The organism is Myxococcus guangdongensis (assembly GCF_024198255.1).
GTDB lineage: Bacteria > Myxococcota > Myxococcia > Myxococcales > Myxococcaceae > Myxococcus > Myxococcus guangdongensis.
Map to the genome: position 1 here is coordinate 340,337 of NZ_JAJVKW010000001.1, position 230,686 is coordinate 571,022.

Sequence of the window (230,686 nt, forward strand, 5' to 3'; positions counted from 1 at the left end):
GGCGTCATGTCCCCCAGCTCGTCGAGGAACAGCGTGCCGCCGTCCGCTTCCGCGAAGAGTCCGCGGTGGTCTTTCGTGGCGCCGGTGAAGCTGCCCTTCACGTGGCCGAAGAGCGCGCTCTCCAGCAGCGTCTCCGGCAGCGCGCCGCAGTTGACCGGGATGAAGGGCCCCGCGTGGCGACGGCTCTTGAGGTGCACGGTGCGCGCGAGCAGCTCCTTGCCCGTGCCGTTCTCGCCCGTGACGAGGACGGGCAAATCACTGGCGGCCACGCGCTCGGCCAGCGACACGGCGGCGAGGAACGGGGCGCTCTGCCCCACCATCGCCGCGTCCGCCGAGGCGCGCTCCAGGGACGTGCGCAGCGTCTCCACGCGCCGCTCCAGCGTCACGCGGGCGAGCGCGCGCTGCACGACGACGAGCAGCACGTCCGGGTCCACCGGCTTGGTGAGGAAGTCATGCGCGCCCAGGCGGATGGCCTCCAGTGAGTGGCGGGTGTCGCCCGCGCCGGAGACGACGATGACCTTGGCGCCGGGCCTCGCATCGAGCAGCGCGGCCAGTCCCTCCAGGCCCGCGGAGACGCTGCCATCGGGCGGCAGCATCAGGTCCAGCAGGACCAGGGGGAAGTCGCGCGCGTCGAAGGCGGCGCGAGCGGAGGGACGGTCGCCGGCCTCGACCACTTCGTAGCCCGCGTCACGCAGCAGGCTGCCGTAGACCTTGCGGAAGGCGGCGTCGTCGTCGACGAGCAGCAGCGGCTGGGCGGGGGCCATGGTGGAGGCTCAGTCCGGCAGGGGTGCCTGGCGCGGAGTGCCCAAGAGCTCCAGGGTCCTCAGTGCCACCTGGATGAGCGTCTGGGCGCACGGCTCGCAGCCGCCGCCACAGCAGCGGGGCCAGCGGCCCTCCGGGTTGCGCAGCAGCGGGCGGACACAGGATTGGTAGTAGCTGGGAAAGCCCAGCTCCTCACTGGCGCGGGCCAGCGCGGAGTCGAGCTCGGACGGTGCGGGCGCGGGGACGTCGGACACAGCCACTTCATAACAGCGTGGCGGTGGGAAGCGCAGCGGGGGCTTGCTGGCGACAAGCCCTGCTGCCCTGCGCGAGAAGCCGGGGCGATGGGGGCCCTACCAGAGGACGCCCTGGGTCGGCGCGGTGGCGGCACCCTCCTCGGGCTGACAGCGGGGGCACCAGTGCGTGTTCCTGCCTCCGACGCGCTCGTGGGTGATGGGGGTGTCGCAGGCCGGACAGGGGGCGCCGGTGCGCTCGAAGACGTTGCGGCGGTGCTTCGCCTGGCCCTTCACGCCGAACAAGTCCCGCTGCGTGCCTCGCAACGCGAGCCCCTCCTCGAGCACGGTTCGCATCGCCTGGTGCAACCGCGACACCTCGTCGCGAGACAGCGAGGTCACCAGACGCCGTGGGTCGAGTCCCGCGCGCCACAGGCTCTCGTCCGCGTCCCGGTTGCCCAGCCCTGCGATGATGCGCTGGTTGAGCAGCACCGTCTTGAGCGGGCTCCTGCGCCGACCGAGCCGACGCGCGAGCACCTCGGGCGTGAAGGCCGTGTCGAGCACCTCCGGCCCCAGCTCCTCGAGCTTCAACCGCGCGGACAGCTCCGCCGTGGGTCCCACCGCCACGCGCGCGTAGCCCAGCGTGTCCGTGAGGTAGAGCGCCTCGCCGTCCTCCAACGTCAGGATGACGAGCGTCTCGGAGGGGCGGTCTCCGCCTGCCGGCCGCAATGACAGCTCGCCCCAGAGCATGAAGTGGAGGGCGAGCGTCTGTCCGGCATCGAGCCCCAACAGGATGAACTTGGCCCGTCGCCGCGCCTCCACGATTCTGCGTCCGCGCAGCGCCGTGACGAAATCCTCCGGCGAAGGGAAGCGGACCGCCGCGGGCACGAGCACCTCGACGTCGGCGATACGCCGGCCAACGACGGCCTGACGCAAGTCACGGGTGATGATTTCGACTTCGGGGACCTCGGCCATCCCAGCTCACGACCTCCGTTCTCTTTACTGTCGTCCGAGGGAGCCGCTGTGCCAGTGACCCGACCTGGGTCCGAGAATGCTCGCCCGGAGCCCCGCCAGACGAAGCTGGGGCGGCGCGGGTGCTCGCCGCCTGCTGGCGGACAGCAGCATCGAGGAGACCGCGAGCCATGACGCGGCACCCGACTGGGAAACTCGTCGGCGGTTCCCGCGCAGCGGGACGGACGCATCCCTCGCGCCCGCGTGGTCGTCGCGTGGATACGTCTGACAGACGCAGGCGGGGCGTTGTCTTCGAAACTCGTCGGCGTTCCCGCTCAGCGGGACGGACGCATCCCTCGCGCCCGCGTGGTCGTTGCGTGGATACGTCTGACAGACGCATGCGGGGCGCTGTCTTCCCCCTGTTCTGAAGAGACCTGGGCTCGCGATGCGCCACGGGAAGCAACGCGCCTCACGTCGGACCTCTCTCACGGGGCTGGACGCGCGCCGGGATGTCACTCCACCCCACCCGAGTTCTGAAGCACTGCCTTTGATTCGACACTGCCACACGCGAGTTCGGGAATAGTTTCCGCATGAAAGGCTGGAGAATCCTCCGAGATATCGCGCCGCGCGACGTGGCGTTTCCCGTCCGACCTGATGAGCCATTCCGGCCGGGTCTGGAGGTCATCCAAGACATGTCGTTCATTCAGAATGGCGCCGGGCGCGGCGCCTCGTGGGCTCGTCGTGTCCGCTGTCATCCCCTGCTCACCGCGGGCCTGCTCTTGCTACTGAGCGGAAGCGCGTCCGCGCAATCCCTGTTCCCGCCGCCCGAGCAATGGTGTGACTTCGGCCGTGCGGGCCCCGCGGCGACACAGCCAGCCCCCGTCGCCATGTCCGCCGCGCACGGACAGGTCCGCTTCTTCGGCGTGGGCCCCAGCTACACCGACGCGGACCTGTCCCTGGTCATGGCCCTGAGTGGAAGCACCGTGGACTGGGCCGAGACCACCCGCCATTACGCCAGCACGATGGAGGGCGTCTGTGCCCTCGACGTCTCCAGCAAGCCGCTTCCCAGGGCCCGCGTCCTCACCGTGGGTCCCGTCGCGTTCATCCGTCCCGGCACCGGTGAGCTGCGCATCCCGCGTCACGCGCGCGCGGCCATCATCGACCTGCGCGGACTGCCCGCCGCCCCCGGCCTGGAAGAAGCCCTGGCGCGAGCCATCGGCGCCCTCAGCACCACGCCCGTCGAGCGACTGTCGGGGATCGTCCGCTCCTACGTGGGCATGATGGACGAGACGACGTACCTCAACGTCTATGGCAACTACATCGACCTGGTGACGCACGCGCCCCACGCCGCCACGGGCCAGGCACAGCTCCCCGTCGCGCTGCTCACGGAGCCAGCGCTCGCCCCAGCCACGGCGCGCTTCGCGGCGGACCTGCGGATGACCCGACGGGCCTGGCTCATCGGCGCGCCCATCCACGCGGCCGTCGCCGAGTCGCGGTGGATGCCGGTGAGCACCCGAGGACTGCTCGTCCGCACCACGCGACTCGAGGATGCCCAGGGTCCGATTCCGGAGGTCATCCCCGCGGACCTGTCACTCGCCACCCTCGGACTGAGCGCGCTGGGCACCGAGGCCCTCCCATCAGAGCAGTCCCTCCAGCTCACGTCCTGGCTCGGCGAGCCACCCGCCGTGGACCGGACGGCGCCCGTCGTCCGCAACGCGCCGCCCGAGCGAATCCCCCTCGAGGCCATCCCGCCCATCGACGCCTCGTCGGCCATCGCCCGCGCGAACCTGCTCATCCTCCACGGCGCCACCCGCCTGTTCTATCCCTACTTCGACGTCGTGGGAGACGGCATCGATGGGCGGCTGATGGAGACGCTGGCCCAGGTGGACGCCACGCCCGTCACTGAGCGCGAACCGATTCGTCGACTGCTGCTGCGCTTCAACGAGGTCCTGAAGGACGGTCACGGCTTCGTCACCCTGTACGGCGCTCCACCGCCGGCGGGGTTCTTCCCCGTCGCCCTGGAGGAGGTGCAGGGGCAGCCCATCATCCGCCGCTCCGCGCTCCCGGCGCTGCAACCGGGTGACACGCTGGTGAGCATCAACGGCCAGCCCATGTCCGCGTGGCTCGCCGAGGAGATGGCCCACGCCTCGGCCGCCACGCCGGGCTACCTGCATGACGTGGCCATCCGTCGGCTCCTCATCATGAATGCCGCCCTGGACGTCGGACTGCGCGGCGCGGATGGCACCCCGCGCGTCGTCCAGGTCCAACCCCAGCCGGTGGAGCTGCTCAACCAGGTGAGTGGACCGGACTCGCTGAGGACCGCGGGCAGCCTCGCGGACCTCGGCGCGCCGGAGCTGCACTACCTCAACATGGCGAGCGAGGTGCTCACCTCACCGGACGCCTTCCGCGCGGCGCTCACCGCGGCGCAAGGCGCGAGCGGGCTGGTGGTGGACATGCGCGGCTATCCGGGCATCAGCCACTACGAGGTCGCTCAGCGGCTCATCTCCGCGCCGTTCCGCTCGCCCGTCTTCCGCTATCCCGTCTGGACCGGCCCCGACGACTTCCAGACCGTTGACACCGGCCACACGCGGCAACCGCTGACGAGTCCGTCCTACGCGGGCCCCATCGTCCTGCTGGTCGGTCCTCGCACCGTGTCGGCGGCGGAGAACTTCGGCATCATGCTGACCGGCGCCCAGCGCGTGACGGTGATTGGCCGACGCAGCGCGGGGACGAATGGCAACGTCACCCGGCTGCTGCTCCCCGGGCAGCTGGCCGTCAGCTTCACCGGCATGGGGATTCTCTTCCCCGACCAGTCCCGCTTCCACGGCGTGGGCATCGTCCCGCACATCGAGGTGGCGCCCACCGTCCAGGACATCGCCACCGGAACGGACCCGGAGCTGCTGCGCGCCATCCAGTTCCTGCGCACCGGCCAGTGAGGACGATGGGCTCCAGGTGCCACACGGGCCTGGAGCCCCATCGGCGCGCGAATCAGCCGCGCACCACCACGTCACGGACCTCGCGGTCCACTTCGCCCACGTCCACCTTCACATCCAGGAAGTGGGACATCGTCTCCAACTGCGTCAGCGCGTGGCCATCCAGGGGCAGCGTGCGGAACTCGCCACCCCGCGCGAGCGCACACAGGAGCAGCAACTGGTCACACAGGTGCTCGCCCACGGGCACCTCCGCGTCCAGGTAGCGCTTCACCTCGGCGGCCACCTCCTCCGCCACGGCCTCCGCGCGCTTGCCGCGCTCACCGAAGCCCGTGAAGACCTCCGTCACGTGCTCGCTCTCCACTTCCACCACGAGCGCGTTGCCAGGCCCCTGTCCGCGCTTCAACTCCTCCGGGCGGAGCTGGTCGGGGCGCAGCTCCAACAACGAGCCCACCGTCTCCAGCTCGCGCTTCGCCACGTCGAAGGGAATCATCGACACCACCGCCTTCGCCTCGCGGCGCAGCACCCGCCCCCGCGACATCAGCGAGAGGGGCTTCAAGGCCTGGGGCCGCACGTCCACGCGGAACCTCCCACCGCCCGCCGGGAAGAAGCCGGGCCGGTCCAGCGTCGCCGTCACATCGGCGCCCATGCGCCGCAACAGCGGCAGGTAGGCCCGCGCGAGGAAGTCGAACGGGGGCGCCGCCGGGTTGTGCGTCCCGCCCTCGAGCATCAACGTGGACGGCGCCTTCGCGGCCAGGAGCGCGGGCAACACCGTCTGCAACACCAGCGTCGCGCTGCCCGCCGTGCCCACCGCGAAGTGGTAGTTGCCCGCGGCCAGGGCGCGCGGATGGAACGTGAGCTCTCGCGAGCCCAGTTCCGCACCGGACACCTCCGCCGCGCCCACCGCCTCGGCGGCCTTCACCGCCGTCAGGTGCTGGCGCAACAGGCCCGGCTTCGCGCGGCCCGCGCGGATGTTCGTCATCGTGAACGGCGTCCCCGTCACCAGCGACAACGCCAGCGACGTGCGCAGCACCTGGCCGCCGCCCTCTCCCTTGGAACCATCGATGCGCACCATGTCTCGTATCTCCCGTCTTCCCACGCCTCACGGCCCCACCCGCGCAATCTGACATGCGCGAGCGCGCCCCGCACCCCGGCCCGCTATCGGCCACGCGCGGCATCAGTCAACACCCGAAGCATCCACAACCCAGCGTTCCTCCAGAAAAGCCACCGCGTGCCTCCGAGAGGCATTACACGAACGGCGCTTCCGAGGCTCTCGCCGGAAGCGTGTCTTGCATTGGAGGCAGTCGTGGTCTCTCGCAGTCTCATTGCTCGCAATCTGATGGTCCCCCTGGCGGCGCTGCTCATGGTCATCTCGTCCGCGTGTGGCCCGGACGCCCAGGAGACTCCCGCCACGGAGATGGACTCCGCTCCGCCCGAGGAGGCGTCTCTCGAGGTGACGTCGCAAGAGCAGTCGCAGTGCCAGTTCTACAACTACCACTGGGACGAGGCCCGCAACCCGCGCGGCCCCAACCGGTGCACCAACAGCTGCCAGTGTGACGGCATGCGCACCTGCAGCTCGGCCGGCTGGTGCCAGGGCACCGCGCGCCCCGGCGTGAGCTGCACCAGCCCCAGCTACTATTGGAACGAGGCCTGGAACCCGGGCGGCTCCAACCGCTGCTGGAGCTCGTGCCAGTGCGACGGCAGGCGCACGTGCAGCCCCGCGGGCTGGTGCCAGGGCCGCTCGCGCTGAAGCGCCCTGCCCGGAAATAGCGGCGCCCGCTCCCCCTCTCTGGCGGCCTTTCGGCCTCTTGGGGGGAGCGGGCGCCTCGATGTCGTCATCCCGGCATGGTCACCTCGCGTGCAGGAGTCGGGGTGGTACCGCCTACCCCTTCACGCAAACGACCTGCTTGAGCGTATGGACCACGTCGACCAGGTCCGACTGCGCCGCCATCACCGCGTCGATGGGCTTGTACGCCGCCGGCGTCTCGTCAATCACCTCGACATCCTTGCGGCACTCGACGCCCTCGGTCGCCTTCGCGTGGTCCTCGAGCGTGAAGCGCTTCTTCGCCGCCTCACGCGACATCGCCCGGCCCGCGCCGTGGCTGCAGGAGTGGAAGCTGTCCGCGTTTCCCTTCCCACGGACGATGAACGAGCGCGCCCCCATGCTGCCGGGGATGATGCCGAGGTCACCCTCGCGCGCCCGCACCGCGCCCTTGCGCGTCACGAAGCAGTTCTTCCCGAAGTGGTGCTCACGCGCCACGTAGTTGTGGTGGCAGTTCACCGCCGCGTCGGACAGCTCGAACGGAGGCAGCTCACCGCTCAGCTGCAGGGCGTCGACCGCGCCACGCAGCATCAGCTCGCGGTTGGTCGCCGCGTAGTCCTGCGCCCAGCTCACCGCGAAGACATAGTCGTCGAAGTGCTCGGAGCCCTCGGGCAGGTACGCCAGGTCCGCGTCGGGCAGGTTGATGTACCAGCGGCGCATGTCCTCCTTCGCCAGCTCGATGAAGTGGCTCCCGATGCGGTTACCCACGCCGCGCGAACCGGAGTGCAACATCAGCCACACGCCATCTGACTCGTCCAGGCACAGCTCGATGAAGTGGTTTCCCGTGCCGAGCGTCCCCAAGTGCCCCAGGTCCGGCCCACGGCCGATGCGCGGGTGCTTGGCGACGATGCGGTCATACCCCTCCATCAGTCGCGCCCACTCCTTCTGGTGGGAGGCCGGAGCCACGCGCCACGCGCCGACGTCGTTACGGCCGCCATTGTCCGAGCGGCCGTGCGGCACCGCCCGCTCGATGGCCGAGCGCACCTTGCGCAGCGAGTCCGGGAGCTGGTCCGCGCGCATCGTGGTGCGCACCGCAATCATGCCGCACCCGATGTCCACCCCCACCGCAGCCGGCACCACCGCGCCCACCGTCGGGACCACGCTGCCGACCGTCGCGCCATAACCCCGGTGCACGTCCGGCATCGCGGCGATCCACTTGTGGATGAAGGGCAGGCCACGGAGGTTTCGGAGCTGCTTCTTGGCCTCGTCCTCGAACGGCACGCCCACGGTCCACGACTTGATGGGGCGACCCGCCTCGTCCGACAGCACCTCGTAGTTCACCTTGTTGCGCTCCATGGCCTTCACCTTTCGGTCGTTCGCCCTGGGCTCTGTTTCCCGGGCACGCAGGGACCTAGAGCAGCCGGCGTGCCAACCGCGCCTCAGAGGGGAGCATGGGGAGAACGCTGGTTTGTCGTATCCCTTGAGATAAAGTCCTATCTTGATGGCGAAGACACGCGCGCGACAGACGGTGGTCCTGGGCATGCTCGGGACGACGCTCGACACGGGCCAGGGCCCGAACCGGTGGACGAAGTGGCGGCCCACGGTGGCGCTGTGCCAGCAGGAGGACCTGGTGGTGCACCGGCTGGAGCTGTTGCACCCGCCGGCGGCCACGCAGATTGCCGGGACGGTGGTGGCGGACATCCGGCAGGTGTCGCCGGAGACCACGGTGCGCACCACGCTGCTGGACATCCGCAACCCGTGGGACCTGGAGGAGACGTACGGCGCGCTGCTCGACTACGTGCGCGCTTACGCCTTCAACCCCGAGGAGGAGGACTACCTCGTCCACATCACCACGGGCACGCACATCGCGCAGATATCGATGTTCCTGTTGGTGGAGAGCCGGCTGATTCCGGGGCGATTGGTGCAGCTGTCGCCGGACCCGCGGGACAAGTCGGGCGCGGGGACGAACACGCTCATCGACCTGGACCTGTCGCGCTACGACACGCTGGCGGCGCGCTTCCAGCGTGAACAGCGCGAGGGTCTGTCGTTCCTCAAGGCCGGCATCGACACGCGCAACGCGGCCTTCAACCACATCATCGAGCGCATCGAACAGGTGGCCAGCCACTCGCGCGCGCCGCTGCTCATCACCGGACCCACGGGCGCGGGCAAGTCGCAGCTCGCGCGCCGCGTCTACACGCTGAAGAAGTCACGCGGCACGGTGAGCGGGCCGTTCGTGGACCTCAACTGCGCCACGCTGCGCGGAGATGGGGCCATGTCCGCGCTCTTCGGCCATGTGAAGGGCTCCTTCACCGGCGCGCTCCAGGACCGTCCAGGCCTCTTGCGTCAGGCGAATGGTGGGGTGCTGTTCCTCGACGAGATTGGTGAGCTGGGCGCGGACGAGCAGGCCATGCTGCTGCGCGCGCTGGAGGACAAGCGGTTCCTGCCGGTGGGCTCGGACAAGGAGGTGGAGAGTGATTTCCAGCTCATCGCCGGCACCAACCGGGACTTGCAGGTCGAGGTGGAGCGCGGGCGATTCCGCGAGGACCTGCTCGCGCGCATCAACCTGTGGACCTTCCGGTTGCCCGCGTTGCGCGAGCGCCCCGAGGACATCCCTCCGAACCTGCTCTACGAGCTGGACAAGGCGTCGGAGGCGATGGGCGCGCGAATCACCCTGAACAAGGAGGCCCAGGAGCGCTTCTTGCGCTTCGCCACCTCGCCCGATGCCCGCTGGTCGGGCAACTTCCGGGACCTCAACGCCGCGGTGCTGCGCATGGCCACGCTCGCGCCCGGGGGCCGCATCACGCGCGAGGTGGTGGACGAGGAGCTGGAGCGCCTGCGCGCGCAGTGGCGGACGGGGGGCTCACGCCCGGGCCCCGTGTCATCCACGAGCGGCGTGGACCGGGTCGCAGAGGTGCTCGGTGAAGAGCTCGCCTCGGAGCTGGACCGGTTCGACCGCGTGCAGCTCGCGGATGTGCTGGGGGTGTGTCAGGGAAGCCGCTCGCTCTCGGAGGCAGGGCGTGTGCTGTTCGCCCAGTCCCGCGCGCGAAAGTCGAGCACCAACGACGCGGACCGACTGAAGAAGTACCTGGCGCGCTTCGGCCTGACCTGGGCCGATGTGAGCTGACGAGACAGGGCAGCGGCCATCGGGGGTTTCCACGACCTCCGGAGGTGGCGCGCGAGAAAAAGCACCGGCCACACAAAGGACGGTGACGGAGCGCGTCTTCATCGGTGTTGAAGGCAATGGGGGCCGTGAGCCGGACGGACCTTCGACACGAAAGCACCGCCATGTCCACGCCGCAGCTCCACCTCGACACCTGTCGTCGGACAGGCACGTGGCTCATCGCCATCGTCCTCCTCCTGATGGGGCGGAGCGTGGAAGCGCAGGTGCGAGAGCCGGACAACTTCCTCGCCACGTCCGTCACCCTGTCCTCCGCACCTCGGCTGCGTCAGGTCTCCACCCGGCATGCCTCGCCCATGCTCGCCGCCGGCTTTCGGCTCTCCGAGCACAGCCAACTCCGCCTCGACTGGGGACTGCCCTACACCTCGGTGGACCCCGCCGGCGCACTCGAAGGACGCAGGAGCCACCTGGGCTCGACCAACCTGCTCATCGGCCTGCACAACGTCCGCACCTTCGTGGATGACACCCTCTTCGTCCGCATGGGCGTGGGCGTCGCCGTGCCCCTCGCGCGCCATCAGGACGCCGACGACGTCGACGCGCGCAGACCCGAGACCCAGGACGCCAACTACGCCACCGCCGCCGCGGTGCGTGGGCTAGCGGACCCGTGGCTGTGGGCGCTCGACACCACCTCCGTGGTGCTGCCCATGGCCGTGGGCCTGGACCTGCCAGGCTTCCAGCTCCGCGCGGACGTGGCGCTGGGCATGCTCATCCCCGTCTCCCGCACCGCGAGGGACACGCACTTCGTCGGGCAGGCCAGCCTGGAGGCCGCGCTTGGACTCGGCATGCTGGAGCCTGGCGCGCGGGTGCAAATCGTCACGCCCCACCTCACCGAGGCGACCTGGGACGGCGAGGACTCGCGGGTCTCGCTGGAGCCCTTCGTCCGTGTCCGCATGGGGCCCGCCTTCGCTCGCGCGGGCGTGCGCATCGACCTGGGCGACCCTCGGGCAAACCCCACGCCCAGCGCATCACGGATGTGGGCGCTGGGCCTGGGGCTCGGCGTCGGCTTCTGAAGCGCCCGCTACTTGATGAGGTAGAACGCCTCCTGCCGAGGCACGAAGAACTTCCAGCCCTCCTGCGTGAGATAGGCCGGGTCCTCCTCCATCACCGCGACCTTCTGCCCATCCCACTCCGGCACCGGCGTGGACGTGTTGAGCTCGATGGCGATGTATGAGCCCTCGCGCAACAGCTTCGGCGCCTCCTTGCGCGTCGACGAGCGGAAGTCGATGGACGCGCCCAGCGCGTGGCCCTGGTTTCCCAGCGGGTGGCTGTAGACCTGCGCCGTGATTCCCAGCTCGTCCATCTTCGCCATCGTCGCGTCATACACATCCGCCGACGAGCGCCCCGGCCGAGACGTCTCCACCATCAACACGTCCTGGAGCGTGTTCGTGTTGGCCAGCGCCTGCTTCAAGCCCTCGGGCGCGTCCGTCTCACCCTCGCGCAGCACATAGGCCATCTTCTGCCAGTCGGTGTGCAGCCCCAGGTAGCTGATGCCGAAGTCCACGTGGATGAGGTCGCCCCGCTCGATGACGACGTCCTCCTTCGTCACCGCGAGGAAGCCGCGCGACTTGGAGCTCACCCCGCCCTTGCGCTGCACGCGCATGTCCGGCTGGAACCACGTGCTCACGCCCAGCGCCCACAGCCTGTCGTAGAGCCACCGGCGGACGTCCCCCACCGTCGTCTTCCCCGGCACCACCACCTTCGAGGAGAAGGCCTCCTTCACCACCTCGTCCGTCAGCTCCACCAGCCCCCGGTAGTGCTCCCACTCCTCGGGCAGCCGCGTGTCCAGGTACTCCTCGATGAGCGGCGCGGCGCTCACGAAGCGCGCCTCCGCCTTCGGCCCGAGCGCCTCCAGCACCCACGCATACCCGTCCCGCGTCAGGCTGCGCGTCACGCCCCGCTTGCCGTCGATGCCCAGCGCAATCGCCTTCGGCTGGTGGCGCGCGTCCAGCTCCGCCAGGAACTCCGGCGCGGACTTGCCCTCCTCGGGCGTCTCGAAGAACTGGAGCACCGCCTCCTCCGCGTAGCCCGTCAGCGCCACGCGCCGCAGCCCCTCGGCTCCCGCGTCCACGAAGACGAAGACGTCCCGGTTGCCCGCGTACGGGCGCGGCGGCGCCACGTACTGCGTCAGCGGATCATCATGGAACTCCTCGTTGACGATGATCCACATGCCCACGCCATGGCGGCGCATCATCTCCAGCAGCATTCCGTGGCGCTTCTGCAGCCAGCCCTCCCGCAGCGCAATCTGCTGCGACATGGGCAACAGCCGGGGCTTCTCGTCGCGGGTCTGAGCACACCGGGACGTCGAACACGCGGACAACAACAGGAGCGGCAGGGCCGCCCACTTCAGCAGGGTCATGGGGGACTCCAAGTCGAGCTGGAGCCACACCCTATCGCCCGAACGACGGACACCGAAGTCCCCCACCCCCGGAGCCCTTGGAGACTCCGGAGGCGGAGGACCTGGGGCGCGGACTGCCCCTTCCTCCTCCACGCTCCACGCAGGCCCTCCCGGATGACGCCCCCCCACGACCTGGAGTCATTCGCGTCGTCTCCCCCACCTTCACGACGCCATCCGTCAGAGGCGACGGTCGTCCCCCGACGCCGCCCGCCCGTTTGAAGCGCTCCCAAACCCTCGCGCCAAAATCTCAGTAACTGGCGATCTGGAAATCCAGGTCGTCGTCCAGGAGGAGCTCGGTGTCACGCGCCTCCTGCTGCTGCTCGTCCTCTTCAGAAGCGCCCCCCCAGCACCGCCCCCCACCCAGCTCCCGCCCCCCGCCCTCCGCCAACGCCCCCCAGCTCCCCCCGCCCGCGCCCCGCTCCTCCGGCGCCCACAGCCCGTGAGACTCCCCCTGGCCTCTCGCGTCACATCGGAACATCACTCCCCCCTTGTCGCGATGCAGTCGATGCAGCTCCACTCCCCCGTCGCCGCCGTCTTCCATCTGAAATACGCGGCGAGCCCTTTTTCTTGAGTGTTTCGCGGTGAAATAAAACGGGCGCTCCTCCTCACGAGAAACGCCCGCAAAACATGCAACTCACCTGAAACTCAGGAGAGTCATGTCGTCCCTGAGACGTGTTTCACCGCTCGGTGTTGACAGCGGGCTTGGCGGGAGCCTGCGGGACGGGCGGCTTGGCGGAGAGGGCGTCGGGGGCCTCCTCCGTGGGGGCGCGCAGGCCCCGGTCCCGCTCCGGCGGTGGATCTGGAATCTCGTGGGCGATGATGCCCGGCATCCTCGAGCTCGAATTCCTCATGTGCGGCTCCCCCCTGGGTTCGACGATTCAAGGTCGACGCGCCGCCACCTGCGGCGGAGCGTCAACACCAGAACGTGGCGGGTGGGAATCCTTGAGGAGCGGACACTTCACTCGAACAGCAGGACGAGGGCGGGCCAGGTCGCGGACGGCTCGCGGGACAGCCACGCCAGGCGCTCGTCGCGCAAGGCCTGGGAGGCGGGAGCTCCGGCGCGGATGCGCTCGCGCACGGACTCGAAGAAGCGCCCCGCGGTGTCGGGGATGTCGCCGGTGGAGGCGAGCACCGTGCGCGCGCCCGCCTCGATGAAGGCCACCGGCAGGCTCACCGATTCGTGGAGGAAGGGCGCGGCGCGGGCGGCGCCACACGCGGCGAGCAGCACCAGGGGCGCGCCGTGCAGCGATTGCTCGCGCACCTGCGTCGCCGCGAGCGCATAGCGGCCGTCTTCCTCCGGCGCCAATACCAGCAGCGAAGCGTCCGAGAGCTCCGGGCTGAAGAGGCCGTGCGTGTGCAGCTCGATTTCCCGCGCCTGGGCCATCTCACGCAGCACGCGTGAAGGGGTGGCCGCCGCGCCTCGCAGCTCCACGCGCAGCGGGTCCGGCACGCGCGGCCCCTCCAGGGGCAGCAGCTTCTCGAGCCCCAGCGAGCGCGGCGCCTCCACGCCCGTCACCACCAGGTGATGCCCCGCCTGTCCGCGCGGCTCCGGGAGCAGGCCCGAGCGGCCCACGCGGTAGCTCCACGCCAGGTCCATGGGCAACAGGCCCGGCAGGCCATGAACGGGAGGCAGGGCCAGCACATCCACGTGCTCGCAGCCGCGCAGGGCCGCCACCATCCTCGCCGGGACGAGCCCGTCGGCGGAGCCATGCAGGGGCGAGGCACGCTGGTCATCGTACGCGCCCGCGAGCGCGCCCTGGGAATCCCTCACGGCGGCCACCGTGCGCTCGTGGTCCACCGCCACGGCGAGCACGCAGCGCTCCGGCACGGGAACGCGCAAGGCCTGGCCCATCAGCTCCAACACCTGCTCCTGAGCGCCGGCGCGGCCCGCGTCGCTCACCAACACGCCATAGGCGAAGGTGCGGGCCTTGCGCGCGTCCACGTCGAGCGGGAGCGCCTGGGCCGCGTCGATGGCGCCGAGCAGCAGCTCACGCCCGGACGCGCGCTCACGCTCCAGCATGAACTGGCCCTCCAGGAAGGACAGCAGCGCGAGCTCCCCCGGCGTGCGAGAGCCGCGTCGCAGCTCCCCCAGCGTGCGCCGCAGCAGGTCCTCGTCACGCACCTGCGCGCCCTGGCGGGCCAGATAGGACAACACCCAGGCGCCGGGCATGCCCAGGGGACGCCCGCAGCGCGTGGCCTGCTCCAGCTCGTCGCGCGCCTCCTCCGGACGGAAGTCCGCCCACGCCACGAAGGCCAGGTTGCGGTGCACATACGTGCGCTGCTCGCAGTCGTCGGGGATGCGCGACAGCGACTCGCGCAAGAACGCGCGCGCACTGGCCGCGCTGTGGCGGTAGCGGGCAATCTGCGCCATCTCCTGGAGGAACTGCTGCTCCAGGTTCCACTCGCCCAGCTCGCGCGTCAGGCGAAGACCCTCGCGAGCATCCTCCAGCGCGTCGGCCGGACGGTGCAGTCGCACGAAGAGGTCCACGAGCCTGCGCCGCAGCGTCGCGCACCGGTATGCCATCCCCCGCCCCGTGCAGGACGCCAGCGCCGCGCGCAGCCGCTGCTCCGCCTTCCACCACTGCCCCTCGCGCTCCTCGCGCACGGACAGCTCGCGCTCGGCCAGGAGCACCAGCCACGCGTCCTGACTGGCCCGCGCGATGCGCTCGAAGTCGTCCAGGTGCCGCTCCACCGCATCCAGCGCGACGAGCGCGCCCAGGTACAGGTCGTCCTCCCCAGAGCGCCGCAGCGTCTGCAGGAGCGCGTCCGGGGCGGCGTGCTCCTGACGGAGGAGCCGGGCGTAGTCGCGCGCCAGGGGGCCGCGGCGTTGGAAGTCCGCGAGCGAGACGCGGCTCACCATGTCGGCCAGCGTGGAGCCCCCCTGGACCTCGTCCAGCACCCGCGCGAGCGGCAGCAGCCGCAGCACCGCCTCGCGCGTGGGCGCGGCCCTCACGGCGTCGTAGAAGGCCAGGCGCACCACGCCAGGGAAGCGGCGGGCCTCCTCGAGCGGCAGGCGCGAACCCTCCAGCGCGGCGAGGTTCTGCGCCGCCGCGCGGGCATCATGGAAGTCACGCGAGCGAAGGTTCGTCTCGCTGCGCAGCGCCGTGGCGCGAAGGCGCGCCTCCTCGCTCCACCCCGGCTCTCCCAGCCTCACCACCGCGTCGAAGGCATCGGCCGCCTGGAGCGACAGCCCCAGCTCGCGCAGCACCAGCGCCCGGTTCCACAGCGCCTGGGGATGGTTCGGCGCCGCGCGCAGCACGGCCTCCAGCAACTCCAGCGCCTCCTCCCGCCGCCCCTGCTCCAGCGCGATGAGGGCCAGATCACTGTCGCGGTCGACGGAAGGCAGCGAGCGGCGCAGGAAGTCCGACGCCTGGCGCCAGTCCTGACGCACCAGGTACGCGGCGGCGATGCCGTGCAGGTCTCCCTGCTCCTCCAGCTCGGCGAGCTCGCTCAGCGGCAGGGGCGTCGTCGACTCCGGCGCCTCGGGCCCGGCGCGCATCGGCACGTAGCGCCGGTACCCGTCCGCCCTCGCGTACGCCACGCGCCCCTCCAGCCCTCGCTGCGAGACATGGGCCCCCCACACCTCGGGCGGCGTCTCGCGAGCCATCGGCACGGCCAGCACCAGCGCCAGGAGCGCCGCGGCCAGCGCCACGCCGCCCACCGCCCAGGCGCTCACGGAGCGCGGCCACACGGGACTCAGCGAGCGCAGCCGCTGTCGCCACGACGGCCGGGGCCAGGGCGGCGCGGGCCACGCGGGCAACACCGCCTCGGGCGCGGCGGTCAGCTCGTCGTCCGGCGCGAGCCCTTCCTCATGGAGCGCCTGGAAGCCGAGCAGCTCGAGCTGCATCGCCTCGTGCAGGCCCGCAGCGCACATGGGACAGCGCGCCAGGTGGTGGCGGAAGTTCTCTTCGTCGACCGGGGGCAGCTCACCATCCAGGAACAGGAACAGCTTGTGACACGGGGGGCTCATGCGTCCCCTCCGCCATCCGTCAGCAGCTCGCGCAGCTCCTTGCGCGCCTGGAACAGCCAGCTCCCCACGGTCCCCTCGGGCACGCCCATGCGCTGCGCGATGGCCCGGTAGCGCAGCCCCTTGGCGTGGAGCTCGAAGGCCTCACGCACGCGGGCGTTGGGCAGCCGGGCGATGGCCCTGAGCAGGTCCGCGTCGGAGATGCGCTCCCACATCTCCCCCGTCACCTCGTCGGGCGAGCCCACGTCCTCGCGCACCAGCCGGATGTCCCGGCGCTCCTGCTCCAACAGCTCCGTGCGGCGCTTGCGGCACTGGTCCAGGAAATGGTTGGTCAACGCCCGGCACAGCCACGCGCGGTACACGGGCTCCGGCTGCGCGGACAATGCCGCGTGGTGCACGAGCGCGCGCACCAGCGCCTCCTGCGCCAGGTCCTCCGGGTCGATGCCCCCCTGACCGCACAGACGCTTCGCCAGAGCCACGAGCATGGGCCTGACGCGCTGAGCAAACTCCTCGAAGCCTTCGTGTGCCACGCTGGCACTGTAGGCCACGGCGAATCGCTTCACCGAGGCAATGCGATGGTCCCTCATCGACCCCTCGCCCTCCTTCCACGCCCACTCGAAACGCAGCCACCCGGAATCCTTGGGTCGTCGTCTGGAAACCGACGCCGTCACGCAGGGTTCCGGTGGCTCCAGGACATCGATTCAGGCCCTGGGGCCGGGTGGCCCCAGGACGTGGTGAGACAGACACCGAGCACCTCGGACGCCTGCTCGGATGCCCTGCGACCGACGCGCCCGCCAGGATGAGCGCTCAGCCCGGAGGTCCGCCCGGAGGCGGGTCCCTCACATCCGGCTTGCCCGAAGGCGGCGGCACGGCCACCTCTCCGTCGTCACCCCGCTCCACGTCAGAGGGCTGCTCCGGAGTGGGGTGGTCCTCCGGGACCATCGCCATCGCGGCGACCTGCTCCGAAGACTGCGCCTCGTTCATGCGGCCCTTCATCTCGTGCGGCTCCTGGGACCGCGCCCGTCCCCGCCGGATGCGGGAGCGCACGGTCCTCACCGGATACAACGCTCCAGGTCGTGCTTGTTGCCTTGAATCTCCCACGTCCCATCGGACAGGGAGCCCGCGTGCCGCGAGGAAGGCTCACTCGAACAGCAGCACGCGCGACAGCCAGCGGGCGTCGTCGGGGCGCTCGAGCAACCACGCGGCGCGCAAATCCCTCAACGCCACGGAGGGCCGCGCCCCCGCGCGGATGCGCTCTCGCACCCGCTCGAAGAAGGCGCCCGCGGAGTCGGGAATCTCCACGGACGCCGCCAGCACCGCGCTCGCGCCCGCCTCGATGAAGGCCATGGGCAGGCTGAAGGACTCGTGGGGAAAGGGTGCCGTCTTCGCGGCCCCACAGGTGGCGAGCAGCACCAGCGGCGCATGACTCAGCCGCGCCTGGCGGACCTTGTCGGCCGTCAGCACGTAGCCGCCATCGGCCTCCGGCGCGAGCACCACCATCGACGCATCCGATTGGGACGCGCTGAACAGCCCATGGGTGTGGATTTCCACCTCGGACGCCTGGGCCATCTCCGAGAGCACGCGCGTGGGGGTCGCCTCCGCGCCGCGCAGCTCCACGCGCCACGGGTCCGGCACGCGAGGTGGCGTCAGCGGTGCCAGTCTCGGCAGTCGCAAGGATGGAGGGCTCGCCACCTCGGTGATGACCAGATGCATCGAGGGCGCGGTGCGAGCCGGTACTCCCCGCGCGCCCCTCCCGACGCGGTAGCTCCACGCGAGCGAATCCGGCAACAACCCCGCGAGCCCGTGGACCGGCGGACGGGTGAGCACGTCGACGTGCTCGCAGCCCGACAGCTCCTTCACGAGCTCGGCGGGCACCAGCCCCGTGGCCTCGTCTCGCAGCGGCACCTGACGTCCGGCGGAGTACGCCCCCTTCAGCTCCCCCAGCGGGCCGCGCACGAGGACGAGGGTCCGCTCGTGTTGCACGGACACCGCGAGCAGACAGCTCGGGGCCACGGGCTCCACGTGCAGTTCGTGGCCCATCAGCGCCAGGGCCTCCTCCCACGCGCCAGCGCGCCCCGCCTCGGAGAGCAGCGCGGAGTAGCCGAAGGCTCGGGCCTTGCGCGCATCGACGCTGTCCGGCGCCAGGTCCGCCATCTCCAGTCCCCGATGCACCAGCTCACGGCCGGAGGTCCCCGGCTGCTCGAGCAGGAACTGCCCTTCGATGACGAGCAGCAGCGCTTCCAGGCCCGGAGAGACCGTCCCTCGTCGCAAGTCGGCCAGGGCCCGACGCAGCAGGGCGCCGTCATGGGGTCCGGGCACCGAGCGCGCCATCTCCGACACGACCCAGGCGCCCGTCAGCCCCAACGGCCGCTCACACTCCATCGCGCGCTCCAACGCCGCGCGCGCCGCCTCGGGTCGGAAGCGCTGCCACTCCAGCAACGCCACGTTCCGATGCACGTGCGTTCGCTGGGCGCAGTCCTCCGGCATTCGGCTCAGGGACTCCTCCAGATAGGCGCGCGCGGTGGTGAACGCATGCTGATAGCGGGCCACGTCCGCCAGCTCCTGGAGGAACTGCTGCTCGAAGCCCCACTCCCGAGCCTCCAGCGCTCGCGCCCATCCCTTCCACGCGTGCTGGAAGGCCTCCGCGGGGCGGTGCTGGGACAGGTAGAGGTCGGCGAGCCTCCGCTGCAGGCCCAGGCAGCGGTACACCAGCCCCTGCTTCTGACAGGTGTCCAGCACCTCCAACAAGCGCTGCTCGGCCTTCCACCACTGGCCCTCCTGCTGCGCCAGCTTCGCCTGCTCCTGGTCCGCGAGGACGCGCATCCACGGGTCCCCGGATGCGCGCGCCAGACGAATCACCGCCTGCGAATCGACGGGCTCCCGGGCGGAATCCGCGAGGACCAGCGCCCCCAGGTACAGGTCCTCCTCACCCGAGCGCCGGAGGGTCTCCATCACCTCTCCCACCGGAGCGAGCGAGCCGAGCACGAGCCGCGCGTACAGCCGAGAGAGAGGCCCCCGGTGCACGAAGTTCCGCTCCGCCACGTGCGCGAGCCACGTGCGCAGGACGCTCCCGCCGTAGCGCTCGTCGAGCACGCGCGCCAGCGGCTCCAGCCGCAGCACCTCCTCACGCGAGGGAGCTGCTCTCACCGCGTCGTAGAAGCCAAGCCGGACGATGCCGGGATGCTCGCGCGCCTCGGCGAGCGGAAGGGGCGCGGAGCAATCCGTCACCAACTCCCGCACCGCCGCGTAGGCGTCCTTCCAGGCCCGGGCGCGCGTCGACGTGGACTCGCGAAGCACGCGCTCGCGATGCGCCGCCTCCTCGCTCCACCCGGGCTCTCCCAACCTGGCGACCTCACCAAAGGCGTCGGCCGCCTGGAGCGGGAGCCCCAGCTCGCTCAACACCAGGGCCCGATTCCACAGGGCCTGCGGATGTCGAGGCCACTCGCGCAGGACACCGTCGAGCAGCTCCAGCGCCTCCTCCAGCCGCGCCGGGCGCGTGTCGAGTGAGCCCTCCTGTCTCGACTGCTCCAGCGCCAGCAACGCCAGGTCGCAATCCCGGTCCGCCGAGGCGGGCATGCGCTTCAAGAAGGCCTGCGCCTGCCGGGGCGCGCCATGGAGCAGATAGGCCGTAGCGACCCCATGGAGGTCTCCGCGCGCCTCCATCCTCCACAGGTCCCGCAGCGGCAGCGGGGGTACCGGGGGGTGCGCCGCGTCCTCCCCCCTGTCCGGGACGTACGGTTGATGGCGGTCATCCACCGCCCGATACGTCACCCGTCCCTCCAGTACACGCGGGCCCTCCGCGGACAGCCAGGCCCCCTCCTCCCTTCCCCACGGGAGGGAGAACGGCAAGAGCATCCACACCGCGACGCCCACAGCCAGCACCTCGAGCCCGCGCAGCAACAAGCGCGGCCATCGAGGCTCCTTCGGCGCGGACACCTGGGCAAGCTGCGTGTCCGCCGATGACGACTCGGGCGTCAGTGCCTCCTGGGCGAGCAGTTCGAGTTGGATGGCGTCCTCGAAGCGCGCCTCGCAAGAGCTACAGCCCCCCAGATGCTGCCGGAACCGCCCCTTCTCCCGAGCGTGCATCCCTCCATTGAGGAAGCGCGGCAGGTCCTTGCAGTCGACCTTCATTGCCTCCGCTCCCGCCGACGCTTCTCCGCCGTCTCCTTCAAGCGTTCGTGCAACGCCGCCCTCGCGTCATGCAGCCGCGCCCCCACCGTCCCCTGCTTCACCCCCGCGACTTGGGCGATGCTGGCGTAGGACCAGCCTTGCTGATGCAACTCGAACGCCTGACGCAGCGTGGGCGGCAAGAAACCCAAGGCCCACCGCAAGTCTTCCATCTCGATATAGCCCCAGAGTTCGTTCTGCTCCGCTTCGTCGGGTGCATCGACGTCTGCGGACAGCGCGAGCAACGCACTCAGCCGATCCAACTCGCTACTGCGACGCCGACAGCGGTCCAGGAAGCAGTTCTTTGCCACCCGTCCCAGCCACGCGCGCTGCTTAGGGGCCTCCCAATGTTGGAGCTCGTCCCACTGGAGGAGCGCGCGCAGCAAGACATCGTGCACGATGTCCTCCACTTCGTGCGACGAGCCGCCACAGTACTTGCGCAGTATTCCAAACAAGAGAGGCTGCCACTGGCGACCAAACGTCTCGAAGCCCTTACGGGCTTGTCCTGACAGGGCCCCCTCGCCCTTCGTTCGCAGCCTCCAGAGCATTGCCCTCCTCCTTTCGTTAGAGAACGCCGCAGGTCTGCTTTATTGCCGACACCTTCCTATTCTTACAAACACGTCACCCCCGCGAAGACGGCGGGACGTACAGGGTATGATGTCCTGACGACAACACCACCTTGCCCTGCGGGGTGTCATGAAGCCGCGGCGGAGAGCGGTGCGGGCTGCTTCAACGGCAGCAAGAGGGTGAAACATGCACCACCCAGCGACTCGGAGCGGCTGGCCCGCACGGTGCCTCCGTGGCGCTCGAGGATGCCTCGGGCGATGGCCAATCCCAGCCCCGTCCCCGGACGAGGTCCCTCGCGCCTCCGCCCCGTGACGAAGGGCTGGAACAGCCGGGGCAGCAGCTCCGGAGGGATGCCCGGCCCGCTGTCCTCCACGAGGACCTGGAGCGTCGTGTCGGATTGAGAGAGCCGGACCTGGAGCCGGGGTCGAGCGACATCCCCCAGCGCGAGCAATGCATTCTCCAGCACAATGACAAACACCTGGGAGAGCTGGGATTGGTCCGCTTCCATCGACAGCGGTTCGCCTTCCGCCAGCTCGAAGGACACCTCCGGCGCCAGGGGGCCCAATCCCTGTCGCGCGGTGGAGTACGCCAGCGCCACGGTGGCATGGACATCCACCCGGCGCAGCTCCAGCGGGCGAGGCCTTCCATAACGCAACAGCTCGTCGACGAAGTGGCCCGCACGGGCAATCTGCTCGCGCATGCCCGCCAGCGTGTCCGCGTCCGCGCCCTGGCGCTCCAACAGCTTCAGCTGCGCGGCGAGCACGCCCAGCGGGTTTCGCACCTCGTGGGCCACGGCCGAGGAGAACTGTCCCAGCTCGGCCAGGCGCGCGGCCTGGTCGGCCCGCGTCTCCTGCTCCGCCAGCGCCGCCACCAGCTCCGTGCCCGTGGCGCGTCCTCGCAGCAGCCTTCGTCCCAGCCACTCCTGGAGCCCCTGGCGCAGGGGCTCGAAGGCGAGCGCCGCCAGGGCGAGCAGGAAGAAGGCTCCCGCGCGGTACTCGGCCAGGAAGGGTTGGCCGCTGCCCGCCATCAGCGTCAGCACGCCGAAGAGGAAGCCCGCGGACAGCACCGCCGCCATCGCCGAGTAGACGAGGCTGCGCTCCAGCAGCCTGCGCTCGGAGGGCGGCTGGTGCGCGTTGATGACGTGCACGAGCACCAGCAACGAGGCCAGCACCAGGTACATCCCGAAGGGCAGCGCATAGCCCGCGGACAGCAACAGCGCCGTGGCCAGCCCTCCCGAGTACGCGAGCGCGCCGACGATGCCCAGGCTGCGCAAGAGCGGCCGACGCTCGGGCGTCTGCTGCCGGTACGCGCGCGCCAGGAGCACCAGGGGCACGCCCGCCGCGGAGACCGACAGCGCCATGGTGGGCCAGAACAGCGGCCCCCGCTTCATGGCCAAGGGGCCATACAGCGCGTCCGGGAAGAGCGCCCCCACCAGGGTGACGACGGTGGCCACGACGTACGCGAGCACCACCAGCCTGGGCGAGCGCTGGCGCGCGACATCCTGCGCGGTGTGGAAGAAGGCGGCGGCGGTGAAGGCGCCACTGGCGGCGAAGCGCTCACCGAGCCACGCGGCCTGGGGCACGCACAGCAGCAGGAGTGAGCCGCTCCAGAACGCGGTGGCGAGGCAGTACAGCGTCAGCCCCGCGGCGTCCCGGCCTCGCAGCGCGGCCGTGAAACACAAGAGGAGCGACACCGACAAGACAGGCACGAGGCTGTAGGCGAACAGGGGCCCCATGGACGGAGTGTGGCAGATGTTCCTAGTGTGCGCCCCGTCAGCGCCTCGAGGCGCTCCGACGTCACCGGGAGTCACGAGCAGTGCGGCATTTCGCGATGGTCGCGGCGGGGGCCACCCTCTGGGGGTGCTGGTCCCTCTTCCTCCGGCCCGCGGGCCTGTCCTGGGCGCAGAACGCGTTCCTGGCGCTCGTCGCCATGTCGCTGCCGGTGCCCCTGCTGCTGCGCGGCGCCCCTTTTCATGACCGGCGCGCCACGGTGGCCCTGCTCGTCGTGGCCCTGGCGGACGCGGCCAACATCAGCCTGTTCTTCGCCGCCATGAAGCGCGGCCCCGTGTCGGTGGCCGTGCTCACGCACTACCTCGCCCCGTTGCTGCTCGCGCTCGCGGCGCCGTGGGTGCTGGGGGAGAGGCGCTCCGTGCGGGCCCTGGTCGCGGGGCCGGTGACGCTGGTGGGGCTGGTGATGCTCATCGGCCGGCCCGACGGACAGGGGGGAACGGGGATGACGGCGGCGCTCGGCGCGGGCAGCGCCCTGTTCTTCGCGGCCATCGTCCTGGGGACGAAGGCGGCGACGCGGGCCTACTCGCCGCTGGCGGTGGCCTCGCTGCACGCGCCGGTGTCCGCCGGGGTGCTGCTGCTCATCGCCGGGACGGACGCGCTGCCGACGGCGTTGGACTCCGCCACCCTCCAGGTCCTCGCCGGGGGCGCGGTGTGCGGCCTTGCGGGGACGTGCCTCTTCAATGCGGGGCTGAGCCGGGTGCCCACGGCGGCGGCCGGGGCGCTGACGTACCTGGAGCCGCTCACGGCCTCCCTGGTGGGCTGGGCCGTCTTCTCCGAGGCGCTCACACCGGTGGGCGTGGCGGGGGGACTCCTGGTGCTGGCCGCCGGGGTCTGGGTGGCCTCCGAGCGTCGGGCGCCCGCGTCAAGCATGGCCCTCCCGTCCGCCACGTCTTGAAATCTCCACCCAACTCCCCACTTGCAAGGTCGGGGAATCCTTTGGTCCTCTTGGGCCAACGCAGCTCCTCCCCGCAGCGCCGTACTTGCGACGCCGTATGCCCATGGAAACCGCAGCAGACAGCCGTGAGTACCGCGTCCTCTTCTTCTGCCCCGCGTCGAGCGCGCGGCTGGAGCGGCTGGAGGCGCCCGTGCGACGGCTGCTGTCGCGCATCCAGGCACCGCCCGCGGAGCTGACGCCCATCCAGGAGTCCGGCGCGCTGTCGGAGGCGGGGTGGCAGGTGTACCTGGTGCGCTCGCTCACGGAGCGCTCGGCGGCCCAGGCCATGGCCGCGTACGTCAGCGAGGCCACGTGCGCGCTGGCGGCCGAGGTCGACGCCGAGGTGCTGGGGCTCTATGTGGACGTCTCCGGAGACTCCGCGCGCATCTGTCGCTGCGGGCCGGAGGATGGGCCGGAGACCTTCGCGGGCCGCAGGCAGGCCGCGCTCAACCGCACGGCCGAGTGGCTGGAGGTCGCGCCGATTCTGCTCTCCGCCATCTTCCAGCTGGACGTGCCGGACGCGGACTACGAGCCGGACGCGGATGACCGCTACGTGGAGGAGAAGCTTCGCGAGGCGAAAGCCTTGATGGAGCGCTACCGTCAGGGGAAATGAGGTCTCGAACTCCGGAGGACCTCGCGGGCCGCTGTCCGCGCTGCTTCCTGCCGTCCCCGCTGTGCCTGTGCGCCGAGCTGCCGAGCATCCCCACGCGCACGGAGCTGCTCGTCATCCGTCACCACAAGGAGACGCTCAAGTCGACGAACACCGCGCGCATGGCGGCGCTCGCGCTGCCGCGCTGTCACATCGTCTCGTATGGCTCACCGGGTCAGCGCTTCGACGCGTCGGTGCTGGAGGATGACGGCTCCACGTGGTTGCTCTTCCCGGACGCGCAGCAGACGGCCGCGCCGGAGGCCGAGAAGCCCCGGCGGCTCATCATCCTGGATGGGAGCTGGGGACAGGCGCGCCGCATGGTGCAGCGGCTGCCCGCGCTGCGCAGGCTGCCCGGACTGAAGCTGCCTCCGCCGCCGGTGGATTCACGCCGGCTGCGCAGGCCGCCGCATCCGGACGGCATGTCGACGATTGAAGCCATCGCCGGCGCGCTCACGTACCTGGAGGGCGAGGACGTGTCCCAGCCGCTCTACGACTTGCACGAGACGATGATCGACCGCGTGCTCGCGAGCCGCGGCCGAGGCCCCGCGCCGGCCTGTGACGAGGACGACGAAGACTGAGCGTCGCGCCGCCTCACGAAGAGGACGGCGGGCTCAGCAGGAGGCGCCCTCGGTGCAGCGCGCCTTGCGCATCTGCTCGGCGAACGGCACGGGCTCCAGGAAGCCGGTGACGCGCGGGCGCTTGAGCTCCGTGCCCGTCTGCGACACGAAGGCCACCGTGGGCAGGCCCTCCACGCCGAAGCGCTCCATCAGCGCGTCGAGCGCATCATCGCTGTTCGTCGCGTCGATCTTGATGGTGAGGAACTGCCCCTCGGACGACTGCGAGATGACCTGCGGCGCCGGGTACGTCTCGCGGTCCAGCTCCTTGCAGGCCGCGCACCAGTCCGCGAAGAAGTCGATGAGCACCGGGCGACCGTCGGCCTTCGCCTGGGCCAGCACCTGGTCGAACGCCTCGCGAGAGAACGTGGCCTTCTTCGCGGGCATCACGTGGTCCCACGCCCACGCCGGAGCGCGCGGACGCTCCGCCACGCCCAGGCGCACCCACAGCTCACCCACCGGGCCCGCGTCCAGCGCGCCGCCGCGCACCATCAGCGCTGCCACCACCAGCGCGACACCGAACGCCTTGAACGAGAAGTCGCGCGCGCCCTCCTTGAACGAGCGGTGCACCGCGCCCAGGAGCACGCCCACCACCGCGAGCACCCCCGCCAGCGCCGCGCCCGGCAGACGCCCCAGCTCCGCGCCCGCCGCCTTCACCACGTCGCGCGCCCACGGCGACGCGTCCTTCAGATAGCTGAACGCCAGCGCGACGAGCATGATGCCCAGCACGCTCTTCACCCACTCCATCCACACGCCGCTCTTGGGCAGCCGCACCGTGGACACACCGAGGATGAAGAACGGCACGCCGATGCCCAACGCGTAGATGAACAGCAGCGAGGCGCCCAGCGTCACGTTCGCCGTCTTCGCCACGAAGGCGAGCAACCCCGTGAGCACCGGCCCCGTGCACGGCGCCGCGAGGAAGCCCGACACGCTGCCCATCAGGAACGCGCCCGCCACGCCCGCGCCGCCCACCGAGTTGAGCCGCGTCTGCAGGCCCGACGGCAGCGCCAGCTCGAACGCGCCGAACATCGACGAGGCCAAGAGCAGCAGGAACACCGCCAGCCCCGTCACCACCGCGGGGTGCCCCAACATCGAGCCGAACGCCTGGCCCGTCTTCGCCGCCAGGATGCCCAGCCCGCTGAACACCACGCCCATGCCCACGATGTAGGACGTGGTGAGCAGCATGGCCTTGCCCCGGCTGTCGGCCTTGCGGGCGCCGAAGACGGACACCGTGATCGGGATGAGCGGGTAGACGCAGGGCGTCAGCGCGGTGAGCAAACCCCCGCCGAAGACGATGGCCGCGCCGAGGAAGAGGCTGCCGGACTCCAGGAAACGCGCCGCGTCGAGCTCGGTGCTGGGGCCGGTGGGCAACAGCCACGGCACCACCACCACCGCCACGCCGGCCAGTACGGCCATCAACCCGAGCTTCTTGGCATTCATGCGCGCTCTCTTCCGTCGTCCCAGCAAAAGGGCCCGCTTTGTATACGCAGGCCCCGGCCCGGGGGCTACTGCGCCGTGGGGGCAAGCGAGGAGGCGGGCACCTTCAGCCCCGCGGACCGCGCCAGCCCCATGACGCCCTCCACCGCGGCGGCGATGTAACCAAAGGGATTCGCCCCATCCACCGCCGTGACGTGCACTTCGCCCATCTTCTGCTGGAACGCGGCCGCCACCTGGGGAAGCTGCTGCGCCAGCGTCATCTGGATGACCTCCGGGCTGATGGTGTTCTCGATGTCCCGCATCGCCCGGGCCCGCGACAGCTCCAGCTCCTGCCGCGCGTTCTCCCGCCGCACCTCCAGCTCCGCGATGGCCACCTCCGCCTCGGCGATGCCGCGCCGCGACTGCACCACCTGCAGCTGCGCCTTGAGCTTCTCGACCTCCTGGAGCTGCTCGGCCAGCTGGCCCTCGTGCCGGGCCGCCGCCTGCTCCTGCTCCCGGCGCAGCCGCTCCAGCTCCATCTGCGCCAGCGCGTTCTGCTGCTCCTGCTCGCGGCGCAGCCGCTCCAGCTCGATGGCCGCCTTGGCGCCCTCGTTCTCCTGCTCGCGCTGCAGCCGCACCAGCTCGAAGCGCGCCTGGGCGGCCTCGGCCTCCTGCAACAGCTTCTGCTTCTCCAGCTCCAGCTTCGCGCGGCCCACGTCCGCGTCCTGCTCGCGCTTGAGCTTCTCCAGGCCGATGCGCGCGCGGGCCCCCTCCAGCTCCTGCTCGCGCGACAGCTTCTCCATCTCCACCTGCGCGCGGCTGGTGGCCAGCTGCCGCTCGGAGACGATCTTCGCCTCGGAAAGCCGCGCCTCGGCGGTGAGCGCCTCCAGCTTGGACTGCTCGTCCGCCACCTGCTTCTTCTGACGCACGTCCTGCTCGGCGGCGAGCTTGGTGAGCGCCACCTCGCGCTCCACCGTCGCCTGCTCCTGCTTGAGCGTGCGCTCCTGGGCGAGCTTCGCCTCCGCCACGCGCGCCTCGACGGCCAGCACCTCCAGCTTGGTTTGCTCGTCCGCGGTCTGCCTGCGCTGGCGGACCTCGTCCTCGGCCTCGAGCTTCTGGAGGCTCAGCTGCCGCTCGGCCTCCGTCTCCTCGCGGTGGACGAAGCGCTCCTTGGCCAGCTCCGCCTCGCGCGCCTGACGCTCCTGCTCGCGGCGGAAGCGCGCCTGCATGTTCTCGAAGACGGTGGACGACAGGACGCGCACGTCCTGGATTTCAATCGTGTCCAGCAGCACGCCCCAGCCCGCGTCCGTCGAGTCCTCCAGACGCCCCCGCCCCGACAGCACCGGCGCGATTTCGCGCATCAGCTCCGCGGCGATGCCCTCCTTGCGCCGGGACAGGCACTCCTCCACGGACAGGTTGGCCACCAGCCTGCGCGCGGCGCCCACGAACATCTCGCTGAGCAGCTCCGCCAGCTTCTCCTGCGCCCGCTCCGGGAAGGAGAAGTTCAGCATGCGGAAGGCCACCAGCGGGTCCGCGATGCGGTACACCGCGAGCCCCGTCACCTGCACGCCCACCTTCTCGCTCGTCACCTGGTCCGCGGTGAAGTGCAGCCGCTGGATGCTGGTGGGAACAATCGCCACCGAGTCGCCCGGCAGCTTGAAGCAGCTGGCCCCCTGGCCGCTGATGTCGCGCACGCGGCCTCGGCGCATGTGGACCAGGAACTCGCTCGGCCGGGCGGTGATGAGCCCCCAGCGCTTCATCTTCTCCGGGTCCTCCGCGGGCTTCCCCGCGCGCCAGCCGTCCGAGTAACGGTTCTTATCCATCCCCCCACCGCCAGCCTCCATCCGGACGAGCTGTGCACGGCCCTGCTCCGACGAATCCGACGATTCCCTCACCCGCTTCGCGTTCGCGCTCATGCCTGCCTCCTGGCGGCGCACCCAGGTTGCAGCCCCCCGGCCAGCCCCACGCCCCTCGGGAAATCAGCCGCTTGCGTGCGGGGGAGCTTCCGAGCCGCCCCATTCCGGACCACCCCGCGCCAGGACGGCGCACCCGGGTTGATCCACCCCGGCGCAGCCGTTCCGACGCCGACATCCCCTCCTTCCGGCCAGTCCCAGCGGGTCTCTCGTGCGCCTTATGTTCGCTTGACCCGAGGGCACCCGATTTTATAATTGACCAGTCCGGTCCACATTCATGTGTGACGGTGTATGCCCGCCGCAGCGCGCCCCTGGGTGGCGCCGGGGTGCGGGGGCAGTCGCAAGCCCCTTCAGGAAGGTGTGGGACGCAATGGTGAAGCTGCCGATCTACATGGACAACCACGCCACCACGCCGATGGATCCGCGCGTGCTGGACGTGATGCTTCCCTATCTGCGCGAGGACTTCGGCAACGCGTCCAGCCGCAACCATGTGTTCGGCTGGAAGGCCGAGGCGGCGGTGAAGAAGGCCCGCCAGCAGGTGGCGGAGCTCATCGGCGCGACGGACCAGGAGATCGTCTTCACCTCCGGCGCCACCGAGTCCGACAACCTGGCCATCAAGGGGGTCATCGAGTACTACAAGTCGAAGGGTGACCACATCATCACCCTGAAGACCGAGCACAAGGCCATCCTGGACACCTGCAAGCGCCTGGAGCGCGTGCGTCAGGAGCGCCTGGACGAGCTCAAGCTGCTTCGCCTGTCGCAGCTCGCCGAGCGCGACGTGTCGCCCGAGGAAGTGGCGGAGCTGGCGGCGAAGCACGACGTGGAGAACGACGCGACGTACAAGAAGTGGGCGGACATGCCCACCGGCGGCGCGCGCGTGACGTACCTGGACGTGGAGCAGGACGGCCGCGTCAACCTGGAGAAGCTCGAGGAGGCGATGACGCCTCGCACCGTGCTGGTCTCCATCATGTTCGTGAACAACGAGATCGGCGTGGTGCAGCCGGTCGCGGAGATTGGCGCGCTGTGCCGCAAGAAGGGCATCCTCTTCCACTGCGACGCGGTGCAGGGCATCGGCAAGGTGCCCTTCGATGTCGAGGCCATGAAGGTGGACCTGGCCTCCATCACCTCGCACAAGATGTACGGCCCCAAGGGCATCGGCGCCCTGTACGTGCGTCGCAAGCCGCGCGTGCGCATCGCCCCCATCATCGACGGCGGCGGTCATGAGCGCGGCATGCGCTCGGGCACGCTCAACGTGTCGGCCATCGTCGGCTTCGGCCACGCGGCGCAGCTGGCGCGCGAGGAGCTGGCCGAGGAGTCCGCGCGAATCCTCCGGCTGCGCGAGAAGCTGCGCAAGGGCCTCACGGACGCGCTGGACATGACCATCATCAACGGCTCGCTGGAGCACCGCCTGCCGGGCAACCTCAACATCTCCTTCGCCCACGCCGAGGGCGAGTCCCTGATGATGGGCATCAAGGACGTGGCGGTGTCATCCGGCTCCGCGTGCACGTCCGCCTCGCTGGAGCCCTCGTATGTGCTGCGCGCCTTGGGCGTGGACGAGGAGCTGGCGCACAGCTCCATCCGCTTCGGCCTGGGGCGCTTCACCACGGAGGAAGAGGTCGACTACGTCGTCCAGCTCGTCGTGGACAAGGTGCGCAAGCTGCGAGACATGAGCCCGCTGTACGAGATGGCCAAGGAAGGCATCGACCTCAAGAGCATCGAGTGGACGGCGCATTAGCGCGCCTTCCCGGGCAGACAGGGGAGCGCATGGCTCCCCGGACGGTGGGCATTGCTCGCCGGAACCTTTGGTGAGAAGCATCGGTTGAAGGAGTTGGCATGGCTTACAGCGACAAGGTCATCGACCACTACGAGAACCCCCGCAACGTCGGGACGATGGACAAGGAAGACCCGAACGTCGGGACGGGTCTGGTCGGCGCGCCCGCGTGCGGCGACGTGATGCGCCTGCAGTTGAAGATCTCGGACGACGGCCTCATCGAGGACGCGCGGTTCAAGACCTTCGGCTGTGGCTCCGCCATCGCGTCCTCGTCGCTCGTCACCGAGTGGGTGAAGGGCAAGACGGTGGACCAGGCGATGACCATCTCCAACAAGGACGTGGCCCGCGAGCTGGCGCTGCCGCCGGTCAAGATCCACTGCTCGGTCCTCGCCGAGGACGCCATCAAGGCGGCCATCGAGGACTTCAAGAAGAAGCGCGCCGCGCGCAAGGCCCAGGCATCTTAAGTCCTGGGAGCACGGTGCTCTTCACATGACTCCAGGAGGTGAACCCATGAGCGAACAGGCGACCCAGCAGATGACGCCCGGCCCGGTGGCCACAGCGGCGCCCGTGGCCAAGGCCGCCCCCAAGGGCATCGTCGTGGCGGACAGCGCCGTGGCGCGGCTCAAGGAACTCCTGGAGCAGCGCCAGACGCCCGAGGCCGGCCTGCGGCTGGCCGTGAAGGGCGGCGGGTGCTCGGGCCTCCAGTACTCCATGGAGTGGTCCGAGAAGTCCCGCGAGCGCGACAAGATCTTCGAGCGGGACGGCGTGCGCGTCTTCGTGGACCCGAAGAGCTACCTGTACCTCATCGGCACGGAGCTGGTGTTCGAGCAGACGCTCATGGCCTCCGGCTTCAAGCTCAACAACCCCAACATCAAGGCCGCGTGCGGCTGCGGAGAGAGCTTCTCCGTCTGACGTGGGGACAGCCCTCGTCCCTCGCCTCGCGCGGGGGACCTTCAGTCACGCGGGGTCCGGCCAGCCGCCGGGCCCCTTTCGTTTATCCGCCCCCTGCCCCCATGGAGCACACCGAGTGAGGACCCACTTCGACGTCTTCGGGCTGCCGCGCGCCTATGACGTGGACGTGCCGGCGCTGGAGAAGCAGTACCGCGAGCTGTCGCTCCAGCTGCATCCGGACCGCGTGGCCCAGGCCGACGCGCGCGAGCGCCTCAAGGCCCTGGAGGGCACCACCGCCCTCAACGAGGCCTTCAAGGCGCTCAAGGACCCGGTGCGCCGCGCCTTCTACCTCTTGAAGCTCCACGGGGTGGACCTGGACCGCGAGGACGCGGGCGCGCAGAAGGACATGCCCCTGGAGTTCCTCGAGGAGGTCATGGAGCTGCGCGAGGCGCTCGACGCCGCGATGGAGAAGAAGGACCTGGCGCGGGTGCAGGCCATGGGCACCCAGGTGGAGGGGCGTCGCAAGGCGGCGCTCGACGAGGCGGCCGGTGCCCTGCGCGCCCTGGAGGGTGACGGTGACTCACAGGCTCCGGTGAGAAAGGCGTCGCATGCCCTGGGTCGGGTGCGCTACTTCACGCGCTTTCTCGAGCAGGTGGAAGCGTTCGAGGAGGAGAGTCTGTCGTGAGCAAGAACGGCTACCTGCAGATCCATGATCCGCTCAAGCCCAAGGGGCAGGCGGTGGGCATCGACCTGGGCACCACCCATTCGCTGGTGGCGGCGGTGACGCAGGGCAAGCCCCGCTGCGTCCCCGTGGACGATGGCGACTCGCTGCTCCTGCCCTCCGTGGTGCACTACGGCCAGGACGGCGGCGTGGTGGTGGGCGTCCGGGCGCGCGCGCTCGCGGCCTCGCACCCCACGGACACCATCGCGTCGGTGAAGCGCTTCATGGGCCGAGGCCCCGAGGACGCCGAGACGCGCAAGCTGGGCCACTACAAGTTCGTGCCCGGCGCCAAGGTGGTCCGCTTCGATGTCGCGGGCGGCAACCCGGTGACGCCGATTGAAGTCTCCGGCGAAATCCTGCGCGCCCTCAAGCGCCGCGCCGAGGCGCAGTTCTCCAGCAAGGTGGAGCAGGCCGTCATCACCGTGCCGGCGTACTTCGACGACGCCCAGCGCCAGGCCACCAAGGACGCGGGCAGGCTCGCGGGCCTGGAGGTGCTGCGCCTGCTCAACGAGCCCACCGCCGCCGCGCTCGCGTACGGCCTGGACAAGGGCAGCCAGGGCACCTTCGCCGTCTACGACCTGGGCGGCGGCACCTTCGACATCTCCATCCTCAAGCTGGTGGATGGCGTGTTCGAGGTGAAGTCCACCGGCGGCGATTCGGCTCTCGGCGGCGACGACTTCGACCGGGCGATCGCGACGAAGGTGTTCGAGGCGCTCGGAATCAACGCGCCCTCCCCCTCCCTGGTCGCCGAGGCGCTCGCGTCCTCGCGCAAGGCCAAGGAGGCCCTCACCGACGCGGGCGAGGCCACCGTCACGGTGGACGGACGCACGCACGCGGTGAAGCGCGCGGACTTCGACGCGTGGATCCAGCCGCTGGTGGCGAAGACGGGCATCGTCTGCCGCCGGGCGCTGAAGGACGCGGGTGTGGCGGCGGGTGAGCTGGACGGCGTCATCCTGGTGGGCGGCTCCACGCGCGTGCCGGCGGTGCGCCGCTTCGTGGCGGAGATGTTCGGCCGCGAGCCGTTGGGCGACATCGACCCGGACCAGGTGGTGGCGCTGGGCGCGGCGGTGCAGGCGGACCTGCTCACCAACGCGGACCGCCAGGACGAGGTGCTGCTGTTGGACGTGATTCCGCTGTCGCTCGGGCTCGAGACGATGGGCGGAATCACCGAGAAGCTCATCCAGCGCAACTCCACCATCCCCACCGCGGCGGCGCAGGTGTTCACCACGTTCAAGGACGCGCAGACGGGCCTGGACGTGCACGTGGTGCAGGGCGAGCGCGAGCTGGTGGAGGACAACCGCAGCCTCGCGCGCTTCACGCTCTCCGGAATCCCCCCGCTCGCCGCCGGCATGGCGCGCGTGGAGGTGCGCTTCCAGGTGGACGCCGACGGCATCCTCTCCGTCTCCGCGAAGGAGCAGAGCACGGGCGCCACCCAGTCCATCACCGTCAAGCCGAGCCACGGCCTCACCGAGGATGAAATCGAGCGCATGCTGCTCGACTCCATCGAGTACGCCGAGGACGACATCCAGGCCCGGCAGCTGCGCGAGCAGCGCGTGGACGCCGAGCGCGTGCTGGCCGAGGCGGACCGTCAGCTGGGCGAGCACGCCTCGCTGCTCCAGGACGGGGAGAAGGCCACCATCGACGCGGCCATCGCCCGCGTGCGCGAGCTGGCCCAGGGCAACGACTACCTGAAGCTCAAGGAGGCCGTGCACGCCCTGGACGAGACGTCCCGGCCCTTCATCGAGCGGGTGATGAACAAGGCCATCACCCAGGTGGTCGCCGGTCACTCGGTGGAGGAGTACTGACGTGCCCAAGGTCACCTTCAAGAGCCCGCTGGCCGAGGTCAGCGTGGACGTCCCCCCTGGGACCATCCTCCTGGACGCCGCCGAACAGTCGGGGGCCCAGGTGGGCCACAGCTGTGGCGGGGTCTGCGGCTGCTCCACCTGTCACATCTGGGTGCGCAAGGGCCTGGACTCGCTCAGCGAGCAATCGGACGCGGAGGCGGACCGGTTGGACATGGGGTTCGACGTGCGTCCGTACTCCCGGTTGAGCTGCCAGACGGAGGTCAGCCAGGAGGACGTGGTGGTCGAAATCACCGAGGAGTCCCTCACGGCCTTCATGGACGAGAACCCGGTCATCCGCCGGGCCCTGGAGGCCGAGGGGAAATGGCCGTTGAAGAAGTGAGGTTGTTACGTAGTTCTTGACGAGCCGGGGCAGGACACCTATATGTCCGCCCCATCGCAGCGGCGCCACGGCGCCGAGGCGGCGTAGCCACCTGCCCAGGTGGTGGAATTGGTAGACACACTAGATTCAGGGTCTAGCGCCTGCAAGGGCATGGAGGTTCGAGTCCTCTCCTGGGCACAAAGTTGATAAGGGGTCCCGGTTTCACACCGGGGCCCCTTTTCGCTTTTCAGGGGTCCGCGCTTCGCGCCCGGCTCACTGCGGCGCCGGCTCCACCGCTTCATGCGCCACGTGCTGCGCGGCCTCGCGCGCCAGGCTGCCGCCCTTCCTCAAGTCGCGGATGCGAATCTTCCGGATGTAGACGGAGACGGCGCCCACGCCGGCCTGGCTGAACACCGTGCCCAGGTGGGTGAGCGTGGCGAAGGCCGCCGCGTCCTCGGGGGTGGCGCCCAGACTGCGGGCCGCCCAGCTGGTGACGAAGTAGTAGATGCCCATGCCCGCCGGTACGCCTGGGAGCGCCTGCCCCAGGGAGATGGCGCCCAGCACCACCGCGCCCGCGAAGAGGCCTCCGGAGATGCCGATGCCGTGGAGCGCCATCCCGTAGGCCAGCGCCGACGCGAGCACCGGGCCCACCGAGAAGAAGAGCACCTTGCCCATGCCGATGAAGGAGCGCGCGGAGCCCAGCCCGTCGCTGACGTGGTGGAGGAAGCCCTCCAGCCGGGGGAAGCGGTGGCGCCGGTGCAGCGCGTTCGCCAGCGGGAGCGACCAGTGGGCCAGCAGCACCACGAGCGCGACGAGCCCCACGCACAGGGACACCGCCACCTCGAGTTGCCCCTGGAAGCGCGTGAGCGTGGAGCCGAAGGGCCCCAGCAGCGACAGCGTCACCAGCATCATCAGCGCGGCGAACTCCATCAGCTTGCCGACGGCGACGGTGCCCAGGCAGCGCAGGAAGGGGATGCGCTCGGTGCGCGACAGCAGGAACGAGCGGAGGATGTCGCCCAGCTTCCCCGGCAGCGCGTTGTGGACGAAGGCGCCGATGGCCACCAGGTGGTAGCGCTCGCGGAAGGGCACGCGCTTGCGCAGGGTGCTCTGCCACTGCACCGCGCGCAGCGGGATGATGGAGCCCTGCAGCAACACGAAGGGGAGCAGCCACACCAGGTGGCCGGGCAAATCCCTCAGGAAGTCGTCCAGCGGGAAGCGCGGCTGGAGCAGGGGGCCAGGGCCCTTCGGGTTCCAGTGGAAGAAGGCCGTGGAGAGCAGGACGACGGACAGCACCAGCCCCACCACGCCGAGCAGCACCTTGGGCAGGCTGAGGCCCCGCGCGGACGGACTGGGCCACGCGGACTTCGAGCGACGCGGCGGGGCGCTCATTGCACCCACCTCAAGCGAGGCGCCTGCCGCACGTAGACCTCCGCGAGCCGGTCATGAAGCTCCGCGCAGTGCCCCAGTCCGGACAAGTCCACCGGCGCGTCCGCGGGCCAGCACACCAGGCTGTTCGCCTCCGTGCGTGTCAGGCCTCCGTGCGAGCCGAACTCCCACGCGAAGCCCACCGTACCGCCCCGTCGCACCGCTTCGCCGAAGACGACCAGGTCTCCCGCTGTCTTCATCGCCGGCAGTCCTCGCAGGAAGTCCGCCACCGCGCGTCGGCTGAATTCGGGCGACAAGGGCGCGCGCTCCACCTCGTCCGGGCCGTACACGCCGCCGCGTATCACCGCGACCGCGGAGTGCCCCCGTCGCAGCGCGACGATGCCGATGTCCTCCGAGCGCGTGGCGCGGGCCAGCACCTGCGGATGTCGCGCGAGCAGCTCGCGGGCCTCCAGCGGCTCGCGCGCGCCGGAGAGATAGACATGCGCGAAGTTGCCGCACTCGACGATGACCGGCTCGAAGGACGCTCCCGCCACCGCATCCAGCGGAGGACGACCGTCGCGCAGCCCACGCACCACGCCCTCGGCCAGCGCGCCGGGCGGGCCCTCGAGGAGCAGCGACTCCAGCCGCCGCCCCTGGCGCTGCTCCAGCGGCAGGCTGTCCACATGGCCGTGGTCCGACAGGATGACGACGTCGTAACGGCGCTCCACCGATTGGGACATCGCGTAGAGGTCCTCGAGGTACGCGTCCACGCGGTGCAGCTCCGACAGCGCCAGCTCCGAGCGGGGACCCCGGCGATGCGCCACCTCGTCGTAGTTGCCGAACACCAGGTAGATGGCGGGCACGCCGCGCACCATGTCCACCAGCGCCTTGGTGTACGCGAAGCTCCAGCCCAGTCGCTGGAACAACACGCGGCTCATGAGGAAGGACTGCTCGTGCCGCCAGTCGTGCAGCGCGTGGGCCCAGTGGGCCACCTCGCGCGCCGAGCGCCACGTGTCCATGCCGAACGCGCCGAGGAAGTCCCAGAGGCCCCGCGTGCGCCCCGCCGACAGGCCCATCATCTCGTACGAGAACGCGCGCGACATCTGCTTGAAGCTCGCCAGCGTGCTCATGCTGAGCGCGTTCTCCGCACCCGCGCGGAACAGCGAGAAGTAGCCGTGGCCACCTCCGTCCAACAGGCTCTCGCGCCCTCGGCCCCGCAGGCGCTCGTCGATGAGGTGCGCATCCGTGGGCGTGTTCATCCGCACCTGTCGCCCCAGCTCCCTGTCGAACCAGGAATATGCGGGCAGGTTCGAATTCCTCAGGCCGTATAGGAGCCCCGCCTGGAAGTACGGCGTGGAGGTGGGTGCGCCCCAGAAGGCGTCATCCAAATGAAACATGCCGGAGCGGATGAGTCGTGAGACAAACGGGAGCTTGCCGGCGACAATCGCCTCGTCCAGCAGGGCCTTGGGTACGCCGTCGAGGTGGATGAGCAGCAGGTTTCTGCGCCGATGCGCCGCTGCGGGCGGAACTTTCGCTCCAATCCGCCGCGCGAGCCCATGGGCCCACATCCAGGACGCCGGAGTAATCACACCACTCACGTTGACGCCTCCCCTCCCTCACCCGCCAGAATGAGCACTCGGGGGGACGGCCGCCTTCAGTCGAAGGCAGCCCTCCTGGAAAGCAGGCGGGCAGGTAGCGCCGTCCTTCTGTCGGGATGGTTCCGACTCAGAGAGACGTCACCACGGTCCCCATGCTCCTTCCCGCTGTCCTCCTCGTCATGCTCGGCGCCGCTCCGGTGAAGTCGCCTCCCCGGCCAGCGCCCGGGCTGCCGCAAACGAAGGCGGACTCCGGCTCGGACATCATCGCCCTGCCGATGATGACGTTCAGCTCGGACCACGGCATCAGCTACGGCGCCGTCGGTGGCATCTACCTGTACGGCCCCGGCAAGACGCCGTACGCGCACGGCATCGGCGCGCAGGTGCTCTTCAGCAGCCGCGGCGTGCAGAGCCACTACGTGCGCTACGACGGCCCCCGGCTCATCGGCCCGCTGCGCCTGGAGGCCGGCCTGGAGTACCGGCGCGAGATGAAGAGCCCCTTCTTCGGCGCGGGCAACCTCTCGGCGCCCGACTTCCGGGGCGACCTGGACAGCGAGCGCTACACCTTCGACAAGGGCGCGCCGGGCGGCTGGTTCCGTCTGCGCGGGCGGCCCTTCGGCCCCACCCACCCGCTCCAGTCCTACGTGGGCTATGCGCTGCGCTACACGAGCGTGGACACGTACGACGAATCGATGCTCAACCAGCAGCGCCCGCTGGGCATCGAGGGCGGCATGACGGGGCAGCTGCTCGTGGGCGCGCTGTGGGACACGCGCGACGACGAGACGGACCCGCTGGAGGGCGGCGTGGAGGAGATCGCCCTGCGCGTCTCCGGCATGGCCACCGGCAGTCGCTACCAGTACGCGGGAATCACGTTGAGCGAGCGGCGCTACCTCAAGCTGTCGTCGCGGCTGACGCTGGCGCAGCGGCTGACGTTGGACATGCTCTTCGGCGAGGTGCCGTTCTTCGAGTGGAGCAACACCGGCGGCGTCAACGTGTCGGAGGGCATCGGCGGGATGAGCAGCGTGCGCGGCATCGAGCGCAACCGCTTCTCCGGCAACATCAAGGCCTTCAGCAACACGGAGCTGCGCTTCCACGCCGCCAACCTCCAGGTCTTCGGCAAGAGCATGAAGGTGGGCGCGGTGATGTTCCTGGACCTGGGCCGCGTGTGGCACCCCGGCGTGCCGGACGGCAAGTGGCACGAGTGGCACCCGGGCATCGGCGGGGGCCTGCGCCTCATGCGCCGCGCCGCCGTGGTCCGCATGGACTACGCGCGCTCCACCGAGACGGGACGCCAGCGCGTCTACATCACCTTCGGCCACATGTTCTGAAGCGGCCCGACGGCTGCGCCACGCGAAATCAACACCGCCTGTCTTGCGTGTGCCGTCCCTGTTTCCCGATGATTCGCGGCCGTTGTCGGGGAACCAGGGGGAACTACACATGCATCGCGCCGCAACGCCGCGTCCGGTCGTCTGGCTGAGTTTGTGCGTCGGGGTTTGTCTCGTGGCGGGTTGTGAGCCGCGGGAGACTTCCGCTCCAGAGTCCTCGGCCCACGAAGCCGCCCTCGTGCGCACGAAGCCGAAGGCACGTCTCGCCGCGGGAAGCAGTCACTCGCTGGCCATCCGCCCGGACGGCACCGTCTGGGCCGCCGGGGCCAACAACCAAGGGCAGCTCGGCCACAGCCTGCCGCGCTACACCTCCACGCCGCTGCAGGTGCCAAGACTGACGGGCGTCACCGCCGTCGCCGCGGGCTCGTACTTCTCGCTCGCGCTCAAGTCCGGCGGCAGCGTGTGGGCCTGGGGTGACAACCGCGAAGGACAGCTCGGCGATGGCACCACCACGGACAGCGCGGCGCCGCTCCAGGTGCCCGGCCTGTCGGGCGTGGTGTCGCTGGCGGGGGGCTTCTGCCACACCGTCGTCGCCAAGGGCGACGGCACCGTCTGGACGTGGGGCTGCAACACGTGGGGGCAGCTCGGTGACGGAACCACCACGCCGCGCACGGCGCCCGCGCAAGTCCCGGGCTTGAGCGGCATCGTGGCCGTCGTCACGGGGCAGGAGCTGTCCCTGGCGATGCGCTTCGACGGTACGCTGTGGGCGTGGGGCACCAACGCCTCGGGCATCCTCGGCGACGAGACGGTCGACTCCAGCCCGACGCCCGTCCAGGTACAGGGGCTCACCGGGGTCACCGCCGTGAGCGCCGGCACCTTCCACGTGGCCGCGGTGAAGTCCGACGGCACCGTGTGGGAATGGACCAGCAAGTACTTCCCCATGACGCAGGTCGCGGGCATGAGCGGCGCCACCGACGTGGCCGCGGGCGGCTATGCCACGCTGGCGCTGCGCTCCAACGGCACCGTCTGGGCCTGGGGCGACAACAGCGCGGGCCAGCTGGGCACCGGCGACAAGGTGCTGAGCAACGCGCCCGTGCAGGTGGTGGGGCTCACGGGCGTGACGGCGATTGCGTCGGGCGAGGAGCACTCGCTGGCCATCCGCTCCAACGGCACGCTCTGGGCCTGGGGACACAACCGCCACGGACAGCGCGGAGACGGCGCGGCCACGCGTCAGTGGACACCCGTGCGGACGCAGGGGCTGAGCGGCGTGGTGTCCGTCGCCACGGGGGCGATGCACTCGCTGGCGGTGCGCGACGACGGCACCGTCTGGGCCTGGGGCGACAACCGACAGGGTCAGCTCGGTGACGGCACCCGGACGCAGCGCCGCGTTCCGGTCCAACTGCCGGGCCTCAGCGACTTCCGGTCCGTCGAGGCCATCGGAGACTCCTCGATGGGCGTGCGCTGGGATGGCACCGTCTGGATGTGGGGCAACGGCACCCTCACGCCCGTGCGGCGGCAGGGTCTGGCGAACATCGTGGCCCTCTCCCCGGGCGGCGGCCACACCCTCGCGCTGGACGCAGATGGCTTCGTCTGGAGCTGGGGCAGCAACTGGGCGGGGCAGCTCGGCAACGGCACCACGAATGATTCGTACACGCCCACCCGGCTCACCACGCTCGAGGGCGTCGTCGACCTCTCCGCCGGCGCCAGCCACTCGCTCGCGGTGCTCAACGACGGCACGGTGTGGAGCTGGGGCGAGAACTCCTCCGGACAGCTCTGCATCGGAACGTCGAGCAACCGCACGAGCCCGACGCAGGTGAGCGGGCTCGTTGACATCACCTCCGTGGCGGCGGGCTCGAACTACTCGCTGATGGCGAGCCTGACGGGGACCGGCTGGGCCTGCGGTTATGGCGCCTCCGCCTCGCTGATGAGCAACGACTGGCGCTCCACCCGGACGCCTCGAGTCATGGCCGTCGAGGGCGTGCTCGACGTCGTCGCGGGCACCTCCGAGTCCATGGCGCGGACAGCCTTCGGCACCCTGTGGATGGGCGGCTCGAACGAGTGGGGTGAGCGCGGCGCCGGCCATGAGAACATGCCCCTGCTTCCCAACCAGGTCGTCGGACTCACCGGCGGCGTGCAGGCCATGGACACGGGTGTCCACCATTCGCTGGCCGTGGACAGCGAGGGTGTCCTCTGGGCCTGGGGCAACAACTGCGACGGCCAGCTGGGTGACGGCACCGCGTTCGACGCGCTCGTGCCCGTCCCCTCGCTGTTGTACTGAATCCACGAGAGTCACGACGCGCGCGTGCTCCCCGCAGAACACGCGCGCGCCATGACGCCGCGCGCTGTCTTCAACGCTGCGAGTCAAGCGTCACGTGAGGCATGACAGAACCATGACAAAGGCATGGAGTCGTCATGGACCTTCCGACACCACCCCCGCTGTAGGTTGGCTGCATTCGCTGACCTGCAACGGGGCTTCTTCCATGCGTGTCATCTCCCCTGGCCTCCTCGTGGCGGCCGTGTCGGAACTCTCCTTGTCGCGGAGCGCGAAGCTGGTCCGGCTCAAGGACGTCATCGCCTGGTGTGAGTGGAACGGCGTCGACTACGAGGGGACGGGCGGCAAGCAACAAGCGCTGTGGGACGCGGACCGTGCCGAGGCCCAGGGCCAGCACCGGCTGCTCAAGTTCAAGAGCGGCGAGTGCAAGCAGTCGCGCGCGGGCTGGGCGCTCATCGCCCACGGCGAGAAGGCGCGCGAGGCCGCCTCCCAGCTGGGCTGGCGGGAGCAGCTGTTCGACGGCGAGAAGTGGGACTGGCTCGGCGGCAGCGCCCCCGTGGTGGCCCGTCGCCCCAACGCTCGCCGGGCGAGCGCGAGCAACGAGCCCACCCAGGAGCTCCTCGACGAGGGGCCGCGCCTCTCCGTCGGCTGATCCACGAGGGGCCCACTCGAAAGGCCCTCACGTGACGTCAGACGAGCGCGTCCACCCAGGCCCGCAGGCGCGCGTCCAGGTACGCCTCGCCGCGGACCCCGGGCTCCGGCTCCAGCAGCAGCGTGTGGAAGCCGCGTGACTCCAGGCCCTCGCACAGCTCGGCGCGGACCTCCACGTCCGGCGCGAAGAGGATGCAGCCATCCCCTCCGCCCGCGCCAGACAGCTTCCCGACACAGCCGTAGGCCGCCGCCAGGGACAGCACGCGGCGCATGCCTTCCGTCTCCAGCGGGCCCAGCTCCAACAGCAGCGCGTGCTGGGCCTTCACCGCCTCGGAGAACGCCCGGAAGTCCCAGCCGGCGAGGCCGTCCTCCACCGCCTGCCCCACCGCGTCCGAGCGCGAGACGAAGGCCTGACGGCCCAGCTCCTCCAGCCGCGCCTCCACCTGGCCGATGAGCACCCGCGTGGACGCGCTCTCGCCCGTGAAGGCATACGCCATGGGCACCCGGGGCGGCGGCAGCCGCCAGACGTCGACGGATGAGGACTCCGTCATCGCCGCGCTCAGCCGGCCGCTGTTGCTCGCCTCCACCAGCGCCGACACGTCATAGCGCCGGTAGCGCAGCACACCGCCCGCGAAGCTCGTCGCCACGTCCCCGCCGCTGCCCTTGCCGCCCTGCCCCTGCGTGTGCGCCAGCAGCGCCAGCTTCAGCGCGTCATAGCGCTCGTCCAGCACCCAGCGCGCGCCCTCCGCCGCCAGCACCGTGGCGCAGGCGCTGCCGCCCATGCCCAGCTTCTGGCCGTTGGGGCCCACCGCAGAGGGGGCCACCGCGAAGTCGAAGCCCTGGCTGGCCCGGCCGTGCGCGCGCAGCGCCTCGTCCAGCGTGCGCGCCACGAAGGAGAAGCCCGCGGGCACGTCCCGCTCCCAGCGGACTCCGCGCGGCGTCATGCTCCCGGCGAGCGTCCCCTCCTCCAGGCAGACGTGCACCCGCGCGTCCTCGCGCCGCCGGACGTAGGCGTGCGTGCGGGGCGCCACCGCCACCAGCCGCGCCACCCCGCCCCACAGCACCGCGTACTCGCCAGAGGCGAACAGCTTGCCCGGGGCCGAGAGCGCGCGCTCCATCAGAACAGGTGCTCCGTCTTCACCGTCGCGTCGCCACCGGGCACGCAGCGAATCACGTCCAGCGCGCCGCACGCGCGGGCCAGCGCCTCCGCCGCCACCTCGTTCGCCGCGTCCGTCAGCAGCACCGGGTTGGGGCCCGCGTCCAGCGTGAACCAGACGGGCACGCCCTTCTTGCGGTGCTCGCGCAGGTGGTGGATGAGCCCCACCGTGGCCGCGTTCAGGTAGCAGAGCGGGGGCTCGGCCGCGAGCGACGTGGAATGCATCCGCCACGCGTTGCGCTCGCACATCTCGCCCAGCGCCTGCAGGTCGCGGCGGGCGATGTACTCGCGCGCACGGGGCACCTCCGCCTCCGCGTCCTTCACCCAGGCCGCGTAGTAGGGACTGGTCTCCACCGCCTGCTTCATCCCGTCGCGCGACTTCACGTCCTTCTCGCCGCGGTCCAGGATGGCCACGACCATCCTCAGCTCCGGCCAGTGCGACGCATCGAAGCGCTGCACCGCGAAGCTGTCCTCGCCGTCCGGACGCTCGCCGCGCTGCCACTCGCAGAAGCCGCCCTGCACGCTGCGGCACGCCGAGCCGCTGCCCAGCCGGGCCAGGATGCTCTCCGCCTTCGTGTCCCGGGGCAGGCCCGCCGCCGCGCGTCCCGCCACGGCCAGCGCGGCGAAGCCCGCCGCGCTGCTGGCGAGCCCCGCCGCCATGGGGAAGTCCCCGCGCGAGACGACCTTCGCCGGGCCCAGGGACTTGTCGCCGGCCTGCGCGCGCACCGACTCCAACAGGCGCAGCACCCGCTCGCGCTCGCTGCCCTTGGCGACGTGGCCGTTGAGCTCCACCGCGTCGGTGGGGACGCCGAACTCCACCGTCGTCGTCACCGACAGCGGGGAGAGCGTCAGCGACAGGCTGGACTGGTGCGGCAGGATGAGGGCGTCGTCCCGCTTCCCCCAGTACTTCACCAGGGCGATGTTGGGATGCGCCAGGACAGTGGCTTTCATGGGGACACTCAAGTCGCTCGCGGACCCGCGAGCTGGCTGCTGAAGCAGCGCACGCCGAGCCGGGTGAGCTGGTCCACCGCGGGCTCGGGTTCGAGGAACAGACCGACCACGGCCCCGCCGTCCCCACCGGCTCCGGTGAGCTTGGCGCCCAGCGCTCCCAGGCCCCGCAGTCGGTACACCATCTCTTCCAATGCCGGCGAGGACAGGCCCAGCGCCGCCAGCAGGCCCTGGTTGACGTTCATCGCGTCGCCCAGGCCCGCCAAATCCCCCGCCTCCACCGCCCGCGCGCCCTCCGACGCCAGCTTGCCCATCTGCGCGAAGAGGCGCTGGTAGCGCTCGGGCCAGCGCGCCTGCCGCTCACGCAGCGCCCCGACGGTCTTCTTCGTGGGGCTGCGCTCACCGGCCAGCGCCACCACCACGCGCAACGGGCGCGGACTGGCCACCACCTTGCCGCGCCCCGTCTCGGAGGAGCCCGGCGCGCGTCGGTACAGGAGCAACCGCTCCTCGGCGCTGGTGGTGTGGTCCACGCCCGAGGGCGTGCCGTGGAACTCCTGCTCCATCTCCCACGCCAGGCGCGCGGCCTCCTTCGGCGTGGGCTCCCGGCCCGCGGCGCGCAACAACATGCGCGCGCAGGCGACGGACACCGCGGCGGAGCTGCCCAGCCCCGCGGACAGGGGCAGCTCCGGGTCCAACGACACCTTCACGGGAGGCTCGCCCACCAGCTTCGCCGCGCGCAGGAAGGCGCCGGTGAGCTGCGAGCGCTGCGCCCGGCTCATGGTGGCCGGGAGCGTCAACTGACACTTCCGCGCCGGCACGCCCCGCGCCTTCACCCCCTGCGACAGCGGCCCCGCGAGCGCGGGGTGGCCGTACACCACGCTGTGCTCACCCAGCAGGATGACCTTGCCGGCGCCGAACGTGGACAGTGGGGGTGAAGTGGCCACGGGCGCGCTAGAGGGTGGTACCGGTGGTGGCGGCCTTGGCGTCCTCGGCGGACAGGCTGGCCAGGATCTCCCGGGCCTTCTCCACCTTCACGTGGCCCGCCTTCACCAGCAGGTCCGCCAGCTTCTCCACCCAGTCGCCGCGCGCGCCGGCCGTCACCGCCACGCACCGCGCATGCAGCGCCATGTGGCCCTTCTGGATGCCGATGCTGCCCAGCGCCCGGAGCGCCGCGAAGTTCTGCGCCAGGCCCACCGCCGCGAACACCATGGACAGCTCACGCACGCCCGAGGCGCGCAGGAGCTTCATCGCCATCTGCACGCCGGGGTGCACCTTGATGGGGCCACCCACCATGCCCAGCGCCATGGGCAGCTCGATGCGGCCCACCAGGTGCCCCTCCTCCAGGTACCAGGTGGACAGCGGACGGTACTGGCCGTTGCGGCAGGCGAAGGCGTGCGCGCCGGCTTCGATGGCGCGCCAGTCCTGGCCCGTGGCGATGGCCACCGCGTCGATGCCGTTCATCACGCCCTTGTTGTGCGTGGCCGCGCGGTACGGGTCGGCCTCCGCGAAGCGGCTGGCCTGGGCGATGCCCTCGGCGATGATTTCGCCCGGCATCTCGAAGTCCGCCAGCGCCGCCAGGGGGATTCGGCACGTCGCACGCGCCAGCCGTCGGTCCGCCAGGTTGGAGAGGATGCGCAGGTACACCTTGCCGCCGGTGATCTGCTCGACGAGCGGCGCCACGCCCTCCGCCACGGTGTTGATGAGGTTGGCCCCCATCGCCTCCTGCGTGTCGATGAGGATGTGGACCACGAGCAGCGGCTCGCCTCGGGGGCCCTCCGGGGCCGGCAGGATGCGCACCTCCACGTCCCGGGCACCGCCGCCGCGCGCCACCATGGCCGGGTGGAAGCTGTTGGCCAGCGCCAGCAGCTGCTCCTTGTGCGCGAGGATCTTCTCGGCGGCCTCCGTCGGGTCGCCGAAGCGCGTCACCTGGATCTGGCCGATCATCATCGACTCGTCCGCCTCGGCGCTGAAGCCACCGTTCTCGCGGACGATCTTCGAGGCGAAGGACACGGCCGCCACGACGGACGGCTCCTCCACCGCCATGGGCACCAGGTAGTCGCGCCCGTTCACCTGGAGGTTGAGTCCCAGGCCCAGCGGCAGGGAGAACGTCCCCACCGCGTTCTCGATCATCTGATTGGCCAGCACCGGCTGGAGCGCCTCCGTCCCGCGAAGCTGCTCCAGGTCCCCGGGCGACAGCCGGAACATGCGGCCGAGCTGCGCGAGGCGCTCCTCCATCGGCAGCTTGTGGAACCCGGATAGCCGGGACGTCACCGTCTCAGACATGATGAATCTTCCCTCTTCCTGCGTTGGCGGTCCCCACTACAGCGCCGCCAGCCAATCCTTCAATACACCCGTCACCACCCGCGGCCGCCGCCTCAGCTCAGCGCAGCTTCTGCTTCCGGTGAGCACGAGCGCCTGACGGAGCCCCGTCAGGATGACCTCCAACGCCTGCTCGGCCGCCGCCACCCCGCCCGCCTGATGCGCCCGGAACAACGGCAGGGCCATGCCCGCCACGTCCGCCCCCAGCGCCAGCACCTTCGCCGCCTCCAACCCCGTGCGGATGCCCCCGCTGCCCACCAGCCGGACATCCGGCCCCACGGCCCCGCGGACCGTGGCCACCGCCGCCGCCGTGGGGATGCCCCACGCGCTGAATTCCGCGCCCACCTGGGCTTGTACGCCCGTGGCCCGAAGTTGTTCCACCCGGACCCACGACGTGCCGCCCAGCCCGGACACGTCGATGTTGCGCACACCCAACTCCACCAGCCGCCGCGCCACGTCCGGGCCGATGCCGCACCCGGTCTCCTTGACGAGCAGCCGCTCTCCCAGCGCGCTCACCAGCGACTCCACCACCGCGTAGCCGCCGCGGAAGTCCCGGTCGCCCTCGGGCTGGGTCAGCTCCTGCCCGGCGTTGAGGTGCAGGGCGATGCCGTCCGCGCCGATTCCGTCCATCAGCCGCCGCACGCCGTCCACGCCCAGCCGCACCGCCTGGTACAGGCCGATGTTGCCCAGGAGCGCCACCGTGGGCGCCACCTGCCGCACCTGGAACGAGGCCGCCCGCGTCGCGTCCTCGGACATGGCGCGCTGGCTCCCCACGCCGAAGGCCAGGCCGTGACGCTCGGCCACCAGGGCCAGGTCGCGATTGACCACCCCCGCGCGCTCGGTGCCGCCCGTCATGCCCGTGACGAGCAGCGGGTGGCGCAGCTGCTTGCCCAGGAACGGCGTGGACAGGTCCACGTCCTCCACGGACATCTCCGGCATCGCGCAGTGGACCAGGTGGACCCCGTCCAGCAGGGTGCTGTTCTGGCCGGGCTCCACGTCACCGGTGGCGCAGAGGTCGAGGTGAGCGTCCTTGCGCCGCGCTGTGATGTCCTCGACCATGTGGAGTGGGTCCGTCCCGCGTGCCCGACTGGGCGGAGATGTGGGCAAGGCTCGAGTTACCTAGCAAGCGCCGGGGGAGGGGTGCAAGCCAAAGGGCCGAGCGGTCGCGGAGGGCATGCCAATGGACGAAATCCACTGCGGGACAGTATGAGGCCCGCATGAGCGCCCCCGCGTCGCCCAAGGTGGTCGTCTTCCTTCACAGTGGAGACTACGACCGCGTCCACCAGGGCCTGTCCATCGCGGCGGCGGCGACGGCGTCGGGACGGCGCGCGGAAGTCTATCTCTTCTGGTGGGCGCTCGAGCGGTTCCTGAAGGACGCGCTGGATGAGCCGGACTTCGTGGGCCGCGAGGACATCGCCGACCGCTTCGAGTCCCGGGGCATGCCCACGCTGCGCGCGCTGCTGGAGCACCTGACGGAGTCCGGGCTGTGCACGCTCGCGGGCTGCACGGGCTCACTCGGCGCGCTCGGCGGCGAGGCGCTCACCGGGGACAGCCGCATCCCCCTCTGGCTGGGCTGGAGCGCCATCCTCCAACGCACCGCCGGGGTGACGGACCGCTTCTACCTCTAGGTCCGCCCCGGGAGTCACGGCCCGGGGCGGGACCTGCCCCAGGCTCAGTGCGAGAGCTTGAAGCCCAGGATGACGGTGCGCGGCGCGTTGGGACGCGCGCCGTACGGCCGGCGGGAGGCGATCTCCACCGTGTCGAGGATGTTGCGCGCGCTCAGGTACAGCTGCCCCCAACGCGAGAAGTTCCAGTTCGCGTTGACGTCGAACGTCAGGAGCGAGCCCGTCAGCTCTCCAGCCGGCGCCTCACCCTGCCCCGCCTTCTCGCGCATCGTGTCGATGTAGAGGGCGCTCACGGCCACGCCGCCCAGACGCCCCTCGACGCCCACGGACGCGGACAGCTGGTGCCGGGGCACGTACGGCAGCTCGTCGCCAGCCTTCACGTTGCCGAACTGCGGGTCCGCGGACTGGAAGTCCTCGAGCAGCTCCGTGCGCGTGAAGGTGTACGACGCCGTGAGCGGGAACGTCAGGCCGCCGCCGGGACGGAAGACCTTCTCCGCGAAGACCTCCAGGCCGTAGATGTGGGCGCGGCCCGCGTCCGTCTGGCGGTCCAGGTCCTGGTCCACACAGCCGCTGGAGAAGGTGCAGATGGCGGTGAGGTTCGAGTAGTCGTTGAAGAAGCCCACCACCTCGAAGCGCTCGCCGCGGCGGGTCCACCGCGCGCCCGTCTCGTAGTTGATGCTCCGCTCCGCGCCCACCGAGTCCGGCTGACCGGGCGCCGGCGGCGAGAAGCCCCGGTACGCGCCGGCGAAGAGGCCCAGGTTCGGCGTCAGCGCGCCGAAGGCGCCCATGCCAGGCATCAGCACCTCCAGCGCGCCGTTCGTGTCCTCTCCGCTGATCCGGTCGTACGAGCGGGAGCGGATGACCTCCAGGCGCACGCCGGGCGTGAGCACGAGCGGGCCCCAGGCGATGGCGTCCGTCACGTGGAGCGCGAGCGCGTGCGTGGCGTCCTTGTTGTTCGCCGTGGTGGACGTGGCGGTGTTGGTGGCGACGAGCTCGCCGCCGGCCATGCGGAACGCGTCCTCGGTGTGCAGCCGGTCGATGCTGTCGAAGTGGAAGCGGGCGCCGATCTCCAGGTTGTGGCTCAGCGGCCCCGTGGTGGTGGTCCACCGCGCGACGCTCTGGACGCCCTGGGAGACGAAGGTCCGGTCATTGGGGCCGATGAAGAGCAGCTCCTGCGAGGACGAGCTGTCGAGCTGGCCGGTGAGCACCCCGTAGTAGATGGAGTTGCGCGCGCTGGTCGGGTCCGCGAGCACGGTGGCGATGGAGGCGCCGCCCAGGCGGTTGATCTTCCTCCAGGCGCGGCTGAGGTCGTGGCGGTAGGCCGTCGTGGTGATGGCCAGCGAGCCCGCCTCCAGCACGTGGCTGACGGCCACCTGCGTGCGGTGCCACTCCATCCGGTCCAACGCGCTGGAGGCGTAGCGGCGCAGCGGGTTGGCGCGGAAGTCCTCATCGGACAGGCCGAGGTAGGTCTCGTTGGAGACCTCGTCGGAGTAGCCCAGCTTGATGTTCAGGCTCTGGCGCACCTCGCCGTCGGGCACCAGCCAGTAGCGGCCCTTGGCCATCCACTCGTTGCGCCGGAAGCCCGTGGTGCCGCCGCCGTCCAGCTCCTTGAAGCCGTTGCTGCGCAGGTGCAGGCCCTCGAGGAGGAAGCCCGCGCGCTCGGTGCTCGCGCCGAAGACGCCGTGCGCCTTGCCGTACAGGTAGCCGCCGCCGGCGATGTCCAGCCACGCGGACTCGGAGGCGGGGATGTCGCGGGTGATGAACTCCACGGAGCCCGCCACCGTCTGCGGCCCCTGCTGGATGGCCGAGGGGCCCTTGAGCACGCGCACCGACTGCATGCGCGTGACGAGCGGGAAGAAGTAGGCCGCGGGCGCGCTGTAGGGCGCCGGGCCGAAGAGCACCCCGTCCTCCAGCAGCGTCACCTTCTTGCTGCGGTCCGGGTTGACGCCACGCAGGCCCACGTTCGGCCGCAGCCCGTAGCCGTCCTCGCCGCGCGCGTAGACGCCGGGCACCGTCATCAGGACCATGGACGGGTCATCGCGCTTGAAGCGCTCCAGTTGGGACGGCTTGAGGACATGGACCGAGCCGCTCGTGCGCGTCTCCGACGTCCCCACCACCACGCTCTCGAACTTGCGCTGCCCGGGCTCGGGCGTCAGGTCCGGCGACGCGGGGGGCACCTCGCTGGAGGCTTGCGTCGGCGCGTCACCTGGAAGCCCGGGCACCGGCTCGCCCGCGGCCTGGCCCGCCGCGGCGTCCGAGGACTGGGGGGGCGTCGCTGAGTCCACCGAAGTCGCGGGGGCGGACTCGTGCTCGGAGCCCTGCGTCGCGCCCGCTTCCGGAGCCATGGGGCTCGTCGGCGTGTCCGTCGGAGCGGGGGCACCCTGCAAGCCTGCTTCCTGCTGCGCGCGCCCTGCCGTGGGGGCCGCGACGATTCCCACCAGGAGCACCGGGGCCGCCCAGCCTCGTGCCCGCCTCAACCTGTCCTTGAGCCATGCCATCTGCGAAGTACGCCTCTATCCCGATGCTGCGGTGGCACTGCGTCAGACGCCAGGAGCCGGGGCGAGCGGGCCCGGACATGGACCCACCTCCCCGGCTCCGGGACTGACCCCTTCTACGTGACTACTTCTCGACCGTGGCGGCCACGACGATCTTGCCGTCGGACTGGACCACGATGCCGCGCACCGCCTCCTCCGTCTTGCCGACGGAGAAGTTGTGCTTCACGACGCCGCCCGTGCCGAACGTCGTGTCCAGCACGCCGGCCGTCGTGTAGCGCGCCACCATCAGGCGGTTGTCGCCGCCCTCGGTGACGAAGCCCGCCGCGTAGATGCGGTTGGACGCGTCGAAGGCCACCGACCAGAAGCGGTCGTTCTCCGTCTCGGAGATGGGCGCCGCGACCGCGACGTCCGCGCCCGGGTTCGCGCCCACCGGGACGATGACGAGCACGCCGTCGTCGTCGTTGTCGCCGCCCGCGCGGTAGCCCGCCGCGGCCACCCAGTTGCCGTCCTTCGACTTCGCCACGCCGAAGAACGCCTGCTCCGGGCGCTCGAAGTCGTACAGCTTGTAGCCGTCCGCGCCGAGCTGCGTGGTGGGCACGCCGTTCTTGTCGGTGATGTGGATGAGGCCGGCGATCTTCTGCGCCGCCGGCGTCGCGCTGCCCACCGTCACCACGCGGTCATCGTTGAGGACCACCAGGTTGCGGCCGCGGTCGTTGTCGCCCACCAGGTCCAGCAGCACGACGCCGCCGGTGCCGAACTCCATGTCGCGGTCGCCGTTCGCCTTGTACTTGAAGTTCACCATGTCCACCGCGCCGGAGGACGCGCTGCGGCCGTAGCCCGTGGTGACGTAGCTGCCGTCGGAGAACTGGCCCGCCGTGTACGCCTCGGCCATGCCCCACTCGGGGTTCACATCGCTCACCCGACCGAACGGCGCGTTGTTGACCACGCCCTTCCAGCCGAAGCTGTTGTCCGGCTTGCCCGTGTCGTCCAGGCGCAGCAGGACGATGCGGTTGGCCGCCTGGGTGCCCACGCCCGTCGGCTGGCTGGTGTAGCCCGAGGCCAGGATCTTCCCGTCCGCCTGCACGATGCCGTTGCGCGCGCCGTCGCTCAGGTTGGAGATGTTCAGCGTGTGCACGCCCTCGGTCGCGAACGTGGTGTCGCGCGCGCCGTTGGCCGTGAAGCGAACCACCACGCGGTCCGCGTCCACGCGGTCACCCTCGCCGCGGCGAGCGCCGAAGACCACCAGACGGTCCGTCGCATCCGCCGCCACGCCCCACACGGAGTCACGGGCGCCGCCCGGCACCACCGTGCTCAGGTCCAGCCGCGTCGTGCCGCCCGCGCCGAACGTCGTGTCCACCGCGCCGTCCGCGTTGAAGCGCATCAGGCCGATGTCGCTGTCCAGCACCGTGGTTCCCGGGCCCGCGTCAGGCGTGCCCGAATCCGGCGTTCCCGAGTCCGGCGTGCCGGAGTCCGGGGTCTGCGGCTGGGGCTGCTTTTCGTCGTCGTCGCCGCACGCGCTGCCGAAAACGGCCAACGACGCCGTGAGGAATGCTACGCCGACGAACTTTCTCTGCTCACTGCTGCGCTTCATGATGGCCCCGCTCCCGGGTGGTGGTAATACTTTGAAACCTGCTAATGAGAATCGTTCTCACAATCGACCGCGGCTCCTAGCCCAGGCATTCCCTGGGTGTCAAGACAAGAGCCGCGAACCCGACCGAGACAAGCGAGATCCCATGTCTTTCCCGTTCGTTCCCCCCTCTGGCGCGCGGAGCACTCGCGCGCTGCTTCTCATCACCGCCCTGGCGACCCTCGGGGGCTGCAAGGAGTCAGACCGCGGCAAGGACGACGCGGGGCCCGGCGGGCCTGGTCCTGACACCTCGCGCGGGGCGCTCTTGAAGGCCACGGGCGTGTGCGTGGAGCGCACGGCGCGTGAGTTCCACACGACGAGCACCGCGCTGTCACAGGCGGTGACCGCGTGGGCGGCGCAGCCGGACGCGACGAGCCTGGCGCAGGCGAAAACGGCGTACCATGCGGCCATGGATTCGTGGCAGGTGGCGGAGGTGATGCAGGTGGGCCCGGCGGCGCCTCGTGGCGCGGCGGGCGGAGCGGAGCTTCGCGACAACATCTACTCGTGGCCGCTGGTGAGCCGGTGCGCCATCGAGGAGCAGATCGTCTCCAAGGGCTACGAGGCCCCGGGCTTCCCCACGTCGCTGGTGAGCCGGCGCGGGCTGTACGCGCTGGAGTACCTGATGTTCTACGCGGGCGAGGACACGGCGTGCCAGGGCACCTCGCCCATCGTCGCGCAGGGGACGTGGGCGGCGCTGTCCACGGAGGAGCGGGCCTCGCGCAAGCGGGCGTACGCCGCCGTGGTGGCGCGTGAGGTGGACCTGAAGGCCGCGCAGCTGGTGAAGGCGTGGGCGGCGGACCAGGACAACTTCTCCAACACGCTGGCGACGGCGGGCTCCGGCAACACGGTGTTCCCCACGAGCCAGGCGGCGCTCAACTCCATCAGCGACGCGATGTTCTACTTCGAGCGCGAGGGCAAGGACCTGAAGCTGGCGCGGCCGTTGGGCATGCGCGAGTGCTCGACGGACACCTGCCCGGAGCACCTCGAGTCCCAGTTCGCGCACCGCTCGAAGGCGAACCTGCGCGCCAACCTGAAGGGGTTCCGGCTGCTCGCGGAGGGCTGCGACGAGAACTACACGGGCACGGGCTTCGACGACGTGCTGAAGGCCGCGGGCGCGGAGGCGCTGGCGCAGAAGATGGTCGACCGCATCGTGGCCGCGGAGGCCGCGTTCCCCGCCATCGAGGAGGAGGACCTGCACCAGGCGCTGGCGCAGGACAAGGCGTCGGTGCGCGCGCTGCATGACGCCTTCAAGGGCGTCACGGACGTGCTGAAGACGGAGCTCGTCACGGTGCTGGACCTGGAGCTGCCCCAGTCCGTCGAAGGGGACAATGACTGAGCAGGCTCGAGGGGCCGCGCGGCTCTGGAGCTGGCTGCTGGCGCCGCGGGACATCGCGGCGCTGGTGGCGTTCCGGGTGGCGCTCGGCGTGCTCATCACCGTCTCATCGGTGCGCTTCCTGGCCTACGGCTGGGTGGACGTGCTGTTCACGCGGCCGCGCTACCACTTCACCTACTGGGGGTTCAGCTGGGTGCCGGCGCTGCCCGCGCCATGGATGCACGCGGTGTTCGCGGCGCTGGCGGTGCTCGGGGTGCTGCTGTCCGCGGGGCTCTTCTACCGGGCCACGACGGTGCTGCTCTTCGTCGCGTTCTCGTACGTGCAGCTCGTCGACGTCAGCAACTACCTCAACCACTACTACCTGGTGAGCCTGCTGCTGGGGCTGCTCGTCTTCGTGCCCACGCACCGCGCCTTCTCGCTCGATGCGTGGCGCAAGCCCGCGCTGAGGAGCGACACGCTGCCAGCGTGGTGCACGTACCTGCTGCGCTTCCAGGTCACCGTCGTCTACGTGTTCGCGGGGCTGGCGAAGCTCACCACCGACTGGCTCGTGCACGCGCAGCCGCTCAACATCTGGCTGTCCGCGCGGACGAGCCTCCCGCTCGTGGGGCCGTTCCTCGACGAGCGCTGGGTGGCGTACACGGCGGCGTGGGCCGGCTTCCTGTTCGACACCACCATCGTCGCCTTCCTCCTGTCGCGCAGGCTGCGGCCCTTCGCCTACGTGGTGGTGGTGGGCTTCCACGCGGCCACGTCCGCGCTGTTCCCCATCGGGATGTTCCCCTTCATCATGGTGACGGCGGCGCTCGTCTTCTTCGACTCGGCGTGGCCCCGTCGCATCGCGGCGCGGGTGCGTGCGTTGCGGCGACGGGGCGAGGCGGTTGCTCCGGTGTCCGTGCCTCCCGTCTCGGCCCGGCCCGTGACGGCGCTTGCCTGGGCGGGGCTCGCGGTCGCGGTGGTCTACGGCGTGCTCCAGGTCGCGGTGCCGCTGCGCACGCACCTGTATGGCGGCAACGTCCTGTGGCACGAGCAGGGCATGCGCTTCTCCTGGCGCGTGATGGCGCGGGAGAAGAACGGCAGCGCGACGTTCGTGGTGACCTCGCCCGCCACCGGGCGCGAGTGGCATGTGCCGCCCAGCGACTACCTCACGCGGCTGCAGGAGCGTGAGATGTCCGTGCAGCCGGACCTCATCCTCCAGCTCGCCCGGCACATCGCTCGCGACTTCGAGGCGCGGGGGCTGGGGCCCGTCGAGGTGCGCGCCGACGTGCGCGTGTCGCTGAACGGACGCGCGGCGCAGCTGCTCGTGGACCCGGACGTGGACCTGGCGCACGTGGAGGATGGGCTCGCGAGCAAGCCGTGGATCCTGCCCGCGCCCGAGACTCCGCCCGTGAAGCTGCGCCCCACGTGGCGCGCGCAGGTGCATTGAGAAACACGCGGCGATGACCGAGGCACCGCGGGACGCTTCCCGCGCGTGCCTCGGGTCAGCCGACCAGCGCACGCTTGAGCCCCACCCGATGATGATTGAGGCACCGCGGGACGCTTCCCGCGCGTGCCGCGGGTCAGCCGACCTCCGCTCCGCACACCATGGGGCGCGGCATGCTCGGGCGATGCGCGAACGTCCGGGGCGAGGGTTCAGAACCACGCCCTGCACGAGCCGGCTCTTCGGGCCCTGGAGTGCCCGCCCGCGACGACTCGAAGCGGTCGCCTCCGCATCATTCAAGGCGCCGCCCGGGTGAAACGTCGGCGACTGTCGCGCATCGCGCGGACGGTGCCTGGCCGTGCATGCGGGCGCATCCCTGGCCGCCCGCTCACGGACAGTCCGAGCGTCGACACGGGGCCCCCGCAAGCCCCTGGATTCACAGGCCGCTTCACGGGCTTTCATTGACGAGCCAGCGCCCCTGTTTACGTTTCTGAAGCCCCTGAGCGGGGGAAAGGAACGAGACGACATGGCATTCACGGACACCCACGAAACTTCCCGGAACGGCGGCGGACGTCCGGCGCTGCATGGCGGCGGTGGGTGGCACCGCCTGGGCAATGCGCTCAAGACGACGGTGCTGCTCGCGGGCCTCACCGCGCTGGTGCTCGTCATCGGCCAGCGGCTGGGCGGCGCGCAGGGACTCATGTTCGCCGGCTTCTTCGCCGTGGTGATGAACTTCGGCTCGTACTGGTTCAGCGACAAGATCGCCCTGGCCATCCATGGCGCCCAGCCGCTGCCCTACGAGCAGGCCCCGTGGCTCCATCAGATGGTGGAGCGGCTGTCGGCCCGCGCGGGCATGCCCAAGCCGAAGGTCTACATCCTGCCCACGCGCGCGCCCAACGCGTTCGCCACCGGCCGCAGCCCCAAGCACGCCGCCGTCGCGGTGACGGCCGGCATCATGGACATCCTCGACCAGCGCGAGCTGGAGGGCGTGCTCGCCCACGAAATCGGCCACGTGCGCAACCGCGACACGCTCATCGGCACGGTGGCGGCCACGCTCGCCGGCATCATCAGCTACGCGGCGCAGATGCTCTTCTGGTTCGGCGGCTCCATGCTCGGCCGGAGCGATGACGAGGAGGGTGGCGGCCTCGCCGGCGCCTTCGCCAACCTGGGCCTGCTGCTGGTGGCGCCCATCGCCGCCACGCTGCTGCAGCTCGCCGTCAGTCGCTCGCGCGAGTACGGCGCGGACGCCACCGGCGCCGAGCTGAGCGGGGACCCCGATGCCCTCGCGGACGCCCTGCTGAAGATGGAGCGCGGCGCGGAGATGATGCCGTACGACCGGGCGCCGGCGACGTCGCACCTGTTCATCGTCAACCCGCTGCACAAGGGCGGCGTCATGTCGCTGTTCTCCACCCACCCGCCCATCCCCGAGCGGGTGCGCCGGCTGCGCGCCATGAGCGCTCGCGCGGGTGGCTCGCGCGCCCGGGGCCGCGGCGGCTGGGAGTACGCGTACTGACGTGACAGCCAGGCGCGGGAGCCCATGACACCGGGCTCCCGCCGCGCGTCACCCCGGAGGACCGAACGCCGCCTCCGGGTCCTCCAGGAGCTGCTTCAGCGTGTTCGCCAGCACGCCCGCGTGGAAGCCGTCGATGAAGCGGTGGTCGATGGACGCGTTGAGGCTCATCACCTTGCCCACCACCACCCTCCCCTCCTCCACCACCGCCACCTCGCGCACCGCGCCGGGCACCAGGAACACCGCCGCCCGCGTGAAGGGCACCAGCGGCAGATACGCCGCGTCCAGCCCCAGCGCGCCCACGTCCGTGACGATGGCCGCGCCGAACGCGTCCCGGGGCAACCCGAAGCGGCTCAAGTCCACGTTGAGCGTCACCGCCAGGAACGACACCCACCGGGTGAACCCTCGCATCAGCGGCGCGGGAATCCGCGCCACCCACCGCCAGCCCCGTGAGGCCGCCACGTCGCGCGGCCCCGCCTCCAGCTCCGCGACGATGTCCCGCAGGCCCTTGAGGTCCGCGTCCATCACCCGCACCGGACTCCACCGCGAATCAGCGGCATCGCGCATCAGCGCCGCCACCGTGGCGCGCTCACGCAGGTAGAGCCGATGGAAGCGCAGCACCGCGTTCGCGTCGGGACAGCGTCGCAGCGCCACCGCCAGGGCCTTGAGCACCAGGTGCGTCACCGTCAGCCGCGTCCCCGTGCTCCGCTGGAAGGCGTCCATGTAGACCAGCGCCCGGTCCATCCGGACCGTGAGCGAGCCGTAGACGGTGGGGTCATACGGCGCCGCCCAGCTGCCGAGGGCCAGCTTGCGGAAGCTGGAGATGCGCGGCTTGGGTCTCAGCTCCAGGTGCGCCATGTCACGCCGGTCCTCGACAGGGGAAGGGACGCCAGCCAGCATCGCGGCTCCCGACGGGGCGGGGAAGACCCTGGTCGGCCGGACGTCTGGCCTCCTGGAGATTTCCACCAGTCCCCGCGCACGGACGAGGCGAGGAAGCGGTGAACCCCGCGCACGCCCCCAGCGCACCCTTGACGCGCCTGTACTGGACGGTAGGCTGCCCCGCTTTTTGCAGATCCCTCCCGTGGAGGTCGTCCCGTGTCGTTCCTGGTCATCGCCCTGGCAGTCGGGCTCGCCATCTCGCTGTATTTCAACCTCTTCGGCGGCGCGAAGCAGGCCGCGCTCCCGTCGTCCTCGTCCGCGTCCAACAACGCGCCCCGCGCGGAGCTGGAGGCCGACCACAAGGCCGCGCGCGCCCGGGCCGAGGCCGAGCTGCAGCGCAAGCAGAAGGAGCTCGACGAACAGCGGGTTCAGCTTCAGGAGGTGAAGGAGCAGCTCAAGCAGACCAAGCGCAAGGTCTTCGAGCAGAAGGAGTCCGACAAGGGCTCCCAGGACCTGGCCAAGGCGCGCGCCGAGGTGGAGCGCAACGCCTCCATCCAGCTGGAGCAGACCCGGCTGGAGCTGGCCCAGGTGCTCACCGAGAACCAGCGCCTGAAGGCCGAGTCCGAGGGCAAGGGCCGCCGCCGTGAGCCCCAGGCCGCGCCCGTCGCCGCCCCCGCGCCCGTGCCGCAGATCGCCGCCCCCGCCAAGGAGGGTGAGTCCGTCGTCGCCGCCGCCGTGCCGGTGGTGCCCGCCGCCGAGGCCGCGCGCGAGGACCGCTCTCCCCGCCGCGTCATCCGCGAGCTGAGCGAGGCGGACAAGGAGAAGATGGACCGGCTGGAGCAGGCGGCCAACAAGGACCGCCTCCGCGCAGTGGAGCTGGAGAAGGAAGTGCGCCGGGTCAAGGGCCGCGCGGAGACGCAGCAGCGCGTCTACACCGTGACGAAGCACGACCTGGACCTGATGAAGGACAAGTACAAGGCCCTGGAGAAGCGCCTGAACCGGACGCTCCTCGAGCGCGACCTCATGCGCCGCGCCATCAAGGACCTGGAGAAGAAGACGGGCATCCTCGCCGAGCGCACCGAGCTCACCCCCGAGGAGATGGCCGCCAGCGACCAGCGCACCGAGGAGACCTCGCGCGTGCGCGCCGAGTCCGAGGCCCAGGCCGCCGCCCAGCAGCAGGCCACCGAGGCCCCCGCCGCCACCGACTCGCACGCCACCGCCGACGGCGAGGCCAAGCCCGCGCAGCAGGCCTGAGCCCCACGACACGCCTGTCGAGCCCGAGGGGCTCGGTCTTCCGGGACAGCTGTTCCGGTGGGCCGGGCCCTTCGTCGTTCAAGGGGCCCGCACCCGCCCGGACGTCAGTCACATCCGTCCGTCGCAGGAGCGCCCTCGCCGGAGTGCCGCGTCACCAGGCCCTCCTGGAGCTTCCCCATCAGCCGTTGCAACTCCGTTACTTCCGCGGCGGGCAGGTATTCCCCCAGCTCTCCATCCAGCTCCCGCAGGGCGTCCACCAAGTAGGACAGCTCGCGCTCGCCCGCGGCCGTCAACTCCAGCCGCACGCAGCGCCGGTCCTCTCCCGCGCGCCGCAGCACCAGCCCGTCCTCCTCCAACCGGTCCACCAGCCGGCTCGCGGCGGGCGCGTCCACCAGCAGCCGCTCCGCCAGCGCCGCCTGTCGCAGCGCGCCCTCGGAAATGCCCTTCAACGCCAGCAGTTGATTGAACGGCCGGGTCGTCCGCGCCCCCAGCTTCTCGGTGAGGTGGCGGCGGATGGCACGACGCAAGGAAGCGAGTTGCTCCGCGAAAGTCATCGGACGTCCGAAATAGTTGTCACCTACAACGGTTGTCAATTACATCGGCTTGGCGCATCTGGCCACACGGGGGGAATCCAGTCGCACCTGTCGTCACCCTTGCCTACCCCCTTGGTATGTCCGCCCCCACCGTCATCCTCCTGGCGCTCGTCGCGACCTCGACGCCGCCCGAGTCGAGCCCTTCCGTCCCTCCGCCCCAGCCCTTCCAGACGAAGGTGGAGGACCCGATGCTGGCCCCCGTCCCTCCCGCCCAGCAGCAGGTGCGCACCTGGGATGAGGCCCTGACGCTCGTCCGGGAGCGCTCCACCAACCTGCGCTCCGCCGAAGCGGGCGTGCAGCGCGCCGAGGGCCGCTGGCGTCAGGCCCTGGCGTCGCTCCTGCCCAACGCGAGCGCCCGGGCGACCGCGGCCCACGACCTGCTCAACCCCGACACCGCCGTGGGCGTCTTCCCCTCCCCGGCGCTGGACGGCCGCACGCCCACCGCGCCCATCCTGGGCACGATGACAGCGTCGCTGACGCAGTCGCTGGTGGACGTGGGCGCGTGGCGCAACCTGTCCTCCGCGTCCGCGGCCGAGCGGGGCGCGGTGGCCAGCCTCCAGGACACGCGGCGCCGGCTCACGCTGGGCCTTGCCCGCACGCTGGTGGCCACCGTGGCCGCCGAGCGCGCCGCGGAGCTCAACCGCGTGGGCCTGCTCCAGGCGCTGGAGCGCTCGGCGCTGACGACGCGCTCCTTCGACCTGGGCGCCAGCAACCAGCTGGACGTGGTGCGGGTGAACCAGGACGTGGCGCTGGCGCGCGGGGCGCTCGTGGCTGGTGACGAGCAGCTGCGTCGGGCGCGCGAGGCGCTCGGAATCGCGCTGGGCTTCGGCCACGCGGTGGGCGTGGAGCCCGCCTTCAACCTCAACGGGCTGATGGAGGAGGCGCGCCAGGCGTGCACGCCGCTCCAGGATTTGGAGTCCCGTCCGGACCTGGTCGCCGCGAAGGCACAGGTGGACTCCGCGCGCGACAGCCGGCGTCAGGCGTCCGCGGGCTACCTGCCCACGCTGGGCCTCGCGTCCAACCTGAACGGCGTGACGACGGACCCGGGCTTCGGCCGCTTCTCCACGTGGACCATCTCCGCCGTCATCGCCGTGCCCCTCTGGGAGGGTGGCTTGCGCGGGGGCCTGGTGCGCGAGCGCACGGGCATCGAGCGCCAGGCGGCCGAGACGCTCGAGGGCAATCGCCGCGACGTGTCGGTCGAGGTGACGCAGGCCCGTCGCAGCGTCGAGGTGGCGGACGCGCTGGTGAAGACGGCGAGCGAGGCGCGCGAGCTGGCGGACCGCACGGACCGGCTGACGCGACGTTCCTTTGAAGTGGGCCGCGGCAGCAGCTTGGAGCTGGTGCAGAGCGGAGCGGCCCTGCGCCAGGCGGAGTTGGCCCTGGCGCTGCGTGAATTCGAGGCGGTCCAGGCGCGCCTGGACGCATTCTTGACGGAGGCCCGGTGCGACTGGTGAGACGGGTGCGCCCCCTGATGGCGCTGAAGATGACGGTGTGGAGCACGGCCCTGCTGATGGCGGCGGGCTGCTCGGGCAAATCGGCGGCCCCGGCCGCGCCTCCGCCCCGCGAGGTGCAGGTGCTGACGCTGTCGCCCAGCGAGGTGCGGGACACGGGTGAGTACCTGGGCTCGCTCCTTTCGCGGCAGAACATCACCGTGCTGCCCCAGGTGGCCGGCTACATCCGCCGCATCCACGTGAAGCCCGGCCAGAAGGTGGAGGCGGGCGCGACGCTGCTGGAGGTCGACTCGCGCACGGAGACGGCCGCGCTCGACAGCGCGCAGGCGCAGCAGAGCTCCGCGAACATCAACCGCGAGCTGGCCAAGCGCACCTTCGCGCGCACGGAGGCGCTCTACAAGGAGGGCCTCGCCAGCGCGCAGGAGCTGGAGCAGGGCCGCGCGCAGCTGGAGGCCTCCGAGGCCTCGGCGCGCTCGGCGGCCGCGCAGGTGGCGCAGCGCCAGGTGCAGTTGCAGTTCCACGCCGTGCGCGCGCCCTTCGCGGGCACGGTGGGCGACGTGCTGGTGCGCATGGGTGACTTCGTGAGCGCCACCTCGCCCCTGACGACCATCGCCCAGGCGGACGTGCTGGAGGTCAGCGTGTCGCTGCCTTCGGAGCGGGCGCGCGCGCTCAAGCCGGACACGCAGCTGGAGGTGCTGGACTCGCAGGGCAAGGTGCTGCTCACCAGCCCCCTGTTCTTCGTCGCGCCGCAGGCGGACCCGCGCACGCAGCTGGTGGAGGTGAAGGCCGCGTTCCAGAACACGGTGGGGCTGCGCCCCAGCGAGCTGGTGCGCTCGCGCATCGTCTACGCCAAGCGGGACGCGCTGCAGATTCCGGCGCTCGCGGTGGTGCGACTGAGCGGCCAGCCCTTCGCCATGGTGGTGCAGGAGAAGGAAGGCAAGACGGTGGTGGAGCGTCGCCCGATTACGTTGGGCGCGCTGGGTGAGATGGCCTACGTCATCGAGAACGGGCTGAAGCAGGGGGACCGCGTGGCGGTGTCCTCGCTGCAGGCCCTGCGTGACGGGATGGCCGTGAAGGTGAAGTCCGCGGACAGCGCCCCGAGCACGGGCGCCGGCGCGGCGACGGCGGGCAGCCGCTGAAGCGCTGGATGGACCGGGCCTCGGACGGCACGCCGCGAGGCCCGGCCCCCACCATGATTTCGAGGGCTTGAACGCCGTGTTCGTCGACTTCTTCATCCGCAGACCCGTCTTCGCCATCGTCTGCTCCATCCTGCTGACGCTGGTGGGCTTGATTGCCATTCCCACCCTGCCCATCTCCCAGTACCCGGACCTGGCACCGCCGCAGGTGACGGTGACGTCCACGTACGTGGGCGCCAGCGCCGAGGTGGTGGAGAGCGCCGTCACCATCCCCATCGAGCAGGAGCTCAATGGCGTGGAGGGCATGCGCTACATCACCTCCACCAGCGGCAACGACGGCACCAGTCAAATCACCGTCACCTTCGAGCCCACGCGCGACATCGAGGTCGCCGCCGTCGACGTGCAGAACCGCGTCAGCCGCGCCGCCTCGCGCCTGCCCTCGCAGGTGAACCAGACGGGCATCGTCGTCAACAAGGCCTCCAGCCAGATGCTGATGACGGTGGCCCTGTCCAGCCCGGACAACCGCTACGACGCGCAGTTCCTCTCCAACTACGCGGACGTGAATCTCAAGGACGCCATCAAGCGCGTGCGCGGCGTGGGCGACGTGCGCATCTTCGGCGAGCGCAAGTTCTCCATGCGCGTGTGGTTGGACCCCACCGAGCTCGCCCGCCGCAAGCTCACGCCCATGGACGTGACGCGGGCCCTTCAAGAGCAGAACCTCCAGGTGGCCGCGGGCCAGGTGGGCCAGCCGCCCTCCACCGAGGAGCAGCCGTACCAGATTGCGGTGCGCGCGCGCGGCCGGCTGGTGGAGCCAGCGGAGTTCGGTGAAATCGTCCTGATGCGCGACCCGAGCGGCAAGGCGGTGCGCGTGAAGGACGTGGGCCGGGTGGAGCTGGGCGCGGAGAACTACGGCACCATCCTGCGCTTCAACGGCCGCGTGGGCGTGGGCATGGGCATCTTCCAGCTCCCCACCGCCAACGCGCTGGACGTGCGCGACGGCGTGTACCGGGAGCTGGACCGCCTGTCCGAGCAGTTCCCTCCGGGCATGGAGTACCTGACGGGCACGGACACCACGCTCGCGGTGCGCGCCTCCATCCACGAGGTGCTCCAGACGCTGGTGGAAGCCATCATCCTGGTCATCCTCGTCATCTTCCTGTTCCTGCACGGGTGGCGAAGCGTGCTCATCACCGCCTTCACCCTGCCCGTCTCGCTCGTCGGCACGTTCGCGTTCGTGCAGCTCTTGGGCTTCTCCATCAACACGCTCACCCTGTTCGGCCTCACGCTGGCCACGGGACTTGTCGTCGACGACGCCATCGTCGTCATCGAGAACATCGAGCGACTGATGGCCGAGCGGGGGCTGTCACCCCGACAGGCGGCGCGCGAGGGCATGAAGGAAGTGTCTGGCGCCGTCATCGCCATCTCGGTGGTGCTGGTGGCGGTGTTCGTGCCGGTGGCGCTCTTCCCGGGCACCACGGGCGCCATCTACCGCCAGTTCGCGCTGACCATCGCCGCGTCGGTGGCGCTGTCCACGTTCTGCGCGCTGACGCTGACGCCCGCCCTGAGCGCGCGCATGCTCAAGCACCACCACGGTGAGAAGTGGGTGTTCTTCCGCTGGGTGGACAAGGTGCTGGACGCGACGAAGGCGGCGTACGGCCGGGGTCTGCGCGCCATGCTGCGGCACCCGGTGCTGGTGCTCCTGGCGTTCCTGGCCTGCATCGGCGCCACGGTGGTGCTGTTCAAGGTGGCGCCCACGGGCTTCATCCCGGACGAGGACCAGGGCTACGTCATCATCTCCGTGCAGGGGCCGGAGGGCATGTCGCTGGCCCAGACGGAGAAGGTGCTGGCGCAGGTGGAGGAGATCCTCAAGGCCCAGCCGGAGGTGCGCGCGATGTTCGCCATCGGCGGCTTCTCCATGCAGGGCTCCGGCGCCAACATGGCCACCGTCTTCAGCAGCTTGAAGCCGTGGGAGGAGCGGCCCGGCGAGGGCAGCACCGTGGCGGCGCTGGTGGAGCGGCTGCGTGGCCCGTTGAGCCGCATCGGTGGGGCGCGCGTGCTGCCCTTCCAGCCCCCGGCGATTCGCGGCGTGGGCAGCGTGGGCGGCTTCCAGTTCATCGTGGAGGACGCGGCGGGCTCGCGCACGCTGGACGAGCTGGCCTCGGCCACGGACGACCTGGTGGCCAAGGGCAACGAGGGCGGTCAGCTCAGAGGCGTGTTCACCGCGTTCAACGCCAACACGCCGCTGTTGGACGTGGACGTGGACCGGCAGAAGGCCAAGGCGCTCGGGGTGCCCATCGAGCAGATCTTCGGGACGATGCAGGTCTACATGGGCAGCCAGTACGTCAACGACTTCAACTACGCCAACCGCACCTACCGCGTGTACACGCAGGCCGAGCAGCAGTTCCGCGACAGCCCGCAGGACATCGGCGCGTTCTACGTGCGCAGCGACAGCGGGGACATGATTCCGCTCGAGTCGCTGGTGAAGGTGACGCCCACGGTGTCCGCGCAGGTCATCCGGCACTACAACCTGTTCCGCTCGGCGGAGATCAACGGGCAGCCCGCGCCGGGGGTGTCCTCCGGTCAGGCCATCGAGGCGATGGAGGCGCTGGCGGCGCAGAACCTGCCGCAGGGCATGGCGGCGGAGTGGACGGGCATCAGCCTGGAGCAGAAGGAGAGCGGTGGGCAGACGCTCATCATCTTCGGCCTGGGCATCCTGTTCGTGTTCCTGGTGCTGGCGGCGCAGTACGAGAGCTTCGCCCTGCCGTTCGTCATCATCCTGTCGGTGCCGCTGGCCATCATGGGCGCGGTGGCGCTGCAGTTGCTCCGCGGCTACGCCAACGACGTGTTCTGCCAGGTGGGTCTGGTGATGCTGGTGGGTCTTGCCAGCAAGAACGCCATCCTCATCGTCGAGTTCGCCGAGCAGCTGCGCGAGCAGGGCAAGAGCGCGCTGGACGCGGTGGTGGAGGCGGCCGAGGTGCGGCTGCGTCCCATCCTGATGACGTCGATTGCGTTCCTGTTGGGCGTGGTGCCGCTGATGCTGGCGCAGGGCGCGGGCGCGGCGGCGCGCAACTCGCTGGGCACCGCGGTGTTCGGCGGCATGCTGGTGTCCACCATCGTCAACCTCATCTTCATCCCGGGCCTCTACGTGCTGATGCAGAAGCTGCGCGGCGAGACGTCCCGGCGTGATGCGTCGGAGGACGAGCTGCCGGCGCCGGCTCACGCGCCCTGACGTCCTTCTGAAGTACGGACCGCCGGCCGGAGGGGGAGCGACCAGGCTCCTTCACCGCGCCGGCGGAGTCGTGTCCGGGGTGTGAGGCTTCAGGTGCCTCGGGCGGACTGGATGAGCTCGGCGAGAATCGTGCGGTGACACACCGGCTCCAGGATGCAGTCCTTGGAGCAGAGGAGCGTCACGGTTTCTCCCGCGTCCACGCGCCGGGCCAGTGACACGATGATTTCACGCTGGGACTGCATCTCTTCGAGATAGCGAGCGCGGTAGGCATCCAGGGTGATGGGCGCCTGGCCCTTTCCATAGAAGGCCTCGAAGAGGTCGGGGCTGGGGGCGAGCTCGCGGCGCCACTCGTCCCAGGTCTCCTTGGCTTTGGGGAGGCCGCGGGGCCTGTAGCGACAGACGAGGACCTTCCAACCGTCATCGGGTTCGCCAGGGACACACCAGCGACGGGTCTTGATGGGCATTCAGGGTCAACGCGGTGGCGCGCGTTCGGTATTCCGGAAGGAGAACACCGGACTTCTTACTGGACGGCGCGCGTCACGTGCTGGGGGTTTGGTGCAAGTGCTTGGAAAAACTTGGATCAGCGGAGGTCATTCGGACGGCACGCGCCCTGCTATGGGGTAGTGCACGCAGCGAAGATGACGCAGCGGTGGGCGGGTCGGGCGGGCAGCAAGGGCGGCGGGCAGGACGGGGCAGCACGCAGGACGGGGCGGTACGGGCAGCACGGGCGGCGGGTTGGACGGGGCAGCAAGGGCGGCGGGTTGGACGGGGCAGCACGCAGGACGGGGCGGTACGGGCAGCACGGGCGGCGGGTTGGACGGGGCAGCAACGCAGTACGGGCGGCGGGTTGGACGGGGCAGCACGCAGGACGAGCAGCACGCAGGACGAGCAGCACGCGGTACGGGGCAGTACGGGGCGGTACGGGCGGCGGGTTGGATGGGCGTGTCGCAGCGAGCGAAGCGGGAGACCGCTTCAACAAGGTGAGACGGCTCGGGCGTGAAGGATGGGCGGTGGGAGCCGGTCCTCGACGGAAGCGTAACTTCGCGAGGGCCGGTTCGCCTTCATCCACGTGGCGACGTCAGAACACCGAGAGGCCCGTGAGCGTCGTGAATCGATCCAGGGCTTCCACGCCCGCGACGGAGTTCCCGTGGGCATCCAGCCCCGGGCTCCACACACACAAACCACAGCGATTCGGGATGACGGCGATGATGCCGCCACCGACACCACTCTTGCACGGTAGACCCACGCGATAGGCGAACTCGCCCGCGGCGTCATAGGTGCCGCAGGTGAGCATCACCGCGTTGACCTGCTTGGCCTGACTGCGCGTGAGCAGTCGCCTCCCCGAGGCGCCCTGCCCATGTCGCGCCAGGAATCCACAAGCACGCGCCAGGTCCGCGCAGTTCATGCGCAGCGAGCACTGCCAGAAGTAATGCTCGAGCACGCGGGGCACCGGGTTCTCGATGTTCCCGTAGCTCGCCATGAAGTGCGCCAGCGCGGAGTTGCGATGGCCATGCTCGGCCTCCGACGCGGCGACGACCGGGTCGAAGTCCACCAAGGCATTCCCGCTCTCCTCGCGCAGGAACTCCCGCAGCAGCCCGCGTGAGTCCCCGGTGAGGCTGAGCAGCCGGTCCGTGACGACCAGGGCCCCCGCGTTGATGAACGGATTGCGAGGCACACCCTGCTCGTACTCGAGTTGCACCAGGGAGTTGAACGGATTGCCCGAGGGCTCCTTCCCCACCCTGCGCCACAGCGCATCCCCGTCTCTCGCGAGCGTCAGCGCCAACGCGAAGACCTTCGAGATGCTCTGCACCGAGAAGGGCGTGCGCCAATCCCCCACGCCGAAGACCTGACCATCGAGCGTGGCCAACGCCATGCCGAACCGAGACGGGTCCACGGCGGCCAGCGCGGGGATGTAGTTGGCCACACGGCCCTGCCCCACCACCGGCAGGACAGCCGTCATCACCTCGTCGAGAATCGCCTGGAAGTCGTCCGTCACGCGCCCACCTGCCTGGGCGCCAGGATAGCCGCGCGAGCCAGCCCTCCGTGCGGGTTTCCGTGACGCGACCTCGCCTCGTTTCAGTGCGCGTCGTGGAAGATGATTCCCACCGTGTGCCGGTGACCGGAGCGGATGCGGCTCACACCGTGACGCATGTTGACGCGGTAGACGCCGCGAGTGCCCTGCACGGGGCGATGGTGGACCGGGAAGATGACGCCATCCCCCTGACGCAGCGGCACGACCTCCGCGCGAGACTGCATCCGGGGACGCTGCTCGGTCAGCACCAGCTCTCCGCCGGTGAAGTCACGGCCCGGTTCGGACAGGAGGATGGCCACCTGAAGAGGGAAGACCTCGTCGCCATAGAGGTCCTGATGCAGGCAGTTGTAGTCCCCTTCTCCGTACTGGAGCAGCAACGGTGTCGGCCGGAGTTGTTCCGCCGCGTGACACCGCTGGAGGTATTCCGCGTGGGTCTCGGGGTAGCGCACGTCGATGCGCATCGCCTCGTTCCACCGGTTCGCGATGGATGCGAGTCCGGGATAGAGCGAGCTCCGCAGCCCAGCCACGAGGTCCGGGAGCGGATAGGCGAAGTACTTGTACTCACCCCGACCGAAGCCGTGGCGGGCCATGACGACTCGACTGCGAAACGGTGCATCCGCGGCATAGAGCGCCGACAAGGCGCCGCACGCCTCCTCCGTGAGCAGGCCGCTCAGCGTGGCGCATCCGCGAACATCCAGCTCCGCGCCGAGCACCGTCCAGTCGAGCGCCGCCAGCCTCGTCTCCACTGAACCCGGGCCGCGCATCGGCCGCGCACGAAGGGCTCGTGCACTCACGGTGCTCCTCGCGCCTGGACTCCCGACAACCCCACCCTGCTTCGCCGCATGTGCACACTCCCGAGCGTCGCCGAGGCACGAAGCTCGCGCCCGGACACGGCTCAGCAATGACGCACACGAGGACGAGAGGCGACCCGGTTGTTGCGGTCAATCGCGCGGAGCCTCACCGAGCGAAGCGGAAACTCCAGGCCGCGCCAGCCGAGCCTCCAGCATCGACTTCGTCGCGCATGCGCGGCGAGCGTATCGAGCCCCGCCGCCATGCGCGAGCACCCCGCCCGGGTTCAGCGCGGCGTCACCTTCAGCAACTTGCCGTTCGAGTCGTCGGTGAGCAGGTACAGCGCGCCCTCCGGCCCCTGGACGACTTCACGGATGCGGGCCTTCTGGTCCATCAACAGGCGCTCCTCGCCGACGACGCGGTCGTTCTCGAGCACCAGTCGCACGAGGGCCGTGCTGGACAAGCCACCGATGAAGAAGTTGCCCTTCCACTCGGGGAACAGCTCACCGGAGTAGATGGTCATGCCCGAGGGCGAAATCACCGGGTCCCAGTAGTACACCGGCTGCTCCATGCCAGGGCCCTGGGTCGTCTTGTGGATGGGCTCGCCGGAGTACTCCTCGCCGTAGCCGATGGTGGGCCAGCCGTAGTCCTTGCCGCGCTCGATGAGGTTGAGCTCGTCACCACCGCGTGGCCCCATCTCCACCTCCCAGAGGCGTCCCTTGCTGTCGAGCGCCGCCGACAGGATGTTGCGGTGGCCCAACGTCCAGATCTCCGGCCGCGCGTCCTTCTGTCCCACGAAGGGGTTGTCCTTCGGGATGGAGCCATCCGGGTTGATGCGGACAATCTTGCCGAAGTCGCTCTTGAGGTCACGCGCCTGGACGCGGCCCTCCATGATGGAGCGCTCGCCCAGCGTGACGAACAGCTTGCCGTCCGGCGTGAAGACGAGGCGGCCACCCGCGTGCAGCGTGGACTCGAGCGTCGGCTCCATGCGGAAGATGACCTTCACGCCCTCGACCTTGGGCTTGGGTCCATCCACCAGCTTCGCGCGCGCCACCGCGAGGCCGTTGCCGCCTTTCCGGGGCTCGTAATAGGTCCAGTAGATGAGGCCACTGGTGCCGTAGTCGGGGCCCACCTCGACGTCGAGCAGACCGCCCTGGTTGCGGCCATCCACCTTGGGCAGGCCCGCGATGGCCGGCGACTTCTTGCCCTCGGGCGTGACGATGAAGAGCTTCCCCGTCGGCTTCTCCGTGACGAGCATCCGCTTGTCTGGAAGGAACGCGATGGCCCAGGGCTTGTTGAAGCCGGCGGCCACCTCGGTGACCTGCAGGGCGGTGCGCGTGTTGACGGCGGGCGCGCGCGTCTGGCCGGGGAAGGCCGGCTTGAACTCGGGGACGTTGGGCGGGGCCTGCTCGACGGGTGCGCCCGTCGGGTTGGGGCCCTGCCGAGGATCCGTCTGCTGACTGCCCTTCGCCTGCCCGGGGGCCAGGTTGCCGCCCTGGTCCGCGGGTTTGCCCGCGGGCTGCGCGTGCGAGGTCCCCGCGAGGGTCAGCAGGGAAGTACAAGCCAGGGACGCCAACAGGGAACGCATGGGCACACTCCTCGAGGTGGGACGAACGGCGCGCAGCAAACACGAAGTGCCGCGGGCCCCGTGCGAAAAGGATGTGGGGATGTCGGACGGCGGACGCAAGCCGCCTCACTCCAACGGCATCTCCTCGCGAATCCAGCGGGTCACCGAGTCGTGCCGAGGCGCCCAGCCCAATTCACGCCGAGCGCGCTTGCCGCGCACCCGGCTGTTGGAGCCGAACGAGTAGCGCGCATGGCCCTCGCCCCACTCGCGCGACGCCTCCTCCACCGACCAGGACTGGACCGGGCCCAGCTTCAGCCGCGCCGCGATGGCCTCGCCAATCTCCGCATACGACGCCTCACCGTTCTCCACGAAGTAGAACGCCCCCGCCGGAGCCTTCTCCAAGGCCAGGGCGTAGAGCGCCGAGACGTCGTCGATGTGGACGTTGGACCAGCGGTTGACGCCCTTGCCGACGACGCGCACCACGCCGCTCTTGCGAGCCTGTGCCACCAGTGGAGGAATCTGCACGCTGTCGCGGCTCAGCCCCTTCCCCGTGCCGTAGATCATCGTGTTGCACAGCACGATGCCGCGAGCCCCAGGCGCCGCCAGGACGCTGTTGTCGAGTGCATGCCGGGCCCGCTTCTCGGGCTCGACGATGAACGGCGTGTCCTCGTCGAACACGTTGGGTGACAGTGCGTCGCCCTTCACGTCGTCACCGATGACGCTGGAGCCGCTGGTATGCAGCAGCGGCTTGCCCGAGCCCTTCACGCCTTCGATCAAGGCCCGGATGGCCTTCTCGTGGTCGCTGCTCGCGGCGTTGATGACACCGTCCGCGCGGCGGGCCTCCGCCGTGAGCACCGCGACGTTGTCCAGGTCCCCTAGGACGGGCTCGATGCCGAGCGCCGCCAGCTTCCGGGCCTTGGCCTCATCGCGCACCAGTCCGCGAATCGCATGGCCCCGGGCCTTGAGGTCTACGGCCAAGGTGCCGCCGATGAAGCCGGTGGCGCCCGTGATGAAGAGGTTCATCGTGAGGTCTCCAGGAAAGGAAGGGCCTCACTGTGCCGCGCCTGGAGCGGAGGGCCTCGGATTCGTGCGCGAGCCGAGCACCACCCGGCCAGCAATGAACATCCCGACCGGAGCAGGTGGCCTGCGTCGAACAACGGCGTGACTCAGGGCGTGGCCGGCGGCTTCGGCGCCTTCCAGTCCAGCGCTGTTCCACAGGCCTTGCAGAAGCGCGCGTCCAGGTCGTGTCCCTGGTTGCCGCAGCCGGGGCACGCCTGGGTGTCCACGGGCCCCCGCGCGGCGGCGGCCAGCTCCACGGAGACGATGCCCGTGGGTACAGCGAGGATGCCGTAGCCCATGATCATCAACACCGACGCGATGAACTGTCCCGGAATCGTCTTGGGCGTGATGTCACCGAAGCCCACCGTCGTCATCGTCACCACGGCCCAGTACATGGCGCGCGGGATGCTGTCGAAGCCATGGGCCTCGCCCTCGACCAGGTACATGACGGAGCCCATGATGACGACAACGGTCAGGACGAAGCCGAGGAAGACGGTGATCTTCCCCCGGCTCGCACGGAGCGCCGTCATGAGGATCTCCGCCTGGCCCAGCAGGTGCCCCAGCTTCAGCACGCGGAAGACGCGCAGCAGGCGCAGCACGCGGACCACGAGCAGCGTCTGCGCGCCCGGGAATAGCACGCTCAGGAACGAGGGCAGGATGGCCAGCAGGTCCACGAGGCCGAAGAAGCTGCGCGCGTAGTCCAGCGGTCGGCGGACGGCGATGAGCCGCAGCACGTACTCCGTGGCGAAGATGGCGGTGAACGCCCACTCCGCGATGGAGAGCGCGGAGCCATAGCGCTCGCGCACGGGTGTGACGCTCTCCAGCATCACGGCGACGACGCTGAACAGGATGGCCCACATCAGGGCCACGTCGAACGCCTTCCCTGCCGGCGTGTCGGCCTCGAAGATGATGGTGTGGAGACGGGCGCGGAAGCCGCCCACGGGGCTCTGCTCGGAAGACCTGTACACGGCCGGCAGTCTAGACGCGACGGCGCTCGATTCGAGAAACCTTGCGTCCCGACGTCACAGTCGCCCTGCCCCCTTGGCGGAATGCGCCGGCTTCCGGGCGCGGCGGGTGCGCGTCACCTCATCCGCCCGGCACACTCGCACGCCCAGGAAGCGCTGGAACTGGTCCAACGTCAAATCAGTATATCGCCGTGCAGTACCACACCACGGAACACAACGCCGCAGCACCGAACCCACACAACACACCGCAAACAAACGCGCCGACAAACCCACCAACCACAAACAAGACATGCGACCACCCATACAATCCCACAAAACAATCTCAACCTACCACCCACAAGACTCCCGCCAACCCCAAGACTAGACGCACAAATTCGCCCACCCCAAAAGCAACACTACCCATTCACCAGAAGCCAGAATCATCCGCAGTCGCTCCCGGGTCGGATCGACCCCACACCCTTCCAACAACCTTCCCAGCTCGATGACAACTATTACCGATCACGATAGTATGTCGCCATGTCCCTCACTATTCTAGCAGCCCTCCCTATCCTCAAGAGCATTCTCGACCTAGGCATCGCGGCACGCGACGCTTGGAAGGAGCTTGGGCTCGGCGCCAACGAGATTAAAACACTTAGCGAACTAATTGGGGCCACTAAAACCATCCATACCGAAAGGGCGTCACCCAAAGAGATTGAACTCGGCGCACTACATCTTGCACTCACAACCCAATGCTTCGGGCACGCCCTTGGTCAACTGCAATCCAACCGCATCTTCCACACAGTCCACATCCCGCTTGGTGCCCCCTCGACCACGCCCCTCGTCGCAGAAACACAAACCATACTCAAAAACCTAAACATCACCCACATCACACCAGGAACAATGCCATCCGGCACCGTCGAACTCGAACTAATAGAGGGCCTAACGGGGAACCAGCTCGCAAATCCATACTATCTGGCGCTTTGGAATGCGACCTTTACTACAACCAACAATTGCCCACCCCCAATTGAAGTTAAGGGGTTCGAGACACTAGAATTCGAACGCAACTTCCTTCTGGCCTGGGAGAAAGCTCTAACATCCACTCCAGGGACACAACTCAGCAACTATCTGGAGAGCCTCAAACGAGACTACAAACCAAGACTCCTCCAGGAACTCCTAATCATCGACATGATTGACTGGGAAAACCGACACACATTCGGAGGAGCGAAACGCGGAGATGCCCGAACCAACGACCCTCTCCCATTCATGCCCTTGCGAGACATGTACGTCGAACCCCTTGCCAACAGCAAGTCGACACCAAGCTCCCTCGCCCAACCCGCAATCAGCCTGATTCTACAGACAATAACACACCACAAAATCGCAATCATTCAAGCCGACTTCGGAATGGGAAAATCTCTCACAGCAAAAATGCTCACCCAGCGATTAGCAAAAGAATACCGCACCACCACCTCGCCATCAATCACATCCCCACTGCCCATCCATCTTCGCTGCGTCGACGACCTCAGCCCTCAAGCCACCCTATCTCATGCAATCTCTCGCGCAAGGAAGCGTCATGCAGATTCACTGGGCTACTCCCTAAAGACTAGCGAACCCGCATTGCTCTCGCCTCACAAGAAACAAAGGACACTCTTCTTAATTGACGGCCTTGATGAAATCAGCCTAGGTGAGCGCGGACTGGAGTCCCTTTTCAATCAAATCAAAGATGAAGCGACAGACGACCACAAATTTGTCGTCTTCACTCGCCCCGCAGCCATCACTCCGAATTCAACCACCCTTAAGGGAATACCAATCATCGAACTACTCCCCTGGAACAACACGCAGGTCGAAGACTGGCTCTCTAGATGGCGAAAAATCACGCCCCAAGAAACCACCCCCACACAGAATGACCTCAAGACCCAAGGCCTTCTGGAACTCTCCAGAACCCCTATTTTGCTGCTCCTGATCGCCCACACCTGGGTTTCCGACAGAAAAGACGTTACGTCGAGCAAGGCTGAGCTCTACGAGCGTTTCTTCCAGAGCATTGCGCGCGGCAAGTGTGAATCCGACCAAGACAACCATCCTGCCATTCACCAAGCATCCATAAGTCTAAAACTCCAACTTATCGAGAAGTCTCTCATCCCCAGAGACGCAACTGAACCAGACGCAATGCTGTGGCTCATGAGCCGCTCTGCCTGGGAAGACGCTAGGCTCAAGCAAGCTGACCGGCAATCTTTTCTAGATAAATTTGAAATCTCAAAAATCATCCGCAACGAACTGGACATCAGAAGCAACACGCCAGACATTATTGAGTCCATACAAATGGGCCTCCTTCTTGCACTCCAGGCCAATCTACACTCCGAGCAAGGTGGGGCCATGTTGTTCGGCCACAAATCGTTCAGAGAATTTCTCATCGCTCGCTACTGGGCCACATGCCTGAAAGCCATTGTCCGGGACACGGAGAATCGCAAACCCTTCGAACGCGCACTCCTTGGAGCACGACTGCTTCAATTAGGAGATCGAAGCTTCGATTTTCTAATGGAGATTCTTAACTCAGCCCCGTCCGAGCGCTGGTCCCCTGGACAGCCATTTAATCTCAGCGAACAAGACAGGGCTGCCCTTTTCAGATGGGCGGAAAAGACATTCCACCAAGAGCATCTATCCTCATATGATGGACAGCCTCTCACGGTGCGCGAAGACCAAAGCGCATGGCTCCGCGAGGCAACTTTAGCGATCGCAAGCCACCTTAAGGACACCCAGGGAGTCACTCACAGAGACGAATTAACCTTGCGCAGCATGTATCCCTGGTTCTTTTTTGAAGAAGAGCTCGCAATCATACGCGCGCCCAGAGCAAGGCTTCCCCAGGCACGGCTATCCGGGATAATGACGTTTTATTCGCTCGATCTCAGTTACGCAGAACTCCCAAGCGCACACATCTCCGACTCAAGCCATTTTCGCGCATCATTTATCGGCACCAACCTTCATCAAGCACACCTGGGGAATTCAAACTTCCGCAGCTCCAATTTCAGCAATGCCAACCTAAGCGACTCTTCACTCAGAAACTCACAAGTCCCAGATGCGAAATTCCAGAACGCCAACATGGCAAACGCCGACCTGCATGGCGTTGACGCAGACTCTGCAGATTGCAGCAATGCGCTGCTTGCGGACGCCAATATGCGAAACGGAAGCTTTCGCAATGCCTGTCTACGAGATGCTGACTTAAGGGATGCAAACATGCGCGGAGTTGCTCTTTTCCGTGCCGACCTAGAGGGGGCAACATTATACGGGGCGGATTTGAGAGGAGCGAATCTCGGATGCGCCAACCTTTTCGGAGCAGATTTAAGAGGCGCCAATCTAAACAACGCTAATCTCACTGGCACCAATCTGATTGGCGCAGATGTTTCCGGGGCCTCGTTCTTACATGCGACCTACGACGACACGACTCAATGGGGGAGCTTTTCCCCAATCGCAATTGGCGCGTTCGACGCAACCACCTATCCACGGAAAACCCGACACGCGCAGCTAATGAATGAACTCCAAAAACGAATGCTCACCACCTACAACTCGGCCCTAATCGGAACCACAAACTTCCCATGGCCTTCAGAGTCACTATCATCTCTCGCCAACTCAATGCTCCTGACAAACGATCTGGGCGGGGCGATCCGACTCAGAGAGGACATGCTCAAGGCCGCACAACGAGCGCATGACGACACTCATCATGAAGTCCTCAATGCGTTCGACGAACTCGTAACTAGCCTGTTGCGCAAAAACGACCTTGGCCGAGCACTTGAACTTCAACAGCATGTCCTCACAGTTTGCGCAGAGAAACTTGGTCCAATGGACGAGAAAACACTGGAGGCTGGTCGTCGCTTTTTGCGAATTCACTCTGTACAAGGAACACTGAACACGGAAATATTTGAGAAAACTCCATCACAGCAACCACCAACCACTATCGACGAACTGAAGAGCCACACCGAAACTCGCTCGCTAGTGCGCGCAGCAAAACTCTACAGAACATCTTCCAACCTCGAGATAACAACTCAGCTCATCCAACTCCTAAAGGAAGCGACACTTAAGTCACTTAGCGCAGAGCAGCCACCATACTCCTACACCGGATTCCTGGCGCGAACTCTCGTGGAGGTAGGAGAGACGACGCTCGCACTTGACCTACAGCAGAAGATAATCGAGCAAATAAAGCGTTCTTCCGACTCAGGCCACGAAGGACTAATTCCATCCATCATCCATACAGCAAACACGCTTACCCTCCTAGGCAAGACCAATGAAGCATTGAAAATGCTTGAGCAGGCGCTAGAGTTTGCCGAGGACTCGGGAGAGAAAGCTTCCCCAATAGCAGACATCCTAATCCGCATGCGACCTCTCCACGCCACGCTCGGCGACACACAGAGTGCTTCCGACGTTCAACAGAGAACTCTCAACATCCTCTTAAAAAGCTATGGCCCTAGCCATCTCGACGCGCTCATTGTCTGCGACGACATCAACACACCCCCATCCAGTCCTGAAAAAATCACCTCTGAACTCGACCAAAAGTGAAGCATTTGTCCGGCCACTCTGCGTGTGGAGTTCGCAGACTGGTTACGCGACTGTATTCACTATCTCAACCCAATCGTGCTTCGCGTTAGCCGAACATTTGAGCTGCGAAGGACCTATCGCCTACAACCGCCCTGCCCCCTTGGCGGAATGCGCCGGCTTCCGGGCGCGGCGGGTGCGCTTCACCTCATCCGCCCGGCACACTCGCACGCCCAGGAAGCGCTGGAGCTGGTCCAACGCCAGGTCATGGTCCCCGTCGCTCTCCGCCGCGCAGCAGTCGCTCAGCACGGTGATGTCGTACTCGTGCATGTGCGCGTCATGCGCGCTGAAGAAGACACACAGGTTGGTCGCCATGCCCGCCATCAGCAGCTTCTTCGTCCCCAGGTGCTCCAACAGCGGCACCAGTGACGTCGCGAAGAACGCCGAGTGCTTCGGCTTGAGGACGAAGTAGTCCCTCGGCTCGGGCTTCAACGCCCGCGCCACCGGCCGGCCCCGAATCCCCTTGCGGGTGCAGTGCCGATAGACGTCCCGGAAGTTGCTGCGCCAGTGGTTGAAGTTGTCGTTGACGTAGATGACCGGCACACCCGCCGCGCGCAGCCGTCGGGCCAGGGGCTCCAGCCGCTCCACCATGCGCAGCGCCCAGGGCAGCACCTTCTCCCCGCCCGGGAACTCCAAATCATTGATGACGTCGATGATGAGCAGCGCCGTGTCCGAGCGTCGCTCCTTCGTCGCGCGCGCCTTCCCTCCGGACCGTGCCCCTGACTTCGCCACGTGCACCTCCTGGCGGCCAAGCTAGGCACTCCCCCTGCACGCCGGCACCTTTCGTCCAGAATCGTGCACCTCACCCAAACATGAGAGGCCGCCTTCCCCCTGAGAAGACGGCCCCTCGACCCCCGACGACCTACGCGTGACTCAGTGCCCTTCCGCCCCCGTCGCGCCAGCGGGGATGGCCGGGGCCTCCCGCTCCTCGCCGCGCAGCGCGAGCTTCCGGATGACGATGTAGAAGATGGGCGTCAGCACCAGGCCGAACAGCGTCACGCCGAGCATGCCCGCGAACACCGCCACGCCCATCGCCTGACGCATCTCCGCGCCCGCGCCCGTCGCCACCGCCAGCGGCACCACGCCCATGATGAACGCGATGGACGTCATCAGGATGGGCCGCAGCCGCAGCCGGCACGCCTCCAGCGCCGCCTGCACCACGCCCATCCCCTCATCCTCCTGCGCACGGGCGAACTCGACGATGAGGATGGCGTTCTTCGCCGCGAGCCCCACCAACACCACGAGGCCAATCTGCGTGAAGATGTTGTTGTCCCCACCCACCAGCCACACACCGGCAATCGCGCTGAGCAACGCCAGCGGCACCGTGAGCAACACCGCCAGCGGCAGTGACCAACTGTTGTACTGCGCCGCCAGGATGAGGAACGCCAACAGGATGGCCAGCGGGAAGACGAACAGCCCTTCCTTGCCCGCGAGCTTCTCCTGGTACGTCAGGTCGGTCCACTCGAAGCTCATGCCGGCGGGGAGCGTCTCCGCCGCCAGTCGCTCCATCACCGCCACCGCCTGGCCCGTGCTCACACCCGGCGCCGCCGCCCCGTTGATGTCCGCGGAGGGATACCCATTGTAGCGCAGCACCTGGTCCGGCCCGAACGAGGGACTCACGTCCACCAGCGAGGCCAACGGCACCATGCCTCCCTGTGGATTGCGAACCTGCAGCCGGCCGATGTCCTCCGGCTCCATGCGGTGCTTCGCGTCCGCCTGCACGTTCACCTGGTACGTCCGACCGAAGCGGTTGAAGTCGTTCACGTACAGCGAACCCAGATGAATCTGCAGCGTCTCGAAGACCGAGCCCAGCGGCACGCCCTGCTGCTTCGCCTTCACCCGGTCCACCTCGGCGTGGAGCTGCGGCACGTTGATCTCGAACCCCGACATCAACCCCATCACCTGCGGGTCCGTGGACGCACGCTGCACCAGGGCCTGCGTGGCCTCGTACAGCGCCTGCGAACCCAGCCCCGCCCGGTCCTCCACCTGCAGCTTGAAGCCCGCCGTCGAGCCCATGCCCGGCACCGGCGGCGGCGGGAAGATGGCCGCGAAGCCCTCCTGCACTCCCGCGAGCTTCCCCTGGAGCTTCCCTGCGATGGCCCCGGCCGACAGGTCCGGCGACTGGCGCTTCTCGAAGTCATCCAGGATGGCGAACACGACCGCGGAGTTGGGCGAGTTGACGAAGCCGTTGATGGAGATGCCCGAGAAGGCCACGACGTTGGCCACGCCCTTCTCCGCCAGCATCAGGTCCGACATCTTCTTCACCACCGCATCCGTCCGCTCCAGCGACGACGCGGGCGGCAGCTGTGCCAGGCCCACCAGGTAGTACTTGTCCTGCATCGGCACGAAGCCCGCGGGCACCTTCGCGAAGCCCAGCCACGTGAGCACCAGCAGCCCGCCGTACACCACGAGCGCCAAGCCGCTGACCCGCACCACCCGGCGCACCAGGGACACGTAGCCCGAGGACGCCCGGTCGAAGAAGCGGTTGAACGGCCCGAACAACCACCCGCCGAACGCCTTCTCCATGAAGCGCGTCAGGCCGTCCTTCGGACCGTGGTGACCGCGCAGCAGCACCCCCGCGAGCGCCGGGCTGAGCGTGAGCGAGTTGAACGCCGAGAGGATGGTCGAGATGGCGATGGTCAGCGCGAACTGCCGGTAGAACTGCCCCGTCAAACCACCCAGGAACGCCGTGGGCACGAACACCGCCGACAGCACGGACGTAATCGCGATGATGGGACCGGTCACCTCGGTCATCGCCCTGCGGGCCGCCTCCTTCGGACTCACACCCTGCGCGATGTGCCGCTCCACGTTCTCCACGACGACGATGGCGTCATCCACCACGATGCCGATGGAGAGCACCAGACCGAAGAGCGACAGCGTGTTGAGCGAGAAGCCCAGCATCTGCATGATCGCCGCTGTTCCCACCAGCGACACGGGCACCGCGGCCAGCGGGATGATGGAGGCGCGCCACGTCTGGAGGAACAACAGCACCACCAACACCACCAGCACCACGGCCTCCAGCAACGTCGTCACCACGTTGCGGATGGAGGCGCGCACGAAGAGCGTCGGGTCGTAGGCAATCTTGTACTCCATGCCCTGGGGGAAGGCTTCCTTCAGCTCCGTCATCCGCGCGCGGATGCCCGCGGACACGTCCAACGCGTTGGAGCCGGACGCCTGGCTGATGCCGATGGCCACCGCCGACTTGCCGTCCAGCCGCGCGCGCACGGAGTAGGAGCTCGCGCCCAGCTCCACGCGTGCCACGTCCCGCAGGCGCGTCACCTGCCCCTCCTCGCCCACCTTGACCACGATGTCGCGGAACTGCTCCTCCTCCGTGAGCCGCCCCTGCGTGGTGACGGTGAGCTGGAACGCGGAGCGCTCATCCGGCTGCTGGCCGATGACGCCGGCGGCCACCTGCACGTTCTGCTCGCGGATGGCGGCCACCACGTCGCTCGCGGTGAGGCCCCTCGCGGCGAGCAACCGTGGGTCCAACCAGACGCGCATGCTGTACTCACCCGCTCCCAGCACATTCACGCTGCCCACGCCGGGCACGCGCTGGAGCACGTCCCGCACCTGGAGCACCGCGTAGTTGGAGAGGTAGAGCGGGTCCTGCTTCCCCTCCGGAGACACCAGGTGCACCACCATCAGCAGGTCCGGGCTCGACTTCTCCGTGAGCACGCCCAGCCGCTGCACCTCCGCCGGCAGGCGCGGAATCGCGCGCGCCACCCGGTTCTGCACCTGCACCTGCGCGGTGTCCGGGTTGACGCCCATGCCGAAGGTAATCGTCACCGCCACCCGGCCGTCGCTCGTCGCCTGCGAGGACATGTACAGCATGCCCTCCACGCCGTTGATCTCCTGCTCCAGCGGCGCGGCCACCGTCTCCGCGATGACCGCCGGGTCCGCGCCGGGATAGGCCGCGCGCACCACCACCGTGGGCGGAGACACGGCCGGGTACTCGCTCAACGGCAACTGCAACAACGACAGGCCGCCGCCAATCAGCAGCAGCACCGACAACACGGCCGCGAAGATGGGCCGGTCGACGAAGAAGTGCGCGAACTTCACGGCCGCGCCCCCTCGGCATGCTCGGAGCCGGCCATGGCGACCAGCGTGGGCGCCACCGCCATCCCCGGCCGGGCCAGGCCCTTGAGCACCACCTTCTCACCCGCCGCCAGCCCCGAGCGCACCACCCTCAGGCCACCCTCCGTCGTCCCCAGCTCCACGCGCCGCTGCTCCAGCGTCTGGTCCGGACGCACCACCAACACGTAGCGCCCCTTCTGGTCCGTGCCCACCGCCAGGTCCTGGATGAGGACCGTGGGCCGCGCCGCGCCCGTCTCCAGCCGCACCCGAGCGAAGAGCCCCGCCGTCAGCTTCCCGTCCGGATTGGGCAGCACCGCGCGCGCTCGCGCCGTGCCCGTCCCCGCCACCACCTGGTTGTCCAGGAAGTCGAGCCGCGCCTCGCGCGGGAAGCCCTCGTCCCCCGTCAACGCCACGCGCACCGGCACCGCGTTGACGCGTCCGTCCTTTCCTCGCGCCCCCGACGTCGTCCCCGCGAAGCGCAGGTACGTGGCCTCGTCCACGTCGAAGTACACGTAGAAGGGCTCCACCGAGACGATGGTCGTGAGCAGCGCTCCCGTGCTGACCAGGTTGCCCTGCGTCACCAGCGCCCGCCCCACCCGTCCACTCACGGGCGCGCGCACGCGCGTGTCCTGCAGGTCGACCTCCGCGCCTCGCACCGCCGCCTTGGCGGACTCGACGCGTGCACGCGACTCCGCGCGCTCCGCCGTCAGCACGTCGAAGTCCCCCTGGGAGATGGCCTGCTCGGCGACCAGCTTCTCGCCGCGCTCGAACCGCTTCTCGGCCAGCGTGCGGCGCTCCTCGGCCTGACGCAGGTCCGCGCGAGCCCGGTCCAACACTGCCTCGAAGGTGCGCGAGTCGAGCTGGAACAACACCTGCCCCGCCGTCACCAACCCGCCCTCCGCGAAGCGCACCGAGTCGATGTAACCACCGACGCGAGGCCGCAGCTCCACGCTCTGCACCGCCGCCAGCGTGCCGGTGAACTCGGCGCTGTCGGCGACCTGCCGGGTGACGACCTCCGCGGCAACGACGGGGGCCGCCGCCATCTTCGCGCCACCTGCTCCACCGGACGCATCCGCGCTCTCGCTCCGCGCGAGGACCAGACCACCAATCACGAGAGGGAGGGACAGGGCCCCTCCGACTGCTGCACGCTTCCAATTCATGGGGGACTCCGACTTCTTCCAAGGGTCAGGACACACCGGTGGCGTTCGCGCCCTAAGCGCGCCCACCGCCGACGGCCCTTGGGTGACAGGACGAGGAACGACTTCACGGACGTCTCCCGTCCAGCGCGCTTCGCGCGCCGACGAGGGACAGGGGGTGTCTGGGGATGCGACTTCACGGACGTCTCCCGTCCGGCGCACTTCGTCGCCGGCGGAGGACGTGGAGGTGTCTGGGATTACGACGTCAGGCGGACAGGACGGGAGACGACACGCACGTCACCCGCACGGAGGGTGACGCACAGGGGTGTGGAGGCACACGTCGACCCTGACGGGAGGACGGCGGTACCCGAAGAGGAGCTCGGAGCCGACGGCGCGACTCACCGGGCCTGTGAGACAGCCCGGCCCTCCGCGGCGAGGTCCGATGACGGCACTAGTGACGCATGGAGGGACAACAGCGCGCCGATGAACAAAGCGCCCGAGGCGCGGCGCGCCTCACCACCGAGGTAATTTGCAACATATCCCATTACTAATTGCCGTGAGGCCCGGGGCGCAACGCAATTCGTGGAGTGACACCGGTCTCGTTGAATCCCGGAGACTTGGTGGGTCAAGCCGCAGTTCGGTACCCCTTCTCATGGTTGGCGGAGCTCCTGGAGCTGTCAGACTACCTGGTGGTGCAGGCCGCCATGGCCAGGTGGCCCTGGACGTGCTGGCCACGAGGCCTCGCCCGACACGGCGATGGCCCGGCACGGCTCCGTCACCTAGGAACCGAGGCCACATCCATCGTGGAACTGTCGAGAGGAACCGCAGCATGAATCCACCCCCGCCGATGAAGAAACTGCCCCCGTCAGCGGATGTGACCTCCGACGGTGAGACGGGCGCCATCATCCGCGCGAAGGACTGGTCTCAAACGCCGGTGGGACCGATGGCGTCCTGGCCCCAGAGCCTCAAAACGGCCCTCAGCATCTGCCTCGGCTCCAAGCAGCCAATGTTCGTCTGGTGGAGGACGGGTGAGGCGCTCACCATCTTCTACAACGACGCTTACATCCCCATCACCGGTACCAAGCACCCGGAGCAGATTGGCGCCGACCCCCGCTCGCCCAAGGGGTGGGCCGAGATGTGGCCCTACCTCGAGTCGCTCGTCGAGCAGGTGTTCCGCGATGGGACCGCCAACTGGAGCGAGAACCTCCTGCTTCCCTTCTACAGGGACGAGAACTTCCTGGAGGAGGCCTACTTCAGCTTCTCCTACAGTCCGGTCACCGGCGAGTCTGGCCGGGTGGAAGGGGTGTACTGCGCGACGAGCGAGACCACCAAACAGGTCTTTAGCGAGCGCAGGCTCAAGTTGCTGCGCAACCTGGGAACGGGCACCGCGCTCTCCAACGCGGCTGCCGTGGCCACACATGCCGCCGAGCACCTGCGAGGCAGCCAGAACGACATTCCCTTCGCGCTGCTGTACCTCGCCGATGCGAAAGGCGGACACGCTTCGCTCGCTTCCTCCGCGGTCCTCGCGTCGGGGACGGAAGCGAGCCCCGAGCTCATCTCCCTTGATTCGGACTCCGGCTCGGCTTGGCCGCTTGCCGAGGTCTACCAGACCCAGCGGATGAAGCGGGTGCGCGGGCTTCGCACGGTGACGCCCATCGGCGGCCTGCGGACGGAGGCATGGAGCGAGCCTCCCGATGAAGCGGTGGTGCTGCCCATCGAGGCACCAGGCCAGGAGCAACTGGCGGGGTTTCTCGTCGTGGGCTTGAGCCCGCGGCTTCGTTTCGACAGCGACTACGAGAGCTTCCTCAACCTCGTGGTGGGCCACGTCGCCACCAACATCACGAACGCCCGTGCTGTCGAGGCGGAGCGCAAGCGCGCCCAGGAGCTCGCCGAACTCGACCAGGCCAAGACGGCGTTCTTCAGCAACGTCAGCCACGAGTTCCGAACGCCCCTCACCCTGATGCTCGGCCCCACCGAGGACGCGCTGGCCTCGCCGGAGCGAGCGCTGCGCGGGGCCGACCTGGAGACCGTCCATCGCAACGAGCTCCGCCTGCTCAAGCTGGTCAACTCCCTCCTGGACTTCAGTCGCATTGAAGCAGGCCGAGTGCAGGCGTCCTACGAGCCGACGGACCTGGCGGCGCTCACGCGCGACCTCGCGAGCGCCTTCCGCTCCACCGTGGAGCGCGCGGGACTGCGTCTCGTGGTGGATTGCCCATCTCTCCCCGACGCGGTCTGGGTGGACCACGAGATGTGGGAGAAGGTTGTACTGAACCTGCTCTCCAACGCCTTCAAGTTCACCTTCCAGGGAGAGATTGCCGTCGGCCTGAAATGGATGGGAGGGCAGGTCGAGCTGTCCGTCCGAGACACGGGGACCGGCATCCCCGAAACCGAGCTTCCCCACCTCTTCGAGCGGTTTCACCGGGTGGAGGGGGCGCATGGCCGCAGCTACGAGGGCAGCGGCATCGGTCTGGCGCTGGTGCAGGAGCTGGTGAAGCTGCACAGCGGCGAAATCCGGGTGGCCAGCGTGTTGGGGCAGGGCACGACCTTCACGGTGTCGGTGCCCACGGGGAGTGCGCACCTTCCCCAAGAGCGTCTCCACGCTCAAAAGACGCTCGCTTCCACCTGGACGCGCGCCGAAGCGTTCGTTCGCGAGGCCTTGGGTTGGTTGAACATCTCGGCCGCGCAACTGGGCGACGAAACGGCCCATGACGAGGAGCGGGAGGAAAGGCCGATCGACGCGCGCGACGAAAGGACGCTCGACGCGCAAGGAATTCTTCCGGAAGGCCGCGTCCTGGTGGCCGATGACAACGCGGACATGCGCGACTACGTGCGACGGCTGCTCGCGGGCCGCCTCACCGTGGAAGTCGTGCCGGACGGACAGGCGGCACTGGAGGCCGCACGCGCCCATCCCCCGGACCTCGTCCTGACGGACGTGATGATGCCGCGTTTGGATGGCTTCGGCCTCTTGCGGGAGCTGAAGGCGGACGCCCGGACGGCGGCGGTGCCCGTCATCCTCCTCTCCGCCCGCGCCGGCGAGGAGGCGACGGTTGAAGGGCTGAAGGCGGGCGCCAACGACTACCTCGTCAAGCCGTTCAGTGCGCGGGAGCTGCTGGCGCGCGTGGAGGGCAACCTGCAACTCGCGAGGGCACGTAACCGCCTGTCAGAGGTGCTCGAGTCGATGGGTGACGCGTTCTGCGTCCTCGACCGGGAATGGCGTTTCGCCCTCGTCAACGCGGCATACGAGCGGATGATGCGGACACCCCGAGGCCAATTGCTGGGCCGTAACATCTGGGAGGTGTTCCCGCCAGCAACGGCCCCCGGTTCCAGGTACAGGGCCGAGTACCGCCGGTGCATGGAGCATCGGTCCCCTGTGCAGTTCGTGGAGCATTACGCTCCGCTCGACTTGTGGACGGACGTAAGGGTGTACCCGACAGCGGAGGGCATCGCCGTTTTCATCCGGGACGTGTCGGCCGAGAAGCGCGCCGAGGTCGCCATCCTGCGCCAGGCGGAGTTCGAGCAACAGTTGGTGGGCATCGTCTCCCACGACTTGCGCAACCCCCTGCAGGCCATCCACATGGGGGCCGCCACCCTCCTGCGCCGGGACGACCTGGATGTGAGGGTGACGAAGTCTGCCCTGCGCATCCAGTCCTCGGTCGAGCGCGCCATCCGCCTGGTGCGTGACTTGCTCGACTTCACTCAGGCGCGGCTCGGGGACGGCATCCCTGTCACCCGTGGCCCGCTCGACGTGCACCAACTCGTCGCCCATGTCGCGGAGGAGCTCGGGCACGCCTTCCCCGAGAGGGAGCTGGTGGTAGGGGCGGAGGGGGACGGGCGTGGGGCGTGGGACGGCGACCGGCTCACGCAAGTGATGCACAACCTCGCCACCAACGCCCTCAAGTACAGCCCGGCCAGCACCCCCGTGCGCCTGTCGAGCCGCGGCGCGGACGCGGAGGTGGTGCTCGAAGTTCACAACCAGGGTGCTCCCATCCCGCACGAGCAGATGGTGGAGCTGTTCAAGCCGCTCCGCCGCGGCCACCATGAGGCCGAGCGGAGGACGGGCAGCATCGGCCTGGGCTTGTTCATCGTGGAAAGCATCGTGCGCGCCCACGGAGGGAGCGTGCAGGTGCGCTCCAACGCGGAGGAGGGCACGACCTTCACCGTCCGGCTGCCTCGGAGTCAGCCGGAAGGCCCTGCGGCCCCCCCAGGGCTCATTTGACGCGCGCGCCGAGGCTTCTCCTTCTCTGGGGACGCTCGCCTGCTCCTCTCCCAATCTCCCGTCGTGTCCTCGCGGCGGTGGAGCACCTGTGCCTCCCCAGGATTCGGTCGCCGAGGCATGAGGGGCGTCAAAGCCACGTTCGACAGTGAGTCAAGGCGAGTGAGACGCAATCTCGCGGGCCTCACTTGCCAGGGACGGTGCAGTTCGCGGGCGGCGTCCACTCGCGCAGGGCGGTGACGCGGGCATCCTGGACCTGGGACACGCCCTCGGGGGCGTCGACCCGGTTGACGGTCGTGGGCCGGGTGAAGTCGAGCAGCTCCACGGGCGCGGGGCGCGTCGGGCAGCCCGCCTGGAAGGTCTTCTCGAGCGCCTCCACCAAGGTGTCCGCATGGTCATCCGCGGGGTCCGCGGCCTCGGGCCAGGTCAGGTCTCCCGACAGCGGCTCGCCACGCTCGGGAGGGAACCACGTCCACCGGAGGACGGTCTGCCCGGTGTTGCCCCACACCACGCCCCCGGCGACGCCACCCACGGTGGTGAAGTCGTCGGGGAGCTCCCGCCACTCGATGGCGAAGCCCTCGGGGACCTCCTGGCGGATGGGGGAGAGCCGATGCACGTCGTCGAGTTCGCCCGACAACAGCAGCATCCACGTCAGCTCTCTCAGCGCGTCGCGACTCACCGCCCCCACCGCCACGCGCGCCTGCCGGTTCGCGTCCGTGGTCTTCACGTCCACGTGGCCGATTCGCTCCGCGTCCTCGTACAGGGCCAGCTCACTGCAACTCTGCGACACCCAGGCCGTGCCCGTGCCCAGGTGATAGGCGCGCACCTCGTCGCAGAAAGAGTAGTGCCCTCGACGCCCGCGCAGCACCAGCCACCCCTCCGAGGGGACGCGCAGGCCCGTCAGCGGGAGCATCCGCACGGAGTCTCCATGGCTGGACAGACACAGTCGCCACGCGGGGTAGCGCCAGCGCTTGGACTTCTTGCGCGCCTCCTTCTCGCAGGCCGCGGGCCCGAAGCGCTCACCGGAGGTGTCCGCGTCCACGATGCTCGCGAGGTGCTTCGCCTCCTTCTCGCGGTGGGCAGCGAAGGACGCCTCGGCGCGGACAACCCAGGACTCCGTCTCCTTCACACAGGCGCTGTCCGTCACGGCGCACAGCCACGGCGCGAGCTTGTGGTCCGGCTTCACCGTGTCGAGCATCAACACCTCACGCACCGTCGGCGGCAACACCACCGTGCGGACACCGGGCTTGCCCAGCTCCAGATAGGACTCCACCCACGTCCGCCCTCCCCGACGCCACCAGTCCTTCAGGGCCAGGAGCGAGACGTCCTCTGGGACCGGCTCGTTCACCTCGCGGCTCAGCTCGAAGCAGCGCGAGGACAGCAGCTCGCGCAGCGCCGCCACGCCCGGCTTGCCGTCGACTCCGTCGGGCAGCGACTCCAGCTTCGCGTCCAGCGCGACGACGCGCTCGTGGGCCGCCGTCCATTCAGGCGTGGCCTGGGGACAGGGCACGAAGACCTTCGAGGCCGGCGCCGGCTTCGCGGACAGCAGCACACCCAGGAGGACGAGGAGCATGTGGCGCACAGAATCGCGCAACTCGCGCCCCCGAGGCCAGGACCTGGAGGACTCAACGCCACTGGATTGCACCTCCAGTCGGGAAACAGGAACGAGCGCCTCGGGACGACCACACCGGGGGTCCTCGGAGGCAGTGGGCCCCGGGCGCCGCTCGGGGCGCTGCCCTGGGAGCCCAGCCCGTCGCCAGTGCCTTCACCGCCCCAGCCTGTTACTGAGGAGACGGGAGCCCGCGTCCGCGTTTCCCTCGGACGATTGGCGGCCTACATTACCGGACAGCCATGAGCATCGAGCACGCCTTCCATCCCCCCACCATCACCACGGCCGAGGGCCGACCGCTGGACGTCATCGAGGTGCGGGGCCTCACGGTGGACTGCATCGTGGGCATCTTCAATCGGGAGCGCATCTCCGCCCAGCCCCTGCAAATCGACGTGGCGCTGTTCCTGGACACGCGCTCCGCGGCGGGCGGCAAGCTCTCGCACTCGGTGAACTACGGCCGGCTCGCGGGGGAGCTGCGATTCCTGCTGGAGTCGTGTCGCTTCGAGCTGCTCGAGTCCGCCGCCGAGGCCATCTGCCGCTACGTGCTGGCGCCGCCCACCGAGGACGTACCGCGCGCACAGGTCCACGCGGCCACGGTGCGAGTCACCAAGCCCCACGCGCTGGGCGGGCTGGCCATTCCCTCGCTCCAGGTGCACCGCAGCGCGGAGGAGATGGTGTACGGCAAGGAGGAGAAGTCCTTCGGCCGCGTGGACATCATCCACGAGGGGACGGGCTACGGCGTCTACAGGCTGCGAGTCAGGCCCGGAGGCCACATCCCCACGCACGTGCACCAGAAGATGGAGGAGAGCGAGCTGGTGCTGGGCGGAGGGCTGCATCTGCAACACCAGCCCGTGGCTCGGGGGCAGGCGTTCCACTGGCCGCGCGGCTTCCCGCATCGCTACGACAACCCCTCGTCCACGGAGCAGACCGTGCTCTGTGTCGACAAGCCCGGCTTCATCCCGTCGGACGAGGTGGAGACCGAGGCCCCTCCCGAGGGCCTGACGCCCGTCACCGGCACCTCCTACTATCCGCACGATGAGCTGGTCGCCGCGGAGTCCTCCTCGGGGACGCGTTCATGAGCGCGGTGGTGACGGCCCCGGACGTGGACGGGCCTGAATCGAACGACGCCCTTCCCGGTGGCGCACGCCCCGCCGGAGCGCCCAGCCTGAAGCGAGAGGCGCCCGGCGGAAGGTCTGTCACCGAGGGCGACCACCACACACAGGAGGATGCGCACTGGGAGCCCGGCTCATGACTCCGACAGGCACCAGGAAGGTGCTCATCACCGGAGGCGGAACGGGCATCGGCCGCGCGGTGGCGGAGGCCCTGCTGCGCACAGGTGGCCGTGTCGTCGTGACAGGTCGTCGCGCGGACGTCCTGGAGGAGGTGGCGCGCGCATGGCCCGGACAGGCCTTCGCCCTGCCCTGCGACGTGTCCTCCCCCACGGAGCGCGAGGGACTGCTGCGCCGGGCCGCGGAGCTGCTGGGCGGTCTGGACGGCTTCGTCCACAGCGCGGGCCAGGTGGTGCATCAACCGCCGGGACACATCGGCGAGGACGTGCTGCGCTCACAGCTGGAGATCAACCTCATCGCGCCGTTGCGCCTGGGGGAGCAGGCGCTGGAGGTGTTGGAGCCCGGCGGCGCGCAGGTCTTCGTCGCGTCCACGCTGGCCACGCGGCCCATCGTCACCAGCGCGGTGTACAGCGCGGCGAAGGCGGGCCTGCTCCAGGTGATGAAGGTCCTCGCGCTGGCCGGCGCGGCCCGAGGCCTCCGCGCCAACGCCGTGCTGCCCGGCGTCGTGGAGACGGACATGGTGCGCGAGGTGAGGCTCGCCCCGGGCGAGGCGACGCCAACGCCCGAGGAGTCCACCCGCCGTCAGGAGGCCCAGCTCGCGGGCCTGCGCTCACTCCACCCACTCGGGCGGCTGGGACATCCGGAGGAGGTCGCCGAGGCCGTGCGCCACCTGCTGGGCGCGTCCTGGATGACCGGCACGGAGCTGGTGCTCGACGGCGGGCTGCTGCTTCGCGAGTGAATCAGCCCTCGTCGGGATAGACGACACACTGAGACGTGCACGTCTCCGCGACGCGAACCTTCACCACCTTCGCGGTGGGGAAGCTCAGCTTGCCGAAGACCCAGGCGGCCAGCAGCTCGCTGGTGGGGTTCTCCAGCCCCGGCACGTCATTCAACAGCCGGTGGTCCAGCTGCGCGTGCATCGCCTGCCAGGCCTCGGTGAGCGTGGCGAAGTCGACCACCCAGCCGAAGTGGGGGTCCACCGGTCCGCGCACCGTCACTTCGACGCGGTAGCTGTGCCCGTGGACGCGCGAGCACTTGTGGCCCGGAGGGACGTTGGGGAGGAAGTGCGCGGCCTCGAAGGTGAACTCCCTCGAGATTTCGGTCACCAGCGAGATTTTGGGCTTCGAAACAGGCTCCATTGCACCGGCCTTCTACCCACGTTCCGCCCCGGGCGTCGAGCCAAGACACGGCCCCGACGCCCCCTCCCCCGCCCCTACCGGCGCACGGCCGCGAGGATGTAGCGGGGCAGCAATTCCTCCCGGAAGGCCTTCCAGAGGTTGAACTGCCCGTAGTTGCCCCCGGTGAACATCACCGTGAGCTCGAGCTCGGGGATGACCATGACGTACTGGCCACCGTTGCCGCCCGCCTCGTATTCCGCGTAGACGCGCTCGCCCACGCGCAGCTCATGACGCCACCACGCATACCCGTAGGTGCGCTCGGGGCTCATCACCGAGTGCCGCGCGGTGGAGCGCTCGACCCACTGCTTGGACACCACGCGCCGGCCGTTCCACACGCCGCCCGACAGGTACAGCTGCCCCAGCTTCAGCGCATCCCGAGGCCTCGCGTAGAGGCCGCCGCCCAGGTACGCCTCGCCATCCGGCATCAGGTTCATCGCGTAGTGACGGAACTGGAGCGGCGTGGCCACGGTGCGCTCGAAGTGCTCGGGCAGCCACGTGCCCGTCGCGTTGCGCACCACGCCGCCCACCAGGTTGATGCCCGCCGAGCAGTACACCGCCTGCGTCTCACCCGGCGCCCGTCCCATGGGCAGGTCCAGCGTGTACGCGTACCAGTCCCCCTCCTGGCTCTGGAGGTTGTTCTCGTTGCCGGGCGTCTCCTCGTTGTCGTCGTCGCAGTCGAAGCCCGACGTCATCGTCATCAAATGCTCGAGCGTCAGCCCCGCCTTGCGCGCATCCGCGGGCGCCTTCGGCTGGTAGCCCGGGAACATCGAGTAGACGGGCGTCTGGGCAGACAGCTTCGCGCCCTTCTGGATGGCGGTGCCCACCAGCACCGGCGCCAGCGTCTTGGACGCCGAGCGCAGGTCATGGAGCTTCTCCTTGTCGTAGCCGTAGAAGTACTCCTCCAGCACGAGCTTGCCCTTGCGCGCGATGAGCACCCCCTGGACACGCTGCGCGGGACCGGGGCCCACCTCCGTGTCGAGGAGCCGCTGCATCAGCGCCTGGATGGGCGCCGGGTCCATGCCCACGTCGGACAGGGACGCCGTGGCCCAACCGTCCTGCTCGGCCACCGGCGGACGGTAGACGTACGCCCCCGGCGCGGGCGTGCGCGGATACAGGCCCACCGCCTGGTCCCGCTCGCGCCGGGTGAACTGGAGGTTCCCCAGGAAGAAGATGGGCACCGACAGCCGACCCGAGCGCTCATCCAGCGTGCCCTCGAACGTCGTCGGCCCACGTGGGTCCACCAGCTTCACGGCGCTGCCCTGCACGGAGACGTTCAGCGCGAACTGCCGTCCGAAGCCCTTCTCCGGATCTCTCAGGTACGCGGCGATGGCGCCATCCGGCTTCTTGTACACGACGAGGTACAGGGTGAAGCGGTCCGCCCACGGCGTCACCGTCCCGCGCCACACGCCCTTCTGGAGCGAGCGCAGCTCCACCGGCGTCGCGTACTGCACGCCGCCCACCATGACGCGCGGCTGCACCCAGTGGCCCCGGAGCACCTGGCCGTCCGCCGCCACCGTGGCCCGGAACGTCCCCTGTCCGCCCGGCAAGGTCAGCGACAGCGCGCCCTTCTCCACCTGGCCCGTGGCCTCGTAGCCCGAGATTCGCGCGCGCCACGTGGTGCCCTCGCGGAACACCGTCAGCTCGCCCTGGACCTCGGGCCCATAGACGGGGGCCGCGGACCAGATGCCCACCAGCTTCTCCGCCGCGTCGGTCGCCGGGGCCTGGGCGGGGGGCTTCGGAGGCGCGGCCGGCTCGGCGGCCCGGACCGAGGGGGACAGCGACAAGAGCGCCAGCACGGCGCCCAGGCAGAGGGAGGACGAGGAGTGCATCAAGGTTCCTGGGTGGACGAGCGAGGGGGCAAGGCCCGTAGGGCCTTACGGTGGGCACCTCCGGCTGATTGCAACCCGCTTGCAGGAATGTCCCCGTCCCCACGCGCCCCGGGGCCGGGCTATCCTTTCGCGCCATGACTCCGGAGGTCTGGATGGCGGCCCGCCCCACGGGAGGGCGAGCGGGAGGACGGCGTTGCTTGCGCCCCGGGTCCGGGTTGCGTAGCGATGGCGCCAGGACCCGTGCACGGTCCACGCGCGCATGAAGCTCTCCCTCGCCACCCGCATCTTCCTGGGCTACGCGGTGGTGCTCGTCACCTTCGGCCTGGTGTCGCTGTTCAGCGTGGCGGAGCTGCACCGGAACCGGCTGGAGATCCGGCTGGTGAGCCAGGGCTACCTCCAGCTCTCCCAGGACGCGGCGGAGATGGAGATGAACCACGCCAACCAGCAGCGCCACACCGCGCGCATGCTGGAGGAGGACAGCGCGGAGATTCGCCGCGCCATCATCCGGCTGGCCCGCGTCTACGTCCCCACGGCGTTCATCTCCCAGCGACTGGCGGCCACGCGCGAGCGCGCCACGCAGCTTCGCGACATGGCCCCCGAGAGCGAGATTCCCTTCATCGGCGAGCTGGAGGCGCGGCTCGCGGAGCTGGACTCGCGCTACCAGGAGTACGGCCGCGCCGCGGAGAGCGTGTTCGACGCGTTCAGCACCCAGGCGCCGGACAAGGCCGCGGTGGACCGCGCCACCGCGGACGTGCTCACCATGGAGGACGCCATCGGCCGCGAGCTGCGGCTGCTCCGCCTGTCCCTGGCCAACCGCATCCGCGAGCGCGTGGACGGCGCCGAGGAGCGCGAGCGCCAGACGGGCATCGCCATCATCAGCCTCTCGGTGGCCGCCATCCTCCTGGGCCTGGGCGCGACGGCCTGGTCGGCCCGCACGCTGCGCCCGGTGCGCACGCTCATCGAGGGCGTCTCGCGCATCGGCAAGGGCGACTACAGCGCGCAGCTGGGCGTGCGCGGACACGACGAGGTGGCCGTGCTCGCGCGCGAGTTCGACCAGATGGCCCGCTCCCTCCAGGCCCGCGAGGCGCAAATCAAGGCGCAGGCGGAGGCGCTGATGCGCGCCGAGCAGCTCGCCGCCGTGGGCCGCGTCTCCGCGCAGATCGTCCACGAGGTGCGAAACCCCCTGTCCTCCATCGGCCTCAACGTGGAGCTGCTCGGGGACGCGGTGGAGCGCGCCACCTTCCCCACCCCCGACGAGTCCGGCGAGGTGAAGGACCTGATCTCCGCCGTCACCCGAGAGGTGGACCGGCTGGCGGACGTCACCGAGCACTACCTGCGCATGGCCCGCCCGCAGCGGCCGGATTTGGACCCGCGCGACGTGACGGCGGTGCTGGACGGCGTGCTGGACTTCTCCCGCGAGGAGCTGACGCGCGCGGGGGTGGAGGTGGTGCGCGAGTTCTCCCCCACCACGCCCCCCGTGCTCGCCGACGAGGGGCAGCTGCGCCAGGTGTTCCTCAACCTCCTGCGCAACAGCCGCGAGGCCATGCCCCACGGCGGCCAGCTCACCATCGCCACCCGCCCCGTGGAGCAGGACGTGGAGGTGACGGTCAAGGACACCGGCCAGGGGATGACGGAGGAGGTGCGACAACACCTGTTCGAGCCGTTCTTCACCACCAAGGAGGGCGGCACCGGCCTGGGGCTCGCGGTGAGTCAGCAAATCCTCCAGGCCCACGGGGGCTCGCTCTCCTGCCAGAGTATTCCCGGCCAGGGGACGGCCTTCGTGTTAAGGCTTCCTCGCGCATGAGCTTCACACCGTATCGGGACGTGCTGCCCTCCGGGCTGCGCGTCGTCACCGTCGAGACGCCCCACCTCCACACCGCCCTGCTCGCCATCTACGTCCGCACCGGCAGCCGGCACGAGACGCCCGCCAACAACGGCGTCAGCCACTACCTGGAACACCTGTTCTTCCGGGGCAGCGAGAGCTGGCCGGACACGGTGCGGATGAACGCGGCCGTGGAGGAGGTCGGCGGCAACCTCAACGGCGTCACCACCCGGGATCACGGCTACTACTACACGCCCCTGCACCCGGCGCACCTGCGCGTGGGCATGGACATCCTGGGCGACATGCTCACCCGCCCCCGCCTCACCGACATGGAGGTGGAGCGGCAGATCATCCTCGAGGAGATGCTCGACGAGGTGGACGAGAAGGGCCGGGACATCGACCTGGACAACCTGTCCAAGCACCTGCTCTTCCCCCAGCACCCGCTGGCGCAGAAGATCGCCGGCACGCGCGACTCCGTCTCCGCGCTGAAGCACGCGCAGGTGCTGGAGCACTTCGCCCAGCACTACGTCTCCGGCAACCTGGTCGTCACCGCCGCGGGCCGCGTGCGCCGTGAAGAGGTGCTGGAGCTCGCCGAGCGCGCCTTCGCCCACCTGCCGCGCGGCCCCGCCAGCTCGGAGGCCCCCCCGCCCCAGGGCGCGCCCGGGCCCCTGCTCCACTTCGTCACCCACGACGAGTCGCAGACGGAGTTCCGCCTCAACTTCCGCGCCGTGCCGGAGCAGCACGAGGACTACCCCGCGCTCCAGATTCTGCGCCGCGTGCTGGATGACGGCCTGTCCTCGCGGCTGCCGTTCGAAATCGTGGAGAAGCGGGGCCTGGCGTACTCGGTCCACGCCTCGCTGGACGGCTACCACGACGCGGGCCTGTTCGAGGTGGAGGCCGCGAGCGCCCCGGAGAAGGCCGCGCAGGTGGTGGAGGAGTCCCTGCGGGTGATTGCCCAGCTGTGCGACACGGAGATTGGCGAGGAGGAGCTGACCCGCGCCAAGCGCCGTCACCGGATGCTGCTGGAGTTCTCCCAGGACTCGCCGGGGGAGCTGGCCGGGTGGTTCGGCGGCACGGAGCTGTTCCGCACGCCGGAGACCTTCGCCCACCGCGCGGACCTGGTGGACTCGCAGTCCGCGGCGCGCGTACGCGAGGTGGCGCGGCGCTACTTCCGGCGCGACAACCTGACGGTGGTGGCGGTGGGCCAGCGCAAGGGCCTCAAGGCGCTGGAGCGCGTGGTGGCCGAGGCGCCGGGACTCCCCTGAGCCCCGGCGCCGGGGTCAGCGACCGCCGCGGATGATGACGGGGCCGGAGGGCTTCTTCTTCGGCTTCGGCGTCATCGAGACCAGGGACTTCTTCACCTCCTGGTACTCGGTGTTGTCGGGCTCCTTCTGGAGCGCCTCGTCGATGAGCTTCATGCCCCGGGCCATCTGCGTCTGCAGCTGAGCGGAGAGCCGGGCCAGGGCGACCTTCTCCTCGAGCGAGGCCTCGCCCAGGTTGAGCATCCGCTCCAGCGACGAGAACGCGTCCACCTTGCGGTCCGTCTGGAGATACAGCCGCCACAGCCGGGAGTGCACCGGCGCGAAGCGCGGCTCGGCGCTGAGGGCGAAGCGGTAGCTCTCCTCCGCGCCCTTCATGTCCTTGGCCTCCTCCTGCGCGCGGCCTCGCACGTAGAGGCCCCGGGCCAGCCGGGGGCGGAACGTGAGCGCGCGGTCCACCAGCGCCAGCGCGTCCGCGCGACGGCCCTGCGCGAGCACCGTCTCCGCCATCCACGCCAGGGCCTCGGCGTTCTGCGGCTCGGCGTCGACCAGCGCCTTGAGCGCGGCCTCGGCGTCCTTGGCGCGACCCTGGGCGAGCAGCGCGCGGGCCCTCAGGGTGACGACGTCCGAGCGCTGGGCGTCCTTGCCCTCCACCGCCTGGAGGTCCGCCTCGGCCATCTGCGGCACGCCGCTGACCAGGAAGTAGCGGGCGCGGAGCAGGCGCGCGGCGGTGTGCGCGGGGTTCTGCTGCAGCAGCTTGTCCATGAGGTTGGCGGCGAGCAGCTCGTCGCCCTTCATGAGGAGGACCTCCGCCTCCACCGCCTTGGCCTCGGGGTCGTCCGGGCTGTCGCGCAGCACGCTCTCCAGCGTGGCGAAGGCGGCTTCAATCTGCCCCTCGCGGGCCTGGAAGCGCGCCAGGTCCAGGATGTCCTTCTCCTGGAGGAGGCCCGAGTCGCGCAGCGTCACGAGGATGGCCAGGGCCTCCTGGGTGTTGCCGTTGCTGCGGTACAGCTCGGAGAGCTGCTTCTGGATGGACGGGTCCGTGCCGGGGATGAGGGCCTCGGCCTGCTTGAGGGACATGATGGCCGCGCCCATGTTGTTGTTCATGAGGTGGGCGTCGGCCATCAGCAGGAAGGGCTCGGCGCTGTCGGGCGCGGCGGTGGCGGCGCGCTTGAGGGCGTTGAGCGCGGCGGCGGGCTGTCCACTGGCCAGCTGGACGCGGGCCTCGCCCAGGGCGCTCTGGGCTTGTTGAGCACGGTTCTGGACGGCCGCGGCCTCTGGCTCCTTGCAGGCAAGCGGGAGGAGGAGCGCCAGGGTCCAGGGCAGGTTTCGTTTTCTCCAGGGCATCGCTGAGCCGGAGGGTACCGGATGTTATCCTCCCTCGTCGATGGACCCATTCGTTCGGCGCCTCGTGGAGAGGCTCCATGACCCCAGCAAGCCGCTGTCGCGCAACCGGCACTTCCACACCTTCGACACCCCCGAGGGGCGTCTGGCGCTGAAGGTGTTCCGGCGGCTGCGCAGCCTGCAGAAGGACATCCTCGCCTGCCGGGCGGAGGGGCGGCGTGCGCGCATCTTCCGTCGCGTCAACCCGGAGGGAGAGCACCGCATCGAGCTGACGATGGAGCGCGTCAGCGGCAAGCGCGTCTCCGTCCTCCAGACGGCCGAGCTGGAGCTCCTGTCCGCCCTGCCCGGCGTCCGCGAGGCGCTGGAGATACTGGACGAGGCCGCCTGAGTTGCGCGGCCCCGTCCGGTGAATCGTGGATTCTACGTAGTGCGGGCTAGTCCTTCGTGCAGACGACGTCGTCGACCTGGAGGTGGTCGCGGTCGGCCACGCTGCGGCTCGGGTAGAGGAACAGCCGCCAGTCGCGCACGTTGCCCGCGAACTTGAAGAACACCGGCTGCCACTCATCGCTGTCCACGGTGAGGAAGTCGGTCTGCGGGTTCCAGCCGGCGCTCGAGTAGATGCGGTGACGGATGGTGCCGTGGCCCCTCACCCGGTACGAGCAGGAGTAGTTGCCGCTGGGGACGTTGAACTTCTCCAGGGAGAAGCGCTCGGCCACCTCGATGGGGACGATGAACTGGAGCGCCGTCGTGCCGCCGTGCACCGCGGCCGTGTACTGCTTCAGGCGCGTGGCCCGGATCTCCGTGCCCGGGTCCGCGAGGCCGTTGTCCATGCCGTACCAGTAGTCGGGGATGAGGTGATTGCCCTGGTAGGGGATGGAGTAGACGTTCCAGCTCTCGAAGCCGCCGTTGCGGATGATGTTCGAGGCGTGGTCGGCGGGCACGCAGCGCTTGGTGGCCGAGTCACACGCGGGCAGCGCGCCCACGCAGTCGTAGGTGGTGAAGCAGGCGCCAGGGGCCAGCTCGCACACGCCGGAGGTCGGGTTGCAGGTGGTCGCCGGGTTGCTGCAGGTGACGCCCGCGCACGGGTTGCCGGGGATGCACTGGTGCGTGGAGGTCTGGCAGACGGGGGTCTCGGGCGTGCCAGCGCAGTCGGCGTGGCGGACGCAGCGGTTCTCGGCCGTCACGCAGGTGTTGGTGGCGTCGCAGGTCTGCCACTCGTTGCAGTCGACGGTGTCGTAGCAGCGGCCGGCGAGCGGCTCGCACGTCACGGTGGTGTTGTCGCACTTCGCCCAGGGCTCGCACGTCACGGTGTCACACGGCTGGGGCGCGCGCGTGCAGCGCACGTCGTCGAGCGTCAGGTGCTCACCGCTGGTGTTGCGGATGCTGAAGATGAGCTCGAAGGTGTCGAAGACGTCGCCGGCCAGGTTGAAGGTGTACGTCAGCTGCCGCCACGTGGAGGTGTCGACCGAGGTGTAGCCGGTGTAGCTGGAGTAGTCGTCGTCGAAGAAGGCGTTGCGGATCTCACCGGTGCCACGCACCTGGTAGGTGCAGGTGTAGCGGCCCGCGAGCAGCGTGTTCGCCGCCGTGGTGAAGCGACGGTGCGTGGACGAGGCGTTCGTCAGTCGGGCCGCGTTGGAGCCCTCGAAGGCGCCGCTCGTCACCTTCTGCACGTCGCTGCCGGCGAGGTTCGACTTGCTGCCGAGCCACGCGTCGGGCAGCGAGCCAGACCAGGCCTCGAAGCCCCAGTTCGTGATGACGCTCACCACGGGCGGCTCGCCACCGGCATCCGGCGTGCCACCACCGGCGTCGGGCGTCTCGCTGCCCGCGTCCGGCGTCTCGTTGCCCGCGTCCGGCGTCTCGTTGCCCGCGTCAGGCGTCTCGTTGCCCGCGTCCGGCGTCTCGTTGCCCGCGTCAGGCGTCACGCCCGCGTCCGGCGTCTCGTTGCCCGCGTCCGGCGTCACGCCCGCGTCGGGGATTTCGCCGCCCGCGTCGGGAAGCTCGCCACCGGCATCTGGGATTTCGCCACCCGCGTCGGGGACTTCGCCGCCCGCGTCAGGAAGCTCACCGCCAGCATCGGGTGGCTCACCACCCGCGTCGGGGAGGTCCCCACCTGAATCCGGCGTCCCACCACCCGAGTCGGGGGTCCCGTTACCTGAGTCCGGCACCTGGTGGCCGGCATCAGGAACCACCACCACTGGATCCGAATCACCATCACCGCAGGCGACCATCAGGACCAGCAGCGAAGTCAAACACACCCGAACCAACGTCAAAGCGAGCCTCCCATTTCAAAAATGCAGGCTCCTCGTACCACACTTCGCGCACCTTCCCTGGTGGCGCCCGAGTCACAAGCCGCCCCCTCGCGCCTGTTTCACGGATTGAAAGAATCTGTCGTGACGAGTGGTGTCGATGGAACCCAGGTCGATTCCACCAATACAGAACCGGGACCAGGCGCTGGTCCATGACGCACCCGCACCCGCCAGGAGAACAGGAATTCGCGGAGGCGCGGGGTGACCCGGCGCCCCTCGGCACCCGCTGGCGTCAGCGCTGGAGATAGACCCCCGCGGACAGCCCCTGCTTGACGTTGCGGCTCACCTCGTCGGCGAGCACCTCGTCCTGGCCCGCTTCGATGGCCTCCAGCGTCTGGCGCACCACGTCGGCGGTGCTCGACTTCGGCGCGGTGACCTTCTGGGCCATGTCCGTGTCCATGTAGCCCACATGCAGGGCCACCACCTGCGTCTTCTGCGCGGCCAGCTCCTTGCGCAGCCCGTTGGTCAGCGCCCACGCGGCCGCCTTCGAGGCGCTGTAGCTGGCGGACCCCGGGAAGGCCATCCAGCTGAGCACCGAGAGCACGTTGAGGATGGCGCCGCCGCCGTTCTTCGCCAGCACGGGCGCGAAGGCGCTGCTCGTCGCCAGGGGCCCCAGGTAGTTCGTCTCCAGCTCGGCGCGAGCCGCGGCCAGCGCATCCTGCCCCAGCAGGCTCGTGCCCTTCAGGATGCCCGCGTTGTTGATGAGCAGCGACACGTCGCCCGCCTCGCGGACCAGCGCCTCCAACTGCTCGGGCCGCGTCACATCCAGGCGGACCGGGACCACGCCCGGGATGTCCACGCTCGAAGGCTCCCTCGCCGCCGCGTACACCTTGCGAGCCCCTCGCTCCAACAACGCCTGCGCGAACGCACGCCCCAACCCACGATTGGCGCCCGTAACCAGGGCAACCGCATTCTTCATCTGCATGACCCGACTCCCGTGTGACGAGAACCCTTCGACCACCATATGATGAGCATAATATGATGGTCCGTGGCTTTCATCACAAAGCGCGGCCGCGAGGAGGGAGCAGTCCTGCGTCCGGGTGCTACTTGCCCCAGCGGAGCAACTTGTTGCGGGCGACTTCCGACAGCTGCGTCACCACGAACTGCTCGAGCAGGGACGGGTCCGGCTCCTTGCGCACGGGGTCCACCATGAAGTCCCAGGTCTCGAAGTCGGAGGGGTCCTGGAAGAGGATCAGCCCCACGCCCATGCGCTGCGCCTCCGAGGTGAGGCGGGAGATGTCCGAGTCATCCGGGTCGACAGGCAACTGGAGGAGCGCGAAGGCATGGGTCGCCGTCCTCGCGTGCGCGGCGGCCTCGAAGATGCCCGTGATGTTGAACTCCCAGCGGGGTTTGATCTCGAAGGTCCAGATGTCGAACGTCCGCCCCGGCCAATGGGAGAACGTGCGCACGCTGATGGCGGTGATGTCCGGCCGGGTCCAGACACCACCCGTCTTGCGCGAGCCCTGATTGGCGGTGAGCTCGATGTGGACGTCATGGAGACCTCGCTCCTTGGTCCACTTCTCCCGCAGCACCTCAAGGCAGGGGCCATAGAGGTCCGACTCGGCCCTGTCCACCGAGGCCACCGGCAGGGCCGGCACAATCCCCGTCAGGGTGTTGGGCTCCGAGGGCTTGAGCTCCTTGACCAGGCTGACGCTGCCACCGCGTCCCCTGCCGCGGAGAATCTGTCCCTCCTCGATGAGCTGCTCCCTCAGCCGCCAGTATTCGGACTCCGACCACCCCAGCTCATTCATGAGGCTGGTGTTGCCGGACGAACCCCCAGACTGGGTCAGGACCTCGAGGAACTTCTTCCGCTGCAGATCATCGACAGGACGCCCGACCATGGATGGTCCTCCGTGGGTATGTCCAACAGAAGCCCACCCATCCTGTCACGGGTGAAGACCGCCACCGCCTACCCCCACGGGGTGATTGCCATTGGCCGCGCGGGCGCTCCGGACCCAGCTTCAGGCCCGGAGCGCGGTGCTCATTCCGGAGGTCCGCGCCTCGGCGGCGGCTCGTGCTTCATGCGCTCGTATTCCTCGTCCGTGAAGACACGGCTTCGCGTGAGGAAGCGCACGCCCAGGGGCGACTCGACGCTGAAGCCCGCGCCCCGCCCAGGCACCACATCCAGCGTCAGGTGCGTGTGCTGCCAGAGCTCGAACTGCGCGCCGCCGATGTAGACGGGGCAGTCCTCGACGTCTCCCAGGAAGACGTCCCGCTGACCGATGCGGAACTCCTTGATGGGGTAGCACATGGGCGCGCTGCCGTCGCAGCAGCCGCCGGACTGGTGGAACATCAACGGCCCATGCGTGGCACGCAGGGAGCGGATGACCGCGGCGGCCTCGGGCGTCACCGCCACCCGGGCCACCGTGGGCTCCGCCTGCCCACCCGCGCCGGGCCCGGCACGGGTGTCACTCATCAGAAGAACCCCATCGCCTTCGGGCTGTAGCTGACGAGCAGGTTCTTGGTCTGCTGGTAGTGGTCCAGCATCTTGCGGTGCGTCTCGCGGCCGATGCCCGACTGCTTGTAGCCGCCGAACGCCGCGTGCGCCGGGTACAGGTGGTAGCAGTTGGTCCACACGCGCCCCGCCTCGATGGTGCGCCCCGCGCGGTAGGCCGTGTTCGTGTCGCGCGTCCACACGCCCGCGCCCAGGCCGTACAGCGTGTCGTTGGCGATGCGCATCGCGTCGTCGAAGTCCTTGAACGTGGTGACGCTCACCACCGGTCCGAAGATCTCCTCCTGGAAGACGCGCATCTTGTTGTGGCCCTGGAACACCGTCGGCGCCACGTAGTAGCCGTCCTTGAGGTCGCCCGGCAGGCTCACGCGCTCGCCGCCGGCGAGCACCTTGGCGCCCTCCTTCTTGCCGATGTCGATGTAGCCGAGGATCTTCTCCAGCTGGTCATTCGACGCCTGCGCGCCCAGCCTGGTGTCGGTGTCCAGCGGGTTGCCCGGGCGCACCTTCTTCACGCGCTCCAGCGCGCGCTCCATGAACTGCGAGTAGATCTTCTCGCCCACCAGCGCGCGCGACGGACACGTGCAGACCTCTCCCTGGTTCAGCGCGAACATGGCGAAGCCCTCCATCGCCTTGTCCAGGAAGTCGTCGTCGTGGGCCATCACGTCGTCGAAGAAGATGTTCGGGCTCTTGCCGCCCAGCTCCAGCGTCACCGGGATGAGGTTCTCGCTCGCGTACTGGAGGATGAGCCGGCCCGTCGTCGTCTCGCCCGTGAAGGCCACCTTGGCCACGCGGGGGCTGCTGGCCAGCGGCTTGCCCGCCTCGATGCCGAAGCCGTTGACGACGTTGAAGACGCCCTCGGGCAGCAGGTCCTGGATGAGCTCGGTGAGCACCAGGATGCCCACGGGCGTCTGCTCCGCGGGCTTGAGCACCACGCAGTTGCCCGCCGCCAGCGCGGGCGCCACCTTCCACGCCGCCATCAGGATGGGGAAGTTCCACGGGATGATCTGCCCCACCACGCCCAGGGGCTCGTGGAAGTGGTAGGCGACGGTGTCGTGGTCCAGCTCGCCCACGGTGCCTTCCTGCGCGCGGATGCAGCCGGCGAAGTAGCGGAAGTGGTCGATGGCCAGCGGCAGGTCCGCCGCGAGCGTCTCGCGGACCGGCTTGCCGTTGTCCCAGGACTCCGCCACCGCGAGCAGCTCCAGGTTCTGCTCCATCCGGTCGGCGATCTTCAGCAGGATGTTTGCGCGCGCCGTGGGCGACGTGCGGCCCCAGGACACACGTGCCGCGTGCGCGGCGTCCAGCGCCAGCTCGATGTCCTCCGCCGTGGAGCGGGCGACCTCACAGAAGACCTGGCCCGTCACGGGCGTGATGTTCTCGAAATACTGGCCACGCTTCGGCTCGACCCACCGACCGCCGATGAAGTTCTGGTAGCGGGACTTGAACTTCACCTTCGAGCCGGGCTGATTGGGGGCGGCGTAGATCATGGACGCTCTCCTTGCGGGTGGGGCTGCGGGTGGAAGCGCTCCGCCCCAGAGCAGCACGCGTGCCACGGCTCGCCTCGTCGACGTCGCGCCGCGTCGTGTCCCGCGATGCGACACTCCCGCGGACACACGTGGCGCGTCCCGCGACACTGTCGCGTGAGGGTTTTCCACGGCCTCGGTGGAATGTTCTGAACTGGCTGTGGGCGACACGCCAGCCAGGCGTCAGGGTGCGCGGTGGACGACCACGACCTCCATGCTCACGAGCGTGGCGGGAGCACCAGACCGAAGCGCTCGACCATGCGGTAGAGCGTGCTGCGGGCAATCCCGAGCAGCCTGGCCGCGCGCGCCACGTTTCCACCGCTGCGCGACAAGGCTTCGAGGATGGCGTTCGCCTCCACTTCGCGAAGACCCGTGGGACTCTCGGGCGCGGCGTGTGAATCGGCGGCGACCCCAGTTCGAGGCGCCTGCCCCGGCGCGGCGTGCGAAACGGCCCCGGGCTCCACGGACACGGGGGCACGCCCCGGCTCCAGCGACAGCGCGGACACGTCGATGACGGGCGAGCCATCCGCGCGGACCAACGCCAACCGCAGCACCGTCTTCAACTCCCGCACGTTCCCCGGCCACCGGTGCGCGCACAGCCTCGCGAGCGCCGCGGCGGACAACGTGCTCGGAGGATGCCCTCCCTCACTCGCGAGCTGTCGCAGCAGCACCTGCGCCAGCTCCGGCAGGTCCTCCCGCTCACGCAGCGGAGGCAGGCGCAAGAGCGCCCCCTGGAGCCGGTAGTACAGGTCCTGCCGGAACGCCCCCGAGCGCACCGCCGCCTCCAGGTCGCGACACGTCGCGCCGACGAGCCGGAAGCGCGAGTGCCTCACGCGCGACTCTCCGACGCGCGAGTACCCACCGTCCTCCAACACGCGCAGCAGCATCACCTGCAGCGCAGCGGGCATCTCCGCCAGCTCATCCAGGAACAGCGTGCCGCCATCCGCCGCCGCCAGCTTCCCCTCCGCGCCTCCCGAGCGCGCCCCCGTGAAGGCACCGGGCGCATGGCCGAACAGCTCGCTCTCCAGCAACGCCGCGGACAGGGCGCCACAGTTGACCGCCACGAACGGCCCAGCGGACACCGCGCTCGCCGCATGCACCGCGCGCGCGAGCAACTCCTTGCCCGTACCCGTCTCCGACAGCAACAACACCGGCACCGACGTGGGCGCGAAGCGGGCCGCCTCTCGCAACGTCGCGCGATGCGCGGAGTCACTGCCCTTCAGCTCGGACCAGACATCCTTCTCGAAGCGAGCATCCACGGAGGCCCGCGCCGTCCGCGCCTGCCCCCGCGTCAGCCGAGGCTCCAGTCGCACCAGCACCGCGAGCGCCGACTCCCCGTCCCCCTCCCCCACCGCCTCCGGATGCACGCGCCAGCTCGCGCCCGTGTCGCGGTGGCTCGCCTCCAGGACCTGCCCGCGCAGCGCCGCGTCCTTCAACGTCCGCCACGACAGCCCGAGCACCCGCCCCGGTGACGCCTCCTCGGAGGCCGACTCCACGCCGAACAGCGCACGCGCCGCCCCATTGAGACGTCGCACCCGCCCCGGTGACTCGACCAGCAGCACCGGCCCATCCTCACGAGCCAGCCGCGCCTCCAGCCCTCCGCGCGCCGCCGCGGCCACCCGCGCCCAGGCGACCTCGCGCAGCCGCGCCTCCGCCGAGTGGGCGATGCTCGCCACCGCCACCAGCACCAGCGGGTCCGCCCCACCCGCGGGGCCCGTGACGTCCAGTACGCCGAGCACCTCGCCGAACGGATCTCTCACCGGCGCCGCGTAACAGACGAGCCCATGGTGCCGCTGCGCGTAGTGCGCCGGGCCCACCACGGCCACCGCCGAGGACTCCGCCAGCGCGGTGCCGATGGCATTCGTGCCGCGGGACACCTCGTCCCAGCAAGCCCCCGCCACCAGGCGCACGTAGTCCGCATGGCCCGCGAAGTCCCCACCCGAGCTGCGCGTGGCGAGGATGACGCCTTCCCGGTCCGCCAACAGCGCCACCCGGCCCGAGGGCAGGGGCGCGGCGGCGAGCACGTCCAGCATGTCGCGGACCTCGTGCCACACCGGCTCCAGCCGGGCCCGTCGCTCCACGAGCGCGAGTCCCCCGACGCTGGGTCCCTCGTCGGGCAGGCCGGTGCTCGGAGCCCCGAGCGCTCGGGAGCGCTGCCAGCGGGACAGGATGGGCGGCGGCTCCGGAACACAGGCCCCTGCGTCCTCGTCGAGCGCGCCGACGAGGAACTGCTCCCACAGGTGCGCCGAGGCGCTGAGCGTGAGCGTTCCCATGGGGCTGATTATTCGGTCAGGCCCCACACCGTCGGCAACCCATGACCTTCCCGAAGTCGCGCTCGCGAACCGACGCGGTGCGGCGTCCGGGAAGGCCTGGGTCCCCACCACCCGACCTAGTTGTCGGTGGCGTCCTCGATCTTGTCGCCCGCCTCCTCGGCGGCGTCCTTGACCGCGTCGCCCGCGTCCTCGGCGGCGTCCTCGGTCTTCTCCGCGGCGCGCTCGGCATCGTTCTTCGCGCTCTCACGCGTGTTGCGGTGGCATCCCACGCCGAACGTCATGGCACCCAGCACCGCGACCAGCAGCAGCTTCTGCACCGTCGTCTCCTGTCGTGACGACACCGGGACGTCCGCCCCGGCATCGAATGGTGCGCGGGAAGCTAGTCACGACCCGCCAACTGCCAAGTGCTCACTGGCGGGCTTTCACGTCAGAAGGTGCAGTACCCGTTCGACCCGCACGTCCCCTGGAGCCCCTCGCAGACGCAGTTCCAGTCCCCGCCGCAGCGCATCCCGGGGCACACCTGGGGCGTGGGCCCACCTCCGCCTCCACCACCGCCCGGGTCCGGGTAGGTGTACACGCAGTAGTTGTTCTCGCAGACCGCCGTGAGGGCCTCGGGGCAGTTCCACGCGCAAACCCAGTCGTCGCCGCAGCGGGCGCGCCCGCACGTGAGCAACGAGGCCCCGGTCTCCTCATCACAGGCCAGCGCCTGCTCCTCGGGAGCCTCGGCCCCCGCGACGAAGGCGAAGGACAACAACACGGCGACGACCCACGGATACGACGCGCGACGCGATGACATGCACGGCTCCTTCGGGTGAACCGCGCGAGCCTCCGCGACCCGCGCGGGACGACGTGAACCTCTTTCGACGGCGACACCGCGGACGTCAGGGCGTGGAGCCCACCACGGGCTCGGCGCCGGAGCGCCACCGCGCCACGGCCTCCGCGTCGAGCGACTCCACCTCATCGGGCCGCTGCGTCTTCGAGCAGCGCACGCCCCCGTCGTTCTTCAGCGCCAGCGGGTCCCTCGCGAACACCATGAACCCGGTCTCACCACCGGGCTCCACACGCGACACCACGTAGAGGTTCTCCGAGGGTGCGCGGGTCTCCGGGTCCAGGAGCAAGGCCCTCGGAATGTCCACGAGGGGCGTCCCCGCCTCGAGCCGCGCCAAGGCCGCGTGGCACAGGCCCCGCGAGTTCCACGCGCGCTCCATCCGCCAGCGCGGCCACGAGCTGCGCACCAGGTCCTCGCGTCCCGCCATCAACCAGCCCACGTGATGGCCGATGCCCACCGCCGCCATCGTCGCGCCGAAGAACAGCACCAGGAGCAGCAGCAGCGACACGCTCCAGCGCACGCGCCACGCGCCCGCCTCCGCTTGGAGCTGACGCCACAGCCACCGCAGGAACAGGTGCGAGCCCACCGCGAGAATCCCCGCCACCAGCAGCGCCTCGCCGATGGCGCCCCACCGGAACGTCACCGACGGCCCCACGCTTTGCAGGAAGCCCAGCCACCCGAAGGCGAGCAGGAAGGGCACCTGCAGCACCCACGACTGGCCGATGAAGAGGAAGAACACCAGCGTCAGGAGGAAGGTCCCCATCAGGACCTTCTTGAGCGGCTTCATGGCGCGCCTCCCCGCGCCAGCGCGCGGTGGATGTCACCGATGGGCATCCGCCGGATGTCCCCATCCGTGAAGAGCACCCAGCGCTCCTTGCCGAACAGGCCCGGCTCGTACGCCAGCGGCGCGGAGGGCGCGTCCGCCTTCTGTCCCCCCACGTAGATGAAGTGCAGCCCGGAGTCCCCCACCACCTTCCAGCGCGCGGCTGGCAGCTCCGTGCCCAAGTCGTTCACCGGGAAGGCGTGGCCATTCGCCTGGGCATGCGCCCACAGCGCCGTGCGCAGCTCCTCCAGCCGTTGGCGCCGCGCCTGCGACACCAGCTCCGTGTCGGCGGGGAGCTTCGCCTGCGTGAGCTGGTACGTGGCGCCCGTCTTCTCCCAGGCCCCCGGCGTCATCAGCTCGCGTCCGCCGGCAATCATCGACAGGACGAGCTGGAAGGCCAGCCCCACCAGGAACACCAGCGCGAGCGCCGCGCCGAAGCCGAGCCTCGGCAGCCTGGGCACATCGCGCCGCAGCCGGTTCCACAGCGCCCACACGCCCGCGGACACCCCCACGAAGACAGCGATGAAGAAGGAGATGGCCTCCAATCGCTGCTCGGCGAGCTCCGTGAGCAGGAAGTTCGGCATGCCGGCCAGGGCCACCGCCGGGCTCAGGACGAACAGGAGGACAAGGAGTCGCGAGCGCACGGCCGCCAGTCTGCCCCGCCTGCCCGACAGGAATCCAACCAGGGAGCGGAGCGACCGCGGCGACCGGCGGCCCGGGGCATCACCGAGGAGGCCCTCCGCGTTGAACCCAAGGGCACACGCGAGACGGGGTGACATCCACCCCATGAGAGGGGCTGGCGATGCGCACGTGGAATCCATCCTGGCGCTGGCTGCGCGCGGGCGGCGTGGGCGCGCTGCTGACCGTGGTCGGCTGCGCGACGGGGAGCGAGCAGTTCGGTCCCCAGGTGAAGGGCAGCGCCACGACGTTGAGCAGCAACGTGTCCATCTACCGCGACCTGCTGTCGCCCTATGGCGACTGGTTCGAGGTCCCCGAGGTGGGCTGGGTCTGGAAGCCGTACGAAGAGCAGGTCGGCCGCGACTTCGTGCCCTACGCCACCTTCGGACAGTGGCGGCTGAGCGACTGGGGCTGGACGTTCGACACGGATTTGGAATGGGGCTGGGCGGCCTTCCACTACGGCCGCTGGTTCGTGACGCCCGCCCACGGCTGGGTGTGGTGGCCCGACGACGAGTGGGCACCTTCCTGGGTGGACTGGCGCTGGGGAGATGGCCACATCGGCTGGCAGCCCCAACCCCTGCCCGGCCAGCAAGTGCGGCGCCCATGGACCTTCGTGGCGTCGGGTGACTTCGTGAGCCCCGACGTCAGCCGCTTCCTGGTGCCGCCGGACCAGGAGACGACGCTCGTGAGCAAGACGGAGCCGGTGGGCGAGCGGGTGACGGGGCGCACGGGCCAGTGGAACGCGGGGCCCCCGGGTGAGGAGGTCGCGCAGGTGCTCGGTGCGCCGGTGCCGCGCACCGGGCCGCTCGCGCCGCCCACGGGACAACCTCCGCTCACCGACTCCTCCGCGTCACGCTGACGCGAGAGGGCCGGACACGTGCTCCCGCGTCGCGACGGGCGCGACGACCGGCCGCCACGCGTCGCCGTAGCGCACCATCCGCCCCAGCGCCGGGTCCCACAGGTTCAGCCGCAGGCAGCCGATGATGTCGCGCGGGCTCAGCGTGGTGACGTGGGGCGACTGCAGCTCGGGGATGGCGGCCATCGCCTCCGGCAGCCGGTAGAACGGGATGCGCGGGTTGAGGTGGTGCACGTGGTGGTAGCCGATGTTTCCGGTGAACCACGCCATCACCTTGCCGCAGCGCAGGTAGCTGGAGGCCTCCAGCGCCGCGTCCGCGTGCGTCCATTCGGACTCCGGCAGGATGCTCACCTGGTCGAAGTTGTGCTGCGAATAGAACAGGTACGTGCCCAGCGCGTACGCGAGGACCAGCGGTCCCAGGAAGGCGAACAGGTACACCGCCGGCCCGAAGAAGACGCACAGGCCCACCGACAGCGCCGCGTGGACGAACAGCGCCAGCCCCGACGTCCAATAGCGCTTCGGGTCCTTCACGAAGGGCGCCAGGCACAGGCTGTAGAGGAACGCGGTGAAGTAGCCCAGGAGGATGGTCACCGGATGGCGCTCCACGCGGTAGCCCAGCCGCTGCCATCCCGAGGCCTGACGCCACTGCTCGGTGGTCCACGTGACGAAGGTGCCCGCGGAGTCCGCCGCGATGCGCGCCGTGTTCGCGTGGTGGTGGTTGTGCGTCTCGTTCCAGATGCGCGCGGGCGTGAGCGTCAGGATGCCCTGCACGTGGAACAGCACCCGCGCCCACTTCGACGTGGGCAGCAGCGCGCCGTGCATCGCGTCGTGGAAGAGGATGAAGGCGCGGATGAGGACGAGCGCCTCCAGCACCGCGCCCACCACCTTGAGGGGCCACCAGGGCGCGGCCACCGCCAGCGTCACCGCCGCCGCGAGCGCGGCATAGGTGGCCACCACGTTCCATCCCGAGCGCGCCACCTCCTGCGTGGCGAAGGGACGGGTCCTGGCGATGAGCTCCTTGCTCGAGAGCGGCGCGGCGCGGTCCATGGACGGAGGGCTCCTGAAGGGGTGTGGCCGGCGAGGGCAGACGCCGGAGTCGACGGGCCTGCTTGTCTCATCGCCATGTCACGCGTGAGTCAGCCCGCGACGCATGCGCCCACCAGGGCGGTCATGACGCAGTGCCCCTTCCATTCCCTCGGGACTGTGGACTCGTGCACGGTGTCGGGCCCCCGCGCCTCCCACACCCGAGCGGCGGCCACCCTCCAGGCAGGGGACCGGAGCGGGGCCTGGCTTCCCGGCGGGTTCGGGTAGAAACAGCCACCGCTGCCTGTTAGGTCCAGACGTACGCCAAGGAGCAGCCGTGTTCCGATTCGAGTCCGACCGGGACCTCATCGAGTCCTTCCGCCCGAGAGACCTCCGCGTCATGGAGATGCCGCCGGGCCTCACCTTCCCCTTGTTCGTCCGCGACTACCTGGCCTGGACGGAGACGTCCGGCCTCCGGGTGTACCTCATCTTCTCCGCGCCCGGCAGCCGCCAGCCTATCGGCATCATCTTCCGACGGGACTCGATGGGCGGGGAGAACGTCACCCGCATGTGCGAGTGGTGCCACCACTCCGGCGCGTCGAGCGAGGTGACCATGCTCACCACCGATGTGACGAACAAGCGCCGGGTGGGCATCAGCCTGTGCGCGGACCTCCAATGCAAGGAGCGCCTGGAGGACGCGGCCAACCGCGCCGGCCGCCACACGCTGGAGGCCCTGGAGCAGCTCCGCGCCCGGATGTTCCGCTTCGCCAACGAGGCGCTCGGCATCGAGCTCGAGCCCGCCGCCTGACGCCCTCGCGCTACCCCGCGGAGGCGCTCGCGCGCTGGACCTGGGGCACGCCCGGCAACATGGGTGCCGGGTTGAGGGCCTGGACCAGCAGCGCTCGCAGCGCCTCGCCCAGGTCATCCACCACGCTCAGCACGCCCGCCGGGGAGCCCTGGAGGCTCGGCGGCACGTCCAGCCCCACCACCACGACGGGCATGCGCGCCTCCCAGGCCAGGTAGTGCGCCAGGCCCACGGCCGGCTCGGACACGTCCAAGAGCAGCGCGCCCACGGCGCCCGCGCTGAAGGGCCGCCACAAGGGCCGCGCGGCCTCGGCGGGAGGCAGCACGCAGAAGTCCAGCCGCAGCACCTCGCTGAGCACCAGCCGCCCCAGCGTGCCAAAGCCGCTCTTCACCGCGGTGGGCTCCGCCGACAGGGCCTCCAGCCCCGGCACGCGCGCCATGATTCGCCGCGCCGCCGCCGCGCCGCTGCCGCACACGAAGACCTTGGCGGTGGCCACCTTCGCCGGCGCCTTGGTGCGCAAGATTCGACCGCGCAGGGCGTGCACCTCGGCGGCGCCCAGCAGCTCGCCCGCGTTCGCGTCCGTGCCCGCCGCGTCCGCCAGCCTCGCCACGCCCCGCTGCATCAGCGTGGACAGCACGCCCAGCACTTCCAGGTCCGTGGCGGGCGCCAGGTCCAGCACCTCGCCCAGGGCCCGGGGCTGGCGCAGCAGGTCCACCACCTGCGCCGTCACCGGGTGCTGGTCCTGCTGCAGCGCCAGGTCCGGCGCGAGCATCAGCCGCGTGTGGCGCGGAGGCAGGCCCGGCAAGAGCCGGTTCACCTCGTCCGACTGGCGCATGCCCTCCAGCAGCGCGTCGTCCATGGCGCGGTTGATGCGCGCCTTCCCGGGGTTGCCGCCCGGCGAGAAGGTGAAGGTGCCGTCCCCCCAGGCCAGGAGGCGGAACAGGGCCTTCTCCCCTTCCACGCGGCCCAGCTTCGAGTTGACGGGGCGGCCCTCCACGACGTGGATTTCACCGCGCTCGTTGCCGCGCTCCAGCGACAGCTTGCCGCTGCGCCGGTTCATGCCGAGCAGCTGCATCAGGTCCGGGATGCTCAGCTGGCTGAGCGAGCCTTCGATTTCCTGCTGCTCGACCTTGAGGTCCTTGGCCGCCTCGTTGCGCCGGAAGATGTGCTCGATGCGGCTGAGCACCTCGTCCAGGTTGAAGGGCTTGCGCAGGTAGCCGTCGCGCAGGCCCCGGTAGCGGTCGCCGTCGAAGCTGGACGTGGTGAGGACGACGGGGATGTCCTCGGTGCGCGGGTTGGTGCGCAGAATCTGGATGAAGGTGCGCGCCTCCAGCAGCCGACAGTGCTCGTCGAACAGCGTGAGGTCCGGGTGGCGCAGCACCGCCACCTCCAGCGCCCGCGAGCCATCCGGCGCGTAGTGCACCTGATACCCCTTGGTGCGCAGCGCGCGGGACAGCGCGCGCACGGACTCGAGGTCGGGGTCGGCGATGAGAATCTTGCGCACCTGGGCCACGACGGCGCTCCGCTTCGTATCAGTAGGGCTGCAGGTCGTACTCGGCCTGCAGCTTGGAGATGAGCCCGTCCACCACCGCGGTGTCCGAGGTGTGGAAGCCCCACGTCGCGCCGCGTCCCCGCCGCTGGATGAGCGCGTACGCCGCGCTCTCCGACAGCCAGAGGATGAACTCGTGCCGCGACACCCGCTCGTCGCCCTCCAGGAACACCGGCGTCAGCGCGGGGTGCGACTCCAAATCCATGCGCCGGCCCAAGAGGTAGATGCGCGAGGACAAGTCCGGCGGCGCGGACTCCAGCCCCGCGGCGATGGGCAGGTCCGAGCGAATCTCCGGCCCGCCCACGTACAACAGGCCGCGCGAGCCTGGGTCTCGCATCAGCTCGCGGGCGATCTCCGCCTGCAGCTCGTCGAAGAGCACGTCCGCCACCTTGCCCCGACGGCTGGGCTCGGCGCGGTCATCCACCGGCAGCTTGGGGCTGTTGGGGGTGCCGAGCAGCAGGTCCACCTCGTCCCAGAACGGCAGCCCGTCCAGCATCAGCCGCCGCTGCAGCGACGCGCGGCGCTCGTCCATGCGGCGCCGGCAGCGGTGCACCAGCTCGTCGAAGTCCTCCCCGTCCTTGGGGAAGGTGCTCGCGCCGCCCACCAGCGCCAGGGGCAGCCGCTGCTCCACGTCCTGGACCTCGGGCTCCTCGCGCACCGCCGCCACCGCGCGGCGCACGAACATCATGGCCCCGAAGAAGTCCGTCTCCGGCAGCAGCAGGTAGAACTCCTGGTCGCTCGCCTTCGCGATGACGTCCGAGTCGCGGATGATCTTGCTGAGCGCCTTGATGATGCCGCGCACGGCCTTCTTCGCGTCCGCCGCGCCCTGCCGCACCCGCACCAGCGGCAGGTTGTCGATGGAGAACGTGAGCAGGGAGAAGGTGCGGCCGTAGCGCCGGGCCTTGTAGATCTCCTTGGACGCGTAGTCGGTGAAGTAGCTGAGGTTGTAGGCCGCCGTCTCGCGGTCCCGCAGGCCCAGCCGCTGCAGGGCCATCATCCGCCGGCCGTTCTTCACGCCCACTGCGGCGAAGTCCGCCAGCACGCGCGCGTCGCGGGAGTGCTCCTGACGGAAGTCCCCGGCCAGCGGGTCCGACAGCTGCGCCAGGCCCACGATTTCTCCCGTGGCCATCAGCGGCACGTACAACACCGCCGAGCGCTCGTCCCTGGCGAACCAGGGCTGCGCGTCCTTGAGCCGGCCCGCCAGCGGCCCCTCGGGGCTCATGCGCTCGGCGAGGAACTGCTTGTCGAGCAGGCCCCGGTACGCGCGCAGCACCAGGTCCCCCCGGTCATCCAGCACCCACAGCGCGGCGCTCTGCGCGTCGCACACCGCGGACAGCTCCGAGATGATGCGCTCCTGCAGCCACTCCAAATCCGACTGGGAGATGAGCTCCAGGCAGCGCTGGTGCAGGTTGTGGAAGCGCGCGAACTCCATGTTCTCGTCGCGCAGCTGCGCCCGCTCCTTGCGCAGGGCGGCGCGCTCCAGGGCGCGGTCCACCGCGAGCACCAGGTCGGCTTCGTCCACGGGCTTGGCCAGACAGTCCGCCGCGCCCGAGCGCAGCGCCATCTCCGAGCCCTTGATGTCGGTGCGCTGGCTGACCAGGATGACCTCCTGGTCCGGGTCCCTCTCGCGCAGGCGCGCGGTGAGCGCGAAGCCGTCCACGCCCGGCATCACCACGTCGGTGATGACCAGGTCGAAGGGCGTGCGGGCCGCCTCCTCGAGCGCGACCGTGCCGTTCTCCACGGCGACGACGCGGTGCCCATGACGGGCCAGCATGTCGCTGGCGAGCTGGCGGAAGAACAGGTCGTCGTCGACGACGAGAATGGGACCGGCCACGCGCTGTCTGACCCGGGTGCGAAGGGGGAGGTCGGAGGTTACCGGCCCCCAGCAAGCCCGACAACGCCCTCGAAGACGAAGGCGACCGGTCCCCGGAGGCGGATGTCGGACAGGTCGGCGGGCACGCGGATGCCCAGGTCGCCTCCCGGCAGGGTGACTCGCAGCCACGTCTCGGGGGGCAGTCGTCCGGCCAGCACCGCCGCCACCGCGGACGCGCACGCCCCGGTGCCACACGCCTGGGTGAGGCCACAGCCCCGCTCCCACACGACGACGGTGAGCCCGTCCTGCTCCACCCGGACGAACTCCACGTTGGTGCGGTCCTGGAAGGATGGGTGCCGCTCCAGCTCGGGCCCCAGCTTGGGCGCGTCCTCCAGCGGCCTGTCGAGCAGGACGAGGTGGGGGTTGCCCATGCTCACCGCGGACGCGCGCAGCTCGGGGTGTCCCGGCAGGGGGGAGTCCAGGAACGGACGCCCCGTGGCACCCGATGGGAGGTTGGGGGCCACGAGCCGTGCCGGCCCCATGGAAATGTCCACTGAGACCACCCCGCCGTCTCCGTAGCCGGGCATGCAGGTGAGCACTCCGGCGCCCGTCTCCACGTCGAGGCGCGCGGGCGTCTCTCCGGAGTGGTCGACCAGGTACTTCACGGCGCAGCGCAGGCCGTTGCCGCACATCTCCGCGATGCTGCCGTCCGCGTTGTGGACGACCATGCGGGCCAGGCCGTGCTCGGACGGCAGCAGCGACAGCACCCCGTCCGCGCCGATGCCCAGGCGGCGGTCGCACATCCAGCGCGACGTGTCGGCGTCGATGTCCACCCCGGACCGACGACGGTCCAGGACGACGAAGTCATTGCCCAGGCCCTGGTACTTGAAGATGCGCTCGCGGACGTCCACGCACGCAATCCTAGTCGCGGAACGTCACTCGCGCTCGTCCGCCTTTTTCGGGGGCGTGGGGTCGGGCATGTCGAGCGCGGGCACGGCGGTGCGTGGCGGCTTGACCTGGGGGATGGTGGGCGTACGGACGGGGATGCCGCCCGGAGGCGTGTGCACCACGCCCGTGCGACGGGACAGCTCGCTCTTGACGGCCTTGAGCTCGGCGTTGGCGCGCTCGTAGATGTCCTGGACGGGGTTGGCGCCGGTCCGCGCCGTCTGTCGGCGCAGGGTGGCCAACTCTGTCTCCTGGGCCTCGAGCTGCGTCTGCAGGGAGTCCACCAGCGATTGGAGGTGCTCCATCTCCGCGGCCATCTCCAGGACGGCCTCGGGCTGGGAGGAGGCCTTGAGTTCCTCGGTGGCGGCGAGCAGCTCGTTGCGCTCGGCCTCGATGGAGGACAGGCGCGCCTGCTGGTCCTTCACGAGCGACTCCAGGCGCTCGCGCTCGTAGCGGTCCTTGAGGAGTTCCTGCTTCTCGGCGGTGAGGGCCTGGGCCTGGTCCTGGAGGCGCGTCAGCTCCGTGCGCAGCGTGGCGAGGCGGTCGGACGTGGAGCCGTCCTTCTGCTGGAGCTGGCGGCGGGCCTCGTCGAGGGACTCGGAGAGGCGGGTGCGCTCGGCGCGCTCGGTGTCGAGCAGGCGGACGGCGTCGGTGGACGCGGTCTCCATGGCGGTGATGCGACCTTCCAGGCGGACGCGCGCGGCGCGGGCCACGGTCAGGTCGGACTGGAGGCGCTCGCGCTCGGCCTCGGCGCGCGTCGCTCGCTCCTGGAGGGATTGGAGCGAGGTGGCGCTCTGCGTGGCGGCGGACTCCAGCCCGGAGAGGCGCTCCTCGAGCTCGGCGCGGCGGGACTCGAAGCCGGTGGTGGCCTCGGCCAGTCGGGCTTCGAGGGTGGCCTTCTCCGCGAGCCGGACATCGAGTTCCTCGCGCAGGCTGGCGGTGCTGGACTCCAGGTCGGAGAGTCTCGAGGCGAGTTCGACGCGGCCCGCGCGCTCGGTGTCGAGCTGCGACGCGGTGTCGTTGAGGCGAGACTCCACGGTCGCCTTGTCGGAGCGCTCGGTGTCGAGCTGAGACTCCAGCTCGGAGCGCCCCGTCCGCGCGGCCTCGAGCAGCGCCGTGGACTCCGTCAGGCGAGAGGACAGCTCGGCCAGCTCCACGCGGTGGGCCTCGAGCTGCTCGGAGGTCTGCGTGAGCCGGGACTCCAGTGCGGTGCGCTCCGTGCGCTCCGTGTCGAACTGGGACGTGACCTCTGCGAACCGGGTCTCCAGCGCGCCCCGTTCAGTCCGCTCGGTGTCGAGCTGTGAAGTGGTCTCGCTGAGTCGGGCATCGAGCGCGGTGCGTTCCGCGCGCTCGGTGTCGAGCTGCGCAGTGGTCTCCGCGAGTCGAGCGTCCAGGGTGCCCCGGGCCGACTGGTGTGTCTCCAGGTGCGCGGTGAGGTCAGCGAGCCGAGCGTCCCAGTCCGCGCGCGCCTGCTCCAGCGCCTCGGTGGTCTCGCGCAGGCGGGCCTCCAGCGTCGCGGCGCGCTCCTGCTCCGTCCGCGCGGTCTCGGTGACACGCGCCAGCTCGGCGCGCTCGCTCTCGAGCGTGCTCTCCATGGCGGTGGCCTTGCCCGCGAAGCGCCGCGCCGTCTCGAGCTGAACCATGAGCAACTCGGCGTTCTCGCGCTGGGCCACCAGCCGCTCGCGAGCATCCACCAACTCCGCGTCGAGACGCGTGAGGTGCTGCCCACGCTCGTGCAGCGCGGCCATGGCGCGTTGGAGCTCCATCCCCAGGCGCATCACCTCCTGACGCGCGGCCAGCAGATGGGTCAGCTCACCGCGAAGGCCCAGCACCTCCTGGCGGGTGGCCTCCAGGGTGTCCTCGGTCTTCTCCAGCTCCGCCTCGCGCACGGTGGCGGCCTCGGACAGTTGCGTGGCCCGGGCCTCGCCTTCGCGCACCTGTTCCCGCAGACGCTCCATCTGGGTCTGCAGCTCTTGCAGCGTCCAATCCCGCTCGGAGAGCTGGGCATCCACCGCGCGCTTCGCGGCCTCGGACGCTCCCAAGGACGTTTCGAGCGAAGCCAGTCGGGCCTCCAGTGCCTCGCGCTGCGCCAGGGTCGAAGCCTCCACCTGGGCGCGCTCCGTCTCCAGGCGTTCCACGGACTCACGCAGCGACTGCTCGCGCGTCGTGAGCTCCGTCAGGCGCTCCTCGCGGACGGACAACTCCGCGCGGGCCTGGGTCAGGGCCTCACGCTCACGCGTCAACTCCGCGAGAGTCGCCTGTCCACCCTCCTGCTCGGTCGCGAGGGCCGCGCGAACCTGGGCCAACGAGGCTTCCATCTCAGCGCGAGCTGACTCCTCGGCGGACAACGAGTCCCGGGTGCGAGCCAGCGACGCTTCCGCTTCAGAGCGAGCGCGCTGCTCGGCATCGAGTCGCTCGTGGACGCGCGCAAGACCGGCCTCACCGTCACTGCGTTCCTGACGCTCGGTCTCCAGCTCCGCGCGAGCGGCGGACAGCGCCTCTCGCTCCGAGGCCAGCTCGGTGACCAGTGCCTCACGAGCCTCCCGCTCCGCGGTGAGCAACCGGCGAGCCTCCGCCAGCGAGGCCTGGGACTGGAGTTCGCCTTGCTCCAGCGCCTCGCGAGCCTGCGCCAGTGACGCGGACTCCCGGGTGCGCTGCTCGACTTCCGTCTCGAGCTGCAGTCGCGCCGCGGCCAGCGCCTCTTCCGCGCGAGCCCTCAGCGCCTCGACTTCAGCGATGCGAGCCAGCGCCGCCTCGAGCCCCGCCTCGACGCGAGCCTTCTCGTCGGCCTCCGTTCGAGCACGAGCCTCGACTTCGACGAGCGCGGCTTCGACACGGGCTCTCTCTTCGGCCTCCGTTCGGGCACGAGCCTCGACTTCGATGAGCGCGGCTTCGACCCGAGCCCTGTCCTCGGCCTCTGTCTTGGCGCGAGCCTCGACCTCGGAGAGCGCGGCTTCGACCCGAGCCCTGTCCTCGGCCTCCGTCTTGGCGCGAGCCTCGACCTCGGAGAGCGAGGTCTCGACACGAGACTGGTCCGCCTGAGCCCGGGCCTCGACCTCGGCGAGAACAGCTTCGACACGCGCCCTGTCTTCGGCCTCGCGCAGAGCACGAGCTTCGACCTCGGCGAGCTCGGCTTCGACACGGGCCCTGTCTTCGGACTCCTTCTGAGCACGAGCCTCGGCCCGAGCCCGCTCCTCCGCCTCCGTCAGGGCACGAGCGTGCGCCTCGGTGAGCGCCGCCTCGACCTGCGCCCGCGCTTCGGCCTCCCGCTGAGCACGGGCCTCGACCTCGGCGAGCGCGGCTTCGACGCGAGCCTTCTCTCCAGCCTCGGTCCGAGCACGGGCCTCGACCTCGGAGAGCGAAACTTCGACGCGAGCCTTCTCTTCAGCCTCTGTCCGAGCCCGAGCCTCGACCTCGGCCAGCGAAGCTTCGACGCGAGCCCGGTCCTCAGCTTCCTTCAGAGCCCGAGCTTCCGCCTCGGAGAGCGCCGCTTCGACGCGAGCCCGGTCCTCAGCTTCCTTCAGAGCCCGAGCTTCCGCCTCGGAGAGCGCCGCTTCGACACGAGCCCGGTCCTCAGCCGCATTCAGAGCACGGGCCTCGACCTCGGCAAGCGCAGCCTCGACACGAGCCCGGCCCTCAGCCTCCTTCAGCGCCCGGGCCTCCGCCTCGGCGAGCGCCACCTCGATGCGAGCACGGTCCTCGGCCTCGCGCCGGACTCGCGCGGCCACGTCGGCGAGCGACTCCTCGACCCGGGCCTTGTCCTCCCCCCCCTTGCGAGCCCGCTCCTCAGCCTCCGCGAGCGACGCCTCGATGCGAGCCTTCGCATCGGCCTCCCGCTGGACGCGCGCCGTCGTCTCCGCGAGTTCGGCCTCGACCTCGGAAGCACGAGACTCCGCCTCCACGAGCGACGCCTCGACACGGGCCCGGTCCTCCGCCTCCTTGAGAGCACGCTCCCGAGCCTCGGCGAGCAACTCCGCGACACGGGCCTTCTCCTCGCCCTCCGAACGCAGCCGCGCCTCGGCCTCGGCCAGCGCAGCCTCGACCCGAGACCGTTCCGCACGGAGACTCGCCTCGACCCGCGCCTTCGCGTCGCTCTCGCGCGAAAGCTCGACGCGAAGCTCCGCGAGCATCGCCTCGACCTGCCCACGCCGCTCGGCCTCCTCCTGGAGTCGAGCCTGGGCCTCCGCCAGCGTGCCCTCGACGTGGGTGCGCTGCTGGCCCTCGCCCTGGAGCCGCCCCTGGACCTCCGCCAGGGACTCCTCGGCCCGAGCCCTCCGCTGGAACTCCGTCTGGAGCTGGACCTGCACATCCCCGAGCGCCGCCTCCCACCGCGCGCGCCGCTCCGCCTCCGCGTCCAGCGCCTCGCGGCTTTGCGCAAGCGCCTGTCGCGCCTCGCTCAACCCCGCCTCGGCCTCCGCGAGCGCCGCCTCCGAGGACTCCCGACGCCCCTTCTCCGCCTCCAGCTCCGCGCGCAGCACCTCCAACGCGGAGCCCGACTTCAACCGTCCATCCCGCTCGGCCTCGAGCGTCGCCTGGACCTCCGCCAGCGCAGCCTCCAGCGCCGCCCGCCGCGCCACCTCCGCGTCCAGCGCCTCTCGGGTCCTCGCCAGCGTGGCCTCGGCCTCGACGAGCCGCTGGGTCGCGCTCTCCAGCTTGCCGCGAGACACCCGCAGCGCATCCTCGACCGCGGCGCGAGCCTCACGCTCCTGGTCCAGCTCACCGCCCACCCGCGCGGCCAGCGCCGCCGTGGAGTCCCGCTCCTCCCGCGCCGTCTCCAGGTCCGCCTGCGCGGCCTGAAGCGCCGTCTCCGACTCCTCCGCGCGCGCCGACTCCTCACGACGGGAACGACTGAGCGAGGAGACCTCCGCCTCCAGCTCCACCACCCGCCGCACCAGCGCCTGACGTTCGTCCTCCAGCTCGCGCTTGCGAGCCTCGGTCTCCGCGCGAATGGCGGCCTCGGTGCGAGCCTCCTCCCCGAGCGCCTCCGCCTTCGCCCGCTCGGCCTCGAGCTGCCCCTCCAGCGCCGACAGCCGCGCCTGGAGCTGGGCCCGCTCCGCCTCCAACGCCCCCGTGAGCCCCGCCTCGACGCGAGCGCGCTCCTCCTCCAATCCGGAGATGCGCTCGTGGGCCTCGTGAAGCGACTCCTCCAGCTTCTGGGACGTCGCCCGAGCCAGCGCCTCGCGCTCGGTGAGCGCCGCCAGCTCGCGCGTCAGCCGGGCCTCGCGCGCCTGCGCGGCGACGAGCTCCGTCTCCTGCCCGCGCCCCTCCGCCTGGAGCGCCTCCAGCCGGGCCTCCGCGTCCCGTCGAGAGCCCTCGGCCGACGTCGCCCGCAGCGACGCCTCCGTCAGCTCCCGCGTCGCGCGCGCCAGCTCCGCTTCCTTCAAGGACAGGGCCGCCGCCGCGTCGCGCGCGGACTGCTCCGCCCGGGCCGTCCCAATCTTCAGGTGCTCCACCGCCGCCAGGGCCGCCGAGTACTGCTCGGCGATGCGCAGCTCCCGCTCCCGAGCGGCGTCCGCGGCGCGACGGCGGTCCTCCACCTGCTCCCCGGCGCGCTCCGCCACCAACCGGTCCTTCTCCCGGTCGATGCGCAGCGTGGTCAACTCATCCTGCAGCTCACGCAACTGCGTGTACGCCGCCGTCAACCGCTCCCGAGCTTCCTCAAGGGACGCGGCCTGCTCCTCACGGCGCGCGCGCTCCAGCCGGAGCGTCTCCTGCCCCGCGAGCAGCTGGACACCGGCCTCCGCCTGCGTCCGCTGCGCCGCCTCCACCTCCAACCGCTGCGCCGTCAGCCGACGGTCCGCGTCCCCCAGCCGCTCGTGCGCGACCTGGAGCTCCAGCTCCCGCCGACGCAGCTTCCCGGCCAGGTCATCGCGCTCGCGCTGCGACTCCGGCGTGCCCCGCGCCTGCTCGAGCTGCGCGGTGAGCCGGGCCACCTCCTCGCGCGCGTCCTCCAGCACGGGCTTGAGCGAGGCGACCTCCTCCTCGCGCTCCGTCAGCTCGGTGCGAAGCCGGGTCAGCGACTCCTTCAGCCGCCCGCTGCGCTCCTCCCACGACTTCGCGCGGGCGACCACCTCATCCAGCTTGGCCCGCGTGAAGGCCAGGGGCTCTGGAGGCAGCTGCACCCACGTGGGGTCCACCACGCGCGCCGGCTCCAGCCCCGCCACCACCACGAAGTACGCCGCCTCGCTGGTCTGCACCAGCGAGCCATCCACCTGCAGCCCATCCCCCTTCTCGAACGCGAGCTGGTACCCCAGCACGGGGGACTGCGTGGCCACCTCCACCTGGGGGAAGTGCACGTTGAGCGCATCCAGCAGCAACCCATACGTCGGCGGCGGCGAGCCCTCCTCGGCCTCCAACAGCTGCGGCAGCGCCAGCCCCGCGATGTTGCGCAGGCCGCCCACCAGGAAGCCCTGCTTCGCCACCAGCCGCGCCAGCTCCGCGAGCAGCTCCGGCGCCCGGACGTACGGGGCCAGGTCCGCCACCATCACCACGTCGAAGCTGCCCGGCTCGAAGTCGTCGTAGATGTTGGCGCGGTAGCGCAGCGTGGGCCCACCGTGCGCCTTCTGCGCCGCCGACACCGCCTTCACGTCCGCGTCGCACGCCACCACCGCGCGGGCACCCCGCTCCAGGAGGAAACGCGCGCTCTCGCCTCCGGTGGAGGCCACCGCGTCCACCTCCAGCACCCGGCGGCGCGCGAAGAGGCTCTCGGCGAAGATGTAGCGGGGCAGCAGTTCACTGGGCCCCATGCGACGGAATGTGTGATGCATGGGTGTGTTCGGGGGTAGGAGTATAGCCGTGGGCCTCCGCGCCCCAAGGAAAGCGCCAGGCCACACGGTGGCCCCGGCGCCCGGACGTCAGGAGAGCAGGCGACATGAACGGAGCGGCACAGCAGGGCTTTGGCTATCGCGCACGGCGGACCTTCACGCGGTTGCTCGTGTTTTTCCTGATTATTGGACTCGGAGGCGTGGTCGTCTTCCTCCTGTCCCAGCTCAACGCGCGCACCTTCACCCTGGCCCCCGTGGACGGCCAGCTCGTCGTCATGAAGGGCCGCATGGCCCCCATGGGCGCCGTCCCCTACCGCCCCGGCGACCCCCGGCTCGCGGACGCCTACGCGCCCATCCCCCTGGAAGGACAGGACGTCATGGCGCTCACGATGAACAAGTACACCGAGCGCGATGAGATGGACCGGGCCCTGTTCCCCCTCCTGGAGTCGCTGGCCCGCCCTCGCATCAACTCCGAGGAGCCCGCCAAGGTGGAGCAGGGCCTGTACTACCTGCGCCGCGCCGAGAAGCTCTCCGGCGTCACCGAGGAGCAGCGCCTCACCCTCCAGAAGCTCATGACCGAGGTCGCCTTCTTCCAGGCCCGCCAGAAGCTCGAGGACGCGCGCAGGCTGGTCAGCGACGCCCTGGTCCAGCTCAAGCTCGCCGCCGAGAGCCAGACGCGCCACGCGCGCAGCGCCCACCAGATGCTCACCGTCGTCACCCCGCCCGCCCGGGAGCTCGAGGAGGCCCTCCGCCGCGCCGTCCACACCCTCAGCGGCCCCCAGGAGCCTCAGCAGGCCACCCCTCCCGCCCAGCCTGTCCAGTCACCCCCACCCGCACCCACACCGACCTCGCCGGAGGGGGCTCCCGAGGGGGCCTCACCCACGCCGCCGGTCGACTCGGGCATGGATTCCGGGACGACTCCCTGAGAGGGGCGCGGGACATCCGTCCTCCCAGGTCCGATTCCGGCCGCTCCATACGGAGCGTCTCCGGACCTGGGACTCAGTGTTGTGAGCAGAACGTGACGTAGACCGTTGGAGATCGATCATAGATTGCAAGGGACGGACCTACCCAAGCACTAGATCTCGCGTTGACACCAACGGATGCCCCCCATACCTTGTGGCCGGTCGACGACGCCCCACCATTCCGGTGGCGTCCCAAAGGGCTCAGGGAGGGGTTGTGGTTTATTTACACACAGCAGTCTACCCCGTATGTCGCCTGTGCTCTCCGGTCTCCTTGAGACCGTAGGTCCGCGGCGGTAGAGCGGGCCTTCTTCCCTACACATCCGTGCAGTTGTTTTCGTGGCCCGGGAAACCCCTCCCAGGGCAAGCTCCCCGCTTGTCCCCATGGCCACGCCATCGCCATTTTGGAGTGAGCCGCTCGTGAACTTCGAGACGCCCGTGAAGCCCGCCTCCGCGCCCATGCCCGTTCCGCCCGCCACCCCCGGCCAATCCGGACCGAGCGCGAGTACGGCACCCGTCGCGGCCCCCGAGCCCACGCAGAGCGAGTTCGCCCCCACCACCATGCGCGTGCGCAAGCGCAACGGCACCGCCGAGTCGGTGGACCTGAACAAGATTGTGCGCGCCGTGGGCAAGAGCTGCGTGGGGCTGTCGCGCGTGGACGTGATGCGCGTGGCCACGAAGACCATCTCCGGCCTCTATGACGGCGCCACCACGCGCGAGCTGGACAGCCTGTCCATCCAGACCGCCGCCGCGCTCATCGTCGAGGAGCCCGAGTACGCGCGCCTGTCCGCGCGGCTGCTCGCCACCTTCATCCAGAAGGAGGTCAGCAACCAGGACATCCACTCCTTCAGCCAGTCGGTGGCGGCGGGCCACAAGCACGGCCTCATCGCGGACCGCCTGCTGCAGTTCGTCCAGGCCAACGCGCGCAAGCTCAACGCGGCCATCGACCCGTCGCGCAATGACTTGTTCGAGTACTTCGGCCTGCGCACCGTCTACGACCGCTACCTCCTGAAGAACCCGCAGACGCGCGAGGTGCTGGAGACGCCGCAGGAGTTCTTCCTGCGCGTGGCGTGCGCGCTCAGCGGCGACAACGCGCGCGAGGCCATCGAGCTCTACCGCCTGTTCAGCTCGCTGGAGTACCTGCCCAGCTCCCCCACCCTCTTCAACTCCGGCACCCGCCACGAGCAGCTGTCCAGCTGCTTCCTGTTGGACTCGCCGGCGGACGACCTGGACGCCATCTATCGGAAGTACTCGGACATCGCGATGCTGTCCAAGTTCTCCGGCGGCATCGGCGTGGGCTACCACCGCGTGCGCGCGCGCGGCTCGCTCATCCGCTCCACCAACGGCCACTCCAACGGCATCGTCCCCTGGCTCAAGACGCTGGACGCGTCCGTGGCCGCGGTGAACCAGGGCGGCAAGCGCAAGGGCGCCTGCTGCGTGTACCTGGAGACGTGGCACGCGGACATCGAGGACTTCCTCGAGCTGCGCGACAACACCGGTGACGAGGCCCGCCGCACCCACAACCTGAACCTGTCCAACTGGGTGCCGGACCTGTTCATGAAGCGGGTGGAGACGGAGGGCGACTGGAGCCTCTTCGACCCGAAGACGGTGCCGCACCTGACGGACCTGTACGGCGCGGAGTTCGAGAAGGCCTACGTGGAGGCGGAGGCCTCGGGCCTCGCCATGCGCAAGGTGAAGGCGCGTGACCTCTACGCGCGGATGATGAAGACGCTCGCCCAGACGGGCAACGGCTGGATGACCTTCAAGGACATCTGCAACCGCAAGAGCAACCAGACGGGCCGCCCCGAGAACGTCATCCACCTGTCCAACCTGTGCACCGAAATCCTGGAGGTGACGAGCCAGGGTGAGACGGCGGTGTGCAACCTGGGCTCGCTGAACCTGGGCCGCATGGTGGCGGACGGGAAGTTCGACTTCGAGCGCCTGCGCGCCAACGCCCAGCTCGCGCTCAAGCAGCTGGACCGGGTCATCGACCTCAACTACTACCCCATCCCCACGGCGGCGGACTCCAACCGCCGCTGGCGCCCGGTGGGCCTGGGGCTGATGGGCCTGCAGGACGTCTTCTTCCAGCTCAAGCTCCCGTTCGACTCCGCCGAGGCGCGGGCCCTGTCGAAGAAGATTTCGGAGGAGATCTACTTCGCGGCGCTGACCACCTCGTGCGAGCTGGCCGAGCAGTTCGGCGCGCACCCCTCCTTCCCGGAGACGCGGGCGGCGAAGGGGGAGCTGCAGTTCGAAAGCTGGGGCGTGACGCCGGAGGACCCGGCGCGCTGGGAGGCGCTGCGCGCGCGCATCCAGCAGCACGGCCTGCGCAACTCGCTGATGATTGCCATTGCGCCCACGGCGACGATTGCGTCCATCGCGGGCTGCTACGAGTGCATCGAGCCGCAGGTGTCCAACCTGTTCAAGCGCGAGACGCTGTCGGGTGACTTCCTGCAGGTCAACCGCTACCTGGTGCGCGACCTCCAGGCGCTGGGGTTGTGGAACGAGTCGGTGCGCAACCGCATCAAGCTGGCCGAGGGCAGCGTGCAGGACGTGACGGAGCTGCCGGAGCACCTGCGCACGGTGTACCGCACGGCGTGGGAGCTGCCCATGCGCTCGCTCATCGACATGGCGGCCGACCGCGGCGCCTTCATCGACCAGAGCCAGTCGCTCAACCTCTTCGTGGAGACGCCGAACATCGGCAAGCTCTCCTCCATGTACTTCTACGCGTGGCAGAAGGGGCTGAAGACCACGTACTACCTGCGCTCGCGTCCGGCCACGCGCATCGCCAAGGCGACCATCGCCGGCAACGGCGCCACCGCGACGGCGCCCGTCACCCCCGCGCCCGAGGCGAAGGCCGCCAAGGTGACGGACGCCGAGGCCGTGGCGTGCTCCCTGGAGAACCCCGAGGCCTGCGAGGCGTGCCAGTAAGGAATTCCTGACACGCTGATTTTCACCGGAGCGAGCATGCGCGAGAGCGTGTGCTCGCTTTGTTTTTGCGGGCATGTGACACACGCGTGAACACCCTGAGGAATCGGCGGGTCACGGCATTGACGTTTCGGTGAGCGTGGTGTTGATCACGGCCCATGCTGCTCGAACCCGGCCTGAACCTGACGCTGCGTCCCATGGCGTATCCGGTTTTCTTCGAGATGTACCGGAATGCCATCAAGAACACCTGGACCGTCGAGGAGGTGGATTTCTCCACGGACCTGGTGGACCTCCGCTCGAAGATGACGGACGCGGAGCGACACCTCATCCACCGGCTGGTGGCCTTCTTCGCGACGGGCGACAGCATCGTCGGCAACAACCTGGTGCTGAACCTGTACAAGCACCTCAACGCGCCCGAGGCGCGGATGTACCTGTCGCGTCAGCTCTACGAGGAGGCGCTGCACGTCCAGTTCTACCTGACGCTGCTGGACACGTACGTGCCGGACCCGGGTGAGCGCGCCAAGGCGTTCGCGGCCATCGACAACATCCCCTCCATCCAGCGCAAGGCGCAGTTCTGCATGAAGTGGATGGACAGCATCCACGACGTGGACGCGCTGAAGACGAAGGAGGAGCGGCAGCGGTTCCTGCTCAACCTCATCTGCTTCGCGGGCTGCATCGAGGGGCTCTTCTTCTTCGCGGCCTTCGCGTACGTGTACTTCCTGCGCAGCAAGGGCCTGCTCAACGGGCTCGCGGCGGGGACGAACTGGGTGTTCCGCGACGAGAGCGCGCACATGGGGTTCGCGTTCGAGTGCATCCAGGTGGCCCGCAAGGAGGAGCCGGACCTCTTCGACGCGAAGATGGAGCGCGACGTGGAGGCGATGATTCGCGAGGCGGTGGAGTGCGAGACGCAGTTCGCGCAGGACCTGCTGAGCGGCGGCGTCGCGGGCCTGTCCGTCCAGGAGATGCGCGGCTACCTCGAGTACACGGCGGACCAGCGGCTGCAGATGCTGGGCATCTCCCCGGTGTTCAAGACGAAGAACCCGCTGTCCTTCATGGACCTGCAGGACGTGCAGGAGCTCACCAACTTCTTCGAGCGCCGCGTGTCCGCCTACCAGGTCGCCGTGGGCGTGGGCGCCGCGGGCGACGTCGTGCTCGACGCGACGTTCTGAGTCGCCTCGACGACGGGCCCGCCCCCCCGGGCCCGTCGTTCTTCCCAGCCACCGGCCCCTGCCGGCTGACAGGGATTACCGCATCACCCGCACAGGCCAGTTACCCGCCCGGTAGGCGACACTCCCCACGTACGAAAGTCGCCCCCCGTCACGTTCGCCTCGACAGATCGCATCCTCCAAACCAGACTCCGCGCCCACTTCGCACTGCGCGTACTGCCTCACGTCTGGATTTGAAGGAAGTGCCGGTTCTCTCATGTCACGCCCTCGGGCGTCGACGTCGCTGGCGGAGCTCTGCGCCAGGCGGAGGCATGCAATGGCAGACAGCACGGGCAAGCTCACCGACCAGTTCAGCATCGACAAGGACGGAGGCGCCTCGTATGCCTTCGAGCTCAAGGTCCCTCCTGGCACCAACGGCCTCGCCCCCACCCTGGGCATCGCCTACAACAGCGGCGGAGGCGACGGGCTGCTCGGCGTGGGCTGGGGCCTGAGCGGCCTGTCCTCCATCACCCGCGCGGGGAGGACGGTGGCCCAGGACGGGCAACACGGCAGCATCAACTACGACCTGGACGACCGCTTCATCCTGGATGGCCAGCGATTGATGGCGGTCTCCGGCGCGTATGGGCAACCCCAGGCCGTCTACCACACCGAAATCCAGACATGGCGCAAGGTCGTCCCCCACTACCCCTCCGGCTGGGATGTCCAACGCGGCCCCCAGTCCTTCACCGTCCACACCCGCGATGGACAGACGTGGGAGTACGGCGCGACGGTGGACTCCCGCGTCCCCGCCTCCAGCACCGTCCCCGCCATCCGCCTCTGGTCGCTCAACCGCGTCACGGACCGTCACGGCAACTTCATGACGGTGACGTACGAGCAGGACGCGCAGCACAACGCCCACTACCCCAAGCTCATCGAGTACACGGACAACCTCAAGAAGCCCATCGCCAAGAAGCGACAGGTCCGCTTCACCTTCATCGACCGCCAGGACATCGCCACCACCTACGTCGGCGGCCATCCCGTCCGCATCACCCGCCTATTGTCCCAGGTGCAGACCTACGTCGGGGACACGCTCGCCAGGACGTACCGCTTCGACTACCAGCCCAGCCGCGCCACCCGCCGGCAGCTCCTGCAGTCCGTCACCACCGAGGCGCGTGACACCTCGCTGCCCCGCACCACCTTCCTGTGGCAGGGACAGGCGGAGGCGGACCCCACGCTGTTCCAGACCTCGCGCGCGCTGGGCAAGAACATGCCCGGAGGCCTGCGCATCCCCATGGACGTGAGCGGCCAGGGCCTCACGGACGTGCTGCACGCCTACCACGTCAGCCTCCAGCTGCGGCTGGACCTGTACCTCTCCACGCGCACCGGCCTGGAGGGCCCCTTCCCCGTGGACCTGACGGGCGCGCAGCTCGGCTGGGGCGGCACCTTCTGCCCGCTCGACGTGGACGCCGATGGACACATGGACCTGGTCTACGCCGCCAACAACGGAGGCAGGCTCGGCCTGACGCTCTTCAAGGCCACCGAGCGCAACGGCCGCTGGTCGCTGGTCCGCGAAGGCCCCGTCCACGGCGCCGGCCCCATCGACCTGCTCTGGGGCGGCCGGCTGATGGCCCTGGACGTGGATGGCGATGGACGCACGGACCTGGTCTACGCCACCAACAACGCCTCCCTGTTGAAGCTGGACGTCCTCTACTCCAATGGCTCCAGCTTCGCGCCGTCGGCCCACGGCGCCACCTCCACCCACCTGCCCTTCGGCGGCCACCTGAGCGCCCTGGACCTGGACGGCAATGGCCAGACAGACCTGGTCCACGCGTCCAACGACGGCGGGTTCCTGAAGCTCACCGGGCTGATGGCCCGCCCCGAGCGCCGGGGCTTCCAACAGCAGGACACGCCCCTGTTGCCCCCAAGCTCGCGCGTCCCCTGGGGCGGCAGCCTGGTCCCCATCCACCTGAATGGCGACGGGCAGGTGGACCTGCTCAATCCCTACACGGACGGGAGCACGCTGCACCTGCGCGCCCTCTTCAACACCGGCAAGGGCTTCGTCGTGCAGGACCTGGGCAGCACGGGCCTGCGGTACGGCGCCGCCATCCCCCAGCTCATGCCCGCCGACGTCACGGGTAAGGGCCGCGATGACCTGGTCATCGTCGGTGAGCACCAACGCGACGGCGAGCCGACTCCCCGCCGCCTCGCGGTGCTGCTCAACGAGGGCGGCGCGCTGCGCCTCCACGCCAAGGTGTCCCAGGTGCCGCCCTTCGTGACGGTGGGCGAGTCCACCTCCGCGGTGGGCCTGACGGGCGTGGGCAAGGCGGACCTGCTCCACGTGGACGGCTCCGGCGCGGCGTACCTGCTCGCCGCGACGACGGAGTACCCCGACCTGGTCTCCCGCATCACCAACGGCCTGGGCGGCCGCTTCGAGCTCACCTACAAGCCCCTCACGGACCCGGCCGTCTACACCCGGGAGGCGCCCGCCCCGGACGCCGTCGACACCCAATCCCTGTTCAACAACCAGCTCCCCGGCGCGACGTACGCCCTGGCGGCCAACCCCGGCGCGCAGTCGCCTGAAGTGGGCATGAGCTTCGCCTCGCGCAGCGTCCAGTCCCCGCGCTACGTCGTGGCGGCGTACACCCAGGTGTATTCCGAGACACGGCGCCACGCCCATACCTTCACCTTCGCGGGCGCAAGGCTGAACCTCCAGGGCCGCGGCTGGATGGGCTTCGCGGCGTGGTCCAAGAAGGACCCGGACACCGGCACCGCCGGCGCCATCACCGAGACGCGCTACCACCAGGACTTCCCCCGCACCTACGCCGTGGCGAGCCAGACGGTGCGGCGCGCCTCGGACCGGGCTCTGATGGTCCGCTCCGAATACGACTACCTCACGCCCGCGAGCTCCGGCGTCCATCAACTCCAGACGACCCAGGTGCGAAAGAAGCTGTACACCTTCGCGAAGTCGGACACGCCCGACTGCGTGCAGACCAAGGCCTTCCAGTACGACGCCTACGGCAACGCCACCTCCATCACCCAGGGCATCACCGGCGCGCCGGGCGCGACGCTGTACACCCGGCAGACCTTCCAGAACGACGTGGCGCAGCACCGCCTCGGCTTCCTCACCGAGCGCAAGCTCAGCACGGACGCGCAAGGCAACCAGCCGCTGCGCTGGGAGCGCACCACCTACGACGCGAGCACCTGGGACACGAAGACGCAGTCGCGCTGGACGGGCGCAGACGCATGGCAGGTCTACTCGTACCAGTACGACGACTGGGGCAACCAGACGCGGATGGAGGACCCGGCGAAGGGCGCGGTGAGCCACACCTTCGAGTCCACGTACCACACCTTCCCGAGCAAGCGCGTGCTGCCCACGCCCGCCTCCGGACGCGCGCTGGAGTTCGAGTTCCAGTACGACGCGGCCCAGGGCGTGCTGACCTCACAGACGCAGCCCAACGGCGCCCGCGAGGTCCACGTGCACGACGGGCTGGGGCGCCCGGTGGAGACCCAGCGGATGAGCCCTGGCGGGGCGCTCCTCGCGACGATGCGCTTCCAGCGCGGCCAGGACGGCACGGGCGCCTACCGCAAGACGCTGACGCGCCAGGACTGGAGCAAGGACACGTGGCTGGTGCGCACCGAGTACGTGGACGGCTTCGGCCGCGTCACGCGCACGGCGAGCCAGGGAATGGAGAACGGCGCGCTCATCGGTCGCGCCATCCTCGAGGACACCGTCCTGGACGCGCATGACCAGCCGCTTGAGCAGAGCCTGCCCTACTTCAGCGGCGACGCCTCCAAGCGCGCCCAGGCCCTGACCTACGACGAATACGAGCGCGTGGTGCGCCGGGAGACCTCCAGCGCCGGCGCCGCGCCCAACGTCACCACCTACCAGTACCCGCGCGCCGACAAGGTCCTGCTCACCGAGGGCGTCGGAACGCCAGCGCCGCGCACCCGCACGCTGACGCACGGGTTCCACGGGGACTCGCGCAGCCTGATGGAGCTGCAGGATGGCCGCGGCAACACCACGCGCTACACCTACGACGCCCTCGGCCGACGGCTGAGCGCCACGGACCCGAAGGTGGAGACGACCTTCACGTACGACGGGGTGGACCGGCACACCGCCATCACCACCCGCTCGGGGAGCACCACCTTCACCCGCGAGACGTACGCCTACCGCGACGAGCAGCGGGAGTGGACGCACACCGACGGCACCGGCCAGGCGACGGTGTTCCGGCACGACGCGCTCCGGCGCGTCCTGTCGAAGCAGGCCGGCACCGCGCGGACGGACTACACCTACGACGAGCCGACCAGCGCGTACTCGCTCGGGCTCCTGACGGGAGTCCAGCTCCCCGATGGCTCGGCGTACGTCTATGGGCACGACGCGGACGGGAACACGACGTCCGTGAAGCTGACGCTCGACGGGACGGCGTACACGCTGGGCCAGGACTTCACGCCCGCGAGGCTCGTCTCGCGCATCGTCTACCCGGACGCCGCGAAGACGGAGGTGGGCTACCACCGCGACGCGCTCCAGCGCCTGGTGCGCATCACCGAGGGCGCGAAGGAGCACCTGGTCCATTCGGACTTCACCGCGCTGGGCGCGCCCGCGGTGGCCCGGTATGGCAATGGCGTGCGCACGGCCTGGACCTACACGCCGGACGGACACCTGCTCACCCAGGATGTCTTCACCGGCGACGAGAAGCCCGCGGCCGCCAGCACCCTGGAGTGGGACGCCTTCTGGCAGGTGAGCGCGCTGAGAGACAGTCTGGAGACGCCCCAGGACCAGAGCTTCACCTACGACTTGCTGGGCCAGCTGGTGAAGGCCCAGGGCGGCGGGTACGGCACCCAGGACTTCGCCTACGACGGGGCCTGCAGCCTCACCAGCAAGGCCGGGCTGACGCTGGAGCGCGCGGGTCACCAGGTGGCCCGGGGCTACTCCCCCGCGAGCCCCGACGCGCTGCACGCGCGCTACGACGGCAACGGCAGCCTGGTGGAGCTGACGTACCAGGGCACCACCACCCGCTTCGGCTACGACGCGGAGCGGCGGCTCCAGGAGGTGGGCCAGGTCCGCTTCACGTATGACCAGGACGGGCGGCGCCTGAAGAAGGCCGAGCCGGACCTCACGACGTACTACGTGGCGCCCTGCTTCGAGGTGGTCCGCTTCGCCAGCGGCGCGCGGCAGCACACCCGCTACATCCTGGATGGCGACGCGCTCGTCGCCTCCGTCACCGTGGCGGAGTCGGGCACGCCGCCCACGGGGCAGGTGGGGGTCCCCTCGCTGGGGACGCGCTACTTCCATCTGGACAACACGCAGAGCACCACGCTGTCCACCGACGAGCAGGGACAGGTGGCCAGCCGCCTGGACTACGAGCCGTTCGGGCAGCCGCGCCTGCGCACGGGGAGCGACGACTTCCGGCGCAAGTTCACGGGGCTGGAGCTGGACAGCACCGGGCTCTACTACGCGTCCTCGCGCTACTACAGCCCGCTGCTGGGCAACTTCATCACCGCCGACGCGCAGATGGGAGCGCCCGACGACCGCATGGGGGCGTTCAATCGCTACGCCTACGCCCTCAATGATCCACTCACGCTCATCGACCCGACGGGCCGCGGCTTCTTCGGCGCCATCAAGAACTTCTTCACCAACACGCTGCCCCAGTGGTTCTCCAAGCACTGGGAGGAGATCGTCTCCTACGCGGTGGACATCGCGCTCATCGCGGGCGGCATCGCGCTGTCGTTCGTCCCCGGCCTTCAGGGCGTCGCCGCCGTCGCCATCGGCGTTGCGGTGGGCGGACTGGTGGGCGCGGGGCTGGGAGGGCTCGCCTACAACATCAGCGCGAACGCGATGGGCAAGGAGTTCAGCTGGGCGGACTGGGGCGCTCAGGTGGGCATCGGCGCCGCGGCGGGCGCCATCGCCGGGGGCTTCTCCGCGGTGGGAGAGATTGCCGCCACCAGCCTCAACCTCGCCAGCCGGAGCCTGCTCAACATCGGCCTGCGCGCGGGCGTGGATGTCATTGGCGGCGTGGTGTCCGGCCTGAGCAGCCAGCTCATCGGCAACGCCGTCGCGGGCGCCCCGCTGGGCGCGGACCTCACCTTCGCCGCCATCTTCGGCGGCGTGGCGGGAGGCATTGGCAGCGTCGTCGCCTCCGGCGGCAAGGCCACGCTCAGCCGCGTGGCGCGCTCGCTGGATGACCTGGACGGGCTGGCGGATGGCCTGCGCCGGGCCAGCTACAACGTCGCCAACGGCCCCACGATGCAGCTGGAGGTCGAGGGGCTGCGCAAGCTCGTCGCGCTCTCGCTCGGCGGCACGTTCGGGACGTCGCTCGGGTACACGCTCAGCTACCTGCACGCGGAGCAGTACTTCCTGCCCGGCATGAAGTGAGGACGCACCTCGACACCGTTGTGGCCCCGGCATGCGGTCCGTGCCGGGGACTGGATGCAGTGCAACGCCATGGAGGCCAGACACGATGCAGCCGACGACTCGGACGAAGCCGAAGATTCTCTTCGCGGGCACCACGACGGGACAGGACTTCAATGCGTTGAAGGACGTGGCGGAGGTCTCCGTGAAGCAGGGCGCGGACGACCTGGGAATCGCGGAGGTGCTGTGGATCGACTGCGCCACCACGAAGCCGGAGCAGTACGCGCCCCTGCTCCGGCTGGCCCTGGATGAGGGAAAACAGCTGGTGTTGCGACACCCGGATGACCCGGCCCGCAAGGCCCTGTCAGACATCGTCGGCTGCGAGCTGAAAGATCCCGCGGCCGCGCTCATGGTCATCCGCGACCTGCAGGCGACCACCCCGTCCGCCTACGCCATCACGGTGCTCGAGGACGCACCGGGCCTGCCTCCCGGCGAGCTGACCCAATCCGGTGGCGACGCCGACCCCACGTCCAGGTCCTCCGCGGCCCCCCGCGGCTCGCCCGTGGCCCACGAGAGCATGGGGGAGCCACAGGACTGGGCCACGCTGCTCGACGCCCACCGGACGCGGAGCGCCCGCTCGGTGGGAGGCGCCGGCCTGATTCCGCCCCAAGGTGTCATGTATGGCATCAGGACGCTGACCGGCAGCTTCGGCAATCGCCTGACACAATCCAACTGGTCCGAGACGAGGGGGAAGAGCCAGGACATCGAGTATGGCTTCACCAGTTCGTTCTACGTCTACCGGGAGAATGGGAAGTCGAGCGCGGACTACGTGGTCATCCGGGTCCAGCAGGCGACGTTCAGTCCCCGCTCGCTCATGGTGCGCGCCGACAACGCCAAGGGGTACTGGCAGTTCGACCTCCAGGCCCAGTGCACCAACAACCGGAACGCCTCCCTGCTCAGCACCAGTCCTGACACCACCAACAGCGCCAGTCCCATCACCGACCTGTCCGCCCCGCTCCACGTGAAGGTCCTCCAGGACGGCAGCTGCCTGCCCACCTACTGGTCCGCGAGGCACGGACCGGTGGCGAGAGCCCAGGAGGGCTGGGGGCTGTCGAACCAGAGCGGCATCGGCTCCGGGACGGCGCTCTGGCGCTACTTCCACCGCGAACAATGGAACTCGATCAACGATCCACCCAACGAGTTCGGGCGCTGGTGGTCGAACATGTACGACGGAGGCTACGGCGGCCGGGTCAAGAATCTGAACACCCTGGCGGGCTCGTCCTTCACCGTCGAGAACGTCTGCGCGTGGCGCTTCAGCGCGAGCATGATCAACTCCAACCGCAACGTCACCTTCACGGAGATCCTGAGGTACAAGCTGGCGGCCTTCGCGAACCCCAAGGGGACTGGCAACGGCCACCATCAAATCTCCTGGTACAACCTCGAGAACTCCCCGAGGACCCTCACCCTGGACGTCGTGGCCGTCTCGGAGGACGTCACCAGTCCGTGCAAGTGACGGGGGCGCGGTGAAGGGAGCGGGGACCGCGTGATAAGCAGGGGGGCACACCATGGACCGTGCCGCCCTGCTCTTCTGGCTCTGGATGCTCTTCTTCACCGTCAACGCGCTCTGGGCGTTGAGTCAGGCGGCCGTGGCCAGCTCGTTCGGCGTCCGGCCCACGCTGGTGAAGCTGGGCGTCGGCCCACGCCTCTTCACCCTGACGCTCGGCGGCATCCAGTGGGCGCTGCGGCCCCTGGTCCCCTTCGGCAGCGCGGTGAGCTTCGAGGACCCGTCCGTGGACGCGGCGTCCTCGAAGGCCCCCGTCGACAACCGGCTGCGCCAGCTGCCCGTCGCGCTCCACGCCGCCATCATCGCGCTGCCCTGGGCCGTGCTGGTCGGGGTCGCCATGGCCTGCCTGGGGCCCGGAGAGGGCCTGCGCCACTTCGTCAGCGGCTTCGCCCTGCCCTTCCAGGTCTCGCTCCTCCCGGAGCGAATCGAGCGCTTCGTCGCCATGCTGCGCGGCGGTGAGCTCCTGCGCGCCTGGGGCCTGCTCAGCGCCAAGGTGGCCGCGGCCAACCTGCTGCCGCTGCCCGTGCTCGCGGGCGGCTCGCTCGTCATGCTCCCGTGGCGCAACCAGCGCGAGCGCGTCCCCGTCTGGGCCGCGAGCCTCAACCTGCTGGTCATGGCCTTCGCGCTGCCGTGGGCCTGCTACGTCGTCTACCTGCTCGGCGCCGCCGTCCTGCGCTGAAGGGCTACGTGCGCTCCTGGAGCGCCAGCCGCGCGCCCAGCGCGACGAAGACGCCGCCCGTCACCCGCTGCTGCCACAGGGCGAAGCGCGGGCTCCTGCGCAGCCATCCGCCGAACGCGCCCGCGACGGCCGCGATGAAGCACAGCCACAGCGTCCCCGTCACGTCGAACAGCAGCCCGAGCAGCACGAACTGGAGCCCCGTGTCGCCACGGGCCGGGTCCACGAACTGCGGCAGGAAGGCGAGGAAGAACAGCGCCACCTTCGGGTTGAGCACGTTGGTGACGACGCCATCGCGGAAGATGCGCCACAGGCTCGTGGGCGCCAGCGCCTGGAGCGCGTCGGGCCCGCGATGGCTGCGCAGCATCTGCACGCCCATCCACACGAGGTAGAGCGCGCCCACCCACTTCACCCCCAGGAACGCCATCGCGGAGGTGGCCAGCAGCGCCGACAGGCCCAGGGCCGCCGCCGCGATGTGGAACAAGCCCCCCGCGCAGATGCCCAGCGCGGAGACGAAGCCCGCCGAGCGGCCCTGCCCCATGCTCCTCGACAGCACGTACATCGTGTCGGGGCCCGGGGTGAGGTTGAGGGCCAGCCCCGCCAGGAGGAAGGCCAGCAGGCGCGTCGGCTCGAAGAGCATGTCGGGAGACTCCGCTCCGTCGTCCCGGAGCCAGGAGCGGGCAGGCACGGCCCTTCCCCGCACCCGCTGCATATCGCCTCGCCCCGCACGGCGCACGCCTTCGTCCCGGGCATGCCGAAGCCCGCCGCCGTGGACCTCCCGGCGACGGGCCTGACTTCAGACGCGGTGACTCCCACCGCGACAGGCGGCTCACACCGGCGAGCGCGTGCGGCTCCGGTCCTGCGCGATGCGCTCCGCCCGCTCGGCGTCCAGCGAGCGCTCCGCCGTGCGCGCGGAAATCGCCGCGGCCGGGGCGAACACGGAGCGGTACACCGCCGCCGCCAACCCACCGCCCAGGAGCGGCGCGATGATGAACATCCACAGCTGGCTCAGCGCCTGCCCCCCCGCGAACACGGCGGGCCCCAGGCTGCGCGCGGGATTCACGGACGTGTTCGTCACGGGGATGCCCACCAGGTGGATGAGCGTCAGCACCAGGCCGATGGCCAGCCCCGCGAAGCCCACCGGCGCCCGCGCGTCCGTCGCCCCCAGCACCGTCAGCACGAGCAGGAAGGTGAGCGCGACCTCCGCCAGGAACGCCGCCCCCGCCCCATACCCTTCCGGAGACGCGATGCCGTACCCGTTCGAGCCCAGCCCCGCCACCGACGCCTGATAGCCCCCGGGCACACCCTTGGCGATGAGCAGCACCACGCCCGCCGCCAGCACCGCGCCCAGACACTGCGCCACCACATAGCCGAGGATGTGCTTGCTCTCGAACTTGCCCGCCAGCGTCAGGCCCACCGTCACCGCCGGATTCACGTGGCAGCCGGAGATGGGGCCAATCGCATACACCATGGCCAGCAAGGACAGGCCGAAGGCGAACGACACGCCCAGGAAACCGATGCGGTCCCCCGCCAGCACGGCCGCTCCCACGCCGCCGAGCACCAGGACGAACGTCCCGATGAACTCGGCCAGGTACTTCCGCATCCCGTCATTCACCCCGGCCGACACCGCGGCCGGGGTCCTTCTGTCTGTCGGCGAACGCATGCGCATCCTCTCTCGCCGCGCTCCCGCCGGACACGGACACTCGCGCCCGGCGCCTCGCGGCGCCAGCAGTCCCACCCGGGACGCTGCGCACGCACGCTCCGGTGGCAATGCGCCACCCCGCTTCACGCTCGGAGGCCGATTGTCCGCGAGCAGCGCCCGAGGCGCCGCCCCCCTCGAGCCGGCGGGAGGACGGGCCTCCTCCCGCGCGGCCGGAGCCAACCGGCCTACTTGCCCTTCATCACGCCGATGAACGGCACGTTGCGCAGCTTCTCCCCGAAGTCCAGGCCGTACCCGACGACGAAGAGATCGTCGATGACGAAACCCTTGTAGTCGATGTCGATCTTCGTGCGCGCCCGCGACGGCTTCTCGAGCAGCGAGCACAGCTTCAGCGACGCCGGGTGCCGCGCCCGGAGGTTCTCCAACAGGAAGCTCATGGTGAGCCCCGTGTCGATGATGTCCTCGATGATGAGCAGGTGCTTGCCCGCCATCGGCTTGCTGACGTCGGTGGTGATGCGCACCTCGCCCGTCGTCTCCGTGCCCCCCTGGTAGCTGGACACGCCCAGGAACTCCAGCGTGAGCGGTAGGTCCACCGCGCGCGCCAGGTCCATGGCGAAGAACGTGGAGCCCTTCAACACACAGACGAGGGTGAGCTCCTTGCCCGCGTAGTCCCGGGTGATCTGCGCACCCAGTTCCTTCACGCGCGCCTGCAGCTTGTCCTCGGGAATCAGGACGCCGACTTCCTGCTCGTAGAACGCCAAGGTCTCCTCCGCGCTACACGTAGGCGTTGTTCATGATCTCCCCGAAGCCGCCGCCTCCGGGGACGATGTACTGCCTGTCATCCAGGCCCCGCTCCTTCTCCCAGAGCGCGCCCGGCGCCGTGCCGAACACCTCCGGCGGGGACAGCCCCCGGTCCAGCCGGAGCGCGTAGATGATGACGTCCGGGTGGTCCGTCGTCATGCGCCGCAGGTACTCCGGCGTGACGATGAGGTTCAGGGTGATGATGCGCCGGGGCGTGCCGGGCACCTTGTCCTTGTAGAGGGTGATCGCCGTGGACAGGCTGCCACCCGTGGCGCCCATCGGGTCCGGGAAGAGCACGAAGGCGTCATCCACGTCCCCGCCAATCTTCGCGCCGCCAATCTGCGAGCCCACCACCGCCTCGGCCGCGTCGATCATCCGGCTCATGATGATGTGGTCCTGTCGCACCACCGTCGGGTCCACCGTCGCGTTGAGCAGGTCGTACGTCACCTGCGACGGCAGCGTGCCCGCCCGCGCGATGTTCACCGTCACCACCCGGACTTGAGGGTCGATGACCTCCCCCTGGTAGAGCCCCTGCGGCGTGGAGTCGATCATCCGCGTGGGCAGGCTCACCATCTTCCGGGGGAACTCCGCGTTCACCACCGTCTTCACCAGGTCGATGTAGAGCGTCTCCACCAGCCGGTTGATCTGCGGCTGGATGACGCCCTTGGCGCACAACGTGGCCAGCTGGGAGAGCAGGAACGGATTGCCCACCAGGTGGACGTTGGGTCCATAGTGGTGGGTCATCTCGTTCAGCTTGAAGGGCACGTTCGCGTACAGGGTGTCGCGCATCCGGTCGTCTCCTCTGGCGCCCGCGCCCCTCCGGGCGCCCACGCGGCTGTCAGTCGAACAACTCGAGCGTCTGCGGCGGCGTGCCCTCGGTGGGCTCCGGCACGTGACACTTGCGGCAGCGCGGCTCGTACGCGCCCGCGGCGCCCACCACCACCCGCTCACCACTGGACACGATGCGTTGGGAGCGATTGGCCGGATTCCCACACACCACGCAGATGGCCAGCTCCTTCGTCACGTACTCCGCGACGGCCATCAATTGCGGCATGGGCTCGAACGGCCGCCCCTGGTAGTCCTGGTCCAGCCCCGCGCAGATGACCCGCAGGCCCTTGTTGGCGAGCGCCTCCACCACGGCGACGACCTCGGTGCCGAAGAACTGCACCTCGTCGATGCCCACCACCTGCGTGTCGGGCTCCAGCCTGTAAAAAATCTCTTCAGCCCGCTCCACCGGAGTGGACGTCACCCGGAGCTTGGAGTGACTGACGACCGACGTCTCGTCGTACCGGTTGTCGATGCGAGGCTTGAACACCTGCACCTTCTGCTTGCCGTACACGGCGCGTTGGACGCGGCGGATCAACTCCTCCGTCTTACCGGAGAACATCGAACCGCAGATGACCTCTATCCACCCGATATCTTTGGGGAATTGGTGCAAGGGACGCTCGCCTGGCCTGGGGGCGGAGGGGCGCGGATAGTCTGTCACCCCCCCGCTGGAGTCAACCGCCATCCGTCGGGCCGTGACACGTCCCGCCACGTCCTTCTCGCCTGTCCGCCCGCCTGCCCCTCCACGCCCCCTGCGAGCGCTGGCAAGCCGCTTGAAAGGAAGCGGCTCGGACGCAGGCGTGGGCGGGGAGGTGGGGCGTGGCGACGACGACGGTGGAGCAGGTTCAGGGCACAATCCAGGGTGGGCGGGCTTCGTTCTACGCGTCACCCGCGTCGGTGGCGCTCCTGATGCTGAACTTGATGGACGGGCTGTTCACGCTGCTCTTCCTGCAGCTGGGTGTGGCGGAGGAGCTCAACCCGCTCATGCGCCTGGCCTACGAGCAGTCACCGATGTTCTTCATGTTCTCCAAGCTGCTCATCGTGAACGCGGGCCTGTGGCTCTTGTGCCTGCACCGCCGACTGAGGGCCAGCCGCGTCGCCATCCGCGCGGGCGCCGTCGTGTACGGCATCATCGTGGTCTACCATCTGGCTTTTCTGACCCACCTGGTCCTGCACTGGCCGGGAGCCCTCGGGTAGTCCCGCTCGCTCCGCCGGACTGTGAGCGAGTGGAACAATCGCAACACGAAGGCATCACCATACACTTGCATTTTGCACCCGGGATGTCCCAGGCTTCCCGCCAGCTCCGACCTTTCGGGTTCGGGGGGGGACCATGAACATCACCGACGTCCGGGTGTTTCCGGTCGAAGAGGACAAGCTCAAGGCGTACGTCACCATCACCCTGGATCACTGCTTCGTCATTCGCGACCTGAAGGTCATCCACGGCTCCTCGGGGCTGTTCATCGCGATGCCGGCGAAGAAGCGCAAGGATGGGACGTACAAGGATATAGCCCACCCGCTCAACGCGGATACGCGCAGTCAGATGGAGCGCGTCATCCTCATGGAGTACGAGCGGCACCTCCATCAGGCGCAAGCCGGGATGCTCGGTCCGATGCCAGCGGATCTCGACTAACGGCCTTCACATCGGCGCGTGTCCAGGTTAGTCAGCGGCTCCATCATGCAGCCGCGCGACTTCAAGATCTTCGCCGGGAGCTCGAATCCCGGCCTGGCTCACCGAATCTGCGAGTACCTCAAGCGTCCCCTCGGCAAGGCCGAGGTGGGTCGCTTCTCCGACGGAGAAATCCACGTCGAGATTGGAGAGAACGTCCGCGGTCACGACGTCTTCATCTTCCAGTCCACGTGCCCGCCGGCCAACGACCACCTGATGGAGATGCTCATCATGTGCGACGCCCTGAAGCGGGCGAGCGCGGGCTCCATCACGGCGGTGATTCCGTACTACGGGTACGCGCGCCAGGACCGCAAGGTGGCGCCGCGCACGCCGATCACCGCGAAGCTCATCGCGGACCTCCTGGAGGTCGCGGGCGCCGAGCGCGTGGTCTCCATGGACATGCACGCCGGGCAGATCCAGGGCTTCTTCAACATCCCCTCGGACCACCTGTACGGCTCACCGGTGTTCCTGGAGGACCTGCGCAAGCGCTTCCCGGAGTCGCAGGAGCTGGTCATCGTGTCGCCGGACGCCGGCGGCGTCGAGCGCGCGCGCGCCTACTCCAAGCGCCTGAACACGGGCCTGGCCATCATCGACAAGCGCCGCCCGCGCCCCAACGCCTCGGAGGTGATGAACCTCATCGGCGATGTCTCGGGCAAGGACGCGGTGCTGGTGGACGACATGGTGGACACCGCCGGCACGCTCACCCAGGCGGCCCAGGCGCTGAAGGCCAAGGGCGCCCGGCGCGTGGTCGCCTACGCGGTGCACCCCATCCTGTCCGGTCCCGCCATCCAGCGCATCCAGGACTCGGTGCTGGAGGAGGTCGTCTTCACGGACACGGTGCCGCTGTCGCCCGCGGCCCTGGCCTGCTCGAAGATCCGCGTGCTCACCACCGAGCGCCTCTTCGGGGAAGCCATCGCCCGCATCCACCGGGCCGACTCGCTCAGCTCGCTGTTCGTCTGAGGAGACAGTCGCCCGGCCTCCGGGCGACTTGACTCCATGTCGGGGGGCTGGCATGTCCGGCCTCCTCACCACGGCCTCTTCCATGGGCGCCGTCTTCGGGGCCCGCCACTGGGGCGGGATGCCGAGGGCGCCGGGGGCTGTTGGCAACCGTCGTTGCATCTCCCAACAAAGGTATTTCCATGTCCACCGACAAGAGCACCCTCGAGGCGAAGGCGCGTGAAGGTTCCGGCAAGGGCTTTGCCCGCCGTCTGCGCGGCCAGGGCCTGGTCCCCGCCGTGGTGTACGGCAAGCACCTGGAGAAGCCGGTGCACATCGCCGTCGACCCCAAGAGCGTGAGGGCGGCCATCAACACGCCGCACAAGTTCAACACGCTCATCCAGCTGAAGCTCGCCAGCGGCGACCAGCAGGTCCTCCTGAAGGACTACCAGATGGACCCCGTCACGCGCGAAATCCTGCACGTGGACTTCATCGGCGTGCGTGAGAACGAGCAGGTGAAGGTGAACGTGCCGCTCGTGCTGACCGGCAAGGCGCAGGGCGTGGCGGACGGTGGTCTGCTCACCCAGGCCCGCCGCGAGCTCGAGGTGTGGGCGCTGGCGACCGCCATCCCGGAGCGCATCGAGGTGGACGTGACGGCGCTGAAGATCGCCGAGGCGCTGCACGTCAACGACATCAAGCTGCCCTCGGGCGTCTCCATCAAGACGAACGTCAACTACACCCTGGCCGTGCTGAGCGCGCCCGAGTCCGCCGAGGCGGCTCCGGCGGCGGCGGCGGCTCCTGCGGCGGCGGCTCCCGCGGCGGCGAAGGCCGGCGACAAGGCGGCCCCGGCGGCGGCGGCCAAGGCTCCCGCGAAGAAGTAGTCCTCTTCCGGTGTACCCTGGACACGGGGCCGGCCTCCTCCGAGGCGGGCCCCGTTTCTTTTTCGGAGCTCTCATGAAGCTCATCTGCGGGCTGGGCAACCCGGGGCGCGAGTACGAGCGGCACCGGCACAACATCGGGTTCATGGTGGTGGAGGCGATGCTGTCGCGCGCCCGCGCCGAGCTGAACCAGGAGAAGTTCGCCGCCAAGGTGGGCCAGGGCACGCTCGCGGGCGAGCGCGTGCTCTTCGTGGAGCCCCAGACGTTCATGAACCTGTCGGGCCGCTCGGTGGCCGAGGCGGCGCGGTTCTACAAGATTGCCCCCGAGGACGTGCTCGTCATCCACGACGAGCTGGACCTGCCCATGGGGCGGCTGCAGCTCAAGGCGGGCGGCGGCTCGGGGGGCCACAACGGGCTCAAGAGCATCGTCTCCAGCCTGGGTTCGGAGGCCTTCATCCGGCTGCGCTTCGGCATCGACAAGCCGGAGGGCCCCAACGCCCGCGAGCGGGTGGCCGGCTACGTCCTGTCCAATTTCGACGACGGGGAGCGCCGCCAGTTGGAGGAGCTCATCCCCCGGGCGCTGGACGTGACGGAGTGCTGGGTGCGGGAGGGGCTGTCGGTGGCCATGAACCGGTTCAACCGGAAGGCCTGATCCTCCAGGGAAGCGGCCGGGCGGGCTTTCCGGGCGCTTGACTTGCCCTGGGGCCCCTCCTAGAAGGCCCGTTCGCTCGCTGGAGGCTGCTCCAGCGGGATGTTCTTTTCCAGCTTCCCGTGTTCTGCACGGGACGTAGCGCGGAGGTGACGGGCGCGCGGTTTCCCGTCCCCGGTGGTGGCCCTCGAGGCTGCTCGCCGTTTCCCCGCTCCTCGGATGGTCCGAGGGGCACTCGACCCCAAGGGGAGAGAAAACATGGCAGAGACGCAGGCCGCCAAGCGGCTTCGTGAGTACGAGACCATCTTCCTGGTCAAGCCGGACCTGACGGACGACAACGTGGACAAGCTCAAGGAGCGCGTCCGTGGCATCGTCGACCGAGAGGGCGGCAAGGTCCTCCGCTTCACGGTGTGGGGCAAGAAGAAGACCCTGTTCCCCGTGGCCAAGCAGCCCCGCGCCATCTACGTGCACGCCAGCTACCTGGGCGGCTCGAAGCTGGTGGCGGAGATCGAGCGCAACCTGAAGAACCTGGATGAGGTCACCCGCTACATCTCCGTGAAGAAGGCGGATGAGGTGGACCCCGACACGCGCCCGGTCCTCGAGGACCTGAAGCTGGCTGGCGACGTGGAGGAGACGCGCCCTGGTGCTCCCGCCGACCGCGAAGGCGGCTTCCGCGGCGATGGCGCCGAAGAGGCCGGTGGCGAGTCGGAGGAGGAGTCGTCCGAGGAGGCCTGAGCGCCACCCGGGACATTCTCTAGGGCCCTATCCAGGAAACGAGAAATTTCATGAGCAACGGTACGGACAGCAAGACGGGCGCGTCGTCGGGCGGCCGCAGTGGCGGCTTCGGCGGCGGTGGGCCGCGTGGTGATCGCGGCGGCGACCGCGGTGACCGTGGTGGCGACCGCGGTGATCGCGGCGGCGGCATGGGTGGTGACGACGAGAAGCGCGGCGGTGGCCGTGGCTTCGGTCGCAAGAAGGTCTGCCGCTTCTGCGCGGAGAAGGACGCTTCGGTGGACTTCAAGGACCAGGCGACGCTGAAGTACTTCGTCACCGAGCGCGGCAAGATCATCCCCCGCCGCATCTCCGGCAACTGCGCGAAGCACCAGCGTGAGGTGGCGACGGCCATCAAGCGCGCCCGTGGCATCGCGCTGCTCCCCTACAACGCGGTGGTCGGCTGAGCGCCGGTCCGCACAGGAGACTGAACATGAAGGTCATTCTGCGTGAGGACATCGAGAACCTCGGCAAGTCCGGGGAGCTCGTCACCGTGAAGGACGGCTTCGGCCGCAACTACCTCCTGCCGCGCAAGAAGGCGGTTCTGGCCAGCGAGCAGAACCTCCGTCAGCTCGAGCACGAGAAGGCGGTCATCACCGCCCGCAACGCCAAGCTGAAGGGCGCCGCGGAGGAGCAGGCGAAGAAGGTCGGCTCCATCAAGGTCACCATCAAGCGCAAGGTCGGCGAGCAGGACAAGCTGTTCGGCTCCGTCACGACGCTGGACATCGCCGAGGCCGTGGCGGCCCAGGGCCAGACGGTGGACCGTCGCGCCATCCACCTGCCCGAGCCCATCAAGACGCTCGGCAGCTACGAGGTGGAGCTGCGCCTGCACCGCGAGGTGACGGCGAAGATCAAGGTCGAGGTCGCCGCCGAGTAACGGCGCGTCGCCTTCACCCACGTCGCATCGAAGAGGCCGTCCGGGGCAACCCGGGCGGCCTCTTCATTTTCCGCCCCTCCCCTGTCCGGCTGGCGCCGTCGCCGGTCCGTCCCACGACAGACGCATGGAGGGGTCAGCGAAGGGTGCGTATCCCGGTGGGGACAGGAGGCTCGCCCATGAGCACGCCCACACCGACGACATCCCCCGAAGCCCATCACCCGGACCTGGACTGGCTGCGCGTCGTCGCCATCCTCGTGCTGCACCTGTACCACTCGGGGATGATGTTCAACACGTGGGACTGGCACGTGAAGTCGCCGGTCGCCTTGCCCGGGTTGGAGCCGACGATGGAGGTGCTCCACCTGGTGCGCATGCCGCTGTTGATGGTCATCTCGGGCATCGGCACGGCGCTGGCGCTGCGGCGGCGCTCCACGGGGGCCTTCGCGGCGGACCGGGTGCGGCGGCTCCTGGTGCCGGTGCTCTTCGGGATGCTCGTCGTCGTCCCGCCGCAAATCTATGTGGAGCGCGTGCTCCAGGGGCAGTTCCAGGGGAGCTACGCGGACTTCTACCCCTCCGTGCTCCAGTTCGTGCCCTACCCTCGCGGCGGCAGCCTGAGCTGGCATCACCTCTGGTTTGTCGTCTACCTCTTCGTCTACTGCATGCTGGCGCTGCCGTTGTTCGCCTGGCTGGGCAGCGCTCGTGCCCGCGCGTGGGTGGAGCGGGTGGAGGCGTGGCTGTGCCGGGGACTGAACGTGCTGTGGCTGGCCGCGCCACTGGCGCTCAACGACGTGCTGCTGCACGGGCATCCGGTGACGCACGGCCTGTTCGATGATCCGTTGAACTTCGGCCACTACGGACTGCTGTTCCTCGTGGGCCACGTGATGGGGCGGACGCCGCGCCTGTGGGACGTGCTGGTGGAGCGCAGGTGGGCGCTGCTCGGACTCTGGGCGCTGGTCTTCGCGGTGATGGCGCCACCGAACGAGTACCCGCTCATCCCGGAGACGCTGGGGCGGGTGGCCTTTCAGTGGCTGTTCATCCTGACGGCGCTGGGCTGGGCGCGGCGCGCCATCACCACGTCACGCCCGTGGCTGCGTCACGCCCAGGAGCTCTCCTACCCGTTCTACATCGTCCACCAGACGGTCATCATCGTGGTCGGCTTCGCGCTCCTGCGGCTGCCGGTGGGGCCGTGGACGCTGTTCGGCTGCGTCCTCGCGGTGTCCTTCCTGCTCTCCTGGGGCTTGAGCGAGGGAATCGCTCGCCTGCCCTGGCTGAGACCGCTCTTCGGGCTGAAGGCCCGTTCGTCACACCGGGCGCACGCGCTGAAGGCGGCGGCTCCGGGGCATACTGCGTGACGAGGACCTCATGGACGCCCCCACCCTCATGAAGCCCACCTGGCGTTGGCCGCGCCTGCGTGTCCGTCCGGTGCTCGTGACGCTGGGTATCAGCCTGCTCATCGGCCTGTCGTATGGCACCGCGGTGCGGCTGGACCAGTTGGCCAATGGGCTCACGTCGTTGCCCGCGTCGCGGGCCTACCTGTGGGAAATCACCGGAGCGCTCTCCGGCTGGCTGGCTGCGCCCATCATCCTGTTCGCGGCGATCAACGCGCCCACGCCGCGCGCCTCGGGATGGGGCCGCTTCGTGGGGCTGCACGCGGTGTGCTTCGCGCTCTACACGACGGCGCACATCCTCTTCATGATGGCCTCGCGCCACCCGCTCTACGTGCTGTTCGGCTGGGGGAGGTACGAGTACGGACCGCTGGGTTTCCGGCTGCCCATGGAGGTGGTGAAGGACGTGCTCGTCTACGGACTGACGGCGGGCTTCGTCATCCTGCTGGCCGCGTGGCGGAGGCGGCAGGCGCGGGCCCTGCGCGCGGCGGAGCTGGAGGGCGAGCTGCGGGCCGCGCAACTGCAGTCCCTCACCGGCCAGCTCCATCCGCACTTCCTCTTCAACTCGCTGCACACCATCAGCTCCGTCATGTACGAGGACCTGGCGCGCACGGACCGGCTGCTGAGCGATTTGGGGCAGCTCTTGCGCGCGAGCCTGGAGCGGGCCGAGCCCACGTGGACGCTGGCGGAGGAGCGGGCCCATGCGCAGCGCTTCATCGCGCTGTTGTCCGCGCGCTTCGGGGACCGGTTGAGGGTGGATTGGAACGTGGCGCCGGGCCTGGACTCGGCGCGGGTCCCCTGCTTCGCCTTGCAGACGCTGGTGGAGAACGCCGTGAAGCACAACCAGGACCGCCGCGAGCCGCTGGAGGTCCGCATCCGCGCTCGCGAGAGCGGCGGTGATTGGCGCCTGGAGGTGGAGGACACCGGGCGGGGCTTCGGCGAGAGCTCGCCGGCCTCGGGACCAGGCGTGGGGCTCTCGCACCTGGAGCAGGTCCTGTCGCTGCTGCACGACGGGCGGGCCCGACTGGAGCGGGGACGAGGGCCCGAGGGCGGCGCTCGCGTGGCGCTCACGCTGCCTCGGAGCGGCCTGCCATGACGACGCGCATGGGTCGTCGACGAGGCGCCTGTTTCCACGATGCGAGGGGGTCGTCGCGCGGCATGCCGACAGTCCACGCGCGGATGAAGGAACGGAGCCTCACGCCATGACGACCTTCCGCCTGCTCGTGGTCGATGACGAGGCCCCCGCTCGCGCGAAGGTGAAGCGCCTGCTTGAGCACGAGTCGCGCTTCACGCTCGTGGGCGAAGCGGAGGATGGAACCCAGGCCTTGGAGCGCATCGAGGCGCTCCGGCCGGACCTCGTCGTGCTCGACGTGCAGATGCCGGGGCTGACGGGCTTCGAGGTGCTAGAGGCGCTCGGCGCGGAGTCAGGCCCCGCCGTAATCTTCTCCACGGCCTATGACGGCTTCGCGCTCCGGGCCTTCGAGGCGCACGCGGTGGACTACCTGCTCAAGCCCTACGACGGCGAGCGCTTCACCCGCGCGCTGGACAAGGCCCACGCCCAGCTCGTCGGAGGCGGCGCCGAGGCGGAGCGTCTGCAGGCGCTGCTGCGCGAGGTGACCACCGCGACGCCCCGGCGCACGTTGGAGCGGCTGGTGGTGAAGTCCGGCGAGGCCTGGGTGCCGCTGCGCCTGGAGGAGGTGTGGCGCCTGTCCTCCGAGGACAAGTACGTGCGCGTCCACACGGCGAATGGCGAGCACCTGGTCCGCCAGAGCCTCCGCTCCCTGGAGGAGCGCCTGGACCCGGAGCGCTTCGTGCGCATCCACCGGGGCGACATCATCAACCTGGACGCCGTGGCCCGGCTGGAGCCCTGGACCCACGGCGACGGCATCCTCGTGCTGAAGAACGGCACGACGGTGGTCCTCAGCCGCACGTGGCGTGAAGCGTTCCTGCGCCGCTGGGGCTTCGAGGGATGACGTGGTGGGGTGGAGGACGCCTTCAGCCCACCCGTTGCTACAGGTCTGTGGCGGAAAAATAGGGGGATGTCAGAGCCGCCTGTAGAGTGGACGGGCAGCCATGGAGAACTCCCTCGACGTCAGAGACGGGCGAAAGGTCCACGAGGACCTCGCCGCCGAGCGCGCGGTCCTAGGGTCCGTGCTCGCGGACAACTCACTCATCTCCGCGGTGGGCGAAGTCGTCCACACGGACGATTTCTCCAGCCCGGCGCACGCCCAGATTTTCGCGGCGATGCTCCGCCTGGACGGCCAGAGCAAGCAGGTCGACCACCTGACGCTGGCCGAGGAGCTGAAGGTCCTCGGGCAGCTCGTCGCCGTGGGCGGCCCCGCGTACCTGATGCGGCTGGACCAGGTCGTCCCGCTGGCCTCCAACGCGGTCCAGTACGCGAACATCGTCAAGGACCAGGCGCTGCGGCGCCGGCTCGCGAACGTGGGCCGGGAGATTCAGGAGCTCGCCAGCCAGGAGACGGGCGAGCTGGAGGTGCTGCTCGACGAGGCCGAGCGCAAGGTGTTCCTCCTCGCGGAGAAGAAGCGCGAGGGAGATTTGCGTCCGGTCAGCGAGCTGATGGAGCACACGCTCGACCTGCTCGACAAGATGAAGACGGCGGCGACGGGCATCACGGGCCTGTCCACCGGCTACATCGACCTGGACAACCAGCTCACGGGCCTGCACGCCGGCGAGCTCATCATCCTCGCGGCCCGTCCGGGTGTCGGCAAGACGTCGTTCGCCATGAACATGGCGGTGCACGCGGCGCTCAAGGAGAACAAGGCCGTCGGCATCTTCAGCCTGGAAATGCCCGCCGACCAGCTGCTCATGCGTCTGCTCGCGTCCACCGCGCGCGTGGACATGAAGAAGCTGCGTGGCGGCCGGCTCTCTCCGCACGACGAGGAGAAGTTCCAGGAGATGGCGGGCGCGCTCTACAACGCACCCATCTACATCGACGACTCCGGTGGTCTGTCGCCGTTCGACTTGCGCGCGAAGGCGCGGCGCGTGAAGCAGAAGGACCCGCGCCTGTCGCTCCTCATCATCGACTACCTCCAGCTCATGCATCAGAAGGGCAAGGTGGAGAGCCGTCAGTTGGAGGTCGCCGAAATCTCCCGCGCGCTCAAGCAGCTGGCCAAGGAGCTGGAGGTGCCCATCATCGCCCTCAGTCAGCTCAGCCGTAAGGTCGAGGAACGCAAGGGCGGCAAGCCCATGCTGTCGGACCTTCGTGAGTCCGGCTCCATCGAGCAGGACGCCGACGTGGTGATGTTCATCCACCGTGAAGAGATGGAGGAAGGCGGAGAGGCGCCGCCTCCTTCGACGGGAGCCACCACCGTCATCCCAGTCGAGCTCATCGTCGCCAAGCAGCGCAACGGCCCCATCGGTGAAATCCCGCTGGTGTTCCTCGCCGAGTACACCCGCTTCGAGAGCCGCAGCCGCGGCGAGTAGGCACGCCGCCCGGTCCTCGGGTGGAGCGTTCTCACGGCGGCGCATGGCACCCGCGGGACTCGGCGCCGGAGCACGAGCCTCGCGACCAGTGAGTGGTTGCTGCCCTCCCGGGCTGCGCACCGAGGCTGGTGTAGGCCTGCTGCGCGCACCTGCTCGCAGCCCGTCTCCAGAGCGGCGCCTCCGCACGAGCCTCGCTGCCAAGGAGTGCGAGATGGCGGCCTGGGCCGCCAAGCACCGGAGTCGCCGCGGGCCCGCGGAGCGCGCCTATTCGCGGCCCGTCTTGAGATACCGGACCACCAGCCGCCGGGCGGTGCGCGTGGCCTCGTCGAGCGGTTTTCCCCGCCCCAGCTCCGTCGCCAGCGCCGACGCCAGCCGGCACCCCGTCCCGCGCTTCTCCGGGGAGCGCGCGAGCCGCGGGCCTCGCACCTCGAGCACCCCGTCGGGCGTGGCCAGCACATCGGCGAGCGCCCCCGTGTCGGGCAGGTGCCCGCCCTTCACCAGCACCGCGCCGAAGCCATGCGACAGCAGCTCCGTCGCCGCCGCGCGCGCGCCCTCCACGTCCTCCGGCACGGGCCGCGACAGGAGCCACCCCGCCTCATCGAGGTTCGGCGTGAGCACCACGCGCGGCCCCGCGAGCGACAGGTAGCGCCGCGCGGACAGGCGCGACAGCCGCTGTCCTCGCGACGTGAAGACCACCGGGTCCACCACCCACCACGCCTTCGCGCTCTTCAAGGCGCGGCTCGCGGCCTCCAGCTGCGGCAGTCCCGGCACCATCCCCCACTTCACCGCGTGCACGTCACCCAGCTCGCGCGCGGCGGTGAGCTGCGCGGTCACCACGCGCGGAGGCGACGCCGTCCAGCAGAACGTCTGCCGGCCCTGCGCCGTCTGCGCCAGCGGCACCGCCACGGGCTGCCCTCCCAGCGCGCGCACCGCGGCCACGTCCGCCAGCAACCCCGCCCTCCCCGTCGGCTCCAACCCCGCGAGCAGCACCACCCTCGGGCTCATCGCCGATGCTCACGCGCCTTCTGCACGAAGGTCTTGTACAGCCCCACGTGCACGGGAACCGTCGTGGACATGTACTCGGGATGCCACTGCACGCCCACGGCGAAGGCGTGCGCGGTGGACTCGATGGCCTCCACCACGCCATCCGGCGCCATGGCGCAGAGGGTCACGTCCTTGCCCGCCGTGCGCACCGCCTGATGGTGCGTGGAGTTCACCATCAGCTGGCCATGCCCCACCGCCTCCGCCAGGAGCGAGCCGCTGCGCACGTCCACCGGATGCTGCGGCTGGGTGCGGTCATGCTTCTGCTCGTGCTCGCGCGCGCCCTGCACCTCGCGGCCGATGTCCTGGAACAACGTGCCGCCCAGCACCACGTTGAGCAACTGCATGCCCCCGCAGATGCCCAGCACGGGCATGTTCCGCTTGAGCGCGCCACGCATCAGCGCGGCCTCGAACGCGGTGCGCCCCTCCTTGAGCGCGCCCAATCCCTCGCGCGCCGTCTCGCCGTACGCCTCGGGCGGGATGTCGAACGCGCCGCCGGTGACGAGCAGCCCCGACACCCGGTCCAGATACGCCTCCACGCACGTGGGGTCGTCCGCGTACGGCAACACGAAGGGAAGCCCTCCAGCGCGCAGCACCGCCTCCGCGTAGGGCACCTTCAGCTCGTACCGCGCGAAGGGCTGGTCCTCGGGCTGGCTCCAGTCCGGGGTGATGCCGATGTTGGGCCGCCGAGGCGGCTGGCCATGGTGTCGCGGATGATTGTTCATGGGGGAGTCCGTCGGTCGAACCTACCCCCCCACACGGCCTCGTTCAAACGCGCCCGCGAGCAGTCGCACCCGCTCGGCGATGTCCTGGGCGAGCAGCGCGTCCGACACCACCGCCGCGCCATGAGCCCCCGTCGCCGCCACGCTCGCCACGTTGGCGAGCCCCACGCCGCCAATCCCCACCACCGGCAACACGCTGCCCTTCACCACGCGAGCCAGCCCCTCCAACCCCATCACCGGCGCCGGCACCGCCTTCGTCATCGTGCCGAAGACAGGCCCCACGCCCACGTAGTCCGCGCCCGCCTCCAGCGCCTCCCGCGCGCCCCCCTCATCCCGCACCGTGACGCCCACCAGCCGGCCAGGCCCCAACAGCGCCCGCGCATCCCGGGCAGGCAGGTCCTCATCCCCCACGTGCACCCCGTGTGCGTCCGACAGCAGCGCCAGGTCCACCCTGTCGTTGAGCAGGCACACCGCGCCCGCGCTCCGGCACAGCGCCACCACCGTCCGCGCCACCTCCAGCGCCTCCCGGAGGGACGTGCGTTTCATCCGCAGCTGCACCACCCGCGCGCCGCCCGCCAGCAGGCGCTCCGCCTTGGCCACCAGCGGCATGTCCGGCACCACGGTGTCGTCGCACAACAGATAGAGGCCGGGGGGAAGCAGCGGGCGGGGCAGGACGTTCATCGGCACTGGGAAGACGGGACGGCGGCGTTGACAGGCGGCCCCTCTGCTATAAGGTGGCGCGCTGTTTTCCAAGCAATTCTGAGGATTTGAAACATGGCGGACACGGTGGACCCCAAGCACCTCGATAAGCGCACCGCGGAGCGGTACCTGCGCTCGGGCCAGTTGGACGAGAAGGCGCACAAGCGCTACCTCGAGAGCCTGCCTGATGTGGCGGACAAGTCCGTCCCGGTGGAGACCTTCATGCTCGACGACGTGGAGGACTACGACGACGAGGATGAGGACGAGACGGACGACGTGGACGACTCGGATGATTCCGATGAGGCCGACGAGGCGGATGACGAGGCCCCCGTCACCAACAACGACGAGGCCGACCTGGCCGCCGTCGCCTCCTCCTCCGAAGACGAGCCGAACAATCCATGAGCCCCGCGGACGAGAAGCGCGGCGAGACCTTCGTCATGCGGGGGGAAGCGCGCTCCGCGTCCGAGGAGCCCATCGGCTTCACCACGTTCATCATGGGGCTGGGCACCGCGGTGCTCATCTACCTGGGTGAGGCGCCGAATCCCGAAACGGGCCAGACGACGAAGGACCTGCCGCTGGCCCGGCAGAACCTGGACCTGTTGTCGATGCTGCGGCTGAAGACGCGGGGCAACCTGACGGCCGAAGAGGAGAAGCTCTTCGACGGGTTGCTCGCCGACTTGCGACTGCGCTTCGTGGAGGCAAGCAAGCGGTGACGGTGTCTGCTCCCCGCTCGGGCTCGCTGCCCGGGAACATCCGCTTCGCGGCGCTGGTGGCCTGCATCCTCGCCGCGCTCACGGGCTGGGCGTCCCTGAACGAGGCCACGGAGCTGGCGCACTTCTACGAGGTGCGCTCCCAGCACCTGGAGAAGGGCCCTCCCCTCCTCCTCGGCAATGACCCAGCCGTGCTCCAGCACCTGCTGGAGACGCAGTACCAGGCGCTCGAGCCCATGCGCGAGCCCAGGGCCGCGCTGATGGGTGTGCTCGCCGTGGCGTGCGCCTTCGTCTTCGTGTCCGCCCTGCGCATGCTCCGCCCCGGAGACCTGCCCCGAGGCGCCATGGGACGGATGCTCGGCCGCGCCGCCGTCACGGTGGCGGTGCTGCGCACCATCGACGGCGCCCAGTGGGCCGTGGTGGCCCGACGCGTGGGCGTCACCCTGGCCCAGACGCTCGCCCAGCGCCCCGAATACCAGGACCCCTCCGCCGCCGAGGCCGTCACCACCGTGGCCCCCTGGCTCGCGCTGGGCATGACGGTGGCCGGCACCACGCTCATCGCGGGGACCTTCGCCGTGCTCGGACAGTTCTTCCGCAGCGAGTCCGTGCGACAGGCGCTCGTCACCCAGGACGGCCCCGTCGACGGGTAGCCGTCCCTCAGTGGGCGTGGGGCGCCACGGAGCCCGGCAGCAGGGACTCCAGCACCGCCTCCACGTCCGCCGTGGAGTCCTCCAGCCCCAGCACCTGCCCCGTCACCGGCAGCTTCAACAGCGCCTGCCGCGACAGCCCGAAGACGTGCGCCAGGTGCCCCATGGGCCAGCGCGACTGCATGTGCAGGAAAGCGGCCTCGTCCAGGTCCTCGGGACGGCCCTCCGGCAGATCCACATTGTCGTAGACCACCCGCTCACCGCCCACGCGCCGACCGTTGCCGTAGGCGATGACCTCCTCACCCTCGTCCGGGTCGTACACATACGCCTGCACGGTGGTGTTGGCCGCGCGGGACAGCAGCCGGGGCAGCGCATGGTGCGCGGCGTACCAGTGCGCGCCGGGCCGGCCCTGGGTGAAGGGCGCCACGTAGGCCAACCGGACCACCTTGCGGCGACGGTTGACCGAAACCTGCAGCCCGGTGGCGCCTGACGCGCCGTCCAGCTGCAGCGCCTCGCGGGCCTGCCGGAGCAACTCCAGCCCGCCGAAGCTTTCGAGTCGAATGAGATAGCCGCCGTGCGCTTCCAGGTTCAGCCCCCCGCGGGTGCGCGCCGCCTATAACCGAGCCACGTCCCTCGTGGCAACCCAGGCACCTCGAAAAGCCAGCCGCTACCAGGAGTCCAAAGTATTCCGTTTCTGGCGCAGCCCGGGCCGCGATTCGTGACGCACCGCACCAACTTGCCAAGCCCTTCGCGACTCTTACGTTGAGTGTATGCGACTCGATAAGTTCACGGTGAAGGCCCAAGAAGCCATCCAAGAGGGCCAGACGCTGGCCCGCCGCGCCGACAACCCCCAGTACGAGCCGGAGCACCTGGCCGCCGCGCTGATGGGTCAGAAGGACGGCCTCGTCGACCCGCTGCTCCGCAAGCTTGGCGCGGACGTGAAGCTGTTCGCGTCCCGTCTGGGCGAGGCGCTCGGCAAGCTGCCGCGGATGCAGGGTGGTGAGAGCGCGATGCTCGGCCAGCGCCTGCTGAAGACCTTCGACAAGGCCGACGACGAGGCCAAGGCGCTCAAGGACGAGTTCATCTCCTCCGAGCACCTGCTGCTGGCGCTGACGCAGGACAAGGGCACTCTCGGCGAAATCATGAAGGCCTCGGGCGTCACGCGCGAGCGCGTGCTGTCGAGCCTCAAGGAAGTCCGAGGCTCCGGCCGCGTGACGAGCCAGGACGCCGAGTCCACGTATCAGGCGCTGGAGAAGTACGGGCGCGACCTGACGGAGGCGGCGCGCGCGGGCAAGCTGGATCCGGTCATCGGCCGCGACGAGGAGATCCGCCGCTGTGTCCAGGTGCTCAGCCGGCGCACCAAGAACAACCCGGTGCTCATCGGTGAGCCGGGCGTGGGCAAGACGGCCATCGCGGAGGGCTTGGCGCGGCGCATCGTCGACGGCGACGTGCCCGAGGGCCTGAAGAACAAGCAGCTCATCACCCTGGACCTGGGCGCCATGGTGGCGGGCGCCAAGTACCGCGGCGAGTTCGAGGAGCGCCTCAAGGCGGTGCTCAAGGAGGTCTCCGACTCGGCCGGCCAGGTCATCCTCTTCATCGACGAAATCCACACGATTGTCGGCGCGGGGAAGGCCGAGGGCGCGATGGACGCGGGCAACATGCTCAAGCCGGCGCTGTCGCGCGGCGAGCTGCACTGCATCGGCGCGACGACGCTGGACGAGTACCGCAAGCACATCGAGAAGGACGCCGCGCTCGAGCGCCGCTTCCAGCCGGTGTTCGTGGGCGAGCCCAGCGTGCACGACACCATCAGCATCCTGCGTGGCCTCAAGGAGCGCTACGAGGTGCACCACGGCGTGCGCATCCAGGACAGCGCGCTGGTGGCCGCCGCCACGCTCAGCCACCGCTACATCGCGGACCGCTTCCTGCCGGACAAGGCCATCGACCTGGTCGACGAGGCCGGCAGCCGCCTGCGCATCGAAATCGACTCCATGCCCACCGAGCTGGACGACATGCGTCGGAAGATGACGCAGCTCCAGATTGAGAAGGAGGGCCTGCGCAAGGAGACGGACCTGCACTCGCAGGAGCGCCTGGCCACCATCGAGCGGGAGCTGGCCAACCTGCGCGAGCGCTTCGACGGGCTCAAGGCGCACTGGGACGCGGAGAAGGGCGCCATCGGCGGCATCCGGACGCTGAAGGAGAAGCTGGAGAAGGTGAGGAACGACCAGGTCGCGGCCGAGCGCCAGGGCGACCTGAACCGCGCCGCGGAGCTGAAGTTCGGCGTGCTGCCGTCCTTGGAGAAGGAGCTCCAGACGCAGAACACCAAGCTCACCGAGCTGCAGAAGAACCACAAGTTCCTCAAAGAGGAGGTGGACTCGGAGGACATCGCGTCCGTCGTGGCCAAGTGGACGGGCATCCCGGTCTCGCGGCTGATGGAGGGCGAGGTCCAGAAGCTGGTCCACATGGAGGAGCGGCTGGAGCAGCGGGTGATTGGTCAGCGCAGCCCGATTGAGGCCGTGTCCAACGCCGTGCGCCGGGCGCGCAGCGGGTTGCAGGACCCGAACCGGCCCATCGGCTCGTTCATCTTCCTGGGCCCCACGGGCGTGGGCAAGACGGAGACGGCCAAGGCGCTGGCGGAGTTCCTCTTCGACGACGACACCGCCATGGTCCGCATCGACATGTCCGAGTACATGGAGAAGCACGCGGTGGCGCGGCTCGTCGGCGCGCCCCCGGGCTACGTCGGCTACGAGGAGGGTGGACAGCTCACGGAGGCGGTGCGCCGCCGGCCGTACACCGTCGTGCTCTTCGACGAAATCGAGAAGGCGCACCCGGATGTCTTCAACATCCTGCTCCAGATCCTGGACGAGGGCCGGCTGACGGACAGCCAGGGCCGCACGGTGGACTTCAAGAACGCGGTCCTCATCATGACGTCCAACCTGGGCTCCGCGGACATCCAGGCGGGCATGGCGGGCAAGGACGAGCTGGACGAGAAGACGCGCGACGAGGTGCTGGACGCGCTGCGCGCGCACTTCCGCCCGGAGTTCCTCAACCGCGTGGACGAAATCGTCATCTTCGAGCCGCTGCGCAAGAAGGACATCTACCGCATCGTCGACCTGCAGCTGGCGAAGCTGAGCAAGCTGATGGCGGACAAGCGGCTGACGCTGGAGCTGACGGACGCCGCGCGGGAGCTGCTCGCGGAGCGCGGGTACGACCCGACGTACGGTGCCCGCCCGCTCAAGCGCGCCGTGCAGAAGAACCTGTTGGATCCACTCGCCATCAAGGTGCTCAACGGCGACTTCGCGCCGGGCGACACCATCCAGGCCGACGCGGGCCCCACCGGGCTCACCTTCGCCAAGGTGCTGGTGGACGCGTCCAAGAACGTGAAGCGCACGGCGTAAGTCACCGCCGCGGGCGAGGATGCATCCGAAGCCCCCTGCCCCGTCCCTCGTGGATGGGCGGGGGGCTTCTTCGTGGGCGGGCTCAATCGGAGTCGGAGTCGGAGGCTTCCGTCATCTCGGTGTCGTCCGACAGCTCGGCCTCGGATTCGTCGCCGACGCCCCAGTGGGCCTCCATCGCGGCCACCATCGCGTCGACGTCCGCGTAGAGCCGTCCGAAGGCCACCGGATAGGCCATCCGGACGGACCGGGCGTGCTGCTCGAAGAGCATGGCGCGCAGTTCGTCCAGGCTCTCGTTCGTCCGCGCGGGGTCGAGCCCCAGGGCAGCGTACTCGCCCTCGTCGTTCTCTCCGTCCGCGTCCGTGTGCAGGTTCTGCACGGTGTCGAAGTCGAAGAGACTGAACAGCGCGTCCTGAAGCTCGTCGTCGGTGACACCACCGCCATCGGCCGCGTTACCCGCTCGGGCGACGGCGGCGTCGTTCGCGACATTGCCCGCGCCTCCTCCGAAGTTCGCTTGAGAGAGGGGGAGCTTGCTGCGGACGACCAACCACTGCTGCACATACGCCTGGAGCGCGAACCCCTGGGCCATCGTCCCCGGAGCCGCGTTGTTGGCCGCGTCCCGGTGGGCCTCCAGCAGCTCGATTTCATCATCGAGTGCCTGCTCCTTGTCGTCATCGAGGCTGTCGATGAGGTCCCATCCCGGCAGCGCACGCAGGTGGTTCTCCAGCCGGTTCATGTTGTTGATGGCAGCGGCGGGCGTGCGGCCGAGCAGTCCGCGGTCGAGGGTGTCCAGGTACGTCTGCCACGGCGTGGTGTGGTGGCGCTCCGTGGGCCACAACGAGCCCGCGCGCCCGCCCACGTTCACCTGGTTGATGCGCCCCGCGGCATTCGCGCCGAGCTGCACCGCGACCCGCTGGATGGGGACGCCCGCCCCTGCCCCGGTGCGCGGCGCCGCCTTGAGCTGCGCGGTCGCCATGTCATGGGAGGACTCCATGGGGAGCCTGGAGGCGCGCGCGGACATGGCGTCGGCCTCGCGCTCCAGGCCGGAGTCGTCGTTGAGCGCGGCGCCGTGCAGCTCGGCCGTGGGCCGCACCCGCCCCTGTTTCTGTTGCACGACGTGCCACGCCTCGTGGGCCAGGTGCTTCTCCTGCCCCGGCGCCACGTGGATGTCCGAGCCCTGCGTGTAGGCCAGGGCCTGGAGCTGCGCGGGCGTGGAGGAGTTGTAGTGCACGCGCACGTCGTCCATCGACATGCCGGACAGGGACTCGACGCCGGACTTCAGCGAGTCCGGCAGGCCCGTGTCATTGCGCGGCGAGGCGCGGCGCTGGAGCGTCTGCGCCTGCTTCGCCTGCGCCACCACTCGCGGGGAGGCGTCCAGCGCCTGCTGGAGCGCGCCCAGCGCCTGCGTGCGCGACGAGCCCCCCTCCGTGGCACCAGCTCCCGCCGAGGGCGCGGAGGTGGACTCGCGCGAGGACTGTGACGGCTCGACGAACACACCCATGCGATGCCTCCGGGGGAGGCTCGCAATGTACCGTGCCCTTCTCGAGCGCCGACAGGATGCGCCGGGTGTCACGCCATGAGGGCCGCGTCACGCCGGAGCACGTCCTCCTCACGCGTGGGACGCCCTGAGTCTCCTCGGGCGCTCAGGACGGGGACGGCGGCGTCTGCGACGCCTCGGGGCTGTCCGCGCGAATCTTGCGCGAGTTCTCGACCAGCTCGCGCCAGGACGCCTCATACTCCCCTCGCAACCGCGCCCACTCACCGCCCCGGGCCTTCATCAGTCGCCGCAGCGACTCACCCGTGCTGGAGAACGACGAGCGCAGGAAGCGCAGCTCCTCCTTCGTGAGCAACGAGTCCTCCGCGCGGGAGCGGGAGATGTCCGCCTCGTACCCGTCGAACTGGGCCCCCAACTGCCGCAGCTCCGCCTCGCGCTTGCGCTCATAGGCCGCGCGCTTCAAGCCCGCATGCTCCTCCGCGTCGTCGAGCGACTTGCGGGTGTCGTCACAGGCGCGCAGCAGCTCCTGCTTGCCCCGCTCGAAGTCCTCGGTGCCGCGCTGACGCAGCTCCTCCAGCTTGCGGCGGAACGCCTCGCGGCGCTCCTTCACGCCCCTCAGCTCCTGCACCTCGTCCTGTGCCTGGCGGATGTCGGACTGCGCCTCGACCTCGGCGATTCGCGCGTCGATGCGCTGTTTCTCGGCGTCCATCTTCTGCAGGTAAGCCTCGCGCTCGTTCATGGCCTGGATGCCTCCTCAAGGTGAGACGCCGCGACCTGGCGTCCTCGCGGGGATATGGATGAGGACGGCGTGGGACATCGGGCACAGGCGAAGGCACGAGGGCCGGGCGTGCCGCGCGGAGTGCTTGACCCCGGGCCCGCTCCAGGCGATGAGCCGGGCGCATGAAGCCCTGGGAGACACTCGAGAGCGCCGACGTCCCGGACGTGGGGGACCTCACCCTGGTCCGCCGAGGGGACGAGTACGTCCTGCGCGTGCGCGGACAGACGCTGATGTCCAGCCGCATGCACGGCTCCGAGGAGGCGCTCGCGAAGGCCGGCTGCGCGGAGCTGGCGAGCCGGGGCACCGGACGGGTGCTCGTCGGTGGGCTCGGCTTTGGCTACACGGTGCGCGCCGTGCTGGACGCCGTGGGGCCGGGTGTCGAGGTCACCGTGGCGGAGCTGCTCCCCACGGTCGTCGCCTGGAACCGGGGGCCTCACCTGTCGCCCCTCGCCGGTGCGCCGCTGGAGGACAAGCGCGTCTCCGTGGTCGAGGCCGACGTCAGTCGCGTCATGGCTCGCAACCCGCAGACGTTCGACACCATCCTGCTCGACGTGGACAACGGCCCCACCGCGCTCACCCATCCGGACAACCAGGGCCTCTACGGCCTGCCCGGCCTGTCCAACGCGGCGCGCGCCCTGCGCTCCGGTGGCACGCTCGGCGTCTGGAGCGCCGGCCCCGCCCCGAGCTTCGAGCGCCGACTGGAGAAGTGCGGCTTCACCGTGGAGGTCCTCCACCCCCACGCCCACGGCACCAAGGGCCCCCGCCACGTGCTCTTCATCGCCCGCCTGGGCAAGGGCCGCCGCTGAAGCCCCAGCGTCGAAGGGCTCGACAGAATATGATGACCGGTATATTCATCCGGTCGTGAGCAAGGGAGAGGACACTCGTCGGCGGATGATTGCCGCCGCGGCGGAGATGCTGGAGCGCTCGGGGTATGCCGGCGCGGGCATCAATGAGCTGCTCGAGGCCGGCAAGGCGCCTCGGGGCTCGCTCTACTTCCATTTCCCAGGGGGCAAGGAGCAGCTCGCCATCGAAGCCCTCCAGGCTTCGTCCGCGGAGGTGACGCGGCTGCTCGGCGAGCACCTCGCCTCGTCCAAGGGCCTCGTCACCGGACTGCGTCGCGCGCTCGCGCAGCTGGCCGACCGGGCCGAGGCCTCTGGCTTCGAGAAGGGCTGCCCCGTCTCCGCCGTGGTGCTGTCCTCCGGCGCCACGCCCGAGCCAGTTCGCGCCGCCGCCGCCGAGGCGCTCCAGTCCTGGCAGCAACTGCTCACCGAGCGGCTCCGGGCCGAGGGACTCACGGCCGCCGAGTCGCGCCGCCGCGCCGCCCTGGTGCTCTCCTCCATCGAGGGCGCGCTCTTGCTCATGCGCGCCCACCGCAGCCGGGCTCCCGTCGAGGAGCTCTCCAAGGAACTGGAGCGCCTGCTCTCACTCGATTGATTGCGGCCCACGCCGTGCGCGGATGGGCCGCGTCGGCGCGACTCCAGAATATGTAGACTGGTCTATATACTGAGGTTGTCATGAAGGATTCGTCACCGGACTCACTCGTCATCGGCGCCACGGGATTGCTGGGGCGCTGGCTCGTGCCGGAGCTGACGCGGCGCGGACGACACGTCGCCGTGCTCTCTCGCAACGCCCAGGCGCGCAGCCAGTCCTACCGGGACTGGGTGGCGGCGCTCGGAGGCGCCCCCGAGCGACTCGTGTTCCTCGAGGGGGACTTGGACGCGCCGCGCCTGGGGCTCACGCCAGAGGACCGCGCGGCCCTCCAGGGCGTGTGCGACGTGTTCCACCTGGGCGCGCGCTTCGCCTGGCATCTGTCACCCGAGGAGGCTCAGCGCACCAACGTGGAGGGGACTCGCGCCGTGGTGGAGCTGGCCGCGGACCTGCCCGCGCTGCGCCGGCTCGTGCTCGTGGGGGGCTATCGCATCGGCCCGCGCCTCGACACCTCGGGGAGAATCGTCCCCGCGCCCCCGCTGAGCTTCGCGGACTCGGGCGCCTATGAGACATCCAAGGCCCTGTCCCACCAGATAGCCGTGGAGACCGCCGCGAGGCTCGGGGTCCCCCTCACCACGGTGCACCCGTCCTCCGTCATCGGAGACAGCCGCACCGGCGCGACGGTGCAGAGCCTGGGGCTCGGCGACACCGTGGCCCATGTCCATGCCGGGAAGATGCCCGTCCTCCTGGGCTCGAAGGACACCTTCGTCCCCGTCGTCGCCGTGGACACGGTGGCGCGCTTCATGGCGGGCGTGGTGGAGGTGCCGGAGGCCGCCGGTCAGGAGTACACGCTGATGGACCCAGGCTCGCCCACGTTCCACGAGATGATTCGCTGGGCCGCGCGACGCTCGGGGCGATGCGCGCCCCGCCTGTCGCTGCCCGTCTCGTGGGTGCGCTGGCTGCCCGAGCGACTGTTGGGCGCGGCCACCGAGTCGCTCGACTTCCTCGACACCGCCCGCTACCCCGTGGAGCCCGCACTCGCGATGGCCCAGCGGATGGGCGTGGAGCTGCCGCCCGTGGAGACGGTGCTGGAGCGCTGGTTCGACTTCCTGCGCGGCACGGGCTTCGCTCCCGACGTGGAGCGGGCGCGACTCGCGTCGGTGCGTCCGGGATGACCCGGCGAGGGAGGGGCGTGGAAACCGGGGCCTCGCGCGATGTGCTGTAGTAGCCCGGCCCTCGAAACGGACCGGAGACCTCCTGGTGAACCGCCCTTCCCTGCTGGCCGTGCTCGTCGTCCTGCTGACCGCGCCTGACTCACGCGCGCAGCCGTCCTCCGTGCTGGGAGGACTCGACGGCCTCTACCCGGACCTGGACGCGCTGTACCGGGACTTGCACCAGCACCCCGAGCTGTCCTTCCAGGAGGAGAAGACCGCCGCGAAGCTGTCCGAGCGGCTGCGCAAGCTGGGCTTCGACGTCACCACCGGCGTCGGCGGCACGGGCGTGGTGGCGCTGCTGCGCAACGGCCCCGGGCCCACCGTCATGCTGCGCACGGACCTGGACGCGCTGCCCATGGAGGAGAAGACGGGCCTGCCCTACGCCAGCAAGGTGCAGGTGAAGGGCGGGGATGGGCAGACGGTGCCGGTGATGCACGCCTGCGGACATGACGTGCACATGACGGTGTGGATGGGCACGGCGACGCTGCTTTCGCGCAAGAAGGACCAGTGGAAGGGCACGCTGATGATGGTGGGCCAGCCCGCGGAGGAGATTGGAGCTGGCGCGCGGAAGATGCTCGCCGATGGGCTCTTCAAGCGCTTCCCCAAGCCCGACTTCGCGGTGGCGCTGCACAACACCACGGCGGCGCCCGCGGGCCGCGTGGAGTACGTGTCCGGTTACGCCATGGCCCACGTGGACTCGGTGGACATCACCCTCTTCGGCAAGGGCGGACACGGCGCCTACCCACACACGACGGTGGACCCCATCCTGATTGCCGCGCGCACGGTGCTCGCGCTCCAGACGCTGGTCAGCCGGGAGAAGCACCCGCTCGAGCCCGCGGTGGTGACGGTGGGCTCCATCCACGGCGGCACCAAGCACAACATCATCCCGGACGACGTGCGCCTGCAGCTCACCGTGCGCTCCTACAAGCCCGAGGTCCGCAAGGCGCTCCTGGAGGGCATCGAGCGCGTCGCCAAGGCGGAGGCCCTGGCCTCCGGCGCCCCGCGTCCGCCCAAGGTCGACGTCACCGAGGGCACACCCGCCACCTACAACGACCCCGCTCTCACCCGCCGCCTCACCGAGGCCGTGGTGCGCGTGCTCGGGGAGAAGAACGTGGGCGAGGCCCAGCCCGTCATGGGCGGCGAGGACTTCTCCGAGTACGGCCGCGCCGGAGTCCCCGCCGCGCTCCTGTGGCTGGGCTCGGTGGAGCCGCAGCGCTTCCTGCAGTCCCGCTCGGGCGGCGAGCCGCTCCCGTCCCTGCACTCGTCCGGCTTCATCCCGGACCGCGAGCGCACGCTGCGCACGGGCGTCACCGCGCTGACGACGTCCGCGCTGGAGCTGTTGGGCAAGCCCTGAGCCCGGTGAAACCACGGCCACGACGAGGGCCTCGAGGACCCTCGCCGCGGCGCGTGGGAGTGAGGTCGCCCCCCAAGGCGACCTCGCTCCAGTTTCCCTTCCTGCGCTACCGGCAGGCCCCCAGTCGGACGGAGAGGCAGCCGTCGTTCCCGCAGCGCGTGAAGCGCGCGCAGCGCTGGGCCTCGTACTCGCCGAAGGCCCGGACGGTGGTGGTGCGGCGCCCCTCCGCCGCCGTCTCCACGCACACCTCGATGTCCTGGATGGGGATGTTGGGCGTGGCGGTGAGCACCTCCGTCATCGGGTCGAACAACGCGCTGGCGGTGGCGCACTCCATCGCCTTCTGCGCCGACGTCGCGCGCACCTCCACGACCCGCACCGCACAGAACTGCTTGCTCTCGATGCCCAGGGCGAACACCGTCCCCCCGGCGTCACACGCGGTGGCGGCGATCGACTGACACGTCCCCCCCATGCAGTTGGCGCCGGCGTTGCAGACCTGGCTGCCCGACGAGTTGCAGCACGCCTCGCCGACGTCGCCACAGTTGCGGCACATCTCCCCGCCCGACTCCATCACACACATCAGCGAGCCGCCGCAGTACGCGGCGGAGGCGGCGACACAGCACTCCTGTCCCTCGCCGCCGCACGGCACGCACGTGCCGCTGTTGCAGGCCAGGCCCGTGTCGCAGCCCGCGGAGTCCGTCCGGCACGCGCAGCCGTTGGTTCCATACTGACTGGGGTCGCATTCGGAGTTGCCGCCCTGGCAGCTTCCGCAGCCCGCCATGACGACCATGCACAGCATCAGGAGCCCCCGCAGGGGCGAGTTCAGGTTCACGATGGGGTTCCTCGTTGCTTGGAAGGACATGGGGTGCACCGGCTCCGCGCGGCTCACGGGCTGAGCACCAGGTGCACGGACTTGCCGTCGCCATTCACGGCGCGGACCAGCACCTCGAGGTTGTCGGAGATGGACAGCGCCTCCACGACGCGCAGGCCCGCCTTCTCCAGCTCCTTGGGCGCGAGCTGGGAGAGCGGGTAGCTCTTCTCTCCGTCCGGCGGGGTGATGAACGCGAGCTGGGACTTGTCCTCACCCGTGGCCGTGCCCACCACCCAGTTGCTGGCGTTGAGGCCCAGGGCCCTCGCGGACAACACACCCTCCGGCAGGGGCAACAGCTCGCCGCCCTTCTCGCGGGTCCACCGGAAGGGCTGGCTCTGCTTGCCGGAGATGCGCGCGGTGCCCAGCACCGTGCCCACGTCGTTGAGCGCGGCGATGTCCGCCTCCAGCTCCAGGAGGATGTGACGCTCCTTGCCAGCGATGAGCGCCGCGCGAGGGCCGCTCTCCGTCTGCACCACCGCCGCCGACTCACCCATCGCATTGAAGAAGAGGCGCCCCGTGCCGAGCCCCATCAGCGCCTCGCGCTTCGCGAGACCGACCTCGTCGACGAGGTAGACGACGTCCTTGTCGTCGGGCCAGCGCACCAGCGGCGTGCCGTGCGCGTTGCCCACCAGGGCCTCATAGCCGTCGACCCGGAGCTGCGCGCCCGCCTTCACCTCGTTCGCCTTCATCCGGAACGCAGCCAGGCCCTTGTACGAGTACGCGGTGCCGAACAGGTCTCCGCTGGCGCTGACGCCCTTCACCTCGACGCGGTCCACGCCGAGCGCCTCGCGCAGCGACTGCACGGTGGACTTGTTCGTGATGAGGCTGTCCGACTCGTCGTTCGCCAGACGGGCGATGACCGCGCCCTCGTTGGTGATGAGACGGGCAATCGACACCGTCGGGAGCTGACGCCACCGGTTGAACTCGAACACCTGGGTGACACACCGGTTGAGGGCGACCCGTTGCGACTGGACCATCCCGCCCGAGGAGCCCTGGATGACGGTGGGACCTCCCCAGTGTGCGGGCAGTCGGATGGCGAAGCGCGCGGTGCGCTGAGCCTCGGGCACGCGCACGTTGAGGACACCGACGCTCGCGTCCACGCTGAAGAGCTCCACCAGCGTTCCGCCGGCGGGCGCGGGGCTGCTCAGGACGACCTCACCCGACAGCTCCGTGGCGTTCGAGGAGGGGCAGCGGTTGGTGGACGTCAGCACCCGAAGCGCCGCCAGACGCGGACGCGGCACGCCCGCATACGCGACGAACTGACGGACCTGCACGGGCTCTGACCAGTAGAACTTGAAGACGATGTCCGTGTAGCCGTCCACCCAGACCTGGCTGCCACCGGTCAGCACCAGCTCGACGTTGTGCGGACACGAGGCGCTCTCGCAGTAGGGGTCATCCGCGCCGCGCACCTGACGGGCAAAGGCCTTGAGCGTGCCGCGCACGCGCGTGACGCTGTTGGCGTCGCCCAGGTAGTACGGCGAGGGCAGCGTGTCGTCGAAGGTCCAGGTGATGACGTTGCCGCTGCGCGAGCCCCACAGGTTCAGCACCAGGTCGGAGTTCACGCCGAAGGTGCGCGCAGGGACGTGCAGGTTCAGGGTGCCCGCCGACTTGGGCAGCAGCCAGTAGCCCGTAGCGTAGTCGTTGCCGCGCACGTGGATGCGCGCGGCGTTGAGGCGGACATTCGTGCCGCGCCATACGTCGTCCACGATGTCCGCGTGGGCGACTGGCGCCAGGAAGAGGCCGAGCAGGGCCACCAGGCCCAGCCCGTTGAGGATGCGATTCATGAAGTTCTCGGAGGTGTGGTGGGAGTGAAGTGAAGGCCGCGTCGGGACTCAGCCCCCCAGCTCGGCGGAGGACTGGGCCATCAGCGACATGATGCGAGCGCGAGTGGAGGATTGCTGGCCCGGGCGCAGCGCGAGCGCCTGGAGCATCTGGAGGACCGGCGCGCCGCCGCCGTCGATGCGATGGGTGATGAGGTTGAGCAGCGTGGCCTCCACCCCGGAGACCATCCCCCCCGAAACGACCCAGGTGCGCAGTCGCTCCAGGTCCGCCCCGTCCAGCGTGCGCGCGTCGAGCGCGTCCAGCAGCGCCGCCTGCACCAGTCGCTCCGGCTCCTGGACCAGCGAGTCGAGCAGCATGCGCGTGGCAATCTCCTGCGGCACGGCGCGCAGGGACTCGGCCGCCGCGGCGCGCACCTCGGTGGAGTCGTCGCGCAGGTAGGGCTGCGCCTGGTCCAGCACGGCCTCCTGTCGCGTGTTGCCCAGCGCGCGCAGCGCGTGCATGCGGTCCTGGGGGTCCTTCGCGTCGCGCAGCGAGTCCTGGAGCGGGCGCAGGTACGTCGCCACGTTGGGGTCCCCAGGCGGGAGCTTCGACACCACGCCGCCCAGCGCGTACTCGGACGCGCGCCGGGTGGCCACGTCGTTGCCCACTCGGGCCTGCTCGCGCAGCGTGGTCAGCATCCGGGCCGTCTCCGGCTCGGGCGTCTCGAGGAAGCCCGCGCGCTGCAGCATCAGCCCATAGGACGTCTCGTGCTCGCGCGCCACGGGGGCCTGGAGCAGCTCGCGCATCAGCGCCTGGGCCTGCGCATGCCCCGTGCCCGCGAGCACGTCCATGGTGAGCTCGCGCAGCCCCGGATTCACGCCCGGGCGCAGGAAGGACGCGGCGAGCTCCCGCGTCCTGCCGGGCTCCAGCTTGAGCGCGGCGATGGCCCGCCGCACGAAGCGGTCCAGCTCCGGGATGGACTCGGGGCGCGTGGCCGAGGCGAGCACGCGGAGGACCTCGTCCACCGTCATGCCATCCGCCTGGCTGCGCAGGAGCGCCGTCTCCTTGTCGCCCTCGAAGACGATCTGCTCGGGCTTGCGGACGAGGGGCTTGTCCTCGTTCGTCGCCAGCAGCGGCGCCATGCTCCGCGCGGAGAACGTCACGCGCAGGCGCATCCGGCGCGACATCAGCGGGGCGCCATCCGTCCGCGTCGCGTCCAGCACCTCGTCGTGGGACACCCCGGCCATCCGGCCGTCCGGCGTGCGCTCGAAGCGGGTGAGCGAGCGCAGCTCCTGCTGGAACGGCCGTCCCTTCCCCGCGGCGTTCAGCGCCACGTAGCGCGTGCGCCGCCGCGTCAGGACGGAGTCCCCGTCGAACTGGAAGCGGGCCTGGACCTCGCCCGTCTGGTTGGACTCGACGACGTCCCACTCGGCCGCGTCGCGCAGCGTGGTGGGGAACAGCTCCGCGGCGAGCGTCTGCGCGAGCTGACGGAACATGGCGGGCTCCGACTCCGAGAAGCGCACCGCCAGGAGCGCGCCCTTCGCGTCCAGCTCCACCCAGGCGGACGCGGACTCGGGCAGCTGCGCCACCACGGAGGCCGCGTCGGGGAAGAGCTGCTGGCCCGAGAGCACCGCGTCGTGTCGCTCCAGGGACTTCAGCGACAACCGCACCCGCGTGCCGTCCGGACGGACCTCGAGCGCGCGCAGGGCCAGCGAGCCCTCCAGGTGCAGCGTGCCCTCCACCGCGCCGGCGGAGGCCGAGCCCCCCGGCACGGGCATCGGGAGCTCCACGCGCTGCAGGTCATCCCAGGCGAACCGATAGACGCGCTCCTCGCCCGGCGTCCACTGGAACAGGGGCAGGCGGGAGTCGCTCACGACGACCGGGGTCCCCTCGCCCGCGACGACGGTGGGGCGCGTGAAGTACCAGGCGGACAGCGAGCCGGTGAGCAGCAGGGTGGACAGCACGGCCGTACGGACGGCGAGCCTCGGGCGACGCATGAAGGACCTCGGAAGGAATGGACTGGGGTGGGACGCCATGGCGAGGGAAGGCCATGGCATCCCTGGAGGACCGCCCCGACGCGTGAGCGCCGGAGCGGCCCCACCGTGTGACTAGAAGATGCGCGCCAGCGGCACCGTCTTGGTCTCGGTGTAGATGTTGTGCTTCAAGCCGAAGCCGCTCCACGAGAACACGGTGAACTCGGCCTTCAGGTCGAACAGCTGCGCGAAGAGCGAGATGCGCCCGTCGAGGAAGCGCGTCTCGATGTCCAGCTTCGAGGTGAGGCGCAGGAACAGCGTGTTCGGGTCCGTCGGGTGCGAGGGCGAGCTCAGGTAGATGCCGATGTCCGTCTCCAGCGGGAGGTTGGCGCGGGTGAGCACCACCGTGCCGCGCACGGCAATCTGAACCTTGGGCAGACCGATGCCCACCGACGCGAAGCCATTGACGGAGAGGTACGGCGTGAGGATGCCGAACAGGTCCACGCCCAGCAGGTCCGCCGCGCAGTCCCGGGTGATGGCGCCGCCGATGTCGAACTTGACGCCCGTCTCCGCGGACACGCCCGCCGTCAGCGTGACGGGGATGTACCAGACCATGAACGTGTAGGACGTCTGGGCCTCGTCGAACGCGTACACGGGCTTCGTCTGCGCGAAGGTGACGCGCAGCGGGTAGGTCTGGTCGTGGGTGTAGACGGACTGACCCAGGAAGCGGGCCCCCACGGTGAGCCGGATGCCGTTGGCCGCGGTGCCCGCGGAGCCGTCGATGTGGATGACCTCCTGGCGCGTGGGGCTGAAGAGGTTCGCGTACGCGTTGAACTCGCCGTAGATGCGCGCGTTGTACTCGCACCACGGGCCCGTCAGGCCGAAGCCCTTCGCCTGCATGCGCGCGCTCGACGCACCCGGCGCCGTGACTTCCCAGCCGGCGTTGTAGTCGTAGCCGGCGCCCATGACGTTGTCGCCCGTGTAGGCGCTGTCACCGGCCTCGCCGCCATGGCGCACCAGGCCCGTGGACGGGTTGGTGGGCGCCTCCTGCGCCTGGATGTACCGGCCGTAGTGCAGCACGTACTGGGCCAGCATCGTCGTGTTGAAGGTGTAGTCCTTCTCCTTCAGGGCGGAGATCTTGAGCAGGTGCGCGTTGCGCACGAAGCTCGTCTCGCTGAAGTCGTTGCCCGTCAGGAACAAGCACGCCTGCAGGTCCGCGGCGCGGCGAGGCCCCATGGCGGCGTCCAGCTCCAGCTTGTAGCGGCGCGGGCTCCAGTCACAGGACGTCACGTACTTCGAGTCGAGGCAGCCCTGCCCCTCGGCCTGGACCAGGCGCTCCTCGATGGCCTTGTCGAGCGCGTAGAGCCGCTCGGTGGTGGTGGCGTTCAGCTCCTTCGTGTCGCGGTCCTTCTTCGTGAAGAGCGCGTAGGCCTTCTGCCAGTCGGCGTAGATGCCCGCGCGCTGGGCGAGCAGCGCGATGAAGCCCTCCTGCTCCTCCTGGCGCACGGTGAGCTCGTCATCCGGGATGTGCGAGAGCTGCTCGGCCATCTCCTGGTGCCACGAGTCCGAGGCCACCGCCCACTGACGGGCCTCCGGGTTGTTGGCGAGCCGCGCGGCGTCGGTGGTGAACTCGTAGGGCTTGGCGCCCTTCGGGTAGGGGCCGGGCGTGAAGGCGAAGTACGCGTTCTTCGCCACCCGCGTCTCACCCCAGATGGGGGCCAGCTTCTCGCCATCGCGGCTGTGCAGCGTGCGGTGGGCGATGCCGTCCTTCTCGTAGGCCGACTGGAAGAGCGCACGGTAGTCGTCGCCGTGCACGCCCGAGAGCCGCTCGAAGCGGCTGTAGTCGTAGTACTTCTCGTCCACGTACTCCTGGCAGGACGTCACCTGCGTCCCGTTCTTGTCCCACGCCTGCAGCTGCCCCAGGTACGCAAGCTCCGCCTTCGTCAGCTTCTCCAGCTTCTTGCGGTAGAGGAGCTGCCCCTTGAGCACCTGGCCCGACAGGCCCTGGTCCATGCCGCTCATGCGCGTGGTCCCCAGCGACGCGGGCTGGGTGGCCACCGTCGCCGTCCCGCTGCCGAACTCGTCCGGCAACAGCACCGTGCGCTTGGGCGCGTTGTTCCAGCGCGCCCTCCACTCCGTCTCGATGGTCTGCTGGCAGTAGGCGTCGTGGGCGATGCCGCACTTGCTCGAGCGGTAGTCGACGTCCACGCACTGCTGAAGCGACGGTGTCGGGCAATCCGCCGCGAAACTCGCGGGCGCGGAGAGCAACGTCACCGACAATCCGGCCCAACGCAGCGGGCTCCCCAACAGACCCACTTTCTTCCCCTGGTTCATATGAAGCTTCGTCCTTGGTGAGGGCCGGCTTCGGGCGCGGCCCGCCGGACCCCAGAGCACGTGCTGTGCCGCACCGTGTTCCACTCGGGAGCGCGCGACGACGCGCCCTCGACGCGAGGACCCGGGGACAACACGGCGAACCAGGACGTTGCCTGGGAGGCAACACGCACCAGGACGACGACGTGGGAAGCGTCAGTGCCCCACGCCTTCACACAACCAGCCGCGCGCGAAGGCCCAGTCCCGGCGCACGGTGGCGGGCGCCACGCCCAGCACCGCGGCGGTCTCCTGGATGCCCAGGCCCGCGAAGTAGCGCAGCTCCACGAGGCGGGCCAGCCGGGGCTTGAACGACTCCAGCGCCACCAGCACCCGCTCCAACCCCAGCACGTCGATGTCGACGCCCACGGGGGACTCCGTCACCTCGTCATGCAGGTACAGGGGCTCACGCAGCGCGTCCCGACGGCGGGCGTTGCGCACCCGCACCGCCTCCACCAACGCCCGACGCATCGCCTGGGCTCCCACGCCCAGCACATGGCGACGTCGCTCCACGTCCGCGGACTCCCCCGCCCAGCGCCCGCAGATGTCGCGAAGCAGCAGCATGGGACGCAGCGTGGCCCGCGAAGCCTCACCACTCATGGCCGCGTGCGTCATCTCGCGAAGCTCCTGGTACGCCACCCCCTGAAGAGCGTCCCGGGCCTCCGTGCCTTCGTTGCGAGCGCCGTCCAGCAGCGATGTCTTCTCCGACATGCCCATGGTGTCCTCCTGGGTCTCACATCCCGTCGAGTCGCTTCGCCACGCCTGCTCAGCCTGTCGAACGAAATCCCCCGCAAATCTTGAGAACAAAGAATTGTTTTCGTGAATACCGACAATTCACTGCCCGCGGGGATGACCAACCTGCACTCAGCGATATTCGCGCGCAACGCGGGAGCGCCTACTTTCCTGGCTATTCCTTTTTATCCACATTCCCAAAGGCGACTGGAGCACGTCCCCGCGAGGAAGCGTTCGGGGTCCCTCGCATGGGGGGTGGCCACGCCTCGGCTTCCCGCGACGCCCTGGAGGGCCACCAGTCCCGAGGTCCTGGGTCTGCCCGGACGCGGGCTACGCGGTGGGTAGCCAGAGAACGAAGCGGGCGCCGCCCTCGCGAGCCCGTGCGTAGCGCAGCTCCCCACGCATGCTCCGGGCCAGCTGGCGACACAGGGCGAGCCCCAGGCCCACGCCGGGCGCGGACCGGGCAGCGGCCTGCACGGACTTGGAGAAGGGCTCGAAGAGCTTGCGGGCCGTTGCCGGGTCCACGCCCGGGCCGTGGTCCCTCACCACCAACCCCGCCCGGCGGCCCCGCACCTCCAGCACCAGGTGCAGGCGGGTATCGGCGGCGCCGGCGGCGTACTTGGATGCGTTGTCGACGAGGTTGAAGAGGATCTGCTCCACCGCCGACGGGTCCGTCATCACGGTGACGTCCGGGGGCACATCCACGCTCAGCACCAGCCCCGCCTGGAGCGCGCGCTCGGCCAGCCGGGGCTCCATCCGAGACACGAGCGCGTCCACCGCCACCGGCTCCAGCCGGGCTGGCGCGCGTCCGCGCTCGATGCGGGCATAGGCGAGCACGTTCTCCACCAGGTGGCTGAGCCGCTCCGCCTCGCGGTGGAGGATGTCGAAGTATTCCTGTCGCCGCGCGGCGTCCGGGACCATGCCCGCCGACAACATCTCCGTGTACATGCGGAACGTCGTCAGCGGCGTGCGCAGCTCGTGCGTCACCGCCGACACGAAGGCGCCCCGGCGCTCGCTCAGCGCCATCACCCCCACCAACAGGGCCACCACCGCCACGCCCGCGAGCACCACGCCGCTCCAGGCCACCGTGAGGACCAGCGGCAGGGACGACAGCGCCCCCGAGGAGCCCTCTTCTCCTGATGGGGAACCCGGCACCAGCCGCACCGGCAGGGCCGCCAGGAGCCTCCCCTCCCCCGTCGCCGTGACGTCGCCCCTTGCGGGCTCCAGCGTCGCGCCCGGAAGCAGGTCCTCCACACGGCCCTGGAGCCAGCGACTCAACCCGGGCCAGTCCAACCAGCAGCCCTGGAGGACCTCCTGGCCGTCCACCTGGACGAGCCGCCCCAGCAGGAGCGCGTCGCCCACCCAGAGCGCCCGCATCTCCGCGCGGGGGCTCGCTCGGGCCGAAGATGGCTCCTGGGCCTGGTAGGCCACGACATTCTGGTTCGCGGCCTGGCGCGCGCTGCGCGAGCGGGCATCGAACTCACTGGCGTTCTTGAGCTCCTGGAACGAGTTCGACAGCTTGCTCAGGCTCCGCGACGACGGGCTTCCCCTCGAGGCCGGCGCCTCCCTTGCCGCCAGCGCCTCGCGCAGCCGGAGGCCACCGAGTTGCCGCGACACGTGCTCGAGGCGCGTCCGCAACACCTCGTCCTTCACGGGTGAAGCAGCCACGCCGAGCGAGGCCCGCAGCGACGCGTCGATGACCTGCGGAGAGGAGACCTTCCCGGCGGCGTCCACCTGGAAGTGGAGCAGGACATGCTCGGGCGGCCCCGCGAGCAACGGGGACGCAAGCCACGCCTGGCCCTCGGGCAACGGGGCGTTGCGCGCGTCCAGCACGCCGGGCACGGGAGCGACGGCCGCGTACGCCTCCGCCGGCACCGCGCTCTCCCGAGCCACCAGCGGCAACAGCTCCGAGTCCAACCGCCACAGCGCCAGCCGCACGTTCTCCTCGCGCGCCGCGCTCATGCGGGCCTGGCGGTCCGCGCGGTCCAGGCGCAGGGCGAAGACGGACAGCCACACCACGCCGGCCAGGGCCAGCGCCAGACAGGCGCTCACCGCGAGCCAGACACGCCAGGAGCGAATCATCGGGCGCCGCCCGACTGGGAGGGCATGGAGCCCTTGCCGTGCACCGTCCAGTCGCGCACCGCGAGCCAGGCGCGCCAGGGGCGAATCATCGGGCGCCACCCGACTGGGAGAACATGTAGCCCTTCCCGCGCACCGTGAGGATGACGCGGGGCTCGGCGGAGTCGTCGCGCAGCTTCTCGCGCAGGCGCGCCATCGTCATGTCCACGGTGCGCGTCTGCAGGCCACGCGCGGGCAGATGCCACACGCGCTCGAGCAACTCCTCGCGGGAGATGGCCCGACCCGGGTTCTCCCCGAGGTAGCGCAGCGCGTCCGCCTCGCGCTCCGACAGGTCCATCCGCGTGCCGTCATCGAAGCTCAGTTCGCGGCGCTCCACCACGAAGTGCCCGCCGGGGAAGTCCACGCGGGAGGCCCCCACGGGGCGCTCGGCCGAGCGTCGAAGCACCGCGCCCACCCGGGCCAGCAGCTCACGCACCGAGAAGGGCTTCACCACGTAGTCGTCCGCGCCGAGCTTCAAGCCCTTCACCCGGTCCTCCTCCTGGCCCCGGGCGGTGAGGATGATGACGGGCAGCGTGGGCCGGCTCTTGCGCACCGCCGCCAGCAAATCCAACCCGTCACCATCCGGGAGGACCAGGTCCAGCAGCACCAGGTCCACCGGCGTGCGCTCAGCCACGCGCTGGCCCTCTTCCCGCACGCCCGCCTCGAGGACCTCGTAGCCCTCGAAGCGAAGCGCATCCACGATTCCGCGCCGGATGGCGGGATCATCCTCGACGACGAGCACTCGGCGCGCGGCCATGACGCATCCTACTCCAGGGTGAAGCTCCGCTTGCTCGCCTCGCGCTGCACCACCTGGCCGATGACGCCGTCCAGCGTGTCGTCGCCCTCCGTCGCCTGCGTCTTGCGCGCCTCCGCCAGGAACTGCTGGCGCTCCTTGCCGAGCTGCTGGATGCGCTGCTGCAACGCCTCGCGCTCCTTCTCCCGGGCCGTGAGCCACGCCTTGCGACCCTCGGCGTCCAGGTTGCGCATGGGCTCGGGCAACTCCTCGGCGGCGACGGCGCCCAGGTCCACCTTGTTCTTCTTCACCGCGTCCACCAGGTCCCAGCTCTCGTTGGAGTAGTTCCCGGAGCTCTTCGCCATCGCCCGCGAGGCCATGTTCGACAGCGACACCCCGCGCGAGAGCTTGTCCTGCGTGGCCTGACGCTGCTGGCTCTCCTTGGCCTCCGCACCGCCGTACACCACGTAGGTGTTGTTCAGCTCGGCGCCCAGACGGGCAATCTCTTCATCCTGCGGAGCGGCGAGCTCGACGACCTTCAGGTTCTGGTCGATGTTCATGTAGCTGCCGTCGGCGCGCGTGGCCGCGTCCTTCCAGTGGTCCGCGATGCCCTGCTCGTAGTCACCGCAGTGGATGGTGTTCACCGTGATGCCCTTCTTGCGCGCGGCGGCCACCGCCTCGCGGTAGTCGACCGGGCCCTGGATGAAGGTCTCGTTGCCAGCGACGAAGATGAGCCGCATCGAGTCCTCCTTGGCGCTCCACTCGAGCTTCTGGGTGGCCTCCTGGATGACCTCGCCACCGTGCTCCGAGCCGCCGGAGGTCCGCAGGGCGAACAGCCGCTCGGAGAGGGCGTCCAGGTCCGAGGTGAAGGCCGTCACCTGGCGGATCTCATTCGCGCTGGAGCCCGGAGTGGTGTCGCCGTACGTGTAGAGGGCCAGCTCCAACCGGGGGGCCGCGCCGCCGCGCTTCGCCTTCGCGAAGCGGTTCACGATGTTCCACAGCTGCGTGCGCGCCTGGTCCAAGAGCCCATCCATGCTGCCGCTCGTGTCGAGCAGGAGCGCAATCTGGATGACCGGCGCCGTCTTCGAGTCCACGACCGGAGTCACGGTCGGCGCCACCGGCGGGGACGGAATCACCGCCACGGGCGCGGGCGGAGCGACGGGAGGCGCCACGACGACGGAGGCGGGGGTATCGCCGGGAGAAGGCTTGCCCAACAGGAGCGCGGAGACCGCGAGCGCCGCGGCCGAGCCGAGGATGATGGGGAGCTTGAGGGCCGGTTTCATCGTGTGTCCTTTCGTACCGCGGTGCCCTGGTGAGCACGCTTGGGACAGTAACGAGTGAGCCCTCGTAAAAGGTGTAACCGCCCTGTAACCGCGTGCCGCGCTACCCCGCGTCCCAGAGGAAACCCAGCTCCAGTTCGAGCGCCTCGAACGGCTCCGCGCGCACCTTGGCCAGCCCCTCGTGCTGGGCGATTTTCTGGTACCCCTGCCCCACCAGCCGCCAGACCTCCAGCGTCCGGACCTTCGGATCGATGAGCCACAGGTGCTTCACACCCTCACGCCCATAGACGGGCTGCTTGGCGAAGCGGTCCAGCCGTGCGGTCGATGGAGAAAGCACCTCGCAGACCCAGTCCGGGACGATGGTGCAGCCGACCCCGTCTGGAATCCCCGGCATCCGCTCGCGCCGCCACCCTACGAGGTCCGGGACGAGGACGTTGCCGCCAGACAGATGGAGCTCCGGCTCGAACAGGATGAGCCAGCCACCGGGGCCTCCCCTGCCCTTGCCATAGGGAGCGCTCAACTCACCGTTCAGACGCGACGTCGCCAACGAATGCCGCAGCGCCGGCCTGGGACTGGCATACAGCACGCCATCGATGAGCTCCCCGATGACCGTGTCGGGGAGCGCCTCCAGGTCCGCATAGGTGGCCGGTTTCTTCTCCACGTTGCCCTCACTCCGATAAGCCCCGACGCCCAACCCCGATTCCATGGTCATGCTCACGAAGTAGCACGGGGGTCTGACGTGTTGGGTCGTCCCTAGAGAAACCTCCTTCCAAGGTTGCATCGCCCAGGACTCGAGCGCAAGCCTCGCGCCGGGCCAGCCTCCCGCGCGAAGAACCCTGCATCCGCCATTCCCTCGCGTCTCAGGCGCTGCGCAGCATCAAGCGCTCCACCACGGAGCGGACCTCTCGCAGGCGGGACGGGTCCGTCACCGCGACGAAGATGGTGTCGTCACCCGCCACCGTGCCGGCGAGCCCCGGCACCTCCGGCTCGCGGTCCAACGCCAGCGCCAGCACCGGCGCGTAGCCGGGGCTCGTCTTCACCACGAGCAGGTTCGGCGGCGCCTCGACGATGCTCACGCGCGGACGCTCCGGCGTCGCCACCGGCTCCGTCAGGGACGCGCGTTGATAGCGCCCGCCCACCTTCTGCACGCCCAGCTTCTTGAGCCGCCGCGACAGCGTGGACTGGCTCGGCGCCTGCCCCTCCGCCTCCAGCAGCTCCTGCAAGACGGCCTGATCGCTGATCTCCCGCTCCGAGATGAGCCGAAGGATTTCGTCGTCCAGGTTCATTCCTTCCACCATGCATGCACGTGAATTTCCATGCAAGGAACCCGCATGGAAGATTGCGGGAACAATACTCTTGCGCGCCGCGTCCTTCTGCATAATATCCGCGCCCCATTCGCGGAAATGCACGCATGAAGGTGCATACTCATCCACCTATGCACCGGTCCAGGCCGGGGAGCGCACAGGCCCATGAAGCACGTCACCCACATCAAGGATCTCGGCCCCGCGGGTGTGGAGGCCGTCCTCTCGCAGGCGGAGGCTTGGAAGAAGAAGGCCCCCGGCGCGCTCTTCCCGGGGAGCATCCTGGGCATGGTGTTCTTCAACCCGTCCTTGCGCACGCGCACCTCGTTCGAGGCGGTGATGCTGCGCGGTGGCGGCAACGCCATCATCCTGGACGTGGGCGCGGGCGTGTGGAAGCTCGAGCACCGCGAGGGCGCGGTGATGAACCTGGACCGCGCCGAGCACCTCAAGGAGGCCGCGCCCGTCCTGTCGCGCTTCGTGGACATGCTGGGCGTGCGCACCTTCTCGCAGGGCGGCGGTGACGAGGAGGACGAGGTCGACCCCATCATCAACGCCTTCCGCAAGTGGGCCACCGTCCCCGTGGTCAGCATGGAGTCCGCGCGCGAGCACCCCTGCCAGGGCCTGGCGGACGTGCTCACCCTGCGCGAGACGTTCGGCTCCACCCAGAAGCTGCCGGTGACGCTGACGTGGGCGCCCCACATCAAGCCCCTGCCCAAGGCGGTGCCCAACTCGTTCCTGCTCAGCGCGGCCGCGGCCGGCTGCGAGGTGCGCGTGGCCCACCCACCCGGCTTCGAGCTGCACCCGGCCGTGCGCGCGGAGGCGGAGGCGTACGCCAAGGCCACCGGCGGCAGCATCACCTACACCCACGAGCAGGACGAGGCGCTCGCCGGCAGCCGCGCCGTCTACGCCAAGTCCTGGGGCCCGACGGCCGCGGCGGCCTTCTCGCCCAACGACGTCACGGCGCTGCTCGCGTCGTACTCCGGATGGATGCCCACGCTGCGCACCATGTCGCGCGCCGCCAAGGACGCCGCCTTCCTGCACTGCCTCCCCGTGCGTCGCAACGTGGAGGTCGCCGACGAGGTCCTGGACCACCCCAGCAGCCGCGTGGTGGACGAGGCGGGCAACCGCTACCACGTCCAGCGCGCCCTCCTGCACTGGATGCGCTCGCAGTCCCTCTGAACCGAGGCGCCCTTCCAGGCGCGCCCGTCACCCTTCTTCCTTTCGAGGTCTCCCGTGCCCCTGTCGCCCGACCCGTACTCCGCGCTTCGCAACGCCGCGCGCTATGTGCAGCAGTTCCGTCGCAAGACGTTCGTCGTGAAGCTCGGCGGCGCCATGCTGAGCGACCCGCGCCTGCGCCGCTCCGCGTGCGAGCAGATCGCCCTCTTGTGGACCTTCTCCATCCGCCCCGTCGTCGTGCACGGCGGCGGTCCGGAGCTGGACACGCTGTGTGACGCCCTCCACCTGCCGGTGGAGAAGGTGGCGGGCCGCCGCGTCACGTCCGCGCCCGTGCTGGACGCGGCGAAGATGGTGCTCGCCGGCAAGCTGCACACGGACCTGCTCGCGGACCTGCAGGCGGCGGGCGTGCCCGCGGTGGGCCTGAGCGGCGTGGACGCGGGCCTCATCAAGGCGCGCAAGCGTCCCCCCGTCATGGTGACGGAGCCGGGCGCCACCGAGGGCCGGCTGGTGGACTACGGGCTGGTGGGCGACATCGAGGCGGTGGACACGCGCGTCGTCGAGCACCTGCGCTCGGCCGACTACGTGCCCGTCATCGCGCCCCTCTCCGGCGGCGTGGACGGCGCCGTGTACAACACCAACGCGGACACCGTGGCGGCGGCGCTGTCGGTGGCCCTGTCGGCGGAGAAGCTCTTCTTCCTGGTCCAGGTGCCGGGCCTGCTCAAGGACCTGAACGACCCGACGTCGCTGGTGACGCTGGCGAACCTGACGGACCTGGCGACCATGGAGAACACGGGCGCCATCTCCGGCGGCATGCGGCCCAAGGCGCACGCCATCCGCCACGCGCTCGTGGGCGGGGTGGGCAGCGTGCACCTGGTCAGCGGCGTCGCGCCCAACGCGCTGCTCGAGGAGGTCTTCACCAACGAGGGCAGCGGCACCATGGTCGTCCGCGAGAAGGCGCCCAAGACGGCCGCCGGGAACGCGGGATGAAGCCGGCGGAGCTGCTCCAGGCGCTGGTGGCCATCCCCAGCGTGTCGGGTGACGAGCGTCTCATCGCGGACACGGTGTCCGGGTGGGCGGAGGGCTGGGGTGCGCGCGTCCAGCGCAAGGGCCACAACGTGTGGTTCTCCGTGGGCAGCGGCCCCCGACGCCTGCTCGTCAACTCGCACCTGGACACGGTCAAGCCGTGTGCCGGGTGGACGTACGCGCCCCACGCGCCCGAGTGGCGCGAGGACCGCCTGTACGGCCTGGGCAGCAACGACGCCAAGGGGTGCGTGACGGGGATGCTCGTCGCGGCCCGCACCCTGCTCGCCGAAGGCGCGCCCCAGGGCGCCGAAGTCGTCTTCGCCTTCACCGCCGAAGAGGAGACCGGAGGCCAGGGCCTGGGCACGCTCCTGCCCGAGCTGGGGCCGCTCGACGCCGCGGTGGTGGGCGAGCCGACCAGCCTCAAGCCCTGCACCGCGCAGCGAGGCATGCTGCTCCTGCGCTGCACCGCGCACGGCAAGAGCGCGCACGTGGCGCACGCGCACAAGGCGCAGGCGGTCAACGCCATCCACATGGCGGCCGGGGACATCTCCAAGCTCGCGGAGCTGCGCTTCCCGTCGCATCCGCTGCTGGGTGAGGCGCGGGCGCAGGTGACGCAGATCTCCGGGGGCCTGGCGCGCAACCAGGTGCCCGACGCGTGCGAGTTCTTCGTGGACCTGCGCACCACGCCGAGCATGGACCACGCGCAGGTGGCGAAGGAGCTGGGCGAGGCGCTCCAGAGCGAGGTGAAGGTGCACTCGGCGCGCTACCTGCCGAAGGCGACGGCGGACCATCAGCCCATCGTCCGCGCGGCGATCGCGGCGTCGGGCGAGGCACCGGTGGGCTCCAGCACCACGTCGGACTGGGCCTTCCTGGGCGAACTGCCCGCGGTGAAGGTGGGCCCGGGCGACACGCTGCGAAGCCACCTGGCGGACGAGTACATCACCCGGGCGGAGCTGGAAGCCGGCGCCGCCTTCTACACGCGCCTTCTGCGCGGCTACTTCGAGGAGGTGGCCCGTGGCTGAAACCCTGTGGGGCAAGGGCGCCGCGCTCGACGCGGTCATCCATCGTTTCACCGTGGGCGACGACCCGGTCGTCGACCTGTCGCTCGCGCCGCACGACGCGCTGGGCAGCGCCGCGCACGCGCGCATGCTGGGCAAGGTGGGGCTCCTGAAGGCCGAGGAGTCCCGCGCGCTCGTGCGCGCGCTCAAGACGCTGCACGACGAGGCCCGCGCGGGCCAGTTCACCATCCGCCCCGAGCAGGAGGACGGCCACACCGCGCTGGAGGCGGCGCTCGTGGAGCGCGTGGGCGAGCCGGGCAAGCGCATCCACCTGGCGCGCTCGCGCAACGACCAGGTGCTGCTCGCGGTGCGCCTGTTCCTGCGCGAGGAGGTGCTCGCGCTCGGCGCGGGCGCGGTGAAGCTCGCCGAGACCTTCCTCGACTTCGCCCAGACGCATCAGCACGTCGCCCTGCCGGGCTACACGCACCTGCGCCGCGCCATGCCCTCCACCTTCGGCATGTGGGCCATGGCCTTCGCGGAAGGGCTGCTCGAGGAGCTGGAGGCGCTGCGCGGCGTGTGGGGCCGGTTGGACCGGTGTCCGCTCGGCGCGGCCGCGGGCTTCGGCGTGCCGCTGCCCATCGACCGTGAATACGTCGCGTCGCTGCTCGGTTTCAGTCGCGTGCAGAGAAGTCCCATCGATGCGCAGAACGGCCGCGGTCGCCACGAGACCGCGGTGCTGACATGGGCCTGCAGCGTGGCGGGCACGCTGGAGAAGTGGCTGTGGGACGTGCAGCTCTACAGCACGGACGAGTTCGGCTTCCTGGGCCTCCCGGACGCCTTCACCACCGGCTCGTCCATCATGCCGCAGAAGAAGAACCCGGACGTGGTGGAGCTGGCGCGCGGACGGTGCCGCGAGCTGCGGGGCCTGCTGCACCAGGTGGAGGCCGTGGCGAGCGGACTGCCGTCCAGCTACCACCGTGACTTCCAGCTGCTCAAGCGCCCCACCCTGGCGGCGCTGTCCTCCAGCCGCTCGCTCTTGGATGTGCTGTCCCGGCTGGTGCCGGTGCTCCAGGTCAAGGCGGACGCGGCGCTGGCCGCCTGTGACGACACGCTCTATGCGGCCCACCATGCGTACACGCTGGTGGCCGGTGGACAGGCCTTCCGCGACGCGTACCGGCAGGTGGGCCGGGAGCTGGCGGACGGCACGTTCCATCCGGACCGCGAGGCCTTGACGGCCACCCACCTGGGTGGCGCCGGCAACCTGGGACTGGCCCAGGCCCGAGAGGAGCTGGGCGCCCAGCGCGCCTGGCTCGACGACACCCACCGCGCCCTGGCCACGGCGGCCGAGCGCGTCTGGGATGTGTGACGACGATTCCCCGCGAGGAGTGATGACATGAGCAAGAAGAACGTGGTGCTGGCCTTCTCCGGCGGACTCGATACCGCTTTCTGCACGGTGTACCTGCGCGAGCAGGGCTACGACGTGACCACCGTCACGGTGGACACGGGCGGCTTCCCGCCCGAGCAGCTGGCGAACATCGCGGCCCTGTCGGCGAAGCTGGGCGCCGTGGAGCACATCAAGGTGGACGCGCGCGGCACCCTCTTCGAGGGCTACCTGCGCTACCTCATCGCCGGCAACGTGCTGCGCGGCCAGCTCTACCCCCTGAGCGTCTCCGCCGAGCGCGCCTGCCAGGCCGTGGAGGTGGTGCGCGTGGCGCGCGAGAAGGGCGTGCAGTCGCTCGCGCACGGCAGCACCGGCGCCGGCAATGACCAGGTGCGCTTCGACGTGGCGTTCCGCTCGCTGGCGGGAGACCTCGAGCTGCTCACCCCCATCCGCACGCTGGGCCTGAGCCGTCAGCAGGAGCTGTCGTTCCTGGCCGAGCGCGGCATCCACATGCCGCCGAAGCTGGGCTCGTACTCGGTCAACGAGGGCATGTGGGGCACGTCCGTGGGCGGCAGCGAGACGCTCAACTCGTGGAGCGCGCTGCCCGAGGCGGCGTTCCCCTCCGGCGAGATTCCCACCGACCTGAAGCCCCGCCCGCTGACGGTGGGCTTCGACAAGGGCGTGCCCTCGTCGCTGGACGGCAAGGCGCTGGGCCCGGTGGAGCTGGTCGAGGCGCTCAACGTGCTGGGCCGTCAGTACGGCATCGGCCGCGGCGTGCACCTGGGTGACACCATCCTGGGCATCAAGGGCCGCGTGGGCTTCGAGGCGCCCGCGGCGCACCTGCTCATCACCTCGCACCGCGAGCTGGAGAAGCTGGTGCTGTCGGGCAAGCAGCTCTTCTGGAAGGAGACGGTGGGCAACCTGTACGGCTCACTGCTCCACGAGGGTCACTTCTTCGACCCGCTCGTGAAGGACCTGGAGGCGTTCCTCACGTCCTCGCAGGAGCGGGTGACGGGCGAGGTGCGGCTGGTGCTGCACCCGCGCACGCTGGTGGTGGAGGGCGTGCGCTCGCCGTACTCGCTGATGGACGCGAAGGTGGCGACGTACGGAGAGGCGAACGTGTTGTGGACGGGCTCGGAGGCCGCTGGCTTCGCCAAGCTGTACGGCGTGGCGCAGATGCTCTCGCACAAGGCGAAGGGAGGCTGACATGAAGGTCTTCGTCGACAAGGTCGGTAGCGTCACCCGCAACCTGGGGCTGGGCCGCACCGTGCACCTGGCGCCCGAGGTGAAGGCCGAGGAGGGCGCCGTCGTGGCCGTGCGCATCCACGGCGAGAAGAGCGTCTACAACCAGCTGGAGGACTGCCACGGCCGGCTGGTGACGCTGCACGCGGGCGACATCATGGTGGGCGCCCTGGGGCACCGCAACGCGCTGCACGGCTACGAGGGCGTGGTGCCGGAGTCCGTCACCGTGGGCCAGCGGCTGCACGTGCTGAACATGGGCGGCGTCATCGGCAAGTGCACCTCGCACAACCCCGGCGTGGGCATGCCCTTCGAGGCGGAGGTGCTCGGACAGGTGCTCGAGTTCCCGGAGCTGTTGTCGCGCAACGGGCAGCCGGCGCACATCTCCTCGGGCGCGCTCAAGGGCACGGGGACGATGGTGAAGTGCCCCGTGGTCTACGTGGTGGGCACGTGCATGAACGCGGGCAAGACGTACGCGGCGAGCGCGATGGTGCGCAAGCTCGCGCAGGCGGGCTACCGCGTGGGCGGCGCGAAGCTCACGGGGGTGTCGCTGATGCGCGACACGCTGAGCATGCAGGACTCCGGCGCGGACGTGGTGATGGACTTCACGGACGCGGGCATCGTCTGCACGGGGCCTCGCACGGCGGCGCGGGTGGCGCGGGTGCTGTTCAGCGAGCTGGCGTCGGCGGACGTGGACGTCATCGTCGCGGAGACGGGCGACGGCATCATGGGTGAGTACGGCGTCCAGGCGATTCTGGCGGACCCGGAGCTCAAGGGCCTGGCGGGCGCGTGGGTGATGTGCGCGAACGACCCGGTGGGCGCGGCCGGCGGAGTGCGGCACCTAAAGGAGACGTACGGCATCGAGGTGGACGTGCTGGCGGGGCCGGCGACGGACAACGCGGTGGGCGTGCGCTTCGTGGAGCAGGTCGTCGGGGTTCCGGCGCGCAACGCCCGCGCGGACGCGGCGGCGCTGGGTGGTCTCATCCTGGAGAAGCTCACGCCCAAGCTGGGCGTGGGGAGGAAGTCATGACGCGGGCACATATCTACATCCTGGGCGCCTCCGGCTTCGGCGGCGGCGAGCTCTTGCGGATTCTCTCCGGCCACCCGGCGGTGGCGGGCATCCGCGCGGTGTCCCGGCACCACGCGGGCGAGCCCATCCACAAGGTGCACCCGCACCTGCGCGGGCTGGTGGACGCGAAGTTCGAGGCGGAGCCGGACTGGCGCTGGCTGGCCGACTCGCAGCAGCCCGTCGTCTTCAGCGCGCTGGGCCACGGGGAGCTGGCCACCCAGTTCCTCGGCCTGGAGAAGAAGTGGGCCGAGGCCGGCCTCGCCGAGCGCGTGCTCCTGGTGGACCTGTCCTCGGACTTCCGCCTGGACCACCCGGGCCGCTACGCGGGCGCCTACGGCAAGCCGCACCCCGCGCCGGACCTGCTGGGCACCTTCACGTATGGCCTCACCGAGTGGAAGCGCGAGGAGCTCAAGGGCGCCAAGCGCATCGCGAACCCGGGCTGCTTCGCCACCGCGGTGCAGCTGGCGCTCTTGCCCATCGCGTCCACGCCGGGCCTGGGCCTGCTGGCCGTCTCGGGCGTGACGGGCTCGTCCGGCTCCGGCTCGCTGCCGGGCGAGGGCACGCACCACCCCACCCGCGCGCACGACTTCCGCGCGTACAAGCCGCTCGAGCACCAGCACGAGGCGGAGGTGGAGGTCATGCTGGTGGCCCACGGCGCGCAGCGCCACCGGTTGGCCTTCGTGCCGCACTCGGCCCCCATGGTGCGCGGCATCTTCGCCACCGTGCAGTTCGAGTGGCCCGAGCATGGCGGCGCGGTGGTGACGCAGTCGCTGACGGACAAGTTCCGGCGCTACTACGAAGGCTCGAAGTTCGTGCGCATCGTCGAGGGCACCCCGCGCATCGCCGCCGTCACCGGCAGCAACTTCTGCGACATCTCCGTCGCGACGAAGGGCCGCTCGGTGGCCGTCATGGCCGCGCTGGACAACCTGGTGAAGGGCATGGCCGGCCAGGCCGTGCAGAACTTCAACGTGTCCCTGGGCCTGCCCGAGGACACCGGCCTGCGCCAGGCGGCCTGTTACCCGTGACGAAGCCCGCGCCCGCCCCCGAGTCCCTTCGGCGGCGGGCGCGGTGGCCTCACGACTCCGTGCCCGCGGGGCGCATGCACGCCAGGCCCAAGAGAGCCCTCGTGTAGACGAGGGACCCAGGCATCGCCGCGGGCCGCTGTCAGGAGTCACCGTTCCACACGGTCGGGTATGTGGAAGCCCCCACTTTTCGTCTGAGCCGTGCGCGCGCTCGAGCGTGAGAATCCTCCGCCAGCGCGTCAGGCCCTCCGTGTGCCCGCGTCCGGGTTGCGCTCTCGCTCCCTGCTCTCGACGAAAGGCCGCGCATGCCCATCGCTGAATGTGCTGGAGGCTGTCCTCGCGTCATCTCGCTCTCGGTGGACCCCGCGGGAAATCCCGTGGCCGCGGCCCAGCCGGAGCACTTCGCCACCCGCTACCGACACTGCCCCTCTTGCAGACGCTTCTGGTGCGAGCGCTGCATCGGCGGGGCCCTCGCCTGCATTCGCTGCGATGGCCCGCTCGAGTCCCCCACGCCGCGCCACGCGCTGGACATCCTCTTCGGCGGACGGATTCCCGAGGGGCTGCTGGCCAGCATCGACCTCGAGGCCGCGACCTCGGAGGACGACTCGAAGCGCCAGGGAGGGAACTAGCCATGGCTCGCACCGCACGCGCCCTGCTCTTCGGTCGCAATCCCTCCCAGCACGACACCTTCGACGTGGAGGCAGAGGCCGCCGAGGCCCTGGGGTTCGACACGTATCAGGTGGACCTGGCCGCCCTGCTCAACGGCAACGCGGAGCTGGCACTCGAGGCCATGCCGCGCCAAGGCCCCCTGCGCCTGCTCTACCGGGGGTGGATGCTCACCGAGGAGGAGTACACCGCGCTCGACGAGGCCCTCTCCGAGCGCGGCCACCGGCTCACCACCACGCCCACGCAGTACGCCGCCGCGATGTACCTGCCCCACTGGTACCCGCGGCTCGCGCGCTACACCGCGCGCTCCATCTGGACCGAGGGCACCGAGGCCCGCGAGGCCTGGAGTGAAGCGGTCCGCGTGCTCGGCCCTCCGCCGTGGATCCTCAAGGACCACGTGAAGTCCGCGAAGGAGCGCTGGGAGGAGGCCTGCTACGTGCCCGCGGGCGCCACGCTCGAGGACTTCGCGCGCACGTGCGAGAACCTCGTGGAGGAGCGCGGCGAGCGCTTCGAGCGGGGACTCGTCGTCCGCAAATACCTGCCCCTCAAGGTCTACGGCCGCACGCCCACCGGCCCCGCCCACCTGGAGTTCCGACTCTTCTTCGGCCACGGCCGCCTGCTCGCCGCCGAGCCCCAGCATGAGTTCGACGTCGAGGTCCCCGATTTCTCATCCTTCGAGCCCCTGGGACGTCGCATCGACTCCCCCTTCTTCGCCCTCGACGTCGCCATGCTCCAGGACGGTGGCTGGGCCGTCGTCGAAGTGAACGACGGAGGTGTCTCCGGCCTGCCTCCGGGCCTGGACCCTCGCGTCCTCTTCGAGCCCTTGCTGGGGACCGGGTAGACAGGCACCCGCCGCCCCATTTGCGCCTGGGTGCCTCGCCTCGCGGGGCATCTGGGTTATGGTCCGTTCCTTTGAAGTTTTGACGTCAAAACAGGCAAGGAACGATGCATTTCGAATTGGCCTTCGTCCTCATCTTCGCAGTCGCGACCGCGGTGGCCATCGCGGCGCGGTACTTCAAGATTCCCTACACGGTGGCCCTGGTGGTGGCGGGGTTGTCACTGGGAGCGGTGCATCTGTTCGAGCCACCGCACCTCACCAAGGAGCTGCTCTTCGCCATCATCCTGCCGGGCCTCTTGTTCGAGGCGGCGTTCCACCTCGAGTTCCGCAAGTTCTGGAAGAACAAGCTGACCATCCACGCCATGGCGATTCCGGGCGTGGCGGCGTCGGCGGGCCTGACGGCGTTCATCCTCTCGCACTGGGTGGAGGGGATGAACGTGGTGACGGGGTTCGGGATGATTCCGGCGATGGTGTTCGCGTCGGTCATCGTCTCCACGGACCCGATCGCGGTGGTGGGCCTGTTCAAGTCGCTGGGCGCGCCCAAGCGGCTGCTCATCCTGGTGGAGGGCGAGAGCCTGCTGAACGACGGCACCGCCGTGGTGCTCTTCACGCTGGTGGTGGCCGTGGCGATGGGCGGCCAGTTCACCGTGGGCGGCGCGGTGATGGACTTCATCAAGGTCGCCGGCATGGGCATGGTGGTGGGCAGCGCGGTGGGCTACGTGGCCGCGCGGGTCATCAAGAAGGTGGATGACGCGATGGTGGAAATCACCTGCACCGTCATCGCGGCGTACGGCTCGTTCGTCATCGCGGAGAACTTCCACTACTCGGGCGTCATCGCGACGGTGGTGGCCGGCATGCTGTGCGGCAACTGGGCCACGCACGAAGGCATGAGCCCCACCACGCGCGTCGCGGTGGAGAGCTTCTGGGAGTACTGGTCCTTCGCGCTCAACTCGGTGGTGTTCCTGCTCATCGGCCTGGAGGTGAACCTCACCTCGCTGCTCGCGTCGTGGCAGCCGATTCTGGCGGCCTACTTCGCGGTCATCGCGGGCCGCGCGGTGGTGGTGTACGGCGTGTCCGCCATCCTGAGGCGCACGTCGGAGCGCATGCCGTGGTCCTGGAGCGCGGTGCTCACCTGGGCGGGCTTGCGAGGCGCCATCTCCATGGTGCTGGTGCTGAGTCTTCCGGCGGACTTCACGCACCGCGAGCTGCTCGTGAACATGACGTTCGGCGTGGTGGTGCTCTCCATCGTGTTCCAGGGCCTCACCATGGCGCCCTTGCTGCGCAAGCTGCGCATCACCGGCCTCAAGGACGAGTACCAGGAGCAGTACGAGCTGGCCCGCGGCCGACTGGGCGCCATCCACGCCGCGATGGCCGCGCTCGAGGCGATGCGTCGCGCGCGGGAGATTCCTGCCGACGTGGTGAGCCAGGTCGAGAAGGACTACCAGGAGAAGGAGCGCGTGATGGAGGCGGAGCTGGCGCAGCTCAAGCAGCAGTCGATGCGCTTCCACGAGGAGGAGCACCAGGAGGCCATCCGCCGCGTGCTCATCGTCGAGAAGGAGTCGCTGCTCAAGGCGTACCAGTCGGCGACCATCGGCAAGGAGGCCTTCGCGAGGCTCACCGCGGAGCTGGACGAGCGCATCGCCCAGGCCGACGCCGCCGAGGCCCACACCTCGTCGCCCGCCGCACCGTCGACGCCCACGAGCGCCGTCGGGACCTGAAGCACGTCAGGGCACGGGAGGCTTCGGTGACTCCGGAGCCTCCGGTGCCTGGGCGGACAGGGACTGCTCGGGCAGGCGAATCACCTGTCCGGGGAGCGCCTCACCGAGGGGCGCTTCCGTCGTGGCACTCGTCGTCGAGGCGCCCAGGGTCTCCACCGCGCTCGGGGCCGGCACCACGGCAGCCGCCTCCTCGGTGACGACGGGCGCCGCCACGGAGGGGGCTTCGGCGGCTGGAGCGCTCTCGAGAGAAGGCGTCGCCGCGGCCTGCGCGGAGGCCACCTGGGCCTCGCGCTGTTCCAGTCGGGCGCCGCCCTGCTCCGCCGCGCGGAGGAACTCGTCGTACTCGGACTTGCGGGACTCGGACTTCGCCTGCGTCTTCTCCGTCTGCTTCGCCGCCGCGTCCCGACCGAGCTTCAGCGCCCGGGCGCTGAGCACCACGCCGCCCGCGAAGGCGACGACGTTCAGCACCGAGCCCAGCCCCCCCAGCCACAGCGAATCCGCGCCGCTCTGCACGAAGCCCAGCGCGAGGACGAAGGTGGCGCCGGACACCGCCGCGCCCGCCGCCGTCTTCCAGGGCCGCAGCTCCATCACCCGGCCCGCGCCGTAGCAGAGCGTCGGCAGCACCGCGAGCAGCCACAGGTTCTCGAGCAGCACCGCCACCAGGATCTTGAGCGGAGCGAAGGACAGCGACTGCACCCGCTGACTCAGCCGCAGCGTCAGCGACACACTCAGCGTCGAGCCGAGGACCAGCGCGATGAAACCCAGTCCCACGATGAACTGGAAACGGCGGATCCGAACGCGCAACGGCTCGAGGGCACTGGTCTTGGGGCTCACGCCCGGCAGCCTACTCCACTTCAGCCCTCGTCCTCGTCCGCGTCCGCTTCGCCCCCCGCTGAGCGAGGAGGCGGGCCGTCCGCGTAGAAGACCTCCTCCATCACCAGCCCCTGGGGCGGCGCGGTGGGCCCGGCGTTCTTCCGGTTCCGAGAGGCCAGCACCTCGGCCACCCACGCCTCGGAGCGACGCCCCTTGCCCACCTCCACCAGCGTCCCGACGAGGTTTCGGACCATGTGCTTCAGGAAGGCGGTCCCCTCCACCACGAAGCTGATGGCCCCTCCCGGCTCGCCCTCGACGGACAGCCGGCGCACCTCGCGCACCGCGTGCTTCGCCTGGCAGTCCGACGCCCGGAACGCGGAGTAGTCATGCCGGCCCAACAGGTGCGCCGATGCCCTCCGCATCGCCTCCACATCCAGCGGCGCGAACACCTCCCAGTGCGTCGTGCGCAAGAGCGGCGAGCGCGTGCGGCGATTGTTCACCCGGTAACGGTAACGCTTGCCTCGGGACCAGCGCCTCGGGTCGAAACCCTCGGGCGCCTCCACCGCGCTCACCACCGCCACATCCTCCGGCAGCAGGCTGTTGAGGCCCTGCACATAGGCCTTCAGCGGCAGCGCACGTTCGGTGTCGAAGCAGATGACCTGCCCCGTCGCATGCACGCCCGAATCCGTGCGTCCGGCGGAGCGCACGGACACCTGTTCTCCGAGCAGCCGTCCCAGGGACTCCTCGAGCACGGCCTGGAGCGCGCGGCCATTGGGTTGCACCTGCCAGCCCACGTACCGCGTGCCCTCGTATTCGAGCGTCAGCTTCAACCGAGGCATGTCAGCGGTACTTGAGCCAGGACTCGAGGAGCTCCGCCACCATACGGCCCGGCTGCACGTTGTTGCGATGGGCCACGGCCTCCAGCGCCTCCATCTGCTCCTCGGTGAGCGGCACGGCCAGCATGCGCGGCTCGGTGCGCTCCTCGGGGCCACCGGGCGCGAGCGCGGCGATGCCGGGCGGAATCGTGAGGGGCGTGGTGACGGCGGGAGACGGCTCGGCCATGGGCGGCGGAGCGGAGTCCAGCGCACCGACGACCTCGGACAGCTCCAGCGCCTCCTCGGAGGTGGGCGCGGTGGCCTGGCGCGCGCGATGACGACGCTGCTCCTCCTGGAGCTCATCCTCGAAGAGCTGCTTGATGAAGTTGGCCAGGTGCAGCGGCGAGGGCGTGAAGTCGTACGCGTCCAGGAACGCGTCCAGGTCCTTCTGCATCTCCGCTGCCGTCTGATATCGGCGGTCCCTGTCCCGCTCGAGCGCCTTCATCAGGATGACTTCGACGCGCTCGGGCAGGTCCTCGCGGAAGTACGAGGGCGCGTAGATCTTCCCCTCGGTGATGCTGCGCATCACGGCGACCTCGGACTCGCCCGTGAAGAGCTTGAAGCCCGTGAGCCACTCGTAGAGCACGACGCCGAGCGAGAACACGTCACTGCGGCAGTCCAGCGCCTTGCCCAGACACTGCTCGGGGCTCATGTAGCTGAGCTTGCCCTTGATTTCGCCCGTGCGCGTCTGGCTGACCTGGTTGGCCGCCTTCGCAATGCCGAAGTCGAGGATCTTCACCGAGCCGTCGAAGGCGACGACGATGTTCTCCGGCGACACGTCCCGGTGAACGATGTTGAGCGGGTTGTCGTAGAGGTCCGCCTTCGTGTGCGCGTGGTGCAGGCCCGCGCAGACACAGGACGCAATCTTCACCGCGTAGACCAGCGGGAAGGGGATGCCGAGCGCCTCCGCCTTGGGCACGACGCGGCGCATGTCGCGGCCAGCCACGTACTCCATGGCGATGAAGTAGCTCTCGGCAATCTTTCCCAGGTCGTGGATCTGCACCACGTTGGGGTGATTGAGCTGGGCGGCGAGCCGAGCCTCGTTGAGGAACATCTTCACGAAGGCCGCGTGCTTGGACAGGTGCGGGCGGATGCGCTTGATGACGACGGGCGACTCGCGTCCGTCCTCGCCTTCCTGGTGCGCGAGGAAGATCTCCGCCATCCCTCCGACGGCGATGCGGTCGATGAGCCGGTACTTGCCGAAGCGACCGGTTTCGCGCTGCTGCGGTGCGGCGGGAGACATGGACCCTGGACCTTAACCCGCGCCAGGGCACGTCGCGCTAACGAAGTTGGACGACGTGGACCTTCAAGGCCGGCTCCTGGCCAGGAGGGCTCGGGAAGTCGAGGGAAGAAGGACCCGAAGAACTCAGCCCCCTCCCCTGTCGTCCGGCCAGGGCGATGCCCTCGGCCACCATCGTCTCGAAGCGCTTCAGGGGCAGGCCCGCGTGGTTGCAGCAGGCGACCAGCCGGCCTCCGGGAGCAACGACGCGAGCGGCGGCCTCGGCCAGTCGGGCGTAGTCGCGCGCCGCGGAGAAGCGGGCCTCCTTCGTGTTGGAGAAGGACGGTGGATCCGCGATGACGAGGTCGAACGTCTCGCCCTTCTTCGTCAAGCGCTTGAGCCAGTCGAAGACATCCCCGGCCACATAGTCATAGCGGTCCGCGGACTGTCCGTTGAGGCGCGCGTTCTCCTCGCCCCACTCGAGCACGCGGCGGCTCGCGTCCAGGTTGAGCGCCCGCTTCGCGCCGGCCGCCGTGGCGACGACGCCGAACGCGCAGGTGTACGAGAAGAGGTTGAGCACGGTGAGGCCGCGCGCCTCGTTCAGGAGCCACGCGCGGGTGTCGCGCATGTCCAGGTACAGCCCGACGGAGAGGCCCTGGCCGGGGCGGATGAGGAAGGACAGGCCGTTCTCGAGCGCCGTGAGGGACTCGACGGGCTCACCGCGCGCTGCGCTCTCCGGCGCGAGCGTCTCCTTCGCCACGTTGGCGAGGACGCGGGCCTCCCGGGGGCGACGCTTGAGATAGAGGCTCGTCGGGGCCCACGCGGCCATGGCGGCGTCGAGGAGGGACTCTTCTTCCGAGGGGGAGAGGTCGCGGTAGAGGCTGACGACGTACATCCCGCCGAAGCGGTCGACGGTGACGTCGGGAACGCCGTCCGCCTCGCCATTCAGGACGCGGAAAGCGGTGGTGCGAGGGTCGTCGAGCAGGGGGCCCCGCCGGGCCTGCGCGGTCCGCAGTGTGTCCACGAGGGTGGGCATGGGCCCTCCCTGTATCAGCTTCCCAGTCGCGCGCGGGACCAGACGCGCTCGAGCGCCTCGGTGGCGGCGAGGGACAAGTCCACGTAGTCGGTGCCGAGCAACTGACCCTCCCGCACACGGACGCGGCCATCGACGATGGTCCAAGCGACGGGAGAGCGGGCGAGCTGGCCGATGAGATAGGGCGAGTAGCCCGTCTCGGGGTCCGCGGCCGGAATCGAGTCGTAGACGACGAGGTCGGCGAGGCTGCCCTCTTCGACGGTGCCGGAGGGCAGACCGAACAGGCGCGTGCACAGCTCCGCGGGGCCGCTGACGAGCAGGTGCGCGAGCGTGCTGTCCACGTCGGGCAGGTGACCCGCGCGGGAGATGCGCAGCACGCCGACGAGGGCCGCGAGCAGCTCGTCCTGCAGGGTGCCATGGCCGCCGGTGCCCAGGCCGAGCAGGTGCAGGCGAAGGAGGATGGCCTCCATCGGGTCCGTGCCGCGCTCGAGGGTGCGCACGCCGCGGGCCGCGAGCGAGACGAAGGTCTCGGTCTGCTCCAGGCGGGTGGCCTCGGCGCTGTCCAGGGCGCGGGCGTAGCCGGCGATGGCGCGGGGGCCGAGCAGTCCGAGCGAGTCGAGCCGGGGCACCACGCGCTGACCGTGTCGCGCGTAGGTGGTGCTGAGGTCGTCCTCGTTCTCGGCGAGGTGGAAGACGGTGGGGACGTCGAGCTCCGCGCTCAGGCGGGAGATGCGCGACAGGAGCGCGTCCTCGCAGGTGTACGAGGCGTGGAAGCCGAGCGCGCCGCGCACGAGGCGGTGCTTCGCGTGACTGCGGGCGAAGTCCGCGTTGGCATCGAGCCACGCATCGGCCTGGGTGGCGCCGTCCATGCTGTGGGTGGCGTGACTGGTGACGAGCCGCAGGCCGACGCTCTCGGCGGCGCGGGCCTGGGCGGCGAGCCCTCCGGCGACATCGGAGCAGGCCAGGTGCTCGACGACGAGGGTGACGCCGTCGCGCAGGGCGCGCGCGGCGGCGAAGCGCGTGAGGGCCTCCACGTCCTCGGTGGAAACGAGGCGGGCCACGCGGCGCATGCGCTCCAGTCGCTCGCGAGGCGGCAGGAGGAGGAACTGGCCATTGGGCGGCAACAGCTGCCCGTTGACGAGGTGCGAGTGGCTGTCGACCAGGCCCGGAGCGACGAGGCGCCCGCGACAGGCGACCTCCCAGTCACCCGGCAGCACGGGTACGTGGGCGTCGGGAGCGACGCGACGGATGACGCCACCTTCGACCACCACGGCCATGCCACGGCGGACCCGACCGTCCGCTCGGAACACAGCGCAGTTCTTCAGCAGCAGGCGACCTTCCATGTCCGGCATCTGTCATAGCACGGGGTCAGGAGGGCGGGAGTGGAGTAAATCCGGGAATCCCGGGCCCATAACGAGGACTTGCCATCGCCCAATAGTCGAGGCAGGCCCTGGATGGGAGTAGCGCATTTCCGTGACTCTCCCGCATTTCGTGCGGACAGTGGTTCCAGATAGTGAGCAGCACTCAACAACGCAGTAGGTCGAAGTTGGAGTTTCACCGGTCTCGTTGAGAATGAGCCGGTGCGGTACACTTCCATGCACCACCCTTGACCTGATGCGGCAGCAGAGGGGCCAAGGCCCTCCACTGTCACTCGTTCAATTCGTAGCGCATCACGCCGGCTTGCCTCCCTACGGAGGACAAACCGGCGACGGTGCATCCAACAGACAGGGCACAACTGACGATGCTCATCAGCCCTCGAAAGTGCTTGGTTCTCGGGGCTGATAAGACTCGGAGCCTACTGCGCCACCGAGTTCATTCTTCGTATCGGACGGCGGCTGGCTTTCCTACCAAAGCAACTCAGCCTTGGCCCTCAACATTTTCATGAATCTTGAAAACTCTCTCGACGAAGCGAACTGCAGCTTATTGCAAGAGACCTCCGCGCCACTTTCAAGAATCTCATTCCACTTGGCTTTGCCGGTTGGCGAGGGCAGCACGTCAACAACGGCTCGAACGCCGCGAAACTCAATACTAGCATCTGCCTTGCTTCGTCGAGCATGAAGCCGTCCAATACTGGCTGCCTTTCGTTTGGCTGCGGCCGCGTTCACCGCCTTAATGAGAACGATGTTTTCCCATACATCCACGGCCGCCCGATTGGCACGCACCTTCGGTACGATCACCAAGACTATGTGGGCCGAAAACCACTTCTCTCGCGCACGCTTAGCCACGGTGGCCACGACAGTACTCCTTCCATGCAGCTTGATAGTCCAGCGCTAGTCTCGAATTTCCTGCACGCCGCGCCTCTTGCTCCCGCCCCTTGAGGTATTTGCAGAGGTCAGTTCCCTTCGGGAGTCTGCCGATCTCTTCACGGATTGGAGTCGTCGTTACGCCGCCCTTACCGCCCTTGCCCATCTCGCACACATTCGGTGGAGCTGTGGGATTGCTGGGAGGAGCATCTGGAACCGGAGGTGCTGATGGGTTATCCCAGGGCCAGTGGAGATCGCCCAGGCACTGCGTCCCAATGCAGTAGACGCCGCCAGCAATCAAACCAGTCGCAACTGCGGCTTCCCCAAGGGCTAATCCAATCCCGACAGGAATGACGAGCGGATTTCGTCCATTCAAATCCACCTTGTTGATGGAGTTGTTCTGTGCGTAGGCGTACGTGGGCAGTGACTCTCCCCGCTGGGCGTACATCGCTACGACGTCTGGGTTCTGAAGAACCGGCTCTGCCTGGAGGTATCCACCTATCGATGGATTATAGAAACGATTCCAATTTTCAGCGAATCCCGTTTCGTCATCGTGGTACTGGCCCGGGAAACGCAGCGGAATCCAGAAGGGCTGCGCTCCAGACTGGTACCGCTGATACTCGTACCCCTCCAGCACCACGCCCTGGTAGCCCGACGCGGCCGCCCCGCTCGCTGCAAAACGCACTTCCACCCGCCCATTCGCCGGCTGAACCCACGGCGTCACGACATTCCCCTTCCTCACCTCCGAGGTGGAATGCAGGCTCGCCGTCGTGTCCACATCCACCAGGCTGACGCTGGCCGCACCACTCTGCGTATCCACCAGGTGGTACAGCGCACGCATCCTCACCACCTCCACTCCCGCACTCACCGGCTGCGTCAGCGTCCCCAGACTCACGCTGCTTCCGCTCGTGTACGGGTGCGCCGTCTCCGCCACTTGCGACACCCGGTTGACGTGCCCAAACGGGTCATAGTCCGCGGCCCCCGCCACTCGCCTCGAGGCGTCCAGCATCACCACCGGCTTGTCGAGGTGGTCCACCACCGGGAAGTACACCCCACACGCAACCGCCTCCTCGTTGCGCGTGCAGCTGCCCACCCCGTCCGCCTGGCGCGCCCACGCGCTGCTGAATTTCGCGCGGATGACGGCCACCGACTTGCCTCCCAGCCATACATAGTCGTCCGTCGTGTAGTGCCCCACCGCCGTCGCGAAGCCGTCACTCCCCCGGTCCGTCAGCAGCTTGTGCCCGTAGCTGTTGAAGTACTCGTCCTTCGTCCCTCCGGGGTACGCCTTCAGTCGCCTCCGCCCCTGCGCGTCGTAGAAGTAGTTGTAGATGAGTCCATTGCGATTGACGGCCCGGAAGACGGTGTCCGTCGCGACGCCAGTCTGCGCGCCCTCGTCGACGCCATACTCGAACCCTTGCACATACACCTGCGTCCCACTCACCCCAGGCGCCCACCGCTGCGACGTCACCCGCCCGTCCGCGTCATGCGCCAGCGCATACCTCAGCAGACTCCCTGACGCCGTCTTCCCCCACTCCGCCAGCCTGTCCACCGCTGGCGCCGACGCCATTGTGTACGCATATGCCGTCCCATCCGCGGACATGCTGGTGCGGTTGCCTCGACTGTCGTACCCGTAGCTCCGACTCGTGTACGCACCTCCCGTCGCCGCCACATTCCCCGTCGGCCTCCCCGCCGTCACCAGCCTCAGGCTCCTGTCGTACCCGTAGGTTTCGACTCGTGGCGTCGTCGCACCCAGCACGCACGTGTCCACCTGCGACACCTGGTCCCCACTCCACGTGTACGTCCGCTTGTAGATGTCGCCACTCCCCGCCCCTGGCGTCAGCGTCCCCGTCGACACCCGCAGCGCCCTCAGCCTTCCCGTCAAATCCCCACCCGACACACTCGGCGCAGACGCGGGGCACGCCGTGGGCACCTCCCCGGCATTGCCTCCCAGCATGTACTCCACCGCGCTGCTGTTGCTCGTCGTCGGGTGATTCACCTGGTAGCCCCTCAGCTGCCCATAGGGCTCCCAGACGACGCCTTGAATGAGTCGCGTGTCCGTAAAGCCCGAGCTGCCCCACAGCCTCACGTCCACCGCCTGCACCCTGTCCGCCGCCGCCCCCGTCCCGTACACGTACTTCACCACCCGGCCATGCGGGTAGGTGACGACGTCCACATTCCCGTTGGCCGTGTACGTGTAGAAGGTGTGCGGCTTGTCATTCAGGCCCGCCGAGGCGCACCCCGTCTGCCCCTCGCGCAGTCTCACCTCGCCAGCCAGTCGGCCGTGCGCGTCGTACTGGTACCAAGTGCGCCCGAAGGAGTCGTGCTGGTAGCGCAGCCGCCCCCGCGTATTCGCAGGCTGCGGGCAATCCACCGGCGGCGTGCTCGTCGCATCCCCCGTGTCCGTCACGTCGTATGAGAGGACGAAGAGGTTTTGCACCGCCGGCGTACTGGACGAGGAGATGAAGTGGCGCTTGCGCCTCAGCAGCCGGCCCACCGCGTCGTACTCCTGCGACACCCTCTCCCCGTGCGCTTGCATCTCTGGGGACGCCTTCTCCACCAGCAGCCCCAGCGCGTTGTATGCGTACCGCGTCGTCCCTGCCCCTCCCACTCCGTCCTGAGTGTGCGGCAGCTTCGCCCATACCAGGTTGCCGAAGTCGTCATGGGCATACTCGCTGGCGGGGCTTTCCGCTGTGCAACTCCCGCACTCATTCCCCGTGCCCACCGCGCACCCCTGCCGCACCGCCGTCACGTTGCTTTGCACGTCGTACGAGAAGCACGTGCGCTGACTCACCCCCGTGGAAGGGAATTCGTCCAGCTTCGCCAACCTGTCCAACCTGTCGTACCCCAGCGAAGCGCAGAGAGTCGACACGGGCTGCCCCGCGCTGTCCGGCCCTCCGCACACCGCGGGCGCCGCATTCGAGGCAAAGCCCACCCCCGTCAGGTTTCCATTCGCGTCAAACAGACGCGTGGCAGCAACCGGCGACGGCAGGTTGCCCAACCCCTGGTAGGTGGGGTTTCGGCGGGCGTCCGCCGCGAATGTCACCACCCGCCGCGTCTCCGCCGCGCTGCCCGTCCACGAGAGGTACGTCTCCGTCTTCACCGTCTCGTCCGGCCAGTACGCGTACTCCACCTTCTCCGTCCAACTCGCCCCATTCGCGTCCGCCCCCTTCGCCCTCCACTGCAGCAGGTATGTCGGCGTCCCTCCCACGCACCCCATCCCCGTCGTCGTCCCCGTCCGGTAGCAGAAGACGTCGTAGTTGCCCTGCGGGTGCTGAATCGCCTTCAGCCTCCCGTTGTCGTAGCTCACCTGCGTCGTCGTCGTCACGCTCCCCGCAACCACACTCTGCCGCGTCAACTGACTCTGGTTGTACTGACGCTCCACCACCACCCCGTTGAAGTCCTGCACTCGCGTCGCATTGCCGTAAACGTCGTAGTCCAGGTACTGCGTCTCCAATGACGTCGCCCCTCCGCACCCACCCGGCAGCACCGACTTCTTCTTCAACTGGTTGCGCTTGTGCCCCGTCTCCGTCGTCGCCCAGTACTCGTACTTCACGACGGGGAATACCGTCCCCACCGGGCAACCCGTAATCGTCGCCACGTCCGCCGTCTCATCCACGAAGCATGGGCCGTGCGTCTCCAACTCCCGCCCCTGCGCATCCACCGTCCCCACCCCTCCGCACTGCGGCGCCCCGTAATGGAAGAGGCCCACCCGCTTCTTCACCACCTGCCACGCCCCCGCGGTGTTGTTCCACACCTGCGTCCACCCCGTCCGGAACTCCGCCTTCAGCCGGTTCGTCGCCGTGTCGTAGACGAATTGCGTCTGCGCCACCCCACCACCCGGCGCCAGCACGCTCGGTACCTCCAGCCTCTCCAAAAGCCTCTCGTACGCCGGCGCCGCGCGCCCCGTGCTACCCAGCGTGTACTTCAAATCCGTCTGCGCCAACGCCCCCGTCCCACTCGAGTCCTGCGCCCCCTCCACCAGCCTCGTCAGCGACTTCATGTGCTGAATCGGCACTCCCGCGTCCCCCTCAACCACTCCCGCGTCCGGCACCGCCGCGTGCGTGTACAACTCCCACGCATTGCGCCGGTCCTTGTGTGCCTTCGGCATCGCCGGAATAGTCGACGTGTCCCCGGGAGCCAGCGGGCACTCGTACTCCCACTTCTGAATCCCACCCACGAAGCCGGGGCAGGACGTCCCGTCGCATCGCTCCTCCATCGAGTTCAGCCGCCACGTCTGGTGCTGGTAGTGCGCCGGCGCCGACACGAAGCGCGACGTCATCGTCGTCGCCCCATTCGCCCCCGTCCCCAACCCCGCCTTCGAGTCCACGAATTCTCGCGTCGGACGCGTCCCTCCGTGCACCAGCGTGCACGCATCCGCCACCCCGGGGTTGCTGCTCGTCACGTCGTTGATGGTGAAGTCGTGCCCCTCCCCCTCGTCCCGCGTCGCCACCGTCCCGTTGTAGTAGTAGCTGTGTCGACTCGTCAGCGCTCCGCCCTCCTTGCGCTCGAACGTCGTCGTCGCATTCCCTGAAACGGGGTACGTGTACTCGATGCTCCGCCCCGTCTGCGGGTAGTCCACCTTCACCAGGAAATTCGACGCAGGCTTGTACTGGTACTGCACCAGCGTCTTCTCCGTCGCACCACCGTCCTCCTGCGACTCCACGTTGATGTGGTCCAGCACGCACTCCGTACGCCCTCGCGTATTCACCAACCGCTGGTAGTAGAAGCGCAGCACCGTCCCGTCTCGCGTCGTCACCGTGTTGATGTACGGCACCCCGGGCGTCGACCCCGCGCCTCCCACCGGGCACAGCGTGTCCGGCGTCGTCCCTCCCGACGTCACCGGCACCGCGTACGTCACCACCGCGCGCGGAATCTCCGTCGCTCCCGTCGGAGCGTACTCCGTGTCGAAGATGCGCGTGAGGAAGTAGTGCCGCGCCCCCGTCCCGTCCGGGTGCACGTACACCGCCTCATGCTCGTACCTCCCGCTCTCCTCCCGGTAATAGACGAACTTCTGCGGCCACGTCCCTACCGTCGCCACGTCCTGCCACAACCGGTCCGCCGCATTCTTGTTGTTATCGTTGACGTACCACCGCCCAGACACCGCCGCCTTGCTGCTCAACTGGTACGTATTCCGAAACCCGTCCACGTCCCGGATTTCCGCCTCTGCTCCCGACGCGGACCACTTGTAGACGGCGCTGTAGAAGTTGTGCCACCAGTTGAGGCTTCCCCCATTCCGGTGCTCTCCAAACGGCCGCGCGAGGTAGTTGTTGCTTGTGCTCGGCAGGAAACCCTCCGAGAAACGTGAGTACGCATACGAGCGCGCCGGCGACACGTACATCCGGATGAACGGCAGGCTCCCCTGGCTCAGCTTCAGCTCGAAGTCCTGCTCCCGCAGGTACGAGTACCCGTCCGACACATTCACCGGGTCCCCATGGAAACCGGGCGCCTCAATCTTCGGCATCGGCGGCGGCCCATTCCCACCTCCGCCTCCGCCGCCTCCTCCTCCTCCTCCCCCACCTCCGCTAGGATTGCCTTGCGAATCCTGGCATCGCGGAATGACGTCCTGCGGGCAGAACTGCGCCAACGCCAGCGCCGGCATCACCACTGCCACCACGCACACACCTTGGATAATCTGTCTCAAGGCACTTCCCCCACCGCAAAGAGTCGTGTCACACGCCCACCCGCCAGCACCATCACCGCCTGCTCATCCTGAAAGAATATCTCTCGCCCATCGACGCCATATTGCGCGCGTGCACGAAAATCCTCCGCCAACAGCAGGCGGTGCAACACCCGGGCGGGACGCTTCAACGACGTCCACTCCTTGAGGACTGCATGCGGCCCATCCCTCGCCACGAAGACCAGTCGTTTCCCATCAGGGGAGAACGCCGGCTCATTCAAATCTTCCGCCGCGAGGACTTCCGGCTGCACCACTCCGTTCTTCATCAAATGCAAACTCTTCTTCGTCACGCTGCACAGCGTATGCACGTAGAGGAGTTCTCCATCTGGCCGAAACGTCGGACTGAGATGGCACCCCACCTCATCCGTCATCGCCTGCACCTCCGTCCCGTCCATCCTCACGCGATATAGCTGGGCATTGGCTTGCGGCTGGTGCTGCCCCGGTGGCCCTCCCATTTGCGGATGGTGCGCGTAGTAGACCCACTTGCCATCCGGACTGAGTGCCGGATCAGCGTGAAAGCCCAATTCCCTTCCGATTCGTACCGGCGCCGTATCCGAGCGCCACTCCCAGCGATACATCAAATCGTTCCGCGCCGTCTCATCATACGCGGTGAAGACCACGTACCGCCCATCTGTCGAGAGAGTCAGCGTCCTCGCTCTATAGGGCGGCGGAAGGACAATCCGCTCGGGCTTCCGCGAATGCACTTCCAATGCCACCCACTCTCCTGACCTCCCAAACGTCACGAACCTCGCCTCCACTTTCGCAGGGGGAGACGTTGAAACCAGCACTGCCAGCAGGGCGCCCAGTATCATTTATCCGCCCCTCTCACTTCGGTCAGGACAGGCATCCAATCCGAGGGAGGAATACAAACGCCTGTCGCAGCTTGCGGATGGACCGTTCCGCATTTCCATCCCGCCGGACATTCAGCTTCCGCTCGACAGCCCTTAGAGCAGACGTACCCCGTACTTGGCGCCGCCTTGACATGAAGACACACGCCAGACACACACCCGGCTTCGCCTGAGCTAGAGCAATCCTCCCCCAGACCCGTGGCGCGCGCGGAGGCCGCCTTCTGGCGATGCTCTCCAAAAACTTCCTCGATAGGAGCCTCTTGCGTCACCATCTCTGGTGATGGCTCCTTACACGCCCCGGCCAGCACCGCCATGACTCCAATCAACAGAGTAATTCGGTTCGTCACAGCGTCTCCAAGGCAAGACCTCACGAATCTTTGTCCAATAGTTCACATATCGCTCCCTTCACACGCAAGTCAACTAATCCCTGCATTCCCACGTCGCGCATACTTGCCACCACGATACGCATGCATCAGGTGAACAGAACCCACACCGCGAGAGGACATCGCCTCCTCTGCGATTCATGAAGTCGTAAGTTTCGACCCTCACGCTCCAAACCTCTGACGCATCCGACGCCCGCGAATGGCCGGCCTGCAGGTTGCGATTCGCATGGCGCACCTGGATGGGCAGCCCCTCGCGTCTACTACTGAGAAGCAGGGTTCACCGACCCCTCCCTGCAGAAAAGCGCCCGCTCAGCACGCGAATCGAATGCGAGCACGAGGAGCAGCAAGGGACTTGCCAGCGCGATGCCTCGCTGGGATAACCGAACCATCCGACTTTACAGGGAAACCAATGGAAGCTCCTCCCCAGAAATCCTTCGCCCGTACCTACATCGGCACTCTTTTTCACCTCTGGGTATTCCTTGGCTCCTTTCTCCTCTTCCAGGTCGAGCTCATCCTAGCCAAGCGGCTCCTCCCCTCTTACGGCAGCAGCGCGGCCATCTGGACAACCTGTCTTGTTTTCTATCAAGCCGTTCTGGTGCTCGGGTACTTCTACTCGAGCAGGGTGACTCTGGCGGTTCAGCAGGGAAGCTATCGTTGGGCGCATCTGATCTTCGTGCTGCTCGCGGTGGTCGTCTTTCCTTTCCGACTGCATCATTTCGACCTGCCACCTGTCGCAGCCATTCTCCTGACGCTGACGATATCCATGGGATGGCCGTTCCTCGCTTTGTCAACGACAAGCGTCGTCGCACAGGGGTGGTTTACAAGAACAGAGCACCCGTCAAGAGCTGATCCGTTCTTTCTTTACGGAACATCCAACGCAGGGGCACTTCTGGCCCTTCTATCCTTTCCATTCCTGGTGGAACCAGCACTCGACCTCGAAGTGCAACTCCTGGTCTGGTATGTCGGGTATGGGTGCTTTGTTCTCCTGGCGTGGCTTTGTATCCTGCAGGTTCGAACTGGAGCCCCCACCGACAGAACAGCGGAGACCTCCCTCAACACAGAGCCCCGCCTTCAGGCTCCGCGCTCATCACGAGTCACCTGGATGCTGCTTTCAGCGAGCGCCAACGCTCTGCTACTTGCAGTCACGAACGTCCTCACCCTGGACGCATCCATCCCGCTGCTGTGGATTCTCCCCCTCTCACTCTACCTGCTCACTCTCGTCATTTGCTTTTCCAAGCGACCGCCCACCGAAGCGGGGCTGAACCGGCTGGCTGTAGGAAGTCTTGCCATCGCCGTCATCGCAGCCATCTTCGCACTGGCTCGGGCACAAACATCCATACCGTCGCTGGTCCTCCACAGCACCGTGCTGTGGGTGGGCTGCTTGCTGATGCATGGAAACCTCGTGTGGAGCCGCCCAAGCGACCCTCGCCTTCTGGGCTCCTTCTACCTCCACGTTTCTCTCGGAGGATTGGCCGGGACTCTATTACTTGCACTGATCGTCCCCCTGACCCTCGGCTCCCTGGCGCTTCCTTATCTGGATCACGGGCTGGCCGGACTTCTTCTCCTGGCCGGACTGGCGGCTCGCGATGTGATGCGTCAGGCCCAAGGGGTGCCTCGACCCAGACTCGCGCCCTACGTTTCGGGCGGAGCAGCTCTTTTCATCATCGCAATCCTCACGCTCTCCGGGTGGATGCTTGCTCGCGGGCGAATCGAGGGGTCCCGGACCTTCTATGGTCACTACACCGTCAAGGACACGGGGACACTGAGACTGTTTCAGCACGGCAGCACCGTTCATGGAGTCGAGAACCTCCACCCGGATGAACGCGGAGAACCGCTCTCGTACTATCACCGCGGTTCGCCAGTGGGTCGCGTGCTCGCCACGGAGCGCATTGGGCGAGGCCAGGTTGCCGTTGTGGGGCTTGGCATCGGGAGTCTCGCCGCATACGGCCGGCGCGGTGAATCCTGGGACTTTTATGAACTCGACCCAGAAGTCGAACGACTCGCCCGCCAGCACTTCAGCCTGCTCAATACGAGCCAAGCACAGATCCGCGTGATTACTGGCGATGCGCGTTTGCGCATCGAGGAAGCCGAGGATGCTCGCTACGACATCATCGTCCTTGATGCGTTCTCCAGCGACTTCGTTCCAACACACCTGCTGACCCGTGAAGCGCTGGACCTCTATCTCCGGAAGTTGAAGCCAGAGGGGATTCTGCTCTTTCACGTTTCGAGCCGACTGTTCAACCTCATCCCAGTCCTCACCCGCCTGAGCACTGAACTGGGCGTCCAGGGACTCGTCAGTCAGAACGAGACGCTGACCGCCGACGAACTCGCGACGGGCCGCTCACCGAGTCTCTGGTTCGCAATGAGCCCTGACAGCACGGTCACGAGCATCCTCGAGCAGGAGCTTCCATTCCAGGCGATGGAGTCGTCTCCTGACCTCCTGGGTCGACGAGCCTGGACAGACAACTACGTCAATCTCCTGCATGCACTCGCCCAATGAAACTGAAGGGCCGCCCGGCCAACCTGGATAGCCCTGGGGAGGAGCTGCCTGCTGCAACAGGCAGCTATCGAGCTTGCTCGATCTGCTCCATCGAGCGAGCCTTCGCAGGAGGCCTGGGAGCACTGTAGGCTGCGGCCCACATGAGAACGCGGTCCCTCCTCCTCCCAGGACCGGCGGCTCTGGCGGCACTGGTGCTTACCGTGCGGCTCGGGATGTCGCCGCTCAAGAACTTCGACCTCTTCTTTCACCTCGCCGGGGGTCAGTTCGTCCTCAAGAACGGCTTCACCCGCGTGGACCCCTTCAGTGTCACGGGGACCGCCGGCTGGGTGCCTCACGAGTGGGGCTTCGGCGTGCTCTGCGTCGGCCTCATCCGCCTGCTCGGCGCCGCGGGGCCCGCGCTGCTCGTCGCGGGGCTCGTCGCGCTCAACCTCATGCTCCTGTGGAAGGTCCTCGAGCGCGCGGCCTCGGGTCGACGTGGCCTGCTGGCCGTGGCCACGCTCGCCGCCCTGCTCGTGGTCTACGGCCCCACCTGGCCCCAGGAGCGGCCGTACCACCTGGGCCACCTCCTCTTCACCCTCGCCGTGCTCGCCATCCAGTCGTGGCGCGCGGGCAATGACCGCATCCTCTGGGTCTTCCCCTTCCTCGGCGCCCTCTGGGCCAACGTCCACGGCAGCTGGTTGCTCGGGCCCGCGCTCCTCGGTTCCACCGCCGTGGGCCAGTACCTCGACGAGCGCACCCCGGAGTCGCTCCGTCGCTCACTGAAGGCCGTCGGATTCAGCGTGGCCGCGTTCCTCGCCTCGGGACTGGGGCCCGATGGCATCAACATCTACCTGTACCCCATCCACCACTCGCTCCTGGCCTCCACGCAGACCATCGTCGAGTGGCGCCCCCTCAACCTCGACCTCGCGTCGAGCTGGGCCTATCTCGCCCTCGGCGGTGCGGCCTGCTTCGCCGTGGGCCAGTCCCGCGTCCGCAAGGTGGCCATCCTGCTGCCGGCCTTCGTGCTCGGGCTCGCCGCCATCAAGGTCCAGCGACATGCCCCCTTCGCGGCCGTGCTGCTCGCGCTCGCCCTGCTGGAGCATTCGGCGCTGACCCGCGTCGCGGGCGAGACCCCAGAGACGGTGGTCGGTGCCTGGAAGCGTTTCTGGAGTCGGGTCGATGCGTGGACAGCCGGGTGGAGCGCCAAAGCAGGTGGCGGACTCTGGCCCACGCTGGCACTGCTCGGGCTCGTCATGATTCACGCCCAGAACCCGCTTCCCTTCAATCAAGGCGTGAAGCGCTCCGTCATCCCGATTCCCGTGTTCGAGGCGCTGCGCAAGCACCCTCCGGGCAAGGTGCTCAACCCCTTCGTCATCGGCGGGCCCATCTCGTTCTTCGCGGGCGCCGACTACAAGGTGTTCATCGACAGCCGGAACGACCCGTTCCCCATGTCCATCCACGAGGACTACGACAAGCTCGTCTGGGGCGAGCCTGGCTGGGAGGACGCCCTGGCGCGCTATGACCCGGACTACCTCCTCTGGGACATCGAGAACCCGGGGAACATCTTGCTCGACAACCTCCGCGTGCTCGGGGGTTGGCGAGAGGAGGCGCGGGACGGCAACTACGTCCTGTGGATTCGTGAGCGTCCCACCGCGACGGGCCACCCATGACGACGCGGAGAATCGGGGGGCGCAAGGCGGTGCTCGCCCTCGTCGGGCTCGTGGCAATGCTCGCGTTCGACTACAGTCCCGTGCTGCGCGGCGAGCTGCTCGCGGGCCGCGACGTGTTCCGCATCTTCTTCCCCGACTCCGCGTTCCTGCTCGAGTCCCTGCGCACAGGGGAGCTACCCCTGTGGACGCCGTACATGCGGCTGGGGCAGCCGTTCGCCGCGACGCTCTACTCGCAGGTGTTCTATCCGCCGCGATGGGTGGCCGTGCTCGTCTCCGGGCACATCGTCTCCATGACGGTGATGCACATCGCGCACGCGGCGCTCGCGGCGGTAGGCGTGTTCCTGCTCGCGAGGAGACTGCGCGCCTCGTGGCCCGCGTCGCTCGTCGCGGGGGCGATGTTCGGTCTGTCGCCGATGATGACGGACCTGGGCATCCAGCAGAACGTCGTGGATGCCGCGGCCTGGAGTGGGTTCATCCTCCTGGCGGCGTATGACCTCGCGCTCCAGCCCGGACGAGGGCCGCTGACCCGCCTCGCCATCTTCTCCACCCTGTCCCTGTTCGCCGGCTCGCCCGAGACGACGCTGTGGCAGGGAATCATCGCGGTGCTCGTGGCTGGTTTCGTCGGCGCGACGAGGACACCTGGAGCGGTTGGCACAGGCACAGCAGATTCGGCGGATCACGCAGCGAGCCTCGGCTCGTCGCGATACGCAGGCAGCGTGGCACCTCGCACAACCGCGGGACATATCGCGCCCCCCGCAGCCTCAGTGCCAGCGCCTCATGGCGTGGTGCCCCGCGAAGCCTCGGCCCAGGCCGAGGAAGAATCCGCCGCCAGACCCACTCTCACGGGGCATCGCCCCACAGACGCATCCGCGACCGAGGGTGCGGCTCACGTCACCGAGCACCCCGCCGCACAGCGCACGCTCGCGAGCCCCTCATCGCAGATCGCATCCGAAGGTGATGTCTCGGTCGGACATCCCGACGCGCAGCGTTCCCTCGCGAGCCACTCATCACAGGTCGCGTCAGCATCCGAAGAGGATGTCTCTGTCGGACGCCCCGCCGCGCTGGGCCCGCTCGCGGGCTCCGCCTCTCAGGTTGAATCCGCGCTCAAGAGTGCACCCCACGTCGAATCCAGTCCCACCTCCGAGCCGGAGCAGGCCCTCCACGTCACCACCGCCTCGCCGCGCTCATCACGGACCTCGCGGAGTGGACTCCGCTCCCGAGTCCTCGCCGTGGCGGCCATCGCGGGTGGCTTCATCCTGTCCGCCGTGCTCGCGTCCGTCGTCCTGCTGCCCACGGCCGAGTTCGCGCTCAACTCGCTGCGTGCGCAGGGGGGCTGGTCGGAGCAGCTCGCGTGGTCCGTGTCGTGGCCGCAGGTCCTCTCGTCGGTGTGGCCGCTCGCGGACTGGCCTCGCGACAGGTACTGGGGCAAGGACCAGTGGTTCATCCTCAACCTGTTCCTGGGTACCCTTCCCTGCACGCTCGCCATCGTCGGTGGGCTCCACGGCCCGCGGCGCGCTCGGCCCTTCGTCATCGGCGCTCTTGCATTGGTGCTGCTGAGCCTGGGTCGGCACTTCCCTCCCGCGGCCTGGGTCCTCCAGTCCGTGCCGCCGTTCTCCCTGTTCCGCTATCCCGCGAAGTACTTCGTCGGCACCGCCTTCTGTCTCTCCGTGCTCGCGGCCTTCGGACTGGATGCCCTGGGCCGGCTCGCCCGGAAGCTTCCTCCCTCGCGAGTGAAGGCCGCCGTCGCTTTCGTCCTCATGGGCGCCGCCATCGCCGCGAGCGGCCCCGGGGTCCGCATGCTCCCCATGCGAGCCTCCGCTGAGGCAGGCGCCCCCTGGGTGCCCTTCGCGCTCGGGCTCGCGGTGGTCACCGTGCTCCTGCTGCCGTGGTCCTTCGCCCGCCCGCGCCGCGTGCGACACGGACTCGCGGCGCTCGCCGTGCTGGAGCTCGCGGCCGCGCACTCGTTGCTCGGGGTCCCCCGGTACACGCCCTGGGAGGCCTTGAAGCAACCCTTCTCCCTCCGCGCCTTCCTGCCCGAACCCTTCCAGGGCCGCATCAGCGCGGACATCGAAGGGCCCGAGGACCCGACTCGCGTCGGCATCACCAACACCATCGAGCGCAGCCTCGACCGCCTCATCCCCAACCGATTCGTCGAGGAACGCCTCCCCGCCCTCGAAGGCTACGGCGCCCCCGAGCCGCTGCGCTCGGACATCTTCCACCTCGCCGGAGAGCGCGGCGTCTACGACCTCGCGGGCGTCACGCACTACATCCGCAAGGGGCCTCCCCCGTTCGAAGACCTCGAACTGCTCCACCAGGCCGAGGACGGCACCACGCTGTCCCGCTCACGCACCGCGCTGCCTCGCGCGTTCCTGGTCCAGCGCGCCCGCGTCGTCTCCGACGAAGAAGCCCTGGAGGCCGTCCTCGACGAGGACCACCCCTTCCGTGAGATTGCGTTCCTCGCCACCGGCGAGCCCCTGGACCAGCCCGAGTGCGCGGGAGGCTCCGTGCGAATCGAGAAGAGCACCGCCCAGCATCTGGAGCTCGACGTCAGCGCGTGTGACGACAGCTACCTCGTCGTCTCGGACAGCTACTACCCCGGGTGGCGCGCGACGGTGGACGGGAAGGACACCCCCATCCACCGCGCCAACCACGCCCTGCGCGCCGTGCGCCTGACTCCCGGAGCCCACCGCGTCCACTTCGACTACGTGCCCACGAGCTTCCGGCTGGGGCTCGCCCTGTCACTGCTCGGCTGGGTGGGGCTCGGCTTCGTGTGGCTCAGGGGCAGACGCCGCGCGTGACGCGCCTCACGACGTCACGCCGTGCCGCTCCGCGTTCGCCACGAAAGCATCCCGCAGGTACCGCGCGAGCCCCGGCTTCACGCGGTCCAGGTTCTCCGTGAAGCGCGAGTCCCCCACGTACATCTCCCCGAGCCCACGCTGCATCACAGGTGAGCACGGATAGAACCACTTCGAGATGAACTGGCGATACGCCTCCGCGAGCGCCAGCACCTCGGGGTCCGTCGCCAGTCGCCCCGCTTCGAGCTGCGCCGCGAACGTCCCGAGCAGGCCGTCCTGCTCCGCCTTGATGGCGCTCCAGTCCTCCTTCTTGTAGCGCGAGGTCCGTCGAGACGATTCCCGGTAGGCCTCGGTGTCGCCCCAGCGCTCCTTCACCTCCGCCTCGTACTTCGACGGATCGAAGTCCCCAAACGCCTCGAACATCTTCTCGTTGTCCATGTGCTTCCCCTGCTCGAGTGCCTCCAGCGCCTGGTCCACCGTGCGCCGGAGGGCGTCCAGTCGCGAGGCTCGCTCGGACAGCAACTGCCGCTGCATGAGCAAGGCCGCGCGGAGGTCGAAGTGAGGGTCGCCCAGGATGCGGCGGATCTCCTCCAGCGGGAATCCGAGCTCCCGGAAGAAGAGCACCTGCTGCAACCGCTGCAGGTCCGCCTGCGTGTACAGCCGGTAACCCGCCTCGCTGCGTCCCGAGGGACTCAACAGGCCCAGGTCGTCATAGTGATGCAACGCCCGGACGCTGACCTTCGCCAGACGGGCTACCTGGCTGACTGTAAGGGCCATCTCTCTCCACCTCGGATGAGATGACTAAGGCCTCACGTCGCGTGAGGGTCAACCCCGGGCGTGCATGAAGCACACGGCTGCTTCCCCGCAAGCCCTTGAGCCCGCTCGCAGGGCCTCGCGCTATTCGCGGAAGAGGCCATGTGCAGGAGGAAGAGGTCAGTCTCCAGCGGTGAGCCCTCTGCCGCGAGGACTCGCAGCCCTCTGCTTCAGTCGCCGCGCGCCACGCTCGCGGGAGCGTCCATGGGCGGACGGAAGACGTAGAACATCAACGGCGAGCCCTCCGTCGCGCGCACCGTCGCGCCCCGACGCAGCACCCACAACTGGCCCACCTTCACGGGCTTCTCCTCGTCCGCGGCGAGGACACCCGAGCCCTCCGCCACGTAGACGATGACCGGCTCGGCGCGCGTCGCCTCCAGCGAATGCGCCCCTCGCGCGAGCACCACGCTGGACATCCTCCCCTCCAACGCGGGCAGCTTCACGACCACCGCCTCCCCACCCGCCTCGGCCAGCTTCGCAAGCGCCTGCAACGGCGTGAACGTGAAGGGCTCCGGCCCCCGCTGCATCCGCGCGTCGTCCGCGTCGATGTAGAGGTTCCCATCGAAGCGCGGCGCGGCGAACACCAGGTTGCCCAGCATCTGGTCCTCCGCGCGGTTGAACCACGCGTGCCCGGTGAACGGCTTGGAGGCAATCAGGTCCCCCGGAGGATGCGTCCCACGTCGCCCCGTCAGCGCCCCGTCCTGCCCCCAGATCTGCTGCACCTCCGCCGCACCCGCGACAATGACCGTGGCCTCGTGCGTCCGACGGTGGATGTGCAGCGGGCACGCCTGTCCCCGCCCCATGACGTGCAGGTGCACCGTCGCGCCGTCGGCGAAGAAGAACGTGTCCGAGATGTCCGCCGCGTCGGGGTTCTTTTTGGCCAGCGACTCGAAGACGGCGGGCACGTCGAAGACCTCGACCTCCGGGTCCTCGGGCACCGTCATCGCGCGCTTCACCGCGAACAGCACCGCCACCAGGAACACCGTCAGCACCAACGACAGCGTCCGGTACAACACCACCCGACGTCGCAGCGTGGCGGACTCAACCGAGATGGGCTCGCTCAAGGAGGACATCCTGGACGTCACGCCGGGCCCCTCGCACTGCCGCCGAGCCCGAGCGCACAAAGAAACATGGCGGGGCCCTCCGTGAGGAGGACACCCGCCACATGATTCGGAGGAAGCGCCGCGAGGCGACTCCTCACGAGACCCGAGGGACTCAGTAGGCGTTGTTCTTGCCGAAGTCCTTCATCGTCTTCTTGTTCAGCGCGACGTTGGACGACTGACCGTCGTTGTCCACGTCGGAGTTGCCGGCGAGGGCGGCCGCGGAGGCGCCGAACAGCTTGCGGATGTTGTCACCGAACAGCGTCACAACGCCGATGGCGGCGATCGCGATGAGGGCAACGATGATGATGTACTCGGTCATGCCCTGACCACGAGCCTTGCGGAGCTGGTTCTTCTTCGAGATCGCCTTCATGGAAGTCTCCTGGGGATTCCGACGGGAAAGACACCCTGTTACTCGGGGTTGAAACGCACACTAAAGGAGATCCCACCTGCACCTCCATCCGTCATCGGGAGGATGGGGGCAATCTCCTGTGATTCCGGGCGAATAGCTCACTTCTTGAGAATTGGAGGCCTGCTCAGGGGCCGACCGGGGCCGCGACGGGCGGAGAATCCCGGGTGCACGCCGAGGCAGGGAGAGCATCGCACAGGTTCCGCACCGCTCGTGAGAGGTCCTCGTCCCCCGGGTGCTCGGCGGCGGCCTGCCGTCCCAGGGCGAGCGCCTCCCGGGCATCCACCGGGGTCCAGACGGTGCGCGTGGCCCAGGCCTGTTCGGCCATGAGCTTCAGGTACGCGGCGATCAGCTCCGGCTCACGCCCACCCTTGCGCACCTCGGGCTCCAGCAACGAGGCGGCCAGCGTCAAATCCTTCTGGGCCAGGGCAGCGCGGGCCAGGGCCACGGCGGCCCCTCGGCTGTCCGGCGCCACCTGACGCCACAGCGAGGCCACGCCCCGGACCAGCGGATCATTCGCGGCGTGGTAGCGTTCCATGTTCCGGTAGAGCCGCTCGGCCTGCTCGGGCGTGGGCGGGTGCTGACGCAGGTAGTCCTCGATGAACAGCCGCGAGCTGCCATCCGGGGAGCGCCGCTCGTCCTTCACGCGCACGTCCAGGTTCGCCACGAAGAAGGCGATGGGCGAGGCGTACTCGAGCAGGTTGTGGTCATCCGTGTTGATGGGCCCTGGTCCCGCGAAGGCGAGCTGCCCCTCCTCGCTGTGCACCTGCTTGGAGAGCAGCGAGAACACGTCCGTGAGCCCCACCCGCTCCAAGTCCTTGCGGACCTCGGGCAGCGCCATGCGCCGGGCCAGCCGCTCGGCGTCGAGGGCCAGCGGCTTGCGGCTCGCCACCATCACCAGGTCCTGAGGCCCCAGCCACGTGGTGGCGTGCGGGAAGGTGTCGCGCATGGTGCGGACCACCAGCCGGATGAGCTCGTCGTTGCTCTCGTACGTGTGGATCCACTGCACCAACACACCGTCGTCGGTGAGGTGCCGGTCCACCGTCTGGAAGAAGTCCCGCGTGAAGAGGCCGGATACGCCCGCCACCCACGGGTTGGAGGGCACGCTCACGACCAAATCGTATTTGCGGTCCGCCAGCGCCATGAACGTCTTGGCGTCGTCGATGTGCACGCGCGTGCGCGGATCATCCACCGCATTGCGGTTGTCATCCTTGAACAGGCGCGCGGCGTCGATGACCGCCGGGGCGATCTCCACCATGTCCAGCCGCTCCACCGGATGCGCCAGCACGCTGCCCGCGGTAATCGCCGCGCCCGCCCCCACCAGCAGCACGTTCTTGGGCTCGCGCGCGTGGAGCAGCGCGCCCAGGTGCCCGGCCATCACCTGCGTCTCCACGTCGCTGCCGTTGGAGGCGTCAATCTTGCCGTTGAGCTTCATGAAGCGCAGGTGGTCCTTCGGGTAGTCGGCCACCAGCACCGTCGCGAAGGTGTCGTCCCGATAGAACACGGGCTGGAAGTTCTTCTCCGTGTCCGCCACCAGCTTCGCGTAGCTGTCCGGCGGCTTCTGGTGCGAGCGGATGGAGGCGATGCCCGACAGCCGCACGGACCAGCCGCTCATGCTGCCCAGCACCACCACGGCCAGCAGCGCCGCCGCGCCCACCGGCCACAGCGCGCGGACAGAACCCTGGGGACGACCCGACAGCGCGTGGAAGGCCAGCGCCGCCGCGGCGAGGTTCGCCACCACGCCCGCCACGAAGTTGCCCTCCATGCCCCACCACGGCATCAGCACCAGACCGCCCAGCGCCGAGCCGGTGATGGTGCCCACCGTGTTCCACAGGTACACGCCGCCCAGCTCGCGCCCCACCTCGGACACCTTCGCCGTGGCCACGCGCGCCGCCGCCGGGAAGGCCGCGCCCATGAAGAACGTGGGCACCAACAGCACGAGGCAGCAGAAGCCGAACGTCAGCAACTGGAACAACGGCCAGGTGTCCACCGAGCGCGTCATCATCCACTGCGCCGTGCGGAACAGGTGCGGCAGCCGCACGTACAGGGGCAGCGCCACGCAGAGGCTCGCCACCAGCGCCAGCTGCGTCACGCCGTACACGCGCAGCGAGTCCACCTTCTGCGCCCGCGTCATCAGCCAGAAGCTGCCCAGGCCGATGCCCAGGATGAACGCGGTGAGGATGAGCGTGAAGGCGTACGTGGACGCGCCCAGGACGATGGACAACAGGCGGATCCACGTCACCTGGTAGAGCATGGACGTGAAGCCCGACAGCAGCACGCCCACCAGCGCCGCGCGCACCGCCACGCGGGGATAGGCCACGTCCTGGGCCCCCTCGGCCACCGGCGCCGCCTGTCCGGGCGCGAGCGCCGGAGGGTGCCTGCGCGCGAGCAGCAGCGCCGCCACCGCCAACAGGATGTTCAGCCCCGCCGCCAGCTTCGCGGAGGCCGACAGCCCCAGCACCGGCACCAACCGGGTGCCCGCGATGAACACGCCCAGCGCCGCGCCCAGGCTGTTGACCGCGTACAACCGCGCCAGCTCCCGCTGCACCCCCGACAGACTGTCCGCGAAATGACGAACCAGCGCCGGCAGCGTGCCGCCCATCAGCAGCGTGGGCACCACCAAGGACAGCGCGGCCACCAGGAGCCTGGGCCCCACGCGCCACCCGTCCGGCACGCTGGGCGCCACCGCCAGCCACAAGGCGCCCAGGGCGTCGAGGACGTAGGGGAACGCCAGCGCGTACAGCGCCACGCCCAGCTCCAGCACGCCATACAGGGCCAGGGGGCTCTTCACCCGGTCCGCTGTCCGCCCGAAGACAGATGCGCCCAGCGCCAGGCCGCCCATGAAGGTGGCGAGCACCACGGCATGCGCCTGACCACTGTTGCCCAGGACGTTCCCGAGATACTTGGACCAGACCAACTCGTAGACCAGCGCGGTGCCTCCGGACAGGAAGAGGAGGGCCGACACAAGGTTCTTCGGGAAACGCGCGATGAGGGACATAAGGGGACAGCGCGGAACCTTACTCGTTATGTTCGGGACCCACCAATGAACGCCCACCTCCTGCAAGCCGCATTGCTCGCCTGGTCTGCTGGCCTGCGGGTGACCCGCGCGCAGGGAGACTGCGCCGCCATCCTCCAGCACCCCGCCGAAGCGCTCGTGGACCGCCCGCTCCACCTGGCCCTCGGCGTCTCCCAGGAGCGCGCCCGGGAGCTGGACCGCATCGCGCGCGAGGACCGCCGCGCCGTGGAGTTCGCCTCCGCGCACCTGGGCGGCGAGGACGCCACGCCGCTGCGGCTCACGCTCGGTCAGGAGGACGGCGAGGCCTGCGCGTGCGTCCAGGACCTGAACGTGCTGCTCGAGGGCGCGCCGCCGGTGCAGATTTCACGGCTGTCCTCGTCGCTCAGCCATGAGATCCGCAACCCCCTTTCCTCGGTGAAGATGGCGGTGCAGACGCTCGCGAGGAACACCGCGCTGTCGGACCGGGACAAGCGGCGGCTGACCATCGCCAACCGTGAGATTCGCACCATGGAGCGCATGCTGTGGCTCCTGTCCGAGTACGGCCGCGACACCACGCCCAACCTGGACGCGCACGCGCTGCGCTCGGTCATCCAGGAGGCCCAGGGCATGGTGGCGCTGGAATTGGCCGAGCGGCGCATCGAGGTGCGCGTGGACGAGGAGGCGGAGCTGCCGCGCGTGCGCGTGGACCCCAATCGACTCCGGCCCGTGCTGGCGCAGGTGCTGCTCAACGTGGCCATGGGCCGCCCCGAGGACAGCCCCGTGGAGGTCTTCCTGAAGCGGGGCGGGCCGGGCCGGGTGCTCATGGTGCTCAAGGACCCCGCCGCCGCCCTGCCCCCCGAGGAGAGCGGCACCTTGTTCGAGCCCTTCGGCTCGCGGCTGGCGCGGGGGGCGGGCCTGTCGCTGGCGGCCCTGCGCCGGGTGATGATGGGGCAAGGAGGAGACGTGGCCGCCGAGGGCAGCGCCGAGCCCGGCATGGTGTTCACGCTGACGTTCGCCACCTGAGAGGGACGCCATGGAGACCCTCCTCATCGTCGACGACGACGTGTCGCTCCTCGAGACCTTGAAGATGCACTTCGAGGAGATCGAGCACGACAACCAGCCGCGCTACCAGGTGGCCACCGCCACCAGCGCCGCGGCGGGCCTGCGCGCCGCCCAGGAGACCATGCCCAGCGTGGTCATCCTCGACATGATGCTCCCGGACCGCACGGGCCTGGAGATCATCGAGGAGATGAAGGGGTTGTGCGGCGATGCCCGCATCATCCTGGTCACCGCGTACCACGACATGGAGACGACCATCCGGGCCATGAAGGCCGGAGCGTTCGACTACATCCACAAGCCCTTCCCGGACCCGGCCGCGCTGGACCTCGTCGTCGAGCGCGCGCTGGAGTACCGCCAGCTGTCGCGCCGCGCGGACGAGGTCAACCGCGAGAACGCCGCGGTGCGCCTGGGCGACATCGTGGGCACCAGCCCGCTGATGCAGCAGCTGGTGAAGGAGATCGGCAAGGTGACGGGCAGCCACGCCACCGTGCTGATCACCGGAGAGAGCGGCACCGGCAAGGAGCTCATCGCCCGCGTCATCCACAACTACTCGTACGACGAGCCCCGGCCCTTCATCGGCATCAACTGCTCGGCCATCGTCGACACGCTGCTGGAGAGCGAGCTGTTCGGCCACGAGAAGGGCGCCTTCACCGGCGCCACGGCGGTCAAGCCCGGCAAGTTCGAGCTGGCCGAGGAGGGCACCGTCTTCCTCGACGAGATTGGCGACATGTCGCTGATGCTCCAGGCGAAGCTCTTGCGCGTGCTCCAGGAGCGCGAGTTCGAGCGCGTGGGCGGGGTCAAGCGCATCAAGCTGCGCGCCCGCGTCATCGCGGCGACGCACCGCACGCTCTCCGAGGAGGTGGAGGCCACGCGCTTCCGCGAGGACCTCTACCAGCGCCTCAAGGTCATTACGCTCCTGATTCCCCCGCTGCGCGAGCGGCGCGAGGACATCCCGCTGCTCGTCAAGCACCTGCTCGAGCGCATCAACGAGAAGGTCCACAAGCGCGTCACGCGCGTGCCCACCGAGGTGATGGAGCGCCTCACCCGCCTGCCGTGGCGCGGCAACGTGCGCGAACTGGAGAACGTGCTCACCCGCGCCGTCGTCCTCGCGCCAGGGGATGTGCTCCGCGGGGATGATCTCCCGTCACTCGACACCCAGCCCTCACCCGACAGCGGACGGCCCCCCATCAACACCCTCATGTTCACCGCGCCCGCGGTGGACGACGCCAGTCAGATTCCGACGCTCGACGAGGCGGAGCGGATGCTGATCGCCCGTGCGATGGCCGTCACCAAGGGGCACAAGGGTCGCACCTGCCAGATTCTTGGAATCAGTCGCCCGACCCTCGAGCGCAAACTGCAGAAGTACAATCTTTCACAGGGACAGAACCCTTCAGGGCCGGGGTTCCCCGTGAAAGACGACCCGTGAACACTGTCCGGGCCGCGACAGAGGCCCGGGCGGTTTTAACGTTTCGTTCAACTTGATCAGACTGTTTGAACGTTTTGTTTCAGGTTTTGGACACAGACGGGTGGGTGCTACGGACCTCTAGCGCTAAGTACCCGGCATTCTTGGATGTGTTCCCCCTGGAGCACTTCATTCCCCGCTGGCACGTTCCTTGGAAATGGAAAGCCCCGTTGCCGCCGAAGCAGGCGGCCGCTTCTACCCCCGACTGCCTTCCACGGAGTGAATGCCATGCACGGTTTCAATCGCCCCCTCGGCCCTATCGGTTCCAACGTCGTGGCGCCGCTCCAGGCGACCAGCTCCGGGATGATGGTCACCGCGAACAAGCTGGTTCCGGGGCAGGAGGCGATCGACTTCAAGGGCTACTTCAAGGTCGAGTCCTTCCCGCACAACTCGACCATCTACCGCCCCGGCGACAACACGGACCGCGTCTATCTGCTCAAGTCCGGCCGCGTGCGCCTGATGCGCATCGGGAAGAACGGCACCCGCTCGGTGGTGTCCATCCTGCGCCCGGGCGACTTGTTCGGCGAGCTGTTCCGCCCCGAGGGGACGCCCATCGAGGAGATGGCCATCGCGGCGGGTGAGGCCGAGGTGTGGAGCATCGAGGGTCGTGACTTCCGCGCGCAGCTCGAGGCCCGTCCGGCCCTGGCGGTGGACGTGGTGCGCGCCTACGCCGAGCGCGTGCGTGCCCTGCGCAAGCGCGTGCTGGGCCTGACCTTCAAGGAAGTCCCCGCCCGTCTGGCGGACACCCTGCTGACGCTGGTGGAGGCGCACGGTGAGCGCTGCCCCCACGGCGGTGAGACGGACCTGCGCGGCATCACCCAGCAGGACCTGGCGGACCTGGTGGGCGCCTCGCGCTCGTTCGTGTCCACGCTCATCAACGAGATGAAGCGCGAGGGCGTGCTCGGCAACGTCGGCCGCATCCTCTGCGTGCGCGACCAGAAGGCCCTGCGCAAGATCGCCTCGAAGGAGAAGTGAGCCGCGCCCCGCACTCGCGGGTGTGACGGGAAGGGTGTTCAACGACGGGCCTGACCATGCGCTTGGCGTGTGGCCGGGCCCGCGTCGTTTTCTGGGGGACTTCGGGTGATGCGCGGCGCGAGCGCACGCCTGTCGTGGCCCTGCTCTCCGGTGCGGGCGACGTCGTGTGTCCCCGGATGAGCGGCTGCACGACTCGTTCAATCCGAAGCCCGTGCTGATCGAAAGTGAACGTCCGAGGCTTCCGGACAAGCCGCCATGTGGGCGTGATTTCCACGGTCGCGGACGCCACGGTGCGGGGCTGAGTGAACGAACGGGCCGCCGCGCCGGGTACACCCTGAACGCCGACGAGTGAACCTCTCCGTTCAACTCGTTCAATCCGCCCCGCGTCGCGCGAGATAGCGAACGCTCGACGGGCTGTGAGCGGCCAGAAACTTGCCGCCCGCTCGAGTCGAGCCGTCTGTCCGCGCGCACCCAGGGGACTGTCTGGCGACAGGGGACCCACGGCGTGGGGCTCACACCTTTGACGAGACGCCACGTCGCGCGAACCCCACGCGTCATGCTGGAGGTCCGTCGGGACCTCCTCCACCGGCGGCCGCGTCACGACTCGAGCGCGGTCCCGAGCGCCTCGGCCTCGGCGCGATGAGGCCCGTCCGCGTGGAGTTCCATCAAGACCGCGCCTCTCGGGCGGCCCCATCACGACTCAGGCGCGGACCTTGAGCTCCTCGACCTCGGCGCGCAGGAGCCAGTCATCCTGGAAGTCCGTCGCGGCGGCGGCGATCTGCGCCAGGCGCTCCGACTTCGCGCGCCCCGACTCACGCAGCCCGCGCACCTCGCGGTAGAGCGCCGCGAGGGACGGGTGCAGCGCCAGCGACTTGCGCTCACGCGCCTTCGACTCGCCGTCGCCCTCCGAGAACGCCTCCAGCTCACCGAACCACCGGTCCCACGTCGCCGGATCCGCGGGCCCACCCGCCACCGAGGGCAGGTGCGTGCTGAGGAAGAGCTTCGTCACCGCGGGCACGTCCAACACCCGGCCCGCGATCCGCGCGCGCAGCGCCAGCACGTCGCCTCCGCCGCCGGCGAAGCCCTCCAACTCCAACCCGCTCGACAGCGACAACTTGAACGGCCCGCGCTCCGGCAACTCGCCCGCGCCGAAGGCCACCAGCGCCGAGCCATTCCACGGCCGCGCGCCGTCCGCGTTGCCACCGCGAGACACGAGGACGGGGCCATCCAGCCGCACCAACGCCGACGTGAGCCCGGGCGCCACCGGCCCCGGCGCCAGCACCGACTCCATCACCCGCCCCGTCACCTCGCGCCCATCCGCCAGCACCAGGTGATTCACCGTGCGCGCCTCGCGCGCCACTTCCAGTCCGAAGTCCCCACCGCGCTTGAACGCCAGCGTCGACTCGAACTCCGCGAGCACCTCGAACAGGTGCTCGAAGTCGCGCGCCACGAAGAGCTGCGGCTGCATCCGGGTGATGTCGTATTCCGCGTCCGCGCACGCCACCGTGAGGGGCAGCTTGCGCACGGCCGGCGTCATACAGTGCTCCGCCTCGCCGATGCTCGACAGGATGCCCGCGCCGTAGATGCGCGGCCGCTCCAAATCGCCCACCAGGCCGTACTCCGCCGTCCACCAGTACAGGCGGCTGGCGCGCGTGCTCTCGCTCACGTAGCGACGGCTCGCGCTCGCCGCCGTCAGCCGGGCCTCCGCGTGCGCGACCTCGTCCTCGCTCGCGTCCGGGTCCTCCTTCACCACCGACAGGTTGCGGATGGCCTCGAACACCGCCTGGTCCTCCAGGCTCGCGATGGACTTGAACCCCACCAGGCCGCACGCCTTGAGGTACTCCGAGTAGCGCCGGTTCGCGATGATGGGCGCGTGCCCCGCGCTCTCGTGCACGATGTCCGGCGCGGGCGTGTAGCCGATGTGCTCGTGCGTGCGGATGTCCGACGCGATGGCCAGCACGCCCATCGACTGGAGCTCGGTGAACACCGCCGGCGGGATGAAGCCGCGCACGCCCACGCACGCCCAGCCCAGCCGCGACAGCCGCTCGTTCATCTCATCGAGGCTGGGAATCGCCTCCAGGTTGATGCCCGTCGCCGACAGGCCCTCCAGGTACACCGGATGCGCCCGCTCGGAGAGATGTCCGCGCAGCTTGCCCAGGATGTGCCGCCACACCGCGTGGTCCCTCGGCGTGTACGCGTCGTAGTCCTGGCTCACCACGTAGCGCCGCAGGTGCGCGGGCAGGCGGGATATCGTCAGTTCCGTTGGCGTCATATCCGAGTACTCCTGGTGAAAACTTCCAACCTGGAGAGGATACTGACGGGAGCGGGCTCCGGAAAACCGACAGAATTCGACGTCTTCGTCGGTTTATCGACGAGAACTCATACGCGCTGACGCAGTCCGTCGAGGACGCTGGCGGCGCCAGGGCTCAGTGAGCCGGAGGGCCAGAGGGCCACGACCTCCACGGCCTGGGGCTCTTCTTCCTTCAGGGGCCAGGCGTGGATGTCATCGGGGAACGGGTGCATGGGGCGCAGGTCCGGTGTGATCGCGCACGCTCGAAACGCTCGCAGCAGCTCGTAGAGGAGCAGGAAGCTCTCGACGCGGGCGACCTCCTGCACCGCGACGCCGTGCTCCGCGAAGCGCGCGCTGTTCGCGCCACCGTACGGGTCGTCGCGCAGCCAGTCGACGAAGGGCTGGCCCGCCAGGTCCCTCACATGCAGCGTGCGTCTGGCAGTGGCCGACGTCGCGAGCCCGCTCCCGGGGCCGGCGAGCACGACGAAGGGCATGCGCAGCAGCGACTCCGACTCCACGCCCTCATGCGGCGGCAGGGGCGTGAAGTCGAGGGCCAGGTCCAACTGACGCGTCTGCACCTGGCGCGTCAGCTCGTGAGGACCACCGAAGCTGAGCACCAGCTTGAGCCCCGTGGCCGCCGCGTCGTGGGCGACCTTGCCGAGCAGGGAGAGCGACAGCGTGGGGTTCAAGCCCAGGCGCACCACGGGCTCGGCGCTGGCCAGGTCTCTCAGGCGCTTCATGTCGAGCTGGTGCAGGGGCGTCTGGGTGCCGGCGAAGAGCCGCTCGCCCCGCGCGGTGAGCTGGAGTCGTCGTCCCGGGCCGCGCTCGAGCAGCGTGGCGCCGTCCGCCAGCGCCATCTCCAGCGCGCGGATGTGCTCGCTCACGACGGAGCGCGCCACGCCCAGGTGCTCGGCGGCGGACTCGATGCTGCCCGCCTCCACGGCGGCGGTGAAGGACTCCAGCCAGACGAGGTGTCGCACCAGCTTGCGTGGCGGCATGCGTCCCATCCTGGCACCCCTCCCACACGCGGCACGAGGACTCTGGAGCCACCCGGCGCGCTTCCACTGCGAGGAAGCAGTCGGGCGCGCGTCGCTGCTTGAACATGCGTCAGGAGCGGGCTAGCAGAAGGCGCGATGTCCCGGACGCCTTCCGACACCCTCCCGCCCGCCCAGGGGCTGCGCCAGCGTCTGGCCGGCGCCGCGCCCCTGCTGGGCCCCGCGCTGCTGTGGTGCACGCTGCACGGGTTGATCGCGCTGGCGTTCTTCGGGGCTCCGCTGCTCGCCTCCGTGGAGCGGCTGGCCGCCTCGCTGCGTCCCGTGCTGCTGGTGGGCGGCGTCATCCAGGCGCTGTTCCTGGGCCTGCTCACCTTCGTCGCCACGCTCCCGTTGATGCTGCTCGGGCGTCGCTACGCGGTGGCCCTGCCCATCGCCGTGGCGCTGGGCGTGGCGATGCTGGGCGTGGACGCGCTCGTGTTGTCCTCGCTGGGCTTCCACATCAACGGCCTGGTGCTCGCGGTGGCGATGCAGCCTCGCGCGCTCGCGGAGACGGGGCTCGCGCCGCATGAACTGGCGCTCCTGGCCGTCGGAACCCTGGCCGTGCTGTCGCTCGACGTCTGGGTCGGCGTCCAGTTCCTGCGCCGGGTCCATCGGCCTCGGCATGTGGCGAGGCTCGTCGCCGTCCTCGTGTTGACCACGGCGGTGGAGCGATTGACGAGCGCGTGGCTGGTCTTCGCCCATGGGGGCGCGGTGCTGCACGCGGCCACCACCCTGCCCCTCCAGGCGCCCGTGCGGATGAACACGCTGCTCATGCGGCTGACGAGCCGGCCTCCCGCCTCAGGCCTGCGCCTGGGGGTGAGCCCCGAGGCCGGCGCGCCCGCGTCGACCATCGACCCCGCCGCCGTGCGCTTCACGCGCAAGCCCGACATCCTGCTCATCCTCGTCGAGAGTCTGCGCGACGACTTCTTCCGTCCGGACGTCATGCCCCACCTGTGGCGGCGCGCGGAGCACGGCACGCGCTTCCTGCACCACCACAGCGCGGCGAGCTCCACGGACTACTCGGTCTTCAGCCTCTTCTTCGGCCTGGAGGCCCAGCGCCGTGACGCGGTGGTGGGCGCGGGCCGCGCGCCCCTGCTCTTCCCCGCGCTGCGGGAGAATGGCTATCGCCAGGCCTTCTTCGCCGCGTCCTCCGTGGACTGGATGGGGCTGAAGGACACGGTGTTCCGCGACGTGCAGGGCGGACTGCGCACGGACTACGAGGGCAAGAGCCACCTGCGCGACGCGGCCATGGTGAAGGACGCGCTGGACCTGGCGCGCTCCACGCCCGTGGACACGCCGCTCTTCACCTTCGTGTTCTTCGCGGGCACGCACTTCGACTACGACTATCCGCCGCGCTCCGCGGTGTTCTCGCCCGCGTGGGACGGCAAGGGCGGCCTCGCCACCGCGCGCGTTCCAGCCGAGCACCTCAAGGCCCGCGCGTGGAACTCCGCCTACGAGGTGGACTCGAAGGTGGAGGAGCTCTTGTCCCGGTGGGAGGCCGTGCGTGGCACGCGTCCCCTGGTCGTCTTCACCGGAGACCATGGCGAGGAGTTCCGCGAGCACGGCCGCGTGGGCCACGCCAGCGATGTCACCGAGCTGCAGTTGCATGTGCCCATGCTCGTCTTCGATGAGCGCTTGCCGCCCGGACAGGTCGAAGCCGTCACCGGACACATCGACCTGGTGCCCACGCTGTTCGACCTGCTGGGGGACACGCACACGCCGGAGCAGTTGGGGGATGGGATTCCGATGAGCCGTCCGGACCCTCGGCGCTACCTGCTCACCACCATCGGCTGGGAGCCGCGCTACGCGCTCATCGGGCGTGAGCTCAAGGTGCGCTTCGGCGCGGGCCTGCCCGGCACCGAGCTGAGTGATTTGTGGGACCGCCCGCTCCCGGATGCGCAGGAGCGCTTCGCGGCCGAGGCGCCACGCATCCTGCGCAGGCTGCGCGGTGGGGGCGCCCAGAGCGAAGCTTCCGAGTCCACTCCGCGGCCCGTACCCGCGGGCGCTCCCGCCACCGCGACCCAGCCGCCGCGCTGAGGCCACGTCCGTGACAAGCGCGGCCAGCGCGCCGTGAGCACAAAGCCGCGTGGGAATCCGCCTGGCTCAGAAACGGACGCGGGCTCCGAGCGCGAGCGAGAACAGGCCCAGCTTCACGGTGTCCGGGTTCCGGAGGAACTGGACGATGCGGTAGTCCGTGGCGACCAGCTCGTAGTACCCCTCGAGCCGCTCGAACCCGAGCACCTTCGCCGGCCGACCCACGCCCCCACCCATCAAGAACGCCGGGCGCAGCGCCGTCTTGAACCAGTAGTAGCCCGACGCGTACCGGTCCGGCAGCGTCAGGTAGAAGTCATCCCCGAACGTGTAGCTGAACGCCGCGCCCAGGGTGAGCGGACGGATGTCCCACTCCCCATGGCGCACCCGGAACGGATGCCACTGCGCCTTGAGCGTCAGCGTCACGAAGTCCGAGCCCGCCACCGCCTGCGGCGCCCACCCCACGAGCACCTCCAGGTCCACCTGCTCGTCCAGGAACGCCCACCCAGGCCCCGCCGCGAGCATCCCGATGGAGCCCGCGAACTGCACGGCCGCATGGTCTGGCACGTACCACGGCGCCTTCTTCGACTCCGAGGCGTCTTCGTGCAGCTCCTGCTCCTGCGCACGCGAGGAGGACGCCACCAGGAGCAGCGACGTCAGCAGCCCCCCCGCGAGCCCGGAGCGCGACATCAGAAGAAGACCTGTTGGACATCCACCGACGGCCCCTCGACGGAGACCAACAGGTAGCTGCGGATGTCGAGCGCGTCGGTGACGAAGTAGCGCACGCCCAGTCGCTCATCGCTCCGGAAGCGGTGGGAGTGGCCGTGGAAGGACACCGTCACGCCCCGCTCCGACTGGAGCTCCTCGATGGGCCCGGTCAGCGTCGGGTCGAAGTCCTGATGCCCGGGTGCCACGTGCGAGAAGGTGAAGCGATGGCCGCCCAGCGAAGCCTCGGCGAGGGCCTGCTCGAGCCGGACCAGGTCCGGTACGTCGCCCGGAAAATCGTACTCGCGCGAGTTCGAGTCGAAGAGGACGAACCGGCTGCCGCCATGCTCGAACGACAGGAACGTCGGACCGAAGCGGGCCAGGAACAGCTCCGTCCCCTTGCCCACCATGTCGTGGTTGCCGATGACCGCCATCGTGGGGACTGACGCGTCATTGAGCAGCTTCGACACCCACTTGTACTCGTCCGCCGAGCCGAACTCCGTCAGGTCCCCCATCTGCACGGCGAAGTCCACGTCCCGCCGCGACAAGTCCCGCACCGCCGCTTCCGAGGAGCCCTGGAAGATGCCGATGTCCCCAATCACCGCGAAGCGGAAGGGCCCCGAGCTCATCCGCTCCTGCAGCCGCTCCACGGCCCGCGCATTCGAGTCCCGCTCGCCCCCGCGAACCTCGTAGGGGTGCATCTCGAACGCGCCACAGCCCGCGGCGAGCCACGGCAGCATGATGAGAAAGTGTCTCACGAACTTCGGAAGTAACGACCCGGTGCCACCTCTTCAACCCTTGGATTCGCGCCGGCCACCCCCAAGACACAATGGCTCATGTCGACCATCACCTGACCGACAGTCACCGCCCTCGCAACGAGGCTCCAGGGCCATGGCCCCTGTCTCCTGACAGGGGGGCGCGGCTTCACGGCCGTGTCACCTGAACGCCACGCGGCCCGGCTATGACGTCCCTCCCATGGGGCGACTGCTGTCCTTCGCGTTGGTGGCGGCCAGTCCCGTGGGCGGCGTGCTCGCGGCCATTCCGCTGGGCATCCTCGGGCTGGGCTATCCCCCGTGGGCCGTCGTGGTCGCCTGCGTGCCGCTGGGCTACCTGCAGGTCCTCGTCGTGGACCTGGGCTGGGATGGCCTGGAGCGACTGGAGGGCTGGCGACGGCTGCGCTCCCGGCCTCGGGGACGGTGGGTGGAGAAGCTCCTGTCACACTGCGGCGGATTCTGGTCCACCGCCGCCCTGGTGCCGCTGGTGGGCCCGTGGGCGGTGATGGCGCTGATGCGCGCGGCGGGAGTGCCCCAGCGCCGCGTCGCCGCGCCCATCCTCCTGGCCCTGACGGTGCTGTCGTCGGTGCTCGCGCTCGTGTGCGCGTGGGCCCCCGAGTGGGTGCGCTGAAGGACTCAGGCCGCGAGCGCCTTCGCGCCGTCCCAGTCCTCCACCTCGTAGAGGAAGCGCGAGCCCTTCACGAGCTTGCGGTTGGCGGAGGTGCTCTGCACGAAGACGACGTACTTCTCCAGGCTCGCGGGGCGGATGCGCACCGTCTCCCCCGGCGGCAGGCCCAGCATCTCGCGCGCACGCTCGCCGCTGAAGAAGTCCCCCGTCTTGCGGTCCATGAGGACGACCTCCTTGTGGCCCTGGATGGTCTCCGTCTTGGTGAACTCGTAGAAGCCCCGGCCCGTCTTGAAGCCCAGGCCGTTCTCCTGGACGAAGGTCTTGATGGGCATGTCCGCGTCCACCTCCAGCGACTGGAAGCGGCCGGGCGGCACGGCGCGCAGGTCCGCCTCGCCGTAGACGGACGTGGGCGCGCGGCCGAGCATGGCGCTGAACAGGCCACTCAGGCCCCGGCTCATGCGGCCCTCGCGGGAGACCTCCGCCTCGTAGGCCTGGAGCTGGGCGTCCGACGCCTGCTTGTAGCAGACGGCCAGCAGCATGTCGGTGACGTGGGAGAACTGGTCCAGGCTCAGGTGGAAGCCGCCCGACTTCTCGGCCAGCTCCCGGTAGAACGGCGTGGCGTGGCGGCGCGCCAGGGCCTGGACGCCGTACACCGGGATGCCCAGCCTACCCAGCGCGTCCACTTCCTTGCGCCAATCCAGCCGCTTCGGGTTGTCCGAGGGCGCGTGCGGCACGTCATCGCCAATCAACACGAAGGCGTGCCGATAGCCCGTGGTCCATGAGAGGGATTGCGCCTCGCGGAGCACCAGCTCGTAGCACTCCGGCGCGTCGCCGCCGCCCGTCTGCCCCACCTTGTCCACGAACCGCACCACCGCGTTCACGTCGTCCGTGAGGTCCAGGATCTTCGTCACGTACGTCGAGCGCGCGTCACAGTAGTCGCCGTGCGCGATGACGCCGATGCGGATGCCCGGAATCTCCTTCATCAGCCGGGACACGGTGCCGTGCAGCTTCTTTCGGACCTGCGCGAGGCAGGGATACATGCTGCCGGTGGTATCGAAGCTGAAGACAATCTCGACGCGATTATCGACGACGGACTTGCCCATTTGTTGGCTCCCCTCGTGTGCCGTGACGAGAGGAAGAATACGGGGCGGGTCTGACATTTTCGGGGCGCCGGAAGGGCCTACGTGAAGGGTGGTTTCGAGGCGCTTTCCGACAGTCCTTGCGGGCTTCGAGGGGCCGTGCTGAAAAGCGCGCCACAGCCCCTGCCTGGGGCCCGGGGAGGACGTTGGTGGAGATCCAGAAGCCCTACCTGTTGTTCCTGGGGGATGTCCCCGACCAGCTCGCGGCGAAGACGGCGCACGGCATCGTCGACTGGCGTCCCGATTGGTGCGTGGGGCAGCTGCGGCTGCCGGGCTGCAAGGCGGACTGTGGCCTCGAGGATTTGGACATCGCGGGGGCGAAGGCCAGGGGTGCCCGGACGCTCATCGTCGGCGTGGCCAACGCGGGCGGCGTGCTGCCGGAGCACTGGGTCAGCAAGCTGGTGGAGGCGCTGGACGCGGGGATGGATGTCGCCACCGGATTGCACAAGCGACTGTCCTCCTTCCCCGCCATCGCCGAGGCGGCCCGGCGCAATGGCCGCGCGCTGCACGACGTGCGCATCCCCGACCAGGACTTCGCCACGGGCAAGGGCACCAAGCGTCAGGGATTGCGCCTGCTGACGGTGGGCACGGACTGCTCGGTGGGAAAGAAATACACCGTGCTCGCGCTGGAGAAGGAGATGCGGGCGCGGGGCCTGAAGGCGGACTTCCGGGCCACGGGGCAGACGGGCATCTTCATCTCGGGCCGGGGCGTGGCCATCGACGCGGTGGTGTCAGACTTCGTCGCGGGCGCGGCTGAGTGGCTCTCCCCCGCCAACGACGTGGACCACTGGGATCTGGTGGAGGGACAGGGCTCGCTGTTCCATCCCTCGTTCGCGGGCGTGACGCTCGGGCTGCTGCATGGCGCACAGCCGGATGCCTTCATCGTCTGTCACGAGCCCACGCGCACCAAGATGCGCGGCGTCCAGCATGGGCTGCCCTCGATTCAGGCCGTCATCGAGCGCACCGTGCTGGAAGGACAGCTCACCAACCCCGCCATCCAGTGTACGGGGCTGGCCATCAACACCGAGCACCTGGACGAAGCCGAGGCCCTGGCGCTGCTGGAGCGCACCGGGCGCGAGCACGGGCTGCCCTGCGTGGACCCCATCCGCACCGGCGTCGGGCCGCTCGTCGACGAGCTCTCGCGCCGCTTCCCCGCCCGGAGCTGAGGAGCCCATGCGCAAGCTCACCGTCCGACACGAGAGCTGGCCCATCGCGGGGAGCTTCACCATCTCCCGGGGCTCGAAGACGAGCGCGGAGGTGGTGGTCGTCACCCTGGAGGAAGGCGGCGCCGTGGGCCGCGGCGAGTGTGTCCCCTATGCCCGCTATGGCGAGACGGTGCCGGGCGTCATGGAGGCGCTGGAGGCCGCCCGGGCGCGCATCGAGGGCGGGCTCTGCCGGGAGGAGGTCCCCGAGGTGCTCGAGCCCAAGGCCGCGCGCAACGCGCTGGACTGTGCGCTGTGGGATTTGGAGGCGAAGCGGACCGGCAGGCCCGTCTGGGCGCTGTTGGGGATGCCCGAGCCCCGGCCGCTCGTCACCGCGTACACGCTGAGCCTGGACACGGCGGAGGCCATGGGCCGGGCCGCCGTGAAGTCCGCGCACCGGCCGCTGCTCAAGGTGAAGCTCGGGCGTGGGAGCACGGAGGACCTGGAGCGCCTCGAGGCCATCCGCGAGGGAGCGCCGGCCAGCCGGCTCATCGTGGACGCCAACGAGGGGTGGAGCCCCGCGGAGCTGCCGGGCCTGCTGGATGCGTGCGCGAAGCTGGGTGTGGTGATGGTGGAGCAGCCCCTGCCCGCCTCGGACGACGAGGCCCTGCGAGGGCTGGGGCGTCCGGTGGCGGTGTGCGCCGACGAGTCCGCGCATGACCGGCACGGGCTGGCGGCGCTCGTGGGCAAGTACGACGCGCTCAACATCAAGCTCGACAAGACGGGAGGGCTCACCGAAGCCCTGGCCCTGGCCCGGGACGCGCGAGGGCACGGGCTGCAGCTCATGGTGGGCTGCATGGTGGCCACGTCCCTGTCCATGGCCCCCGCGGCCCTGGTGGCCCAGGACGCGGAGGTGGTGGACCTGGACGGCCCCCTGCTGCTGGCGAAGGACCGCGAGCCGGGCCTCCACTTCGAGGGGAACACCCTGTTCTGGCCGCCCCGAGCGTTGTGGGGCTGAAGCACCAGCCGGGGCTTCGTCGTCCCGATGGCACCCGACGACAAGGGCCTCTTGCCCTGGGCGGGCCGGAAGCACAGCATGCGCGGCCACCGTGTCCGTGAACGCCACCCGCCCGAGTCCCCACCACACGTATACCGAGCGCCGCGCCGCCGCCCAGGCGGAGCTGTCCGTCCTGGACCGCATCAGCGCCCGCTACGCCAACCTGCGCACCGTGGCGGTCCTCGCCGCGGCCATCATCTCGGGCCTCATCCTCACCGGCCGACTGCCCAAGACGTGGTGGTGGGGCGCGCTCGGCTTCGTCGTCGTCTTCATCATTCTCGCGGTGCTCCACCACCAGGTGTTCCGCCGCGAGGAGCGCCAGCGGCTCTACGTGACGCTCAATGAGCGGGGACTGGCGCGCCTGGGACACGGCTGGCACGAGTTCACCGAGCAGGGTGAGCGCTTCGCCTCCCCCGCCCACCTGTACACGCCGGACCTGGACGTCTTCGGACAGGGCAGCCTGTTCCAGCTCCTCAATGAGACGGCCACTCGCGCCGGCGAGGAGCGGCTCGCCGCGTGGCTGTCGTCCCCTGCTCCGCTGGAGGTCGTCGAGGCCCGACAGGGCGCCGCCCAGGAGCTGGCCCCGCGCGTGGACTTCCGGCAGGACCTCTGCGTGGACGCGCGCACGGTGGCCAAGGAGAAGGCGGACCCCGCGCTCTTCATCCAGTGGGCGGAAGCCGGCTCCTCGCTCGACTCCATCCGCTGGTCCCGCCCGCTGGCGGTGGTGCTGCCCTTCGTGACGCTCGCGCTCTTCATCCTGGGCGAGGTGGGCGTGATTCCCGGCTCAGCCGTCTGGGCGGGCCTCATCGCGCAGCTCGCGCTGGCGGCGGCCACCCGCAAGACGCTCAAGCGGATGGACGACAACGTGGAGAAGGGCGAGCGGGGCTTCGCGCGGTATGCCCCCCTCTTCGAGCGCATCGAGGGCCAGCGCTTCGAGCATCCCCTGCTGCGCCAGCTCCAGGCAGGCCTCCAGCAGCAGGGCGAGCCGCCGGTGTCCACGCACTTCCGGCGCTTCAGTCAGCTCTTCTCGCTCATCGAGTTCAAGCGGCACCAGTTCCACCCGCTGGTTCACTGGCTCACCCTCTGGGACATCCACGCGCTGTTCGCGCTGGAGCGATGGCGCGAGAAGCACGGCACGCGCGTGCGGCACTGGTTCGAGGCGCTCGCGGAGCTGGAGGCGCTGTCCTGCGTCGCCGGGCTCGCGCATGACCGCCCCGCCTTCGCGTGGCCCTCGCTGGTCAAAGAGGGGCCTATCGTCGAGGCGACGAAGCTGGGCCACCCGCTGCTGGACGCGCCCGTGCCCAACGACGTGTCCCTGCCCGGGCCCGCGCACGCGTTGCTCATCACCGGCTCCAACATGAGCGGGAAGACGACGCTGATGCGCGCGGTGGGCGCCAACGTGGTGCTGGCGCTCGCCGGAGCGCCCGTGGCCGCCGCGTCGTTCCGCCTGTCACCGCTGCATGTGCTCACCAGCATGCGGGTGAAGGACTCGCTGGAGCGCGGCGTCTCCTACTTCTACGCGGAGGTGCAGCGCATCAAGGCCGTGCTGGACGCGGCGCGCGCGGCGAACGGGCAGGCCCTGTTCCTGCTCGACGAAATCCTGCTCGGCACCAACACGCGGGAGCGCCAGCTCGCCTCGCGCGAGGTGCTGCGCCTGTTGCTCGCCACGGGGGCCAGCGGCGCGGTGACGACGCATGACCTGTCGCTGACCTCGCTCGCCGAGGAGACCACCCACGCGAAGGTCCGCAACGTCCACTTCCGGGACCACCTGGAGGAGGGACAGATGGTGTTCGACTACACGCTGCGCGAGGGCGTGGTGGACACCACCAACGCGCTGCGCGTGCTGCGGCTCGCCGGTGTCCCCGTGGACGACCCGGAGGCGCCCACGCCCCGCGCGTAGCGCATACCGAGGAGCACCCGACCACCGCGACGTCGGGCCTCGCGGCACGACGACGCCTCCTCCTTGCGCTCGGCGGCCCCATGCCCGACCGCCACGTCGAGGTATCGACGCCACCGCGCCAGCGATGTCCGGCTCGGAAACCAACGGCCCGGGGGTGCAGACCTCCAGAGCCCACGAGCGCCCTCGGGCACTCGACGCGGGGCTCCCGAGAAACCAGCCTGGAAATGAAAACGGGCCCCGGGAAGCGCTTCCCCGGGGCCCGTGAACTTTCGAAGTCGAAGCGGCGACTACTTCGCCAGCTCGATGAGCGCCGCGGCGCCCATGCCGCCACCGATGCACATGGTGACGACGCCGTAGCGGCCGTTGCGGCGCTTGAGCTCGCGCAGAATCGTCGCGACCAGACGCGCACCGGACACGCCCAGCGGGTGACCCAGGGCGATGGCGCCGCCGTTCGGGTTCACCTTGTCCATGGGGATGCCCAGTTCACGGATGCAGTACAGCGCCTGCGGAGCGAAGGCCTCGTTCAGCTCGAAGACGTCGATGTCCTTCACCTCGAGCTTGTTCTTCGCCAGGAGCTTGCGCACCGCGGGCACGGGGCCGATGCCCATGACCTCCGGAGGCACGCCCGCGACGGCGAAGTCCACGAAGTAGCCCAGCGGCTTGACGCCCAGCTCCTTCGCCTTCTCCTCGCTCATCACCACCGCCGCCGCCGCGCCGTCCGTCAGCGGCGACGCGTTGCCGGCCGTCACCACGCCCTTGGCGTTGAACGCCGGGCGCAGCTTGCCCAGGCCCTCGGCCGTCGTCTCCGGACGCAGGATGGTGTCCACCGACACCGTCACCGTCTGCGCCTTGCCGTCCTCGTCGTAGACAGTGGTGGTGACCGGGACGATCTCCTCGGAGAACTTCCCCGTCTCCCGCGCGGCGGCCGCGCGGCGCTGGCTCTCCGCGGCGAACTTGTCGGAGTCCTCACGCGACACGTTGTGACGCGAGGCGATGTTCTCCGCCGTCACACCCATGGAGCTGTAGATCTCCGGGTGGTTCGCCATGATGTCCGGGTTGGCGCTGACCTTGTTGCCGCCCATGGGCACCATCGTCATGGACTCGGTGCCACCCCCGATGCCCACCTGGATGTGGCCCGCCTGGATGGCCGCGGCAATCTGCGCGATGGCCTGCGTCCCGGAGGAACAGAAGCGGTTGATGGTCATCGCGGCAACCTCCACCGGAAGACCCGCCAGCAGCGTGGCCTGACGCGCCACGTTCATGCCCTGCTCGGCCTCCGGCATGGCACAGCCCAGGACGACGTCCTCCACGTCCGACGGCTTCAGGCCGGGGACCTGGGCCACGGCCTCCTTGATGGCGGCGGCCGCCAGCGTATCCGGCCGCGTGTCCTTGAACTCTCCCTTGTGCGCGCGGGTGAACGGCGTGCGGACCGCGCTGGCAATCACGACTCGACCAGGCATCTTGATGTCTCCTTGCCCGGGTCACACCCGGGCATGCAGCGAAATTTATGTCGTAGCCAATGAGTACCGGCCGGCCGTCAATTCCGCAGCGGCTTGCCCTTTTCGATCATGAACGTCAGGCGGTCCTGGGTCTTCTCCTCGCCGCACAGGCTCAGGAAGGCCTCGGCCTCCAGCTCGAGCAGCTTCTCCTCGGTGACCAGCGTCGAGGTGCTGGTGTCGCCACCGGTGAGCACGCGCGCCAGCTTCTGACCAATCTTGCGGTCGTGCGCGCTGACCTGCCCGTTCATCTCCATGTCGTACAGCATCATGTCGATGGTGGCGTAGCCGCTGGGGCCGCCCAGCCGGAAGCGCGAGGGACGCGGCGCGCGGAAGCCCGCGTCCGCCATGCCCAGCACGCGCGCCTTCGCGTCCGACAGCAGGAAGTCGCGGTTGGCGCTGATGCCGTCCGCGTGCGTGAGGAAGCCCGCCTCGCGCGCCTCTTCCGCGCTGGTGGCGACCTTCGCCGTGCCGATGGACAGGAACACCTTCTTGAGGAAGGGGAACGGATCGAAGTCCTTGTCCGTGGAGTACGGGCCGTAGACGTTGCGCAAGAGCTGCATGTTGCCGCCGCCGCCGGGGATGAGGCCCACGCCCACCTCGACGAGGCCCATGTACAGCTCGGCGCTCGCCTGCACCGCGTTGCCGCCCATCGTCACCTCGGCGCCGCCGCCGAGCGCGAGGTTGAACGGCGCCGTCACCACCGGCACCGGGCTGTAGCGCATGCGCTGGTTGGCCGCCTGGAACGACGTCACCAGCTTGCGGATGTCCTCGTACTGGCCGCTCTTCGCCGCCCACACCAGCGCGACGATGTTGGCGCCCGCGGAGAAGTTGGCGCCGTCGTTGCCAATCACGAGGCCCTTGAAGTTCTTCTCCGTCTCGTCCAGCGCCGTGTGCATCATCTCGATGATCTGGTCATCGATGGAGTTCATCTTCGTGTGGAACTCCAGCAGCGTGGCGCCGTCGCCCAGGTCCCACAGGGTGGCGGAGTCGTTGCCGGCGACCTTCTTGTTGCCGCGCTTGAGGTACTCCACGCGCTGGGTGCGCGCGTTCTCCGGCACCACCTTCACGGACTTCGTGGGGATGTCCCAGTACGTGTCCTTGCCGCCCTCCACGCCGTAGAAGGACTCACGGCCCGCGGCCAGCATGTCCTCCACCCACCCGGCGGGCTTCAGGCCCAGCTCCTTCATCCGCGCGACGCCCTTCTTCACGCCGTACGCGTCCCAGACCTCGAAGGGGCCCAGGTCCCAACCGAAGCCCCAGCGCACGCCGCGGTCCACGTTGACCACGTCGTCGGCGATCTCCGGGATGCGGCGGCTGGTGTACGCGAGCACGTCCAGCGTCACCTGCTCGGCGAACTTCGCGGCCTTGTCCGTGCCGTTCATGACGACGGCGACGCGCTCCTTGACGTTCTCCACCTCGCGGGCGGCGCCCAGCGACTCGAAGCGCACCTTGCCCTGCGCGCGGTACTCGAGCGTCTTCAGGTCGAGCGCGAGGATTTCCTTCCCGCCGGAGCTCTTGTCCTTCTTGTAGAAGCCGCCGCCGCTCTTGTCGCCCAGCATCCCCTTCTCCACCATCTTCTGGAGGAAGCCGGGGATGGCGAAGACCTCACGCTCCTCGTCCTGGGTCAGCGTGTCGTAACAGTTCTTCGACACGTGGACGAAGGTGTCCAGACCGACGATGTCCGCGGTGCGGAACACGGCCGACTTGGGGCGCCCCATGGCCGGGCCGAAGATCTTGTCCACCTCCTCGATGGACAGTTCCGCGGGGCCCATGGCGGCGATGGTGCGCATCATCCCGTACACGCCGATGCGGTTCGCGATGAAGTTGGTGGTGTCCTTGCCGTAGACGATGCCCTTGCCGAGCACCTCTTCGCCAAAGCGGTGGATGGCCTTCATCACCGCCGGGTCCGTGTCCTTGCCGGCCACGAGCTCCAGGAGCTTCATGTAGCGGACCGGGTTGAAGAAGTGCGTGACGAGGAAGTTCTTCTTGAAGGCCTCGCCCCGGCCCTCCGTCATCCCGACAATCGACATGCCGGAGGTGTTCGAGGAGATGATGGCGTCCTTGCGGGCGTGCTGCTCCACCTTGGCGAAGAGCGCCTGCTTGACGGCCAGGTCCTCCTTCACCACCTCGATGACCCAGTCGCACTCGGAGATGCGCTGCAGGTCGTCGTCGAAGTTGCCCACCTCGATGGCGGTGAACACCTGCTCGGACATGATGGGGCTGGGCTTCTGCTTGCGCATGTTGGCCAGCGCCCCGAGGGCGAACTTATTGCGGAAGGCCTTGGTCGAGGTGTCCTCGCCCGGTGCGGCCTTCGGCGGAACGATGTCCAGGAGGAGCGCGCGCACGCCCGAGTTGGCCAGATGGGCGGCAATGCCGCTGCCCATCACTCCGGCGCCCAGCACAGCTACCTTGCGGATCCGCGTCGTCATTGGGGAAGGCTCCCTTGCTCTCATGGGATGGAGGGGACTGCACAAATGTAGGCGATTGACCCGAAAGTCAATCGCTTCGGCGGGTGGGAGCACTCGCCACCCGGCGCGCCAAGGACTACAAACCGGACCTCCATGGCTCGCCCCGACCCGCACTCGTACAACGACAGCACGCAGCCCGAGACGGAAACCCTGGACTGGAAGGCCCGCGTCGACTTCCGCACGCGAAGGCTGCACGCCGAGGCCACCCTGACGCTGAAGGAAGCGTCCGCCGGTCCCCTCGACCTGGACACCCGGGATTTGGAGATTCTCAGAGTCGTAGACGGCAATGGTCGCCCCTTGCCCTACATGCTCGCGCCGCCGGAGCCGATTCTGGGGAGCCGGCTGCGGGTGGAGCTGCCCCAGGGGGTGCGCCAGCTGACGGTGCAGTACCGCACGTCCCCCACCGCGAGCGCGCTGCAGTGGCTGACGCCCTCGCAGACGGCGGGCGGGCAGCACCCGTTCCTCTACAGCCAGTGCCAGGCCATCCACGCGCGCAGCCTGGTGCCGCTGCAGGACACGCCGCGCATCCGCATCCGCTACCGGGCGTCGCTGCGCGTGCCCAAGGCGCTCAAGGCCGTGATGGCCGCGAGCTTCGTTGGCCGCGAGGAGCACGGCG

General features: G+C 69.4%; 175 protein-coding genes and 1 tRNA gene (2 of these 176 cut by a window edge). 82 read left to right on the forward strand and 94 right to left on the reverse strand.

Annotation, left to right across the window (positions count from 1 at the left end; genetic code table 11):
• The 3 genes from LXT21_RS01425 to mutM form a co-directional block, all read right to left on the reverse strand.
• Positions 1-764 carry the 5' portion of a sigma-54-dependent transcriptional regulator gene (locus tag LXT21_RS01425; RefSeq protein WP_254036283.1) on the reverse strand. Its footprint begins 610 nt before the window's first position, so the window shows 764 of its 1,374 coding nt (coding positions 1-764); it begins with the start codon at positions 762-764; its stop codon lies off the left edge, out of view.
• 9 nt (positions 765-773) lie between these two features.
• Complete coding sequence (locus LXT21_RS01430; protein ID WP_046715044.1) at positions 774-1,016, reverse strand: hypothetical protein; 243 nt, start codon at positions 1,014-1,016, stop codon at positions 774-776.
• A 96-nt stretch (positions 1,017-1,112) separates the two neighbouring features.
• Entirely contained in the window at positions 1,113-1,967 is an 855-nt protein-coding gene (mutM, locus tag LXT21_RS01435) for a bifunctional DNA-formamidopyrimidine glycosylase/DNA-(apurinic or apyrimidinic site) lyase (protein WP_254036284.1), read from the reverse strand.
• A gap of 668 nt (positions 1,968-2,635) precedes the next feature.
• Between mutM and LXT21_RS01440 the strand changes: the two genes are divergently transcribed.
• The gene (locus tag LXT21_RS01440) at positions 2,636-4,879 is read left to right on the forward strand and encodes a S41 family peptidase (protein ID WP_254036285.1); all 2,244 of its coding nucleotides are present in this window, start codon (positions 2,636-2,638) and stop codon (positions 4,877-4,879) included.
• Positions 4,880-4,931: 52 nt separating this feature from the next.
• On the opposite strand, the gene rtcA is transcribed toward LXT21_RS01440, so the two are convergent.
• Entirely contained in the window at positions 4,932-5,948 is a 1,017-nt protein-coding gene (rtcA, locus tag LXT21_RS01445) for an RNA 3'-terminal phosphate cyclase (RefSeq protein WP_254036286.1), read from the reverse strand.
• A gap of 231 nt (positions 5,949-6,179) precedes the next feature.
• Between rtcA and LXT21_RS01450 the strand changes: the two genes are divergently transcribed.
• The gene (locus tag LXT21_RS01450) at positions 6,180-6,623 is read left to right on the forward strand and encodes a hypothetical protein (protein WP_254036287.1); all 444 of its coding nucleotides are present in this window, start codon (positions 6,180-6,182) and stop codon (positions 6,621-6,623) included.
• Between the two features lie 132 nt (positions 6,624-6,755).
• Here LXT21_RS01450 and LXT21_RS01455 read toward each other — a convergent pair whose 3' ends face one another.
• Positions 6,756-7,991 carry an RtcB family protein gene (locus LXT21_RS01455; protein ID WP_254036288.1) on the reverse strand — a complete coding sequence of 412 codons (1,236 nt, stop codon included), beginning with the start codon at positions 7,989-7,991 and terminating at the stop codon, positions 6,756-6,758.
• A 145-nt stretch (positions 7,992-8,136) separates the two neighbouring features.
• On the opposite strand from LXT21_RS01455, the gene rtcR reads away from it, so the two are divergent.
• On the forward strand, positions 8,137-9,759 hold the full coding sequence (gene rtcR / locus LXT21_RS01460) for an RNA repair transcriptional activator RtcR (RefSeq protein WP_254036289.1): 1,623 nt from the start codon (positions 8,137-8,139) through the stop codon (positions 9,757-9,759).
• 161 nt (positions 9,760-9,920) lie between these two features.
• Positions 9,921-10,823 (forward strand): hypothetical protein, encoded by a 903-nt coding sequence (locus LXT21_RS01465; RefSeq protein WP_254036290.1) that lies wholly within the window; start codon positions 9,921-9,923, stop codon positions 10,821-10,823.
• Between the two features lie 8 nt (positions 10,824-10,831).
• Here LXT21_RS01465 and LXT21_RS01470 read toward each other — a convergent pair whose 3' ends face one another.
• The 8 genes from LXT21_RS01470 to LXT21_RS01505 form a co-directional block, all read right to left on the reverse strand.
• Entirely contained in the window at positions 10,832-12,169 is a 1,338-nt protein-coding gene (locus LXT21_RS01470; RefSeq protein WP_254036291.1) for a M24 family metallopeptidase, read from the reverse strand.
• A 716-nt stretch (positions 12,170-12,885) separates the two neighbouring features.
• Entirely contained in the window at positions 12,886-13,059 is a 174-nt protein-coding gene (locus LXT21_RS01475; RefSeq protein ID WP_254036292.1) for a hypothetical protein, read from the reverse strand.
• 107 nt (positions 13,060-13,166) lie between these two features.
• Positions 13,167-16,178: a CHAT domain-containing protein gene (locus LXT21_RS01480; RefSeq protein ID WP_254036293.1), complete on the reverse strand. Its 3,012-nt coding sequence runs from the start codon at positions 16,176-16,178 to the stop codon at positions 13,167-13,169.
• Positions 16,175-16,762, reverse strand: coding sequence for an RNA polymerase sigma factor (locus LXT21_RS01485; protein ID WP_254036294.1), 588 nt, complete (start codon positions 16,760-16,762; stop codon positions 16,175-16,177). Before LXT21_RS01485 ends, LXT21_RS01480 begins: the two co-directional genes overlap by 4 nt.
• 220 nt (positions 16,763-16,982) lie before the next feature.
• Positions 16,983-17,171, reverse strand: coding sequence for a hypothetical protein (locus LXT21_RS01490; RefSeq protein WP_254036295.1), 189 nt, complete (start codon positions 17,169-17,171; stop codon positions 16,983-16,985).
• Positions 17,172-17,315: 144 nt separating this feature from the next.
• Positions 17,316-20,306, reverse strand: a complete 2,991-nt coding sequence (locus tag LXT21_RS01495; protein ID WP_254036296.1) for a CHAT domain-containing protein — start codon at positions 20,304-20,306, stop codon at positions 17,316-17,318.
• Positions 20,303-20,890, reverse strand: a complete 588-nt coding sequence (locus LXT21_RS01500) for an RNA polymerase sigma factor (protein WP_254036297.1) — start codon at positions 20,888-20,890, stop codon at positions 20,303-20,305. The genes LXT21_RS01495 and LXT21_RS01500 overlap by 4 nt, the downstream gene beginning before the upstream one ends.
• A 146-nt stretch (positions 20,891-21,036) precedes the next feature.
• Positions 21,037-22,602 (reverse strand): sensor histidine kinase, encoded by a 1,566-nt coding sequence (locus LXT21_RS01505; RefSeq protein ID WP_254036912.1) that lies wholly within the window; start codon positions 22,600-22,602, stop codon positions 21,037-21,039.
• A 122-nt stretch (positions 22,603-22,724) separates the two neighbouring features.
• Here LXT21_RS01505 and LXT21_RS01510 point away from each other — a divergent pair, with 122 nt between their 5' ends.
• From LXT21_RS01510 to LXT21_RS01520, 3 genes are all read left to right on the forward strand, one after another.
• Entirely contained in the window at positions 22,725-23,594 is an 870-nt protein-coding gene (locus LXT21_RS01510; RefSeq protein ID WP_254036298.1) for a DMT family transporter, read from the forward strand.
• Positions 23,595-23,697: 103 nt separating this feature from the next.
• Positions 23,698-24,246, forward strand: coding sequence for a hypothetical protein (locus LXT21_RS01515; protein WP_046718260.1), 549 nt, complete (start codon positions 23,698-23,700; stop codon positions 24,244-24,246).
• Positions 24,243-24,860 (forward strand): tRNA-uridine aminocarboxypropyltransferase, encoded by a 618-nt coding sequence (locus LXT21_RS01520; protein WP_254036299.1) that lies wholly within the window; start codon positions 24,243-24,245, stop codon positions 24,858-24,860. The genes LXT21_RS01515 and LXT21_RS01520 overlap by 4 nt, the downstream gene beginning before the upstream one ends.
• 33 nt (positions 24,861-24,893) lie before the next feature.
• Here LXT21_RS01520 and LXT21_RS01525 read toward each other — a convergent pair whose 3' ends face one another.
• Both LXT21_RS01525 and LXT21_RS01530 read right to left on the reverse strand, forming a co-directional pair.
• Positions 24,894-26,336: a protein-disulfide reductase DsbD family protein gene (locus tag LXT21_RS01525; RefSeq protein WP_254036300.1), complete on the reverse strand. Its 1,443-nt coding sequence runs from the start codon at positions 26,334-26,336 to the stop codon at positions 24,894-24,896.
• A gap of 65 nt (positions 26,337-26,401) precedes the next feature.
• Positions 26,402-28,228, reverse strand: coding sequence for an SPFH domain-containing protein (locus tag LXT21_RS01530; RefSeq protein WP_254036301.1), 1,827 nt, complete (start codon positions 28,226-28,228; stop codon positions 26,402-26,404).
• Positions 28,229-28,598: 370 nt separating this feature from the next.
• Here LXT21_RS01530 and LXT21_RS01535 point away from each other — a divergent pair, with 370 nt between their 5' ends.
• The 7 genes from LXT21_RS01535 (at position 28,599) to LXT21_RS01565 (ending at position 33,969) form a co-directional block, all read left to right on the forward strand.
• Complete coding sequence (locus LXT21_RS01535) at positions 28,599-29,960, forward strand: IscS subfamily cysteine desulfurase (RefSeq protein ID WP_254036913.1); 1,362 nt, start codon at positions 28,599-28,601, stop codon at positions 29,958-29,960.
• A gap of 98 nt (positions 29,961-30,058) precedes the next feature.
• The gene (iscU, locus tag LXT21_RS01540) at positions 30,059-30,460 is read left to right on the forward strand and encodes a Fe-S cluster assembly scaffold IscU (protein ID WP_015351027.1); all 402 of its coding nucleotides are present in this window, start codon (positions 30,059-30,061) and stop codon (positions 30,458-30,460) included.
• 46 nt (positions 30,461-30,506) lie between these two features.
• A complete protein-coding gene (locus tag LXT21_RS01545; RefSeq protein ID WP_254036302.1) occupies positions 30,507-30,908 on the forward strand; it encodes a HesB/IscA family protein in 402 nt (133 codons plus the stop codon).
• A gap of 115 nt (positions 30,909-31,023) precedes the next feature.
• Positions 31,024-31,572: a Fe-S protein assembly co-chaperone HscB gene (gene hscB, locus LXT21_RS01550; RefSeq protein WP_254036303.1), complete on the forward strand. Its 549-nt coding sequence runs from the start codon at positions 31,024-31,026 to the stop codon at positions 31,570-31,572.
• Positions 31,569-33,413 carry a Fe-S protein assembly chaperone HscA gene (hscA, locus tag LXT21_RS01555; RefSeq protein WP_254036304.1) on the forward strand — a complete coding sequence of 615 codons (1,845 nt, stop codon included), beginning with the start codon at positions 31,569-31,571 and terminating at the stop codon, positions 33,411-33,413. Before hscB ends, hscA begins: the two co-directional genes overlap by 4 nt.
• A 1-nt stretch (position 33,414) precedes the next feature.
• Positions 33,415-33,792, forward strand: a complete 378-nt coding sequence (locus tag LXT21_RS01560; RefSeq protein ID WP_046715064.1) for a 2Fe-2S iron-sulfur cluster-binding protein — start codon at positions 33,415-33,417, stop codon at positions 33,790-33,792.
• A 93-nt stretch (positions 33,793-33,885) separates the two neighbouring features.
• Positions 33,886-33,969: transfer RNA gene (locus tag LXT21_RS01565), tRNA-Leu, on the forward strand.
• Positions 33,970-34,044: 75 nt separating this feature from the next.
• Here the strand turns inward: LXT21_RS01565 and LXT21_RS01570 are convergent.
• Both LXT21_RS01570 and LXT21_RS01575 read right to left on the reverse strand, forming a co-directional pair.
• A complete protein-coding gene (locus tag LXT21_RS01570) occupies positions 34,045-35,160 on the reverse strand; it encodes a lysylphosphatidylglycerol synthase transmembrane domain-containing protein (protein ID WP_254036305.1) in 1,116 nt (371 codons plus the stop codon).
• Entirely contained in the window at positions 35,157-36,704 is a 1,548-nt protein-coding gene (locus LXT21_RS01575; RefSeq protein ID WP_254036914.1) for an alkaline phosphatase family protein, read from the reverse strand. The genes LXT21_RS01570 and LXT21_RS01575 overlap by 4 nt, the downstream gene beginning before the upstream one ends.
• Positions 36,705-36,886: 182 nt before the next feature.
• Between LXT21_RS01575 and omp85 the strand changes: the two genes are divergently transcribed.
• From omp85 to LXT21_RS01590, 3 genes are all read left to right on the forward strand, one after another.
• A complete protein-coding gene (gene omp85, locus LXT21_RS01580) occupies positions 36,887-38,059 on the forward strand; it encodes an Omp85 family outer membrane protein (protein ID WP_254036306.1) in 1,173 nt (390 codons plus the stop codon).
• A gap of 235 nt (positions 38,060-38,294) precedes the next feature.
• On the forward strand, positions 38,295-40,334 hold the full coding sequence (locus tag LXT21_RS01585; protein ID WP_254036307.1) for an RCC1 domain-containing protein: 2,040 nt from the start codon (positions 38,295-38,297) through the stop codon (positions 40,332-40,334).
• Positions 40,335-40,572: 238 nt separating this feature from the next.
• On the forward strand, positions 40,573-40,980 hold the full coding sequence (locus LXT21_RS01590; protein WP_254036308.1) for a hypothetical protein: 408 nt from the start codon (positions 40,573-40,575) through the stop codon (positions 40,978-40,980).
• A 37-nt stretch (positions 40,981-41,017) separates the two neighbouring features.
• Here LXT21_RS01590 and LXT21_RS01595 read toward each other — a convergent pair whose 3' ends face one another.
• Genes LXT21_RS01595 through fni form a run of 5 tightly spaced genes read right to left on the reverse strand, consistent with a single transcriptional unit; the run spans position 41,018 to position 46,461 of the window.
• Positions 41,018-42,097: a mevalonate kinase family protein gene (locus LXT21_RS01595; RefSeq protein ID WP_254036309.1), complete on the reverse strand. Its 1,080-nt coding sequence runs from the start codon at positions 42,095-42,097 to the stop codon at positions 41,018-41,020.
• The gene (gene mvaD, locus LXT21_RS01600; RefSeq protein WP_254036310.1) at positions 42,097-43,086 is read right to left on the reverse strand and encodes a diphosphomevalonate decarboxylase; all 990 of its coding nucleotides are present in this window, start codon (positions 43,084-43,086) and stop codon (positions 42,097-42,099) included. The genes LXT21_RS01595 and mvaD overlap by 1 nt, the downstream gene beginning before the upstream one ends.
• Positions 43,087-43,094: 8 nt before the next feature.
• Positions 43,095-44,027 (reverse strand): mevalonate kinase, encoded by a 933-nt coding sequence (gene mvk, locus LXT21_RS01605; RefSeq protein WP_254036311.1) that lies wholly within the window; start codon positions 44,025-44,027, stop codon positions 43,095-43,097.
• A 7-nt stretch (positions 44,028-44,034) separates the two neighbouring features.
• Positions 44,035-45,366, reverse strand: a complete 1,332-nt coding sequence (locus LXT21_RS01610; RefSeq protein ID WP_254036312.1) for a hydroxymethylglutaryl-CoA reductase, degradative — start codon at positions 45,364-45,366, stop codon at positions 44,035-44,037.
• 36 nt (positions 45,367-45,402) lie between these two features.
• Positions 45,403-46,461, reverse strand: a complete 1,059-nt coding sequence (fni, locus tag LXT21_RS01615) for a type 2 isopentenyl-diphosphate Delta-isomerase (RefSeq protein WP_254036313.1) — start codon at positions 46,459-46,461, stop codon at positions 45,403-45,405.
• Positions 46,462-46,619: 158 nt separating this feature from the next.
• On the opposite strand from fni, the gene LXT21_RS01620 reads away from it, so the two are divergent.
• Entirely contained in the window at positions 46,620-47,030 is a 411-nt protein-coding gene (locus tag LXT21_RS01620; protein WP_254036314.1) for a hypothetical protein, read from the forward strand.
• A 44-nt stretch (positions 47,031-47,074) separates the two neighbouring features.
• On the opposite strand, the gene LXT21_RS01625 is transcribed toward LXT21_RS01620, so the two are convergent.
• A complete protein-coding gene (locus LXT21_RS01625) occupies positions 47,075-49,525 on the reverse strand; it encodes a TonB-dependent receptor family protein (RefSeq protein WP_254036315.1) in 2,451 nt (816 codons plus the stop codon).
• Between the two features lie 121 nt (positions 49,526-49,646).
• Positions 49,647-51,113, reverse strand: coding sequence for an NHL repeat-containing protein (locus tag LXT21_RS01630; protein WP_254036316.1), 1,467 nt, complete (start codon positions 51,111-51,113; stop codon positions 49,647-49,649).
• Positions 51,114-51,255: 142 nt separating this feature from the next.
• Here LXT21_RS01630 and LXT21_RS01635 point away from each other — a divergent pair, with 142 nt between their 5' ends.
• From LXT21_RS01635 to LXT21_RS01645, 3 genes are all read left to right on the forward strand, one after another.
• Positions 51,256-52,485, forward strand: coding sequence for an imelysin family protein (locus tag LXT21_RS01635; RefSeq protein ID WP_254036317.1), 1,230 nt, complete (start codon positions 51,256-51,258; stop codon positions 52,483-52,485).
• Complete coding sequence (locus LXT21_RS01640; RefSeq protein ID WP_254036318.1) at positions 52,478-53,902, forward strand: HTTM domain-containing protein; 1,425 nt, start codon at positions 52,478-52,480, stop codon at positions 53,900-53,902. Before LXT21_RS01635 ends, LXT21_RS01640 begins: the two co-directional genes overlap by 8 nt.
• Positions 53,903-54,422: 520 nt before the next feature.
• Positions 54,423-55,409, forward strand: a complete 987-nt coding sequence (locus tag LXT21_RS01645; protein WP_254036319.1) for a zinc metalloprotease HtpX — start codon at positions 54,423-54,425, stop codon at positions 55,407-55,409.
• A 48-nt stretch (positions 55,410-55,457) separates the two neighbouring features.
• Here LXT21_RS01645 and LXT21_RS01650 read toward each other — a convergent pair whose 3' ends face one another.
• The gene (locus LXT21_RS01650; RefSeq protein ID WP_254036320.1) at positions 55,458-56,306 is read right to left on the reverse strand and encodes a 2-oxo acid dehydrogenase subunit E2; all 849 of its coding nucleotides are present in this window, start codon (positions 56,304-56,306) and stop codon (positions 55,458-55,460) included.
• 195 nt (positions 56,307-56,501) lie between these two features.
• On the opposite strand from LXT21_RS01650, the gene LXT21_RS01655 reads away from it, so the two are divergent.
• Positions 56,502-57,539 carry a coiled-coil domain-containing protein gene (locus tag LXT21_RS01655; protein WP_254036321.1) on the forward strand — a complete coding sequence of 346 codons (1,038 nt, stop codon included), beginning with the start codon at positions 56,502-56,504 and terminating at the stop codon, positions 57,537-57,539.
• A gap of 104 nt (positions 57,540-57,643) precedes the next feature.
• On the opposite strand, the gene LXT21_RS01660 is transcribed toward LXT21_RS01655, so the two are convergent.
• The gene (locus tag LXT21_RS01660) at positions 57,644-58,066 is read right to left on the reverse strand and encodes a MarR family winged helix-turn-helix transcriptional regulator (protein WP_267145388.1); all 423 of its coding nucleotides are present in this window, start codon (positions 58,064-58,066) and stop codon (positions 57,644-57,646) included.
• Between the two features lie 143 nt (positions 58,067-58,209).
• On the opposite strand from LXT21_RS01660, the gene LXT21_RS01665 reads away from it, so the two are divergent.
• The 3 genes from LXT21_RS01665 (at position 58,210) to LXT21_RS01675 (ending at position 63,945) form a co-directional block, all read left to right on the forward strand.
• Positions 58,210-59,586: a TolC family protein gene (locus tag LXT21_RS01665; RefSeq protein ID WP_254036323.1), complete on the forward strand. Its 1,377-nt coding sequence runs from the start codon at positions 58,210-58,212 to the stop codon at positions 59,584-59,586.
• Positions 59,583-60,722 (forward strand): efflux RND transporter periplasmic adaptor subunit, encoded by a 1,140-nt coding sequence (locus LXT21_RS01670; RefSeq protein WP_407666962.1) that lies wholly within the window; start codon positions 59,583-59,585, stop codon positions 60,720-60,722. The genes LXT21_RS01665 and LXT21_RS01670 overlap by 4 nt, the downstream gene beginning before the upstream one ends.
• Before the next feature lie 76 nt (positions 60,723-60,798).
• A complete protein-coding gene (locus LXT21_RS01675; RefSeq protein WP_254036915.1) occupies positions 60,799-63,945 on the forward strand; it encodes an efflux RND transporter permease subunit in 3,147 nt (1,048 codons plus the stop codon).
• Between the two features lie 89 nt (positions 63,946-64,034).
• Here LXT21_RS01675 and LXT21_RS01680 read toward each other — a convergent pair whose 3' ends face one another.
• The 6 genes from LXT21_RS01680 to LXT21_RS01705 all read right to left on the reverse strand — a co-directional run bounded on the left by LXT21_RS01680 (position 64,035) and on the right by LXT21_RS01705 (position 70,360).
• On the reverse strand, positions 64,035-64,409 hold the full coding sequence (locus LXT21_RS01680; RefSeq protein ID WP_254036325.1) for a DUF488 domain-containing protein: 375 nt from the start codon (positions 64,407-64,409) through the stop codon (positions 64,035-64,037).
• A gap of 614 nt (positions 64,410-65,023) precedes the next feature.
• The gene (locus LXT21_RS01685; RefSeq protein ID WP_254036326.1) at positions 65,024-65,941 is read right to left on the reverse strand and encodes a glutaminase; all 918 of its coding nucleotides are present in this window, start codon (positions 65,939-65,941) and stop codon (positions 65,024-65,026) included.
• Positions 65,942-66,021: 80 nt separating this feature from the next.
• Entirely contained in the window at positions 66,022-66,771 is a 750-nt protein-coding gene (locus LXT21_RS01690; RefSeq protein WP_323393935.1) for a 2OG-Fe(II) oxygenase, read from the reverse strand.
• Between the two features lie 281 nt (positions 66,772-67,052).
• Complete coding sequence (locus LXT21_RS01695) at positions 67,053-68,354, reverse strand: PQQ-dependent sugar dehydrogenase (protein WP_254036327.1); 1,302 nt, start codon at positions 68,352-68,354, stop codon at positions 67,053-67,055.
• A 105-nt stretch (positions 68,355-68,459) separates the two neighbouring features.
• Positions 68,460-69,356, reverse strand: a complete 897-nt coding sequence (locus LXT21_RS01700) for an NAD-dependent epimerase/dehydratase family protein (RefSeq protein ID WP_254036328.1) — start codon at positions 69,354-69,356, stop codon at positions 68,460-68,462.
• Positions 69,357-69,499: 143 nt separating this feature from the next.
• Positions 69,500-70,360, reverse strand: coding sequence for an ion transporter (locus tag LXT21_RS01705; RefSeq protein WP_254036329.1), 861 nt, complete (start codon positions 70,358-70,360; stop codon positions 69,500-69,502).
• A gap of 513 nt (positions 70,361-70,873) precedes the next feature.
• Between LXT21_RS01705 and LXT21_RS01710 the strand changes: the two genes are divergently transcribed.
• The gene (locus tag LXT21_RS01710) at positions 70,874-74,881 is read left to right on the forward strand and encodes a pentapeptide repeat-containing protein (protein WP_254036330.1); all 4,008 of its coding nucleotides are present in this window, start codon (positions 70,874-70,876) and stop codon (positions 74,879-74,881) included.
• Between the two features lie 120 nt (positions 74,882-75,001).
• Here the strand turns inward: LXT21_RS01710 and LXT21_RS01715 are convergent, their stop codons facing one another.
• The 3 genes from LXT21_RS01715 to LXT21_RS01725 form a co-directional block, all read right to left on the reverse strand.
• On the reverse strand, positions 75,002-75,649 hold the full coding sequence (locus tag LXT21_RS01715) for a cysteine hydrolase family protein (protein ID WP_254036331.1): 648 nt from the start codon (positions 75,647-75,649) through the stop codon (positions 75,002-75,004).
• A 141-nt stretch (positions 75,650-75,790) separates the two neighbouring features.
• Positions 75,791-78,976 (reverse strand): efflux RND transporter permease subunit, encoded by a 3,186-nt coding sequence (locus tag LXT21_RS01720; RefSeq protein WP_254036332.1) that lies wholly within the window; start codon positions 78,974-78,976, stop codon positions 75,791-75,793.
• Positions 78,973-80,151 carry an efflux RND transporter periplasmic adaptor subunit gene (locus LXT21_RS01725; protein ID WP_254036333.1) on the reverse strand — a complete coding sequence of 393 codons (1,179 nt, stop codon included), beginning with the start codon at positions 80,149-80,151 and terminating at the stop codon, positions 78,973-78,975. Before LXT21_RS01725 ends, LXT21_RS01720 begins: the two co-directional genes overlap by 4 nt.
• Positions 80,152-80,956: 805 nt before the next feature.
• On the opposite strand from LXT21_RS01725, the gene LXT21_RS01730 reads away from it, so the two are divergent.
• Positions 80,957-84,343, forward strand: coding sequence for an ATP-binding protein (locus LXT21_RS01730; RefSeq protein WP_254036334.1), 3,387 nt, complete (start codon positions 80,957-80,959; stop codon positions 84,341-84,343).
• Positions 84,344-84,524: 181 nt separating this feature from the next.
• On the opposite strand, the gene LXT21_RS01735 is transcribed toward LXT21_RS01730, so the two are convergent.
• Complete coding sequence (locus LXT21_RS01735; RefSeq protein WP_254036335.1) at positions 84,525-85,913, reverse strand: hypothetical protein; 1,389 nt, start codon at positions 85,911-85,913, stop codon at positions 84,525-84,527.
• Positions 85,914-86,191: 278 nt separating this feature from the next.
• Between LXT21_RS01735 and LXT21_RS01740 the strand changes: the two genes are divergently transcribed.
• Entirely contained in the window at positions 86,192-87,028 is an 837-nt protein-coding gene (locus LXT21_RS01740) for a dihydroneopterin aldolase (RefSeq protein WP_254036336.1), read from the forward strand.
• Positions 87,029-87,197: 169 nt separating this feature from the next.
• On the forward strand, positions 87,198-87,977 hold the full coding sequence (locus LXT21_RS01745; protein WP_254036337.1) for an SDR family NAD(P)-dependent oxidoreductase: 780 nt from the start codon (positions 87,198-87,200) through the stop codon (positions 87,975-87,977).
• A gap of 1 nt (position 87,978) precedes the next feature.
• Here LXT21_RS01745 and queD read toward each other — a convergent pair whose 3' ends face one another.
• Complete coding sequence (queD, locus tag LXT21_RS01750; protein ID WP_254036338.1) at positions 87,979-88,377, reverse strand: 6-carboxytetrahydropterin synthase QueD; 399 nt, start codon at positions 88,375-88,377, stop codon at positions 87,979-87,981.
• A gap of 74 nt (positions 88,378-88,451) precedes the next feature.
• Positions 88,452-90,245: a serine hydrolase domain-containing protein gene (locus LXT21_RS01755; protein ID WP_254036339.1), complete on the reverse strand. Its 1,794-nt coding sequence runs from the start codon at positions 90,243-90,245 to the stop codon at positions 88,452-88,454.
• 259 nt (positions 90,246-90,504) lie between these two features.
• Between LXT21_RS01755 and LXT21_RS01760 the strand changes: the two genes are divergently transcribed.
• Positions 90,505-92,049 carry a sensor histidine kinase gene (locus LXT21_RS01760; RefSeq protein ID WP_254036340.1) on the forward strand — a complete coding sequence of 515 codons (1,545 nt, stop codon included), beginning with the start codon at positions 90,505-90,507 and terminating at the stop codon, positions 92,047-92,049.
• Positions 92,046-93,332, forward strand: a complete 1,287-nt coding sequence (locus LXT21_RS01765; RefSeq protein ID WP_254036341.1) for a M16 family metallopeptidase — start codon at positions 92,046-92,048, stop codon at positions 93,330-93,332. The genes LXT21_RS01760 and LXT21_RS01765 overlap by 4 nt, the downstream gene beginning before the upstream one ends.
• Positions 93,333-93,347: 15 nt before the next feature.
• Here the strand turns inward: LXT21_RS01765 and LXT21_RS01770 are convergent, their stop codons facing one another.
• Positions 93,348-94,673, reverse strand: a complete 1,326-nt coding sequence (locus tag LXT21_RS01770) for a tetratricopeptide repeat protein (protein WP_254036342.1) — start codon at positions 94,671-94,673, stop codon at positions 93,348-93,350.
• 40 nt (positions 94,674-94,713) lie between these two features.
• On the opposite strand from LXT21_RS01770, the gene LXT21_RS01775 reads away from it, so the two are divergent.
• Positions 94,714-95,058, forward strand: a complete 345-nt coding sequence (locus LXT21_RS01775) for a hypothetical protein (RefSeq protein ID WP_046715102.1) — start codon at positions 94,714-94,716, stop codon at positions 95,056-95,058.
• A 46-nt stretch (positions 95,059-95,104) separates the two neighbouring features.
• On the opposite strand, the gene LXT21_RS01780 is transcribed toward LXT21_RS01775, so the two are convergent.
• The 10 genes from LXT21_RS01780 to LXT21_RS01825 form a co-directional block, all read right to left on the reverse strand.
• Positions 95,105-96,898 (reverse strand): invertase recombinase-like protein, encoded by a 1,794-nt coding sequence (locus tag LXT21_RS01780; RefSeq protein ID WP_256571278.1) that lies wholly within the window; start codon positions 96,896-96,898, stop codon positions 95,105-95,107.
• A 310-nt stretch (positions 96,899-97,208) separates the two neighbouring features.
• Positions 97,209-97,901, reverse strand: a complete 693-nt coding sequence (locus tag LXT21_RS01785) for an SDR family oxidoreductase (protein ID WP_254036344.1) — start codon at positions 97,899-97,901, stop codon at positions 97,209-97,211.
• A 118-nt stretch (positions 97,902-98,019) separates the two neighbouring features.
• Positions 98,020-98,817 carry a hypothetical protein gene (locus LXT21_RS01790; RefSeq protein WP_254036345.1) on the reverse strand — a complete coding sequence of 266 codons (798 nt, stop codon included), beginning with the start codon at positions 98,815-98,817 and terminating at the stop codon, positions 98,020-98,022.
• A 140-nt stretch (positions 98,818-98,957) separates the two neighbouring features.
• Positions 98,958-99,392 (reverse strand): DUF779 domain-containing protein, encoded by a 435-nt coding sequence (locus tag LXT21_RS01795; RefSeq protein ID WP_254036346.1) that lies wholly within the window; start codon positions 99,390-99,392, stop codon positions 98,958-98,960.
• On the reverse strand, positions 99,392-100,912 hold the full coding sequence (gene adh / locus LXT21_RS01800) for an aldehyde dehydrogenase (RefSeq protein WP_254036347.1): 1,521 nt from the start codon (positions 100,910-100,912) through the stop codon (positions 99,392-99,394). Before adh ends, LXT21_RS01795 begins: the two co-directional genes overlap by 1 nt.
• Before the next feature lie 254 nt (positions 100,913-101,166).
• Positions 101,167-103,221, reverse strand: coding sequence for a sigma-54-dependent Fis family transcriptional regulator (locus tag LXT21_RS01805; protein WP_254036348.1), 2,055 nt, complete (start codon positions 103,219-103,221; stop codon positions 101,167-101,169).
• A 116-nt stretch (positions 103,222-103,337) separates the two neighbouring features.
• Positions 103,338-103,562 carry a YtxH domain-containing protein gene (locus LXT21_RS01810; RefSeq protein ID WP_305036158.1) on the reverse strand — a complete coding sequence of 75 codons (225 nt, stop codon included), beginning with the start codon at positions 103,560-103,562 and terminating at the stop codon, positions 103,338-103,340.
• A gap of 86 nt (positions 103,563-103,648) precedes the next feature.
• A complete protein-coding gene (locus LXT21_RS01815) occupies positions 103,649-104,017 on the reverse strand; it encodes a hypothetical protein (RefSeq protein ID WP_254036349.1) in 369 nt (122 codons plus the stop codon).
• An 85-nt stretch (positions 104,018-104,102) separates the two neighbouring features.
• A complete protein-coding gene (locus tag LXT21_RS01820; RefSeq protein WP_254036350.1) occupies positions 104,103-104,837 on the reverse strand; it encodes a hypothetical protein in 735 nt (244 codons plus the stop codon).
• Positions 104,834-105,517, reverse strand: coding sequence for a hypothetical protein (locus LXT21_RS01825; RefSeq protein WP_254036351.1), 684 nt, complete (start codon positions 105,515-105,517; stop codon positions 104,834-104,836). Before LXT21_RS01825 ends, LXT21_RS01820 begins: the two co-directional genes overlap by 4 nt.
• 158 nt (positions 105,518-105,675) lie before the next feature.
• Here LXT21_RS01825 and LXT21_RS01830 point away from each other — a divergent pair, with 158 nt between their 5' ends.
• Positions 105,676-106,410 (forward strand): DUF6600 domain-containing protein, encoded by a 735-nt coding sequence (locus LXT21_RS01830; protein WP_254036352.1) that lies wholly within the window; start codon positions 105,676-105,678, stop codon positions 106,408-106,410.
• Here LXT21_RS01830 and LXT21_RS01835 read toward each other — a convergent pair.
• A complete protein-coding gene (locus LXT21_RS01835) occupies positions 106,402-107,454 on the reverse strand; it encodes a fatty acid desaturase family protein (protein WP_254036353.1) in 1,053 nt (350 codons plus the stop codon). The genes LXT21_RS01830 and LXT21_RS01835 overlap by 9 nt on opposite strands.
• 313 nt (positions 107,455-107,767) lie before the next feature.
• Here LXT21_RS01835 and LXT21_RS01840 point away from each other — a divergent pair, with 313 nt between their 5' ends.
• A complete protein-coding gene (locus LXT21_RS01840; RefSeq protein ID WP_046715113.1) occupies positions 107,768-108,238 on the forward strand; it encodes an FBP domain-containing protein in 471 nt (156 codons plus the stop codon).
• Between the two features lie 10 nt (positions 108,239-108,248).
• On the opposite strand, the gene LXT21_RS01845 is transcribed toward LXT21_RS01840, so the two are convergent.
• From LXT21_RS01845 to LXT21_RS45120, 4 genes are read right to left on the reverse strand one after another with little or no spacing between them, the layout of a single operon-like run.
• A complete protein-coding gene (locus tag LXT21_RS01845) occupies positions 108,249-109,748 on the reverse strand; it encodes a DUF4388 domain-containing protein (RefSeq protein ID WP_254036354.1) in 1,500 nt (499 codons plus the stop codon).
• Between the two features lie 19 nt (positions 109,749-109,767).
• Positions 109,768-111,618 carry a GGDEF domain-containing response regulator gene (locus LXT21_RS45300; RefSeq protein ID WP_254036355.1) on the reverse strand — a complete coding sequence of 617 codons (1,851 nt, stop codon included), beginning with the start codon at positions 111,616-111,618 and terminating at the stop codon, positions 109,768-109,770.
• A 38-nt stretch (positions 111,619-111,656) separates the two neighbouring features.
• Positions 111,657-112,508: a diaminopimelate epimerase gene (gene dapF / locus LXT21_RS01855; RefSeq protein ID WP_254036356.1), complete on the reverse strand. Its 852-nt coding sequence runs from the start codon at positions 112,506-112,508 to the stop codon at positions 111,657-111,659.
• Between the two features lie 24 nt (positions 112,509-112,532).
• Positions 112,533-119,309: a methyltransferase domain-containing protein gene (locus LXT21_RS45120; RefSeq protein WP_267145390.1), complete on the reverse strand. Its 6,777-nt coding sequence runs from the start codon at positions 119,307-119,309 to the stop codon at positions 112,533-112,535.
• 104 nt (positions 119,310-119,413) lie between these two features.
• On the opposite strand from LXT21_RS45120, the gene LXT21_RS01875 reads away from it, so the two are divergent.
• From LXT21_RS01875 to LXT21_RS01900, 6 genes are all read left to right on the forward strand, one after another.
• Positions 119,414-120,232: an IF-2 protein gene (locus tag LXT21_RS01875; protein WP_254036357.1), complete on the forward strand. Its 819-nt coding sequence runs from the start codon at positions 119,414-119,416 to the stop codon at positions 120,230-120,232.
• Between the two features lie 453 nt (positions 120,233-120,685).
• Complete coding sequence (locus LXT21_RS01880; RefSeq protein WP_254036358.1) at positions 120,686-123,193, forward strand: ribonucleoside-diphosphate reductase subunit alpha; 2,508 nt, start codon at positions 120,686-120,688, stop codon at positions 123,191-123,193.
• 155 nt (positions 123,194-123,348) lie between these two features.
• Entirely contained in the window at positions 123,349-124,359 is a 1,011-nt protein-coding gene (locus LXT21_RS01885; RefSeq protein WP_254036359.1) for a ribonucleotide-diphosphate reductase subunit beta, read from the forward strand.
• Positions 124,360-124,672: 313 nt separating this feature from the next.
• Positions 124,673-130,708, forward strand: coding sequence for an RHS repeat-associated core domain-containing protein (locus LXT21_RS01890; protein ID WP_254036360.1), 6,036 nt, complete (start codon positions 124,673-124,675; stop codon positions 130,706-130,708).
• Between the two features lie 85 nt (positions 130,709-130,793).
• A complete protein-coding gene (locus LXT21_RS01895; protein ID WP_254036361.1) occupies positions 130,794-132,197 on the forward strand; it encodes a hypothetical protein in 1,404 nt (467 codons plus the stop codon).
• 52 nt (positions 132,198-132,249) lie between these two features.
• Positions 132,250-132,927: a site-2 protease family protein gene (locus LXT21_RS01900; RefSeq protein ID WP_254036362.1), complete on the forward strand. Its 678-nt coding sequence runs from the start codon at positions 132,250-132,252 to the stop codon at positions 132,925-132,927.
• 4 nt (positions 132,928-132,931) lie between these two features.
• On the opposite strand, the gene LXT21_RS01905 is transcribed toward LXT21_RS01900, so the two are convergent.
• The 5 genes from LXT21_RS01905 to LXT21_RS01925 all read right to left on the reverse strand — a co-directional run bounded on the left by LXT21_RS01905 (position 132,932) and on the right by LXT21_RS01925 (position 136,823).
• On the reverse strand, positions 132,932-133,564 hold the full coding sequence (locus LXT21_RS01905; RefSeq protein ID WP_254036363.1) for a LysE family translocator: 633 nt from the start codon (positions 133,562-133,564) through the stop codon (positions 132,932-132,934).
• A gap of 189 nt (positions 133,565-133,753) precedes the next feature.
• Positions 133,754-134,587, reverse strand: a complete 834-nt coding sequence (aqpZ, locus tag LXT21_RS01910; RefSeq protein ID WP_323393944.1) for an aquaporin Z — start codon at positions 134,585-134,587, stop codon at positions 133,754-133,756.
• Between the two features lie 224 nt (positions 134,588-134,811).
• Positions 134,812-135,345 (reverse strand): hypoxanthine phosphoribosyltransferase, encoded by a 534-nt coding sequence (hpt, locus tag LXT21_RS01915; protein WP_254036364.1) that lies wholly within the window; start codon positions 135,343-135,345, stop codon positions 134,812-134,814.
• A 13-nt stretch (positions 135,346-135,358) separates the two neighbouring features.
• Entirely contained in the window at positions 135,359-136,174 is an 816-nt protein-coding gene (locus LXT21_RS01920; protein WP_046715129.1) for a uracil phosphoribosyltransferase, read from the reverse strand.
• Positions 136,175-136,223: 49 nt separating this feature from the next.
• Positions 136,224-136,823, reverse strand: coding sequence for a thymidine kinase (locus tag LXT21_RS01925; protein ID WP_256571210.1), 600 nt, complete (start codon positions 136,821-136,823; stop codon positions 136,224-136,226).
• 206 nt (positions 136,824-137,029) lie between these two features.
• Here LXT21_RS01925 and LXT21_RS01930 point away from each other — a divergent pair, with 206 nt between their 5' ends.
• The 12 genes from LXT21_RS01930 (at position 137,030) to dnaB (ending at position 146,813) form a co-directional block, all read left to right on the forward strand.
• A complete protein-coding gene (locus tag LXT21_RS01930) occupies positions 137,030-137,407 on the forward strand; it encodes a DUF5658 family protein (protein WP_254036366.1) in 378 nt (125 codons plus the stop codon).
• Between the two features lie 133 nt (positions 137,408-137,540).
• Positions 137,541-137,840 (forward strand): septation regulator SpoVG, encoded by a 300-nt coding sequence (spoVG, locus tag LXT21_RS01935; protein WP_046715132.1) that lies wholly within the window; start codon positions 137,541-137,543, stop codon positions 137,838-137,840.
• 45 nt (positions 137,841-137,885) lie between these two features.
• The gene (locus LXT21_RS01940) at positions 137,886-138,836 is read left to right on the forward strand and encodes a ribose-phosphate pyrophosphokinase (protein WP_254036367.1); all 951 of its coding nucleotides are present in this window, start codon (positions 137,886-137,888) and stop codon (positions 138,834-138,836) included.
• A gap of 179 nt (positions 138,837-139,015) precedes the next feature.
• Positions 139,016-139,693 (forward strand): 50S ribosomal protein L25/general stress protein Ctc, encoded by a 678-nt coding sequence (locus tag LXT21_RS01945; RefSeq protein WP_254036368.1) that lies wholly within the window; start codon positions 139,016-139,018, stop codon positions 139,691-139,693.
• Between the two features lie 73 nt (positions 139,694-139,766).
• Positions 139,767-140,342 carry an aminoacyl-tRNA hydrolase gene (gene pth, locus LXT21_RS01950; protein WP_254036369.1) on the forward strand — a complete coding sequence of 192 codons (576 nt, stop codon included), beginning with the start codon at positions 139,767-139,769 and terminating at the stop codon, positions 140,340-140,342.
• Between the two features lie 255 nt (positions 140,343-140,597).
• A complete protein-coding gene (gene rpsF, locus LXT21_RS01955) occupies positions 140,598-141,074 on the forward strand; it encodes a 30S ribosomal protein S6 (protein ID WP_254036370.1) in 477 nt (158 codons plus the stop codon).
• 50 nt (positions 141,075-141,124) lie between these two features.
• Positions 141,125-141,517 (forward strand): 30S ribosomal protein S18, encoded by a 393-nt coding sequence (gene rpsR, locus LXT21_RS01960; RefSeq protein WP_046715137.1) that lies wholly within the window; start codon positions 141,125-141,127, stop codon positions 141,515-141,517.
• A gap of 26 nt (positions 141,518-141,543) precedes the next feature.
• On the forward strand, positions 141,544-141,987 hold the full coding sequence (gene rplI, locus LXT21_RS01965; RefSeq protein WP_254036371.1) for a 50S ribosomal protein L9: 444 nt from the start codon (positions 141,544-141,546) through the stop codon (positions 141,985-141,987).
• Positions 141,988-142,163: 176 nt separating this feature from the next.
• Complete coding sequence (locus LXT21_RS01970; protein ID WP_254036372.1) at positions 142,164-143,336, forward strand: acyltransferase family protein; 1,173 nt, start codon at positions 142,164-142,166, stop codon at positions 143,334-143,336.
• Positions 143,337-143,346: 10 nt separating this feature from the next.
• The gene (locus LXT21_RS01975; protein ID WP_254036373.1) at positions 143,347-144,465 is read left to right on the forward strand and encodes a sensor histidine kinase; all 1,119 of its coding nucleotides are present in this window, start codon (positions 143,347-143,349) and stop codon (positions 144,463-144,465) included.
• 106 nt (positions 144,466-144,571) lie between these two features.
• Positions 144,572-145,342: a LytR/AlgR family response regulator transcription factor gene (locus LXT21_RS01980; protein ID WP_254036374.1), complete on the forward strand. Its 771-nt coding sequence runs from the start codon at positions 144,572-144,574 to the stop codon at positions 145,340-145,342.
• A gap of 100 nt (positions 145,343-145,442) precedes the next feature.
• Positions 145,443-146,813 carry a replicative DNA helicase gene (dnaB, locus tag LXT21_RS01985; RefSeq protein WP_254036375.1) on the forward strand — a complete coding sequence of 457 codons (1,371 nt, stop codon included), beginning with the start codon at positions 145,443-145,445 and terminating at the stop codon, positions 146,811-146,813.
• Between the two features lie 264 nt (positions 146,814-147,077).
• Here dnaB and thiD read toward each other — a convergent pair whose 3' ends face one another.
• From thiD to thiE, 3 genes are read right to left on the reverse strand one after another with little or no spacing between them, the layout of a single operon-like run.
• Positions 147,078-147,818, reverse strand: coding sequence for a bifunctional hydroxymethylpyrimidine kinase/phosphomethylpyrimidine kinase (gene thiD / locus LXT21_RS01990; RefSeq protein ID WP_254036376.1), 741 nt, complete (start codon positions 147,816-147,818; stop codon positions 147,078-147,080).
• Complete coding sequence (locus LXT21_RS01995) at positions 147,815-148,579, reverse strand: gamma-glutamyl-gamma-aminobutyrate hydrolase family protein (RefSeq protein ID WP_254036377.1); 765 nt, start codon at positions 148,577-148,579, stop codon at positions 147,815-147,817. The genes thiD and LXT21_RS01995 overlap by 4 nt, the downstream gene beginning before the upstream one ends.
• Before the next feature lie 21 nt (positions 148,580-148,600).
• A complete protein-coding gene (gene thiE / locus LXT21_RS02000; protein WP_254036378.1) occupies positions 148,601-149,257 on the reverse strand; it encodes a thiamine phosphate synthase in 657 nt (218 codons plus the stop codon).
• A 93-nt stretch (positions 149,258-149,350) separates the two neighbouring features.
• Here thiE and LXT21_RS02005 point away from each other — a divergent pair, with 93 nt between their 5' ends.
• The 3 genes from LXT21_RS02005 to LXT21_RS02015 are packed head-to-tail and all read left to right on the forward strand — an operon-like array spanning position 149,351 to position 150,635.
• Positions 149,351-149,677, forward strand: a complete 327-nt coding sequence (locus LXT21_RS02005) for an RNA polymerase subunit sigma (protein WP_254036379.1) — start codon at positions 149,351-149,353, stop codon at positions 149,675-149,677.
• A complete protein-coding gene (locus LXT21_RS02010) occupies positions 149,674-149,988 on the forward strand; it encodes a DUF1844 domain-containing protein (RefSeq protein WP_254036380.1) in 315 nt (104 codons plus the stop codon). The genes LXT21_RS02005 and LXT21_RS02010 overlap by 4 nt, the downstream gene beginning before the upstream one ends.
• Positions 149,985-150,635, forward strand: a complete 651-nt coding sequence (locus LXT21_RS02015; RefSeq protein ID WP_254036381.1) for a hypothetical protein — start codon at positions 149,985-149,987, stop codon at positions 150,633-150,635. The genes LXT21_RS02010 and LXT21_RS02015 overlap by 4 nt, the downstream gene beginning before the upstream one ends.
• A 7-nt stretch (positions 150,636-150,642) precedes the next feature.
• On the opposite strand, the gene LXT21_RS02020 is transcribed toward LXT21_RS02015, so the two are convergent.
• The gene (locus tag LXT21_RS02020; RefSeq protein WP_254036382.1) at positions 150,643-151,164 is read right to left on the reverse strand and encodes a hypothetical protein; all 522 of its coding nucleotides are present in this window, start codon (positions 151,162-151,164) and stop codon (positions 150,643-150,645) included.
• Positions 151,165-151,402: 238 nt separating this feature from the next.
• On the opposite strand from LXT21_RS02020, the gene clpB reads away from it, so the two are divergent.
• The gene (gene clpB / locus LXT21_RS02025; protein WP_254036383.1) at positions 151,403-154,027 is read left to right on the forward strand and encodes an ATP-dependent chaperone ClpB; all 2,625 of its coding nucleotides are present in this window, start codon (positions 151,403-151,405) and stop codon (positions 154,025-154,027) included.
• A gap of 82 nt (positions 154,028-154,109) precedes the next feature.
• Here the strand turns inward: clpB and LXT21_RS02030 are convergent, their stop codons facing one another.
• Both LXT21_RS02030 and LXT21_RS02035 read right to left on the reverse strand, forming a co-directional pair.
• Positions 154,110-155,525, reverse strand: a complete 1,416-nt coding sequence (locus LXT21_RS02030) for an eCIS core domain-containing protein (RefSeq protein ID WP_254036384.1) — start codon at positions 155,523-155,525, stop codon at positions 154,110-154,112.
• 142 nt (positions 155,526-155,667) lie between these two features.
• On the reverse strand, positions 155,668-156,258 hold the full coding sequence (locus LXT21_RS02035; protein ID WP_254036385.1) for a BAR domain-containing protein: 591 nt from the start codon (positions 156,256-156,258) through the stop codon (positions 155,668-155,670).
• A gap of 161 nt (positions 156,259-156,419) precedes the next feature.
• Here LXT21_RS02035 and LXT21_RS02040 point away from each other — a divergent pair, with 161 nt between their 5' ends.
• The 4 genes from LXT21_RS02040 (at position 156,420) to LXT21_RS02055 (ending at position 160,293) form a co-directional block, all read left to right on the forward strand.
• Positions 156,420-157,103, forward strand: a complete 684-nt coding sequence (locus LXT21_RS02040) for a spermidine synthase family protein (RefSeq protein ID WP_254036386.1) — start codon at positions 156,420-156,422, stop codon at positions 157,101-157,103.
• Positions 157,104-157,188: 85 nt separating this feature from the next.
• Entirely contained in the window at positions 157,189-157,731 is a 543-nt protein-coding gene (locus LXT21_RS02045; protein ID WP_254036387.1) for a TetR/AcrR family transcriptional regulator, read from the forward strand.
• Positions 157,732-157,811: 80 nt separating this feature from the next.
• The gene (locus LXT21_RS02050; protein WP_254036388.1) at positions 157,812-158,900 is read left to right on the forward strand and encodes an SDR family oxidoreductase; all 1,089 of its coding nucleotides are present in this window, start codon (positions 157,812-157,814) and stop codon (positions 158,898-158,900) included.
• Positions 158,901-158,985: 85 nt separating this feature from the next.
• Positions 158,986-160,293, forward strand: a complete 1,308-nt coding sequence (locus tag LXT21_RS02055; protein WP_407666950.1) for an amidohydrolase — start codon at positions 158,986-158,988, stop codon at positions 160,291-160,293.
• Positions 160,294-160,399: 106 nt separating this feature from the next.
• On the opposite strand, the gene LXT21_RS02060 is transcribed toward LXT21_RS02055, so the two are convergent.
• From LXT21_RS02060 to LXT21_RS02105, 10 genes are all read right to left on the reverse strand, one after another.
• The gene (locus tag LXT21_RS02060) at positions 160,400-161,122 is read right to left on the reverse strand and encodes a hypothetical protein (RefSeq protein ID WP_254036389.1); all 723 of its coding nucleotides are present in this window, start codon (positions 161,120-161,122) and stop codon (positions 160,400-160,402) included.
• Between the two features lie 53 nt (positions 161,123-161,175).
• A complete protein-coding gene (locus tag LXT21_RS02065) occupies positions 161,176-162,945 on the reverse strand; it encodes a hypothetical protein (protein ID WP_254036390.1) in 1,770 nt (589 codons plus the stop codon).
• A gap of 48 nt (positions 162,946-162,993) precedes the next feature.
• Positions 162,994-164,919, reverse strand: a complete 1,926-nt coding sequence (locus LXT21_RS02070) for a HEAT repeat domain-containing protein (RefSeq protein WP_254036391.1) — start codon at positions 164,917-164,919, stop codon at positions 162,994-162,996.
• Positions 164,920-165,030: 111 nt separating this feature from the next.
• Positions 165,031-167,229 (reverse strand): hypothetical protein, encoded by a 2,199-nt coding sequence (locus tag LXT21_RS02075; protein ID WP_254036392.1) that lies wholly within the window; start codon positions 167,227-167,229, stop codon positions 165,031-165,033.
• A 192-nt stretch (positions 167,230-167,421) separates the two neighbouring features.
• A complete protein-coding gene (locus LXT21_RS02080; RefSeq protein WP_254036393.1) occupies positions 167,422-167,973 on the reverse strand; it encodes an ECF-type sigma factor in 552 nt (183 codons plus the stop codon).
• A 351-nt stretch (positions 167,974-168,324) separates the two neighbouring features.
• The gene (locus tag LXT21_RS02085; protein ID WP_254036394.1) at positions 168,325-170,076 is read right to left on the reverse strand and encodes a sensor histidine kinase; all 1,752 of its coding nucleotides are present in this window, start codon (positions 170,074-170,076) and stop codon (positions 168,325-168,327) included.
• A gap of 85 nt (positions 170,077-170,161) precedes the next feature.
• Positions 170,162-170,869: a response regulator transcription factor gene (locus LXT21_RS02090; RefSeq protein ID WP_254036395.1), complete on the reverse strand. Its 708-nt coding sequence runs from the start codon at positions 170,867-170,869 to the stop codon at positions 170,162-170,164.
• Positions 170,870-170,877: 8 nt separating this feature from the next.
• Complete coding sequence (locus tag LXT21_RS02095; protein ID WP_254036396.1) at positions 170,878-172,128, reverse strand: vWA domain-containing protein; 1,251 nt, start codon at positions 172,126-172,128, stop codon at positions 170,878-170,880.
• Between the two features lie 100 nt (positions 172,129-172,228).
• The gene (locus LXT21_RS02100; RefSeq protein ID WP_254036397.1) at positions 172,229-172,786 is read right to left on the reverse strand and encodes a Uma2 family endonuclease; all 558 of its coding nucleotides are present in this window, start codon (positions 172,784-172,786) and stop codon (positions 172,229-172,231) included.
• A gap of 199 nt (positions 172,787-172,985) precedes the next feature.
• Entirely contained in the window at positions 172,986-173,423 is a 438-nt protein-coding gene (locus LXT21_RS02105; protein WP_082165339.1) for an arginine repressor, read from the reverse strand.
• A gap of 171 nt (positions 173,424-173,594) precedes the next feature.
• Here LXT21_RS02105 and LXT21_RS02110 point away from each other — a divergent pair, with 171 nt between their 5' ends.
• From LXT21_RS02110 to LXT21_RS02155, 10 genes are all read left to right on the forward strand, one after another.
• On the forward strand, positions 173,595-174,605 hold the full coding sequence (locus LXT21_RS02110; RefSeq protein ID WP_254036398.1) for an N-acetylornithine carbamoyltransferase: 1,011 nt from the start codon (positions 173,595-173,597) through the stop codon (positions 174,603-174,605).
• Positions 174,606-174,659: 54 nt separating this feature from the next.
• Complete coding sequence (gene argB / locus LXT21_RS02115) at positions 174,660-175,589, forward strand: acetylglutamate kinase (protein ID WP_046715157.1); 930 nt, start codon at positions 174,660-174,662, stop codon at positions 175,587-175,589.
• Positions 175,586-176,647 carry a M20/M25/M40 family metallo-hydrolase gene (locus LXT21_RS02120; RefSeq protein ID WP_254036399.1) on the forward strand — a complete coding sequence of 354 codons (1,062 nt, stop codon included), beginning with the start codon at positions 175,586-175,588 and terminating at the stop codon, positions 176,645-176,647. Before argB ends, LXT21_RS02120 begins: the two co-directional genes overlap by 4 nt.
• Positions 176,640-177,989 (forward strand): argininosuccinate lyase, encoded by a 1,350-nt coding sequence (gene argH, locus LXT21_RS02125; RefSeq protein ID WP_254036400.1) that lies wholly within the window; start codon positions 176,640-176,642, stop codon positions 177,987-177,989. Before LXT21_RS02120 ends, argH begins: the two co-directional genes overlap by 8 nt.
• Positions 177,990-178,016: 27 nt before the next feature.
• Positions 178,017-179,210 (forward strand): argininosuccinate synthase, encoded by a 1,194-nt coding sequence (gene argG / locus LXT21_RS02130; RefSeq protein ID WP_254036401.1) that lies wholly within the window; start codon positions 178,017-178,019, stop codon positions 179,208-179,210.
• 1 nt (position 179,211) lies between these two features.
• Positions 179,212-180,273: a DUF1611 domain-containing protein gene (locus LXT21_RS02135; RefSeq protein ID WP_141323715.1), complete on the forward strand. Its 1,062-nt coding sequence runs from the start codon at positions 179,212-179,214 to the stop codon at positions 180,271-180,273.
• The gene (gene argC, locus LXT21_RS02140) at positions 180,270-181,337 is read left to right on the forward strand and encodes an N-acetyl-gamma-glutamyl-phosphate reductase (RefSeq protein WP_254036402.1); all 1,068 of its coding nucleotides are present in this window, start codon (positions 180,270-180,272) and stop codon (positions 181,335-181,337) included. The genes LXT21_RS02135 and argC overlap by 4 nt, the downstream gene beginning before the upstream one ends.
• Before the next feature lie 302 nt (positions 181,338-181,639).
• Entirely contained in the window at positions 181,640-181,963 is a 324-nt protein-coding gene (locus tag LXT21_RS02145) for a hypothetical protein (RefSeq protein ID WP_254036403.1), read from the forward strand.
• A 2-nt stretch (positions 181,964-181,965) separates the two neighbouring features.
• Entirely contained in the window at positions 181,966-182,841 is an 876-nt protein-coding gene (locus tag LXT21_RS02150) for an ATP-grasp domain-containing protein (protein ID WP_254036404.1), read from the forward strand.
• 104 nt (positions 182,842-182,945) lie between these two features.
• Entirely contained in the window at positions 182,946-184,556 is a 1,611-nt protein-coding gene (locus LXT21_RS02155) for a Na+/H+ antiporter (protein WP_254036405.1), read from the forward strand.
• A 6-nt stretch (positions 184,557-184,562) separates the two neighbouring features.
• Here the strand turns inward: LXT21_RS02155 and LXT21_RS02160 are convergent, their stop codons facing one another.
• From LXT21_RS02160 to LXT21_RS02195, 8 genes are all read right to left on the reverse strand, one after another.
• Entirely contained in the window at positions 184,563-185,390 is an 828-nt protein-coding gene (locus LXT21_RS02160; protein ID WP_254036406.1) for a hypothetical protein, read from the reverse strand.
• Between the two features lie 20 nt (positions 185,391-185,410).
• Complete coding sequence (gene truA, locus LXT21_RS02165) at positions 185,411-186,208, reverse strand: tRNA pseudouridine(38-40) synthase TruA (protein ID WP_254036407.1); 798 nt, start codon at positions 186,206-186,208, stop codon at positions 185,411-185,413.
• Between the two features lies 1 nt (position 186,209).
• Positions 186,210-187,487, reverse strand: a complete 1,278-nt coding sequence (locus LXT21_RS02170; RefSeq protein WP_254036408.1) for a serine/threonine protein kinase — start codon at positions 187,485-187,487, stop codon at positions 186,210-186,212.
• Between the two features lie 37 nt (positions 187,488-187,524).
• Positions 187,525-188,499, reverse strand: a complete 975-nt coding sequence (locus tag LXT21_RS02175; RefSeq protein ID WP_254036409.1) for a class I SAM-dependent rRNA methyltransferase — start codon at positions 188,497-188,499, stop codon at positions 187,525-187,527.
• 14 nt (positions 188,500-188,513) lie between these two features.
• A complete protein-coding gene (locus tag LXT21_RS02180; RefSeq protein WP_254036410.1) occupies positions 188,514-189,839 on the reverse strand; it encodes an amidohydrolase family protein in 1,326 nt (441 codons plus the stop codon).
• A gap of 501 nt (positions 189,840-190,340) precedes the next feature.
• Positions 190,341-190,730, reverse strand: coding sequence for a hypothetical protein (locus LXT21_RS02185; RefSeq protein ID WP_254036411.1), 390 nt, complete (start codon positions 190,728-190,730; stop codon positions 190,341-190,343).
• The gene (locus LXT21_RS02190) at positions 190,714-196,200 is read right to left on the reverse strand and encodes an RHS repeat-associated core domain-containing protein (protein ID WP_254036412.1); all 5,487 of its coding nucleotides are present in this window, start codon (positions 196,198-196,200) and stop codon (positions 190,714-190,716) included. The genes LXT21_RS02185 and LXT21_RS02190 overlap by 17 nt, the downstream gene beginning before the upstream one ends.
• A gap of 176 nt (positions 196,201-196,376) precedes the next feature.
• Positions 196,377-197,036 carry a TolB family protein gene (locus LXT21_RS02195; protein WP_223783993.1) on the reverse strand — a complete coding sequence of 220 codons (660 nt, stop codon included), beginning with the start codon at positions 197,034-197,036 and terminating at the stop codon, positions 196,377-196,379.
• 1,020 nt (positions 197,037-198,056) lie between these two features.
• Between LXT21_RS02195 and LXT21_RS02200 the strand changes: the two genes are divergently transcribed.
• From LXT21_RS02200 to LXT21_RS02210, 3 genes are all read left to right on the forward strand, one after another.
• Entirely contained in the window at positions 198,057-200,147 is a 2,091-nt protein-coding gene (locus LXT21_RS02200; RefSeq protein ID WP_254036413.1) for a spermidine synthase, read from the forward strand.
• Positions 200,148-200,347: 200 nt separating this feature from the next.
• Entirely contained in the window at positions 200,348-201,796 is a 1,449-nt protein-coding gene (locus tag LXT21_RS02205) for a hypothetical protein (RefSeq protein ID WP_254036414.1), read from the forward strand.
• Positions 201,793-204,594 (forward strand): YfhO family protein, encoded by a 2,802-nt coding sequence (locus tag LXT21_RS02210; RefSeq protein WP_254036415.1) that lies wholly within the window; start codon positions 201,793-201,795, stop codon positions 204,592-204,594. Before LXT21_RS02205 ends, LXT21_RS02210 begins: the two co-directional genes overlap by 4 nt.
• A gap of 6 nt (positions 204,595-204,600) precedes the next feature.
• Here LXT21_RS02210 and LXT21_RS02215 read toward each other — a convergent pair whose 3' ends face one another.
• The 4 genes from LXT21_RS02215 to LXT21_RS02230 form a co-directional block, all read right to left on the reverse strand.
• Positions 204,601-205,368: a MerR family transcriptional regulator gene (locus LXT21_RS02215; RefSeq protein ID WP_254036416.1), complete on the reverse strand. Its 768-nt coding sequence runs from the start codon at positions 205,366-205,368 to the stop codon at positions 204,601-204,603.
• 206 nt (positions 205,369-205,574) lie between these two features.
• Positions 205,575-206,468, reverse strand: a complete 894-nt coding sequence (locus LXT21_RS02220) for a hypothetical protein (protein WP_254036417.1) — start codon at positions 206,466-206,468, stop codon at positions 205,575-205,577.
• A 151-nt stretch (positions 206,469-206,619) separates the two neighbouring features.
• The gene (locus LXT21_RS02225) at positions 206,620-206,877 is read right to left on the reverse strand and encodes a hypothetical protein (RefSeq protein WP_046715176.1); all 258 of its coding nucleotides are present in this window, start codon (positions 206,875-206,877) and stop codon (positions 206,620-206,622) included.
• A gap of 163 nt (positions 206,878-207,040) precedes the next feature.
• Entirely contained in the window at positions 207,041-209,878 is a 2,838-nt protein-coding gene (locus LXT21_RS02230) for a fused MFS/spermidine synthase (RefSeq protein ID WP_254036418.1), read from the reverse strand.
• Between the two features lie 78 nt (positions 209,879-209,956).
• Here LXT21_RS02230 and LXT21_RS02235 point away from each other — a divergent pair, with 78 nt between their 5' ends.
• From LXT21_RS02235 to mrpC, 3 genes are all read left to right on the forward strand, one after another.
• Entirely contained in the window at positions 209,957-210,931 is a 975-nt protein-coding gene (locus LXT21_RS02235; RefSeq protein ID WP_254036419.1) for a sensor histidine kinase, read from the forward strand.
• Between the two features lie 10 nt (positions 210,932-210,941).
• A complete protein-coding gene (locus LXT21_RS02240) occupies positions 210,942-212,393 on the forward strand; it encodes a sigma-54-dependent transcriptional regulator (RefSeq protein WP_254036420.1) in 1,452 nt (483 codons plus the stop codon).
• A 264-nt stretch (positions 212,394-212,657) separates the two neighbouring features.
• Positions 212,658-213,404, forward strand: a complete 747-nt coding sequence (mrpC, locus tag LXT21_RS02245) for a Crp/Fnr family transcriptional regulator MrpC (RefSeq protein ID WP_015351149.1) — start codon at positions 212,658-212,660, stop codon at positions 213,402-213,404.
• Between the two features lie 700 nt (positions 213,405-214,104).
• Here mrpC and LXT21_RS02250 read toward each other — a convergent pair.
• Both LXT21_RS02250 and LXT21_RS02255 read right to left on the reverse strand, forming a co-directional pair.
• Positions 214,105-215,676 (reverse strand): aromatic amino acid hydroxylase, encoded by a 1,572-nt coding sequence (locus tag LXT21_RS02250; protein ID WP_254036421.1) that lies wholly within the window; start codon positions 215,674-215,676, stop codon positions 214,105-214,107.
• 107 nt (positions 215,677-215,783) lie between these two features.
• Positions 215,784-216,692 carry a LysR family transcriptional regulator gene (locus tag LXT21_RS02255; protein WP_254036422.1) on the reverse strand — a complete coding sequence of 303 codons (909 nt, stop codon included), beginning with the start codon at positions 216,690-216,692 and terminating at the stop codon, positions 215,784-215,786.
• Positions 216,693-216,827: 135 nt separating this feature from the next.
• On the opposite strand from LXT21_RS02255, the gene LXT21_RS02260 reads away from it, so the two are divergent.
• On the forward strand, positions 216,828-218,765 hold the full coding sequence (locus tag LXT21_RS02260; protein WP_254036423.1) for a sulfatase-like hydrolase/transferase: 1,938 nt from the start codon (positions 216,828-216,830) through the stop codon (positions 218,763-218,765).
• A gap of 66 nt (positions 218,766-218,831) precedes the next feature.
• On the opposite strand, the gene LXT21_RS02265 is transcribed toward LXT21_RS02260, so the two are convergent.
• Together LXT21_RS02265 and LXT21_RS02270 are read right to left on the reverse strand one after the other, a co-directional pair.
• On the reverse strand, positions 218,832-219,449 hold the full coding sequence (locus LXT21_RS02265) for a hypothetical protein (protein ID WP_254036424.1): 618 nt from the start codon (positions 219,447-219,449) through the stop codon (positions 218,832-218,834).
• Positions 219,449-220,204: a metallophosphoesterase family protein gene (locus LXT21_RS02270; RefSeq protein ID WP_254036425.1), complete on the reverse strand. Its 756-nt coding sequence runs from the start codon at positions 220,202-220,204 to the stop codon at positions 219,449-219,451. The genes LXT21_RS02265 and LXT21_RS02270 overlap by 1 nt, the downstream gene beginning before the upstream one ends.
• A 235-nt stretch (positions 220,205-220,439) precedes the next feature.
• On the opposite strand from LXT21_RS02270, the gene LXT21_RS02275 reads away from it, so the two are divergent.
• Positions 220,440-220,868 carry a hypothetical protein gene (locus tag LXT21_RS02275; RefSeq protein ID WP_254036426.1) on the forward strand — a complete coding sequence of 143 codons (429 nt, stop codon included), beginning with the start codon at positions 220,440-220,442 and terminating at the stop codon, positions 220,866-220,868.
• 5 nt (positions 220,869-220,873) lie between these two features.
• On the opposite strand, the gene LXT21_RS02280 is transcribed toward LXT21_RS02275, so the two are convergent.
• A complete protein-coding gene (locus tag LXT21_RS02280) occupies positions 220,874-221,968 on the reverse strand; it encodes a vWA domain-containing protein (RefSeq protein WP_254036427.1) in 1,095 nt (364 codons plus the stop codon).
• A 185-nt stretch (positions 221,969-222,153) separates the two neighbouring features.
• On the opposite strand from LXT21_RS02280, the gene dgcN reads away from it, so the two are divergent.
• From dgcN to LXT21_RS02295, 3 genes are all read left to right on the forward strand, one after another.
• Entirely contained in the window at positions 222,154-223,170 is a 1,017-nt protein-coding gene (gene dgcN / locus LXT21_RS02285; RefSeq protein ID WP_254036428.1) for an N-acetyltransferase DgcN, read from the forward strand.
• Positions 223,171-223,177: 7 nt separating this feature from the next.
• Positions 223,178-224,164, forward strand: coding sequence for an N-acetyl-D-Glu racemase DgcA (dgcA, locus tag LXT21_RS02290; RefSeq protein WP_254036429.1), 987 nt, complete (start codon positions 223,178-223,180; stop codon positions 224,162-224,164).
• Between the two features lie 91 nt (positions 224,165-224,255).
• Positions 224,256-226,103: a MutS-related protein gene (locus LXT21_RS02295; RefSeq protein ID WP_254036430.1), complete on the forward strand. Its 1,848-nt coding sequence runs from the start codon at positions 224,256-224,258 to the stop codon at positions 226,101-226,103.
• Between the two features lie 287 nt (positions 226,104-226,390).
• Here LXT21_RS02295 and LXT21_RS02300 read toward each other — a convergent pair whose 3' ends face one another.
• Together LXT21_RS02300 and LXT21_RS02305 are read right to left on the reverse strand one after the other, a co-directional pair.
• Entirely contained in the window at positions 226,391-227,563 is a 1,173-nt protein-coding gene (locus LXT21_RS02300) for a thiolase family protein (RefSeq protein WP_254036431.1), read from the reverse strand.
• A 77-nt stretch (positions 227,564-227,640) separates the two neighbouring features.
• Entirely contained in the window at positions 227,641-230,031 is a 2,391-nt protein-coding gene (locus LXT21_RS02305) for a 3-hydroxyacyl-CoA dehydrogenase/enoyl-CoA hydratase family protein (protein WP_254036432.1), read from the reverse strand.
• A gap of 132 nt (positions 230,032-230,163) precedes the next feature.
• On the opposite strand from LXT21_RS02305, the gene LXT21_RS02310 reads away from it, so the two are divergent.
• Positions 230,164-230,686, forward strand: the start of a protein-coding gene (locus tag LXT21_RS02310; RefSeq protein WP_254036433.1) for a M1 family metallopeptidase. Its footprint extends 1,232 nt past the window's final position; 523 of the gene's 1,755 nt are visible here — the first part of the coding sequence; its start codon is at positions 230,164-230,166; its stop codon lies beyond the right edge, outside the window.

What these genes read in the sequence shown, in the direction of transcription:
- mutM (WP_254036284.1), bottom strand. Translation starts at nt 1,967, where the DNA reads ATGGCCGAGGTCCCCGAAGTCGAAATCATCACCCGTGACTTGCGTCAG.
- LXT21_RS01440 (WP_254036285.1), top strand. Translation starts at nt 2,636, where the DNA reads ATGTCGTTCATTCAGAATGGCGCCGGGCGCGGCGCCTCGTGGGCTCGT.
- rtcA (WP_254036286.1), bottom strand. Translation starts at nt 5,948, where the DNA reads ATGGTGCGCATCGATGGTTCCAAGGGAGAGGGCGGCGGCCAGGTGCTG.
- LXT21_RS01455 (WP_254036288.1), bottom strand. Translation starts at nt 7,991, where the DNA reads ATGGAGCGCAACAAGGTGAACTACGAGGTGCTGTCGGACGAGGCGGGT.
- rtcR (WP_254036289.1), top strand. Translation starts at nt 8,137, where the DNA reads ATGGCGAAGACACGCGCGCGACAGACGGTGGTCCTGGGCATGCTCGGG.
- LXT21_RS01465 (WP_254036290.1), top strand. Translation starts at nt 9,921, where the DNA reads ATGTCCACGCCGCAGCTCCACCTCGACACCTGTCGTCGGACAGGCACG.
- LXT21_RS01470 (WP_254036291.1), bottom strand. Translation starts at nt 12,169, where the DNA reads ATGACCCTGCTGAAGTGGGCGGCCCTGCCGCTCCTGTTGTTGTCCGCG.
- LXT21_RS01475 (WP_254036292.1), bottom strand. Translation starts at nt 13,059, where the DNA reads ATGAGGAATTCGAGCTCGAGGATGCCGGGCATCATCGCCCACGAGATT.
- LXT21_RS01480 (WP_254036293.1), bottom strand. Translation starts at nt 16,178, where the DNA reads ATGAGCCCCCCGTGTCACAAGCTGTTCCTGTTCCTGGATGGTGAGCTG.
- LXT21_RS01485 (WP_254036294.1), bottom strand. Translation starts at nt 16,762, where the DNA reads ATGAGGGACCATCGCATTGCCTCGGTGAAGCGATTCGCCGTGGCCTAC.
- LXT21_RS01490 (WP_254036295.1), bottom strand. Translation starts at nt 17,171, where the DNA reads ATGAAGGGCCGCATGAACGAGGCGCAGTCTTCGGAGCAGGTCGCCGCG.
- LXT21_RS01495 (WP_254036296.1), bottom strand. Translation starts at nt 20,306, where the DNA reads ATGAAGGTCGACTGCAAGGACCTGCCGCGCTTCCTCAATGGAGGGATG.
- LXT21_RS01500 (WP_254036297.1), bottom strand. Translation starts at nt 20,890, where the DNA reads ATGCTCTGGAGGCTGCGAACGAAGGGCGAGGGGGCCCTGTCAGGACAA.
- LXT21_RS01515 (WP_046718260.1), top strand. Translation starts at nt 23,698, where the DNA reads ATGGAAACCGCAGCAGACAGCCGTGAGTACCGCGTCCTCTTCTTCTGC.
- LXT21_RS01520 (WP_254036299.1), top strand. Translation starts at nt 24,243, where the DNA reads ATGAGGTCTCGAACTCCGGAGGACCTCGCGGGCCGCTGTCCGCGCTGC.
- LXT21_RS01525 (WP_254036300.1), bottom strand. Translation starts at nt 26,336, where the DNA reads ATGAATGCCAAGAAGCTCGGGTTGATGGCCGTACTGGCCGGCGTGGCG.
- LXT21_RS01530 (WP_254036301.1), bottom strand. Translation starts at nt 28,228, where the DNA reads ATGAGCGCGAACGCGAAGCGGGTGAGGGAATCGTCGGATTCGTCGGAG.
- iscU (WP_015351027.1), top strand. Translation starts at nt 30,059, where the DNA reads ATGGCTTACAGCGACAAGGTCATCGACCACTACGAGAACCCCCGCAAC.
- LXT21_RS01545 (WP_254036302.1), top strand. Translation starts at nt 30,507, where the DNA reads ATGAGCGAACAGGCGACCCAGCAGATGACGCCCGGCCCGGTGGCCACA.
- LXT21_RS01570 (WP_254036305.1), bottom strand. Translation starts at nt 35,160, where the DNA reads ATGAGCGCCCCGCCGCGTCGCTCGAAGTCCGCGTGGCCCAGTCCGTCC.
- LXT21_RS01575 (WP_254036914.1), bottom strand. Translation starts at nt 36,704, where the DNA reads ATGTGGGCCCATGGGCTCGCGCGGCGGATTGGAGCGAAAGTTCCGCCC.
- omp85 (WP_254036306.1), top strand. Translation starts at nt 36,887, where the DNA reads ATGCTCCTTCCCGCTGTCCTCCTCGTCATGCTCGGCGCCGCTCCGGTG.
- LXT21_RS01595 (WP_254036309.1), bottom strand. Translation starts at nt 42,097, where the DNA reads ATGGAGCGCGCGCTCTCGGCCCCGGGCAAGCTGTTCGCCTCTGGCGAG.
- mvaD (WP_254036310.1), bottom strand. Translation starts at nt 43,086, where the DNA reads ATGAAAGCCACTGTCCTGGCGCATCCCAACATCGCCCTGGTGAAGTAC.
- LXT21_RS01610 (WP_254036312.1), bottom strand. Translation starts at nt 45,366, where the DNA reads ATGTCTGAGACGGTGACGTCCCGGCTATCCGGGTTCCACAAGCTGCCG.
- fni (WP_254036313.1), bottom strand. Translation starts at nt 46,461, where the DNA reads ATGGTCGAGGACATCACAGCGCGGCGCAAGGACGCTCACCTCGACCTC.
- LXT21_RS01620 (WP_254036314.1), top strand. Translation starts at nt 46,620, where the DNA reads ATGAGCGCCCCCGCGTCGCCCAAGGTGGTCGTCTTCCTTCACAGTGGA.
- LXT21_RS01625 (WP_254036315.1), bottom strand. Translation starts at nt 49,525, where the DNA reads ATGGCATGGCTCAAGGACAGGTTGAGGCGGGCACGAGGCTGGGCGGCC.
- LXT21_RS01630 (WP_254036316.1), bottom strand. Translation starts at nt 51,113, where the DNA reads ATGAAGCGCAGCAGTGAGCAGAGAAAGTTCGTCGGCGTAGCATTCCTC.
- LXT21_RS01635 (WP_254036317.1), top strand. Translation starts at nt 51,256, where the DNA reads ATGTCTTTCCCGTTCGTTCCCCCCTCTGGCGCGCGGAGCACTCGCGCG.
- LXT21_RS01640 (WP_254036318.1), top strand. Translation starts at nt 52,478, where the DNA reads ATGACTGAGCAGGCTCGAGGGGCCGCGCGGCTCTGGAGCTGGCTGCTG.
- LXT21_RS01645 (WP_254036319.1), top strand. Translation starts at nt 54,423, where the DNA reads ATGGCATTCACGGACACCCACGAAACTTCCCGGAACGGCGGCGGACGT.
- LXT21_RS01650 (WP_254036320.1), bottom strand. Translation starts at nt 56,306, where the DNA reads ATGCTGGCTGGCGTCCCTTCCCCTGTCGAGGACCGGCGTGACATGGCG.
- LXT21_RS01665 (WP_254036323.1), top strand. Translation starts at nt 58,210, where the DNA reads ATGTCCGCCCCCACCGTCATCCTCCTGGCGCTCGTCGCGACCTCGACG.
- LXT21_RS01680 (WP_254036325.1), bottom strand. Translation starts at nt 64,409, where the DNA reads ATGCCCATCAAGACCCGTCGCTGGTGTGTCCCTGGCGAACCCGATGAC.
- LXT21_RS01695 (WP_254036327.1), bottom strand. Translation starts at nt 68,354, where the DNA reads ATGCGTTCCCTGTTGGCGTCCCTGGCTTGTACTTCCCTGCTGACCCTC.
- LXT21_RS01700 (WP_254036328.1), bottom strand. Translation starts at nt 69,356, where the DNA reads ATGAACCTCTTCATCACGGGCGCCACCGGCTTCATCGGCGGCACCTTG.
- LXT21_RS01710 (WP_254036330.1), top strand. Translation starts at nt 70,874, where the DNA reads ATGTCCCTCACTATTCTAGCAGCCCTCCCTATCCTCAAGAGCATTCTC.
- LXT21_RS01725 (WP_254036333.1), bottom strand. Translation starts at nt 80,151, where the DNA reads ATGAATTGGAAGCGTGCAGCAGTCGGAGGGGCCCTGTCCCTCCCTCTC.
- LXT21_RS01730 (WP_254036334.1), top strand. Translation starts at nt 80,957, where the DNA reads ATGAATCCACCCCCGCCGATGAAGAAACTGCCCCCGTCAGCGGATGTG.
- LXT21_RS01735 (WP_254036335.1), bottom strand. Translation starts at nt 85,913, where the DNA reads ATGCTCCTCGTCCTCCTGGGTGTGCTGCTGTCCGCGAAGCCGGCGCCG.
- LXT21_RS01740 (WP_254036336.1), top strand. Translation starts at nt 86,192, where the DNA reads ATGAGCATCGAGCACGCCTTCCATCCCCCCACCATCACCACGGCCGAG.
- LXT21_RS01745 (WP_254036337.1), top strand. Translation starts at nt 87,198, where the DNA reads ATGACTCCGACAGGCACCAGGAAGGTGCTCATCACCGGAGGCGGAACG.
- queD (WP_254036338.1), bottom strand. Translation starts at nt 88,377, where the DNA reads ATGGAGCCTGTTTCGAAGCCCAAAATCTCGCTGGTGACCGAAATCTCG.
- LXT21_RS01755 (WP_254036339.1), bottom strand. Translation starts at nt 90,245, where the DNA reads ATGCACTCCTCGTCCTCCCTCTGCCTGGGCGCCGTGCTGGCGCTCTTG.
- LXT21_RS01760 (WP_254036340.1), top strand. Translation starts at nt 90,505, where the DNA reads ATGAAGCTCTCCCTCGCCACCCGCATCTTCCTGGGCTACGCGGTGGTG.
- LXT21_RS01765 (WP_254036341.1), top strand. Translation starts at nt 92,046, where the DNA reads ATGAGCTTCACACCGTATCGGGACGTGCTGCCCTCCGGGCTGCGCGTC.
- LXT21_RS01770 (WP_254036342.1), bottom strand. Translation starts at nt 94,673, where the DNA reads ATGCCCTGGAGAAAACGAAACCTGCCCTGGACCCTGGCGCTCCTCCTC.
- LXT21_RS01775 (WP_046715102.1), top strand. Translation starts at nt 94,714, where the DNA reads ATGGACCCATTCGTTCGGCGCCTCGTGGAGAGGCTCCATGACCCCAGC.
- LXT21_RS01780 (WP_256571278.1), bottom strand. Translation starts at nt 96,898, where the DNA reads ATGGTCGCCTGCGGTGATGGTGATTCGGATCCAGTGGTGGTGGTTCCT.
- LXT21_RS01785 (WP_254036344.1), bottom strand. Translation starts at nt 97,901, where the DNA reads ATGCAGATGAAGAATGCGGTTGCCCTGGTTACGGGCGCCAATCGTGGG.
- LXT21_RS01790 (WP_254036345.1), bottom strand. Translation starts at nt 98,817, where the DNA reads ATGGTCGGGCGTCCTGTCGATGATCTGCAGCGGAAGAAGTTCCTCGAG.
- LXT21_RS01795 (WP_254036346.1), bottom strand. Translation starts at nt 99,392, where the DNA reads ATGAGTGACACCCGTGCCGGGCCCGGCGCGGGTGGGCAGGCGGAGCCC.
- adh (WP_254036347.1), bottom strand. Translation starts at nt 100,912, where the DNA reads ATGATCTACGCCGCCCCCAATCAGCCCGGCTCGAAGGTGAAGTTCAAG.
- LXT21_RS01805 (WP_254036348.1), bottom strand. Translation starts at nt 103,221, where the DNA reads ATGGGAACGCTCACGCTCAGCGCCTCGGCGCACCTGTGGGAGCAGTTC.
- LXT21_RS01815 (WP_254036349.1), bottom strand. Translation starts at nt 104,017, where the DNA reads ATGTCATCGCGTCGCGCGTCGTATCCGTGGGTCGTCGCCGTGTTGTTG.
- LXT21_RS01820 (WP_254036350.1), bottom strand. Translation starts at nt 104,837, where the DNA reads ATGAAGCCGCTCAAGAAGGTCCTGATGGGGACCTTCCTCCTGACGCTG.
- LXT21_RS01830 (WP_254036352.1), top strand. Translation starts at nt 105,676, where the DNA reads ATGCGCACGTGGAATCCATCCTGGCGCTGGCTGCGCGCGGGCGGCGTG.
- LXT21_RS01835 (WP_254036353.1), bottom strand. Translation starts at nt 107,454, where the DNA reads ATGGACCGCGCCGCGCCGCTCTCGAGCAAGGAGCTCATCGCCAGGACC.
- LXT21_RS45120 (WP_267145390.1), bottom strand. Translation starts at nt 119,309, where the DNA reads ATGCATCACACATTCCGTCGCATGGGGCCCAGTGAACTGCTGCCCCGC.
- LXT21_RS01875 (WP_254036357.1), top strand. Translation starts at nt 119,414, where the DNA reads ATGAACGGAGCGGCACAGCAGGGCTTTGGCTATCGCGCACGGCGGACC.
- LXT21_RS01885 (WP_254036359.1), top strand. Translation starts at nt 123,349, where the DNA reads ATGCTGCTCGAACCCGGCCTGAACCTGACGCTGCGTCCCATGGCGTAT.
- LXT21_RS01890 (WP_254036360.1), top strand. Translation starts at nt 124,673, where the DNA reads ATGGCAGACAGCACGGGCAAGCTCACCGACCAGTTCAGCATCGACAAG.
- LXT21_RS01895 (WP_254036361.1), top strand. Translation starts at nt 130,794, where the DNA reads ATGCAGCCGACGACTCGGACGAAGCCGAAGATTCTCTTCGCGGGCACC.
- LXT21_RS01900 (WP_254036362.1), top strand. Translation starts at nt 132,250, where the DNA reads ATGGACCGTGCCGCCCTGCTCTTCTGGCTCTGGATGCTCTTCTTCACC.
- LXT21_RS01905 (WP_254036363.1), bottom strand. Translation starts at nt 133,564, where the DNA reads ATGCTCTTCGAGCCGACGCGCCTGCTGGCCTTCCTCCTGGCGGGGCTG.
- aqpZ (WP_323393944.1), bottom strand. Translation starts at nt 134,587, where the DNA reads ATGCGTTCGCCGACAGACAGAAGGACCCCGGCCGCGGTGTCGGCCGGG.
- LXT21_RS01920 (WP_046715129.1), bottom strand. Translation starts at nt 136,174, where the DNA reads ATGCGCGACACCCTGTACGCGAACGTGCCCTTCAAGCTGAACGAGATG.
- spoVG (WP_046715132.1), top strand. Translation starts at nt 137,541, where the DNA reads ATGAACATCACCGACGTCCGGGTGTTTCCGGTCGAAGAGGACAAGCTC.
- LXT21_RS01940 (WP_254036367.1), top strand. Translation starts at nt 137,886, where the DNA reads ATGCAGCCGCGCGACTTCAAGATCTTCGCCGGGAGCTCGAATCCCGGC.
- LXT21_RS01945 (WP_254036368.1), top strand. Translation starts at nt 139,016, where the DNA reads ATGTCCACCGACAAGAGCACCCTCGAGGCGAAGGCGCGTGAAGGTTCC.
- pth (WP_254036369.1), top strand. Translation starts at nt 139,767, where the DNA reads ATGAAGCTCATCTGCGGGCTGGGCAACCCGGGGCGCGAGTACGAGCGG.
- rpsF (WP_254036370.1), top strand. Translation starts at nt 140,598, where the DNA reads ATGGCAGAGACGCAGGCCGCCAAGCGGCTTCGTGAGTACGAGACCATC.
- rpsR (WP_046715137.1), top strand. Translation starts at nt 141,125, where the DNA reads ATGAGCAACGGTACGGACAGCAAGACGGGCGCGTCGTCGGGCGGCCGC.
- rplI (WP_254036371.1), top strand. Translation starts at nt 141,544, where the DNA reads ATGAAGGTCATTCTGCGTGAGGACATCGAGAACCTCGGCAAGTCCGGG.
- LXT21_RS01970 (WP_254036372.1), top strand. Translation starts at nt 142,164, where the DNA reads ATGAGCACGCCCACACCGACGACATCCCCCGAAGCCCATCACCCGGAC.
- LXT21_RS01975 (WP_254036373.1), top strand. Translation starts at nt 143,347, where the DNA reads ATGGACGCCCCCACCCTCATGAAGCCCACCTGGCGTTGGCCGCGCCTG.
- LXT21_RS01980 (WP_254036374.1), top strand. Translation starts at nt 144,572, where the DNA reads ATGACGACCTTCCGCCTGCTCGTGGTCGATGACGAGGCCCCCGCTCGC.
- dnaB (WP_254036375.1), top strand. Translation starts at nt 145,443, where the DNA reads ATGGAGAACTCCCTCGACGTCAGAGACGGGCGAAAGGTCCACGAGGAC.
- thiD (WP_254036376.1), bottom strand. Translation starts at nt 147,818, where the DNA reads ATGAGCCCGAGGGTGGTGCTGCTCGCGGGGTTGGAGCCGACGGGGAGG.
- LXT21_RS01995 (WP_254036377.1), bottom strand. Translation starts at nt 148,579, where the DNA reads ATGAACAATCATCCGCGACACCATGGCCAGCCGCCTCGGCGGCCCAAC.
- thiE (WP_254036378.1), bottom strand. Translation starts at nt 149,257, where the DNA reads ATGAACGTCCTGCCCCGCCCGCTGCTTCCCCCCGGCCTCTATCTGTTG.
- LXT21_RS02005 (WP_254036379.1), top strand. Translation starts at nt 149,351, where the DNA reads ATGGCGGACACGGTGGACCCCAAGCACCTCGATAAGCGCACCGCGGAG.
- LXT21_RS02010 (WP_254036380.1), top strand. Translation starts at nt 149,674, where the DNA reads ATGAGCCCCGCGGACGAGAAGCGCGGCGAGACCTTCGTCATGCGGGGG.
- clpB (WP_254036383.1), top strand. Translation starts at nt 151,403, where the DNA reads ATGCGACTCGATAAGTTCACGGTGAAGGCCCAAGAAGCCATCCAAGAG.
- LXT21_RS02030 (WP_254036384.1), bottom strand. Translation starts at nt 155,525, where the DNA reads ATGGGTGTGTTCGTCGAGCCGTCACAGTCCTCGCGCGAGTCCACCTCC.
- LXT21_RS02035 (WP_254036385.1), bottom strand. Translation starts at nt 156,258, where the DNA reads ATGAACGAGCGCGAGGCTTACCTGCAGAAGATGGACGCCGAGAAACAG.
- LXT21_RS02040 (WP_254036386.1), top strand. Translation starts at nt 156,420, where the DNA reads ATGAAGCCCTGGGAGACACTCGAGAGCGCCGACGTCCCGGACGTGGGG.
- LXT21_RS02045 (WP_254036387.1), top strand. Translation starts at nt 157,189, where the DNA reads ATGATTGCCGCCGCGGCGGAGATGCTGGAGCGCTCGGGGTATGCCGGC.
- LXT21_RS02050 (WP_254036388.1), top strand. Translation starts at nt 157,812, where the DNA reads ATGAAGGATTCGTCACCGGACTCACTCGTCATCGGCGCCACGGGATTG.
- LXT21_RS02065 (WP_254036390.1), bottom strand. Translation starts at nt 162,945, where the DNA reads ATGAATCGCATCCTCAACGGGCTGGGCCTGGTGGCCCTGCTCGGCCTC.
- LXT21_RS02070 (WP_254036391.1), bottom strand. Translation starts at nt 164,919, where the DNA reads ATGCGTCGCCCGAGGCTCGCCGTCCGTACGGCCGTGCTGTCCACCCTG.
- LXT21_RS02075 (WP_254036392.1), bottom strand. Translation starts at nt 167,229, where the DNA reads ATGAACCAGGGGAAGAAAGTGGGTCTGTTGGGGAGCCCGCTGCGTTGG.
- LXT21_RS02080 (WP_254036393.1), bottom strand. Translation starts at nt 167,973, where the DNA reads ATGTCGGAGAAGACATCGCTGCTGGACGGCGCTCGCAACGAAGGCACG.
- LXT21_RS02085 (WP_254036394.1), bottom strand. Translation starts at nt 170,076, where the DNA reads ATGATTCGCTCCTGGCGTGTCTGGCTCGCGGTGAGCGCCTGTCTGGCG.
- LXT21_RS02090 (WP_254036395.1), bottom strand. Translation starts at nt 170,869, where the DNA reads ATGGCCGCGCGCCGAGTGCTCGTCGTCGAGGATGATCCCGCCATCCGG.
- LXT21_RS02095 (WP_254036396.1), bottom strand. Translation starts at nt 172,128, where the DNA reads ATGAAACCGGCCCTCAAGCTCCCCATCATCCTCGGCTCGGCCGCGGCG.
- LXT21_RS02105 (WP_082165339.1), bottom strand. Translation starts at nt 173,423, where the DNA reads ATGGTGGAAGGAATGAACCTGGACGACGAAATCCTTCGGCTCATCTCG.
- LXT21_RS02110 (WP_254036398.1), top strand. Translation starts at nt 173,595, where the DNA reads ATGAAGCACGTCACCCACATCAAGGATCTCGGCCCCGCGGGTGTGGAG.
- LXT21_RS02120 (WP_254036399.1), top strand. Translation starts at nt 175,586, where the DNA reads ATGAAGCCGGCGGAGCTGCTCCAGGCGCTGGTGGCCATCCCCAGCGTG.
- argG (WP_254036401.1), top strand. Translation starts at nt 178,017, where the DNA reads ATGAGCAAGAAGAACGTGGTGCTGGCCTTCTCCGGCGGACTCGATACC.
- LXT21_RS02135 (WP_141323715.1), top strand. Translation starts at nt 179,212, where the DNA reads ATGAAGGTCTTCGTCGACAAGGTCGGTAGCGTCACCCGCAACCTGGGG.
- argC (WP_254036402.1), top strand. Translation starts at nt 180,270, where the DNA reads ATGACGCGGGCACATATCTACATCCTGGGCGCCTCCGGCTTCGGCGGC.
- LXT21_RS02145 (WP_254036403.1), top strand. Translation starts at nt 181,640, where the DNA reads ATGCCCATCGCTGAATGTGCTGGAGGCTGTCCTCGCGTCATCTCGCTC.
- LXT21_RS02150 (WP_254036404.1), top strand. Translation starts at nt 181,966, where the DNA reads ATGGCTCGCACCGCACGCGCCCTGCTCTTCGGTCGCAATCCCTCCCAG.
- LXT21_RS02155 (WP_254036405.1), top strand. Translation starts at nt 182,946, where the DNA reads ATGCATTTCGAATTGGCCTTCGTCCTCATCTTCGCAGTCGCGACCGCG.
- truA (WP_254036407.1), bottom strand. Translation starts at nt 186,208, where the DNA reads ATGCCTCGGTTGAAGCTGACGCTCGAATACGAGGGCACGCGGTACGTG.
- LXT21_RS02170 (WP_254036408.1), bottom strand. Translation starts at nt 187,487, where the DNA reads ATGTCTCCCGCCGCACCGCAGCAGCGCGAAACCGGTCGCTTCGGCAAG.
- LXT21_RS02175 (WP_254036409.1), bottom strand. Translation starts at nt 188,499, where the DNA reads ATGCCCACCCTCGTGGACACACTGCGGACCGCGCAGGCCCGGCGGGGC.
- LXT21_RS02180 (WP_254036410.1), bottom strand. Translation starts at nt 189,839, where the DNA reads ATGGAAGGTCGCCTGCTGCTGAAGAACTGCGCTGTGTTCCGAGCGGAC.
- LXT21_RS02190 (WP_254036412.1), bottom strand. Translation starts at nt 196,200, where the DNA reads ATGCCGAAGATTGAGGCGCCCGGTTTCCATGGGGACCCGGTGAATGTG.
- LXT21_RS02200 (WP_254036413.1), top strand. Translation starts at nt 198,057, where the DNA reads ATGGAAGCTCCTCCCCAGAAATCCTTCGCCCGTACCTACATCGGCACT.
- LXT21_RS02210 (WP_254036415.1), top strand. Translation starts at nt 201,793, where the DNA reads ATGACGACGCGGAGAATCGGGGGGCGCAAGGCGGTGCTCGCCCTCGTC.
- LXT21_RS02215 (WP_254036416.1), bottom strand. Translation starts at nt 205,368, where the DNA reads ATGGCCCTTACAGTCAGCCAGGTAGCCCGTCTGGCGAAGGTCAGCGTC.
- LXT21_RS02225 (WP_046715176.1), bottom strand. Translation starts at nt 206,877, where the DNA reads ATGAAGGCGATCTCGAAGAAGAACCAGCTCCGCAAGGCTCGTGGTCAG.
- LXT21_RS02235 (WP_254036419.1), top strand. Translation starts at nt 209,957, where the DNA reads ATGAACGCCCACCTCCTGCAAGCCGCATTGCTCGCCTGGTCTGCTGGC.
- LXT21_RS02240 (WP_254036420.1), top strand. Translation starts at nt 210,942, where the DNA reads ATGGAGACCCTCCTCATCGTCGACGACGACGTGTCGCTCCTCGAGACC.
- mrpC (WP_015351149.1), top strand. Translation starts at nt 212,658, where the DNA reads ATGCACGGTTTCAATCGCCCCCTCGGCCCTATCGGTTCCAACGTCGTG.
- LXT21_RS02250 (WP_254036421.1), bottom strand. Translation starts at nt 215,676, where the DNA reads ATGACGCCAACGGAACTGACGATATCCCGCCTGCCCGCGCACCTGCGG.
- LXT21_RS02255 (WP_254036422.1), bottom strand. Translation starts at nt 216,692, where the DNA reads ATGCCGCCACGCAAGCTGGTGCGACACCTCGTCTGGCTGGAGTCCTTC.
- LXT21_RS02260 (WP_254036423.1), top strand. Translation starts at nt 216,828, where the DNA reads ATGTCCCGGACGCCTTCCGACACCCTCCCGCCCGCCCAGGGGCTGCGC.
- LXT21_RS02265 (WP_254036424.1), bottom strand. Translation starts at nt 219,449, where the DNA reads ATGTCGCGCTCCGGGCTCGCGGGGGGGCTGCTGACGTCGCTGCTCCTG.
- LXT21_RS02270 (WP_254036425.1), bottom strand. Translation starts at nt 220,204, where the DNA reads ATGCTGCCGTGGCTCGCCGCGGGCTGTGGCGCGTTCGAGATGCACCCC.
- LXT21_RS02275 (WP_254036426.1), top strand. Translation starts at nt 220,440, where the DNA reads ATGGGGCGACTGCTGTCCTTCGCGTTGGTGGCGGCCAGTCCCGTGGGC.
- LXT21_RS02280 (WP_254036427.1), bottom strand. Translation starts at nt 221,968, where the DNA reads ATGGGCAAGTCCGTCGTCGATAATCGCGTCGAGATTGTCTTCAGCTTC.
- dgcA (WP_254036429.1), top strand. Translation starts at nt 223,178, where the DNA reads ATGCGCAAGCTCACCGTCCGACACGAGAGCTGGCCCATCGCGGGGAGC.
- LXT21_RS02300 (WP_254036431.1), bottom strand. Translation starts at nt 227,563, where the DNA reads ATGCCTGGTCGAGTCGTGATTGCCAGCGCGGTCCGCACGCCGTTCACC.
- LXT21_RS02305 (WP_254036432.1), bottom strand. Translation starts at nt 230,031, where the DNA reads ATGACGACGCGGATCCGCAAGGTAGCTGTGCTGGGCGCCGGAGTGATG.